This window comes from Haloglomus salinum (assembly GCF_024298825.1).
GTDB classification, from domain to species: Archaea; Halobacteriota; Halobacteria; order Halobacteriales; family Haloarculaceae; genus Haloglomus; species Haloglomus salinum.
In genome coordinates, this window is record NZ_CP101153.1 from 677,902 (window position 1) to 902,620 (window position 224,719).

At 69.6% G+C, this 224,719-nt stretch carries 225 protein-coding genes, 3 tRNA genes and 1 other RNA gene (2 of these 229 running past the window's edge); 93 read left to right on the forward strand and 136 right to left on the reverse strand.

Features of this window, described 5'->3' with window-relative positions; all coding sequences use genetic code 11:
* The 25 genes from secY to NL115_RS03410 all read right to left on the reverse strand — a co-directional run.
* Positions 1-72: the start of a preprotein translocase subunit SecY gene (secY, locus tag NL115_RS03290; RefSeq protein WP_254831792.1), read on the reverse strand. It extends 1,416 nt beyond the left edge of the window; the window shows 72 of its 1,488 coding nt (coding positions 1-72); it begins with the start codon at positions 70-72; its stop codon lies off the left edge, out of view.
* A 3-nt stretch (positions 73-75) separates the two neighbouring features.
* Positions 76-588 (reverse strand): uL15m family ribosomal protein, encoded by a 513-nt coding sequence (locus NL115_RS03295; protein WP_254831793.1) that lies wholly within the window; start codon positions 586-588, stop codon positions 76-78.
* Entirely contained in the window at positions 585-1,049 is a 465-nt protein-coding gene (locus tag NL115_RS03300; protein WP_254831794.1) for a 50S ribosomal protein L30, read from the reverse strand. Before NL115_RS03300 ends, NL115_RS03295 begins: the two co-directional genes overlap by 4 nt.
* Positions 1,049-1,696 carry a 30S ribosomal protein S5 gene (locus NL115_RS03305; protein ID WP_254831795.1) on the reverse strand — a complete coding sequence of 216 codons (648 nt, stop codon included), beginning with the start codon at positions 1,694-1,696 and terminating at the stop codon, positions 1,049-1,051. The genes NL115_RS03300 and NL115_RS03305 overlap by 1 nt, the downstream gene beginning before the upstream one ends.
* Entirely contained in the window at positions 1,693-2,253 is a 561-nt protein-coding gene (locus tag NL115_RS03310; RefSeq protein WP_254831796.1) for a 50S ribosomal protein L18, read from the reverse strand. Before NL115_RS03310 ends, NL115_RS03305 begins: the two co-directional genes overlap by 4 nt.
* Complete coding sequence (locus NL115_RS03315) at positions 2,253-2,711, reverse strand: 50S ribosomal protein L19e (RefSeq protein WP_254831797.1); 459 nt, start codon at positions 2,709-2,711, stop codon at positions 2,253-2,255. The genes NL115_RS03310 and NL115_RS03315 overlap by 1 nt, the downstream gene beginning before the upstream one ends.
* Positions 2,708-3,433 carry a 50S ribosomal protein L32e gene (locus NL115_RS03320; RefSeq protein ID WP_254833142.1) on the reverse strand — a complete coding sequence of 242 codons (726 nt, stop codon included), beginning with the start codon at positions 3,431-3,433 and terminating at the stop codon, positions 2,708-2,710. The genes NL115_RS03315 and NL115_RS03320 overlap by 4 nt, the downstream gene beginning before the upstream one ends.
* An 89-nt stretch (positions 3,434-3,522) precedes the next feature.
* Positions 3,523-4,062, reverse strand: coding sequence for a 50S ribosomal protein L6 (locus tag NL115_RS03325; RefSeq protein ID WP_254831798.1), 540 nt, complete (start codon positions 4,060-4,062; stop codon positions 3,523-3,525).
* A gap of 2 nt (positions 4,063-4,064) precedes the next feature.
* Positions 4,065-4,457, reverse strand: coding sequence for a 30S ribosomal protein S8 (locus tag NL115_RS03330; protein WP_254823334.1), 393 nt, complete (start codon positions 4,455-4,457; stop codon positions 4,065-4,067).
* Complete coding sequence (locus tag NL115_RS03335; RefSeq protein ID WP_254831799.1) at positions 4,457-4,648, reverse strand: 30S ribosomal protein S14; 192 nt, start codon at positions 4,646-4,648, stop codon at positions 4,457-4,459. The genes NL115_RS03330 and NL115_RS03335 overlap by 1 nt, the downstream gene beginning before the upstream one ends.
* Positions 4,645-5,175, reverse strand: a complete 531-nt coding sequence (locus NL115_RS03340) for a 50S ribosomal protein L5 (RefSeq protein WP_254831800.1) — start codon at positions 5,173-5,175, stop codon at positions 4,645-4,647. The genes NL115_RS03335 and NL115_RS03340 overlap by 4 nt, the downstream gene beginning before the upstream one ends.
* Complete coding sequence (locus NL115_RS03345; RefSeq protein ID WP_254831801.1) at positions 5,168-5,998, reverse strand: 30S ribosomal protein S4e; 831 nt, start codon at positions 5,996-5,998, stop codon at positions 5,168-5,170. The genes NL115_RS03340 and NL115_RS03345 overlap by 8 nt, the downstream gene beginning before the upstream one ends.
* A complete protein-coding gene (rplX, locus tag NL115_RS03350; RefSeq protein ID WP_254831802.1) occupies positions 5,995-6,369 on the reverse strand; it encodes a 50S ribosomal protein L24 in 375 nt (124 codons plus the stop codon). Before rplX ends, NL115_RS03345 begins: the two co-directional genes overlap by 4 nt.
* Positions 6,366-6,764, reverse strand: a complete 399-nt coding sequence (locus NL115_RS03355; protein ID WP_254823339.1) for a 50S ribosomal protein L14 — start codon at positions 6,762-6,764, stop codon at positions 6,366-6,368. The genes rplX and NL115_RS03355 overlap by 4 nt, the downstream gene beginning before the upstream one ends.
* A complete protein-coding gene (locus tag NL115_RS03360) occupies positions 6,764-7,090 on the reverse strand; it encodes a 30S ribosomal protein S17 (protein ID WP_254823340.1) in 327 nt (108 codons plus the stop codon). The genes NL115_RS03355 and NL115_RS03360 overlap by 1 nt, the downstream gene beginning before the upstream one ends.
* Complete coding sequence (locus NL115_RS03365; protein WP_350355336.1) at positions 7,081-7,452, reverse strand: ribonuclease P protein component 1; 372 nt, start codon at positions 7,450-7,452, stop codon at positions 7,081-7,083. Before NL115_RS03365 ends, NL115_RS03360 begins: the two co-directional genes overlap by 10 nt.
* A 2-nt stretch (positions 7,453-7,454) precedes the next feature.
* Complete coding sequence (gene rpmC, locus NL115_RS03370) at positions 7,455-7,658, reverse strand: 50S ribosomal protein L29 (RefSeq protein WP_254831804.1); 204 nt, start codon at positions 7,656-7,658, stop codon at positions 7,455-7,457.
* Positions 7,655-8,656, reverse strand: coding sequence for a 30S ribosomal protein S3 (locus NL115_RS03375; protein WP_254831805.1), 1,002 nt, complete (start codon positions 8,654-8,656; stop codon positions 7,655-7,657). Before NL115_RS03375 ends, rpmC begins: the two co-directional genes overlap by 4 nt.
* Positions 8,656-9,120 carry a 50S ribosomal protein L22 gene (locus NL115_RS03380; protein WP_254831806.1) on the reverse strand — a complete coding sequence of 155 codons (465 nt, stop codon included), beginning with the start codon at positions 9,118-9,120 and terminating at the stop codon, positions 8,656-8,658. Before NL115_RS03380 ends, NL115_RS03375 begins: the two co-directional genes overlap by 1 nt.
* A 3-nt stretch (positions 9,121-9,123) precedes the next feature.
* Positions 9,124-9,552 carry a 30S ribosomal protein S19 gene (locus tag NL115_RS03385; protein ID WP_254831807.1) on the reverse strand — a complete coding sequence of 143 codons (429 nt, stop codon included), beginning with the start codon at positions 9,550-9,552 and terminating at the stop codon, positions 9,124-9,126.
* Positions 9,549-10,286, reverse strand: a complete 738-nt coding sequence (locus NL115_RS03390; protein ID WP_254823346.1) for a 50S ribosomal protein L2 — start codon at positions 10,284-10,286, stop codon at positions 9,549-9,551. The genes NL115_RS03385 and NL115_RS03390 overlap by 4 nt, the downstream gene beginning before the upstream one ends.
* Positions 10,287-10,544 carry a 50S ribosomal protein L23 gene (locus NL115_RS03395; RefSeq protein WP_254831808.1) on the reverse strand — a complete coding sequence of 86 codons (258 nt, stop codon included), beginning with the start codon at positions 10,542-10,544 and terminating at the stop codon, positions 10,287-10,289.
* Complete coding sequence (rpl4p, locus tag NL115_RS03400; protein ID WP_254831809.1) at positions 10,541-11,287, reverse strand: 50S ribosomal protein L4; 747 nt, start codon at positions 11,285-11,287, stop codon at positions 10,541-10,543. Before rpl4p ends, NL115_RS03395 begins: the two co-directional genes overlap by 4 nt.
* Before the next feature lie 3 nt (positions 11,288-11,290).
* Positions 11,291-12,298, reverse strand: a complete 1,008-nt coding sequence (locus NL115_RS03405; protein WP_254831810.1) for a 50S ribosomal protein L3 — start codon at positions 12,296-12,298, stop codon at positions 11,291-11,293.
* Between the two features lie 129 nt (positions 12,299-12,427).
* Positions 12,428-13,375 (reverse strand): RNA methyltransferase, encoded by a 948-nt coding sequence (locus tag NL115_RS03410; protein WP_254831811.1) that lies wholly within the window; start codon positions 13,373-13,375, stop codon positions 12,428-12,430.
* An 807-nt stretch (positions 13,376-14,182) separates the two neighbouring features.
* On the opposite strand from NL115_RS03410, the gene NL115_RS03415 reads away from it, so the two are divergent.
* The 3 genes from NL115_RS03415 to NL115_RS03425 all read left to right on the forward strand — a co-directional run bounded on the left by NL115_RS03415 (position 14,183) and on the right by NL115_RS03425 (position 16,402).
* Positions 14,183-14,872, forward strand: coding sequence for a lipoate--protein ligase family protein (locus NL115_RS03415; RefSeq protein WP_254831812.1), 690 nt, complete (start codon positions 14,183-14,185; stop codon positions 14,870-14,872).
* A gap of 188 nt (positions 14,873-15,060) precedes the next feature.
* Positions 15,061-15,213, forward strand: coding sequence for a hypothetical protein (locus tag NL115_RS03420; protein ID WP_254823352.1), 153 nt, complete (start codon positions 15,061-15,063; stop codon positions 15,211-15,213).
* Positions 15,214-15,301: 88 nt separating this feature from the next.
* Positions 15,302-16,402, forward strand: a complete 1,101-nt coding sequence (locus NL115_RS03425) for an SMP-30/gluconolactonase/LRE family protein (RefSeq protein ID WP_254831813.1) — start codon at positions 15,302-15,304, stop codon at positions 16,400-16,402.
* A gap of 232 nt (positions 16,403-16,634) precedes the next feature.
* On the opposite strand, the gene NL115_RS03430 is transcribed toward NL115_RS03425, so the two are convergent.
* From NL115_RS03430 to NL115_RS03460, 7 genes are all read right to left on the reverse strand, one after another.
* A tRNA-Pro gene (locus tag NL115_RS03430) sits at positions 16,635-16,707 on the reverse strand.
* A gap of 51 nt (positions 16,708-16,758) precedes the next feature.
* Positions 16,759-18,567 carry an SLC13 family permease gene (locus NL115_RS03435; protein WP_254833143.1) on the reverse strand — a complete coding sequence of 603 codons (1,809 nt, stop codon included), beginning with the start codon at positions 18,565-18,567 and terminating at the stop codon, positions 16,759-16,761.
* A 78-nt stretch (positions 18,568-18,645) separates the two neighbouring features.
* Positions 18,646-19,332 (reverse strand): haloacid dehalogenase type II, encoded by a 687-nt coding sequence (locus NL115_RS03440; RefSeq protein WP_254831814.1) that lies wholly within the window; start codon positions 19,330-19,332, stop codon positions 18,646-18,648.
* Between the two features lie 55 nt (positions 19,333-19,387).
* Positions 19,388-19,657: a hypothetical protein gene (locus NL115_RS03445; RefSeq protein WP_254831815.1), complete on the reverse strand. Its 270-nt coding sequence runs from the start codon at positions 19,655-19,657 to the stop codon at positions 19,388-19,390.
* Positions 19,658-19,796: 139 nt separating this feature from the next.
* Positions 19,797-21,257 (reverse strand): cytochrome P450, encoded by a 1,461-nt coding sequence (locus NL115_RS03450; protein ID WP_254831816.1) that lies wholly within the window; start codon positions 21,255-21,257, stop codon positions 19,797-19,799.
* Positions 21,258-21,360: 103 nt separating this feature from the next.
* Entirely contained in the window at positions 21,361-21,672 is a 312-nt protein-coding gene (locus tag NL115_RS03455; RefSeq protein ID WP_254831817.1) for a hypothetical protein, read from the reverse strand.
* Positions 21,665-22,660 carry a winged helix-turn-helix domain-containing protein gene (locus NL115_RS03460; RefSeq protein WP_254831818.1) on the reverse strand — a complete coding sequence of 332 codons (996 nt, stop codon included), beginning with the start codon at positions 22,658-22,660 and terminating at the stop codon, positions 21,665-21,667. Before NL115_RS03460 ends, NL115_RS03455 begins: the two co-directional genes overlap by 8 nt.
* Positions 22,661-22,770: 110 nt before the next feature.
* On the opposite strand from NL115_RS03460, the gene NL115_RS03465 reads away from it, so the two are divergent.
* The 7 genes from NL115_RS03465 to NL115_RS03495 all read left to right on the forward strand — a co-directional run bounded on the left by NL115_RS03465 (position 22,771) and on the right by NL115_RS03495 (position 28,883).
* A complete protein-coding gene (locus NL115_RS03465; protein WP_254831819.1) occupies positions 22,771-23,733 on the forward strand; it encodes an ABC transporter substrate-binding protein in 963 nt (320 codons plus the stop codon).
* Between the two features lie 63 nt (positions 23,734-23,796).
* The gene (locus NL115_RS03470) at positions 23,797-25,650 is read left to right on the forward strand and encodes a sensor histidine kinase (RefSeq protein WP_254831820.1); all 1,854 of its coding nucleotides are present in this window, start codon (positions 23,797-23,799) and stop codon (positions 25,648-25,650) included.
* 154 nt (positions 25,651-25,804) lie between these two features.
* A complete protein-coding gene (locus NL115_RS03475) occupies positions 25,805-27,034 on the forward strand; it encodes a translation initiation factor IF-2 subunit gamma (RefSeq protein WP_254831821.1) in 1,230 nt (409 codons plus the stop codon).
* Between the two features lies 1 nt (position 27,035).
* A complete protein-coding gene (locus tag NL115_RS03480; RefSeq protein WP_254831822.1) occupies positions 27,036-27,431 on the forward strand; it encodes a type II toxin-antitoxin system VapC family toxin in 396 nt (131 codons plus the stop codon).
* Positions 27,432-27,492: 61 nt separating this feature from the next.
* A complete protein-coding gene (locus NL115_RS03485; RefSeq protein WP_254831823.1) occupies positions 27,493-28,068 on the forward strand; it encodes a DNA-directed RNA polymerase in 576 nt (191 codons plus the stop codon).
* Positions 28,069-28,266 (forward strand): transcription elongation factor subunit Spt4, encoded by a 198-nt coding sequence (gene spt4, locus NL115_RS03490; RefSeq protein ID WP_254831824.1) that lies wholly within the window; start codon positions 28,069-28,071, stop codon positions 28,264-28,266.
* Between the two features lie 86 nt (positions 28,267-28,352).
* Positions 28,353-28,883 carry a GTP-dependent dephospho-CoA kinase family protein gene (locus NL115_RS03495; protein WP_254833144.1) on the forward strand — a complete coding sequence of 177 codons (531 nt, stop codon included), beginning with the start codon at positions 28,353-28,355 and terminating at the stop codon, positions 28,881-28,883.
* Positions 28,884-28,934: 51 nt separating this feature from the next.
* Here NL115_RS03495 and NL115_RS03500 read toward each other — a convergent pair whose 3' ends face one another.
* Positions 28,935-29,525 carry a response regulator transcription factor gene (locus NL115_RS03500; protein ID WP_254831825.1) on the reverse strand — a complete coding sequence of 197 codons (591 nt, stop codon included), beginning with the start codon at positions 29,523-29,525 and terminating at the stop codon, positions 28,935-28,937.
* 136 nt (positions 29,526-29,661) lie between these two features.
* On the opposite strand from NL115_RS03500, the gene NL115_RS03505 reads away from it, so the two are divergent.
* A complete protein-coding gene (locus NL115_RS03505) occupies positions 29,662-30,009 on the forward strand; it encodes a DUF7991 family protein (RefSeq protein ID WP_254831826.1) in 348 nt (115 codons plus the stop codon).
* Between the two features lie 613 nt (positions 30,010-30,622).
* Here the strand turns inward: NL115_RS03505 and NL115_RS03510 are convergent.
* Entirely contained in the window at positions 30,623-31,147 is a 525-nt protein-coding gene (locus NL115_RS03510) for a nicotinamide-nucleotide adenylyltransferase (RefSeq protein ID WP_254831827.1), read from the reverse strand.
* 245 nt (positions 31,148-31,392) lie between these two features.
* Between NL115_RS03510 and lonB the strand changes: the two genes are divergently transcribed.
* Positions 31,393-33,501: an ATP-dependent protease LonB gene (gene lonB, locus NL115_RS03515; protein WP_254831828.1), complete on the forward strand. Its 2,109-nt coding sequence runs from the start codon at positions 31,393-31,395 to the stop codon at positions 33,499-33,501.
* Position 33,502: 1 nt separating this feature from the next.
* Entirely contained in the window at positions 33,503-34,321 is an 819-nt protein-coding gene (locus NL115_RS03520; protein ID WP_254831829.1) for a CPBP family intramembrane glutamic endopeptidase, read from the forward strand.
* A gap of 13 nt (positions 34,322-34,334) precedes the next feature.
* On the opposite strand, the gene NL115_RS03525 is transcribed toward NL115_RS03520, so the two are convergent.
* From NL115_RS03525 to NL115_RS03545, 5 genes are all read right to left on the reverse strand, one after another.
* Positions 34,335-34,817, reverse strand: a complete 483-nt coding sequence (locus NL115_RS03525) for an MGMT family protein (protein ID WP_254833145.1) — start codon at positions 34,815-34,817, stop codon at positions 34,335-34,337.
* A 128-nt stretch (positions 34,818-34,945) separates the two neighbouring features.
* On the reverse strand, positions 34,946-36,061 hold the full coding sequence (locus NL115_RS03530) for a putative sulfate/molybdate transporter (protein ID WP_254831830.1): 1,116 nt from the start codon (positions 36,059-36,061) through the stop codon (positions 34,946-34,948).
* A gap of 93 nt (positions 36,062-36,154) precedes the next feature.
* Positions 36,155-37,033, reverse strand: a complete 879-nt coding sequence (locus NL115_RS03535) for an ATP-binding cassette domain-containing protein (protein ID WP_254831831.1) — start codon at positions 37,031-37,033, stop codon at positions 36,155-36,157.
* Positions 37,030-37,767 (reverse strand): ABC transporter permease, encoded by a 738-nt coding sequence (locus NL115_RS03540; RefSeq protein ID WP_254831832.1) that lies wholly within the window; start codon positions 37,765-37,767, stop codon positions 37,030-37,032. The genes NL115_RS03535 and NL115_RS03540 overlap by 4 nt, the downstream gene beginning before the upstream one ends.
* An 18-nt stretch (positions 37,768-37,785) precedes the next feature.
* Positions 37,786-38,730 carry an ABC transporter substrate-binding protein gene (locus NL115_RS03545; RefSeq protein ID WP_350355338.1) on the reverse strand — a complete coding sequence of 315 codons (945 nt, stop codon included), beginning with the start codon at positions 38,728-38,730 and terminating at the stop codon, positions 37,786-37,788.
* A gap of 187 nt (positions 38,731-38,917) precedes the next feature.
* Between NL115_RS03545 and NL115_RS03550 the strand changes: the two genes are divergently transcribed.
* Both NL115_RS03550 and NL115_RS03555 read left to right on the forward strand, forming a co-directional pair.
* Positions 38,918-39,622 (forward strand): TOBE domain-containing protein, encoded by a 705-nt coding sequence (locus NL115_RS03550; protein WP_254831834.1) that lies wholly within the window; start codon positions 38,918-38,920, stop codon positions 39,620-39,622.
* A 214-nt stretch (positions 39,623-39,836) separates the two neighbouring features.
* Positions 39,837-41,219, forward strand: a complete 1,383-nt coding sequence (locus NL115_RS03555; protein ID WP_254831835.1) for an ATP-binding protein — start codon at positions 39,837-39,839, stop codon at positions 41,217-41,219.
* Positions 41,220-41,251: 32 nt separating this feature from the next.
* Here NL115_RS03555 and NL115_RS03560 read toward each other — a convergent pair whose 3' ends face one another.
* The gene (locus tag NL115_RS03560; RefSeq protein ID WP_254831836.1) at positions 41,252-44,452 is read right to left on the reverse strand and encodes a PAS domain S-box protein; all 3,201 of its coding nucleotides are present in this window, start codon (positions 44,450-44,452) and stop codon (positions 41,252-41,254) included.
* Positions 44,453-44,693: 241 nt separating this feature from the next.
* Here NL115_RS03560 and NL115_RS03565 point away from each other — a divergent pair, with 241 nt between their 5' ends.
* The 6 genes from NL115_RS03565 (at position 44,694) to NL115_RS03590 (ending at position 50,682) form a co-directional block, all read left to right on the forward strand.
* Complete coding sequence (locus tag NL115_RS03565; protein WP_254831837.1) at positions 44,694-45,146, forward strand: helix-turn-helix transcriptional regulator; 453 nt, start codon at positions 44,694-44,696, stop codon at positions 45,144-45,146.
* A gap of 69 nt (positions 45,147-45,215) precedes the next feature.
* Entirely contained in the window at positions 45,216-46,037 is an 822-nt protein-coding gene (locus NL115_RS03570; protein WP_254831838.1) for an MBL fold metallo-hydrolase, read from the forward strand.
* 183 nt (positions 46,038-46,220) lie between these two features.
* Positions 46,221-47,282 carry a hypothetical protein gene (locus tag NL115_RS03575; RefSeq protein ID WP_254831839.1) on the forward strand — a complete coding sequence of 354 codons (1,062 nt, stop codon included), beginning with the start codon at positions 46,221-46,223 and terminating at the stop codon, positions 47,280-47,282.
* A complete protein-coding gene (locus NL115_RS03580) occupies positions 47,282-48,457 on the forward strand; it encodes an inorganic phosphate transporter (protein WP_254831840.1) in 1,176 nt (391 codons plus the stop codon). Before NL115_RS03575 ends, NL115_RS03580 begins: the two co-directional genes overlap by 1 nt.
* Positions 48,458-48,548: 91 nt before the next feature.
* Entirely contained in the window at positions 48,549-49,835 is a 1,287-nt protein-coding gene (locus NL115_RS03585) for a glycosyltransferase family protein (RefSeq protein WP_254831841.1), read from the forward strand.
* Positions 49,836-49,860: 25 nt separating this feature from the next.
* Entirely contained in the window at positions 49,861-50,682 is an 822-nt protein-coding gene (locus NL115_RS03590) for a polysaccharide deacetylase family protein (protein ID WP_254831842.1), read from the forward strand.
* A gap of 46 nt (positions 50,683-50,728) precedes the next feature.
* On the opposite strand, the gene NL115_RS03595 is transcribed toward NL115_RS03590, so the two are convergent.
* Positions 50,729-51,493, reverse strand: coding sequence for a formyltransferase family protein (locus tag NL115_RS03595; RefSeq protein ID WP_254831843.1), 765 nt, complete (start codon positions 51,491-51,493; stop codon positions 50,729-50,731).
* 54 nt (positions 51,494-51,547) lie between these two features.
* Positions 51,548-53,464, reverse strand: coding sequence for an ABC transporter ATP-binding protein (locus NL115_RS03600; RefSeq protein WP_254831844.1), 1,917 nt, complete (start codon positions 53,462-53,464; stop codon positions 51,548-51,550).
* A gap of 176 nt (positions 53,465-53,640) precedes the next feature.
* Between NL115_RS03600 and NL115_RS03605 the strand changes: the two genes are divergently transcribed.
* Together NL115_RS03605 and NL115_RS03610 are read left to right on the forward strand one after the other, a co-directional pair.
* The gene (locus NL115_RS03605; RefSeq protein WP_254831845.1) at positions 53,641-54,174 is read left to right on the forward strand and encodes a DoxX family protein; all 534 of its coding nucleotides are present in this window, start codon (positions 53,641-53,643) and stop codon (positions 54,172-54,174) included.
* Between the two features lie 6 nt (positions 54,175-54,180).
* Positions 54,181-54,441 carry a hypothetical protein gene (locus NL115_RS03610; protein WP_254831846.1) on the forward strand — a complete coding sequence of 87 codons (261 nt, stop codon included), beginning with the start codon at positions 54,181-54,183 and terminating at the stop codon, positions 54,439-54,441.
* A gap of 169 nt (positions 54,442-54,610) precedes the next feature.
* Here NL115_RS03610 and NL115_RS03615 read toward each other — a convergent pair whose 3' ends face one another.
* The 3 genes from NL115_RS03615 to NL115_RS03625 form a co-directional block, all read right to left on the reverse strand.
* Positions 54,611-56,836, reverse strand: a complete 2,226-nt coding sequence (locus NL115_RS03615; RefSeq protein ID WP_254831847.1) for a CDC48 family AAA ATPase — start codon at positions 56,834-56,836, stop codon at positions 54,611-54,613.
* 139 nt (positions 56,837-56,975) lie between these two features.
* Positions 56,976-57,962, reverse strand: coding sequence for a DUF7847 domain-containing protein (locus tag NL115_RS03620; protein ID WP_254831848.1), 987 nt, complete (start codon positions 57,960-57,962; stop codon positions 56,976-56,978).
* A gap of 1 nt (position 57,963) precedes the next feature.
* Positions 57,964-58,386, reverse strand: a complete 423-nt coding sequence (locus tag NL115_RS03625; RefSeq protein WP_254831849.1) for a DUF7124 domain-containing protein — start codon at positions 58,384-58,386, stop codon at positions 57,964-57,966.
* A gap of 114 nt (positions 58,387-58,500) precedes the next feature.
* Between NL115_RS03625 and NL115_RS03630 the strand changes: the two genes are divergently transcribed.
* The 6 genes from NL115_RS03630 (at position 58,501) to NL115_RS03655 (ending at position 62,515) form a co-directional block, all read left to right on the forward strand.
* Complete coding sequence (locus NL115_RS03630; RefSeq protein ID WP_254831850.1) at positions 58,501-58,737, forward strand: hypothetical protein; 237 nt, start codon at positions 58,501-58,503, stop codon at positions 58,735-58,737.
* Positions 58,738-58,901: 164 nt separating this feature from the next.
* The gene (gene thsA, locus NL115_RS03635) at positions 58,902-60,461 is read left to right on the forward strand and encodes a thermosome subunit alpha (RefSeq protein ID WP_254833146.1); all 1,560 of its coding nucleotides are present in this window, start codon (positions 58,902-58,904) and stop codon (positions 60,459-60,461) included.
* Between the two features lie 619 nt (positions 60,462-61,080).
* An RNA gene (gene rnpB, locus NL115_RS03640) (RNase P RNA component) lies at positions 61,081-61,445 on the forward strand.
* Between the two features lie 101 nt (positions 61,446-61,546).
* Positions 61,547-61,717: an HVO_0758 family zinc finger protein gene (locus tag NL115_RS03645; RefSeq protein ID WP_254831851.1), complete on the forward strand. Its 171-nt coding sequence runs from the start codon at positions 61,547-61,549 to the stop codon at positions 61,715-61,717.
* A gap of 102 nt (positions 61,718-61,819) precedes the next feature.
* Entirely contained in the window at positions 61,820-62,167 is a 348-nt protein-coding gene (locus tag NL115_RS03650) for a hypothetical protein (RefSeq protein ID WP_254831852.1), read from the forward strand.
* A gap of 3 nt (positions 62,168-62,170) precedes the next feature.
* Positions 62,171-62,515, forward strand: coding sequence for a hypothetical protein (locus tag NL115_RS03655; RefSeq protein WP_254831853.1), 345 nt, complete (start codon positions 62,171-62,173; stop codon positions 62,513-62,515).
* 42 nt (positions 62,516-62,557) lie between these two features.
* Here the strand turns inward: NL115_RS03655 and NL115_RS03660 are convergent, their stop codons facing one another.
* Positions 62,558-63,616, reverse strand: coding sequence for a DUF7972 family membrane protein (locus NL115_RS03660; protein WP_254831854.1), 1,059 nt, complete (start codon positions 63,614-63,616; stop codon positions 62,558-62,560).
* A 153-nt stretch (positions 63,617-63,769) separates the two neighbouring features.
* A complete protein-coding gene (locus NL115_RS03665) occupies positions 63,770-64,612 on the reverse strand; it encodes a PspA/IM30 family protein (protein WP_254831855.1) in 843 nt (280 codons plus the stop codon).
* A 206-nt stretch (positions 64,613-64,818) separates the two neighbouring features.
* Between NL115_RS03665 and NL115_RS03670 the strand changes: the two genes are divergently transcribed.
* On the forward strand, positions 64,819-65,229 hold the full coding sequence (locus tag NL115_RS03670) for a hypothetical protein (protein WP_254831856.1): 411 nt from the start codon (positions 64,819-64,821) through the stop codon (positions 65,227-65,229).
* A 48-nt stretch (positions 65,230-65,277) separates the two neighbouring features.
* Here the strand turns inward: NL115_RS03670 and carA are convergent, their stop codons facing one another.
* The gene (gene carA / locus NL115_RS03675; protein WP_254831857.1) at positions 65,278-66,402 is read right to left on the reverse strand and encodes a glutamine-hydrolyzing carbamoyl-phosphate synthase small subunit; all 1,125 of its coding nucleotides are present in this window, start codon (positions 66,400-66,402) and stop codon (positions 65,278-65,280) included.
* 142 nt (positions 66,403-66,544) lie between these two features.
* Between carA and NL115_RS03680 the strand changes: the two genes are divergently transcribed.
* On the forward strand, positions 66,545-66,958 hold the full coding sequence (locus NL115_RS03680; protein ID WP_254831858.1) for an Lrp/AsnC family transcriptional regulator: 414 nt from the start codon (positions 66,545-66,547) through the stop codon (positions 66,956-66,958).
* A gap of 86 nt (positions 66,959-67,044) precedes the next feature.
* On the opposite strand, the gene NL115_RS03685 is transcribed toward NL115_RS03680, so the two are convergent.
* Positions 67,045-67,731: a DUF7504 family protein gene (locus tag NL115_RS03685; RefSeq protein ID WP_254831859.1), complete on the reverse strand. Its 687-nt coding sequence runs from the start codon at positions 67,729-67,731 to the stop codon at positions 67,045-67,047.
* Between the two features lie 337 nt (positions 67,732-68,068).
* On the opposite strand from NL115_RS03685, the gene NL115_RS03690 reads away from it, so the two are divergent.
* The 5 genes from NL115_RS03690 (at position 68,069) to NL115_RS03710 (ending at position 73,245) form a co-directional block, all read left to right on the forward strand.
* Positions 68,069-68,662, forward strand: coding sequence for an NUDIX hydrolase (locus NL115_RS03690; protein ID WP_254831860.1), 594 nt, complete (start codon positions 68,069-68,071; stop codon positions 68,660-68,662).
* A 78-nt stretch (positions 68,663-68,740) separates the two neighbouring features.
* A complete protein-coding gene (locus NL115_RS03695; protein ID WP_350355283.1) occupies positions 68,741-69,739 on the forward strand; it encodes a tetratricopeptide repeat protein in 999 nt (332 codons plus the stop codon).
* Positions 69,736-70,032: a DUF424 domain-containing protein gene (locus tag NL115_RS03700; RefSeq protein ID WP_254831861.1), complete on the forward strand. Its 297-nt coding sequence runs from the start codon at positions 69,736-69,738 to the stop codon at positions 70,030-70,032. The genes NL115_RS03695 and NL115_RS03700 overlap by 4 nt, the downstream gene beginning before the upstream one ends.
* Before the next feature lie 105 nt (positions 70,033-70,137).
* The gene (locus NL115_RS03705; RefSeq protein WP_254831862.1) at positions 70,138-72,066 is read left to right on the forward strand and encodes a sensor histidine kinase; all 1,929 of its coding nucleotides are present in this window, start codon (positions 70,138-70,140) and stop codon (positions 72,064-72,066) included.
* Positions 72,067-72,132: 66 nt separating this feature from the next.
* Positions 72,133-73,245 carry a mandelate racemase/muconate lactonizing enzyme family protein gene (locus tag NL115_RS03710; protein ID WP_254831863.1) on the forward strand — a complete coding sequence of 371 codons (1,113 nt, stop codon included), beginning with the start codon at positions 72,133-72,135 and terminating at the stop codon, positions 73,243-73,245.
* Positions 73,246-73,739: 494 nt separating this feature from the next.
* Here the strand turns inward: NL115_RS03710 and NL115_RS03715 are convergent, their stop codons facing one another.
* From NL115_RS03715 to NL115_RS03755, 9 genes are all read right to left on the reverse strand, one after another.
* Complete coding sequence (locus NL115_RS03715) at positions 73,740-74,255, reverse strand: glutathione S-transferase N-terminal domain-containing protein (protein ID WP_254831864.1); 516 nt, start codon at positions 74,253-74,255, stop codon at positions 73,740-73,742.
* 47 nt (positions 74,256-74,302) lie between these two features.
* Positions 74,303-75,049, reverse strand: a complete 747-nt coding sequence (locus NL115_RS03720) for an adenosylcobinamide amidohydrolase (protein ID WP_254831865.1) — start codon at positions 75,047-75,049, stop codon at positions 74,303-74,305.
* Positions 75,042-76,061 carry a threonine-phosphate decarboxylase CobD gene (gene cobD / locus NL115_RS03725; RefSeq protein ID WP_254831866.1) on the reverse strand — a complete coding sequence of 340 codons (1,020 nt, stop codon included), beginning with the start codon at positions 76,059-76,061 and terminating at the stop codon, positions 75,042-75,044. The genes NL115_RS03720 and cobD overlap by 8 nt, the downstream gene beginning before the upstream one ends.
* A complete protein-coding gene (locus NL115_RS03730) occupies positions 76,058-76,726 on the reverse strand; it encodes an NTP transferase domain-containing protein (RefSeq protein WP_254833051.1) in 669 nt (222 codons plus the stop codon). Before NL115_RS03730 ends, cobD begins: the two co-directional genes overlap by 4 nt.
* Before the next feature lie 113 nt (positions 76,727-76,839).
* Positions 76,840-77,661, reverse strand: coding sequence for an adenosylcobinamide-GDP ribazoletransferase (locus NL115_RS03735; RefSeq protein WP_254831867.1), 822 nt, complete (start codon positions 77,659-77,661; stop codon positions 76,840-76,842).
* Positions 77,661-78,683 carry a CobD/CbiB family cobalamin biosynthesis protein gene (locus NL115_RS03740; RefSeq protein WP_254831868.1) on the reverse strand — a complete coding sequence of 341 codons (1,023 nt, stop codon included), beginning with the start codon at positions 78,681-78,683 and terminating at the stop codon, positions 77,661-77,663. The genes NL115_RS03735 and NL115_RS03740 overlap by 1 nt, the downstream gene beginning before the upstream one ends.
* A complete protein-coding gene (locus tag NL115_RS03745; protein ID WP_254831869.1) occupies positions 78,680-79,348 on the reverse strand; it encodes an HAD family hydrolase in 669 nt (222 codons plus the stop codon). The genes NL115_RS03740 and NL115_RS03745 overlap by 4 nt, the downstream gene beginning before the upstream one ends.
* 83 nt (positions 79,349-79,431) lie before the next feature.
* On the reverse strand, positions 79,432-80,106 hold the full coding sequence (locus NL115_RS03750) for a DUF7504 family protein (protein ID WP_254831870.1): 675 nt from the start codon (positions 80,104-80,106) through the stop codon (positions 79,432-79,434).
* Between the two features lie 65 nt (positions 80,107-80,171).
* A complete protein-coding gene (locus tag NL115_RS03755; protein ID WP_254831871.1) occupies positions 80,172-80,729 on the reverse strand; it encodes a hypothetical protein in 558 nt (185 codons plus the stop codon).
* A gap of 218 nt (positions 80,730-80,947) precedes the next feature.
* Here NL115_RS03755 and NL115_RS03760 point away from each other — a divergent pair.
* Positions 80,948-81,032 (forward strand) — tRNA-Ser (locus NL115_RS03760).
* A 141-nt stretch (positions 81,033-81,173) separates the two neighbouring features.
* The gene (locus tag NL115_RS03765; RefSeq protein ID WP_254831872.1) at positions 81,174-81,464 is read left to right on the forward strand and encodes a hypothetical protein; all 291 of its coding nucleotides are present in this window, start codon (positions 81,174-81,176) and stop codon (positions 81,462-81,464) included.
* 28 nt (positions 81,465-81,492) lie between these two features.
* Here the strand turns inward: NL115_RS03765 and NL115_RS03770 are convergent, their stop codons facing one another.
* From NL115_RS03770 to NL115_RS03780, 3 genes are all read right to left on the reverse strand, one after another.
* Positions 81,493-81,753 carry a DUF8142 family protein gene (locus NL115_RS03770; protein ID WP_254831873.1) on the reverse strand — a complete coding sequence of 87 codons (261 nt, stop codon included), beginning with the start codon at positions 81,751-81,753 and terminating at the stop codon, positions 81,493-81,495.
* Between the two features lie 59 nt (positions 81,754-81,812).
* Entirely contained in the window at positions 81,813-82,145 is a 333-nt protein-coding gene (locus NL115_RS03775; protein ID WP_254831874.1) for a DUF6684 family protein, read from the reverse strand.
* A 75-nt stretch (positions 82,146-82,220) separates the two neighbouring features.
* The gene (locus NL115_RS03780; protein ID WP_254831875.1) at positions 82,221-83,015 is read right to left on the reverse strand and encodes an enoyl-CoA hydratase/isomerase family protein; all 795 of its coding nucleotides are present in this window, start codon (positions 83,013-83,015) and stop codon (positions 82,221-82,223) included.
* Positions 83,016-83,141: 126 nt separating this feature from the next.
* Between NL115_RS03780 and NL115_RS03785 the strand changes: the two genes are divergently transcribed.
* Entirely contained in the window at positions 83,142-83,684 is a 543-nt protein-coding gene (locus tag NL115_RS03785) for a hypothetical protein (RefSeq protein ID WP_254831876.1), read from the forward strand.
* A 177-nt stretch (positions 83,685-83,861) separates the two neighbouring features.
* Here NL115_RS03785 and NL115_RS03790 read toward each other — a convergent pair whose 3' ends face one another.
* Complete coding sequence (locus NL115_RS03790) at positions 83,862-84,140, reverse strand: DUF8081 domain-containing protein (protein WP_254831877.1); 279 nt, start codon at positions 84,138-84,140, stop codon at positions 83,862-83,864.
* 61 nt (positions 84,141-84,201) lie between these two features.
* Here NL115_RS03790 and NL115_RS03795 point away from each other — a divergent pair, with 61 nt between their 5' ends.
* A complete protein-coding gene (locus NL115_RS03795) occupies positions 84,202-84,678 on the forward strand; it encodes a bifunctional nuclease family protein (protein WP_254831878.1) in 477 nt (158 codons plus the stop codon).
* Between the two features lie 16 nt (positions 84,679-84,694).
* On the opposite strand, the gene npdG is transcribed toward NL115_RS03795, so the two are convergent.
* The 4 genes from npdG to NL115_RS03815 form a co-directional block, all read right to left on the reverse strand.
* The gene (gene npdG / locus NL115_RS03800) at positions 84,695-85,357 is read right to left on the reverse strand and encodes an NADPH-dependent F420 reductase (RefSeq protein ID WP_254831880.1); all 663 of its coding nucleotides are present in this window, start codon (positions 85,355-85,357) and stop codon (positions 84,695-84,697) included.
* Between the two features lie 112 nt (positions 85,358-85,469).
* On the reverse strand, positions 85,470-85,688 hold the full coding sequence (locus NL115_RS03805; protein WP_254831882.1) for a hypothetical protein: 219 nt from the start codon (positions 85,686-85,688) through the stop codon (positions 85,470-85,472).
* Between the two features lie 108 nt (positions 85,689-85,796).
* A complete protein-coding gene (locus NL115_RS03810; RefSeq protein WP_254833052.1) occupies positions 85,797-86,675 on the reverse strand; it encodes a TIGR01548 family HAD-type hydrolase in 879 nt (292 codons plus the stop codon).
* A gap of 8 nt (positions 86,676-86,683) precedes the next feature.
* Positions 86,684-87,142, reverse strand: coding sequence for a UPF0146 family protein (locus tag NL115_RS03815; RefSeq protein WP_350355284.1), 459 nt, complete (start codon positions 87,140-87,142; stop codon positions 86,684-86,686).
* A gap of 180 nt (positions 87,143-87,322) precedes the next feature.
* On the opposite strand from NL115_RS03815, the gene NL115_RS03820 reads away from it, so the two are divergent.
* On the forward strand, positions 87,323-87,844 hold the full coding sequence (locus NL115_RS03820; RefSeq protein WP_254823435.1) for an archaemetzincin family Zn-dependent metalloprotease: 522 nt from the start codon (positions 87,323-87,325) through the stop codon (positions 87,842-87,844).
* Between the two features lie 122 nt (positions 87,845-87,966).
* On the opposite strand, the gene NL115_RS03825 is transcribed toward NL115_RS03820, so the two are convergent.
* Positions 87,967-88,491: a DUF8173 domain-containing protein gene (locus NL115_RS03825; RefSeq protein ID WP_254831883.1), complete on the reverse strand. Its 525-nt coding sequence runs from the start codon at positions 88,489-88,491 to the stop codon at positions 87,967-87,969.
* Between the two features lie 74 nt (positions 88,492-88,565).
* On the reverse strand, positions 88,566-89,345 hold the full coding sequence (locus NL115_RS03830) for a PHP domain-containing protein (protein ID WP_254831884.1): 780 nt from the start codon (positions 89,343-89,345) through the stop codon (positions 88,566-88,568).
* Between the two features lie 114 nt (positions 89,346-89,459).
* On the opposite strand from NL115_RS03830, the gene NL115_RS03835 reads away from it, so the two are divergent.
* Together NL115_RS03835 and NL115_RS03840 are read left to right on the forward strand one after the other, a co-directional pair.
* Positions 89,460-89,825, forward strand: a complete 366-nt coding sequence (locus tag NL115_RS03835) for a DUF5518 domain-containing protein (RefSeq protein WP_254831885.1) — start codon at positions 89,460-89,462, stop codon at positions 89,823-89,825.
* A gap of 83 nt (positions 89,826-89,908) precedes the next feature.
* Positions 89,909-90,250, forward strand: coding sequence for an ASCH domain-containing protein (locus tag NL115_RS03840; protein ID WP_254831886.1), 342 nt, complete (start codon positions 89,909-89,911; stop codon positions 90,248-90,250).
* Between the two features lie 18 nt (positions 90,251-90,268).
* Here NL115_RS03840 and hisE read toward each other — a convergent pair whose 3' ends face one another.
* The 3 genes from hisE to pdxT all read right to left on the reverse strand — a co-directional run bounded on the left by hisE (position 90,269) and on the right by pdxT (position 91,856).
* A complete protein-coding gene (gene hisE / locus NL115_RS03845; protein ID WP_254831887.1) occupies positions 90,269-90,607 on the reverse strand; it encodes a phosphoribosyl-ATP diphosphatase in 339 nt (112 codons plus the stop codon).
* Entirely contained in the window at positions 90,597-91,151 is a 555-nt protein-coding gene (locus NL115_RS03850; protein WP_254831888.1) for a bifunctional nuclease family protein, read from the reverse strand. The genes hisE and NL115_RS03850 overlap by 11 nt, the downstream gene beginning before the upstream one ends.
* A gap of 84 nt (positions 91,152-91,235) precedes the next feature.
* Positions 91,236-91,856, reverse strand: coding sequence for a pyridoxal 5'-phosphate synthase glutaminase subunit PdxT (gene pdxT / locus NL115_RS03855; protein WP_254831890.1), 621 nt, complete (start codon positions 91,854-91,856; stop codon positions 91,236-91,238).
* A gap of 260 nt (positions 91,857-92,116) precedes the next feature.
* Here pdxT and NL115_RS03860 point away from each other — a divergent pair, with 260 nt between their 5' ends.
* The 8 genes from NL115_RS03860 (at position 92,117) to NL115_RS03895 (ending at position 100,774) form a co-directional block, all read left to right on the forward strand.
* Entirely contained in the window at positions 92,117-92,356 is a 240-nt protein-coding gene (locus tag NL115_RS03860) for a HalOD1 output domain-containing protein (protein ID WP_254831891.1), read from the forward strand.
* Positions 92,357-92,599: 243 nt separating this feature from the next.
* Entirely contained in the window at positions 92,600-94,327 is a 1,728-nt protein-coding gene (locus NL115_RS03865; protein WP_254831892.1) for a radical SAM protein, read from the forward strand.
* A gap of 137 nt (positions 94,328-94,464) precedes the next feature.
* Positions 94,465-96,285 carry a flippase-like domain-containing protein gene (locus NL115_RS03870; protein ID WP_254831893.1) on the forward strand — a complete coding sequence of 607 codons (1,821 nt, stop codon included), beginning with the start codon at positions 94,465-94,467 and terminating at the stop codon, positions 96,283-96,285.
* A 331-nt stretch (positions 96,286-96,616) separates the two neighbouring features.
* On the forward strand, positions 96,617-97,582 hold the full coding sequence (locus tag NL115_RS03875; protein ID WP_254831894.1) for a transcription initiation factor IIB: 966 nt from the start codon (positions 96,617-96,619) through the stop codon (positions 97,580-97,582).
* Between the two features lie 270 nt (positions 97,583-97,852).
* Entirely contained in the window at positions 97,853-98,899 is a 1,047-nt protein-coding gene (locus NL115_RS03880) for a DNA-methyltransferase (RefSeq protein WP_254831895.1), read from the forward strand.
* A gap of 58 nt (positions 98,900-98,957) precedes the next feature.
* Positions 98,958-99,662: a type I 3-dehydroquinate dehydratase gene (locus tag NL115_RS03885; RefSeq protein WP_254831896.1), complete on the forward strand. Its 705-nt coding sequence runs from the start codon at positions 98,958-98,960 to the stop codon at positions 99,660-99,662.
* 101 nt (positions 99,663-99,763) lie between these two features.
* Complete coding sequence (locus NL115_RS03890; protein ID WP_254831897.1) at positions 99,764-100,222, forward strand: zinc ribbon domain-containing protein; 459 nt, start codon at positions 99,764-99,766, stop codon at positions 100,220-100,222.
* A gap of 126 nt (positions 100,223-100,348) precedes the next feature.
* Positions 100,349-100,774 (forward strand): universal stress protein, encoded by a 426-nt coding sequence (locus tag NL115_RS03895; RefSeq protein ID WP_254823453.1) that lies wholly within the window; start codon positions 100,349-100,351, stop codon positions 100,772-100,774.
* Positions 100,775-100,847: 73 nt separating this feature from the next.
* Here NL115_RS03895 and NL115_RS03900 read toward each other — a convergent pair whose 3' ends face one another.
* Complete coding sequence (locus tag NL115_RS03900; RefSeq protein WP_254831898.1) at positions 100,848-102,026, reverse strand: 3-dehydroquinate synthase II; 1,179 nt, start codon at positions 102,024-102,026, stop codon at positions 100,848-100,850.
* 377 nt (positions 102,027-102,403) lie between these two features.
* Here NL115_RS03900 and NL115_RS03905 point away from each other — a divergent pair, with 377 nt between their 5' ends.
* Positions 102,404-103,525 carry an NADH:flavin oxidoreductase/NADH oxidase gene (locus tag NL115_RS03905; protein ID WP_254831899.1) on the forward strand — a complete coding sequence of 374 codons (1,122 nt, stop codon included), beginning with the start codon at positions 102,404-102,406 and terminating at the stop codon, positions 103,523-103,525.
* Between the two features lie 80 nt (positions 103,526-103,605).
* Positions 103,606-104,634 (forward strand): FAD-dependent oxidoreductase, encoded by a 1,029-nt coding sequence (locus tag NL115_RS03910; RefSeq protein ID WP_254831900.1) that lies wholly within the window; start codon positions 103,606-103,608, stop codon positions 104,632-104,634.
* A 54-nt stretch (positions 104,635-104,688) separates the two neighbouring features.
* Here NL115_RS03910 and pth2 read toward each other — a convergent pair whose 3' ends face one another.
* The 3 genes from pth2 to NL115_RS03925 are packed head-to-tail and all read right to left on the reverse strand — an operon-like array spanning position 104,689 to position 109,121.
* On the reverse strand, positions 104,689-105,027 hold the full coding sequence (pth2, locus tag NL115_RS03915) for a peptidyl-tRNA hydrolase Pth2 (protein ID WP_254831901.1): 339 nt from the start codon (positions 105,025-105,027) through the stop codon (positions 104,689-104,691).
* 54 nt (positions 105,028-105,081) lie between these two features.
* A complete protein-coding gene (locus tag NL115_RS03920) occupies positions 105,082-107,172 on the reverse strand; it encodes a type II secretion system F family protein (RefSeq protein ID WP_254831902.1) in 2,091 nt (696 codons plus the stop codon).
* A complete protein-coding gene (locus NL115_RS03925) occupies positions 107,169-109,121 on the reverse strand; it encodes a type II/IV secretion system ATPase subunit (protein ID WP_254831903.1) in 1,953 nt (650 codons plus the stop codon). Before NL115_RS03925 ends, NL115_RS03920 begins: the two co-directional genes overlap by 4 nt.
* 492 nt (positions 109,122-109,613) lie before the next feature.
* Here NL115_RS03925 and dcd point away from each other — a divergent pair, with 492 nt between their 5' ends.
* The 3 genes from dcd (at position 109,614) to NL115_RS03940 (ending at position 111,906) form a co-directional block, all read left to right on the forward strand.
* Entirely contained in the window at positions 109,614-110,201 is a 588-nt protein-coding gene (dcd, locus tag NL115_RS03930; RefSeq protein WP_254823460.1) for a dCTP deaminase, read from the forward strand.
* A 65-nt stretch (positions 110,202-110,266) separates the two neighbouring features.
* Positions 110,267-111,211 carry a thiamine-phosphate synthase family protein gene (locus NL115_RS03935; protein ID WP_254831905.1) on the forward strand — a complete coding sequence of 315 codons (945 nt, stop codon included), beginning with the start codon at positions 110,267-110,269 and terminating at the stop codon, positions 111,209-111,211.
* A complete protein-coding gene (locus NL115_RS03940; protein ID WP_254831906.1) occupies positions 111,208-111,906 on the forward strand; it encodes a class I SAM-dependent methyltransferase in 699 nt (232 codons plus the stop codon). Before NL115_RS03935 ends, NL115_RS03940 begins: the two co-directional genes overlap by 4 nt.
* 20 nt (positions 111,907-111,926) lie before the next feature.
* Here the strand turns inward: NL115_RS03940 and NL115_RS03945 are convergent, their stop codons facing one another.
* The 3 genes from NL115_RS03945 to NL115_RS03955 form a co-directional block, all read right to left on the reverse strand.
* The gene (locus NL115_RS03945; RefSeq protein ID WP_286667802.1) at positions 111,927-112,889 is read right to left on the reverse strand and encodes a thiazole biosynthesis protein; all 963 of its coding nucleotides are present in this window, start codon (positions 112,887-112,889) and stop codon (positions 111,927-111,929) included.
* Between the two features lie 150 nt (positions 112,890-113,039).
* Positions 113,040-113,315, reverse strand: coding sequence for a YgaP family membrane protein (locus NL115_RS03950; protein WP_254831907.1), 276 nt, complete (start codon positions 113,313-113,315; stop codon positions 113,040-113,042).
* A 58-nt stretch (positions 113,316-113,373) separates the two neighbouring features.
* Entirely contained in the window at positions 113,374-114,123 is a 750-nt protein-coding gene (locus tag NL115_RS03955) for a 4-phosphopantoate--beta-alanine ligase (RefSeq protein ID WP_254831908.1), read from the reverse strand.
* 307 nt (positions 114,124-114,430) lie between these two features.
* On the opposite strand from NL115_RS03955, the gene NL115_RS03960 reads away from it, so the two are divergent.
* From NL115_RS03960 to NL115_RS03975, 4 genes are all read left to right on the forward strand, one after another.
* A complete protein-coding gene (locus NL115_RS03960; protein WP_254831909.1) occupies positions 114,431-114,742 on the forward strand; it encodes a DUF7518 family protein in 312 nt (103 codons plus the stop codon).
* Between the two features lie 23 nt (positions 114,743-114,765).
* Positions 114,766-118,362 carry a chromosome segregation protein SMC gene (gene smc, locus NL115_RS03965; protein WP_254831910.1) on the forward strand — a complete coding sequence of 1,199 codons (3,597 nt, stop codon included), beginning with the start codon at positions 114,766-114,768 and terminating at the stop codon, positions 118,360-118,362.
* Between the two features lie 12 nt (positions 118,363-118,374).
* A complete protein-coding gene (locus NL115_RS03970) occupies positions 118,375-119,430 on the forward strand; it encodes a segregation/condensation protein A (protein WP_254831911.1) in 1,056 nt (351 codons plus the stop codon).
* Positions 119,431-119,505: 75 nt separating this feature from the next.
* Positions 119,506-119,772, forward strand: coding sequence for a hypothetical protein (locus tag NL115_RS03975; RefSeq protein WP_254831912.1), 267 nt, complete (start codon positions 119,506-119,508; stop codon positions 119,770-119,772).
* Positions 119,773-119,777: 5 nt separating this feature from the next.
* Here NL115_RS03975 and NL115_RS03980 read toward each other — a convergent pair whose 3' ends face one another.
* From NL115_RS03980 to NL115_RS04000, 5 genes are all read right to left on the reverse strand, one after another.
* Positions 119,778-120,695 carry a halocarboxylic acid dehydrogenase DehI family protein gene (locus tag NL115_RS03980; protein WP_254831913.1) on the reverse strand — a complete coding sequence of 306 codons (918 nt, stop codon included), beginning with the start codon at positions 120,693-120,695 and terminating at the stop codon, positions 119,778-119,780.
* A gap of 63 nt (positions 120,696-120,758) precedes the next feature.
* Positions 120,759-121,622: an S-methyl-5'-thioadenosine phosphorylase gene (gene mtnP, locus NL115_RS03985; protein WP_254831914.1), complete on the reverse strand. Its 864-nt coding sequence runs from the start codon at positions 121,620-121,622 to the stop codon at positions 120,759-120,761.
* A 153-nt stretch (positions 121,623-121,775) separates the two neighbouring features.
* A complete protein-coding gene (locus NL115_RS03990) occupies positions 121,776-122,789 on the reverse strand; it encodes a matrixin family metalloprotease (RefSeq protein WP_254831915.1) in 1,014 nt (337 codons plus the stop codon).
* A 129-nt stretch (positions 122,790-122,918) separates the two neighbouring features.
* A complete protein-coding gene (locus tag NL115_RS03995; protein ID WP_254831916.1) occupies positions 122,919-124,010 on the reverse strand; it encodes an aldo/keto reductase in 1,092 nt (363 codons plus the stop codon).
* A 49-nt stretch (positions 124,011-124,059) separates the two neighbouring features.
* A complete protein-coding gene (locus NL115_RS04000) occupies positions 124,060-124,833 on the reverse strand; it encodes an endonuclease V (RefSeq protein WP_254831917.1) in 774 nt (257 codons plus the stop codon).
* A gap of 122 nt (positions 124,834-124,955) precedes the next feature.
* Between NL115_RS04000 and NL115_RS04005 the strand changes: the two genes are divergently transcribed.
* Positions 124,956-126,881 carry a sensor histidine kinase gene (locus tag NL115_RS04005; RefSeq protein ID WP_254831918.1) on the forward strand — a complete coding sequence of 642 codons (1,926 nt, stop codon included), beginning with the start codon at positions 124,956-124,958 and terminating at the stop codon, positions 126,879-126,881.
* A gap of 24 nt (positions 126,882-126,905) precedes the next feature.
* Here NL115_RS04005 and NL115_RS04010 read toward each other — a convergent pair whose 3' ends face one another.
* Positions 126,906-127,814 (reverse strand): rhomboid family intramembrane serine protease, encoded by a 909-nt coding sequence (locus NL115_RS04010; RefSeq protein WP_254831919.1) that lies wholly within the window; start codon positions 127,812-127,814, stop codon positions 126,906-126,908.
* Between the two features lie 176 nt (positions 127,815-127,990).
* Between NL115_RS04010 and NL115_RS04015 the strand changes: the two genes are divergently transcribed.
* Positions 127,991-129,163 (forward strand): polymer-forming cytoskeletal protein, encoded by a 1,173-nt coding sequence (locus NL115_RS04015; RefSeq protein WP_254831920.1) that lies wholly within the window; start codon positions 127,991-127,993, stop codon positions 129,161-129,163.
* A 36-nt stretch (positions 129,164-129,199) separates the two neighbouring features.
* Here the strand turns inward: NL115_RS04015 and NL115_RS04020 are convergent, their stop codons facing one another.
* The 6 genes from NL115_RS04020 to NL115_RS04045 form a co-directional block, all read right to left on the reverse strand.
* Positions 129,200-129,613, reverse strand: coding sequence for an RNA-binding domain-containing protein (locus NL115_RS04020; RefSeq protein WP_254831921.1), 414 nt, complete (start codon positions 129,611-129,613; stop codon positions 129,200-129,202).
* Positions 129,610-130,227, reverse strand: a complete 618-nt coding sequence (locus NL115_RS04025; protein ID WP_254831922.1) for an AAA family ATPase — start codon at positions 130,225-130,227, stop codon at positions 129,610-129,612. Before NL115_RS04025 ends, NL115_RS04020 begins: the two co-directional genes overlap by 4 nt.
* 548 nt (positions 130,228-130,775) lie before the next feature.
* Positions 130,776-131,567 (reverse strand): CAP domain-containing protein, encoded by a 792-nt coding sequence (locus NL115_RS04030; RefSeq protein WP_254831923.1) that lies wholly within the window; start codon positions 131,565-131,567, stop codon positions 130,776-130,778.
* A 528-nt stretch (positions 131,568-132,095) separates the two neighbouring features.
* Positions 132,096-132,731 (reverse strand): protein-L-isoaspartate(D-aspartate) O-methyltransferase, encoded by a 636-nt coding sequence (locus NL115_RS04035; RefSeq protein ID WP_286667814.1) that lies wholly within the window; start codon positions 132,729-132,731, stop codon positions 132,096-132,098.
* A 6-nt stretch (positions 132,732-132,737) separates the two neighbouring features.
* Positions 132,738-133,397, reverse strand: coding sequence for an HVO_0476 family zinc finger protein (locus tag NL115_RS04040; RefSeq protein WP_254831924.1), 660 nt, complete (start codon positions 133,395-133,397; stop codon positions 132,738-132,740).
* Positions 133,398-133,517: 120 nt separating this feature from the next.
* Complete coding sequence (locus NL115_RS04045) at positions 133,518-134,822, reverse strand: MFS transporter (protein ID WP_254831925.1); 1,305 nt, start codon at positions 134,820-134,822, stop codon at positions 133,518-133,520.
* Between the two features lie 187 nt (positions 134,823-135,009).
* Between NL115_RS04045 and NL115_RS04050 the strand changes: the two genes are divergently transcribed.
* Complete coding sequence (locus NL115_RS04050) at positions 135,010-136,989, forward strand: aconitate hydratase (protein WP_254831926.1); 1,980 nt, start codon at positions 135,010-135,012, stop codon at positions 136,987-136,989.
* A 153-nt stretch (positions 136,990-137,142) separates the two neighbouring features.
* On the opposite strand, the gene NL115_RS04055 is transcribed toward NL115_RS04050, so the two are convergent.
* Entirely contained in the window at positions 137,143-137,973 is an 831-nt protein-coding gene (locus tag NL115_RS04055; RefSeq protein ID WP_254831927.1) for a J domain-containing protein, read from the reverse strand.
* A 387-nt stretch (positions 137,974-138,360) separates the two neighbouring features.
* Here NL115_RS04055 and rimI point away from each other — a divergent pair, with 387 nt between their 5' ends.
* The 4 genes from rimI (at position 138,361) to NL115_RS04075 (ending at position 140,407) form a co-directional block, all read left to right on the forward strand.
* The gene (rimI, locus tag NL115_RS04060; RefSeq protein WP_254831928.1) at positions 138,361-138,846 is read left to right on the forward strand and encodes a ribosomal protein S18-alanine N-acetyltransferase; all 486 of its coding nucleotides are present in this window, start codon (positions 138,361-138,363) and stop codon (positions 138,844-138,846) included.
* A 55-nt stretch (positions 138,847-138,901) separates the two neighbouring features.
* Positions 138,902-139,450, forward strand: coding sequence for a DUF5810 domain-containing protein (locus NL115_RS04065; protein WP_254831929.1), 549 nt, complete (start codon positions 138,902-138,904; stop codon positions 139,448-139,450).
* A gap of 30 nt (positions 139,451-139,480) precedes the next feature.
* The gene (locus tag NL115_RS04070; RefSeq protein ID WP_254831930.1) at positions 139,481-139,942 is read left to right on the forward strand and encodes an acyl-CoA thioesterase; all 462 of its coding nucleotides are present in this window, start codon (positions 139,481-139,483) and stop codon (positions 139,940-139,942) included.
* Between the two features lie 75 nt (positions 139,943-140,017).
* Positions 140,018-140,407 (forward strand): DUF8159 domain-containing protein, encoded by a 390-nt coding sequence (locus NL115_RS04075; RefSeq protein WP_254831931.1) that lies wholly within the window; start codon positions 140,018-140,020, stop codon positions 140,405-140,407.
* On the opposite strand, the gene NL115_RS04080 is transcribed toward NL115_RS04075, so the two are convergent.
* Positions 140,408-141,043, reverse strand: coding sequence for a hypothetical protein (locus tag NL115_RS04080; RefSeq protein WP_254831932.1), 636 nt, complete (start codon positions 141,041-141,043; stop codon positions 140,408-140,410).
* A gap of 91 nt (positions 141,044-141,134) precedes the next feature.
* Between NL115_RS04080 and NL115_RS04085 the strand changes: the two genes are divergently transcribed.
* A complete protein-coding gene (locus NL115_RS04085) occupies positions 141,135-142,421 on the forward strand; it encodes an MBL fold metallo-hydrolase (RefSeq protein ID WP_350355285.1) in 1,287 nt (428 codons plus the stop codon).
* 1 nt (position 142,422) lies between these two features.
* Positions 142,423-142,863: a DUF7988 family protein gene (locus tag NL115_RS04090; RefSeq protein WP_254831933.1), complete on the forward strand. Its 441-nt coding sequence runs from the start codon at positions 142,423-142,425 to the stop codon at positions 142,861-142,863.
* Positions 142,864-142,865: 2 nt separating this feature from the next.
* Here the strand turns inward: NL115_RS04090 and NL115_RS04095 are convergent, their stop codons facing one another.
* The 4 genes from NL115_RS04095 to NL115_RS04110 all read right to left on the reverse strand — a co-directional run bounded on the left by NL115_RS04095 (position 142,866) and on the right by NL115_RS04110 (position 147,733).
* Entirely contained in the window at positions 142,866-143,441 is a 576-nt protein-coding gene (locus NL115_RS04095; RefSeq protein ID WP_254831934.1) for a DUF7529 family protein, read from the reverse strand.
* Between the two features lie 157 nt (positions 143,442-143,598).
* Entirely contained in the window at positions 143,599-144,030 is a 432-nt protein-coding gene (locus NL115_RS04100) for a DUF7555 family protein (RefSeq protein WP_254831935.1), read from the reverse strand.
* 80 nt (positions 144,031-144,110) lie between these two features.
* Positions 144,111-145,121, reverse strand: coding sequence for an NOG1 family protein (locus NL115_RS04105; RefSeq protein WP_350355286.1), 1,011 nt, complete (start codon positions 145,119-145,121; stop codon positions 144,111-144,113).
* A 989-nt stretch (positions 145,122-146,110) separates the two neighbouring features.
* A complete protein-coding gene (locus NL115_RS04110; RefSeq protein ID WP_254831936.1) occupies positions 146,111-147,733 on the reverse strand; it encodes a glutamate-cysteine ligase family protein in 1,623 nt (540 codons plus the stop codon).
* A gap of 148 nt (positions 147,734-147,881) precedes the next feature.
* Between NL115_RS04110 and NL115_RS04115 the strand changes: the two genes are divergently transcribed.
* On the forward strand, positions 147,882-148,856 hold the full coding sequence (locus tag NL115_RS04115) for a phosphotransferase family protein (RefSeq protein ID WP_254831937.1): 975 nt from the start codon (positions 147,882-147,884) through the stop codon (positions 148,854-148,856).
* A gap of 46 nt (positions 148,857-148,902) precedes the next feature.
* Here the strand turns inward: NL115_RS04115 and NL115_RS04120 are convergent, their stop codons facing one another.
* Positions 148,903-150,159, reverse strand: a complete 1,257-nt coding sequence (locus NL115_RS04120) for an RNA-guided endonuclease InsQ/TnpB family protein (protein ID WP_254831938.1) — start codon at positions 150,157-150,159, stop codon at positions 148,903-148,905.
* Between the two features lie 159 nt (positions 150,160-150,318).
* On the opposite strand from NL115_RS04120, the gene NL115_RS04125 reads away from it, so the two are divergent.
* The 5 genes from NL115_RS04125 (at position 150,319) to NL115_RS04145 (ending at position 157,357) form a co-directional block, all read left to right on the forward strand.
* Complete coding sequence (locus tag NL115_RS04125) at positions 150,319-151,851, forward strand: glutamate-cysteine ligase family protein (protein WP_254831939.1); 1,533 nt, start codon at positions 150,319-150,321, stop codon at positions 151,849-151,851.
* A gap of 287 nt (positions 151,852-152,138) precedes the next feature.
* On the forward strand, positions 152,139-154,124 hold the full coding sequence (locus NL115_RS04130; protein WP_254831940.1) for a hypothetical protein: 1,986 nt from the start codon (positions 152,139-152,141) through the stop codon (positions 154,122-154,124).
* Positions 154,125-154,394: 270 nt separating this feature from the next.
* Positions 154,395-154,988, forward strand: coding sequence for an IMP cyclohydrolase (locus NL115_RS04135; RefSeq protein WP_254831941.1), 594 nt, complete (start codon positions 154,395-154,397; stop codon positions 154,986-154,988).
* 342 nt (positions 154,989-155,330) lie between these two features.
* A complete protein-coding gene (locus tag NL115_RS04140) occupies positions 155,331-156,068 on the forward strand; it encodes a metallophosphoesterase family protein (protein WP_254831942.1) in 738 nt (245 codons plus the stop codon).
* A gap of 47 nt (positions 156,069-156,115) precedes the next feature.
* Positions 156,116-157,357, forward strand: a complete 1,242-nt coding sequence (locus NL115_RS04145) for a GAF domain-containing sensor histidine kinase (protein WP_254831943.1) — start codon at positions 156,116-156,118, stop codon at positions 157,355-157,357.
* A 33-nt stretch (positions 157,358-157,390) separates the two neighbouring features.
* On the opposite strand, the gene NL115_RS04150 is transcribed toward NL115_RS04145, so the two are convergent.
* Together NL115_RS04150 and NL115_RS04155 are read right to left on the reverse strand one after the other, a co-directional pair.
* Positions 157,391-158,575: an aspartate kinase gene (locus NL115_RS04150; RefSeq protein ID WP_254831944.1), complete on the reverse strand. Its 1,185-nt coding sequence runs from the start codon at positions 158,573-158,575 to the stop codon at positions 157,391-157,393.
* A 172-nt stretch (positions 158,576-158,747) separates the two neighbouring features.
* Complete coding sequence (locus NL115_RS04155) at positions 158,748-159,968, reverse strand: ATPase domain-containing protein (protein ID WP_254831945.1); 1,221 nt, start codon at positions 159,966-159,968, stop codon at positions 158,748-158,750.
* A gap of 221 nt (positions 159,969-160,189) precedes the next feature.
* On the opposite strand from NL115_RS04155, the gene NL115_RS04160 reads away from it, so the two are divergent.
* Together NL115_RS04160 and NL115_RS04165 are read left to right on the forward strand one after the other, a co-directional pair.
* Positions 160,190-162,859 carry a valine--tRNA ligase gene (locus NL115_RS04160; RefSeq protein ID WP_254831946.1) on the forward strand — a complete coding sequence of 890 codons (2,670 nt, stop codon included), beginning with the start codon at positions 160,190-160,192 and terminating at the stop codon, positions 162,857-162,859.
* A gap of 23 nt (positions 162,860-162,882) precedes the next feature.
* Positions 162,883-163,557 carry a type II toxin-antitoxin system death-on-curing family toxin gene (locus tag NL115_RS04165; RefSeq protein ID WP_254831947.1) on the forward strand — a complete coding sequence of 225 codons (675 nt, stop codon included), beginning with the start codon at positions 162,883-162,885 and terminating at the stop codon, positions 163,555-163,557.
* A gap of 66 nt (positions 163,558-163,623) precedes the next feature.
* Here NL115_RS04165 and NL115_RS04170 read toward each other — a convergent pair whose 3' ends face one another.
* Complete coding sequence (locus NL115_RS04170) at positions 163,624-166,614, reverse strand: efflux RND transporter permease subunit (RefSeq protein WP_254831948.1); 2,991 nt, start codon at positions 166,612-166,614, stop codon at positions 163,624-163,626.
* 217 nt (positions 166,615-166,831) lie between these two features.
* Here NL115_RS04170 and NL115_RS04175 point away from each other — a divergent pair, with 217 nt between their 5' ends.
* Positions 166,832-168,055 (forward strand): potassium channel family protein, encoded by a 1,224-nt coding sequence (locus tag NL115_RS04175; RefSeq protein ID WP_254831949.1) that lies wholly within the window; start codon positions 166,832-166,834, stop codon positions 168,053-168,055.
* Between the two features lie 21 nt (positions 168,056-168,076).
* Here the strand turns inward: NL115_RS04175 and NL115_RS04180 are convergent, their stop codons facing one another.
* Positions 168,077-168,373 (reverse strand): DUF7536 family protein, encoded by a 297-nt coding sequence (locus NL115_RS04180; RefSeq protein WP_254831950.1) that lies wholly within the window; start codon positions 168,371-168,373, stop codon positions 168,077-168,079.
* Between the two features lie 118 nt (positions 168,374-168,491).
* On the opposite strand from NL115_RS04180, the gene NL115_RS04185 reads away from it, so the two are divergent.
* Together NL115_RS04185 and NL115_RS04190 are read left to right on the forward strand one after the other, a co-directional pair.
* Positions 168,492-169,448 (forward strand): succinylglutamate desuccinylase/aspartoacylase family protein, encoded by a 957-nt coding sequence (locus NL115_RS04185; protein WP_254831951.1) that lies wholly within the window; start codon positions 168,492-168,494, stop codon positions 169,446-169,448.
* 279 nt (positions 169,449-169,727) lie between these two features.
* Positions 169,728-170,804, forward strand: a complete 1,077-nt coding sequence (locus tag NL115_RS04190; protein WP_254831952.1) for a pyridoxal-phosphate dependent enzyme — start codon at positions 169,728-169,730, stop codon at positions 170,802-170,804.
* A gap of 90 nt (positions 170,805-170,894) precedes the next feature.
* Here NL115_RS04190 and NL115_RS20820 read toward each other — a convergent pair whose 3' ends face one another.
* From NL115_RS20820 to NL115_RS04215, 6 genes are all read right to left on the reverse strand, one after another.
* On the reverse strand, positions 170,895-171,086 hold the full coding sequence (locus NL115_RS20820) for a DUF8106 domain-containing protein (protein ID WP_491536940.1): 192 nt from the start codon (positions 171,084-171,086) through the stop codon (positions 170,895-170,897).
* Positions 171,087-171,244: 158 nt separating this feature from the next.
* The gene (locus NL115_RS04195) at positions 171,245-172,537 is read right to left on the reverse strand and encodes an O-acetylhomoserine aminocarboxypropyltransferase/cysteine synthase family protein (protein WP_254831953.1); all 1,293 of its coding nucleotides are present in this window, start codon (positions 172,535-172,537) and stop codon (positions 171,245-171,247) included.
* Between the two features lie 187 nt (positions 172,538-172,724).
* Entirely contained in the window at positions 172,725-173,822 is a 1,098-nt protein-coding gene (locus NL115_RS04200) for a DUF373 family protein (protein ID WP_254831954.1), read from the reverse strand.
* A 54-nt stretch (positions 173,823-173,876) separates the two neighbouring features.
* Positions 173,877-174,587, reverse strand: a complete 711-nt coding sequence (locus NL115_RS04205) for a DUF6517 family protein (protein ID WP_254831955.1) — start codon at positions 174,585-174,587, stop codon at positions 173,877-173,879.
* A 118-nt stretch (positions 174,588-174,705) separates the two neighbouring features.
* On the reverse strand, positions 174,706-174,846 hold the full coding sequence (locus tag NL115_RS04210; protein ID WP_254823513.1) for a hypothetical protein: 141 nt from the start codon (positions 174,844-174,846) through the stop codon (positions 174,706-174,708).
* A complete protein-coding gene (locus NL115_RS04215; protein WP_254831956.1) occupies positions 174,846-175,049 on the reverse strand; it encodes a hypothetical protein in 204 nt (67 codons plus the stop codon). The genes NL115_RS04210 and NL115_RS04215 overlap by 1 nt, the downstream gene beginning before the upstream one ends.
* Positions 175,050-175,328: 279 nt before the next feature.
* Between NL115_RS04215 and NL115_RS04220 the strand changes: the two genes are divergently transcribed.
* Positions 175,329-176,321, forward strand: coding sequence for a radical SAM protein (locus NL115_RS04220; protein ID WP_254831957.1), 993 nt, complete (start codon positions 175,329-175,331; stop codon positions 176,319-176,321).
* 294 nt (positions 176,322-176,615) lie between these two features.
* Entirely contained in the window at positions 176,616-177,068 is a 453-nt protein-coding gene (locus NL115_RS04225) for a DUF5788 family protein (RefSeq protein ID WP_254831958.1), read from the forward strand.
* A gap of 80 nt (positions 177,069-177,148) precedes the next feature.
* Here NL115_RS04225 and NL115_RS04230 read toward each other — a convergent pair whose 3' ends face one another.
* Positions 177,149-177,991: an ABC transporter permease subunit gene (locus NL115_RS04230; RefSeq protein ID WP_254831959.1), complete on the reverse strand. Its 843-nt coding sequence runs from the start codon at positions 177,989-177,991 to the stop codon at positions 177,149-177,151.
* A gap of 89 nt (positions 177,992-178,080) precedes the next feature.
* On the opposite strand from NL115_RS04230, the gene polX reads away from it, so the two are divergent.
* On the forward strand, positions 178,081-179,832 hold the full coding sequence (gene polX / locus NL115_RS04235; protein ID WP_254831960.1) for a DNA polymerase/3'-5' exonuclease PolX: 1,752 nt from the start codon (positions 178,081-178,083) through the stop codon (positions 179,830-179,832).
* Between the two features lie 43 nt (positions 179,833-179,875).
* On the opposite strand, the gene NL115_RS04240 is transcribed toward polX, so the two are convergent.
* From NL115_RS04240 to NL115_RS04285, 10 genes are all read right to left on the reverse strand, one after another.
* Positions 179,876-180,742, reverse strand: coding sequence for a DUF58 domain-containing protein (locus tag NL115_RS04240; protein ID WP_254831961.1), 867 nt, complete (start codon positions 180,740-180,742; stop codon positions 179,876-179,878).
* A gap of 28 nt (positions 180,743-180,770) precedes the next feature.
* On the reverse strand, positions 180,771-181,736 hold the full coding sequence (locus tag NL115_RS04245) for an AAA family ATPase (RefSeq protein WP_254831962.1): 966 nt from the start codon (positions 181,734-181,736) through the stop codon (positions 180,771-180,773).
* Positions 181,737-181,848: 112 nt separating this feature from the next.
* Positions 181,849-182,736 (reverse strand): DUF7502 family protein, encoded by an 888-nt coding sequence (locus NL115_RS04250; protein WP_254831963.1) that lies wholly within the window; start codon positions 182,734-182,736, stop codon positions 181,849-181,851.
* Positions 182,733-183,449 (reverse strand): hypothetical protein, encoded by a 717-nt coding sequence (locus NL115_RS04255; RefSeq protein WP_254831964.1) that lies wholly within the window; start codon positions 183,447-183,449, stop codon positions 182,733-182,735. Before NL115_RS04255 ends, NL115_RS04250 begins: the two co-directional genes overlap by 4 nt.
* A gap of 118 nt (positions 183,450-183,567) precedes the next feature.
* Positions 183,568-185,994, reverse strand: coding sequence for a VWA domain-containing protein (locus NL115_RS04260; protein ID WP_254831965.1), 2,427 nt, complete (start codon positions 185,992-185,994; stop codon positions 183,568-183,570).
* Positions 185,994-187,799: a DUF7408 domain-containing protein gene (locus NL115_RS04265; RefSeq protein ID WP_254831966.1), complete on the reverse strand. Its 1,806-nt coding sequence runs from the start codon at positions 187,797-187,799 to the stop codon at positions 185,994-185,996. Before NL115_RS04265 ends, NL115_RS04260 begins: the two co-directional genes overlap by 1 nt.
* Positions 187,800-187,872: 73 nt before the next feature.
* On the reverse strand, positions 187,873-188,613 hold the full coding sequence (locus NL115_RS04270) for an MBL fold metallo-hydrolase (RefSeq protein ID WP_254831967.1): 741 nt from the start codon (positions 188,611-188,613) through the stop codon (positions 187,873-187,875).
* Between the two features lie 288 nt (positions 188,614-188,901).
* A complete protein-coding gene (gltB, locus tag NL115_RS04275) occupies positions 188,902-193,458 on the reverse strand; it encodes a glutamate synthase large subunit (protein ID WP_254831968.1) in 4,557 nt (1,518 codons plus the stop codon).
* Positions 193,459-193,655: 197 nt separating this feature from the next.
* Positions 193,656-194,204, reverse strand: coding sequence for a response regulator (locus tag NL115_RS04280; RefSeq protein WP_254831969.1), 549 nt, complete (start codon positions 194,202-194,204; stop codon positions 193,656-193,658).
* Positions 194,205-194,311: 107 nt separating this feature from the next.
* Positions 194,312-196,573 (reverse strand): (Fe-S)-binding protein, encoded by a 2,262-nt coding sequence (locus NL115_RS04285; RefSeq protein ID WP_254831970.1) that lies wholly within the window; start codon positions 196,571-196,573, stop codon positions 194,312-194,314.
* Between the two features lie 258 nt (positions 196,574-196,831).
* On the opposite strand from NL115_RS04285, the gene NL115_RS04290 reads away from it, so the two are divergent.
* Together NL115_RS04290 and NL115_RS04295 are read left to right on the forward strand one after the other, a co-directional pair.
* The gene (locus NL115_RS04290; protein WP_254831971.1) at positions 196,832-197,446 is read left to right on the forward strand and encodes a conditioned medium-induced protein 4; all 615 of its coding nucleotides are present in this window, start codon (positions 196,832-196,834) and stop codon (positions 197,444-197,446) included.
* A gap of 63 nt (positions 197,447-197,509) precedes the next feature.
* Positions 197,510-198,229 carry a Yip1 family protein gene (locus NL115_RS04295; protein ID WP_254831972.1) on the forward strand — a complete coding sequence of 240 codons (720 nt, stop codon included), beginning with the start codon at positions 197,510-197,512 and terminating at the stop codon, positions 198,227-198,229.
* A gap of 92 nt (positions 198,230-198,321) precedes the next feature.
* On the opposite strand, the gene NL115_RS04300 is transcribed toward NL115_RS04295, so the two are convergent.
* From NL115_RS04300 to NL115_RS04330, 7 genes are all read right to left on the reverse strand, one after another.
* Complete coding sequence (locus NL115_RS04300; RefSeq protein ID WP_254831973.1) at positions 198,322-198,867, reverse strand: GNAT family N-acetyltransferase; 546 nt, start codon at positions 198,865-198,867, stop codon at positions 198,322-198,324.
* The gene (locus NL115_RS04305) at positions 198,867-199,667 is read right to left on the reverse strand and encodes a GNAT family N-acetyltransferase (protein ID WP_254831974.1); all 801 of its coding nucleotides are present in this window, start codon (positions 199,665-199,667) and stop codon (positions 198,867-198,869) included. Before NL115_RS04305 ends, NL115_RS04300 begins: the two co-directional genes overlap by 1 nt.
* Complete coding sequence (locus NL115_RS04310; RefSeq protein ID WP_254831975.1) at positions 199,667-200,236, reverse strand: GNAT family N-acetyltransferase; 570 nt, start codon at positions 200,234-200,236, stop codon at positions 199,667-199,669. The genes NL115_RS04305 and NL115_RS04310 overlap by 1 nt, the downstream gene beginning before the upstream one ends.
* Before the next feature lie 77 nt (positions 200,237-200,313).
* Positions 200,314-200,814, reverse strand: a complete 501-nt coding sequence (locus NL115_RS04315; protein ID WP_254831976.1) for a hypothetical protein — start codon at positions 200,812-200,814, stop codon at positions 200,314-200,316.
* Positions 200,815-200,949: 135 nt separating this feature from the next.
* On the reverse strand, positions 200,950-201,252 hold the full coding sequence (locus NL115_RS04320; protein ID WP_254831977.1) for a DUF8028 family protein: 303 nt from the start codon (positions 201,250-201,252) through the stop codon (positions 200,950-200,952).
* A gap of 306 nt (positions 201,253-201,558) precedes the next feature.
* Positions 201,559-201,990, reverse strand: a complete 432-nt coding sequence (locus tag NL115_RS04325) for a DUF8009 family protein (RefSeq protein ID WP_254831978.1) — start codon at positions 201,988-201,990, stop codon at positions 201,559-201,561.
* A 58-nt stretch (positions 201,991-202,048) separates the two neighbouring features.
* On the reverse strand, positions 202,049-202,945 hold the full coding sequence (locus NL115_RS04330; protein ID WP_254831979.1) for a pantoate kinase: 897 nt from the start codon (positions 202,943-202,945) through the stop codon (positions 202,049-202,051).
* A gap of 209 nt (positions 202,946-203,154) precedes the next feature.
* On the opposite strand from NL115_RS04330, the gene NL115_RS04335 reads away from it, so the two are divergent.
* Positions 203,155-204,708 carry an MATE family efflux transporter gene (locus NL115_RS04335; protein ID WP_254831980.1) on the forward strand — a complete coding sequence of 518 codons (1,554 nt, stop codon included), beginning with the start codon at positions 203,155-203,157 and terminating at the stop codon, positions 204,706-204,708.
* 40 nt (positions 204,709-204,748) lie between these two features.
* Here NL115_RS04335 and NL115_RS04340 read toward each other — a convergent pair whose 3' ends face one another.
* Entirely contained in the window at positions 204,749-205,639 is an 891-nt protein-coding gene (locus NL115_RS04340; protein ID WP_254831981.1) for an AhpC/TSA family protein, read from the reverse strand.
* 150 nt (positions 205,640-205,789) lie between these two features.
* On the opposite strand from NL115_RS04340, the gene NL115_RS04345 reads away from it, so the two are divergent.
* A complete protein-coding gene (locus tag NL115_RS04345) occupies positions 205,790-206,440 on the forward strand; it encodes a hypothetical protein (protein ID WP_254831982.1) in 651 nt (216 codons plus the stop codon).
* A gap of 49 nt (positions 206,441-206,489) precedes the next feature.
* Positions 206,490-206,562 (forward strand) — tRNA-Arg (locus NL115_RS04350).
* 262 nt (positions 206,563-206,824) lie between these two features.
* Here the strand turns inward: NL115_RS04350 and NL115_RS04355 are convergent.
* From NL115_RS04355 to NL115_RS04365, 3 genes are all read right to left on the reverse strand, one after another.
* On the reverse strand, positions 206,825-207,346 hold the full coding sequence (locus NL115_RS04355; RefSeq protein WP_254831983.1) for an ester cyclase: 522 nt from the start codon (positions 207,344-207,346) through the stop codon (positions 206,825-206,827).
* Positions 207,343-207,573, reverse strand: coding sequence for an Lrp/AsnC ligand binding domain-containing protein (locus NL115_RS04360; protein WP_254831984.1), 231 nt, complete (start codon positions 207,571-207,573; stop codon positions 207,343-207,345). The genes NL115_RS04355 and NL115_RS04360 overlap by 4 nt, the downstream gene beginning before the upstream one ends.
* 664 nt (positions 207,574-208,237) lie before the next feature.
* Positions 208,238-209,395 (reverse strand): PrsW family intramembrane metalloprotease, encoded by a 1,158-nt coding sequence (locus NL115_RS04365; RefSeq protein ID WP_254831985.1) that lies wholly within the window; start codon positions 209,393-209,395, stop codon positions 208,238-208,240.
* 308 nt (positions 209,396-209,703) lie between these two features.
* Between NL115_RS04365 and NL115_RS04370 the strand changes: the two genes are divergently transcribed.
* Both NL115_RS04370 and NL115_RS04375 read left to right on the forward strand, forming a co-directional pair.
* Positions 209,704-210,081, forward strand: a complete 378-nt coding sequence (locus tag NL115_RS04370; protein ID WP_254831986.1) for a DUF7532 family protein — start codon at positions 209,704-209,706, stop codon at positions 210,079-210,081.
* A complete protein-coding gene (locus tag NL115_RS04375; RefSeq protein ID WP_254831987.1) occupies positions 210,078-211,541 on the forward strand; it encodes a ribonuclease FAU-1 family protein in 1,464 nt (487 codons plus the stop codon). The genes NL115_RS04370 and NL115_RS04375 overlap by 4 nt, the downstream gene beginning before the upstream one ends.
* A 65-nt stretch (positions 211,542-211,606) precedes the next feature.
* On the opposite strand, the gene NL115_RS04380 is transcribed toward NL115_RS04375, so the two are convergent.
* The 4 genes from NL115_RS04380 to NL115_RS04395 all read right to left on the reverse strand — a co-directional run bounded on the left by NL115_RS04380 (position 211,607) and on the right by NL115_RS04395 (position 215,976).
* The gene (locus tag NL115_RS04380; protein ID WP_254831988.1) at positions 211,607-213,142 is read right to left on the reverse strand and encodes an LVIVD repeat-containing protein; all 1,536 of its coding nucleotides are present in this window, start codon (positions 213,140-213,142) and stop codon (positions 211,607-211,609) included.
* Positions 213,143-213,166: 24 nt separating this feature from the next.
* Positions 213,167-214,624, reverse strand: a complete 1,458-nt coding sequence (locus tag NL115_RS04385; RefSeq protein WP_254831989.1) for an LVIVD repeat-containing protein — start codon at positions 214,622-214,624, stop codon at positions 213,167-213,169.
* A gap of 65 nt (positions 214,625-214,689) precedes the next feature.
* Positions 214,690-215,667 carry an ROK family protein gene (locus NL115_RS04390; protein ID WP_254831990.1) on the reverse strand — a complete coding sequence of 326 codons (978 nt, stop codon included), beginning with the start codon at positions 215,665-215,667 and terminating at the stop codon, positions 214,690-214,692.
* A gap of 162 nt (positions 215,668-215,829) precedes the next feature.
* Positions 215,830-215,976, reverse strand: a complete 147-nt coding sequence (locus NL115_RS04395) for a hypothetical protein (protein WP_254831991.1) — start codon at positions 215,974-215,976, stop codon at positions 215,830-215,832.
* A gap of 537 nt (positions 215,977-216,513) precedes the next feature.
* Here NL115_RS04395 and NL115_RS04400 point away from each other — a divergent pair.
* Positions 216,514-217,278 carry an SDR family NAD(P)-dependent oxidoreductase gene (locus NL115_RS04400; RefSeq protein WP_254831992.1) on the forward strand — a complete coding sequence of 255 codons (765 nt, stop codon included), beginning with the start codon at positions 216,514-216,516 and terminating at the stop codon, positions 217,276-217,278.
* Positions 217,279-217,454: 176 nt separating this feature from the next.
* Complete coding sequence (locus NL115_RS04405) at positions 217,455-217,922, forward strand: MaoC family dehydratase (protein ID WP_254831993.1); 468 nt, start codon at positions 217,455-217,457, stop codon at positions 217,920-217,922.
* 46 nt (positions 217,923-217,968) lie between these two features.
* Here NL115_RS04405 and NL115_RS04410 read toward each other — a convergent pair whose 3' ends face one another.
* Positions 217,969-218,556: an LURP-one-related/scramblase family protein gene (locus tag NL115_RS04410; protein WP_254831994.1), complete on the reverse strand. Its 588-nt coding sequence runs from the start codon at positions 218,554-218,556 to the stop codon at positions 217,969-217,971.
* A 118-nt stretch (positions 218,557-218,674) separates the two neighbouring features.
* Between NL115_RS04410 and uvrA the strand changes: the two genes are divergently transcribed.
* Positions 218,675-221,704, forward strand: a complete 3,030-nt coding sequence (uvrA, locus tag NL115_RS04415; protein ID WP_254831995.1) for an excinuclease ABC subunit UvrA — start codon at positions 218,675-218,677, stop codon at positions 221,702-221,704.
* A gap of 133 nt (positions 221,705-221,837) precedes the next feature.
* On the opposite strand, the gene NL115_RS04420 is transcribed toward uvrA, so the two are convergent.
* The gene (locus NL115_RS04420; protein ID WP_254831996.1) at positions 221,838-224,408 is read right to left on the reverse strand and encodes a PAS domain S-box protein; all 2,571 of its coding nucleotides are present in this window, start codon (positions 224,406-224,408) and stop codon (positions 221,838-221,840) included.
* A 17-nt stretch (positions 224,409-224,425) separates the two neighbouring features.
* Positions 224,426-224,719, reverse strand: the 3' end of a protein-coding gene (locus NL115_RS04425) for an ATPase domain-containing protein (RefSeq protein WP_254831997.1). It continues 1,167 nt past the right edge of the window; 294 of the gene's 1,461 nt are visible here — the last part of the coding sequence; its start codon lies off the right edge, out of view; its stop codon occupies positions 224,426-224,428.

The window sequence follows — 224,719 nt, forward strand, 5'->3', positions numbered from 1 at the left end:
CACGTGGCCCTCCGGACGCTCGACGCCGGGCATCCGCGTGAGTACTGGTTCGGCGGTCTCCTTCCAACTCATTCGTTAATCCTCGTTGGCCTCGTCCGTTGTATCTCCTTCGGCATCCTCGGCCTCGTTCTCGGCGGCGCGCTCCTCACCGCGCTCGGTGAGGACCGCCTCGCCGCCGGCGGCCTCGATGGCCTCGCGGGCGTCGTCCGAGAACGCGTCGGCGTGGACGGTCAGCGACTCGTGGACCTGCCCGCCGGCGAGCACCTTCACGGCGTCTGCCTCGTGGCCGTCCTCGACGACGTCGCGAACGTCGACCTCGTAGCCGTCGCCGGTCTCCTCGGCGACGCCCTCCGCGGCGAGAACGACCGCGTCCTCGTCGAGTTCCCGGACGTTGATGGTCTCGATGTCCTCCTGTACCTTCTGGGGGCGCTTGAAGCCGGACTTGCCGAGCGGCGGGTAGAGGTACTGCTCGTGCTTGTCACGGCCGGCGCGACCGCGACCACCGCGGTGGCCGGCGCCCCGTCGCTTCTTGTGCGAGCCACCGCCGTGGGTGCGGGAGCCGCGCTGTCGTCGTTTTTTGGATGTCATCGCATCGCCTCCAGCAGGGCGTCGATCTCCTCGGTCGACTGCTTGCCGAGGACCCCGCCCTCCTTGATGGGGTGCTTGATTCCGTCGTGGCCGCCACGTGGCGGGTGGAGCCGCAGCGTGGGCGAGAGGCCCTCGTCCTGGAGCTTCGTCTCCTCGTTCACGAGCGCCTCGGCCAGCGACGCGACGTCGCTGTAGTCCGTGTTGTCGGCGACCCACTCGTCGTCGATGTCGGCGTCGCCCTCGGCGGGCTCGCCGCGGCGACGGACGAGCGTCTCGACCATCTCGGCCGAGGGCTCGCCGTGGGCCACCCAGTCGTTCACCTTGTTCACCATGCCACGGTAGGTGTCCGTCTCCGGGACCAGCGTGGCGTGGTTGACGCGGTGGAGGTTGAGCATGCCGAGTGTGTCGCGCACGTCGGTGCCCTGGTTGACCTCACCGCGGAGCTGGACGAGTACACGCATCAGTCGCTCACCTCCCCGGGCTCGACGTCGGATTCGGCACGCAGTGCGCGGGGGCCACGAGCCATCGCGGCGTTCTCCAGCGCGCGGAAGGTCGCCTTCCCGAGGTTGAGCGTGGTCCGGGTGTTGCCGTGGCTCTTGGTCCAGGCGTTCTCCACGCCGGCCAGCTCGAGCACGTTCCGGACGGTCTCGCTCGCGGCGAGACCCAGACCCTCGGGGGCCGGGATGAGCTCCACCGTGACGGAGCCCGCCTTGCCCTCGGTCTTCCGGGCCAGCGAGTGGGGTCGCTCGGAGCGGTCCTCCCACGAGCCGGCGCCGCGCTCGACCTTGATCATGTTCAGCTTCGCGATTCCGATGGCCTTCTGGATGGCACCGCCGACCTGGTCGTCACGCCCCTCGGCGTAGCCGACGTAGCCGTCGCGGTTGCCGACCGCCACCACGCACCGGAACTTCACCCGGCGCCCGGAGTCGGTCATGCGCTGGACCATGTTGATGTCCAGCACCTCGTCCTCCAGCCCTGGGAGGAGCTGGTCGACGATCTCGGGCTCCTTCAGCGGGAGCCCGGATTCGAGGGCGGTCTTCATATCGCTGATCTCGCCCTCGGCCACCTTCCGGCCCAGTCGTGTCTGGGGTTCCCAGCCTCTGCTCATTGTTCGATGTCCTCCATGATGGTCTCGCGGACCGTATCGAAGTGGTCCGGCAGTTCGGTCGCATCGAAGTCACCGCTGTACAGCGGCTCGTCGAGCGACTCGGCGTACTCCGCGATGTGTTCCCCGCGCGTACGGGGCCACTCCGCGAACACGTCGTCGCTGTGCGGAACCTCGAGCCCGGCGTCGATGGCGCCTTCCTGCACCGCGAACGCCTTGTTCCCGGGCGTCGCCGTGTTGAGGCCGATGTCGAGGACCGCCTCCTCGAGCCCGGCGTCGAGCGCGCGCTTGCCGGCCAGCAGGCCGGTCAGGTACGCCGCAGGCAGGTTCCCGGTGGGCGCCTCCCAGCCGAAGTCCTGCAGGTCGTTCGAGGTCGCCGACGCGACCGTGTCGTCTCCCTGTGCACCACGCACGACCAGCTGCGCCCTGGTGTGCTGATTGCTCTTTCGAGCGACCAGCCGCGGCTTGCCGGATTTCAGCAGGCGCAACCGCTGGTGGTAGTTCGTCCTGGATTCGCGCCGACGCCGCATCGGCACCTTGTATCGTGGTCCTGTCGCCATCAGTCGTCACCTCCAACGTCGTAGTTGGCCCGGACGTGGCGCTCCACGTCCGCGACCGAGTCGAACTCCCCGCCGCCCGCCATCCGGTACAGCTGGCGGTAGTCGGTGGGGTCCAGTTCGCCGTTCTGCCGGTACTTCCGGAGCCGCCGCCGCTGGGCGCGGATCTTGCTCCGCCACTCGTCTTTCTCGTTGCTGCGACCGCCGGCCTTGCCCTTGCGGGAGCCCTGGCCCTTGCGGTGCCCGTACGCGCGCTTCTTCGCGCGCTCGCGGGCCCGGCCACGGCTGTTGCCGCTCTTGGGCTCGACGCGGATGGCGCCCTCGTCGATGAGTTCACGCACGTCGTCGCGCGTGATGGCGTCCGCGATATCCTCCTGCCGGCTCGGGTCGAGCTTCACACGGTTCTTGCCGACATCGAGAACGTCGGCGGCCAGTCGCTTCTGTGCCTTCAGGTCGGTCATGATTCCACCTCCACCTCCTCGTAGGTCGGGTTGAGGACGCGAATCCCGCGGTCCTCGGCCTCCTCCTCGATGCGCTCGCGCTTGCGGGCACCGACGGTGGAGCCGATGCGGACGGCCTCGGTGTCCCCGTCGACGCCCTCGAGGTCGTCCACGTTCATCACGCGGACCTCCTCGAAGCCCGAGGGGTGCTTGCCCCGCACCGCCTTCGGCGTCCGGAAGCCGGCCTCGACCGTGTCACCCTTGCCCTTGATGCCCCGTCGCTGCTTCGACAGGCCACCGCGGGGTCGGCGCCACGAGGTCGGGGTGCGCTTCTTCTTGTGGTAGTCCTGGCGGTAGAACTGCGGCTTGCCCACGCGCTTGCGCTGGGCCAGCAGCCGCTCTTCCTTCTCGGTCAGGTCGGGCGTCTTGTCGGCGTGGCCGCGGGGACGGAGCTCCGTCTCCACGTCCTCCTCGGCTGCTTCCTCCTCGTCGCCCTCGACCTCGGCCTCTGTCTCCTCGGAGACCTCGAGACCGCCGACGTCGGCCTTGATACGCGCGGCGAGCGCGTTCCCGATGCCGTCGACCTCTGCGAGGTCGGACTGGGAGGCACGACGCACGTCGTCGACCGTCTCGTAGCCCGCGCCCTCGAGGGCCGCGGCCTTCGCGTTCCCGACACCACTGATGTCGGTCAGGTCGGTGTACTCGTCCTCCTCGTCCTCGGCCTCGGGCTCTTCTTCGTCCATCCGTTCGAGTTCCTCTTCGGTCTCCTCGCGGGCCTGCTCGTCGGCCTGGTCGCGCGCCTGGTCCTCGCGACCCCGCTTGTCGTCCGCCATCAGGCGTCACCTCGAGACGGCTTGCTGGTGATGTAGACCCCGTCCTGGAAGACACGGGTGTCCTTGTCGTTCACGCGGGTCAGCTGCTCGATGTCGGCGGCCGTCTGGCCCACCGCCTCGATGTCGCTGCCGCGGAGCGTCACGTCCTCGCCGTCCACCTCGACCTCCGTGTCGCCGCGGACGGGCGTCCGCCGGGGGGACTTCTCGCCGAGGAAGTTCGAGATGACGACCTCGCCACCTTCGACCTTCACCTGCATCGGGAAGTGGGAGTAGAAGACCTCCATCGTGTACTCCCATCCCTCGGTCACCCCGTGGAACATGTTCCGCACGTGGGACTCGAACGTGCCGGCCGTGGCGTTGGTCTTGGCGTCCTCCTCGTCCGAGGTGATGACGACCTGACCGTCCTCGACGGCGACGTCGATGTCCGGGTACCAGAGCTTGCGCGTGACGCTCCCGTTGGGCCCCTCGACCGTGAGGTCGAGCCGGTCCATCGAGGCGTCCACGTCCTCGGGTACGTCGATTGCGATGCGTGTTGTCATTGTCAGTATACGTAGGCGATAACCTGGCCACCAACGCCAGCCTCGCGGGCCTCGTAGTGGGACATGACGCCCTGCGAGGTGGTGACGACCAGGGCACCGTAGTCACGGGCCGGGAGGAATCGTTTCTCCCAGCGCTCGAACTCGTCGGCGCCTGCCGAGTAGCGCGGCTTCACCGCGCCACACTGGTTGATGGCTCCCTTCAGTTCGACCTCGAACAGGCCGGCCTTCCCGTCGTCGACGTACTGGAAGCCGTCGACGTACCCGCGGTCGTAGAGGACCTCGAGCACGGAGCCGATCTCGTTCGAGGCGGGCTCGACCTCATGCGTCAGGTGGCCGACTCGCTCGGCGTTGTCGATGCCGGACAGCGCGGCGGCCAGTGGATCGTTTCCTGTCATCAGTTGTACTTCTCGAACCCCATACCGCGGGCGATCTCCCGGAAGCACTGCCGGCAGAGCCAGATGTCGTACTTGCCGACCAGGCCCTGCTCGCGACCGCACCGCTGGCAGGCCTCCTGCGCGCCGGTGCGCTTCGCGGCGTTCTCGCCCGTGGGTTCCTCGTGCTCTTGTTCCGTTTCGCTCTCGCTCATTCGTTGACCTCCGCGTCGAACTCGCTCTCGACGAACGCCACCGCGTCGGCCGCATCGAGGCGGTGGCGCGGCGGGATGTCGCTCGTTGCCTTGTCGCGCTTGCGGACCCGGTAGCCCGGCCGGACGAGGTTGACCGTCACGTCCAGCCCGTAGATACCGATGCTCGGGTCGTACTCCTGGCTCGGGAAGTCGGTGTGCTCCTCGACGCCGTAGGAGAAGTTCCCGAACTCGTCGAACTGGCTCGCCGACAGCTCGACGAGCGGCAGCGACGTCTCGAGGAACTCGCGGGCCAGGTCGTCGCGCAGGGTCACCTTCGCGCCGATCGGGTCGCCCTCGCGGACGCCGAACTCGGCGATGGTGCCTTTCGCGGTCGTCCGGACGGGATCTTGCCCAGCGACCTCAGCCAGGATCTCCTCGGCGTTGGCGAGCTCGCGCCCGCCCTCGCCGACACCCATGTGGACGACGACCTTCTCGATGCGCGGCTTGCGCATCTCGTGGAACTCTCCGCCCTCGGCTTCACTACTCATCGTCGCTCACCTCCTCGGCGTCGTCGGCCTCGGGTTCGTCGTCCGTGCCCGCGTCCGCCTCGTCCTCGTCGGCTGTCGCCGACTGCGACGTGTCCTCGTCGGTGGCGGTGACGTCGGGCTCGGCCTCACCCTCGTCGTCGGTGAAGTTCTCGTCGATGACGACGACGTAGTCCTCGACCGTCTCGAAGCGGCCGTCGTCGCCCTCGATGAGGACGTTGTTCTTCGAGGAGCCGGGGGTGACCTGGATCTGGTCGATGCGGCCGATCTCGCCGGCGTGCGTGCCGCGGACGGCCGTCACTAAGGCCCCCTCCTCGTACGGGAAGTGGGCCACGATGGACTTGTCGTCGTTCGAGACGACGACGGAGTCGTTGGGCGAGATCTGGTCGTCGCCGGACCGGAGCGTGGCGCCGTCGTGCAGGGTGAGCTGCGTGTGGCCGCCAGCCTCCTGGGTCTTGCCGACGACCTTGCCGAGGCGCGAGCCAGCGCTGTCGGCGTCGATGGCGGTCAGCGCGAGCCGACCGCCCTCGTCGGGGAAGACCCGATAGTGCTCGTCGCGCTCGGTGAACTCGAGGATGTCGAACATCCCGATGGGGCGCTCCTCGTCGGAGGCCGGCTCACCGTTCACGAGCACGTTGTCCTGCTCGAGCGCGTAGCGGGTCTCCTTCCGGGAGTCCGCGTAGTCGAGCACGTCACGCAGGACGATGAGCAGCGGGACCCCGCTCTCACCGTGCGGGCCGGCGTCGGCCTTGACGGTGTAGGTGGCGGTCTTGCGCTCGACGGGCCACGACTTCGGCACGGAGAGTCGCTTCTGGTGGCGCGTCATTCGTCGTCACCTCCCTCGTTCTCGGTCTGTTCCAGCCGCTCCTCGCGCAGGTCGTCCTCGAGGTCGAGACTCGTCACGACGAGGTTCGACGCGTCGAGGTCACGGGGAACCTCCTCCCCGTCTGCCTTCTCGACGGTCACGTCCTCGACGTTGATGGTCGCCGACCGGAGATCGACGTCGACGACCTCGCCGGTCTCTCCGGCGAAGTCGCCACGCTGGACCTCCACGGTATCGCCCGCGTTGACGCGGACGGACCGCTGGCCGTACTCCTCTCGGAGGTCCTCCGAGAGGTGGGCACGGACCTGCTTCTGCTTCTCGTGGAGCGGCGCACGTCGCTGTCGTGTCCGCTGTTTGGATGGCTGCTTGCTCATACTATCATCGTCGCGGTGGACGCGATGGAGCCGAACCGCTCGGCCACTTCGCGTGCGATGGGGCCCTTGAGTTCGGTCCCGCGGGGGTCCTCGTTGTCGTCGACGACGACCGCCGCGTTGTCCTCGAACTTCACGCGCGTCCCGTCGGGACGGCGGATGGGCTTGCGCTGCCGGATGATGACCGCAGGCAGGACCTGCCGTCGCATCTCCGGGGTGCCCTTCGTGACGGAGACGGTGACCTTGTCACCGAGTCCGGCCTTCGGGTGCCGGTTCTTCGTGCCGGACTGGCCGGCCACGCTGATGACCTTCAGCTCGCGGGCACCGGTGTTGTCCGCACACCGGATGAGCGAGCCCTTCTCCAGGCCGGGCGTGACGTCGGCGTTGAGCGCCTCCATCAGTCGTCACCCTCCTTGATGTCTATCACGACGTGGCTCTTCGTCTTCGAGAGCGGTCGTGTCTCTGCGATACGGACCGTGTCGCCGACCTCTACCTCGAGGCACGGCGGGTGGTGTGCGGATACCCGCGACCGGCGTTTCATCAGCCGGTCGTACTTGGGTACCGTCACGTCGTACTCCCGCTCGACGACGACGGTCTTGTCCATGTCTGTCGAGGCTACCTGTCCCTCGATGACCCCGCCCCGCACGGAGAGCTCCCCGTGGAAGGGACAGTTGGGGTCGGCACAGGCCGCCTCAGGTTCGGTTGCGTTCAGTCCTAGCGCCATATCGAATCACCTCTATGTTCGGTCCGTCGGGCCGGGCGGGCGACGAGTCGCTCACCTGCCACGGTCACGAACGCGTCCTCGGCCTCCTGCACGCCACCGGGGCGTGCCGAGGCGTCATCGCTCGGGGTCGTGTCCGCAGGCAGGCGGAACTCGAACGTCGCCGCCGCCTTCGGGACCTGCCGCACGCTGGCCCCCGAGTCCTGCGCACCACCGACAGCGTCGCTGCTCTCGACGAGCAGCGTCCGCTCGGTCTCCTCGACCACCCGCCCCGCGATGCCGACGTACCCGTCGTGGGTGGCGTCGGCGACGCGGACCGGCAGGCCGGTGAGTTCGTGGCGCGGCAGCGTCTCGGGGGTCAGCATCGTCACTCGTCAGCCTCCTCGTTCTGGATCGTCTTGATGCGGGCGATGGCCTTCCGGAGCTCCGGGATCCGCCCGGGGTTGTCCGGCGCGCCACCGGCCGCCTGCACGGCCCGCGCGTTCAGGAGCTCCGTCTCGAGCTCGTCGAGCTCGGACTCCCGCTCGGCGGGCGTCATGTCGCGGATCTCCTCGACGTGCAGGATGGTCATTCGTCGTCACCCTCCTCGTCCTCGTCCTCGTCGGCATCCGCCGACTCCGAGTCGTCCTCGGCCGGGGCCTGTGCGCCCTCGTCGGCCTCGTCGGGCATCTGCTCCATCAGGTCGTCGGCCTCCTCCTCGACGGACTCCTCGAGCTCCTCGAGGTCGTCCTCGATCTCCTCGTCGGGCTCGACGGCCGGGGCGGGCTCCTCCTCGTCCTCGAGGACCTCCTCTTCGATGTCCGCCTCGTCGAGGACCTCCTCCTCGGTGTCGGCGGCGTCGCCCTCGGTGGTCTCCGCGAGGTCCTCGGGCTCGCCCTCGCCAGCCATGCCGGCGTCCTCGGGCGCGTCGCCCTCACCCTCGAGGAGCTCCTCGACGCTCTCGTCGGACTCCTCGATGTAGTCCTCGACCTCGACGTCCTCGTAGACCTCGAAGTCGTCGGGGAGCACGGCGTCGGGGCCGATGATCTTCACGTCGACACCGATGGTGCCGAGCTTCATCACGGCGACCCCCTGACCGTGGTCGACCACGGTCTCGGCGGGCTCGCCGTTGTGCTTGATGTAGCCGCGGTTGAACTTCTCAACGCGCGACCGGGCGCCCGTGACCTTCCCGCTCAGGACGATCTCGGCGCCCTTCGCGCCGGACTCCATGATGCGGTCGATGGTCGTGTGGCCGGCCTTCCGGAAGTACCAGCCACGTTCGAGCGCGTTCGCCAGCCGGTCGGCGACGATCTGCGCGTTGAGGTCCGGCTCGTCCACCTCCTGGACGTCGATCTGCGGGTCGTCCATGTCGAAGCGGGACTCGAGCTCGGAGGTGATCTTCCGGATGTTCTTTCCGCCCTTGCCGATGACCATCCCGGGCTTCTCGGCCTTGAGGACGATCTGGGTCCCCATCGGGGTCTGGGCGACATCCATGCCGCCGTAGCCCGCTCGGGACAGTTCGGACTGGAAGAACTCGTCGATCTGGGTCCGTTCGAGGCCGTTCTCGATGAACTGGTGTTCGTCTGCCATTATTCGGTCTCCTCCTGGGTCAGGATCATCTCGACGTCGACCTGCGGGGTGTTCCACTCGGAGGCGCGTCCGAACGCACGGGGCTTGCGCCCCGGGGACTCGCCCACCTTGTGGGCGGCGACGTGCATGATGGCCATGCTCTCGCCGTCGAACCCCTGGTGGTCGGCGTTGCCGATGGCGTTCTCCAGCAGGTCGAGGAAGGCCTTGCTGGCCTTCTCCGGGTATCGACCCGCGTCCCAGCCATCGATGTCGTTGCGGTGACCGACCCCGGAGTTGTGGGACTTGAATGGGACCGACGTCTCGCCGGCGATCACCTCTTCGAGGTAATCGATGGCGTCGCCGGCCGTCATGCCCTTGATCTCGCGGGCGATCTCCTTGCTGTGCTTGTGGCTCATGTGCCGCTCCCGGAGCATCGCTTTCGCCGTCGAGTCCGGGTCGGCATCGACCGAGTAGCTGATTCCCATGGTTTACTTGAGGGGCACGAACTTCGAGGACCGGGTCGCGCCGATGCCGGCCTGGCCGTGTTCGACCGAGGTCCGGGTGAGGGTGAACTCGCCCAGGAAGTGGCCCAGCATCTCCGGCTCGACCAGAACGCGCTCGAACTCGTGGCCGTTGTACACCTCGAAGGTGAGACCGACCATCTCGGGGACGATCGGCATGTCACGCAGGTGCGTCCGGAGCGGGTTGTTGGCCGTCGCTTCCTCCTCGGCCTCGCGGGCGTCCTCGAGCAGTTTCTGCTGCTCGGTCGTCAGCCCTCGGGTGATGCTCCGCCGCTGGCGGGCGGGCAGCAGTTCGGCGACCTCCTCCAGCGACAGCTCCTGGAGCTCGTCGAGCGTGTGACCGCGGTACGTGAACTCCTCGTCCTTGTCGCGGCCGATCTGGTATTCGGAACTCATGATTTGTCTCGGCCCCCTTTGCCCCCGCGGCCCGTCCGCCGCGAGGAGATGTCACCGACCTTGCGTCCCGGCGGGGCGTTCCGGGAGATACTCTTCGGCTTGCCGGGGTGCTGGCGGCCACCGCCACCGAACGGGTGGTCGACGGCGTTCATCGCCACACCACGGACGGTGGGGTACTTCCCACCGCGCGCTCGCATCTTGTGGTGCTTGTTGCCGGCCTTGACGAACGGCTTCTCCGTTCGGCCGCCGCCGGCGACCACGCCGATGGTGGCGCGGCAGTCCGGCGAGAGGCGCCGGACCTCACCGGAGGGGAGCTGGACCACGGCCGCGTTGCGGTCGTGGGTCAGGAGGTCCGCGCTGACGCCGGAGGCGCGCGCGAACTTCCCACCGTCGCCGGGCTGGCGCTCGACGTTGCAGACCGGGACCCCTTCCGGAATCTCGGCCAGCGGGAGCGTGTTGCCCGGTGCCACCTCGGCGCTGACGCCGAGCTGGAGCGTGTCCCCGACGGCGATGCCCTCGGGAGCGAGCACGAGCCGGCGGTCGCCGTCCTCGAACTGGATGTCCGCGACCGGCGCGCTACGCGCGGGGTCGTGCTCGATGCCGACGACCTCCCCGGAGATCACGTCGCCGTCTTCGACCTTCCGGTGGGAGAGGTCGGCCTTGTAGCGGTGCGAGGGCGCACGGAACGTGGGGGTACCGCGCCCACGCCGCTGGCCCTGGATACGACGCCCCATTCAGAACACCCCCACGCGGGACGCGACGTCCTGTGCGTCGTCGTCCTCGTGTAGCGTGATGGTCGCCTTCTTGTGACCCTGCATCGTGTTCTGGGTGTTGACGTTCGTGACGCGCACGTCGAAGCGCTCCTCGACGGCGGCCGCGATCTCGTCCTTGTTCGCGCCCATGTCACAGACGAACTCGAGCTTGTTCTCGAAGTCCATCTTGTTCATGGCCTTCTCCGTGACGAGCGGGTGCTTGACGACATCTCCCGTCATCGTCCGCTCACCCCCTCGATGGCGGATTCGGTGAACAGCGTCAGGCGGCCCGGATGCGTACCAGGCGCGAGGTCCTCCGCGTTGACCTCGTCGGCCGTCGCGACGTCGACGCCCGCGAGGTTGCGGGCGGCGCGCGAGGGTTCCTCGCTGGTCACGACGAGCACGGACTTCGGGCTCTTGTACTTCCGACCGCGGCCCTTGCCCTTGCCGGCGCGGACCTTGCGGCCCTCGTCGGCGCGCTCGACGTCGTCGGCGACGCCGAGTGCCTCCAGCACACCCAGGGCCTCCTGGGTCTTCTGCAGGTCCTCGAACTCGTCGGAGACGACGAGCGGGAACGCGACGTCCTCGTCGAAGTCGTGGCCACGCTCGGCGACGAGCTCGCCGTCCGTGGTGGCCGCCAGTGCCGAGCGAACGGCGAGCTGGCGCTCCTTGTCGTTGATGTCGAGCGTGCGGTCCTTCTCGGCCTTCGGCGGGTGCGCCGGGCGCCCACCCACCGTCTGGGGGACGCGCTTGGCGACGCCGTTCTGCCGGGGGACGTGCGCCATCCCACGGCCGGAGCCGGGGGACTCGGCGGGCGTCCGCAGGCCCGCGAACTCGTCGGTACCGTAGTCCTGTCGTCGGTTGGCCTGGGCGGCGAGCACGGCGCGCTTGATGAGGTCCGGTCGGTGGACCGTCTCGAACACGTCTGGCAGCTCGATGCTGCCAGCGTCCTCGCCGTCCAGGTCGCGTACTGTTGCTTCCATGATCTATCCCTGGTTGGATTCCGTGGAGACGTACCGCACCTCGGGGTCGAGGGGCGGCTGCTTCGTCGCGCGGACCGCGGGGCGGAGACGCAGGAGGCGCTTGTTCGGGCCCGGAACGGAGCCCTTCACCAGCGCGTACGACCCGTCGACCTCGCCGTAGTTGACGAAGCCGCCGTCCGGCGCCATCTCGCCCTCGTCCAGCGCGAGGAGTCGCTTGTTCAGTTCCGTCCGCTGGCTGTAGCCCATCTGGCCCTGCTGCGGGACCGTCGAGCGGACGCGAGAGGGGTTCCACGGACCGAGGTTGCCGATGCGTCGGCGCCACCCCTGGCGTGCGTGCTTGCCCTTCCGCTTCTGGACGCCCCAGCGCTTGACCGGGCCCTGGGTGCCCTTGCCCTTCGTGACGCCCGAGATGTCGGCGTACTCGCCGGCACGGAAGACATCGGTCACGTCGTGTGCGCCACCCTCCTCGAGGAGGTCCATGGCGAACTCGACGCGTGCGTCGACGGACGGGCCGCCGACACGCGTCTCCATGACATCCGGGGTCGTCTTCGGGACGCTCGGGAGCTCACCGGGGACGGTGTGCGTGATGAGGCGCACGTCGTCCACGCGGCCCTCGTCGAGGGCCGTCTGGAGGTCCGAATCGTCCATCTCGTCCGGGGCGGAGACCGCACGCGAGAGGTCGTCGTGACGGTTCTCGGCGTCGGCCCACACCTCGGTAATCGGTCGCTGTCCGTACGGCGTCGACTCGTAGGCTCGCAGGGCGGCCGCCCGGACGGGCGGCGTCTCCACGACCGTCACGGGGACGGTCTCCTCCATCCCCTCGCGGGGGGAGTCGGGTTCGTCGTTGATCATGACGACGTGCGTCATGCCGGCCTTGTAGCCGGCGAACCCCTGGATGGCAGCCTGGTCGCCGTCGGCCGGCCAGGTCGAGATGCGAGGCACCTCGCTGTCCGTCCGCGACCGGGGGCTGTAGCCCATCGAGCCCTTGCGTGGTCTGCTCGGTTGTGGCATGTGTTGTGTTCCTCTGTCTGCTGTCTGGTGGGCGCCTCGTATGGGGTGCGAGAGGGCCGAATCCGCCCCGCGCAACAACGCACGTGGGCGTCCCTCGTCGCACCGTGGAACTCGACGCCCCCGAACCCCCTACTGCCGGGGGAGACGCAGGGACGAGAGCGTTGCGAACATCGCCTCTTCCGTTCGCACTGTCTCGCTTCCCTGGTCGGGGACCGTGTTGAGCCAGAGGTCGAACCGCGGGTCGCGCGGTTCGTTATCGGTGGCGCCACCTGCCTCGCCGGCGGGTGCGCCGTCGTCGTCGGTGTCGGTGTGGCCGGCCACGGCCACGGTACCAGTCTCACTCGGAGTCCCCTCGCGCGCCGCATCCTCGATGTCGAGGATGGCGGGGAGCCCCCGTTCGGGAGCCCCGAAAGCCACCGTCCAGCCGCCGGCCGACTGACACTCCCCGCGAAGGGAGTCGAGTCGGGCGACGGTGAGCCGCTCCCCGAAGCGCGACGCGGCGATACGGACGCCGGCGTCGGCTCGGGTGAGCGTGGTGGCCAGGTCCGCGCGTTCGACGTCGAACCCCGGCTGGGGTTCGTCGACGAGCTTCGCACGGACCGGTTCGCGTGAAGAGACCCTGACGGTCACGCGTTCCCCCTCGCGCGGGGCCGCCATTCCTGGCGGCACCGGCAGGGAGATCGGGTGTTGCAGGCCGCAATTGACCCGGACGCGCTCCTCAGGTCCGACCTCGGTCACGATGCCCTGTCTTGACGACCCCGAACCGTTCGATCCGGAGCCGGTCTGTGCACCCAGGTGGAGCGGCGGCAGCACGCCCGCGTACTCCAGTTCGCTCCGCCTGCCCCAGGCCTCCTTTCGGAGGTAGGGCGCCGTGGCGGCGTACGCGAGTACGGTGTGCACGAACCCGCCGTCACCCCAGCTGGCGTCACGCTCCCCGACGGGGTCGGGGTAGACGACCAGCCGGTCGACCCGGAAGACCGCCGCCGCGCGGGCGACGGAGCCGAGTTTGCGGGTCGCAGCCCGCTTGTCCTCGGCTTCCCGGACCAGTGACGACGGCACGAGCACGCTGCGTGTCATGCCGTGGCGCTTCCACGCCGGGCCACTAGACTGTGCCGGTCGTACCGAATCCGCGCATAAAAGGATAGTGTTTCTACACGGCGTCTGTGGCCGTCTCGCACGGGTTTCGCCGTGGGAACGCGTGTCGTGGTCGCGGTAAACAGTGCCGGAACATGGGTGTGTCGGTCGTGCGGTTCGCGGGCACCCGGAAGATGCTGCAACCCTCTCGGGAGCCCTCGACCGCTCGAACGACGACAGCGACCGAAAGGAGTTCCCCAACGACAGCGACCCAAAGGACACCGACGAGCAAAGGACACCGACGAAGCCCTCGCGCGCTCAGGGGCCCGCGACTCGCTGCGGTCCTCGGTCGCTCACTCCGTTCGCTCCCTGTGGTCCTTGCGTCGCCGGGGGCCCGCTGAGCGCGCTCGCCCTTCGATTCCGCCAGGGCGTCGATGTGTCACGGTCAGGTCGCCCTGCCCTTCCCCGAGTCGCGCGGGCCTCCCTTGCGGTCGGCCACGCGCTCCCGGCCCGTGGACTACCGAGAATCGCGCAGCACCGTCAGTCCGATGGGCGCGCGCTGGCGCTCCCGCTCCGGCTTCCGTGAGCGAGTTCATCTCGCGAGCACCACGCCGGAGCCGGAACGCCGGCACCGCGCGAGGGCTTCGGAGGAGGCCCTTGACGAACAGAATCCAGAAAACATCGCCTAGAATCGAATTATGATTGGAAAAAGCGGAACAAGTGATTGAAACGCCCATTAAATGTCATATAACGGTGTTCTCCGGAACCCGCCAATCGCATGTAGCCACCCCCCGAACGTACACCCGTCTTATGCGAGTCGTACGCGGGCGCGCGACGGACATCGAGGAGGACCGGGCCGTCACGGAGCATCTGGTCACCGATGCCGCCGAGACCGGCGTGCCCGCGGTCCGGGTCTGGACCCCCCATCGGCAGGTCGCGTTCGGCCGGCGCGACGCGCGGGAGCCGGGCTACGAGGGGGCGCGCGCGGCCGCCCAGGACCACGGCTACCCGCCCCACGAGCGCGAGACCGGTGGGCGTGCAGTCGCCTACACGGGGAACACGGTCGCGTTCACGCGCGTCGAACCCATCGAGGAACTCCGAACGGGCATCGAGGAACGCTACGACGAGGTCGTCTCGCTCGTGAGAGCCGCGCTGGCCGACTGCGGCGTCGACGCCGAGCGCGGTGAACCGCCGGACTCGTTCTGCCCGGGCGCGCACTCGCTATCGGCCGACGGGAAGCTATGCGGCATCGCCCAGCGCGTCGGTGGGGAGGTGGCCCGCGTCGGTGGCATCCTCGTCGTGCGCGACCACGCAGCGGTCGCCCCCGTGCTGGCATCCGTCTACGACGCGCTGGGGGTGCCGTTCGACCCGGCGACCGTAGGGAGCGTCGCGCGAGCCCGCGGGGTCTCACCTGACGCCGTGGACCCCGAGGCGGTCGCCCGGACGCTGGAACACCACCTCGTCGGGAACGCCACGACCACCGTCGAACATCTCGACTGAGGGGCTGCTGTCATCGACCGTGCGGAACCGCCACCGACCGAACGAGAGCACGACTGACCGCGGATGCCGGGACGTCCCCCACCTGACGGTTCGTCGCCGAGCATGGCGCCGACGCCGTCCGCTTCGAGCACCACACCGCGAGCGTGGCGGCCGTCGGGTTTATTGCCGGTCGTACAGGACATCGTAGCATGGATTCCTCCGGCCACGGCAGTCGCGGTACCACGAACGGGTCCGAGGTCGGTGTGACCTGGTTCCTGAAAGTCGCACTGCTCTTCGCCCTCATCCTCGCGGTCGCGCTCGGTCTCGGCATCGGCCTCGGCGTCATCCCCGTCGGCCTCTGAGGCGATGGAGCGACCCTTCGGGCCGCCGTCCAGCACGACTCACCCCCCATATGCCTACTTTCTTGAGGACGCCACGAGAGGCAAGCGTATGCTCGGACCACTCCGTCGACATCCGCTCGCGACGGGCGGACTCCTGCTCGGCGCGGTCGCCGCCGCCGGTTCGCTCGCCGACTCACGCCTCGACCCCGTCGGCTGGCACCCGCCCGACCCGCCCCCGATGGCGGGCGCACTGGAGCCGGACCACGCGCTGGCCGACGCCGACCGCGTGCTGACCGCCGACGGCCCGGAGGACACCGCGTTCGACGCCGAGGGGCGGTGCTACACCGGCGCCGACGACGGCGTCGTCTACCGCACCGTCGAACCGGTCGATGGCCGCACGGACTGCCCGGTCGAGCCGTTCGCCCGCGTCGGCGGCCGCCCGCTCGGCCTCGTCTTCGCGGACGGTATCGACGAGGGCGAGCCGGGCTCGGACCTCATCGTCGCCGCCGAGGACGCCGGCCTCGTGAGCGTCTCGCCCGACGGCGACGTGGAGACGCTCACCGACAGCGCCGCCGGCCAGCACACCCAGTTCGCCGACGACCTCTACGTCCACGACGGCGTCGTCTACGTCACGGACGCGACGGTCCACGACATCTTCCAGGACGAACTGTTCGAGCTGCAGGACACCGGCCGCCTGCTGAGCTACGACCTCGAGACGGGCGAGACGACGGTCGAGCTGACGGGACTGGGCTTCGCCAACGGCGTCGCGCCCGGCCCCGACGGGGAGTCGCTGCTGGTCAACGAGACCTCGCGCTACCGCATCCGCCGCTACTGGGTCGAGGGTGACCGCGCCGGCGAGGACGAGGTGTTCGTCGACAACCTCCCCGGCTACCCCGACAACGTCGACGTGGCCAGCGAGGGTGGCTACTGGGTCGCCATCCCCAGCATGCGCGACGAATCGCTGGAGGCGCTCCAGCGCCGTCCGTGGGTGAAACGACAGCTCGGCAAGCTGCCCGAGTCCGTCCTCCAGCAGGTCAGCGGCGACGCGTACGGGCTCGTCCTCCGCGTCGACGAGTCCGGTGAGGTCGTCGACTCGCTCCACGACCCCGCTGGCGGCGTCTTCGGTGTCACCTCCGCGACGGAGTACGACGGCGACCTCTACCTGGGTTCGCTGTTCAACGACTACGTCTACCGGTACGACCTCGATTGAGCGGGGGGTCACGGCACACGTCACCGACGGCCGACAACACGGCGGTCATCCGTGTGGTTGAGGGTGGACACCACGGCAGACCGGTTCGTGAACCGACAGCCGGGCGAAGCCGCCTGCTCGCGTCGGTCCGGGACCGGTCGTTCGACGATGTGGCATTCGGGTCGCGACAGGTCGCGGCGCCCCCCGCGAGGAGGATGGTCGCACGGTGACCTCCGCACCGGAATGAGAACGATGGGACCGCCCGGATTTGAACCGGGGTCACGGGCACCCAAGGCCCGAAGTATACCATGCTAACCCACGGTCCCGCAGGGAACTCTACTGGAAGCCGGTGGGAAAGCGTTTCGCTCCCTCTCCGCTCACACCCCGACCAGAACCGAGATGCCGGCCGTCGTCACCAGAGCGAGCAGTATCTGCAGCGGCGTGCCCACGCGGAGGTAGTCGGTGAAGCGGTAGCCGCCGGGGCCGTAGACGAACAGGTTGGTCTGGTAGCCGACGGGTGTCATGAACGCTGTCGAGGCGGCGAACGTCACGGCGAGGACGAACGGGTACGCGGCGCTCGGTTGAATCTGGAGCGCGGCCTCGAACGCGACCGGGATCATCAGCACGACCGCGGCGTTGTTGGAGATGATGTTGGTCAGGACGGCCGTGACGACGTACATCAGGCCGAGGACCGCCACCAGCGGCAGCGACCCGGCAGCGATGACGATGCCTTCGGCGATGAAGTCGGCACCACCGGTCTGCTCCATGGCGATTCCTAGCGGGATGACGCCCGCGAGCAGGAAGATGACGTCCCACTGGACGTCCTCGTACACCTCGGTCGGCTTCAGGCAGCCGGTGAGGACCATCAGCAGCGAGCCAGCGAGCGCCGAGACGACGATGGGGAGGATGTCGAGCGCGGCGACGCCGACGACAGCAGCGACGATGCCGACCGCGACCGGGATGCGTGACTGCCGGAAGTCCGGGCGCTCGACCTCCTGGGCGACGATGAAGTCCCGGCGGTCGGCGAGGCGCTCGATGGAGTCGGCGGTGGCCTGGATGAGCAGCGTGTCACCCACCTTGAGGCGAGTGCGGTCCATCCGCTGGCGGATGAGTTCGGGCCCACGGCGGAAGGCGAGGACGCTGGCGTCGTAGCGCTGGCGGAAGTTGGTGGTCGCGAGCGTCTCGCCGACGAGGAACGAGCCAGGGGCGACGACCACTTCCACGAGGTTCTCCCGGCCCTCCTCCGCGGCCTCCAGTTCGGCCTCGTCGACGGTGCGGGCGACCAGGTCCAGCCCGTCGACGTCCATGATCTCGACCAGCGTGTCCCGGTCGGTCCGCAGCGCGAAGATGTCGCCGGGCTGGATGGTCTTCGGCCCGAGCGGTTCGAGGAACACCTCGTCGCCGCGGATGAGCTGGACGATGTCCACGTCGAAGTCCGTCTCCACCAGCGCGTCCCGGATGGTGTCGCCGACGATGGGGGAATCCTCTCGGACCGTCACCTCCGTCAGGTACTCGCCCATCTCGAACTCCTCGGTCAGGTCCTCGCGGGCCTTGATGCGCTCGGGCGTGAGGTACTGGCCCAGCGTGAACAGGTAGATGGTGCCTGCGATGCTGACGAGGATGCCGAGCGCGGTGAACTGGAACATCGAGAACGGCGCGTTCGGAACCCCGAGGTCCGCGGCCACCTCGCTGGCGAGGATGTTGGTCGAGGTGCCGATGAGGGTGAGGGTACCGCCGAACATCGAGGCGTACGAGAGCGGGAGCAGTAGTTTCGACGGCGAGGTCCGTCCCTCGTGGGCGATGTCGGTCACCATCGGGAGGAGGATGGCGACGGCGGCGGTGTTGTTGATGAACCCGGAGATGGGGCCGACGGCGCCGATGGTGGCCCCGAGCTGTCGCGTCTCGCTCTCGCCGGTCAGCGAGGACAGCTTCCGGCCGAGAATCTGGACCACGCCCGTCCGCTGGACGCCGGCGCTCAGGATGAACATCGCCAGCACCGTGATGGTCGCGCCGGAGGCGAACCCCGAGATGCCCTGCTGGGGCGAGATGCCGGTCAGGTCCAGTGGGCCGGCCGTCCCGAGCACCATCAGCGAGACCATCACCCCGATGGCCGTGATGTCGATAGGGACCGGCTCCGTCGCGAACAGGACCAGCGCCACGAGGATGATGGCGAACACGGCCAGCATCCCGGGCGTGACCGGCGGTAGTGCCACGCCGTCCGGCACTCGTAGCGGCGAGGAAAAGGTTGCGGCCTCGGCGCGGCCTCAGACGCCGAGTTCCGCAGCCAGCGCGTGGAAGTCGTCGACCGTCAAATCCGGGTCACCGGCGAAGTCGTCCCACGGCTCGCCGCCGCGGGCGACCCGCACGGCCTGCATCCCGGCGTTCATCGCGCCGTACACGTCGAAGAAGGGGCCACAGACGTGTGCGATGCGGTCGATGGGGGTCCCGGTTCGGGCGGCGGCGTGGCGGTAGATTTCAGCGTCGGGCTTGAAGCTCTCGACCTCGTCGGCGCTGATGGTATCCTCGATGACGTCGCCGATATCCGCCGCCTCGACCATCGAATCGAGCATATCCGGGTTCCCGTTGGAGACGACGTAGCAGTCGTAGTCGGCGGCGAGTGCGGCGATGCCGTCGGCCACGTCGTCGAACACGTCGAGGCCGTGGTAGGTCTCGAGGACGGCCTCGCGCTCGGCGGCATCGGTCTCGACGCCGTGGGCGGCGAGCGCGTGGGTCAGCGCGGCCCGGTTCAGCTCGTAGAACGGCTGGTAGGCGTCGATGGCGTTCGCGACCATCGTGTACAGCAGCGAGCGCGAGCGCCAGTGGTTCGAGACAGGTTCGGGGTCGGTCACGCCGTCGACGTTCGCGAGCGCCGCCTCGACGGCGGCCACGTCGACGAGGGTGCCGTACGAGTCGAAGGTCAGCGTCTCCACACGGTCGGGGTCGAAAGGCATGGCTGGGCCGTCGACCGGCGCCGAGTTAGTTCTCCGGGGCACGGAGGACCCGCGCTCACCGTGCCTGTCGGTGCTCCATCGCCGTGACCACGCCGCGGACGGCGACCCACGGCAGCAGGACCGGCACCGTGAACAGGGCCACCGCAGCAACGCCCGCACCGAGCGGGCCGGTTGCGGCGGCCACGCCGACGGCGAACAGCGCGCCGACCAGCGCCAGCGGTGCCAGGACCGCGAGCGCCAGCGCCGTCAGGAGGGCGCGGCTCCGGTGGTGGTTGCCGCTCGATACCGTCGTCGTGCCGGGGGTGGAGGGGTGTTCGGTTCGCATCTGTCTTCACTCGTACCCAGGACCCGGACGACCATAATGGTAATCTGAATTACATTTCTGTATGCGAGTTTACTGGACCCTCCTTCTGTAACCAATCGGAGAGGAACCGGGCGGCGCAAGCAGGAAGACCAGCGGGGCGTCAGCGCTCGGTGACGAGGAACTCCTGGCCCTCCTTCATCCGGAGCGTCATCTGTGGCGAGAGCGGCGGGCCGTCGTGGTCGCCCTCCTCGCCGAGGTAGTAGAGTTCGTAGTTCCGTCCGATGGTGGCCAGCGAGAGTTTGGCCTCGAGCAGCGCGAACTGGCGGCCGATGCAGATGCGTGGGCCACCGCCGAACGGCGCGTAGGCGAAGTCGTGGAGGTTCTGCCGGAACTCGTCGGTCCACCGGTCCGGGTCGAACTCCTCGGGCTCGTCGAAGAACCGCGGGTCGCGCTGGATACGGCGGATGAGGACGCCGATGCGCTCGCCCTCGGGGACGCGGTAGCCGTCGAACTGCACGTCCTGGTCGGCGACACGAGGGAGCGCGTAGACGGGCGGGAACAGGCGGAGCGTCTCGGTGACTACCTTGTCGGTGAACTCCAGCCGCCCCTCCTCGATGTCCTCGGCCGTGGGCGGACCGTCCAGCGCGTCCACCTCCGCGTGGAACCGCTCGCGGATGTCGGGGTGCTCGGCGAGCGCCCAGAGCGCGAACGTCAGGGAGGTGGTGGTGGTGTCGTGGCCGGCGAAGATGATGGTGACCATCTGGTCGCGGAGGTCCTCGTCGGTGAACATCCCCGAGTCGGCCATGCCGGACTCCCGGAGGCCGACGAGGAGGCTCATCAGGTCGTCGGCCTCCCCCGGGTCCGCAGGCGGGTTCCGGGCGGCCTCGTCGAGCAGTCGGTCGGCCTCCTTCTGGAGTGTCTTCTTGCCCTGCCTGAACCGTCGGCGGGCGGGCGTCGGCATCCAGCGCGGGAGCGGGTAGGAGGTAGGCAGGAACCAGTCGTGCAGCGCCTCGGCACCCTCGCGGATGTTCTCATCGCCGTCGAGTGCCAGTTCACGCCCCAGGATGGCCGCGAACAGCACGTCCAGCGTCAGGTCGGTCATCTCCGACTGGAGGTCGAGTTGCTGGCCACCCTCCCAGCGACCGACGCGGCGCTGTACCTGCTCGACCATCGTCTCGGCGTGACCCATCACGCTCTCGCGGACGAACAGCGGTTGCAGGGTCTTGCGCTGCTGGGCCCACTCTTCGCCCTCGACGGTCAGCAGGCCGTCGCCGAACGCGATGCCGAAGTCGTCGGACTTGCGGAACTTCTCGCGGTCGGTCAGCATGACACGCTTCATGTGGTCGGGGTGGGTGACCTGCGTCAGGTCACCGAGACCGGGGAGCCAGACGCGGTAGACGTCACGGACAGCCGCGGCCCGGTCGCTGAACCCGATGGGGTCCTGCACCTGTCGGAGGGCATGCAGCTTCGGATTCCCGAGGTTCGGCGGGTAGGGCGCCAGCGGCAGGTCCGATACCTCCTCGTCGGCCGCCGCTCCTGCCGAGTCGTCCTCCTCGTCGCGGACTCCTCCCGACCCGACGGTGTCGATGCTGCCGCCAGTCGGCCCGGTGTCTGAACTCATAGCCGGCGGTTGGGTGGTGTGTGTTGATAAGTCTCGTGCCCCGGATACGGGCGGGGGTCTTATGTCGGGGGCCGATGCGTCCGGAGCGACCGGGACGGCGGCGTCAACCGAGCCGGGTGTAGACGGCGGTCCCGACCCGCATCGCCACCAGCGGGACGAACGCGAGTTGCGCCATCAGCAGCGTCCACGCCGCGACGACGACCGGAACGCTCTGCCCGTGGGAGACGGTGACGCCGATAGCCAGGCCGGCGACGGCCACCACGAGCAGGGCGACGAGCAGGACACAGCCCAGGACGAGCAGGTCGACGAGGAGCGCCCGGATGCGCGAGCGCGCCGCCTGCCGGCGCTCCCGCCCCGCGATGTCGACCGCCAGCGAGCGGGTGGCCGTCGACAGCCACCGTCGGAGGTCACGCATCCTGCGTCCCGAGCGGCTCCTCGGTGTCGCCGGCATCGGTCGGGGCCGCCGACTCCGTCGCCGCGTCGCTCGTCCGTGCCCGTCGCTCGGTGTGCTGGACGGCGATGTCGCCGTCGACGGTGACCCGGAGCTCCTCGTCGCCCAGCGGCACCGTCACCCGGAGCCGCCACGGCTCCCGGGAGAGGACCTCCAGGTAGCGGTCGCTGATGCACCACTCCAGCGTCCAGAAGCGGACCGTGTTCAGGTCGATACCGTGGTCCCGGTAGAAGGAGACGACCTCGGCGTCGTCCAGGAGCGTCAGCCCGACGGAGGAGACGATGTGGTTGTTGCACCGCTCGCACTCGTGGATGACGAACAGGTCCTGCTCGGCGATGGGTTTCACCTTGTCGGCGGGCAGCTCGTCGGGCTCGACGAGTTCGGTCGTCACGCGCCCGTTACACTCCGGGCAGACCCCGTCGGCGGTGAGGCAGGCGAGGTGGCGGGCCCGCTGGTTGAACGCCGACAGCACCTCCTCGCGGGACCGGTCCTCCAGCCCTCCGGGTGGGAACGGGTAGGTACCGTGTGGCCGCTCGCACTCCACACACATGATGAGGAACGCTTCGTCGCGGTAGGAGGCCTGCAGACCGCCGCCGCAGGCGACACAGTCGCCCTCGACCGGGAACGGCTCCAGTTCCGGGTCCTGGTTGTACGTCCCTGCCAGCACCGCACGGACGATGGCCTTCCCCGCCTGGCGGAACTCGTAGCCCTCGTCGGTCTTGCGGACGAACTGGCCCCGGAGTTTGTCCAGGTGGTAGTTGAACTGTGCCGAATCGCGCATCCCCACCGCGCGCCGCAGGTCCGAGAACGCCGCGGGCCGGTCGGCCGCCCACAGCGCCTCCAGGATATGTAAGCGTGTCTCGTTCCCGACGATGGCGAAGGCGTCCGCCGGTGGGAGACACTCCTCGCACTGCAGGATGGAGTCCTCGGTCGCGCTGGCCTCGTCGCTCATGGGTGTGCCAAGACGACCCACCCAGTAAAGCGTTCGCTGAAGCCGCTTTATGTAACTATGGCTACATTTCATGGGGTCGGATTTATACCCGATTCGTGACACCTGGTACCATGTCGAAGACACGGCGTGGCTGCCTCGAGCGAGGGGGCGCGCTCGGCCTCGCCCTCGTGGGGGGCCCGCTCGGGGGGTGTATCCATGTCGGCGTCCGTGACCAGCCCCGGACGACGGTCCGTGTCGGCTCGAAACCGTTCGCCGAACAGGAGATCCTCGGCTCCCTTGCCTACGAACGACTCCAGCACGTCGATGGCATTCAGGTCGTCAACGAAATCGGGTACGGTGGTTCGCTGGCGAACTGGGAGGCCGTCGTCGCCGGCACGAAGGACCTCTACTGGGAGTACACCGGAACCGCCTGGAGTCGGCTCCCGCCCCGACACACGGAGCGGATTACGGAGCCGGAGCGGCTCTACGAACTCGTCGCTGCGGACGCCCGGGCGCAGGGCGTCCGGATGGGCGAGCCGGCCCCCTTCTCGAACGAGTGGGTGCTGGTCGCCGACCGGGAGTGGAGCGAGCGGACCGGCGTCACCACCATCGGCGGGCTCGCCGACCATATCGACGACGGCGACACCGACTTCGGTATCGCGCTCAACGAGGACTTCTACCACCGAGAGGACGCCTGGAACGGCGTGGCCGACTACTACGGCATCGACTCGGAGGTGCGGACGAACCTGGAGGCCGGGACGTTCATCGTCACCTCCGCCGGACTCACGTACGAACTGCTGCGGGACGGCCGGGTGCAGGTCGCGAGCGGCTTCGCGACCGACCCCCAGCTCGACCGGCCGTCGGTCGTCGAACTCGACGACGACCGGGACTACTTCCTCCCGTACCAGCCGATGCCCACAGTCCACGCGCCGACCGCCGAGTCCTATCCGGAGATTCTGGAGACGCTGGCACCGATTGCTGCGGCCCTGGACGGGTCGACTATCCGCCGCCTCAATCGGCGGGTACTCGTCGAGGACCACCAACCGGGCACTGTCGCCCGGTCGTACCTGGAACAGCTCGGTGAGGCCACATGACCCGTTCCGTGACGTCCGGGCCGTGTCGCTCGATACGGCCCACTGCGGTACCGGAGCGAAGCGATGAGTAGCGACCGCCCCTCGATACCCGGCGTTCGGCGGGTCGCCAGTGTCGTCCGGACCTCGTACCGCCGGAAGCTTGCCGCAGCACTGCTGGTGGTGCTCCTCATCGGCGGCACGGCCGCCGTCGGCCTGTACCTCCAGGTTGGCGCCCTGCTGGGGGAGAACGTCGAGCGGTCCATGACCGCCGCCACGAACGCCGAGGCCGGCGAGCTCACCGAGTGGAGCAGTCAGAACCGGCTGGCCGCACGGGTCCTCTCGGAGCATCCCGTCTACGCGACCGGAAACCAGACCAAGGTCCGTGACTACCTCCAGCAACGGGTATCGGGCCGCGAGGAGTCGCATCTCGTCGGTGCGTACGTCCTCGACCGGCGGGACCTCGTCGTCGAGACGAGCGCTGCGCCGGCGCTGGAGGGGACGCCGGTTGCCGACCTGCCGTGGCAGGAACGATTTGCGTTCCAGAGCTTCGACGATGTCCGCATCACGCGCCCCCACCAGTCCCGGGACGGGACGACGGTCGTCGGGTTCATCACGCCCATCCGTCAGGCACCGGGCCACCTGCTGGTCGTCACCGTCGACGCCACGAGCATCTTCGACCGGTTCGAGCACCCGGTCGCGGGCGGGTTCACGCGCGTCGTCGACTCAAACGGAACCGTCGTGTTCGCCGACAACCGCTCGGCGATGCTCCACCAGTACACCCCTGGACCGCTCCGGGCCCCTGCGGTCAGCAGTGGGCTCCGCGGTGAATCGGGGTTCGTGGACGCCCCGCAGTACGAACAGTCGGCCACGGGGGAGTACGTCGTCGCCTACGCCCCGGTCGAGGGCACCGACTGGGTCGTCCTCGAGCACGCCCCGGTCAGCGAGGCCTACGCCATCACCAGACAGGTCGGGATGTGGATCGGCATCATCTTCAGCATCGTACTGGTCGGGCTGTTCGGCGTGGTGAGCTGGCTGGGGCGGGACGTGAACAGCGCGCTGGCCGCAGTCTCCGGGCGAGCGGAGCGGATCGAACGGGGCGAGTACGACGTGGCCTTCGACACCGACCGGCCCGACGAGTTCGGTGACCTCAACCGGACCCTCGAACGGATGGGCGACACCCTCCGGGAGCGGATCGAGGAGATCGAGGAGACGAAGAAGGCACTCGAGGCCACCAACGTGGCGCTCGAGACCCGCTCGACGATGGTGAGCGTTCTCAATCGCGTCCTCCGGCACAACGTCCGGAACGACGTCAACAACGTCGCCGGGCGAGCGGAGCTCCTGGCCGAGCGCGTCGACGACGAGGCCCTGCGCGAGGAGCTCGAGGTCATCAAGCGGACGGCGCTCGCGCTCGCCACGCTCTCGGAGCGTACAGAGCGCATCCAGCAACTCCTCTCGGAGGACCCCTCCGAGCGGACCACCCTGCGCTTCCCCGACTGCCTGCAGTCGGCGCTCGAGAGCGTCCGGGCCGCCCAGCCGGACGCGACCGTGGCGCTACACGTCCCCGACGGCGCGACGCCGGTCGCGCACGGGACCGCCTCCTTCCCGGTCGCCCTGGCCGACGTCGTCGACCAGATTGCCGCCCACAACGAGGGCCCCGTCCGTATCGACGTCACCGTCTCCCGGGAGCCGTCCGCGGGCGACGTGGGGGACGCGATACTCCTCACCATCGAGGACGACCGCGACGGCCTGCCGGCCCTCGACCTCGAAGCGGTCGGCCAGGGGGTCGAGACCCCGCTCAACCACGCCGAGGGGCTGGCGCTCTGGTGCCTCGAGTGGACCGTCACCCACGGCGACGGTGAGCTCCTCGTCGGCGCCACCGACGCGACGCTCCAGGTCCGGCTCCCGGCGGTCCCCGACGACCCGGACGCGCCGGAGTGAGGCCACGGACCGCGCCGCTGGAACCAGCACCCGGCCACCGCGCGTCCGTCGCTCGTGCGCCGACCCGCGGAGCCGGCGGCGACACTGCCGTTCGGCAGGAGTCCCGGTCCGGTACCCTTATACGCTGCAGGGGATGATACCCGGTATATTACTGATGTCGAACACACACCGACAACCGGAGGTGAACATCGGACTGGTCGGCCACGTCGACCACGGGAAGACGACCCTGGTGCAGGCGCTCTCGGGGGAGTGGACCGACCAGCACTCCGAGGAGATGAAACGCGGCATCTCCATCCGCCTCGGGTACGCTGACGCCACTTTCCGCCGGATTCCGGGCGCCGACTCGCCCGAGTGCTACACGGTGGCAGAGGAGGTCGACGGCGAGGAGACCGACGTCGTCCGGACGGTCTCGTTCGTCGACGCCCCCGGCCACGAGACGCTGATGGCGACGATGCTGTCGGGCGCATCCATCATGGACGGCGCCGTGCTGGTCATCGGCGCGAACGAGCCGGTGCCTCAGGCCCAGACCGAGGAGCACCTGATGGCGCTGGACATCATCGGCATCGACAACATCGTCATCGCACAGAACAAGATCGACCTGGTCCGCGACCGCGAGGCCGCCCTCGAGAACAAGACGCAGATAGAGAACTTCATCGAGGGAACCGTCGCCGAGGGCGCCCCCATCGTCCCCGTCTCCGCCCAACAGGACGTCAACATCGACGTCCTCATCGACGCTATCGAGGAGCAGATTCCGACGCCCGAGCGCGACGCGGACGCGGACGCACGGTTGCAGGTCGCACGCTCGTTCGACATCAACCGCCCCGGCACGGACGCCGGTGGGCTGATGGGCGGTGTGGTCGGCGGGTCGCTCTCGCAGGGTCGCCTCCACGTCGACGACGAGATGGAGATCCGCCCGGGCCGCGAGGTCGAGGAGGGCGGCCAGTCCGAGTACCGGCCGGTCGAGACCACCGTCCGGTCGCTGCAGGCCGGCGGCGAATCCGTCGACGAGGCCACGCCGGGTGGCCTCATCGGCGTCGGCACGGGACTGGACCCCTCGTTCACGAAGGGCGACGCGCTGGCCGGGCAGGTCGCCGGGCCGCCGGGGTCGCTCCCACCGACCCGCGACTCGTTCGTCATGGACGTGGACCTGCTCGACCGCGTCGTCGGCGAGGACGCCGAGGAGATCGAGCCCATCTCGACGGGCGAGCCCCTCATGTTGACCGTCGGGACCGCCACGACCGTCGGCTCCGTCACCAGCGCCCGCGACGAGGAGTGCGAGGTCGCGCTCAAGCGGCCCGTCTGCGCACAGGAGGGGGCCAAGATCGCCATCAATCGCCGTGTCGGCTCGCGCTGGCGACTCATCGGCGTGGGGACGCTGCGATAGGATGACCTCGGTCCTGCTCGACACCAACGCGCTCATGATGCCCGTCGAGTGCGACGTTCGCGTCTTCGAGGAACTCGACCGGGTGCTGGAGGACCCGGAACCGGTCGTTCCCGCCGCGTGCGTCGCCGAGCTGGAGAAGCTCAGCGAGGGGCAAGGCGAGGAGGGCGTCGCCGCGAGCGTCGGCCGCGACCTCGCCGACCGCTGCGAGCAGGTCGCCCACGTCGAGCAGTACGCCGACGACGCCGTCGTCGAAATCGCCACTCGCGACCCCGACGAGGGGACGACCGTCGACTGCGTCGCGACGAACGATGCGGACCTGCGCGACCGCCTGCTGGCCCGCGACGTACCCGTAATCGGTTTACGCGGGCGAAACGAACTCGCGCTCACTCAGCCGTAACGCCGCGACTCTCCCGGTTGCACACGAGAACACGACACCCGGACCACACACGATACAACCAATGTACAAACGCGTTCGACTCAAGGACACCGTCGAGGTGCCACCCGAGCATCTGGCGGATGTCTCCCCCGACCTGGTGAAACGACTCCTGCAGGACAAACTGGAGGGCCGGATGGACGAGGACGTCGGCTCCGTCGTGAGCGTCATCGACATCCACGACATCGGCACCGGCGCCGTCCTCCCCAACCGCCCCGGCGTCTACTACGAGGCCGAGTTCGATGCGCTGACGTTCGACCCCGAGATGCAGGAGGTCGTCGACGGCGAGGTCGTCGAGGTCGTCAACTTCGGCGCCTTCGTCGGTATCGGCCCGGTCGACGGGCTGCTCCACGTCTCGCAGATCGACGACGAGTACCTCGCCTACGACGAGGAGAACCAGCAGCTCGCCTCGCGGGATTCGAGCCGCGTCCTCTCGGTGGGAGACTCCGTGCGGGCACGCATCGTCACCAAGAGCATCGACGAGCGCAACCCGCGCGACTCGAAGATCGGCCTGACGGCCAAGCAGCCCGGACTGGGCAAGCACGAGTGGCTCGAGCAGGACCGCAAGCGCCGGGCCCAGCAGGGCCAGGCGGGTGATTAGATGGCCGACCGACTCGTCTGCCGCGAGTGCCACCGCGTCCTCGAGACGGACGATGGGGAGCAGTGTCCCGCCTGCGGTTCGACCTCCGTCACGGAGGACTGGGCCGGCTACGTCATCATCGCTCACCCCGAGGAGTCACAGATCGCCGAAGAGATGGGCGTGACCGAGCCGGGCAAGTACGCCCTCAAGGTCCGATAATGGCCGACGGCGGGGATGCGAACGGCGCCACCGGCGACTCCCCGGACCCCGGCCAGCCCCGGGTCGTCCTCTCGCTGCCCGACTCGATGCGTGGCGAGCTGAAGGACCCACTCGGCCCCATCTACACCGACGCCGACGAACTGCTGGGCCAGTCGGGAAGCCCGCTCATCGCTGTCGGGGACATCGTCACCTACCACCTCCTGCTGGGCCACACCCGGCCGGCCGTCGCGCTGGTCGACGGGAAGACGAAGCGAGAAGCCGTCACCGCGGAGGTCCGGGACGCCATCGATACGGGAGCGTTCGACCACCACGTCCGGGTCCGGAACCCGGCCGGCACCCTGACCGCGGGCCTCCTCGAGGAACTCCGGGCCGCGCTCGACCGCGCGACCGCCGGCGAGGGCCAGTCGACGGTCATCGAGGTGACGGAGGGCGAGGAGGACCTCGCCGCGCTCCCGGCGCTCGCCGTGGCGCCGGACGACGCGGGTGTCGTCTACGGCCAGCCCGACGAGGGGATGGTTCTGGCGACCGTGGACGACGAGGCCCGGGAGGGGGTCTGGGACCTCCTCGAACGGATGGACGGCGATATCGAGCGGGTCCGGGACCTGCTCGGGGCGTGAGTTCGTCGCATCCGGGACGCTCGAACCGTCTCTGACACCGCCGAGAACCAGTCACCTGTCGGTCTCGTAGTAGTCCTCCTTCAGCCACGCCAGTCCGGCGCCGGCGTCCTTCGCGGCCGCCTCGAGCCGGCGCGTCAGCAACTCGAACGCCTCCGAGTCCGAGACACCGGTTGTCTGTCGCGCCGTTCGGAGCACGTCGCGTCGGCGCTCCAGCGAGTGGTACTCGCGGACCGCCTTCCCCGCCTTCCGGAGGTGGAGCATCCGGTCGATGACGTTGAGCACCACGTCCTTCGTGACGGGTTTGGTGATGTAGTCGTCGAACGGGAGGCTGACGATATCCGGCCCAGGGTCCACCGCGGTCACCATGACGACGCGGGCGTCGTAGCCCTGCTCTTTCAGCTCGAGGAGGAACTCGTCACCGCCCATCCGGGGCATCCGCCGGTCGAGGAGAACCACGTCCACGTCCCCGGTGACGACATCCAGCGCCTCCTGGCCGTCGGCGGCGACGAGCGTGGCGTGGCGCTCGCCGACCCAGGTCGAGAGAATCTCGGTCATCGCCGCCTCGTCGTCGACGATGAGGACGGTCGTCTCCGGAGCGGTGGCGCCGGACCTCGGAGAAGAGTCGGTGTTGCTGTCAGACATACGCCGGTTACGGTTCCAATCTACCTTAATTTAGCGGTCAGTTGGCTATACACTATCACTCGTACTCGGCCGGTCCCGTATCGGCCAGCGGCGACGCCGAGGGACTGATACACCCCGGGCCCGTACGTGCGGGCGAATGATCTCTACCGCCGACGTGGTCGGCCTGCTCGTCATCCTCGGGGTGAACTCGGGGGCGGCCGCCCTGCTGACCCGCTTCTTCAGGGTCCGGCTCAACACCCGCTGGGGCGCGGCACTGTACGCCGTCCTGCTGGGAACGCTGGTCCTGACGACCCTCACCATCGTCCTCGGCGGCGTGGGGCTCGGCCCGGACCTGGGCAACCCGGCTGCCGTCATGGGCCTGACGGTGGTCCTCCCGCTGGCGACCGGAATCGCCTTCGACTACTTCTGGATGCCCGCACCCGACGACGTGGACCTGCCCACCGAGTACAGCGGTTCCTCGCGGCGGGACCGCCGGGAGCTATAGGGGACGTAGTTGGAGGGAGGTGTAGTCAATATCTCCCTGGAAGAAACCACCTCGGAAGCCCCTGACCGCTCGACCCGGCCGGGCCTCGCTGCGCTCCTCACGTCGCTCCCTTCGGTCGCTCGTTGCGGTGCTTGCATCGGCCGGGCCGGGTCGAGGCGGCCAGCCCCTTCCATTCCCACCCGAGATTGTCCGTTCCACGGGGCGCACACACCGAGCTAGCATGGTGTGGACGCGACCTCGGACAGCCACAGGGCGGGACTGAAAGGGGCCGCGGGCTCGGCGGGGCCCGGACGACGCAAGCACCGCAGGCCGACCGCAGGGAGGCCGAGGAGCGCAGCGAGGCCCGGCCCCCCGAGCCCGCGGGGGCTTTCAACAGCTCCCTGTCTCAACAGCTCCCTATCGGTGCTGTCAGCAGCAAACTCACCAAGCCAATCCAGTACCTACGCACGACAAGCCTACCGACAGGGTCCCGTACCGCGGCTAACGGCAATGCATGTCTTCGACCCGCCAGATTAGCCGAATATACTCCGAACCTATGTCGAAAACGTCCTGCAACACTATTTTGTAGGTTTTTAGAAGGCAAACAATGCCATAACCACACGATATCCCGCTGTTACTCTTCGGGGTCGTCCGAGTCCGCGACCTGTCGCAGGCGGGCCACGCCGTCACACTCCTCGAGTACGTCGACCACGGGGTCGGGGACGAGCGACTGCCAGTCGCCGCCGTCGATGATGCGCTGGCGGACCTCGGTGCCCTGGAACTCGTCGCGGCGGTACATCTCGGACTGGCGGACCTCGATGCCGGCCTCCTCGAACAGGCGGATGACGAGCGGGTTGTTGGAGTAGGCCACGTCGAAGTTCGGGCTCATCGACTGGACGTGGCTCACCCAGACCGCGTTGCGGTTGAGGTCCTCGATGGGGACCGCGTAGGTGAGGAGATCCATCTCCTGGGTGGCCTTCGTGATCATCATCACCCGTTCGCCGGCGGTGAACGGGTCGTGGGGCGTGTGCGACTGGTCGGCGCTCCCGATGCCGAGGACGAGTTCGTCCACGTCCCGAGCGATGCGCTCGACCATCGCCTGGTGACCCTCGTGGTAGGGCTGGAATCGCCCGATGTAGAACCCTCGACTGGTTGCCATCCTGTCTCCTCGGCCGATTGTGTGGCCCCATTCATAAGCACCCCGGGTCGCCGTCGCATGCGACGACCGCACGCGACCTCGCTCGCTGGCCGGTCCACGGGAAGCGCCGTGGGGCGCCGACAGCGGCTCGCACGGAAACTCGCGAGAGGGCCGCTTCCGCCCGGTTTGCGCGTGTACGGCAGCCACCAGGTGGGAGAAAGTATATCAGTTGAAGGCCCTTCGCTAGCGGTGATAGCAACGGTTCTATGAGCGATGACAACAACGCGGATGAGCACCCCGGTCGCGGGTCCGAGGACGAGGTGCCCGAGGAGGAGCACCCCGACCCGGGCATCCCGCTCGACCGGGAGGAGAGCGAGACCCCGAGCGGGCCGCCGGCGCCCGCGGACGAGTCCGACGAACTGACGGACGGGTCGGACCTCGGGAGCGATGTCACCGTCGAGGCCGGCGCGGAGGTCGAAGCCGACGAGGAGGACGGGCTGCTCGGTGGCCTCCAGATCACCTCGACCGACGACATCGAGGTCCCCGACCGCCTCGTCGACCAGGTCATCGGGCAGGACGACGCCCGCGACATCATCCTGAAGGCGGCCAAGCAGCGCCGCCACGTCATGATGATCGGCTCGCCCGGAACGGGCAAGTCGATGCTCGCGAAGGCGATGTCCCAGCTCCTCCCGAAGGAGGACCTGCAGGACATCCTCGTCTACCACAACCCGGACGACGGCAACGAGCCGAAGGTCCGGACCGTGCCCGCGGGGAAGGGCGAACAGATCGTCGAAGCACACAAGGAGGAGGCCAGGAAGCGCAACCAGATGCGGAGCTTCCTGATGTGGATCATCATCGCCGTCGTGTTCGGCTACTCGCTGCTCATCGCCGGGCAACTCCTGCTCGGCATCCTCGCGGCGGGTGTCATCTACCTCGCGTTCCGCTACTCCTCGCGGGGCAGCGACGCGATGATCCCGAACCTGCTGGTCAACAACGCCGACCAGCAGACCGCGCCGTTCGAGGACGCGACCGGCGCGCACGCCGGCGCACTGCTCGGCGACGTCCGGCACGACCCGTTCCAGTCCGGCGGGATGGAGACCCCCAGCCACGACCGCGTCGAAGCGGGCGCCATCCACAAGTCCAACAAGGGCGTGCTGTTCGTCGACGAGATCAACACCCTGGACATCCGGTCCCAGCAGAAGCTGATGACCGCCATCCAGGAGGGCGAGTTCTCCATCACGGGCCAGTCCGAGCGCTCCTCGGGCGCGATGGTCCAGACCGAGGCCGTCCCCTGTGACTTCGTGATGGTCGCGGCGGGCAACCTCGACGCGATGGAGAACATGCACCCGGCACTGCGCTCCCGCATCAAGGGGTACGGCTACGAGGTGTACATGGACGACACCATCCGTGACACCCCGGAGATGCGCCGGAAGTACGCCCGCTTTATCGCCCAGGAGGTCGAGAAGGACGGCCGGCTCCCCGCGTTCGACGAGGGCGCGATGGAGGAGGTCATCCTCGAGGCCCAGCGGCGTGCCGGGCGGAAGGAGCACCTCACGCTGGAACTGCGGAACCTCGGCGGCCTCGTGCGGGTCGCAGGCGACATCGCTCGCGCCGAGAACGCCGAGTTCACCACCCGCGACCACGTGCTGCAGGCCAAGCGCCGCAGTCGCTCCATCGAGCAGCAGCTCGCCGACGACTACATCGAGCGCCGGAAGGACTACGAGCTCTCCGTCTCGGAGGGCCAGGTCGTCGGGCGCGTCAACGGGCTCGCCGTCATGGGCGAGGACTCCGGTATCGTCATGCCCGTCATGGCGGAGGTCACACCGGCACAGGGTGCCGGTGAGGTCATCGCCACCGGGAACCTGCAGGACATCGCCCAGGAGGCCGTCCAGAACGTCTCGGCCATCATCAAGAAGTTCTCGGACGAGGACATCGGCAAGAAGGACATCCACATCCAGTACGTCATGTCCTACGAGGGCGTGCAGGGTGACTCCGCCAGCGTCACGATGGCCACCGCGGTCATCAGCGCGCTGGAGGACATCCCCGTCGAGCAGGACCTCGCCATGACCGGCTCGCTGTCGGTCCGTGGCGACGTGCTGCCGGTCGGGGGCGTGACCCACAAAATCGAGGCCGCCGCGAAGACGGGCCTCGACCGGGTCATCATCCCCGCGGCCAACGAGCAGGACGTGATGATCGAGGAGGAGTTCAAGGACCAGATCGAGATCATCCCGGTCACGCACATCAGCGAGGTGCTGGAGGTCGCGCTGGCCGGCGAGCCCGAGAAGGACTCGCTTGTCGACCGGCTGAAGAACATCACCGGCTCCGCGCTGGACCGGCAGGTCGGCCGGTCGAGCGGTTCCCCCTCGCCGCAGTAAGGTGCGGTGGGCCGCGTTCGCGGGCGTCGCGGTCGCGGTCACGCTGTTGCTGCTTCTTCTGGCGCGCGCCTCACAGGGAGCCGTCGGTACGCCGCCGGCCACGCCGGGCGAGGTGCGCTGGCTCGACCGGCTGGATGACGGTGCCGACCACCTCGACGCCGGTGATGCCCCGGAGCCCGCGCCCGCGAGTCCGCTCGAGGCGTCGATGGCCAGCTCGTCGTCGATGTCCCCGGTCGTCCTGCTGGTCAACGTCGCGTTCTCGCAGGGGCTGTTCGGACTCCTCCTCCTCGCTGGAGCGTGGTACACCGGCATCCCGGCGAGCGCGTTCGGCGCCGGGAGCGGCGATGTCGGTCTCGACGCGCTCGCGGTCGGCGTAGGCTTCGGCATCGCGCTCTCGCTGGCCAACGGCGTCGCGGGCGCCGCCGCGAGCGCGCTGGGTCGCGACCCCAGCGAGGACCTCCGTGCGCTGCTCGCCCCCGACTCGGCCGGGGGCTGGGTGCTCCTGCTGGGCGTGGTCCTGCCGCTCATCGCGGGCTTCGAGGAGCTCCTCTTCCGGGGGGCACTCGTCGGCGTCATGGCGACGGGCTTTGGCTGGTCGCCCTGGCTCCTCGCACTCGCCTCGTCGGCCGCGTTCGCACTGGGGCACGGCGCACAGGGCCCCGTCGGTATCGTCGTAACGGGCCTACTGGGATTCGTGCTCGCGGCCGGCTACGTCATCACGGGGAGTCTCCTCGTGGTGGTGGTCGCCCACTACCTGGTCAACGCCGTCGAGTTCGTCGCCTACGAGGGGCTCGACCTGGAGCCGCCGTTCGGCGGCTGACGCGGGTTCGCCGCTACAGCCCCTCCAGCGACCGGAGCTTCTGCTCGACCTTCGGTGGCGCGGAACTCGGGCCGTCCCGGACCCGGTGGTCCGGGACGACAATCGGGACGGGGTTCGCGTCCAGCGCCATCCGCACGGTCTGGAGGTCGTCCCCATCGTCGTCATCGAGGCCGGCCAGCCGCGCCAGCCGCTCGACGGAGACGTCCTCGCCGTAGGGGACGTTCCGGAGTGCCTCTAGAACGGTCCGCTGCTCGGTCGGCACCGTCAGCGCGATATCCACGTCCTCGAACTGGTCCTTCTTCCCCTCGAGATAGGCGAAGAGGCGCTTCAACAGCGGGTACTCGTCCTCCGCACCCTCGTTGGGCTCCGCCGGGAAGGAGACGTTGATGAGCTTCTCGCTCGCGACGCCCAGCTGGACGTGGCGGTCGAGGTACGGCGACTCGCGGGCGTAGATGCCCGTCTCGTAGTCCGGGCCGGGTGCGCCGTCGTCGGTCACATCGGCCGCGTCAGCCGAGACGGCCGAGGGGTCGGCGTCCTCGGCGTCCGCGTCGGCTTTCACCGACATGTCGTCCTCGGGGGCGTCTTCGGGGTCGGGCATGGACGGGGCATCGTCCGTCCGGGCAATCAAGCTTCGCCCGCCGTCGTCCGTTCACGGAGTCGATCGTATGCCGCGTGTCCGCCGGCGGCCAGCAGGAAGGCGATGCCGACGTTCGCGAGGAGCGCGGCGGCGCCGGTCCCGACGACCACCGCGCCCTCGGCGGGCGTCTCGACCGATTCGAGCGCCACGCGGCCGAGGTGGACCGCCACGAGGACGAGCAGCACGCCCAGGGCGGCCATCGGGAAGCCGCTCCAGAGGCCGGCGACCAGCGCGGCACCGGCGTAGAGGGCCGCGAGGACGATGTTCGCGCCGGCGGTCCGCGCGCCGAAGGCGTGCTTGCCGGCGAGGCCACCGGAGCCGTGACACATCGGCACCCCGCCCAGCGGCACCGCGAGCAGGTTGGTGACGCCCATGCTCCGGGCGAGGCCGTCGGGCGAGATGTCGCGGCTGTAGAGGTCCTCGACCAGAAGCGCCGTCGCGACGGCGGCGTTACCGACGGTCATGGCGAGCTGGCCGGCGAGGCCGGTCAGCGCGTCCTGCGTGACCATCGGGGTCGGGAACGCCGAGAGCGTGGGAAACGCGACTGTCGGCGTCCCGCCGACGGCGTAGAGCGCCGCGAGCGTGCCCGCGAGTAGCACCGCGGGCGCGGGTGCGCGACGGTCGACGAGCGCGGCGCCGGCGGCGACGGCGACGCCACCGGCTGCCACGACGGGCGCGCCGGCCGCGAGTTCGATGCCCGCGACGAGCAGGAGGAGCGCGACCGCGAACTGCACTCCGCGGACGACCGGGCGCCCGACGAGGCGAGCGATACGGCCGACGAGCCCGGTCGCGCCCGCGACGAGCAGGACGCCGCCGGCGAGGAGGCCGGCAGCGACGAGTTCGCCGTAGCCGAGCGTCCCGGCGATAGCCAGGCCGGCGAGCGCCTTCATCGGCTCGACGGACATCGGCAGGCCGTAGTGGAGACCCCAGACGACCTGGAAGACCGCGAACCCGAGCAACACCAGGCCGAGCGAGGCGTCGGTCAGGGCGCCCAGCGCCACGACGAGCGGGAGGACCGTAATCGAATCCCCCAGCGCGCCGGCGACCTCGCCGCGGTCGAACCGGAGCGCGACCCGCCGTCCGAATACCTCGGCAGTGGCCATTACCGCCCGGTAGCGGCCGCCACCACATGTCCCTTGTCAGGAACCCTACACAGATACGCGGCCGGGGGAGTGTAACCGTGAGCAGTTCCGCGTTCAGTAGACGAGCTCGCCCCGGACGAACGCGCGGGCCCGGTCGTCGTCCGGGTCGTCGAACACTTCCTCGGTCGGGCCCTGTTCGATGACCGTCCCGTCGAGCATGACCGCGCTCCGGTCGGCGACGCGGCGCGCCTGCGCCATATCGTGGGTGGCGAGTACGACGGCGATGCCGCGGTCTCGGGCGTCGGCGACGGCGGTCTCGATGGCGTCGGTGTTCCGGGGGTCGAGGTTGGAAGTGGGCTCGTCCAGCAGCATCACGGCCGGGTCGGTCGCGAGCGCACGGGCGACGGCGACCCGCTGGGCCTCGCCGGCCGAGAGCGAGCGGGCATTCCGGTCGGCCATCCCCCCCAGGCCGACCGTCTCGAGGGCACGGGTCACCCGCTCGGGGGAGTCGGGGGGGGCGACCAGCCCCCGGAGCCAGCGGGCGGCGCGCTCGCGCCACGACCGGCGGACGGTGAGTCCGTACGCGACGTTCCGGGCGACGCTGCCGGTGAACAGCGAGCGGTCCTGGAAGACGAAGGCGATACGGCGGCGGAGCCGCAGGCGCTCCCGGTCGCCGAGCGTCCAGACGTCACGCCCGTCGACGGTGAGCCGTCCCTCGTCCGGCGGATCGAACAGCGCGAGTAGCCGCAGGAGCGTCGTCTTCCCGGTCCCCGAAGGCCCGACCAGCGCGACGACCTCGCCGGGCTCGGCGGCGAGGCTGGTGTCCGAGAGCACGTGCTGCTGGCCGTCGCTCCCCGCGTAGCCGTAGGTCACCCCATCCGCGACGACACGCGTGCCGTCCGCGGCGGGGGACGCGTCGGTCCCAGACGCGTCGGTCGGCTCGGCATCCCGGCGGCCGTGGGCGGCGCCCGTGTCGGGGCCGCTCGCGGTCACGAGTGCTCCCCCCGAGCACGGACCACGTTGCCGACGGCGTTGACCCCGAGCGCGAGCGCCAGCAGGACCACGCCGAGCGCGATGCCGACCTCGTACTGGCCACGGCGGGCCTCGATGGTGATGGCGGTCGTCAGGGTGCGTGTGAGCGAGACGAGCTCGCCCGACTGGTTTCGGATAGCGATGTTGCCGCCGACGATGAGGACGGAGCCGACCTCACTGACGGCACGACCGAACCCCGCGAGGATAGCGGTGATGATACCGTAGCGGGCCTCCCGGAGGACCGCAAGCTGCACGTCGCGGCGGGTCCCCCCGGCGGCGAAAGCGGCGTCCCGGAGCGACTCGTCCACGTCCTCGATGGCCGACAGCGAGACGCTCGTGATGACCGGCACGGCGAGGATGCACTGGGAGACGACCATCGCCTCCTTCGTGAACAGGAGTTCGACACCGCCGAAGCGGAGCGGACCGACGGCGAACCCCCCGCCGACCGGCCCCTGGTTCGACAGGAGCAGGAGGACCGCCAGTCCGACCACGACGCTGGGAAAGCCCATCCCCGTGTTGATGACCGTCTCGACCACACGCTTGCCGCGGAAGTCGACGAAGCCCATCGTCAGCGAGATAGCGAGGCTGATGAGGGTGCTGATGCCGACGGCGACGAGGCTCACCTGCAGCGTGACGAGCACCACGCTGATGAGATAGCGCGTGCCGAACTCGGAGAGCAGTCCTGCTCCTGCCATGCTGTCTGGGCGCCCCGTTCAGTAGTCGTTCGGGACGACAGTGTCTACCCAGTGCTGGTACCGACGCCGCCGTAACTCCTGTGCACTCCCGCCGTAGTCCTGGGGGACGTACTGGTCGAACTGCGGCTCCTCGGCCAGCGCGTTCGGGAAGAACAGCTGCGAGCCGTTCGCGGTGTAGTTCCCGATGGCCTCCTGGCCCGCCGGGCTCGTGAGGAATCCGACGTACGCCATCGCCGCCTGGTAGTTGACGTTGTCGTGGACAGCAGGGTTGACCGGGATGACGCCGTACGGGTTCCGCAGGATGGCCGGGCCGTCCTTGAGCGGCCCCTGAACGTGGATGACGAGGTCGATATCGCTCTTGAGCGAGAGGTAGGTCCCCCGGTCGGCGAGCGTGTAGCCGCCGACCTGGTTGGCCTGGTTCAGCGTATCGCCCATCCCCTTGCCGGTCTCCTGGTACCACGACCCCGTCGGTGAGGCGCTGGACTGGTCCCAGATGGTGAGCTCCTTCTTGTTCGTCCCGGAGTCGTCACCGCGCGAGAGGAACGTCGATTCCGTCTCGGCGATGGTCGCGAACGCCTCCGTCGCGCTCGACATCCCGTTGATGCCGGCGGGGTCGTCCTGCGGGCCGACGATGACGAAGTCGTTGAACATCACGTCGCGGCGGTTGACGCCGAAACCGTCCTTGAGGAACTGGTCCTCGGCGCCCCGCGCGTGGACGAGGATGATGTCGGCGTCGCCGTCACGCGCCGTGCGGATGGCCGCGCCGGTCCCCTGGACCAGCGGCTCCACCTGGATGCCGAACGTCGACTGGAACATCGGGTTCAGTTCGCCCAGCAGCCCCGTGTCGTACGTCGAGGTGGTCGTCGCGAGCGTCAGGGTCCCGTCGCCGACACTGTTCGAGCCACCACCGCCCCCGCCGTCGCCCCCGTCGCCGCCGTCGCCCCCGTCGCCCTGGTTCCCCATCGTACAGCCGGCGAGCGCGAGCGCGCCGCCGACACCGGCGGCCTGCAGCGCCCGCCGTCGCGTCGTCGAGCCCCAGCCCGTCTCGTCGTCAGCCTCAGGTCCCGTGTTCCGTTGTTCCGACATAGATACAACGATGGTGCAGCGGCACCGTCATAATCGTTTTGCCACCGGCTCCCACAGTGTGGATATGGACCCGAACGTGACCCCGGAACTGCGGGCCGGCACGGTGGCGTTCGGTGCCGACGACGCGGCGCTCCTCCGGGCCATCGACGAACACGGGTCGGTGAACGCGGCCGCGAGCGCGCTGGAGCGGTCGCGAGCGCGGGCGACCGGCCGGCTGGACGACCTGGAGGCCGCGTTCGGCTCGCTGGTCGAGCGCACGCGGGGCGGGACGGGCGGTGGCGGCACGGAGCTCACCTCGGAGGCCCGGCGACTGCTCGCCCGGTTCGACCGCCTCGGGACGACGCTCTCGGGGGTCGCCGCGGCCGAGGAGTGCGTGCTGGAGGGTCGGGTCCTCGACCGGGACGGGGAACTGGCCACGGTATCGACCCCGGTCGGCGAGGTACGTGCGCTCGCCCCGGCCGGCGCCGACCGGGTGCAGGTGTCGCTCCGCGCCGACGCCGTGACGCTCCACGCGCCCGACGAGGCCCCACCCGCCGGCGGAACGAGCGCGCGGAACCGGCTGGTTGGGACGGTCAGCACGGTCGAACGCGGCGAGTCGGTCGCACACGTCCGGGTCGCCGTGGAGAGCACGGCCGAGCGCCCCGACGGGACCGTCGAACTCGTCGCGCTGGTCACGCTGGAGAGCGTCGACCGGCTGGGGCTGGCCGAGGGAACGGCGGTCGTCGCGACGTTCAAGGCGACGGCCACGCGGGCGACCAGTACGTCGTAGTGTCCGAGCAGATTCCGAACCATGATGATAACTCGATAAATTGTTCCCCAATCCGAAAATATCAGACGTAATACGGCTACACCGTGCGACGTGGGCGCTCGCCGCGGCCTCGGTGGGGATGAACCCCTCCAGCACGGGAACGACAACCACAGCTCGCCGCGAACGTCGCCAGTCTCGAACGGCTTATGTCCCTTCCTCCCGAACTCTCCCGAGAATGAGCAGTCCTGAACTCGATGTCGTCGAGTTTCTCCTCACCGCAGCGGTCTACACGGAGAACGGTGACCTCGACGAGCGCGACCTGCCACCGCGGTACCGGCGGGTGTTCTGGTCGGAAGGCGAGATCGAACGGCCGCTGGCGACGACGGGGAACACCGCGGCCGCCGCGACCGGCGTCGACCGGCCGTGGGAGGCCGTCTCCGGCCTGATGTTCACCGAGCGCGACGACTTCTCGGGGACCATCGACCTCTCGGACCGGGACATGGCCGAGTCGTGGTACGTCCAGCGCGTCGACACCGAGCGCATCCAGGAGAACCCCACACTGGCCTCGCACTTCGAGGCCGAGATGGACGGAGTCGACTACCGGTCCGCCCGGGAGACGAACCGCCCGGTCCACGCCGACCGCGTCTGGATCGACTCCCTGCTCGACGAGATGTTCGACGAGGACGACGAGGAGATGCTGGACCTCGTCGAGGTCAAAGCGCCCGAGGAGGTCGAGATCACGATGAACGACCTCGTCCTCACGGAGGACCAGGAGGGCGAGATCGAGAAGGTCGTCAAGGCCATCGAGCACCGGGACTACCTCGCGGAGATCGGCCTGCGCGAGATCGGGAAGCTCCTGTTCGTCGGGCCGCCCGGCACCGGCAAGACCAGCGTCGCGCGGGCGCTGGCCCGGGAACTGGAACTCCCGTTCGTCGAGGTCAAACTGTCGATGATAACGAGCCAGTACCTCGGGGAGACGGCCAAGAACGTCGACAAGACGTTCGAGGTGGCAAAGCGGCTCTCGCCCTGTATCCTGTTCATGGACGAGTTCGACTTCGTCGCGAAGACCCGCTCCTCGGACGAACACGCCGCCATCAAGCGCGCGGTCAACACGCTGCTGAAGAGCATCGACGAGGTGAGCCTCATCCAGGACGACGTGCTCCTCATCGGCGCGACGAACCACCCCGACCAGCTCGACGCGGCGGCGTGGCGCCGGTTCGACGAGATCGTCAACTTCCCCAAGCCCGACGCCGGGATGCGTGCGGACATCCTCGATGTCGTCACCCGGCGGATGGATATCGACGACTTCGACCCGCACGAGGTGGCCGAACTCACCGAGGGGCTGACCGGCAGCGACCTCCGGCTCGTCCTCCGCGAGGCCGTGCTGGACGCGCTGACTGAGGAGCGGACCACCCTCACGCAGGCCGACCTCCGGCACGCCGTCGAGGGGTTCGAGGAGCGGGACAACCTCAAGAACATGGACGACTTCGACAACTGGAAGGGGACCCGCTCGGACGAGAGCGAGAACGGCGAAGGGGACTCGCACGACCACGACCACGACCACTCCGACCACGACCACACGCACGAGTCGACCGAGGTCGAACCGCCCTCCGAGTAGGGGATACTGTCATCGGGGTGACCGTGGGCCACTCACCCCGACCCGTCGCTCCGGTTCCCGCGTTCCTCCCGTTCGAACAGCGTGCCACAGAGCTTGCGGTGGCCGGCCCGGAGGTGCTGTGAGACGGTCGCATCGCCGATGGAGAGCGCGTCGGCCACCTCGCTGGCGTCGGTCCGTCGGGGCCACTCGTAGTAGCCCGAGACGTACGCCGTTTCGAGGGTCTGGCGCTGGCGCTCGGTCAGTTTCGACTCCACCTCGCCGACGTACTCGATACTGCTCTTCGATTCCAGGGTGACCTGCTGCTGGCTGACCAGTGAGGTGTCCGGATACTGCTCGGCGACGGCATCGACGACCGACCGCACGTCGCTCTCCGGCGGGAGTTCGACGGTGACGATGGCGCTCGATGGCTGGATGACGATCTCCCGGACCTGGCCGCCGCGCTCACCGAGCATCGAGAGTGTCGGCGGCTCGTCGAGCAACCACTCGTACAGTCCGACGCCGTCGTGCTCGCCCACGTGCCGGAACCGGGCCACCGTGTCGGCCCCCTGCTCGATGAACGTCCGGACCGCCGACTCGGTCGTCCCGTCGGCGCTCGCGTAGACGAGGAACCGGCCGTCGTCGAGCGGGATGGTGCGCTCGACCTGGATGCGTGGTGTCGTGTCCCCGGACTCGTCGACCGGGAGGTCGTCACTCGGAATCGAGAGTTCCAGCTCGATGGCACTCTCGGCCATCAGGGCCTCCCGGTGTTCCAGGGCCGCGATAGCGTGGCCGATGCTCTCGCCGAGATGCGAGACGACGGTCCGTTCTCGGTCGTCGAACGCCGCCTCACGCCGGGAGTAGAGGGCCAGCAGGCCGTACTGGCGGCCGTCGTACCGGAGCGGAATCGCCGCAATGGCACGGAACCCGGCGTCGCGGGCCGCCACCTGCCACGCCTCGTCCGCGAGCCCGTCGATATCCCGTACCACCTGTGTCCGGCCCGTCTCCAGGGCGGTCGCGCCCGGCCCCGTCGGCTCGGTGTCCTCGCCGTACGGGATGGAGACGGCGTCCAGATACGCCTGGTGTGGCCCGGCACTCGTCCGCGGGACCACCTCGCCGGCCGTGGTGTCGACCTCGCCGACCCACGCGAAGGCGTACGAGTCCGCGCCCGCGAGCGTCTCGCAGACCCGTTCCTCCAGTTCGGTCCGCGAGGTGGCGTCGATGACGGCACCGTTGACCTCGCGGACGACCTCGTTCAGGTCGACGAGCGCCTCCAGCTGGTCGCGCTGCTCGCGGAGCCGGCGCTCGCGCTCCCGGCGCTCGGTCACCTCACGGGTGTTGACCAGGATGCCATCGACGTGGGGCTCGTCGGTGAGGTTGCGGGCGCTGGCCTCGACGATGGCCTTGGTTCCGTCCTTGCGACGGAGAGTGACCTCGATGGTCGGCTGCGAGGACGGGTCCGCCAGGAGTCCCTCGAGTTCCTGGGCCACGCCTTCGGCCTCCCCCTGGTCGAGGTACTCGAAGATTGGCTCGCCGAGGGCCTCGGCCGGCGTGTAGCCGAACACCTCCTCGACGGAGGGCGTGATGTACGAGATGGTGCCGTCCTCGTCGAGGATGGCGCTCACGTCAGTCGAACGTTCGAGCGCCACCTCGTACTGCTTGAGCCGCCGCTCGTAGGCCACCCGGTCGATGGCGGTCACCAGCACGTTCGCGACGCTCTCGACGAACGAGGTATCGGTCCCGGCGAAGGAGCGCGGCGAGGTGTCGTGGACGCCGAGGATACCCCAGGGGTCGTCCGTCGGGCCGATGACGACGCTGATGCCGCTCTCCACATCGTGGTCGGTCAGGAGCGGTGGCGGGGCAAAGCGCGTCTCCTCGGCGAAGTCCTCGACCACGACCGGCTCCTCGGAGACCAGCGTGAACCCCGCCTGCGAGTCGCGACCGGTGTCGACCGCCGTCTCTCCGACGTAGCCGGGCTGCCAGCCCACACCGGCCCGCAGTTCGAGTTCCCCCGCCTCGGGCTGGAGGTCGAGCACCTTGCAGTAATCCGCGTCGAGCACGTCCACGACGGCCGAGACGGCGCTATCGAACAGGTCGTCCAGCGACTCGCCGCCGAGTGCCTGTCTACCGAGGTCGGCGACGGCCGTCTGCTGGTCGACCCGTCGCTCCAGTTCGCGCTGCTGGGCCCGCCGCTCGGTGGTGTCGCGGACCACGCCGATACGCTCCAGCCCGGTCGCACTCTCGATGAGCGCGAAGCGGGCCTCGGCCGGGAACGTCGAGCCGTCGGCGCGTTCGACCTCGGCCCGGATGGTCGGCGAGACGCGCTCGCCGGCCGACATCTCGGCCTCGATATCGCGGGCCCGCTCGATGGTCCCCTCGTCGACGAGTTTCGAGACGTGCTCGCCGAGCAACGCCTCGCGGTCGTAGTCGGTCATGCGCGCGTACTCGTCGTTGACCATCGTGAACCGGCCGTCCTCGTCGACCGTGTACACCCCGTCGTTCATCGCCTGGACGATGGTCTCGTACCGTTCGAGTTCGTGCTCGCGGCGCCTGGGTTCGGTGATGTCGGTGAAGTACACCGATAGCCCCGTCTCGGAGGGGTAGGCGTTCACCCGGAACCAGGTGTCGAGCGGGTCGTGGTAGGCCTCGAACGCCACCTGTTGGTGGGTCCGCATCGCCGCCTCGTACTCCTCCTGGAACGTCGTCCCCCGGGCCTCCGGGTACAGCTCCCAGATGTGCTCCCCCTCGATTTCGTCCGGGGAGTGGCCGAGCAACTCGCCCGCCCGCTCGTTCGCGTAGGTGAACCGCCAGTCGTCGTCGAGTGCGAAGAACCCGTCAGAGATGCGGTCGAAGACCACCTCCGGGTTCTCGCCGGATTCGAACCCGGTCGCGTCGGTGTCGTCCGTATCGGCAGGAGATGTCTGTTCACCGTCGGCCGGCGTCACGAGGAGCGTCAGGCGCTCACCGTCCGGGTAGACCCGACCCGGACGGAACGCTTCGTCCGTCGCCGGAAGCCGAACCGTCGTCGCTGCCCCCTCATCCCGCGCCTCCCGGAGGCGGTCCGCGGCGGCCGTCCCCTGCAGGTCGGGCCACGCGTCCCAGACGCAGCACCCCTCCAGGTCGGTCACCGTCCCCCCGATGAGGTCGCCCGCGGCGTCGTTGACGTACGTGAGCTGCCAGTCCGCGTCGAGCGACACGACGGGGTCGCTGATACACTGGAGCACCGCGGTCGGGGGGGCAGAGGTCTCACTCGGCATGGTGGTCGTCTATCCGTCCGTGTCTCCACACGGTCGGGGGAGTGATATCCCTCTTACGGCCGAACTGGTCGGATAACAGGGCCGACACGACAGAATCCGGGAGGCGACCGCTGATGAACTGCGAGACCAGTACCAAAACAGTTTGCCAGTACCGATATGACCCAGTCTATCCTGCGTTGCGATAGCGACGACTCGACGCGGACATCGAACGGGCAACGAACAACTATCGTCCACACAGCCAATGAACACCGACCACACATCACTCAGAGACCACGTCACGACGATGTATGCGAGATTCCGTCGAGCCCTCGGAAACAGCCGTGACGACCGGCAGGGGACAGATGTCGGGGCGAGCTTCTCGGGGACCACCGAGACGGACCCCCCCGCGAGCACGACGGACACACCGACCATCGCCGATGGGTCGGGCACTGCCGAGACCCTGACGCGCTCGGAACTCGCCGGCGAGACCGGACTCCACCCGGAACAGTACATCCGGCAGTTGCTCGCCGCGCACGATGGCCGGCTCCGGCAGAGCGACGTGGGGGACCTGGCCCGGCTGTCGGAATCGACGACGAGTCGGCTCCTCTCGGAGATGGAGGCCGACCAGCAGATCACGCGCGTATCCATCGGCCGTGAGAAGGTGGTCTGTCTCCCCTCCTCTGCGCCCGACGGCGCGAACGAGCGGGCGGTCTGAGAACTGGTCCCCCGGCGCTTCCGGCCCTCACCACGATACTTTTGCCCCGACACCACGATTCGGGAACCGATGGAGGTCACCCTCCTCGGAACTGGCGACACGACCGGCACGCCGACACCGGGCTGTTCATGCGACACCTGCGAGGCGGCCCGCGAGCGCGGCGTCGAGCGCTCGCGCTTCTCCGTCCACGTCCACAACGAGCGGACCGGTGAGTCGCTGCTCGTCGACGCCAGCCCCGACCTCCGCCAGCAGTTCCTCGACCACGACGTCGACCTGCCCGACGAGGTCGTCATCAGTCACATCCACTTCGACCATCTCGACGGGCTGGGCAACGCCTACCGGCTGTTCCCGGAGGTCCCGGTGTACGCCGCCGACGAGACCGACCCGGAGACCGACGAGAGCGTCGCCGGAACGGTCCGCCGACGCTACGACTACCTCGACACCGTCGTCGTCGAGCCCCGGACCCCGTTCGAGCCGTTCGAGGCCTGCGGGCTGGAGCTGACGCTCGTGCCGGTCGACCATCCGCCGCTCGTGTGCTACGGCCTCGCCATCGAGGACCCCGAGACCGGCGCGAAGCTCTCGCTCTCGGGTGATACGGGCTACGACATCCCCGCCGAGTCGCTCGATGTCCTCCGGGACCCGGACCTGCTGCTGGCCGATGGCATCGTCCCGGCGCACCTCTGTGAGTACCACCCGCTCGGTGGCGCCGACGAGGTCGACGGCGAGTTCATGACCTTCGGCACGAAGCACATGACCTTCGAGGGCGCCCAGCGCCTCGGCCGGGACCTCGATGCCGACGAGACGCGCGTCGTCCACATCTCGCATTTCGTCCCGGCCGAGGAGGCGTTCGAGGAGCCACTGGCGGTCGACGGGGAGCAGTACGTCCTGTAGCTCAGAACGGCCGGGACGGGGCCGAGCCAAGGCTGGGGCGGGGCTGGGACGAGGCTGGGACGCCATGGTTGCCAAGGTTCTTGCGTCGAGGGCCGCTCTGTACAGGTATATGATTTCTCTGACACTTGTTGTGGGGAAGCGGACCCCTGTCAACAGCCACCCCGGGGCCGTCCGGGGAGACCTGTGAACCCGAGCCGGGTCGACTCCATCGTCGACCTGACGTACGGCCTGCTCATCGCGGCCTCGGTCGGACTCATCGTGGTCGCCGGGAACACCGTCGGACTGGCCTTCGGCTTTGGCGTCCTCCTCTCGTTCATGCTCCACGTCGTCTGGAAGATGGCACGGTTCGACCCGAACTGGATGACCACGGAGGTCCAGCGAACGGTCGAGGAGACGGTCGACGAAACCGTCAGCGAGACGGTCGAGAAAACCGTCGGTGAGACGGTCGAGGAGAAGGTCGGCGAGACGGTCGAAGAGACCGTCGATGAAACCGTCAGCGAGACTGTCGAGAAGACGGTCGAAGAGACCGTGGACGAGACGGTCGGCGAGACGGTCGAAAAGACCGTCGATGAAACCGTCAGCGAGACTGTCGAGAAGACGGTCGAAGAGACCGTGGACGAGACGGTCGGCGAGACGGTGGAGAAGACCGTCGACGAAACCGTCGGTGAGACGGTGGAGAAGACCGTAGAGGAGACCGTCGGCGAGACCGTCGAGGAAACGGTCGAAGAGACGGTCGGTGAGACGGTCGAGGAGAAGGTCGAGGAGACCGTCGAGAAGACCGTGGAGGAGACCGTGGGCGAGACGGTGGAGAAGACCGTCGACGAGACGGTCGAGGAGAAGGTCGGGGAAACCGTCGAGAAGACGGTCGAGGAAACCGTCAGCGAGACAGTCGAGAAGACGGTCGAGGAAACCGTCGACGAGACGGTGGAGGAGAAGGTCGGGGAGACCGTCGAGACGACGGTCGAGGAGACGCTGGGTGCGCAGGTGGACTCGAAGTCCGGCGAGTGGGAGGACCGGACCGAGGAAGAGGTGTGGGACGACGAGGCGGCCGACGGCGAGTGGGAGGACGAGGACGAGCGGGAGGTGTGGGAGGACGACGAGGCGAGCGACAGCGAGGGAGAAGACGAAACGAACGACGACGGATCGGGTGCGACGAACGGCGAGGACGATGACAGCGACGAGGACGATGACAGCGACGAGGACGATGACAGCGACGAGGACGCGGACGACCCGGAGGACGCCTGATGGTCGACCCGTTGCTCGTCGTCGGCGTCCTCGTCTCGATGTTCGTCGCGTACAACATCGGCGGGTCGACGACCGGGCCGGCGTTCGGGCCGGCGGTCGGCGCCGACGCCATCTCGAAGACGGCCGCCGCGGCGCTGATGTCGGTGTTCTTCTTCCTCGGGGCCTGGACTATCGGTCGGAACGTCGTGACGAAGCTCGGCACGGAGCTGGTCGCCGACCCCGGCGTGTTCACGCTGGAGTCGTCCATCGCGGTCCTGTTCTTCATCGGCGTCGCGCTGCTGATGGGGAACCTCTTCGGCGTCCCGGCCTCCACCTCCATGACGGCCGTCGGCGCCATCGCGGGACTGGGGCTCGCGGGTGGTGTGCTGGACTTCGCCGTCATGGGGGAGATCGTCATCTGGTGGGTCGTCTCGCCCATCATCGGCTTCTGGGTGTCGCTCATCATCGGCCGGTACTTCTACGCGCGGCTCAACCGGATGATCGCGATGGAGCGCAGCACGGGCCCGCTGCTCGATGTCGACCGTTCGGGGCCGGTACCGGTTCCGCGCGTTCACGAGACGACCAACCGGCGTGAGCTGTACGGGACGATAACGGTCGTCGCCATCGGCTGCCTGATGGCCTTCAGCTCCGGCACGTCGAACATCGCCAACGCTGTCGCCCCGCTGGTCGGGAGCAAGGAGCTGGCGATGAACCCGGCCATCGTCTTCGGCGGCATCGCCGTCGCCATCGGCGCGTTCACCATCGCCCGGCGGACCCTGGAGACGATGGGCAGCGACATCACCGAACTGCCGCTGACGGCCGCCATCGTGGTCGCGTCGGTCAGCTCCACGCTGGTCGTCTTCCTCTCGACGCTGGGTATCCCCGCGAGCTTCGTCGTCATCGCCACCGTCTCCATCATCGGACTGGGCTGGGGCCGCGCGACCCGACCGATGACCGTCCCGGAGGCAGTCACCGCCGAGGACCCGCCCAGGGTATCCGTCGACGCGCTGGCCGCCGACGAGGAGGGCGAGGAACTGCCCCCCATCGGCGAGGAGGAGCCCGACGGACCCGACGCGGGCGACCTGTTCAACCCCGCGACGACTGCCCGGGTCGTCCTGATGCAGAACGTCGTCCCCGCCATCGCGACCGTCGGGGCGTATCTCACGTTCCGGTTCGTCCCGATATTCGGGTTCTGAGGGCGTCACCGGTTCCCGGCGACGGAGCCCGTCCCGGACCCCGGCGGCGCGAGTGAGCAGCGTTTTGCCGAATCCGACCCCAGCACCGCCAATGGTGTACGAGCTGAAGCCACCGGTCGAGGGGTCGCCGGGGCTGCTGATGTTCACGCACAAGGAGCGCCCCTACTTCCTCGACCCGCCCGAGCCGCTGGCCCGGCGGCTGGTCGCGCTGAAGGAGCGGTACGTCCTCGGGTTGCAGTGGGGGGCGTACCACGCCGACGTGGGCGAGACGCCGTACGTCGACTTCCAGATGGCCTGCCCCGGCACCGTCGACTGGGCGCCGGGCGCCGACCCTCGGCTCGTCGAGATGTGCTCGCGGGACTTCACCCCCGGCCGCTTCCGGCCGATTGACGTGCCCCAGCAGTGGGACGTGTTCAGCGTCGGCCACCCGATAACCATCAAGCGGTACTCGGAGCTCCTCGATGTCGTCCGGGAGTGCTTCGACCGCGGCGTCGACCTGGACGTGCTCCTCGTCTGTGCGGTGCCGGAGCCGCCCGACGACCTGGACGGCTACTGGGACACCGCGTTCTTCGAGAAGTACGACGCCGACTTCACCGACGCCGAGCGCGAGCATATCGACCTCGGGGTGCCGGTCGAGGCGTCGTTCGGCGACCGACCCCTGCATCCCATCCCGAACGAGGTGTTCCCGTACCTCTACAACGCCGCACGCGGGTTCGCGCTGTTCTCCCGCGAGGAGGGCCAGTCGAAGGTGGTCCACGAGGCGCTCTGCTGTGGGACGCCCGTGGTCGTCCACGAGGAGCTGAAGGGCGGCGGCCGGGACAAGCTGGACGAGACGAACTCGCTCCAGTTCGGCGACGTCGACGAGGCCGCGGACGCCTTCTGCGCGCTCGCCGCGGGCGACGCGCCGGCCTTCGACCCGGAACCGCTCCGCCGGGAACTGGTCGAGGAGTTCACCGCCCCAGTCTTCGAGGAGCGGGTGCGCGAGGTGTACGCCGACCTCGGACGCCCGTACGCGGGCGACCTGGAGACGACGGACCTGGCGTTCAAACTCGGGAGCCACACGGTCACGCTGCCCGAGTCGATGCGCTCGGGGAACACGAACGACCTGCGCTCGCGCGAGGCGTTCGTCCGGTTCGTCGACGACAGACTCGACCGGACGACACCGCTGGCCGACCGCGCGACCGCTCGTCGGGCCGACGCCGAGGCGACCGTCGAGGCGATGCGCGAGGCGGGTCCGGAGGCCGTGGCGGGGCGCGTCCTCCGGGCGGTCGACCGGCGGGTGCCGGTCCAGCTCCACCGGACGGCGGCGCGCGCGTACCGGCGGGTGACTGGTGACGGGACGACCGACGAGCCGGCCGGCTCCGAGAGCCGGAGTTAAGTCCGAGGCCGACGCACCGCCGTCGATGAACGTCGGACGGTACGGCTACGGGGCGCTCTCGCGACTCGGGATGGCTGCCCGCCTCGACCGGCCGGACTACCGCCACCGGAGCGCCGTCCTGATGTATCACTCCGTCCGACCCGCCGGCGAGTGTCGGCCCGGAACGTCGGACGTGGCCGTCGAGGAGTTCCGGGCCCACCTCGAGTACCTCACCGCCAACTTCGAGGTGGTCGACCTGCCGGACGTCCGGCTGAACGACGGCCGCGGCGTCGGGCGCAAGCACGTCGCGCTCACCTTCGACGACGGCTACCGCGACTTCTACACTGAGGTCCGGCCGTTGCTGTACGAGTACGAGGTGCCCGCGACGGTGTTCGTCTGCCCGGCGTTGCTGGACAACGCCTGCCGCCGCGAACAGGTGATGAACACCGGCCACCTGTTCGACACCCTGACGAGCGACCAGGTGCTCGAGCTGGCCGACGACCCGCTCGTCACCGTCGGGAACCACACCCGGACCCACCACAACGTCGGCGCCCACCACGACCGCGACATCATCCGCGAGGAGGTCGTCGGCGGGCAGCGCGACCTCGCCGAGCGGTTCGGCATCGACTGTGACCGCTTCTGCTACCCGAACGGCTCCTACAACGACACGTCGGTGTCCATCGTCCGCGAGACTCACGACATCGCGACGATGAACGAGTCCCGGCGGCCCCTGCTCGGCAGCGAGGACCCGATGTTCGTCCCACGGGTCGATGCGGGGCTCCCGTTCGGGCGCTGGCGCTGGCACATGAGCGACCTGAACGGGGAACTGATGCTGGCCGCCCGGATGGCCGGGTTCGGCGTTTCCTGACCAGGTTCGAAATCAGACAGCCGTTTTCGATACGTATCTACCAGTTTTAGCGATTGCTCCGCCAGATGCCGAGCAGGCTCCGCGCGTTCTGCACCCGGTTGAACGCCGTCTTCGCTGTCTCCAGCGCGACGTACTTCGCCACGACACCGAGCGTCACGTCCGAGGAGTAGTACATCCGGCCGAGTTCGTCCTCGGGCACCCTCTCCGGCTCGCGGCCGGCGTCGAACCGCTGGACGGCGTCGGCCACGAGCGGGACGCCGGCGCGGTGCTTGCGCCCTTCGAGCTCCGACCACGTCAGGCAGTCCGCGAGGTCGACCTCGCGCTCGGCGGCGATGGCGCCGGCATCGAGGGCCTCGGTCAGCTGGAGCAGCGTCACGCCGCCCGTCGCCACGCGGTCGAGGTAGTTCCAGAGGTGGGTGTAGACGCCCCGGTAGCGCCGGATATCGCCGTGGTGGTAGGAGAGCACGCCGTGGTCGGGCGCCGTGAGCACGTCGCCCTTCAGGATGCCGACGCCGTTCTGGAGCGCGATGTCGGCGTCGGCGATGCGGTCGACGGTCGTCGCCGGGAACCGGACGCCCGGGCCGTCCGCGACGGGGTCGAGGGAGACGTAGCGGCGCTCCAGCTCGGGTGACCGGGCCGCGTCCGGGATGTCGACGCGTCCCCCCGAGCCCGGGTCGTGCCCGTCCGTGTCCGTGCGGACGACGAGCGTCACGCGGGCGTCCGTCCGGGCCACCATCTCCACGAGCGCGTCGGCGAACCAGTCGCGGAGGTGGTCCCGTCCGAGGAGGAGCGCGAGCCGCTCGATGGCCATGTCCCGTCGGCGCCCGGACGGGGCAAGAGGCTACCGCTCGCGGGCAGTGTGGCGTTACTCCGGCGCGCCGCCGTCTGTCCCGTTTGCGCCGCTGTCCGTCCCGGTCGCACCACCGTCCGGCTCCGCGCGGGCCTCGCCGTCGCTCGCGACGCCGGCCTCGGCCTGGGTCGCGTAGAGGTCGGCGTACTGGCCGCCCTGCGAGAGGAGCTCCTCGTGCGGCCCGGCCTCGGCGATGCGGCCGGCATCGAGCGCGTAGATGCGGTCCGCGCCGACGACGGTCGACAGGCGGTGCGCGATGGCGACGATGGCGTAGTCGCGCTCCATCTCCTCGATGGCGGTGTGGACGCGCTCCTCGAGGCCGGTGTCGAGGTCGGAGGTCGCCTCGTCTAGAACGAGCACGTCGGCGTCCTTCAGGAGTGCGCGGGCGATGGCGACGCGCTGGCGCTGGCCCCCCGAGAGCCGGACGCCGTCGTCGCCCAGCTGCGTCTCGAGGCCGGCGGGCAGGTCGTCGGCGAACTCCGTCACCTGCGCGATGTCACAGACCCGCCGGACCTCGGCGTCGGTCGCGTCCCGGTTGCCGACGGTGAGGTTGTACCGGAGGGTGTCGCTGAATATCCAGGGTTGCTGGCGGACGACGCTCACCCGGGAGCGCCACTCGCGCCGGTCGAACGCGCGGATGTCCGTCCCGTCGGCGCGGACGGCGCCGGAATCAGGTTCGTACAGACGCGTCAGCAGCGACACCACGGTGGACTTGCCGGCGCCGGACTGCCCGACGAAGGCGACGAACTCGCCGCGCTCGAAGCCGAAGGAGACACCGTCGAGAACCGTCTCGTCGGCCTCGGGATACGAGAAGCGAACGGTGTCGAACGCCACCTCGTCCACGGGTGTGGGAACGGGGTCCCCCGCGTCGGGTTCGGCGTTGGCCTCCAGCGAGTCGACGAACCGCTCCATCCGGACGACGTGGGGGAGGTCCCCCTCGGCGCGGTAGTAGAGGTCGTTCACGTCCGAGACCTTCGGCGCGAGCCGGAACATCGCGAACAGGAAGACCGCGAGCCGGGAGACGGGGAGGCCGAAGACGGCCAGGCCCAGGTACAGCAGCCCGAAGACGGTCAGCGCGCTGATCCACTGGTATATCTCCTTGAACGCGGCCTGGTTCCGCCGGAGGAGGACGTTCGCCCGGGCGTAGGTGTCGACGGCGTCGCGGAAATCCGTGAACAGCTCCCCGGCGACGCCGAACAGCTTCACGTCCCGGATGCCCTGGGTGCCGGCCTGGACCGACTCCTGGACGCGCTCGTTGGCGGCGGCGATGCGGTCGCCGACCTCGTAGCCGGACTCGAACTGGGTGCGGACGAGGACGGTCGTGCTGCCGAGGACGGCACCCGTCAGGAACGTCAGCTGTGGCGCGAGGTACAGCGCCAGGCCGAGGTAGGCCGCCGAGACCAGCGTCGCCTCCAGCAGGCGGGTCCCGTTCTTGATGAACCCGCCCGCGTAGCGAGCCTGCGTGACGATGGCGTTGAGTATCTCGTCGGAGCCGTTCCGGTCGTAGTAGCCGACGCGTGCGTCGAGCGCCCGGTCGAACGCGCGGGTCTGGAGGTCCCGGACGTACGCGGTCTGGAGCACCGCCCGGAGGTACGCGACGACGAAGGAGGCGGCGTGGCGGGCGGTCATCACCACGGCCACCCCGGCCACGGCGGTCTCCAGCGTCAGCGGCACGCCCAGCAGGTCGTAGGTGGCGACGAACGCCGCGAGGATGCCGGTGGTGTCGCTGCTGGTTCCCTGCGCCAGCTCGATGATGGGGAGGATGAACCCCGCGCCGACGCCGGAGAGGACGGCCGCGGCGACCGCCAGCACGACGACCGCGACGGTCGTCAGCGGCCGGTAGGCGGCGACGGCCCGGACCGCCGCGACCTTCTCGCGGCGCCCCACGTCCGGGGCCTCGGGGTCCGGGTTCGGCCCGGCGTCCTCGCTCATTGCGCCCGTTTCGGGCGGCTTCGCTCATAAACTCGGGTATTCGGCGATGCCGGCGTGGAATGTGGGGCGCTGGAAATCAACTGTCGTGATTCTTCTCGCGAAATCTGCCGATTATCCAAGATAGGGGCAACATTTATACCCTGTTCCCCCGCGCGCTCGAAGTGAGGCGTGATACCATGACACAGAATGTGAAGACCCAGCTGCTCGGACGGAACGTCTCGTTCCCCGTCTCCGAGCCGTGGCTGGCGTACTGGCTGGTGATCATGCGGCTCGCGGTCGGGTGGTGGATGCTCCATGCGGGGCTCGACAAGTTCCTCGCCTGGCCGTTCGATGCCGGCTGGTTCGTCAGCGGCGCCGCGCAGGGGACCAGTCTCGGACCGATAGTGACCCTGTTCGCTGACGGCGCCCTCCTCTCGTTCGTCAACGTTGCCATCCCCCTCGGGCAGACGCTGATCGGCCTCGGGCTCATCCTCGGGGCACTGACCAGGCTGGCGTCGTTCTTCGGCGCCCTCCTGATGGCCTTCTTCTACTTCATCAACGGGGAGACCGGCGGCTGGAATCACGGCGTCGTCACCGGTGAGCTGCTGGGACTCCTCATCTTCGCGATGATCGCCACGCTCGGCGCCGGGCGCGTCCTCGGTGTCGACGCGTACCTCGCGGAGTCGGACCTCGTCCAGAACCATCCGAAGCTCCGGTACATCGTGGGGTGATACGTCATGAGTGAACTCGACACGGCGGACAAGATCGCGGCGTACGGCGGCGGTGGCCTCGTGGTCCTCGGAACGGTGGTCATCGGCCTGCTCGAGGTGCTCGCGGGCTCACCACACCCGGTCGACGGCGAAGGACAGATCGTCCACGAGGCGCTCGTCCCCCTCGAGATCCGCTCGTACATCATCATCCTCGGCCTGCTCATCTGGATGTTCTACGCGGTCTACAGGGTGGTCGCGACCACGCCCGACACCGGGAGGGCGGCCTGAGGAACGAGCGACAGGGACGTTCGCTTCGTTCGCATGGATTACACCTGCATCGGCGCGCCGCAGGCGCGCCGTTCACCGCTGGCGAGCGAAGCGAGCCAGCGGCCTTTTTTCTGAACGTTTTTTGCGCAAGTGGCCGGCGCTCTTCGCCGACCACTTGCGCAAAAAAGCTCTACTGGAACCCGATACGCCCGCCCCCCTGCTGTGGACCGGGCTCGGCGCCGCCGCCCTTGAAGTCCTCCTCGATGCGGTCGTAGTAGTCGCGGATGTCCTCGTTGATGGTGGGACGGACCGATTCGAGCGCCTTGCGGAAGTGGCGCATCTCGACCATCTCGGCGTCGTCGTCCTCGCGGAGTGCCTCGATGGCGGCCTCGCGGGCGATGGACTCGATGTCGGAGCCGACGTAGCCGCCCGTGAGCTCCGCGAGTTCACGGAGCGAGACATCCGGCGAGAGCGGCGTGTCGTCCGTGTGGATGCGGAAGATCTGCTCGCGACCGTCGACCTCCGGCTCGCCGATGTAGACGAGGCGGTCGAACCGGCCCGACCGGATGAGCGCGGGGTCGATCATGTCCGGGCGGTTGGTCGCGCCGATGACCATCACGTCGCCCATCTCCTCCAGGCCGTCGAGTTCGGTCAGGAGCTGGTTGACGACGCGCTCGGAGACGTTCGAGCCCACGTCACCGCCTCGGCCTGGCGCCAGCGAGTCCAGCTCGTCGAAGAAGATGACCGTCGGGGCCACCTGCCTCGCCTTGCGGAACGTCTGCCGGATGGCCTTCTCGGACTCGCCCACCCACTTCGAGAGGAGTTGCGGGCCACGGACGCTGATGAAGTTGGCGTTGGTCTCGTTGGCGACCGCCTTCGCCATCAGCGTCTTCCCGGTGCCGGGGGGGCCGTAGAGCAGCACGCCAGCCGGAGGCTCGACACCCATCCGCTCGAACTTCTCGCGCTGGGTCATCGGCCACTCGATGGACTCCTGGACCTGCCCCTTCGCCTCGTCGAGCCCGCCCACGTCGTCCCAGTTGACCTTCGGGAGTTCGACCAGGACCTCCCGCATCGCCGAAGGGGAAACCTCGTTGAGGGCTCCGCGGAAGTCGTCGCGCTTGATGATCATCCGGTCGATGAGGCTCGGCGGGATGTCCTCCTCGTCGAGGTCGATCTCCGGGAGGTACCGACGCAGGGCCTTCATCGCGGCCTCCTTCGTCAGGGATTCGATGTCGGCACCGACGAAGCCGTGGGTCTCGTCGGCCATGTGGTCCAGCGAGACGTCGTCCGAGAGCGGCATCCCGCGGGTGTGTATCTGGAGGATCTCCTTGCGACCCGTCTCGTCGGGAACGCCGATCTCGATCTCGCGGTCGAACCGTCCGGGCCGACGCAGGGCGGGGTCGACCGAATCGACGCGGTTCGTGGCGGCGATGACGATGACCTGGCCGCGCGACTCCAGGCCGTCCATCATCGTCAGCAGCTGTGCGACGACCCGGCGCTCGACCTCGCCGGTCACGTCCTCGCGTTTGGGGGCGATGGAGTCCAGTTCGTCGATGAAGATGATGGAGGGACTCTCCTCGGAGGCGTCCTCGAATATCTCCCGTAGCTGCTGTTCGGACTCCCCGTAGTACTTCGAGATGATCTCCGGGCCCGCGATGGAGAAGAAGCTCGCGGAGGTTTCGTTCGCCACGGCCTTCGCCAGCAGCGTCTTCCCGGTACCGGGTGGCCCGTGGAGTAGCACCCCCTGTGGCGGCTCGATGCCGAGCTTCTTGAATATCTGCGGGTGCTTCATCGGCAGCTCGACCATCTCGCGGACGCGCTGAATCTCGTTGGAGAGGCCGCCGATGTCCTCGTACGTGATGCCGCCGCCGGTCTTCTCGAAGCCGCTGATGGGCTCCTCGCGGAGTTCGACCTCGGTATCCTCGGTGACGAGCACGACGCCCTCCGGGTCCGTCTCGACCGCGATGAGTGGAATCGCCTGGCCGGGCGACCGCATGAATGGGTGGTTCGTGGAGGACATCACCGGGACGATGTCGTGTTCGACGACGGGCCGCTTGAGGATCTGCCGTTTGACCATACCCGCGGCGTCGGAACCGAACTGGACGCTGGCCTCCTCGGGCGGCGCCAGGACGAGCCGGTCGGCCTTGGTGGCCTCGGCCTTGCGGATCTCGACGCGCTCGCCGATGCCGACATCCGCGTTCTGGCGCGTGAAGCCGTCGATGCGGACGGTGTCCGTGTTCCAGTCCTGCCGGTCGGCGCGCCAGACCTTCGCCGCGGTCCGGTCACCGCCCTCGATCTCGATGATATCCCCTGGGCTCAGCTTCAGGTGCAACAGCGTGTCCGGGTCGAGGCGTGCGATGCCGCGCCCCGAGTCGTTGGGGTAGGCCTTCGCCACCTCCAGTTGAACCTCGTTCATGATAGGAGTGGTATACCAGGGAAGTTAACGCCCGCGGCGATATGTCTTGTGTTCACACGGGGGACGATGGCGCCGCCGGCCCCGACGTGGGGTGCCCGCGGCCACCTGGTTCCCGGGTGGGGGAAGGACGCCCGTCCAGTCAGTTGCCCTTCCCGAACTGCTCGTCGATTTCCTCCGGGGTGAGCGCGCCGATCGGCTCGTCCTCGGGTGAGTCGTCCGGCTCGCCGTCCGCCCCGTCCGAGTCGGGGCCCCCGGCGGCTCGTCGCGCTGCCACACTCGCGGCATCGATACCGGCGAGCTGGACGTAGACGCGTGCGGCGACCGCCGCGCCGAACGTGGTGACGACCGCCCCGAGGACGACGCCGAATGCGGCCGCGGCCGTCTCTCCGAGTGGGGTGACCTCGACCAGGCTCGTCGGGAGCGTCGCGACCTGCCCGACGAGCACCACGACGAGCAGGACGAACAGGACCCGGATGCGGTGGCCCTTCACCAGCCGCCACGACCGGCGGAGCGCCGGCACGACGCCCGCGCCCTCCACGGCGACGGCGGCCCGGACGAGGTAGAACGCGACCGCGAGGAAGACTCCGGGGAGGATGAACGCGACGAAGCCGACGAACACCGCGACGGCGGCCAGCGAGTTCGCCACGAACGAGACGAGCGAGCGCGCCGGGAGGTCAGCCAGCGCCTCGCGCGGGAACTCGCGGGCGTCGCGCACGAACACCTGGATGGCGACGACGTTCAGCGTCTCGGCCAGCAGCGCGGTCACGAGCACCAGCCCGAGGGCCGTGCTCACCTCGACCGGGAGAGCGAGCGGCGAGGGGTCCGCCAGCGGCGGGAAGTCGGCCGGGGTCGCGGCCGAGTTCTCGATAATCACGGCCCGGACGCGGGGCACGAGGGTCGCGAACAGGCTGGTCGTGGCGACGGCGCCAGCGAAGCCGACCAGCAGGTAGCCGGCGACGAGCGCCAGCCCGATGGGGCGGACGAGCCGCGCGGCGGCGCCGCTCAGCGCATCGCCGACCGCGAGCGTGTCGCCGGGCTCCGGTCCGCCCGAACCAGGTCCGTCCGGGGGCGACTCGTCGGTGTCGTCCACCCACACGTCCGGCCCGTCACTGCTGTCGTCGGACACGTCAGGGCCAGTCGTCGCGTTCGTCCTCGGTCGATTCGGGCGCGGCCTCCTCCTCCGGGTCCCCCAGCTCCCAGCCGGCTGCGTCGGCGGCCTGCTCGACGAGGAGGTACTCCCAGTCGACCCGGTCAGCGAGGTCGGCGTCCTCGTCGCTCGTACCGACGAGGACGTGCCGGTCCGTGTCGAACTGGCGTTTGACGTTCTCGAGGGACTCCTCGCGGCCCCGCGGGCCGGAGAAGAAGTCCTGCCGGATGCGATTCTTCCGGGTGAAGTTCGTCACCACGTAGGTCGGCTCCTCCGAGACGACGCCGACGTACTTGCTCCACGTGCGCGCGTCCGAGAAGACGGCGTCCGGCTCGGCCAGCCGCTTCAGGGCCGCCAACTCGAACGCGAGGGTCATGTCGCTCGAACCGCCGCCTCCGTCCATACCGAGTGGGTCCCGCCCGCCGGAGAAAACGCTTTGGAAAGGGCTTGACGCTCGGTCCGGAAGCCCCGGGGAGTCGTGACCAGACTCATGCCGTCCCCGGCGATACCGGCGGCCATGACCACCCACTCGGTCATCATCGCGGCGGCCGACGCGTTGCCGTTCGCCCTCGTCGGGGCCATCGTGGCCTTCCTCGGGGGGCGACGGCTCGCCGGCCCGGCGTTCGCCCTCCCCCTCGCGGGCCTCGTCGGCGTCGCCCTGCTGGCGAGCCTCGGCGCCATCAGCCTCTCGCGCGTCGCGGACCGCCCGTTCGTCTGCTGTCGGACGACGGCGAACGTCCTGTGGTTCTCCTGAGCCGGGCGACCCCCTCTCCCATGCCCACCCCTATTTAGGTATCGGCGTGGGAGCCCTGCGAACAGTTGACGGGGGCTCCGTGCCGGGGGTTCATAGACCGGTTCGGCAACACTTATATAGAACCGCTGACTGATTTTCGAACGACTATGGCACAGCAGCAGCGCATGGGCGGACAGCCGATGTTCATCCTCGCCGAGGACTCCCAGCGGACCCGCGGCGAGGACGCACAGTCCTCGAACATCCAGGCCGGGAAGGCCATCGCCGAATCGGTACGCACGACACTCGGGCCGCGCGGGATGGACAAGATGCTCGTGAGCGACGACGGCGACGTCGTCATCACGAACGACGGGGCGACCATCCTCGACAAGATGGATATCGAGCACCCGGCCGCGCAGATGATAGTCGAGGTCGCCGAGACCCAGGAGGAGGAGGTCGGCGACGGCACCACGACCGCCTCCGTGCTGGCGGGCCGGCTCCTCGCGCAGGCCGAGGACCTCCTCGAGGACGATGTCCACCCGACGACCATCGTCGAGGGCTACCACGAGGCCAGCGCACTCGCGCTGGAGGCCATCGAGGACATGACACTGGACGAGGAGCTCGACGACGACCTCCTGAAGAAGGTGACGGAGACCTCGATGACCGGCAAGGGTACCGGTGACATCGAGGCCGGCGCGCTCGCCGAGACCGTCGTCGGCGCCGTCCGCGCCGTCGAGGGCGAGGCCGGTGTCGAGCGCGAGAACATCACCGTTCGCACGCAGAAGGGCGCTTCCTCCTCCGCGACCGAGCTGGTCGAGGGCGTCATCACCGAGGAAGAGCCACTCCACGAGGACATGCCCCGCTCCGTCGAGGACGCGACCGTCGCCGTCCTCGACGTGGACCTGGAGATCCGCGAGGCCAACATCGACGCCGAGTACGACATCTCCGACGTCGACCAGCTGAACCAGGCCATCGAGGCCGAACAGTCCGAGCTCCGCGGCTACGCGGAGACCCTCGACGAGGCCGGCATCGACGTGGCCTTCGTCACGGGTGACATCGACGACCACGTGGGCACCTACCTGGCCGAGTTCGGCATCCTCGCCTTCGACTCCATCGGCGACGACGACGCCGGCTCCATCGCCCGCGCGACGGGCGCGAAGACGCTGGGCTCCGTCGACGACCTCGACGGCGACGACTTCGGCCACGCCGACCGCGTCCGCGTCGAGCGATTCGCGGACGACGACCTCGCCTTCGTCGAGGGTGGCGCGGCCGCCGAGGCCGTCACCGTCCTCGCCCGCGGCGGCACCGAGCACGTCGCCGACGAGCTCGAGCGCGCCCTCAACGACGCCATCGACGTCGCCACCGCCGCGCTCGACTCCGGCGGCATCGTCCCCGGCGCCGGCGCGAGCGAGATAGCCATCGCGGACCACATCCGCTCTGGCTCGGCCGGCATCGAGGGCCGCAAGCAGCTCGCCGTCGAGGCGTTCGCCGACGCGATGGACGTCATCCCGCGCACGCTCGCGGAGAACACCGGCCTCGACCCCATCGACGCGCTGGTCGACCTCCGCTCGCGCCACGAGGAGGAGGGCGTCGCCGGCATCATCTCCGAGGGACAGACCGGCCATATCGACGACCCCGTCGACTACGGCGTCTTCGACCCCGCCGCGGTCAAGCGCGAGGCCATCGAGTCCGCCACCGAGGCGGCCACGATGATCGTGCGCATCGACGACGTCATCTCGTCGAGTTAACGTCGCAGCTCCGCTCTCTCGGTCTCGGATTCTCGAATATCTTATTTATTCCACACGCATTAGATCATTCGCTGCATTCCGGAGATTGTTCCGGAGAGGTTAACGGACCCTACGAAGCCCTCACGCTCCCAGGACACCGCTGACAACCGAGACACCCTACGAAGCCCTCGCGCTCTCGCCCTTCGAGTCCACCAGGGACGTGGAGCGTTGCACGGAGCGGCGCCCCTGCCCTTCCCCGGGGAGCGCAGGCTCGCTTCGCTCGCCACGCGCTCCCGGCCCGTGGATTGTGACGGAGCGCGCATTCCCGTCAGTCGCACCGGCGCGCGCTGGCATTCGGGGGCTCGGCCTCCGCGAGCAGCGGGGCGCTACTACGCGCCCCGAGCGAACGGCGAAGCCGTGAGCGGCTTCATGCCGCGAGCTATCGGCCGAGCCCAACGTCTCTAAGGGCGTGAGGGCCGAAGCGCGTCGTCCGAGAGAGCGAGGCACTCTCCATCGTCGTCTCTATCCCCGTCTCCATCGTCGTCGCAGTCACTGGAACAGCCAGAGAACGAACACCCACACGGAGAACCACCCTCTAGCGACCGAACCCCTCAAGACGGGCACCAGCCTACGTGTGGCTGGCAGAGGGAGCCCGGCTCCCGTGCGCGACATGGCGCACGAGGAAAGTCCCCCCACCGTCCGGGCAGGCGACCGGGCGCAAGCCCGGGACGGGAGACCGTCGGCTCTGGAACAGCAACGAGACCCCCCGGTCCGAGTGGTGATGCGCGAGGGGCCACGAGGCCCCCCGGCGCGAGCGGGCGTGACCCGCGAGCGTGCGAAGCGAGCCGCGAGGCGAGCCAGCTAACCTGCAGAACGTCGACGACCGGGAACGGATGGAACGGCGAATCCTCGCCGGTGCAAGCCCGCCGCGCTGGTAGCCCGGACGAGCGGCGGGCGCTCAGCCGAATGCCGGGACGAACAGAAGGGGGCTTACTCCCCTCAGCCGCCAGCACCACGGAGCAGCCGCTCTATCGGGTACTCGCCGGTGATTCCGGATGCTGGAACGCGCCGCCGGGCTTTTGACAGGGGGTCGCATACGGGCGGGTATGGACTCCGTCCGAAAGGGACTCCGCTCCGAGCAGATCACGAAGGACACGTACGAGCGGCTGGTGTGTGCGGAGTGTGGCGAGAACCTGGACACCCGCGACAACCCGGACGGCCTCGGGAAGGTCCGGTCCTGTCCGGAGTGCGGTCGGGAGTGGCAGCAGGTCGGGTAGCACGGCAGGGGTCACCCGGGGCGGACCCGCGGTCCGGAAGCGGCGGACACGCGTCGGACGAGCCACCGAACGGTTTTGTGCCCACGTTACCCAGGTAGGACAGTGAGTATCGTTGCGGAGTGGACCGACGCGCTCGCCGAGGCCGGGGAACTCACCCCGGCCGTCGTCGACCGCATCATCGAGGCACACGGCAAGCGCGGCCGTCGCGCCATCGAGGCGGTCGGGGAGCGGCGCGTCAAGGAGTACCGCGACTTCACCGTCGTCGTCGGCCACACCGAGGAGTACGTCGTCGAGGACGGCGCCTGCACCTGCGAGGACAGCCAGTACAATCTCGACGCGGACGACCCCGAGGAACTCTGCTGGCACGTCATCGCCGCGAAGATCGCCCCCCGCATCGACGCCGTCGACCACCACGACATGTGGTACTCCGACGTCCGGGAGTTCATCTGAGCGATGGTCGAGGGCGACAGCGACGACGAGACCAGCGCGGACCCACCGACCGTCCCTGTTCTGGGCCGGCCACTGGTTCGCGCGGAGTTCTGGGCGATTCTCCTCGCGCTCGCCGCCGTCGCCTTCGGGAGCCTCGCCGTCGCCCGCGCGCTGGGGGCGGTCGCCGGGGACCCGTGGCTCATCGGCGCGGCGGCCGTCGCACAGGCCGGTCTCGCCGGCCACTACGCCCGGCGGCCGGTCGGCTACGCGCGGGGGACGCTACCCGTTCCGGCACACTGGTATCGCATCATCGCCGTCCTCACGGCCGGAGTGGCGGCCGGCGCCGTCGCGGCGCTCCTGCTGGGCTGAGTGGTGGCCGAGGTAGGGCGGGGACCGTAGTCGCCCCGCGAGTCACTCGCTGGTCTCGGTCGTCCCCTCGCGGTCTGTCTCCCGGAGGATGAACGGCCCGATAGAGAGGGTCCGTCCCGTGATGGTCGCGATGCGAAGGACGTACGACAGCAGGACGAGGAAGGGAACGAGCGCCAGCGCCGTCGCGACACAGACCACCAGCGACGCGCCGCCGATACCGAGGACCGTGGTCGTCGGGGCCGCCGATGCATCGAAGAAGGCCAGCACGGAGACCGTGACGACCAGCGACGGGAGCGAGGCGAACAGCACGAACCGCGAGAGGTCGACCAGCTCCGACTGGAAGTAGAGCGTCTTGAAGTGCTCACGGGCGGGGCCGAACAGCCGGAGCAGTCCCTCCAGTTCAGCCAGCGTCTCGCAGGTCTCGTCCGATAGCTCGTCGGCGTAAGCCGTCCGGAGCCGTCGGGCACGGTAGAGCTTCCGGGAGTACTCGAAGTCGAGCGCGGCGTCGACGACCTCGTACTGTCCGAACGTCGAATCCGAGAGCGAGTCGACCACCCCGTCGGCGGCCGTCGTCACGCCATCGGCGAGGTCGCGCACACCCTTCGTCGCCTCGTCGTCGGGGTCGTCGACCACGGAGTCGCCGAGGGTCTCGGCGCGAGCAGCGGTCGCCGTCACCATCGCCCGGAGGAAGGCGGAGGGCTCGGCGGGCGCGACAGGGTCCTCGAGGAAGTCGGCCACGTCCTGGCGGAACTCCATCGCGCCGTCCATCCGCTCGCGCTGGTCGCCCGCGGCCCCCAGCTCCTGCGAGAGGACGAGCTGGTTCAGCGTCAGGACCAGCGTTACACCCGTCACCGTGGCGCCGACCAGCGCCTGGAACAGCGTCTCGATGGGGTCGCTGCTACGGACCGCCGCCTCCGCCCCGGGCACGATGGCAACCACCAGCAGGAGCGACCCCAGCACCCCGGCCAGGAGTCCGGCCGTCACGAGCCGCCGGTCGGCCTCGACGAGCAGGTAGGAGAGGCGGGTATCCCGGCCGGCCCGTTCGGCGATGGTCTCCTCGGCGTCCGCCCCGACGTCGTCGGTCGTCGCGCTGCCGCTCACTCGCACACCACTCGCCGGGTCGGCGATGGCGCCACGGTGCTCATGCCACGGACGAGAGGCTTCGCCCTCTTAGTGCTTGATGAAGCCGAAACCGGACATCTCCGGCCAGAAGCAACGAGAGTCAACGGGTGATGGACCGGCAAGCCGCCCCGGTCAGTTCGACTCGTCCTCGGTCTCCTCGTCTTCCTCCTTCAGGTCGGCCAGCTCCGCCTCCAGCTCGGGGTCGGCGGCGTCGGTCGTCTCGTCGGCGTCCTCGCCTGCGGGCGGCTCCTCCGGGGCCGACTCGACCTCCGTCGAGCCGCGCCCGGACTCGGCCTTCAGCGTCTCCAGCTCGGCCTCGACCTCGCTGTCACTGCGCATCTCGCGGAGCTCCCGGTCCAGTTCGTCCTCGTCGGAGAGGGCGTCGTCGAACGCGCCCGTCTCCTGGAGTTCGTCCATCGCTTCGGCGCGGGCCTCCATCTCGTCGGTCCGGTCGCGGGCGCGCTCGATGGCGCGGGCGGTCTCCTCCATCTCGTCGCCGACGCCGCTCATCGCCTCGGAGACGCGGGCGCTGGCCTCGGCGGCCTCGTAGCGCGCCTTCATCGTCTCCTTCTCCGTGCGGAACCGCTCGATGCGCTCCTGCAGCTCGTCCTTCTTCTCGACGAGGCGGTCCTGCGTGTTCTGCAGGTCCGCGATCTGCCCTTCGAGGTCCTCGATCTGGGTCATCTTCTGTTTCTTCTTCTCGAGCGCCCGGCGTGCGAGGTCGTCACGGCCCGCGTTCACGGCCTCGCGGGCCTGCTCGTTGTGCTTCTCGACGTTCTCCGCCAGCCGGCGCTTCTGTATCTCGAGGCGCTTCTTCTGGGTCGTCAGGTCCGCGATGCCCTGCTTGACGTCCTGCAGTTCGTCGCGCATCTTCTCGTAGCTGTAGTCCAGCGTCTCGGAGGGGTCCTCCTGACTGGAGACGATGGCGTTCAGCTTCGACCGGATGACGTACGAGGCCCGAGAGAGGATTCCCATACCCCGGCTTTCGCGGGCCGTGGGCATAAATTTCCCATGTCCGGCTGGTATCCATAGCCCGGCGGACCCGGGTCACGGGCGACACCGTCCGACCGTCGACGGCGCGCCCGGACCCGATGACCACCCCGGTCACGTTGGAGCCGTGAAGGGACCGGAGCCGTGACCGCGACCGACAGGGATTAGCGCACGGCCCGCACAGAACGGGTATGGCAGACGACGAAGCCGACGTGGAGGTGGACCTGAAGAAGCGACAGATGCGACTGATGGGCGTCGGCTCCGTCATCGCGGGACTCCTCGTCCTCGTCGCCGGACTCATCAACGAGGCACCCTACGAGCCGCTCGTCGGCATCCTCGGCTTCCTCGGCATCGCGGCGATAGTGTTCGAGTACACGGAGAACATCCAGCGCGGGATCTCGCTCGGCTTCCTCGTCAGCGGTGTCCTCGTGTGGCTCTATCCGGTCGTGGTGCCGCCGTCGCAGGCCTCGCCGGTCTTCCTGGGGGCGCTACTGGCGATGGCCGGCGTGTTCAACGTCGTGTTCGGCCAGTTCACCGACCGGCTCCAGGAGTTCGGCGCGCGACTCGGCGGTGAGGGTGAAGAGGACGCCGAGGAGGCGTGAGCGATGACGCGATAACGTTCATCGAGCGGAGCCAGAGACCGGAAGTCGCTACTGCGTCGCCTTCGTCGGGGCGCCGGTCGTCCCGGCCTCGGTCTCGTAGCCAGCCAGCGCCAGCACGTCGTCGAAGAAGTCCAGCGAGTCGTTCGGGCCCGGATTCGCCTCGGGGTGGTACTGGCGGGTGATGATATCGAGGTCGTCGGATTCGAGGCCCTCGGGCGTGTCGTCGTTGACGTTGATCTGCGTGACCTCCAGCTGGTCGCCGGGCTCGTCGACGGTGTAGCCGTGGTTCTGCGTGGTCATCACGACGCGCCCCGAGCGCAGGTCGCGGACGGGCTGGTTGACGCCGCGGTGCCCGAACTCCATCTTCTCGGTGGAGCCACCGAGCGCGTTGGCGACGACCTGCTGGCCGAGACAGATGCCAGCGATGGGCGTCTCGCCGACGTACTCGTCGACCAGGGCGGCCGCGCGCTCGAAGTTCTCCGGGTCACCGGGACCGTTCGAGACGAACAGGAGGTCGGGGTCGACGGACTCGACGTCCGCGACCGTCGCGTCGTAGGGGAGGACCTCGACGACGGCGTCGCGCTCGACGAGCGAACTGATGATGCTGCCCTTCGCGCCGCAGTCGACGAGGGCGACCGTGGGCCCGTCGCCCTCGCGATTGTGTGTCTCGCGGTCGGGGACGCTGACCTGCGAGCCGATGTCGGTGTGGTCGCTCATGGCGATGCACTGCTCGAGTTCCTCCGTCGCGGCCTCGGGGGAGGCGTCCGGGCCCGCGGAGATACCACACTTCATCGCGCCCTCCTCGCGGATGCCCGTGACGAGGTCGCGGGTGTCGAGGTGGTCGACGGCCGGGACACCCTCGTCGGCGAGCCACTCGGCGACGTCCTCGGTGAACTCCCGCGCGACGGCCCCACGCGGGTGGACGCGGTCGGACTCGAAGCGCTCCTCCCGGACCCCGTAGTTCCCGATGAGCGGGTAGGAGAACGTGAGAATCTGTTCCTCGTACGAGGGGTCGGTGAGGGACTCCTCGTAGCCGGTGTAGGCGGTCGTGAAGACGAGTTCGCCGCGGGTACGCCCGGGCGCACGGCTCCGAGCCTCCACGACCCGCCCACCCTCGATGGCCACGTAGGCGGTCGGATGCTCGTCGCCGTCCTCGGTTGCGGCGTCGGTCATTACGATGCTCGTATCATCGCCCCCGGAATAACCGTTGCGTTCGAAGCCGAATTACGAATTTCGTAATCCGTAAGTGTACCCCCCCGGTAACCTCGCACCTCAGTGGGGTCCTGCGGTCGACGACGCACCCCGCACCTACACCATGGACAGCCTGGATCGGGAGATACTCGCCATCCTCCGGCGGGACTCGCGCACACCGTACACGGAGATCGCCGACGAGGTCGGGACCAGCGAGGGGACCGTCCGGAACCGGGTGGACCGGATGCTGGAGGAGGGCGTCATCGAGCGGTTCACCGTCGCCACCCGGACGGGGAACGTGAAGGCGATGGTCGAGATCGACGTGGCCGTCGACGTCGACACCACGGAGATGTCCGACGACATGGCCGACTGGTCGGAGGTGGACTTCGTCTGGCAGGTCTCGGGCGAGGAGGACATCGTCGTGGTCGCGGACACGACCGACACGGACGCGCTGAACGCGCTCATCACGCGCGCTCGCGAACTGGACGAGGTGGTATCGACGAAGACACGGCTGATACTGGACGAGAAACTCGGGTGACCGGCCGGACGAACCCGTCACTCGACGAGGTGAAGAACAGCAGGTCCGGACCGTGGGGTCCGGCAGTGGGGGTCGGCGGCCGGGATTCAGGCGGACTCGCTGGCGGCGCCGGGGGCGGCGGCGTCGAGGGACTCCTCGTGGAGGTTCCACTCGCCACCCGGCGGCAGCCCGTCCTCGACGTAGCAGGTCGCATCCGCGAGGTCGAGGAGCCCGTCCAGCCACTCGTGGTCCGGGGCGACCGGCAGGTGGGCGTGCACGACCGCGTTCGTCTCGAGAGCAGCGACACGGAGTTCGAGCAGGAACCGCTCCAGTTCGAACCGGTCGTCGGTCAGCGAGGTCACATCGCGCAGGCAGACGACGGGGCGTCCCTCGTCGCGGGCGGCGGTGATCTCCATCGCGTCGGAGACGGCGGCGCCGAGCGCGCGGAGCGAGCCGTTGACCTGGTCGACGGCTGCCCGAGTTGGGATGCCGTCGAACCGGCCGTCGTGGTCCGGGCCACGCGAGGTCCGGATGACCCGGACAGACGCCCCCGGTGGGACGGCGTCGACGTGGTGTTTCACTGAAGGTAGAGTCCGCGCCGGACTCACGAACAGGTGATGGTCTTCCTCGGGGGCCCGTGCGTGGAGTCGGCTGCTCGCCGTCGCGTGCGCCGGCGACTCCTCGCCGACAAACAGCGACAGACAGCCCTGTGTACCGAGCCGCCGCAACTCGGTCTCCTCCGCACCGATGTCCCCGCGGCCCACACCGCCGGTGTCCACAGCTTCGTGTAGCATCCGTACACTCTACTACCGTCTACATGAATAAAATGCTGTGTACTAATCACCTAGAGCCACCTGGCGCTGGCGCCTGACACCATCCCCTGTCCCCACCAACCACGACATCGACACACATACACACACGGTCCTCTCGGGCGTCGAGGGGCCCGTCCTCGTGAACCGGCTATCATAGTCGTGCCGGCATGCGCCGGCCGCACGGTCGGCAGCCACCCACCAGAACCGGAACCTGGCGCCGGAAGTGTTCGGCCATTTATATTCTCCGGCCATTCGGGACCGCCCCGGAATCAGTCCGAGAAGCCGAAGCGGTCTTAAGGTGAACGGGCAAGCGACCACCATGAGCACCGACGAGATCGACCCCGGCGGCGCCGCGGCGGGCGACGACGCCGACCACGAGAACGCTCGCCAGGAGGTCATCGTCGTCGACGAGAACGACACCGAACAGGGGCTCGCCAACCGACTGGAGGCCCACACGGGCGACGGCATCCGACACCGCGCGTTCACCGTCCTCGTCTTCGACCGTGAGGACAACGTGCTGCTGGCTCAGCGGGCGGCCGACAAGCGGCTCTGGGACACCCACTGGGACGGCACCGTCGCCTCGCACCCGGAAGAGGGCCAGAGCCAGAAGGCCGCGACCCGCCAGCGCCTCGAGGAGGAACTCGGGGTCACGCCCGACCAGTACGACGACCTCCGCATCACGGACAAGTTCGAGTACAAGCGCTACTACCTCGACCAGGGCCTCGAGTGGGAGGTCTGTGCGGTCCTGAAATGTACGCTGGAGGACCGCACGCTCGACCCCGACCCCGAGGAGGTCGGCGGCCGGATGTGGGTCCCCTACGAACACCTCTACGAGCACCAGAAACAGTACCGGCAGCTCCGGCTCTGCCCGTGGTTCGAGATCGCGATGCGGCGCGACTTCGAGGCGGAGTAGCCGTCTCCACCGGCGGACGGTCCGTACGTCGTCCCCCTGACGCAAGCCTTACCCTCGCGAACCGCCAACCCGGACGTAATGAGCGACGACGACGAGACTGCGACGGCGCCGGAGGAGGCCAAACCGCCCGTCCCTCCGGGGCAGGCGGCCGAGGACGGGGACGACGAGCAGGAGACCCCGTCCGGCGGCAGCGACCACCAGTTCTCCAGCGGCCAGGGGTTCGGCGACCCGTACGAGGAAGGGTTCGACCTCGAACCGCCCGAACTCAAGGTCGACGCCGGGAAGGTCGACCCCGTCGACTCGCGGGTCGTGGCCGACACGCTCGACGACCGGCAGGTCGGCGCCGACCAGGTGGACGCCGACGACCTGCTCGACGTGGGGCTCTCCTACATGCGCATCAACCGCCACGAACAGGCCGCCGACGCGTTCGAGCGGGTCGCCCGGTTCACCGACGACGAGCGCTTAGAGCAGGAGGCCTGGGTCGACAAGGGCGTCGCCCACGCGGAACTGGAGGAGTGGGAGCCCGCCATCAGCTCCTATCAGGAAGCCCTTCGGATCGACGGTGACAGCGACCACGCCGCGAGCGCGCACACGAACCTCGCGTACGCCCTGTACGAGTCGGGCCGGAGCGAGCAGGCGCTCGAACACGCCGAGAAGGCGGTCGAACTCGACCCGCGCTTCGGACAGGCATGGTACAATCGTGGCTTCTTCCTGCTGGAACGGGGCCTCGCCGAGGACGCCCTCAACGCGTTCGACAACGCGCTCCGGCTTGGCTTCCGGAACACGGAGATACTGGAGGAGAAGGCCCGCGCACTCGACGAGCTCGGCCACTACGACCGGGCCGAGGAGGTCGCCTCCGAGGCCGAGGAGATCAGGAAGGAGGCCGAGCAGGAACTCGTCGACCAACACGGTCGAGGCGGCGCGGCCGGAGCGGCCGGTGGGCCCGGCGGAGCCGGCGGAGCCACCGGGGACGCACCGAGCGCCCCCGGCGGCGGGCTGGCCGAGGAGCTCGCCGAGGAGTTCGCGAGTGAGCCCCCCGCCGACGAGGAGCGCGACCGCGAGCGACTCGACGAATGACGCTCCTGCTGAGCGAACGGGAGACACCGGAGGGGCTCATCGTCGCGGTCTGTGACGAGGCGACGCTGGGCGAGTCCTACGAGAACGGCCGTGTGTCGCTCACCGTCACCGAGGAGTTCTACGGCGGGGACCCCGCCGACGCGGAGACGGTGCTGGCGGCGCTTGCGCGGGCCGAGACCGCCAACATCGTCGGCGAGCAGGCCGTCGCGACCGCCGTCGACGGCGGCTTCGTCGACCCCGAGAACGTCCTCGACCTCGACGGCACCGTCCACGCGCAGTACGTTCGGTTCTGAGCCGGCGGCTGTCGAGTTCTCGGGCTCCCGGTTCCCGGTAACCGGATTTCGGTGGAGTCGTCATTACAATTAAATTCGGTGGCCCGCAATGGCCGCTCGACGCAGATGTCTTCGCAGTCGGGCGTGGAGCCGGTTCTGGCCGCTGTCGTGGTAGGGTACGCCCTCGCGGCCGCCATCCCGGCCGGGCTGGCGTGGTACACGACCCGGACCCGTCCAGCGTCGGCGACGGCCCGGGCGTTCGCGGCGACGATGGCCGGCATCACGGTCTGGGCCGGGGCGTACTTCGTCCGCCTGTTCGCTCCCGAGTGGGCGGGGTTCGGTCTGACGGTCCTCGCGTTCGTCGGCATCACGACGACACCGGTCGCGGTGCTGCTGTTCGCACTGCGGTACACCGACCGTGAGCAGTACGTCACCCCCGGCACGACCGCCCTGTTGCTGGTGGTGCCGCTGATGACGCTGGTGCTACTCGCGACGACACGGTCCCACGGGCTGTTCTACACCTCGTTCCGGGTCGTCCAGGTCGGCCCGCTGTCGACGACCAGTGCAACCAGTGGACCGTGGTTCTGGGTCCACACCGCGTACAGTTTCGGCACCCTCGCCGCCGCGTCGGTCCTGCTTGTCGGCTTCGGCGCGAGGCAGCGGCGCCTGTACCGCCGGCAGGCCGTCCTCATCGTGCTCGCCGTCGTGGTGGCCTGGGCGACCAACGTCGCCTATCTGACCGGGCACACCCCCGTCCCGATACTGGACCTGACACCGGTCGGACTGGCCCTGTCGGGGGCACTCCTGGCGCTGGCCGTGTTCCGGACCCGCCTCATCGACGTGACGCCGGTAGCCCGGGACGCGGTGCTGGAGGCGCTCGACGACGTGGTCATCGTTCTGGAAGGGGGGCGCACCGTGGACGTCAACGCGGCCGCCGAGACCCTGCTCGGCCCCGACACCCCCGTCGGGAAGCCGGCGGTAGCGGTCCTCCCGGAGGCGCTTACGGCGGCACTCGAGGCCACCGGGATGGAAGATGCAGGAGCATCCCCCCGTACGAACGGTTCGGGGAGTACCTCCCACGCGGCCAGCGGGGATGGTGGCGCCCCCAGTGCGAACGGCTCCGGGAACTGGCTGGAGGACCCGCTGGCGACGGCCGGCGAGGAGCGGTCCGAGTCCGGGCAGGTCATCGAGCTGTCCCGGGGGGACGAGACCCGCTACTACCGGGTGCGGACGCTCCCCCTCCAGACGCTCGGCGAGGGCCCCGCGACCGAGACCGACGACGGCGACCGGACCGATTCGGCACCGGCGTTGACACCCGGAGCCGCGAAAGCCCCTCGTGCGACGGTGCTCCTGCTGACCGACGTGACACCGCAGCGGGAACGTCTCCGGCAGCTCCGGAAGCAGAACGAGCGGCTGGAGGAGTTCGCGGCCGCCGCGGCACACGACCTGCGGAACCCGCTGAACGTCATCGATGGCTACCTCGAGCTGGCCCGCGAGGACCCCGACCCGGAGCATCTCGACCGCATCGACGAGGCGACCGGCCGGATGAGCCGACTCGTCGAGGACCTGCTGTCACTGGGACGGCGGGGCCGGCTCGTCGAGTCCGCCGTCCCGGTGTCGCTGGAGGCGGCCGCCGAACGCGCCTGGAGCGGCATCGAGACGGAGGGAGCAACCCTCCAGGTCGAATCGGGCGACCCCGTGCCGGCGGACACGGACCGGCTGGTCCAGCTCCTCGAGAACCTGCTCGTCAACGCCGTCCAGCAGGCCGGCGGCGGCGAGTCCGTCACCGTCACCGTCGGCCGGATGCCGGACGGGTTCTACGTCGCCGACGACGGCCCCGGCATCCCGGACGAGGACCGCGAGCGGGTCTTCGACTACGGCTTCACCACCCGGGAGGCGGGCAGCGGCTTCGGACTGGCCATCGTCGAGACGGTGGCCGACGCGCACGGCTGGGACGTGCGGGTCGTCGAGAGCGAGGCGGGCGGTGCCCGCTTCGAGGTGACTGGCGTCGGTCGGTTCGACCGCGAGGGCGAGACGTGGCTGGCGGAGCCCTGACATTCGTCCTCGGGGCCGTGCAAGACAGGCGCAAGCTATTCCTCGCCCCCCATCCCGTCCCCGTGCATGCAAATCACCGGCATCGAGCAGACGCACCTCGACGGCGCCGTCGACGGGATGTTCTACCCGACGTGGATTCCGGGCTACCCGCAGAGCACGCACGAACTGGAACTGTTCGAGGTCCAGACCGACGAGGGCATCACGGGGTACGCGGCCAGTCCCTCGTTCGCGGGCGGGCTGGAGTACGGCGACCAACTCGGGCTCTTCCTCACCGGCGAGGACCCGCACAACATCGACGGTATCCTGCAGAAACTCGAAACCGTGAATCTGGTCGGCCCGCGCCCGTGGCACCTCGAGATGGCGCTGTGGGACATCATCGGCAAGGACGCCGGCAAGCCCGTCTACGAACTGCTCGGTGCCGAGGCCACCGACATCCCCTGCTACGCCTCGACGGGCGAGTACAAGCCGGCCGACGAGCGCGTCGACTACATCCAGGACCGCATCGACGAGGGGTTCGAGGCCGTCAAGCTCCGCGTGACCGAGGTCGAGCACATCGAGATGGTGAAAGAGATCCGCGACCACTTCCCGGACCTCCCGCTGATGGTCGACGCCAACAAGGGCTGGGCCGTCCGCGTCATGGAGGAGGAGACGAAGTGGTCGCTCTCGGACGCGGTGGAGTTCGCCCGCGGGCTGGAGGAGGTCGGCAACGTCCGCTGGCTGGAGGAGCCGCTCCCCCGCCACGACTACCGGGCCTACGCCCGGCTCCGCGAGAAGACGGACGTGCCCATCGCCGGCGGCGAGTTCAACAACGGCACCCACCACTTCCGCGAGTTCGCGAAACACGAGTCGCTGGACGTGTTCCAGCCCGACGCCGCGCTCGCGACGGGTATCAAGCAGGGTGTCGAGGTCGCGGCGATGGCCCAGGAGTTCGGCGCGAAGTTCGTCCCGCACACCTGGACGAACGCGCTCGGCTTCGCGGCCAATCTGCACACGATGACCGCGGCGGGGTCGGACTGGTGCGAGTACCCGATGGAGCCACCGTGGACGCCCGACGTGTGGTCGTTCATGCTGGAGGAGGGCTTCGAGCACGACGAGGGGACGATTCGAGCGCCCGACGAGCCCGGGCTCGGAGTCAAGCTGGACGAGGACGTGCTGGCGGAAGCGAAGGCCGAGGACTGAGGCACCGGTTGCTGGCCGTTCTCGCGGGTTCTGTACTCTCACGACTACCACCACGATTACGGCGGGAGGGACGCCTCCGAAGCCCTCGCGCTCTCTCACAACGACGGCGACAACCGGACCACCTCCGAAGCCCTCGCGCTCTCGACCGGCCGGGAGTCGCTGCGCTCCTCGGTCACTCACTCCGTTCGCTCCCTGTGGTGCTTGCTTCCTCCGGGCCGGGCCGAGACCGCTCGCCCTTCGAGTCCGCCAGGGACCGCAGATAGGCCAGTCAGCCAGCGTCAGCCTCACACCCCCCCAACCGCTTGCAGTGCTCGCTCCCTGCGGTCGCTGCGCGCTTCAGCCCTCGCACGGTGCCGGCGGCTGGCCACCGGCACAGCCGCCAGCGCGCGCCCACTGGATTGACGGCTAACGTGTGCGGAGAGAGCAATCAATCACACTATCCGCCATATACCAGATAATATGGCATATTATAGACATAGACCAGTGACAGCCATTCAACAGTAGTGTTCGTCGAGATATTCGACGATATCGTTGCTCTCGTACAGCGACTCCCCGCGCTCCGTATCGACGAGCAGCGGTATCTGGTCCTGACCGTAGCCCTCCAGTTCGGCGTGGCGGTCGCGGTTCGTGACCGTGCCGCCGGTGAACATCGTCCCCTCGGTGCGGGGGTTGTGGCAGGTGTAGCTGATGCCGTTGCGGGTGCAGAACCGACGGACCTTCGCGCAGTGGGGACAGCCCTCGGCCTGGTAGAGGAGCAGGGAGTCGGCGGTCGCGGGGCGGCCGCCCTCGTCGGCGACGAGGCCGAACTCGCGCTGGACGGTCAGCCCGACCGTGACCACCAGGACGACGAGCGCGATGGCACCTATCGGGAGGAGGTTCCCCCGGGCGATGGTGTCGAGGCGACCGGCGAGCCCGGCCACCGTCGCGAACGCGCCGATGAACGCCAGCAGCCAGGTCGCGCCGTCGCGAACGCGCTCGGGCCCACCGAGTCGCTGGAGCGGTGTCGTCATCACGACGGGCGTCGACCGGCGGTGACTTGAACCCCCGCGCGTCGTGCCTACTCGTCCGCCGCGGGCGCGAACACCCGGGCCGCGCCGTCCGTGACGACCCCGTGCTCGGCCGCCGCGACCGAGTCCGGGAGTTCACCCTCGCGCCCATCGTAGCGCGCATCGAGGCTCGCGACCAGCGCGTCGCGAACGCAGGCACGGGTGGCGGCCCCGACGCGGGTGGCGCTGCCTGCGAACTCGGCCGGGTCGCCGTCCGGGTCGCAGCCGACGGCGACGGCATCGGACGTGGTGCCGGTGAACCCGGTGGCGCCGAGGAGGGTGGCCGTCTTCGCCTCGACCGCCGTCGCCAGCAGTTCGGCGCGCGTCCCCGCCGCGAGCGCCCGGTCGGTCGCGACGAGGAGGTTGACCGTGCCGACGGGCGGGCGGTCGTCGGTCGCGGTCGCCACCCCGTCACCGTCGAGCGGGAGCGTCGCGGGGTTCGACAGGCCACCCGTCGCGACGACGGTGACCGGACCCCGGACGGCGACGCGGGCGTGGCGCATCGCGACGCCGGTCAGCAGCGCCGGGCCGTCAGTGTCGAAGCCGGCCTCGCGGCGGCGCTCGCGGGTGTAGGCGTCGAGGTCGGTCCGGTCGAACCCCTCCGGGACGGTGACGTTGTAGGCCGCGGGCGCGCGCCGGATACCGCCACGGATACCCGTGACGAGCCAGCGCCACGCGGCCGGTGCGGCGACCCGGCAGACACCCTCGCGGACCGTCGCGGTCACGCCCGCGCCGGCATCGGCGCCGTCCTCAGACATCGAGCGCCTCCAGGAGCCGGTCGTTCTCGTCGGGCAGGCGCACGGCGACGCGGACGTGACGGTCCAGCCCGTGGAAGGTGGTCGCGTCGCGGACGGCGATGCCCTCGCGGTCGAGGCGAGCGACGAGCGCGTCGACGCTCCCGTCGGGGTCGTCGTCGCGCAGGCGACAGCAGAGGAACGGCGCCTCGGAGTCGTGGACGTCGAACCGGTGGCCGAGGCGCGCTCGCATCCGGGCGCGCTCGCTCGCGACCCGCTCGCGGGTCTCACTGACGAACTCGTCCGCGCGCATAGCGTGCGTGCCCACCGCGGCCGCGGGCATCCCGAGCGCCCACGCGGGCACGGCCGTCCGCAGGCGCTCCAGGGCCCGGCCGTGCGCGACCGCGAAGCCCGCGCGGAGCCCGGGCAGCCCGAACAGCTTCGTGAGCGAGCGCGCCACGACGACACCCTCGTGCCCCGCGAGCGAGTCGCGCCCGGTGAACCCGAGGAACGCTTCGTCGGCGAGGAGGAGCGTCCCGGCGTCGCGACAGCGGCGGGCGAACGCCCGGAGCGCGTCAGGGGCGGGGCCGTCGCCGGTCGGGTTGTTCGGGACGCAGACGATAGCCATCGCGTGCGGGGCGGGGTCGGCATCGACGAGTTCGTCGTGCGCGACGAACTCGGGCTCGCCACCCTGGAGCCGGACCTCGCGGGCGTACTCGTCGAAGCTCGGGAACGGCACGAGCACGCTATCGCCGGGGGTGACGTGCGTGGCCACTGTGAGTCGGATGGCCTGCAAGCCGCCAGCGGTCGGGACCACGCGGTCGGGGTCGCAATCGGCGTAGTCGGCGGCCGCGGCGCGGTAGTCGGGGGAGCCGCGCGGCGGGTACGACCGCGCCGCGTCGAGGGCGTCCTCGTACACCGCACGCGTGCCGGGCGGGGTCCGCGGGTTGATGTTGGCGCTGAAATCCAGCACGTCGGGGTCGTCACTGGAGCCGTGCGGGACGCGCTCGGTCCGGTCGACGCCGTCGGGGTTCATCGCTCGCCCTCCGCGAGTCGCTCGGCGACCGCCGCATCCGCCAGTCGGTTGACGTTCACCGCCAGCCGGGCGTCGTATGTCACGTACAGCCGCTCGTCGTGCTCCGGGGACGTGTCGGTTCCGTTCGCGTCGGAGGCGCCGTCGGTCGGGGCATCCCCGCCGTCGCCGGCGACCCTGCCGACCACGTTCAGCCCCGTCGGCGCCAGCTCGCGGCCGCCGTGGGCGCGGGTGGTGTCCGCGGAGACCCCGAGCACCCCCTTCAGCGCGGTCGGCACACAGACGGTCAGCGACGGGGCGGCGGTCGGCTCCGGGGCGAGCGCGTCGTAGTGGGCACAGACCGCGTCGACGGCAGCGGCGGCGAGCAGCGGGACATCGGCGACGACGGTGAGGACGGGCGTCGTGACCCGCTCGTCGTGGAGCGCCCGTCCGAGGTCGGCGACGTACCCCTTGCCCGGCGCCTGGACGACGGTCTCGCGGGCGCCCGCGGTCTCGGCGACATGGCGCGCGGTCCGGGGCGCGTTCGGCGAGGTGACGACGTGGACCGCCCCGACCGAATCGGCGCGCCGGAGGGCACCGCGGACACGGTCGAGCATCGGCCGCCCGGCGACCTCGTACAGGGGCTTCTCCGCCTCGCTGTCGAGACGCGTCCCGCGACCGCCACACATGAGAAGCGCGTTCATCGTACCAGTGTTCGGTATATTCGACAGGAAATCGGATTACGAGTGGAACTCCGCCCTCTTTCGTCCGAAACGCTGATTCGAATAGATACTCGCATCGTTCACCCCACCACCCACGCCACGGCTCCGGCGTTGAGCGCGACCAGTCGGGCCAGTTCGTTCGCCGCACCGAACACGTCGCCGTTCACACCGCCGAGCCGCGACCGGGCCCAGCGCAACACCACGAGCGCCGTCGCGAACGCCGAGAGCAACGCCACGGGGGCGGCGGCCGAGACGCCCGTCAGGAACGCGGCCGGAACCGACACCGCCACGGGACCCACGAGCAGCCCGGGTGTGGCGCGGCCGGTGAACGCGGCGCCGAAGCCGTCGGTGATGGCCTCGCCGTAGCACGCGACGGCGGCCATGCCGAGTTTCGCACCCACCTCGGCCGCGACGACGAGGCCCGCCGCGCGGAGCGGGGGCGCAGGACTCCCGTTCAGCACCAGCGGCCCGAACAGCGGCCCCCGACCAAGCTGCGCGACCGCCAGCAGGCCCAGCGTCGTCCCCACCAGTCCGATGCCGACGGCCGCGAGCGCGCCGACGCCGGTGGTCGTGTCCTTCAGCACCTCGCGCCGGCGCGCGACCGTGTGGACGGCGGCCGCGTCGCCGCAGTCGGCCAGCCCGTCGAGGTGGTTGATGCCCGTGACCAGATACAGCGTCGCCAGCGTCGCCCCCGCAGCGACCGGCGCCGGCGCACCGACGGCCGAGAACGCGGCCAGCGGCACAGCCGCGATGAGGCCGACGACGTAGCCCGCGACCGGGAAGGCCAGCGGGGTCCCCTGGAACGCGACCCACGCGCGGCCCTCGTGGGACACCGGGAGCCGGGTCAGGAAGCCCAGTGCGCCACGAACCGCCTGCCGGAGCCGCACGCGGGTCGGGGGCATCAGGGGTCACCCCGGGCCACCGACCGACCGTCATCGGTCCGCCCGCTGTCGGTCCGTCCGCCGTCGTCCCGACCGACGAGCCACGCCAGCCCCGCCGCCCCGGCCCACGCCAGCCCCGCCGCCCCGGCCCACGCCAGCCCCGCCGCCCCGGCCCACGCCAGCCACCCGGCCCGCGCGACGAGTCGGACGCCACGCCGGGCGACCGCGCCGTCGGGGAGCGTCTCGCCGCCCGGCAACGCGTAGACGCCGGGCTTCTCGAGGCGCGTCCCGAGCGCGGCCGCGAGTGCCCCCATCGGCCAGCCGGAGTTGGGGGACGGAACGTCGTCGAGCCACGCGCGGGCCCGGGCGGGGGCGCTCGGGTCGCCGGCCGCGAGCGCCAGCAGGCCGGCGCTCGCGCGGGCGGGCAGCCACGCGACGGCGTCGTCCAGCCGGGCGCTCGCGGTGCCGTGGGCCTTCGCCGGGTAGCCCAGCATCGAGTCCAGCGTGTTGACCGCCTTCACCCACGCGGCACCCGCGGCGGCCGCAGGGAGCGAGACGAGCGCCCCGAGACAGAAGCCCGCGAGCGGCGCCACCAGCCCGTCCGCGAGGTTCTCGGCGGCGGACTCGACCGCCGCACTCCGGACTGCACCCGCCGACAGGTCGCTCGCGTCGCGCCCGGCGAGCGCGAGTAACGCGTCCCGGGCCGCATCGAGGTCGCGCTCGCTCGTCGCCACCACGTCGCCGGCCGTTGCGACGAGCAACCGGTGGCTCGTCGCGGTGAACAGCGCGACTGCGGCCGCGAGGATACCCAGCCCGCGACCCCGGCGCTCGGCGAGCGCGACCAGTCCGCCGACCATCGCGGCCGCCAGCGCGGGGAGCAGGCCGGCGATGGCTGCCCCGGCCGCTCGCGGGTACGGCCACGTGCGGTCGAGCGGTGCGACCAGCCGGCCGAACAGGGCCACGGGGTGGGGGTCCGGCGGCTCCGCGACGAGCCGGTCCAGCAGCGCCGCAATCAGGACCGCCCATGCCGCCCGCCGGCTCACGACCCGGTCACCCCGTCGGCATCGTCCCCGGAGGGTCGCCGGCCCTCCTCGTCCGCTTCGAGCCACGCGGGGAACGAGGGGAGCGGCGTCTCCGCCACGTCGACGAACCGACCGCCAGCGGCCTCGATACCGCCGTCGGCTTCCGGGTCGTCGCCGACGTGGACGAGGGCGGCCGTCTCGACGCCGAGACGGTTGGCGATGGCCTCGAACGCCCGGGCGTCGGGCTTGCGCCAGCCACAGCCGGCGCTGGTCACGACGGCGTCGAAGGCGTCCGCGAGGTCCGCGCGGATGAGCGCCCGCCGGGCGAGTTCCGGGACGCTCGTGTTGGACATGACGCCGATGGGGCCCCGTTCCCGCGCGGCCGCGATGGCGCGTTCGGCGCCATCCATGCGCTCCACGTCGGGGTCGAAGGCGGCGACGACGGCCCGCCGGGGGGCGTTCCCGGACGCCTCGACGCCGCGGCTCCGGAGAGCCGCGGCCACGTGCGCCGGGAGGGGCACCTCCGCGCCGGCCGGGGCGTCGATGTGATGCTCGCGGAAGGCCCGGTCCCAGTCGTCGGGGACCTGCACGCCCCGGGACGCGAGTTCGTCGGCGATCGCTCGGCCGGAGTCACCGGTGCGGTCCACGCGGACGAGCGTCCCGAACAGGTCGAACGAAACTGCCACGGCGAGAGAGGGACCCGGTGGAACTTGAATCCGACCCACGGATGACGGCGAGGAAGGGGGCGAGCGAGAAGCGGGCGCGGCGACTACTCCTGTAGCGAGAGCCAGTCGGAGGTGACCGACCCGTGGACGAACCAGCGCTGCTGTGGCTCGTTGTCGGCCAGTCGGAGTACGACGGTCGCATCGACCAGTGCCTCGAAACGGTCGACGAGGTCGTCGTCGCGGTCGACCGGGAGGTGTGCGTGGCAGACGCCACCGGCCGCGCGCACGTCGGCCGTGATGGCATGGTACCACTCGAAGGCGCGTTCCTCGCCGAGTTCCTCGACGAGCGGGAGGAGCGAGTCCACGCAGACCCGCGGGTCGTCGGCCTCGCTCGTCAGTTCCGCGACCGCCTCGGCGGCCCGCGCGCCGAACTCGGCGGGTGTCTCCGCCACGATTCGCGTGGCTCCCTCCCCCGCCGCGGGCCCGGCGACCGCGCCGCCGTGGTCGGTGCCGGCACTGGCGGTCGCGCTCCGCGCGTCCACGGCGAGGTCGATGAGTCGGTCGTTCGGCCGCGCGCCGGTCACGCCGGCCGAACAGCTCCCGTCGGTCCGACAGACCACCCGCGGCTGGTCACTGCTCCCCAGCATCCGGCCACACGCCCGCTCGTGGGTATCGCCGGGTGTCGCCCCGACGACCAGCAGGGCGCCACCGTCTCGCTGTAGTCGGCCGAGGGCATCGGCGAATGCCCCGGCTCGCTCCGTTCGGCTCCCAGACGTCATTATTGTCACTCCTTCGTTGACGTTGAACAAAAGCGTTCGCCCCACCGGTCGGGAGGCCGGGCAACCTACTGGCCCCCCTCGGAGAACGCGGCAGGACTGTTTGCCAGCAGCGCCTCGCGGTCGATGGTCTCGACCGCCGCGAGCGCGGCATCTGCCTCGGCCCGGGCCTCGTGGATCCGCTCGCGCACCGCCAGCGTGTCCGCCTCCGGTCCGGCGTGCTCGCTCGCGAGCTCGTAGAGGTCGCCGACAGCGCGGTCGTAGCGTCGACACGCGAGGAGTCCCTCCACCGTCCGGACCAGCAGGTCCGCCTCGACGGGCGTCTGGAGCCACGCGTCGAACCCCTGCGCGACCACGTCCCCCTCGGGGCGCTCGGGAGACAACAGCGCGGCACGGACGGTGAACTCCCGGTCGCGGACCGTCGCGACCAGCTCCGACGCCGCCTGGTCGGCCAGGCCACGGTGAACGACGAGGACCTCGACCCCGTCGTCGATGCACGCGAGTGCCTCCGTACCGTCGGCGACAGCGTCGGTGCTGACGAGGTCGACGAGAGCCATCTGCCAGCGTTCCCGCTCGCTCTCCGAGCCGCCGACCACCAGCACCCCGCCGCGCGCCGACTCCGACATACGTTCCACTACCGCCATGGTTCGTTTAGTCCTTGTGTCAATCACCATCCGGCAACCGCTTGCAACACGACACCAGTTGGAGCCAGCCCCGGATGATGGATGTAGCCCCGGTCACGATGAGCCAGTCCCGGTCACAGACGCCATCCCGCACGCGGCTCCGGCCGCCCGCCCCCGCGAATCGAAACCCCTAACATCGCAACCGCCGGACCGGAGAGTGAGCCGAGGTAGCCTAGCCTGGCCAAGGCGGTTGCTTCGAGAGCAACTGTCCTCACGGACTCGGGAGTTCAAATCTCCCCCTCGGCGCTCACTTGTCACGGAGATACCGAGCATAGTGGAGATGCCACCCGGTTGTTCGGCGATATCGCCAGGTATCGACCGTCACCGACGACGGCGAGCGCCGCCGGTATCGCAATCTGATTGCGTTCCCGTCGGGAACGACCGCCCATGACGGACGACCTCATCGACACGCTGGCACACCGCCTCGAAACCGAACTCGACTGCCCGGACGAGGTGGCCGGCGAGAGCGCCGCGAAGGCCGACAGCCTCGTCACCGACCACGATGACGCCGGGCTCGACGTGCAGGCGTTCATCGACCGCATCCACGAGGCCCCCTACGACGAGTTCGACCGCAAGTGGAACTGGGCCGTCGGCGACATCTGTGGCGAGCTGGAGGACTGCACGGACTCGCGGCCGTACCGGCTGGAGGGCTTCGGCGACGTCGGCGCGACGAACTGAGCCGGGCGCCGCGGTTGCGCCTCCTGCGTCAGTAGCCGGGGTCGCGCTCGTCGGCCGGTCGCGTGCCGGACGCAGGTTCGTCCTCGACCCGGTCGCGAGCGAACCCACCGCGGATGGCGAGCCAGCCGAGGATGCTGATGGCGAGGATGGGCGGGAGAATCATGAACCCCCAGAGCGGGTCCAGCCCCCAGAACAGCAGCAAGAGCACGTCCGCGATTCCCAGCGCGAGGAAGGGAAGGATGTAGAGCGCGGCGGTCTTCCGGCCCACCTCGAACTTGCCGGTGTCCATAGCTGTCCGTGCGGGGTGGAGCGGCAAAAAGCGTCCGTCTCCAGTCGTCGGGGGGTGGCTCACTCGTCGTCGCTCGTCGCGTCGTCGCCCTCGACGCCGCCGCGGTCGGGAACCCCGCCCTGGAGTTCGAGTCGTCGCTCGTCGCCGGCGATGGCGCGGGCGGCGACGTAGCTCACCAGCGCGACCCCGAGGACGATGGCGGCGTGGAATGCCAGCAACGGCTCGCTCCCGGAGCCGTACAGCGGCAGCAGGCTGAACAGCCCCACGAACGCCGCGATGATGGCCACCGGAACGAGGTTCACGAACAGGTCCGACAGCGTCCGCCCGTCGAACACCTCGCGGTGGCTCACCTCGTACCACGAGCGGTCATCACTCGCGTCGTCGGTCGGCATCCGGCGTGTAGTCGGACCGCCGGCATCATGGGTCCTGTGCCCCCGGCGAGGCCGGCCGCCGCTTCTCGCCCGTGGTCACTCCCCCTCGAACTCGGGGTCGCGGCCCTCCAGCCGCGCGTCGAACCCCTCCCGGTAGTCGGCCGTGTCGTCCAGTTCCCGGCCCAGCGCCCGCTCCAGCGCCAGTCCCTCGTCCAGCGGTGTCTCCAGCGCGGCCGCGAGCGCCTGTTTGGCGTTCCGCAGCCCGAGCGGCGCGTTCTCGCAGAGGTCGTCCGCGAGCGCGCGGGCCTGTGCGTCGACCTCGTCGTCCGGGCAGACCTCGTGGACCAGCCCGATGTCGTGGGCCTCCTCGGGGTCGATGAACTCGCCCGTGAGGACGATCTCCTTCGCCTTCGAGAGGCCGACGAGCCGGGGCAGGCGCTGGGTCGCGCCGCCGTGCGGGAACGTGCCCAGCTGCACCTCGATGACGCCGTATCTTGCCTCCTCACCCAGCACCCGGAGGTCACAGGGGAGGGTGAGTTCGAACGCACCCGCGGGCCCGGCGCGCTTGATGCCCGCGACGACGGGCTGCTCGCAGGACTCGACGGCCTCGAGCAGTCTCGGGAAGGCGCCCCGGTCGAGGTCACTCCCTTCCTCGACGCGGTTCCGCATCATGTGCAGGTCCATGCCCGCACAGAAGACGGGCCCCTCGCCCAGCAGCGTCACGGCGCGGACGCCGTCGGCGCCGGAGACGCGCTCGAACGCCTCGGTGAGTTCCCCGATGACCTGCGGGTTCATCGCGTTGCGCTTGTCCGGCCGGTCGATGACCACGTCGGCGCGGTGTCCGTCGGTCTCGATGCGGACCAGTTCAAGGTCGTCGGCAGTGACAGCCATACCCCGGGCTGTTGCGGCGTGGACTTGAAACCGTGGGCGGCCGGCGGGGGTGACGGTGCGCCCGACCCGGGCCGAGGTGCTGCCGCGACCCCATCGGGCATACGTCGGCGGCACGTAGCCCCGACCATGTTGCGGCCACCGTTCCCGCTCCCCCTCCCGCGGCTCGGCCGGCGCGGCCCACCGACGGTGCCGGTCAACGACTCGCTCGACGAGTACGCCGACTGGCTCCGCGGGTCGCGACTCCGCCGCCTGACGGTCTCGAAGTCCGTCGTCGACGAGGTGCCCGACGAGTTCACACGCACTCGTCTCGCCGCCGTCCGCGAGGACGCCGTCGCGAGCTACCGCGACGGCCGCCGCCGCGACAGTGTCCACGTCGTCGAGTACCCCGACCGCTGGGAGCTCCACATCGACCGGTTCAACCCCCGCTACGAGCCCGTCGGCCACGTCCTCGTCGACGCACCCGAACAGACCGCCGAGGCGGTCGGCGAGGCACTCGGCCTGGACCGGATGCTGGGCTTCGGCCGGCGCGTCGGTCGTGTCGCGGGCGTCGCGCGGAACGGCGTCGGGACCGCGAGCGGCGAAGACGTCGGGGACCCCGGTGACAGCGACCCGGGAGAGGGGGACGGAACCGCCGATGAACAGGGACACGGAACCACTGAGGAAGCCTAGACCGCGAACCGAAGCGCCACCGGGGTGTTAGGCGCCGGTGCTGTCACCGCTCCCGGTATTCTCGGCCGGATTCGGCATCTCGCACCAGGTACCACGCACGAGATGGATGGAACGAACGAGAATCGCCGCGAGACATCACGATTCCGTGATGCGTGTGGGCCGGAAGCCGTACCGCTCTCATCCCCCGTCGGCGAGCGTGACCTGTTCACCGGGGGGCTCCTCATCCCGGGAGACCCAGAAGGCGACCCGGCGCGCGACGAGGTAGCCATCGACCGTATCGTCCGCCGGGTGGGCGTCCTGCACCCACACCGTCCGCTCCTCGCCGAGGTCGCTGGCCCACTCCCGGGCGGCCTGCTTCGAGTCGAAGTCACGGCGGGCCCCCCGGTCACGGACCCACTCGCCGGCCGTGACGCTGGCCTGCCGGGCCGAACGCTTCACCGCGACGACGTAGCTCACATTCGTGGCTACACGGGGTGTGGCAAAAGCTTTCACGACCCTCCCGAAAGCGTGTGTAGGGATGGCACACGAGGCCACGGTCAGGGGGCTCGGCGTCGGCATCGGCGAGGACGGCCCGGAGACGCCGGTGGTGTTGCTCGCCGCCGACGGGCGAGTCGTTCCGATATTCATCAGCGCGGACCAGGCACAGTCCATCGGCCACGCGCTCCGGGGCGAGCCGTTCAAACGACCGCTCACGCACGACCTGTTCGTCGAGATGGTCGCGGAGTTCGGGGGCGCCATCGACCGCGTCCGCATCGACGGGCTCGCCGAGGGAACCTTCCTCGCGAAGCTCGACGCCGAGCAGTACACGAACGGCGAGCGCCGGACGGCCACCTTCGACGCCCGGCCCTCCGACGCCATCGCCGTCGCGCTCCGGGTCGACTGCCCCATCCTGGTCGACGAGGACGTGCTCGACCGAGCGGGGCGCTCACCGGAGGGGTTCGACATCCGGCAAGAGCCCGGACAGGAGCCCGAACGGGACCGCGGGGAGGACTGACCGGTTCCCGGCGCGGTTACTGGAACCGGACCCCCAGCGCGTGGAGGCCCTCGTTCTCGCTGGCGAGGTTCACCAGCAGCGGCGTGACCGCCTCCACCTCGCCGGCGTTGGCGATACCGCCGCCGTCGAGCGCGCGCAGGCCCGCGATACCTTCGGCGATATCCATCACGGTCCGCTTCGCGTCGTCGTCGTCCCCGACCACGACCGTGTCCCACTCGAACGTGGCATCGAGGTCCGCGAGGCGGCCGGCCGGAAGGTTGTGGAAGGCACCGACGACGGGCACATCGTCGGGCGCGGCGTCGCGTGCGAGCGCCGTCACGCTGCCCACCCCAGGCGGGTTGTAGTGGAGACCGTCGTCGTCGCGTTTCATCCCGACCGCCGGTGTCACGAGGACGCCCGTCAGCTCGTCGGCGACCGCCTCGATGGTGTCCGTGAGGTGGTAGGCCGGCACCGCCAGCACCACCACGTCCGCGCCCGCGGCGGCCTCGGGGTTCGCGTGGCCCGTCACCTCGGCCTCGGTGCCACGACTGTCCAGTTCGTTCAGGTACTCCTCGGCCTTCGCCTCGGCCTTCGAGGCCTCACGCGAACCGATGCGGACCGCGTGGTTCGTGTCGTACGCCAGTCGGAGGGCGAGTCCCTCGCCGATGTCGCCGGTTCCGCCCAGCAGCGCGATGTCCATACCCGGGACGAGGGGGGCCCGCACGGTAGGGATTGTGCTCTCGGAACCCCTTGCCTCACGAGCGGTCGTGACATCCGGACGGGACGGCCACCCCGGACGGTTCGGCGGTTCGTCACTCCTGCCGCGGTGGCCCCGACCCGGTGACGGAACGGCGCTCGTCCGGCCCGTCACGGTAGACGTAGATGTAGGAAGCGACCCCGGCGACGACCACCACGATGGGCACGAACGGGGCACGAACCATCGGGTCCGCCGGGAGCAGGTACAGCACCGGCGTGCCAAGCAGCGCCATAAGCACCGCGGCGGCGAGCAGGGCACGAGCCAGGCGTGACATATCGGGGACGGTTCCCGCAGTCAGATAGTGCTCCTGCCGGCATGGAACGGGGGTTCAACCGTGGCTCCGGGCGACACCCGGGAGACGGCACGGCGAGCGACGGGCGGCCTACTCGGCGCCGCCGAGTAGCGCTGGCAGGTCGTTGACGCTGTCGAGGACGGCGCTCGCCCCCGCCGTCTCGTACTTCCGGCGGCCAGAGGGGCCCGTGAGCCCGCCGGTCAGGACGCCGACACCGTGGTACTCGCGGTCGGGGTCGGACTCCCGGGCGTTGTGGGCCGTCTCGATGTCGTCGAGCGTGTCACCGACGAAGACGACCGACTCGGCGCCGGCGTCCTCGGCGACGGCGACGAGCGTGTCGGGCGCGGGCTTCCCCGGCCCGTCCTCCATCGCGTACACCCGCTCGTCGGGGAGCGCATCGAGGCCGACGCGTTCGAGCGCGATGGTGGCCTCGTCGCGGGGGCGCCCGGTCACGACGCCGAGTTCGCGGTCCGCGAGCGCATCGAGCGTCGACGGGTCGAGCAACACGGGTTCGTCCTCGATGAAGCCCCGTTCCTCGCTCGCGAGCGGCGGCTCCCCGCCCTCCAGCTCGCGGAACCGCTCGTCCCCGAGGTAGAGCTGCTGGAAGACGCGTCGGAGGTGGTCACGGTCCCACTCGGCGTACACCCGCTCGCGGGCGTCCGGGTCCAGCAGGTCCGCGACGACCGCCTCCACCGCTTCGAGCCCACCACCGGAGGCCGCGACGGTGTCGGTGAACGTCGTCACGGAGCGGCCCAGCCCCTCGCGGTACGCGAGAACGTACAGCGCGACCGCGTAGGTGACCGTCCAGTCGTTGTTGAAGCCGCCGGCGTTCTTGAAGTGCTGCACGTCGTCACTGTGGACCGTCTCGCCGTGGACGCGCTCGACGGACTCGACGACTGCACGCCGGTAGGAGTCGGCCACGTCGATGAGGACCCCGTCGACGTCGAAGACGACCGTATCCGCCCCGATGTCACCGCTCACGGCGACTCACCTCCGTTCCGGGACCGCACGTCGCGAGGCGTCCGCCCCCCGGCACCCGCAGCTTGCCCCCTGCCCGGCGTGTCGGTCGCCCGGAAGAGCGTCCCCTCGTCGAGTGTCGTCGGCGTCGCCGGGACGACAGCCGGGTCGGCGCCCAGCGTGGTGAAGTAGAACGCGGCGTCGGCCCGGCGTGCGGCCTCGTGGGCGGGCCGCTGGAGTTCCGGCGGGCACCGGAGCGCGTAGACGGCGTCCGCGTCCCCGTAGACAGCCGAATCGGGGTCGGTCACGTCGTCCCGGACGAACGCGACGCCGTCGGGGACCGGCCGTTCGTGGATGTCGGTCGCGGTCACGGCACAGCCGCGCTGTGCGAGGTCGCGGGCTACGTCCGGCCGATTGCCGATGCCGACCTCGACCAGTCGGTCGTGTGTCGCGAGTCGGGCGGCGAGTCCCCGGGTCACGGCCAGGGATAGGCGCTGGTGCGAACTTCAGCGTTGCGACCCGACCGCGCCGAACCGGACGACCACCGCGGAACGGGCTCCGGCGACGCGAGATACCCCGGCCACGCCGCTCGGGTCGGCCGTTCTCAGGACGCGAACGGGGGCGGGATGTTTATACTCCGCCCTACCTAATCGGCAGCTATGCATGTCGACATCGTGCCGGTGGGCGATGTCCCTGCAGTCGTCAAGCGGGAGGCCTCCTCCGGACTCCGCTCCGTGTACGACTGCGAGGTGACCCTGCACGACGGGCAGGACGTGCCCGACGGCGCGTACGACCCCGGTCGCCAGCAGTACCGGGCCGAGGAGTTCATCGAGCTGGCCTCCCGCATCGGCAACGGGACCAAGAACATCGCCATCACTGGGCACGACCTGTACTACCGCCGCCGGAACTACGTCTTCGGCCTGGCGTACCTCTCGGGCAACGGCTCGGTCATCTCCACCTACCGGCTCCAGACCTCCACTGACGGGGGCTTCTCGAACAAGCCGGCCTCCGAGATATTCGCCGACCGCGTCCGCAAGGAGGTCATCCACGAGATCGGCCACACCCTCGGCCTGGAGCACTGCGACAACAAGCGCTGCGTGATGAACTTCTCACCCACCGTCCGCGAGGTCGATATCAAGGAACAGACCCTGTGCGGGAGCTGTCAGAAGCAAGTGTTGTAGCGCACCCTCCGAAATCTACGCAAAACTCCCTCATTTCGCCAGGAGACTCCGAACTAACCCAGTTATCTCCGTTTTATTCAGTCAAAATACCGTGCTGACCACGTAGCTTCGACGCGCGTCGGTCACCCGAGGCGGTCCTTCAGCACCGCCCCGAACCCGGCCGCCCCGATGCCGAAGGCGACGAGGCCGCCGATGCCGGTGAGCGTGAGAGCACCGTTGAGCGCGGCGGCGACGAGCAGTGGTTTCCCCCACGCGTCGCCCTCGCGTCCGACGAGCCGTTCGGCGATGACGAGGTAGGCGATGGCCGCGCCGACCGCCCAGGCGATGCCGACCACGATGGCGAAGGGGATGGCGATGAGGATACCGATGATGGTGATGAACAGGACGAGAACGACGAGGAGGGCGCCGACGAGGCAGACGAGACCGTAGACGAACGAGCCGACGGGCTCGTCGACGACCGTGTCCATCATCCGCTCGACGTAGGCTGGTGCGACGGCGACGAGGATGGCGCCGACGACGAGCGTCGTGACGAACGCGCCGATGGCGCTCCCGACGACGTTGCCGACGGGGTTGGCGCCGACGTTGACGTCGATGCCGCTCCCGCCCATCTGGAGGAGGGCCTCCGAGAGTCCAGAGTGGAGGTTCATACCGGAGAGTCGTCCCTCGGCACGAAAGCCGTTTCCGGTAGCGTGCTGTCAGGAGGCGTACGCGGAACGGCGAGTCAGGCGATCTCGACCGGTTCGATACCGTACCGCTCGAACTGCTCGGCGATGGCCTCGACGCGGGGGCCGATGGCCTCCGGTTCGTGCGAGTCCGTGCCGACCGTGAACGCCACGTCGTGCTCCAGCAGGACCTCGACGAACCGGGGTGCGGGGTGGAACTCGCCGTAGTCGTCCAGCGCGCGGCCGGCGTTGAGTTCCGGGACCGTCCGCGAGGCCCGGAACGCCTCGGCAACCTGGTGATAGTGGTCGTCGCTCGCGAGGCCGCGGAACTCCGCGGTCCGCTCGAACAGGTCCGGGTGGGCCGCGATGTCGAACAGCTCCGAGTCGACGAGCGCGACGAGCTTCTCGAAGTAGCGGTCCACCAGCTCCCGGCGCTCCTCGCGGGGCATGTCGGCGTAGTAGGAGCCGAAGTGGACGTTCACGCCGTCGAGGTAGTGGACGCTCCCGATGGCGTAGTCGAAGTCGGCCGCATCGAGGAACTCCCGGATGGCCGCCTCGTCCTCGGGCTCGTAGTCCATCTCCACCGCGTCGTACACGTCGATGTCGAACCGGTCGCGGATGGCGTCGATCCCCTCGCGCCGGCGCTCGTAGGTGGCGTCGAGGTTGAACCCCATCACCTTCTTGCGCCGGGCATCCTCGGACGCCTCCGAGACGTTGCAGTGGTCGGTGATGCCGATTCCCTCCAGCCCGGCGTCGGCGGCCGCGCCGACCATCGACCAGAGGAAGCTCCCGTCCGAGTACGTCGAATGGGTGTGGTAGTCGTGGGCGATTCGGGTCACTGGCGTCGCGTAGGCGGGTGTGCCACGAGTACCTGTCGGGCCGACGGGACACACCCACAAACGGCGGCCGGGGCAGGCCCGAAGGGATTTGCCGTCGACCGTCCCAGGGTCGACATGGTCGACTGGCAGGCGGTCGGGCTCGGGTTCCTCGCGCACGTCGTACTGGGATTCTTCGCCTTCCTCGCGCCGGGTATCGGCCACGTCGCCGTCGGTCTCCTCGGCGGGTTCCTGACGGGCTACGTCGCGGGAGGCGACCTCGTGAACGGCGCGTGGAACGGACTCGTCGCGGGGGCGCTCGGCGGCATCCTGCTCGCGGTGTTCGCCGCCGTCGCTCTCGGGTTCATCGCCGAGGTCCTGCTCGGCGGCGGCATCGGTTTCCTCGGCGGGGCCGGCGCGCTCGTCGTCGGTGTCGTCGTCGCGCTCGTTCTCGCCATCGACTCGGCCATCGGCGGCGCGGTCGGCGCGGCGGTGGCAGACTGAGACGGCCGTCCGCGGTGGCGCGACGCGGACGACGGACTGCCGCGGGCTCCGGGTTTTTCATGCAGCGGCCCGTACACCGTCCCATGAGCGAGTCGACCGAGGCCGACATCGACGCGGGCGACCTCCTGCCGAACGACCACGTCCAGCAGCTGGCGCTCCAGGGCGAGGTGACCCAGATACACCGCGGCGCGAGCAACCACTACGCCGACGAGGGCGACCGGTTCGTCATCGACGGCACCTCGTTCGAGGTGACGAGCGTCGACGACCGAACGCTCGGCGACATGACCGACGAGGACGCCCGGCGCGAGGGCTCGGACTCGCTGGAGGCGTACAAGCAGCGGATGGAGCGCGTTCACGGGGGCAACTTCGAGTGGGACGATTCGAGTACCGTGGTCCGGTACCAGTTCGAGCCGGTCGAGGGCTGACCGGCCGACAACGACCGGCTACCGCCGCTCGGCCAGCTCCGCGCGCAGGTCGGCCACGTCCATGTCCTTCATCGCGAGCAGCACCAGCAGGTGGTAGACCAGGTCGGCGGCCTCGTGGGCCAGCTCCTCGTGGTCGTCGTCCTTCGCGGCGAGCAGGAGCTCGGTCGTCTCCTCCCCCAGCTTCTCCAGCACCGCGTTCTCGCCTTTCTCGTGGGTGAACAGCGAGGCCGTGTACGACCCTTCCGGGAGCTCCTCCTTCCGGGACTCGATGACGGCGAACAGCTCGTCCAGTATCTCGTCCGTCTCGGCCGCACCGCCGTCAGCCGCGAGCGGGTCTCCGGCGCCCTCACTCGTCATCCTCGAACACCTCGCGGATGTCGTCGAGTTCGGCGAAGCGGTCGGCGTCCTCGGCGGCGTCCTCCCAGACCGGGCGGGCCACCAGCAGCGGCGCGTTCGTCCGGGCGGCCAGCGCCAGCGAGTCGCTCGGGCGGGCATCGACGGTCACGTCGTCGCGGGGCGTGTTGAGCCACAGCGTCGCGAAGAAGGTGCCCTCCTCCAGTGCGGAGACGGCCACGCGGTCGACCCGGCCGCCCAGCTCCTCGACGATGTCCAGGGTGAGGTCGTGAGTCATCGGCCGGCCGATGTCCTCGGCCTCCATGCCGCGGACGATGCTGCGGGCCTCCTCGAAGCCGATGAAGATGGGGAGCACCTCGCCCTCGAGCGGGTCCTCCGGGCCGCCCGCGCTGTCGACTCCATCCTCCTCGACCGCGATGAGGACGACCGGAACCGGGCCGTTGGGGGTGCCCGCGACCCGCACCGAGTCGATGCGTGCGGGGAGCCCCTCGGTCACGTCGGCGTCGGCGTCCGCCTCGTCGCCGTCGCCGGAGACGTCCGTGTTCATACCGTGACGAGGCGGGCGTCGCGGAAAAGGCTATCTCGTCGTGGTCGCCGGCGGGCGGTGGCGTGGCGGCCAGCGCCGGGGCGCTCAGTCGTCGGCCGCGGCCGCGTCGCGCTCGGCGGGCGTCCCCTCGAAGAACGCGAGGTCGTGGATGCGCGAGTCCTCGGTCAGTTCGGGGTGGAACGAGGTGCCGACGACGGGGCCGTCGCGCACGGCGACCGGACGGCCGTCCCACGAGGCGAGCACGTCGACACCGTCACCCACGTCCGCGATGACGGGGGCACGGATGAAGACAGCCGGGAACGGTGCATCGAGGCCCGCCACGTCCAGCGGTGCCTGGAAGGAGTCGCGCTGGCGGCCGAAGGCGTTGCGCTCGACGGTCACGTCCAAGAGGTCGAGCGTGGGGACGCGCTCGTCGCCGGCGTCGCGGCTGGCGACGATGAGGCCCGCGCACGTCGCGAGAACTGGCTTGCCGGCCGCGACGTGGGCGATTATCTCCTCGTCGATGCCCTCCTCGGCGATGGTCTTCGAGATGGTCGTCGACTCCCCGCCGGGCATGAGGAGCACGTCGCACTCGGGAACCGTGCCGGCGTGCCGGATCTCGTGGACGACCGCGTCCTCGCCGTGGGCGGCCGCGGCCCGCTCGATGGCCTCGGCGTGTTCGGAGACGTCCCCCTGCACCGCGAGGACGCCGGCCGTGAGTGTCATGTCCGAGTGTAGCGGGTCGAACGACAAAACGACCGCGCTCTGGGAGACAGCCGTACTTCACGGGGCCAGACGAGAGCGCGACCGAGCCACTCACCGTGCAGATTCCGGATCACGAGCAGGAGAATCGCCGCAACTGCGGTTGGAATCTGCCAAGTTTCGGCGTGAAAGACAGCCGGAGTCCGTTCACCGCCGGTATCGTGCGCCGATGATTCTGCATATTGTATCCGAAATTTCATGTGTCGGGTGAGAAAAATTTGCGTATGGATAACACGCTCGTTGAACAGCTCGTCCTGGCAATTGCCGATAGGGAGGATACAGCCCCGACGGAGCTGGATGTAGCGATCGAAGACCACGTCTCGACGGAGGGGATACAGAGCCTCGTCGAGCACAAGAGCAATTCGTGGCAGCTGCAGTTCGAAACCCCGGGCCACGTCGTCGAAATCTCGGGCTCGAATACAATCACCGTTGATGGGGAAATCCAACGACAATTCAGCTGGTAGTTGTCACTATTTCAAAACCCACAATATTTCTATATTGTCGGGCACGGTGGCAAAGTTCCGAACATCTGATGGTCGCGCTGTAGGTCCACCCCGTGCCCGCGCTGTCCGTTCAGTACGCCCTGTCGAGCAGTCCCTGTCGAGCAGTGCATCGGCATACTGGAACCGCCCACAGCACGACGGGTCCCGTCAGGGCGACACTCCGGGTAGTCACGCTCTTGTCTCTCCGCACGATACGTCCCTCCAATGAAGGACCCCGCCGACCTCGACGTGACGCTGGTGGACGGCTACGTCGACGAGCCGGCCCACTTCGGCGTGCCCCCCTACATCTCGACGTATCCGCGGTACACTGCGGGCGCGCTGGTCGACGCCGGGGTCGACCGCGAGAACATCACCTACCACACCATCGACGCGCTCCGAGCGGAGCGCGAGCGCTGGCACGACGTGGTCGACGCCGACCTGATGATCTACATCGGTGGGATGACCGTCCCCGGCAAGTACGTGGGCGGCACGCCCGCCGAGCCGGACGAGGTGCGCGAACTCGCCTGGAACGCCGAGGGGACGAGTCTCATCGGCGGCCCCGTCCGCTTCGGTGTCGGCGAGGCCAACGAGGGCGCCACCGAGACCGCCCGCGACGACCTCGACTTCGACTTCCTCGCGATGGCCGACGTGGAGGCGGCCGCTTACGACCTCGCACACAACGGACTGGAGGGGTTCGAGAACCGCTACCGCTCGAACGAGGAGATCGGCCGGTGGGCCCGGCAGGGCGCGTTCGTCGTCGAGCAACATCCCAACCACCCGGACTACATCATCGCCGAACTGGAGACCTCCCGCGGGTGCCCGTACCGCTGTTCGTTCTGCACGGAGCCGATGTACGGCGACCCCTCGTTCCGAACCGTCGACACCGTGACCGGCGAGGTCGAGGCACTCTACGAGCACGGCATCACGGACTTCCGACTGGGCCGGCAGGCCGACATCCTCGCGTACGGCGGCGACGGGGAGAAACCGAACCCGGAGGCGCTGCGGGAGCTGTACGGCGGCATCCGCGAGGTCGCGCCCGACCTCGACACGCTCCACCTCGACAACATGAACCCCATCACGGTCGTCGAGTGGCCCGACAAGGCCCGCGCGGGCATCGAGGTCATCGCCGAGCACAACACGCCCGGCGACACGGCCGCGTTCGGCCTCGAATCGGCCGACCCGCTCGTCCAGGAGGAGAACAACCTGAACGTGACCGCCGAGGAGTGTTTCGAGGCGGTCCGCATCGTCAACGAGGCGGCGGGCTGGCGACCGGGCGGCGACCGCGACTCCGCGCCGAATCACGGCCCCGACGCCGCGCGTCGGCTCCCCAAACTCCTGCCGGGTATCAACCTGCTCCACGGGCTGAAGGGCGAGCGGATGGAGACGTACGAGCACAACAAACGGTTCCTCCAGCGCGTGATGGACGCGGGCCTGATGCTCCGGCGGGTGAACATCCGGCAGGTGATGGCGTTCGAGGGCACCGAGATGGCCGAGACGGGCGCGTCGGTCGCGCACGCACACAAGGAGCAGTTCCAGGAGTACAAGTCGGAGATCCGCGAGACGGTCGACAACCCGATGCTCCAGCGCGTCGCGCCGCCGGGGACGGTCCTGCCGGACGTTCACCTCGAGTACCATCAGGACGGGCGGACGTTCGGCCGGCAGCTGGGGACGTACCCGCTGCTGGTGGCGATTCCGGGCGAGCGCGAACTCGGGCGGACGCTGGACGTGGCCATCACGGACCACGGTTACCGGTCTGTGACGGGCGTGCCGCACCCGCTGGACGTGAACAGCGCGTCGATGGACGAACTGACCGCGATTCCGGGCATCGGGACGCAGCGCGCGGGGGACATCGTCGTCAACCGGCCGTACGCGGCGACGAACGAGGTGTCGAGTTCGGAGGAGGTCGACCTGACGCGGTTCCTCGACGCCACCGAGCCGGAGTCGGCCGACTGACCCGTTCAGCTGGGGCGTTGGGCAGGAGTCGGCGGAAGCGCGGAACGGCCCGAAACGGCCGCCCGGAACTGTTAGGACCGAGCTAAGGGATGCCACGGAGAGGAAAGCTCTTACGGCGCCACACAAACCCACGAGCAATGAGTGTCGAGGTGAGCGTCGTCCTCCCCGCGTACAACGAGGAGGATACGATCGAGCACACCGTCGAGACGACCCTGGAGACGCTCGCCTCGTTCCTCCCGGCGAACACGTTCGAGGTCATCGTGGCCGAGGACGGCTGCGAGGACCGTACGCCCGACATCGCCTCGCGGATGGCCGAGTCGGACAGCCGCGTCCGACACTTCCACAGCGACGAGCGGCTGGGTCGTGGCGGGGCGCTCGAGCGAGCCTTCCGCGCCGCGGACGGCGAGACGCTGGTCTACTTCGATACGGACCTGGCGACGGACATGCGCCACCTCGAAGAGCTGGTCGAGAGCATCCGCTCCGAGGGGTACGACGTGGCCACGGGCTCGCGGCGGATGCCCGGCGAGAAGCAGGACCGCGAGCCCGAGCGCGGGGTCGCCTCCACCGGGTTCAACTCCCTCGTCCGCCTCTTCCTCCGGTCGGACCTCTACGACCACCAGTGCGGGTTCAAGGCGTTCGACCGCGCGGCGCTGTTCGACCTGCTGGACGACGTAGAGGACGACCACTGGTTCTGGGACACGGAGGTGCTGGTGCGGGCCCAGCGGGGCGGCTACCGCGTCAAGGAGTTCCCGGTGGACTGGACGCCGAAGGGTGACACCAAGGTCGACCTCGTGCGCGACGTGTTCGGAATGGGGAGTCAGATTCTCCGGGTCTGGTGGGAGTTCGCGGTCGCGCCGCGGGTGACTCGGCGGGTCACGGTGGCCGTCGGGACGCTGCTGGTGCTGGTGGCGATTGCGCTGATGACCGTCTACCTCGACCCGTCGACGGTCCTGCAGCGGATCTCCGAGGCCGACCCGCAACTGGTGGGGGTCGCGGCCGTCGTCTACGCGCTGTCGTGGCCGCTCCGGGGGGCGCGCTATCGCGATATCCTGGACGAACTCGGCTATCGCGAGAGCGTCGGCTTCCTCACCGGCGCGGTGTTCATCTCGCAGACCGGGAACCTCGTGTTCCCCGCGCGGGCGGGCGATGCCGTACGGGCGTACGTGGTGAAGACACGCCGGTCGGTGCCGTACCCGACGGGGTTCGCCTCGCTGGCGGTCGAGCGGGTGTTCGACCTGCTGACCATCGCGGGACTGGCCGGGACGGTCCTCGTCGCGTTCGCACTGGCGGGGCTGGACCCGACGAGCGCGACGGCCGGCGATGTCTCCCAGAGCGGCCGGACCGCGCTGCTCGTCGCGGCGGGGGTCGGCGCCGCGGCCATCCTCGCCGTACTCGCCATCGTCCTCTCCGCGCGGTCCGACCGGAACCTCGTCCGGCAGGCGGTCCGCGCGGTGAGCACGGACTCGTACGCCGACTGGGTGGCGAGCGTCATCGAGCAGTTCGTCGGCGACGTACAGCAGGTCGCCGGAGACCGGGCGGCGTTCGCCCGGGTGGGCGCGAGCAGCGTCGTCATCTGGTCGCTGGACGTGGTGACGGCGCTGGCGGTGTTCGCGGCGTTCGAGCCCGGGCTCGTGGCCAGCCAGCCGGCGCTGGTCGTGGCGGTCGGCTTCTTCGCCGTCAGCGTCGGGAACCTCGCGAAGGTGCTCCCGCTGTCGCCGGGCGGTGTCGGCCTGTACGAGGGGGCGTTCACGCTGCTCGTCGTCGGGCTTACGCCGGTCGGCGCCGGTGCCGCGCTCGGCATCGCCATCGTCGACCACGCCGTGAAGAACGTCGTCACGCTGGTCGGCGGCATCGGCTCGACCCTCCTCCTCAACGTTTCGCTCACCACGGCCGTCGAGGAGTCCGCGGAGGTCAAGGCCGACGGCGGGGACGAAACCGATACCGACGGGCCGAACTGACGGAACGGACCGACAGAACTGACCGTCCGTCGGAATACTGTCCCCTCAGTCAGGCGTACGGAACGTGTAATTCTGATTGACACCGGCGCGTGACGATTCGACGACGGTGGTGCTCGCTACCATCGAATGGTTCCAGTCTGCGTACTATGTCGTTTTTTGCGGTTCTATATACCATCCTGTGGAATCAGTCGGTAATCACGTTCCGGACGAGACAAGACAGCGTCATGACAGATTCCGAACTAACTCGACACTACTAAATACGAGTTTTTTGTAGTAACTGGGGACAACAGGGCGGCCGGGCGTCTGCTCGACCGTCGCAACGTATCAACCAATGAGCGAACGAATCAGCACCCGCGAGTGGGACCCGACCGAGACGGAAGCCGAGGAGAGCGACGAGAAACACGGCTGTCCTGAGTGTGGCGGCGATATCGCGAACGACACGGAGCACGGGGAGGTCGTCTGCCAGGACTGCGGCCTCGTGGTCGACGAGGACAACATCGACCGCGGCCCCGAGTGGCGCGCGTTCGACGCCCAGGAGAAAGACGAGAAGAGCCGCGTCGGTGCCCCGACGACCAACATGATGCACGACAAGGGGCTCTCGACCAACATCGACTGGCGCGACAAGGACGCCTACGGCAACAGCCTGTCCAGCAAGCAGCGCCAGAAGATGCAGCGCCTGCGCAAGTGGAACGAGCGGTTCCGCACCCGCGACTCCAAGGAGCGCAACCTCAAGCAGGCCCTCGGGGAAATCGACCGGATGGCTAGCGCCTTGGGCCTCCCGGACAACGTCCGCGAGACCGCCTCGGTCATCTACCGCCGCGCGCTCGACGAGAACCTGCTCCCCGGCCGCTCCATCGAGGGCGTCTCGACGAGTGCCCTCTACGCCGCGGCGCGACAGGCCGGCGTCCCGCGGAGCCTCGACGAGGTCGCCAGCGTCTGCCGCGTCGAGAAGGACGAGATCGCCCGGACCTACCGCTACGTCGCACGCGAACTCGGCCTCGAGATCGCCCCCGCGGACCCGGAGAGCTACGTGCCCCGGTTCGCCTCCGACCTCGAACTGAGCGAGGAGGCCGCCGCTCGCGCCCGCGAACTCCTCTCGAACGCGAAGGAGGCCGGCATCCACTCCGGGAAGTCACCGGTCGGGCTGGCCGCGGCCGCCGTCTACGCCGCCTCGCTCCTGACCAACGAGAAGGTGACCCAGAGCGAAGTCGGCGAGGTCGCGGACATCTCCGAGGTCACCATCCGCAACCGGTACCACGAACTGCTCGAAGCCGAGCAGGGACTGGCGATGGCATAAGCCAACAGACCCCAACATAACCCATCTAATCTAGAACTATATAGATTATATCAGTCATTTTCCATCTAACCTACAGTTCTATCAGTCACCGGTAGCATCCCCGAGCCCCTCGTGCTCTCAGAGCACCACGGCAGCCGAGACAGCTACGAAGCCCTCGCACGGCGCCGGCGGTTGGCCTTCGGCACAGCCGCCAGCGCGCGCCCACTGGACTGACAGGAGGGTGCGGCCCGGTTGGGAAAGCGTCTAGTCCCCCGCCACCGACGCCCGCATGTGCAGACCGAGCACGTCGTCCACGTCGCCGACGCGCGCGAGGCCGTGGCGGACCTCGGTGACGACGCGGTCGACCTCGTCGTCACCTCGCCCCCCTACCCGATGGTGGAGATGTGGGACGAGTCGTTCACTGCGCAGGACCCGCGCATCGGGGAGGCGCTCGACGCGAACGACGGCGACCACGCGTTCGAACTGATGCACGACCTGCTCGACGAGGTGTGGACAGAGCTCCCGCGCGTCGTCAGCGAGGGCGGCATCGTCGTGGTGAACGTCGGACCCGCCACGCGCACCCTCGACCGGTTCCGGCAGTACCCCAACCACGAGGCCATCAGCCGGCGACTGCGGGGCCACGGCTTCCAGTCGCTCCCGGGCGTACTGTGGCGCAAGCCGACGAACAGCGCCGCGAAGTTCATGGGCAGCGGGATGCGCCCGCCGAACGCCTACGTCACGCTCGAACACGAGCACCTCCTCGTGTTCCGGAACGGTGGGCTCCGCCAGCCCGACCCCGGGCAGCGCGACGCGGCGGCCTACTTCTGGGAGGAGCGCAACGCGTGGTTCTCGGACCTCTGGGAGTTCACCGGCGAGCGCCAGGCGCTGTCGGGCGAGGCTGCCGAGGCGCGCGACCGCTCGGGCGCGTTCCCGCTGGACCTCCCGCTGCGGCTCGTCCGGATGTTCTCCGTCTACGGCGACACCGTCCTCGACCCGTTCTGGGGCACCGGGACGACGAGCCTCGCGGCGCTCGTCGCGGGCCGCTCCTCGGTGGGCATCGAGCGCGACCCCGACCTCGTCGGTGCGTTCGACGCGCGCGTGGCCGACGCCCCCGACCTGTCGGCGGACCTCGTCCGCGAGCGACTCGACCGGCACCGCGAGTTCGTCGCCGAGCGCCGCGCCGACGGGAAGACGCTGCAGTACGATGCCGAACACTACGACTTCCCGGTCGTCACGAAGCAGGAGCGGAACCTCCGGCTGTACGAGACGGCCGAGGTCACCTGCGAGGACACGGCTGGCGGGAACCGGCGCTACGTGGCCCACCACGAGGCCGTGTGAAGGTCGACGCGAGCGCGCGACCGCAGGCTATACGCCCGCCCCCGTGCCAGGAGTCCGCATGGACCTCTCGTTCGACGAGTTCGTGCTGGCGGCCGCCACCGCGGACCTCGGTGAGGAACCGGCTGCCCGCGAGCACGCCGACGCCGTCGAGTTCCGGATGGACATGGCCGACGACCCGCTGGAGGCGCTGGACCGGTACGACGGCGACCTGCCGCTCGTCGCCACCAACCGCCCCACCTGGGAGGGTGGCGAGGCCGCCGAGGAGGGACGGCTGGCGGCGCTCCGGGCGGCCGCCGAGTACGACGCCGTCGCGGCCATCGACGTGGAGCTGGCCGCCATCACCGGCGAGGGCGCGCCCGCCGACGCCGTGGACCCGGAGGACGGCCCCGCAGCCGTCAGGCACGCCCACTCATGCGACGCGCGCGTCGTCGTCTCCACGCACGATTTCGAGGGGACGCCGCCGCGCGACGAGCTGGCGCGCCTGCTCCACGACGCCAGCGAGCACGGCGACGTGGCGAAGCTCGCAGTCACCGCGACCGACCTCGACGACGCGCTCCGGGTGCTGGGCGCGACGCGCGCGGCCGCCAGCGACGGCCTGACGGTCGCGACGATGGCGATGGGCGCGGCCGGGAGCCACACCCGCGCGGTCGCGCCGGTGTACGGCTCGCGCATCGGCTACGCGCCGGTCGACCCCGCCCGCGCCACCGCGCCGGGGCAGTACGACCTCGCGACACTCCGGGGGGTGGTCGACGCGTTACACTAGCGGTTCGGGCGACAGGGGACCGCTCGTGACCGTGTAGCGGCGTCGCGCCGTCAGACGCCCTGCACGGGGTTTATTACCTCGGAGTGGTTACGGCGACGGAAGTGGCACCGAACGACCGGAAGCGACCGTGGCTGGCGGCCATGCTCGCGCTCCAGCCGGGGCTGGGGCACGCCTACCTGCGGTCGTGGATCCGTGCCGTCCTCTGGTTCGGGCTCTGGGCCGCGACCGTGATGGTCGTCGTCCCCGCCCCGGGCGTCCCAGCGACGGAACCCGTCGCGTTCCTCCAGGGCCTGGCCACCGGGGTGCAGGGCCTGGAGTTCGAGGCGACGCTGGCGCTGGTCTCCGTCACCGCGTTCAGCGTACTCGATGCGTACTGGCTGGGCGCGCGCAACGCCGCCCGCTCCGACCAGTTCGCCGACGCGTTCCAGTGTCCCGCGTGCGGCCGCGAGACCGACCCCGACCTCGATTTCTGTCACTGGTGTACGACGGAGTTCGAGAGCCCCGAGGACGATGTCAGTGGCCCGCGCGCGAGCGGAGCGGGCGCCGGCGAGGCGCCGTGAGGCCAGGGCCACGGAACAGCCGGCGAGCGAACGGCCGGGAATCGGACGCCACCGCCGTTCGGTACGGTCGCCCATAGCAGCGACTATTGAGTAGGGATTTATTCCGGGTCGGCGTCGACTACTCGTATGGCAGTTCTCGTGGCCTACGACGGGTCCGACCCGGCACAGAAAGCGGTCCAGCGTGCGGTCAGAGCCGCGAACGAGATTGGAGAGGACGAAGTCGTCCTCTTGCGAGTTATCGAGGCAGCTGACGGGATGCTCGAGGCGGGATTCGACATCGTCCAGGACCGACTGAAGGAGTTCCGAGAGCAGGAGCCGAAGGAGTTGTCCGCGGATATCAGGTCCCTGTTGGAGTCGGAAGCGGTCGAGTTCCGCATCGAGGCCGTGGCCGGCAAGCCGGCCAGGGAGATCGTCTCGTACGCAGAGGAGCACGACGTCTCGGAGATCGTCATCGGGAGCCACGGTCGGGAGGGCGTCTCCCGGGTGTTACTGGGGAACGTCGCCGAGAACGTGGTTCGACGGGCCCCGACCACGGTCATCGTCGTTCGCTGATTGGGTCCGAGCCGAGCGAGCCCGTGCTACCGTCCCGGGGGGCGGACGGAGTCGCGGAGCTGGTCTGGATGCGCTACTGCTCGATGATCGACTCCTCGACCGCCTCACCGAAGTGCCGCGCGACGGGTTCGTAGTAGACCAGCACCTCGTCGCCCACCTCCAGGTCCGTCACCGCCTTGCGGCCCTCGCTGGTGGCGACCTTGATGGTCTCGGCGTTCTGGAGCAGCGTCTCGATGACGTCCGTCTCGCCGTCGTGCTCGACCTCCGCCTGCACCCGGAACATGGGGCGACGCTCGATCTTCGAGCGGCCGACGATGGTCTCGCGGGTGGACCCGTCCGTGTCGACGACCTGGACCTCGTCGCCGCTGCGGAGTTCACTCAGGTACTTCGTCTCGCCGCCGGGCATGCGGACGTAGGCGTGGACGGCGCCCGCGTTGACCCGGAACGGCCGCGAGGCGACGTAGGGTGAGTCGGCGGTCTCGGCGTGGACGAAGAACAGCCCCCGGCTCATCGAACCGACCAGCATCCCCTCGTCGTGCTCCATCAGGGAGCCGGTGTCGACGCAGACGCGGTCGGCGCTGCCGACCTCGTCGACGGCCGTGACGGTTGCCGTCGTCAGGTCGAGCGACTCGCGGTCGGTGGCGTCCCGTGCGTCGACGGTCGCGCGGATCTCGTCCGGGTCGTCCGTATCGAGGAGGACGGCGTCGGCGCCGATCTCCAGGGTCTCGAACGCGGTCCGGGCCTCCTCGGCCGTCTGGACGCCGGCGACGAGGTCGGTCTCCTCGCCGATGCGGGCGATGAGGTTCTCCAGCGGGATGATGGACCAGTCCTCGCCGACGACGATGGTGTAGTCGGCGTCGCGGGCGGCCTCCTCGGCGAGTTCCTCGTAGCCCGGGCCCAGGACGCGGATGTAGGCGCCGCTGGTTCCCTCGGTGCGCCGGAGCGTCGTCAGGTCGGCGCTGCCCGAGAAGTCCGACGGGAGGTCGACCGTCCCGTCACCCTCGCCGTCCTTCCCGACGACGACGGCGTCGGGTTCGGCCTCCTCGCCGGGTTCGGCGTCGTCGATGACGTGGACGTCGTCGCCGGAGAAGGCCGCGACGTTGACCCGGCCGAGCTCGCGGACCTTCGCCACGTCCTTCCGGTCGACGAGCACCCAGTCGACGCCGGCCTCGAGGCCGGCCGTGATACGACGTTTTCGCTCCTCCCAGTCGCCGACCGTGTCGTCGGCCTTCAGCCAGACGGCGCGTGACATACGTGTTCACGGGGTCGACTGGCGCGGGTTTAACCGTGGCGGAAGGTGCAGTACAGCCGTGTACTGTCAGACGGACGGAGGACAGTAGCCGCTGAATCCGGCGAGAGGAGCGGTCGGAATCTGTCGGAAGCCCCCCCGGCCGGTTCGACTCGCGCGCCTCGCTGCGCGCTTCCCTCCGCTCGCTGCGCTCGCTCCGGTCCAGTGCTTGCGTCGTCGTGCTTCGTCGAACCGGCCGCCCCTTCCATTCCCACCCGAACGGTGGCTGGTCACCGGAGCGACGACCCGAGCCAGCCCGGTGTGTCCGTCACTCGGTCGATTCGGCGGCCGTGACTGCCGGTTCCCGCTTCCCTTTCGCGTGCAGGCCCGAAGCCGGCGCCATGACCGACGATACGACGGACCTGTTCACGCCGCTCGAGTTGCGCAACACCACCGCCCGGAACCGCGTGATGGTGTCGCCGATGTGCCAGTACTCCTGCGACGACGACGGCCTCGCGACCGACTGGCATCACGTCCACCTCGGCTCCCGTGCCGTCGGTGGCGCGGGTATCGTGATGGCCGAGGCGACGGCGGTGTCGCCGGAGGGCCGCATCACGCCACACGACCTCGGCATCTGGACCGACGCCCACGGAGAGGCGCTGGCCGACACCGCGGCGTTCGTCCGCGACCACGGCGCGCTCGCGGGCATCCAGCTCGCCCACGCCGGGCGGAAGGCCTCGACCGAGCGCCCGGCCGACGGCGGCGGCCCCATCCACGACGACCAGGGCTGGACCACCGTCGCACCGAGCGCGGAGCCCTGGCCCCACGACGCCGAGGAGGGCGGGCCCGTTCCGACCGAGCGACTGGACGCTGAGGGCATCCAGGGCGTCATCGATGACTTCCGCGCCGCCGCCGAGCGGGCGCTGGAGGCAGGGTTCCAGGTCGCCGAGGTCCACGGCGCCCACGGCTACCTGCTCCACGAGTTCTGCTCGCCGGTCACGAACCACCGCGACGACGACTACGGGGGCGATTTCGCGGGACGGACGCGCCTCGTCCGCGAGGTCACTCGCGCCGTGCGCGAGGTATGGCCCGACGACAGGCCCGTCTTCGTCCGGCTGTCGGCGACCGACTGGCTCGGCGAGGACGCGTGGACCGTCGCGGACACGGCGCGCCTGGCTCCCCTCCTCGCCGAGGACGGCGCCGACCTCGTCGACGTGAGCGCGGGCGCCGTCGACCCCTCGCAGGACGTGCCGGGCCTCGGCCCGCACTACCAGGTACCGTACGCCGAGCAGGTTCGCGAGTCGCTCCGCGAGGCCGACGCCGACTGCACGGTCGGCGCCGTCGGCGGTATCACCACGCCGGAGGGAGCCGACGAACTCGTCCGCAACGACCGCGCCGACCTCGCCATCATGGCCCGCGAGCATATCCGCGACCCGTACTTCACGCTCACCGCCGCGCAGGAACTCGACGCACTCGACCGCGTGGACGTGCCCCGACAGTACTATCGGGGCTTCCCCCACTGACGCCACACACCGCGGAGTGCGTATAAAGGACCATAATATTCGCCGGTAGGGAGAGGATGGTAGGGAGTCTCCGTTCTCTCATGACGACGCTCATCATCGGTGACGGACCTGCGGGGGCGGCCGCAGCACACGTCTGTCTGGACGCGGTCGTGCTGCCGGCCGACGGGCGGGGTGGGGGCGGAGGACGGATGGAGACCCGCAGCCGCGACGGTGTGACGTACGACATCGGCACGACCTGTCTCCGCGACCGGGGCGACGAGCGCTCGACGCTCGTGCGGGAGCTGCTGGACGCCGACTGCGTCGCGTTCGAGGGCCACGTCGAGACGTTCGACGACGATAGCGAGCGCTCCCACCCGGGGACCACCCACGCGCGACTGACGGGCCGTCACGGAATCGAGCAGGTGCCCGAGCAACTGCTCGGGGCGCGGCACTGCAACCGCCGGCCCGAGGCGACCGTCGAGCGACTCGAACGGACCGGTGAGGGGTGGCAGGCCCACACGGACGAGGGGCCCATCGAGGCCCAGCGTGTGGTCACGGCGACGGATGCCGAGCGGACGGCCGCGCTCCTCGCCGAGGACCCCCTGGCCTCGGACCTCGAGCTGGCGGCCCAGCGCGTCGACCACCGGAGCGTCGACAGCGTCGTCCTCGGATACGACCACGCCGTCGACCGGGACTGGTACGCGCTCGCCGCGGACGACGACTCCCACGACGTCCGCTGGCTCTCGCGGGAGTCGGCCAAGCCGGGCCACGTCCCGCCGGGACAGGAGGCGCTCGTGGTCAGGCTCGGTGACGGCTGGGCGTCGGCCCACGACCCGGGAGCGGCCGTCGACCGGGCCCGCAAGGCGGCCGCCGCGCTGCTGGACGACGACCGACTCGCCGACCCCTCGTGGACGGACCACGAGCGGTACCGCTACGCCGACCCCTACAACCGGCCCGACCCCACGCTCGTCCAGGACGCGGCGGCCGCGGGCTGCTACCTCGCCGGGGGCTGGGTGGCCGGCACGGACCGGACGTTCGCGCCGCTTGAGACCGGGCTCGACGCCGGCCGGCGCGCGATGGACTTCGCCCGGCAGGCCCGCCTCCAGCGGGACGGCCCGCTCGAGGGGTAGCACGCCGGGGACGAACATCCATCCCGGACCGCTACCACCTCGAGAGCGAGTGGTCTAGAAGAGCGAGAGGTCGCCGGTCACCTTGTCGACGATGTTCTCCGGGCCGGGGCCGACGGCGAGCGCGGTGACGGTGCCGGGCTCCAACTGGGTGTGCCCGGCGTCCCGGACCAGCGCGTACGGGAGCCCCTCCCGACGGGCGATGTCGGCGAGTTCCTGTAGCTGGGACTCGGATTCGCCCTTCAGGACGATCTTCTTCTGTCCGCCCCCCTTCCACTCGCGCTGGCGCTTCGTGTCGGCGCCCTCGTACGCCTGGAGCGAGGCGTGCGCGACCTGTGCGGCGAGTTTCCCCTGTCCCATCCCGATATCCGTCCGGGCGACGATGGCCTGTTTCATACCCGGGCTGGGAGGGCGACCGGCTTAGGCGCGACGGCTCCGGCCGTCAGCGGCTCACAGGAACAGGAAGACCCCGAAGGCGACGAGCACGAGCGCGATGCTGTACTTCAGGCCCGTGAGAACCGCATTATCGGAGAGCTTTCCGGTGATGAGCCCCGTCCCGACGGCCTGGATGATGGCGGAGTGGAAGAACAGGGTCCGGTAGGCGTCGACCGCGCCCTGCGAGATGGTGACGGGACCGCTGTCGCCGGTCGTGAGGCCGCTCCCCGTGATGGGGCCGAGGAAGCTCTCGTTGATGATGACGATGACCGCGAGGTAGACGAGGAACCCGATGATGACGACCGCCGTGTACGAGGAGAGGGTCTGCTGGCGGTCGCGGGCCAGCCGGTAGCGGTGCCGGGTGTCCTCGGCGGCGATGTCGAGCACCCGGTGGAGGTCACCCGTCGAGCGCGAGCCCTCGGCGAGGATCTTGCAGGTCCGGGTGAGCTGGGAGACCTGGAGCCGGTCGGCGAGTCCCAGCAGCGCCCGGCGGATGTCGTTGTTCCAGCGGATGTCGTTGCTGACGCGCCGGAGTTCGACCGCGAGCCGGCCGCTGAGATTCCGCGCCACGAGGTCGAGCCCCTCGACGAGGCCGACCCCCATCTGGTTCGCGCTGGCGAGGATGTCGAGCGCGTCGGGGAGCCGCCGGGAGATGGACTCCGAGCGACGCCGTGCGAGCTCGTGGAAGAGCGACAGCGGCACCGAGACGAGGAGGAACGGGGCGACGACGAGCAGCGCCGTCGTCGAGACCGGAGCATCGATGAACGCGGCGGGCGTCGGATCGGCCAGTCCCGTCGTCACGATGCCGCCGAGCAGGACCACCGCGAGCGGTACCGTTGCGAGGAGCGTCGCGGGCGGATACTCCCGGAACACCGCGGTGGGGTCGGCCAGTCGGTCGCTCAGCCAGGCACGCTCTCGGAGTCGCCGGAAGGTACCGAAGTGGGGGTGGGACTGGACGGCCTCACTGGGGTCGCCGGGCTCCCGGTCGTCCAGCTGGAGCTGGTGGTCCGGCTGTTTGTACGGCTCGGAGAGCACGGCGATGATGACGAGGAACGCCGCCATCCCGAGCGGGATGACGAGGTAGACGATGACGGCGAGCGGAATCGTCCCGACGTTGCCCAACAGGCTCAGCATCATCATCGTCACCACGACGAACAGGGGCGCGGCGACGAACGCGACGACGAAGATCTCCGAGAGGGTGGCGAGCGCGTCCAGGAACGACTGCTGCTCGTCACGGGCCCGTTGCATGTACTTCTCGCTCTCGTCCTCGAGGAACACCGTCAGCTCCCCGCCCGAGTCCAGCACCGACAGCAGGTCGTCGAGGAACTGTTCGAGGTTGTCGCTGGGCGTGAGGTTCCGGGCGTTCCGGACCGCAGTGAACAGGTCGTTGCCGAACACGTCGACGTCCCGGACGATCATGTCGAACTCGTGGGCGACCTCGCCGTAGGTGTCGTCCGCGGCCGCCATCTGCCGCAACACGGCGGTCATCTCCATCCCGCCGAACGACAGCGCGTACATGTAGACGATGGCGTGTGGGAGCGTGACGTCGACGCTCCGGCGTCTGACCTCGACGACCGTCGAGGGGTAGTAGTACGCGCCGAGCCAGACGCTGCCGCCGGCCAGCAGGCCGACCGTCGTCACGGAGGTGACGGTCGTGATGACCAGCCGGTTGGCAGCGGCGACCTCGGCGAGCCAGGTGGGGACGAACGACGGGGCCGAGATGCCCGCCAGCACGCCCGATTGCGCCAGTGCGACCACCAGCGCGAACCCCAGCAGCGCGCCGAGGATGCCGGCCGCCGCGGCGTAGGTCGCAGCCCGCGTGAGGTAGATGTCGTAGGTGACGCCGAAGCGGCCCTGGTTGAGCCACTTCTGGAGCTTCCAGTGCCGTTCCGGGCGGGTCTTGAAGTAGGCCCTGACGGGCCCGAACTTCTCGCTCAGCACTCGCTCGCGGAACTCCTTCTCGACGGTCGGCTCCGTTCCCGGGACGTACTGCTCGGCCTCGTACTCCGGGACAGGCGGGTGTTCGGCCGTACCGCCATCGGACGCGACATCGCCCGTCGTGGCATCGGAGTCACCACCGTCGGGCCCTTCGGCCCGGTCGGTCACGACCCGTCACCCCGGTCGGCGGTGCCGCCGTCGCCGTCGCCGTCGCCGTCGGGGTCCACCGGCGAATCGGGGGAAGCGGCTGTGTCCTCCGGGTCCGTCGCGGACGACCCCTCGACCCGGCCGCCGTTGGCCCGGGGCGACTGGTCGGCATCGGTTCCGGCGAGTTCGTCGTCGGCATCGGAGTCGACTCGCTCCCACGGGTTCGGCGCGCCCGCGGGGCGCGAGTCGGCCGCCCCCTCGGCGACGGCGCTGCTGGCCGCGCTCGCGCCCACATCGATACCCCGGCTCTGGCCCGACATCCGGGAGTCCAGTTCCGCCAGCCCCTCCTCGCCCGACCGGATGGCCTCCAGCACCCGCTCCTGGTCCTGCATGAAGGTGTGGATGACCCGAGCCACGTCCTCGTACCAGGTGATGTCGTTGTCGACGAGGTAGTTCAGCACCTCGACGCGCCGGTCGAGTTCCTGGTTGAGCTGTTTGTGGTCCCAGCCCCGGTCGTCGGCGATGTCGTCCAGCACCCGGGAGTCGAACATCTCGTTGTACGAGTCCTCGGCGGCGTCCCACTCGAACACGTCGTGCACCGAGATGTCGTCGACCTCGCCGCGCGAGAGGAGTTCCGTGACGCGGGCGTTCCGGCGGACCCGCTCGCCGTTCAGCATCACCTGCCGCTGGATGGAGACGATGTCGAGCTCCTTCACCATCTGTGTCGGTACCCCCAGCGGGTCGTTCTCGAGGCGGTTGATGACGCCCGTGACCGACTCGGAGTGGATGGTGGTGTAGGCGGTGTGACCGGTCGCCATCGCCTGGAAGAAGGTCAGCGCGACGTTGGCCTCGGTCCGGATCTCGCCCACGAGGATGTACTCGGGGCGCTGGCGGAGTGCGGTCTGGAGCTGCTCGTACATCGTCACCTCGCCACGACCCTCCTCGGTGACGGACTCGCGGGTGAGCGACTGGACCCAGTTCTCGTGCGGGAGCGATATCTCGCGGGTGTCCTCGATGGAGACGATCTTCGATTTCTTCGGGATGAAGAAGGAGACGGCGTTCAGCGAGGTCGTCTTCCCCGAGCCCGTGCCGCCGGCGAAGACGAGCGAGCGGTTGTTCTCGATGGCGAGCCAGAAGTAGGCCATCTGCTCGACGCTGAAGGTGCCCCAGTTGACGAGGTCGACCGGCGTGTCCGGGACCGAGGAGAACTGCCGGATGGTGAAGTTCGGCCCGCGCGTCGCCACGTCGCCGCCGAACGTGAGCTGGACACGGCTTCCGTCGGGGAGCGAGGCGTCGACCAGCGGGTTCGACACGGAGAGGTGCTTGCCCGCGCGCTGGGCCATCCGCGTGACGAACGACAGGAGGCCGTCGCGGTCGAACTGGACGTTCGTATCGAGGTCGCGGTGCTCGCGGTGGTAGACGAAGACGGGCACGTCCGCGCCGTCACACGAGATGTCCTCGACCGCCTCGTCGCGCATGATCGGGTCGATGCGCTCGTACTCCACGAAGTCGCGTTTGAGATAGTAGAGGATTTTGTGCAACGAGATGGGGTCCAGCGCCGCGGTATGCTGGTCCATCAGCTCGCGGGCCCGCCGGGCGAACGTGTCCGCCAGGTTCGTGCCCTCCGCGATGTCCTGGTACATCAGGCTGTCCCGCAGCACCTTCGACAGCTCGTCGAGGACGAACGCCTCGTACTCGTCGAGCATCGGTTCCGTGACACGGTACCGGAGCTCGTTGGTCCCCTGCTCCTCGATGATGGAGACGTACGCGAAGGGCTCGTTCACCCAGTACCGCTCTATCTCGTCGTTGTGCTCCAGATACGAGAAGTCGAACAGCCGACGGTTGATGGCCTCGTCGTCGGGGGCCGGAAACTGCCCGTCCCCGTCGATATCCCGGAAGTAGTCGAAGACGTCGGCCAGGACCGACGAGCGGGTCGGGTGGTCACGAACCGCCTCCGGAACCGGAGGCATCTCCTGCAGCGACCGGGCCGCCTCCGAAGCGGTCCCCGACTTCGAGTCAGCCCCGAACCCACTGGACAGACTCGCGCGGATTCCGACGACAGCCCCGGCAACTGTATCGGCGACCGTCCGGAACGGGCCGCCCCCCGGGTCTCGGTTACTATCGCCCCCACGAGAGTTGTTATCATCGCCCCCCATTGCTAGGTGGGACTGACTGGAACACGAGTCATAAATGTTGTTGCCCACCAGGATTATTCCAAAGTTCTACCCCACAAACCAATGCGAATCACCACTAGAGGATGACATCTGCGGTGCCGTTTCTGTGGTTGTTGGCGGCCCGCGACGGAGCGGGGCCTCGGCGTGGGCAGGCGAGCAGGGCTCGCGACAGGGGCCGCGGCGTGGTCGGCCGAGCAGGGAGAGCATGCTCGCCGGGAACTGGCCAGGGGCGCCGCCCCGTGACCCCCGACCGGAATCCTTTCCTCGCCGTCGCTCCCGCCAACGGCCATGATACTCTCGGACGCGGACATCCTCCGCCGGCTGGAGGAGGGCGACCTCGTCGTCGAGCCGCTGGACGACATCGACCTGCAGGTCCAGCCCGCCAGCGTCGACCTCCGGCTGGGGCGGGAGTTCCTGGAGTTCCAGCGGACGAACATCCCCTGCATCCATCCGGGTAGCGAGGCCGAGACCGACGAGTACGTCGACGAGACCGTCGTGCCCGAGGACGGCGAGTTCATCCTCCACCCGGGTGACTTCGTCCTCGGGACGACGAAAGAGCGCGTGGAGGTACCGCCCGACCTCATCGCCCACGTTCAGGGCCGGTCCTCGCTGGGGCGACTCGCCGTCGTCATCCACGCGACGGCCGGGATTATCGACCCCGGGTACCGTGGGCAGATCACTCTCGAGCTGTCGAACCTCGGGACCGCACCGGTCGCACTGACGCCGGGAATGCGCATCTCGCAGGTGCTGTTCACGGAACTCTCCTCGCCAGCCGACCGGCCCTACGGGAGCGAGCGCGGATCGAAGTACCAGGACCAGGCCGGGCCGCAGGCGTCTCGCGTCGGCTCGGACACCGAGTTCGGTGGTGACCAATGAGACCCGACCGTGCCGTGGCCGCGTCTCGGCACCGAACGACATCGTTCGGTGGTGACCAGTAACCGATGAAGTTCGTCGAGGAGGTCGTGGTCGAGGAGTTCCTGCCGACGTACCGGTCGCTGCTGGCGGCGGACCTTCGGGACCGTGGCCTCACACAGAGCGAGGTCGCGGACCTGCTGGGTATCAGTCAGAGCGCCGTCTCGAAGTACGCCACCGGCGCGGTCGAGGTGAACGACCGCGTGGCGGACGACGACCGCGTTCGCGACCTCGTCGGGCGGGTCGGGTCCGGCCTCGCGAGTGGGGAGCTGTCGCCGGTCGGCGCGCTGGCCGAGGCGGAGGTGCTGGTCCGCCAGCTCGAACAGGGCGACCTGCTGGCGAAGCTCCACGAGGAGGCGTTCCCGCCGCTCGCGGAGTACGAGGGGAGTTTCGACGTGCACGACCCCGAGTCCGGGCTCCGGGCGAGCGAGCGCGTCCTGTCGTCGGTCCGGAGCGGCCTGCGGACGCTGGAGGAATCGCCTGCCTTCACGACGCTCGTCCCGGCCGTCGGCTCGAACCTGGTCGAGGCGCTCCCCGAGGCCACCCGTGTCGAGGACGTGGCCGCCGTCCCGGGGCGCATCCTCGACGTGAAGGGGCGCGCGACGGTCCCGGCGGAGCCGGAGTTCGGCGTCTCCGTCTACGTCGCGAGCGTCCTGCTCGCGGCGCGACGGGCCGGGCACGCCGCGCGGGCGGCGTGCAACGTCCGCTACACGCCGGCCATCGTCGAGACGCTCGAAGCCCTCGGCTACGAGACGGCCGAGTTCGACGCCGTCGGGGAGGCCGAGCGGACGGGCACCGCGGACGAGGCGGACGATGCCCTCGACGCGGCCATCGCCGAGGCGCTCGCCGACACCCCTGACGCGGACGCGCTCTACCAGGCCGGCGGGTTCGGCGTCGAGCCCATCGTCTACGTTCTCGGGCCGGACGCCACGACGGTCGCCGACCGCGTCCGGGACCTGGCCGAGGCCCGATGAGCGGGCGCGCCGTCGCCGAGTTCTACGGCGACAACGCCGCGCTGTACGACCGCATCGCGACGCTCCCGCCCGTCGGCCGGTGGCGCGCCCGGGCGGTCGCAGCACTCGACCTCGCCCCGGGCGACACGGTCGTCGAGATGGGCTGTGGGACGGGCGCGAACCTGCCGTACCTCCGGCGCGCGGTCGGCCCCGGCGGCCGCGTGGTCGGCGTCGACCTGACCGGGCCGCTGCTCGCGCGGGCCCGGGACCGGGTCGCCCACGAGGGATGGGCGAACGTCCACGTCGTGCAGGGCGACGCGACGACGGCGCCCGTCGAGGCAGCCGACGCGCTGCTGGCGACGTTCGTCGTCGGGCTGCTCGACGACCCCGCGACCGCCGTCGAGGACTGGTGTGCCCTCGTGGCGGGTGCCCCCGACGACGGCGCGGGCGGTCGGGTCGCGCTGGTCGACGCCACCGCGAGCGAGCATCCCGCCGGCCGACTCCTGAACCCCGCGTTCCGGGCGTTCGTGGCCGCCGGGGCCCCCTCGTCGTCGGCGAGAGACGTGGCCCGTGCGCTCGTGCCGGGCAGCGACCTCGACGCGCCGCTTTCCGAGCGGGTACGCGCGTCACGGCGGACGCTCACGGCACGGTCACGGGCGCGGCGCTACGAGACGATGGGGCTGGGGTTCGTGGGCGTGCTGTCCGGGCAGGTCTGAGTCCCCCCACGCTGGACAGCTCAGTCGTCGGCCGGCGCCGGCGCCGTCGACACGTCGGGCGCATCGACGCCGAGCTCGTCGAGCGCGGCCTGCGCGGCGCGCTTCCCCGAGAGGAGCATCGCGCCGAACGTCGGGCCCATCCGCGGGAGGCCGTGCGCGGTCGCGACCGCCATCCCGCTCGCGACGAGCCCCGGATGGACGACGCCGGTGTGCTCGACGACGGCGTCCTCGGACTCGGCGACGTGCATCGAGTCGTGGCCCGGCGAGTCGTGGCCGGGGGCACCGTACGAGTCCGCGTCGGTGTTGTCCATCCCGGTCGCGCGTTCCTCGGCCTCGGCGATGCCCGCCACGTCGAGGACGCCGCGCTCGTGGAGTTTCGAGAGCGCGACGGCCTCGTGGCCCGTGGCGTCGATGACGAGGTCGGACTCCACGGCGACGGGGTCGACGCACGTTATCTCGCGCGGGAGCGCGTGGACCGGCGTCCAGTTCATCACGACGCCGCCGACGCGGTGGCCCTCGCGACCGTCGGCCGCCGCGGTGCCGTCCTCCCGGACGACGAGATCAGTGAACTCCGTCATGTTCTGGACGTTGACGCCGGCGTCGCACGCGGCCTTGATGAGGCCCGAGCACGCTTCGGGGCCACCCGCGACGTGGAGCCCCTCAGCCTCGTCGGTCGGGGAGTGGTCCACGTCGAGGTTGTCGAGCACGCGGTCGGCCGGTTCGCGGACGGTGACCTTGTTCATCAGGAAGCCGCCGAGCCAGAAGCCCCCGCCGAGGTAGTTGTTCTTCTCCAGCAGCAGCACGTCGACGCCGCGCTCGGCGAGTTCCTTCGCCGCCATCAGGCCGGAGGGACCGCCACCGACGACGATGACGTCGCTCTCGGTGAACTCCATGAACTCCTCGTGCCACTCGCCCGCGATGGCCCGGGTCACCTGCGCCTCGCTCGCGTCGCTGAAGCCGTCGAACTGCTCCGTGTTCTGCATACCACTCCAGAATATTATCCAGTGGTTGAAAGCTCTTGGGGACGACGAGACGGGGCGGACCAGTGGTGCACGTGCTCGACATCAGCTATGGCAGGGAACGTACAGCTTGAGAAAGGGGTGTTCAGGAGGTCTGCCCGTCTGCGCGAGTGTTCAGGCCATCCGGCCGGGTTCCGTCTCGGCGTCTTCGGTCTCGACCTCCGTCCGGTAGGTGTCCAGGCCGAGCACGCGGTTGAGCGGGCACTTCTGGGCGAGTCCGGTCACGACGAGCACCAGGCCGACCAGCAGGGCGATGGCCGCGAGCGCCAGTCCGAGTGTGCCAGCCGCGAGCGTCACGAACCCGAACAGGGCCGCGGTTCCGAGGATGGCGAGGACCGGGCCGAGCACCAGTCGAGCAATGCGGTCGTATCCGCCGACGTTCTTGTCCATGGACGGTAGTACGCGCTCTCCGGACATGTCTGCGTCGCTGAGCCCCAGAAACCGGGAATCAGTCCAGGTCGCCGCTCCGGATAGCGTCCTCGGCGGCCGCCAGCGCCGCCGCTCGGTCGAACGCGGCGACGATGTCGCGCAGTTCCTGTTCCGAGGCGTCCTCGAGCGCGCGGGCGTGTTCGGTGATGTTCGGGACCGCCCGGATGACGTTGTCCACGATGGGGACGCTCGCGGACTGGGCCGACCGCGACAGCGGGTTCAGGTCGATGACGAGTTCGGTCTTCCCCATCGCGGCCAGCGCCTCGGCCCGGTCGCCGTCCTCCAGCGGGACGAGTACCACGTCGGCGCTCCCGATGCCGTCGGCGTCGACCTTCGCGCGCTCGTGGTCGAGCCCGGGGATACGCCCGTCCGCCTCCAGCCCGAGGACCTCCTCGGCGCCGTGTTCGCGGAGGTGCTCGACGATGCGTTCCATCCGCCCGCGGGTGCGGTTGAACAGGTTCACCTCGATGTCCGCGCCGGTGGCCGCGGCCAGTTCGACGACCTCGCCCGGGCAGAGCGCCGCCACGTTCCCGTTGACGGAGATGACAGCCTGCTCCGCGAGGAGGAACTGCGCGGCGGCGGCGTGCTCGGCCTCGTCGGCCGACGGGATGGTGCGCTCGCCGAGGAGGTAGTCGTACGCCTCGCCCCGCCCCTGTGCGATGAGCCCCTGCCGGGATGTGATACCTTTCTCGACGCCTTCCTCGATGCGGTGGCGGGTCAGCAGCGATTCGTACCGGGGGTGGCTCTCCGGCACGTCGACCTCGGTCATACCCGGACTACCGTCACCGTGGGTCAAAAGGGGTGCGCCGCAGTTGTGCGCCCCATCCCACTCGGGACCTCTACGATCAACTCGTGGATAGTCACGCACTCCTGGTCGTCGAAGAGTGGCGGAGCGGCGAGCGAACGGCCGAAAGCCGTTCCACCGCCGAGGAGAACGACCGCAGCCGCCGTGCGAACGGCCAGGGTCCGGGAGCGACCGGCGTCCTATCGCCGACTCCTCCCGGCGGATGACGCCCGTCAGACACAGTGTGGGTGTCTGACGCAGGTTTAAGGGCCGGCAGGGACCGTGTGGGTGTATGACCGGCAACCGGGTCGAGGAGTTAGAGGCGAAAGTGCGCTCGCTGGAAGCGACTGTCGACGGCCTGACGGACGAACTCGTCGAGTGCAAGGAGCGCATCCAGCATCTGGAGGCCGAGGTCGAACCGGACCCCGCGACCAGCGACATCATGGCCCCGGAGCCGACCGGCACCCAGCCCAGCGCGGAGAACGGCCGCGAGGCGCCACAGGAGGAGGTCGACGAGGCGGTCGAATCGGCCGACGAGGCTAAAAGCGAGGCGGGCGAGGAGGCTGACGAGGACTCCGCGTCGGACGACATCATCGTCGCCTGAACGCGGGGCAACGAGCGCCCCACATGCACATCAAAGAGCTCGTACTGGACGACTTCAAGAGCTTCGGCCGGAAGACACGCATCCCGTTCTATCAGGACTTCACCACCATCAGCGGCCCGAACGGCTCTGGCAAGTCGAACATCATCGACGCCGTCCTGTTCGCGCTCGGGCTCGCCCGGACCTCGGGCATCCGCGCCGACAAGCTCACGGACCTGATATACAACCCCGGCCACGACGACGAGGCGAACGACTTCTCCGGCGAGCGCGAGGCCAGCGTGGAGGTCATCCTCGCCAACGAGGACCGCACGCTGGAGCGCTCGCAGGTCGTCAGCGCCGCCGGCACGGAGGACGTCGGCGACGTGGACGAGATCTCCATCCGTCGACGCGTCAAGCAGACCGACGAGGACACCTACTACTCGTACTACTACCTCAACGGTCGCTCGGTGAACCTCGCCGACATCCGCGACCTGCTCGCCCAGGCCGGCGTCACGCCCGAGGGGTACAACGTCGTGATGCAGGGCGACGTGACCGAGATCATCACGATGACCGCGGGCCGGCGCCGCGAGATTATCGACGAGATCGCGGGCGTCGCCGAGTTCGACGCGAAGAAGGCCGACGCGTTCGAGGAACTGGAGACGGTCCAGGAACGTATCGAGGAGGCCGACCTCCGTATCGAGGAGAAGGAGAAACGCCTCGAGGAACTCGAGGACGAACGCGAGACCGCACTGGAGTACCGCGACCTGAAAGAGGAGAAAGCCGAATACGAGGGCTACCTCAAGGCCGCGGAGCTGGAGACGAAGCGGGGCGAGCTGACGGAGACCCGCGAGACCATCGAGGAGACCGAGGCGGAACTCGCGACCCTCCGCGAGGAGCTCGACAGCCGCCAGGGACGGGTCACCCGCCTGGAGGACGAACTCGCCGAGCTCAACCGCGAGATCGAGCGCAAGGGCGAGGACGAGCAGCTCGCCATCAAGCGCGAGATGGAGGAGATCAAGGGCGAGATATCCCGGCTCGAGGACAAGATATCGAACGCCGAGGAGCGCATCGAGGCCGCCGAGAACGAGCGCCGGCAGGCGTTCGTCAAGATCGACCGGAAGAACGAGGAGGTCGACGAGCTGGAGGGGGAGATCCGCCAGCTGAAGGTCCAGAAGTCCTCGCTGAAGGCCGACGCCGTCGAGAAGCAGGAGGCGCTCGACGAGGTCGAGGCCGACATCGAGGCCATCGACACGGAGTACGACGAGCTCCGGGAGAACCTCGCCGCGAAGCGCGAGGAACTGGACGACCTGAAGGACGAGAAGAACGAGCTCCAGCGCGAGCAGGACCGCCTCACCGACGAGGCACGCCGGCGCTCCAACGAGGAGCGCGAGAAGCGCGAGGCCATCGAGGAAGCGGAGGCCGACCTGCCCGAACTGCGCGCCGAGCTGTCCGACCTCGAGACCGAGCGCGAGAAGGCCCAGAAGAACCGCGAGACCATCACGGAGGTCGTCGAGGACCTCAAGACCGAGAAGCGCTCGCTGACCGACGACCTCGACGACGTCGAGGACGAGATCAAGGCCAAGCAGTCCGAGTACGCCGAGCTCGAAGCGAACGCCGGGCAGAGCGGCGATCAGTCCTACGGCCGCGCGGTGACGACCATCCTCAACGCCGGCATGGACGGCGTCCACGGCACCGTCGGGCAACTCGGCGGCGTCCCCGGCGAGTACGCCACCGCGTGTGAGACGGCCGCTGGCGGGCGGCTCGCGCACGTCGTGGTCGACGACGACGGCGTCGGGCAGCGCGGCATCGAGCACCTGAAATCCCGAGGGGCGGGCCGGGCGACCTTCCTTCCCATCACCCAGATGGACGACCGCTCGCTCCCGAGCGCCCCGAGCCAGCCCGGCGTGGTCGACTTCGCGTACAACCTCGTCGACTTCGATTCGCACTACTCGGGTATCTTCTCGTACGTGCTGGGCGACACGCTCGTCGTCGAGGACATCGAGACGGCACGGGACCTGATGGGCCAGTACCGCCTGGTGACGCTCGACGGCGAACTCGTCGAGAAGAGCGGCGCGATGACCGGCGGCTCCTCGTCGGGCTCGCGCTACTCGTTCACCAAGAGCGGCAAGGGCCGCATCGAGCGCGTCGCCGAGCGCATCAACGAGCTGGAGGACCAGCGCCGCGACCTCCGCGAGGAGATCCGCGACGTGGAGGACCGGCTCGAGGACGCCCGGGACCGCCAGTCGAACGCCGCCGAGCAGGTCCGGGACGTGGAGAACGAGATCGACCGCGTGGAGGGCGAGATAGCGGACACCGAATCGCGCGTCGAGCGGCTCGAATCGGAACTCGCGGACATCGAAGAGCAGCGCGAGGCGGTCTCGGAGGAGATGGACGAACTCGAGGAGACCATCGCCGCGAAGACCGCCGAAATCGAGTCCGTTCAGGCCGGAATCGCCGAACTCGAGACGGAGCTCGAGGAGTCCGAAATCGCCGAGCTGAACGCCGAGGCCGACGAACTCCGCGGGGAGATATCGGACCTCGAGGACCGGATGGACGACATCGACGGCGACCTGAACCAGCTCCAGCTGGAGAAGCAGTACGCCGAGAACGAGATCGACGACCTCCACGACACCATCGAGGACGCCCAGAACCGGAAGGCCGAGGCCGAGGACGCCGTCGAGGAGCTGGAGGAGAACATCGACGAGCAGGAGGAACTGCTCGCGGAGAAGGAGGCGGCCGTCGCCGAACTCGAGGAAGAGCTCGCGGACCTGAAGGAGGAGCGCGAGGACCTCAAGGACGAGTTGCGGGCGGCCCGGCAAGAACGCGACGCACAGAAGGACGCCGTCTCGTCGGTCGAGTCCGACCTCTCGGAGCTGGAGGGCGAGGCCGAGCGCCTCGAGTGGGAGGTCGACGAACTCGAGGACGAGGTCGGCGACTACGACGCCGAGGAGATTCCCGACCACGGCTTCGTCAAGGGGCAGATAACGAAGCTGGAGAACCAGATGGCCGAGCTGGAGCCGGTCAACATGCGCGCCATCGACCAGTACGACACGGTCCAGGACGCCCTCGAGGACCTGCAGGAGAAACGCGAGGTGCTGCAGGAGGAGGCCGACGGCATCCGCGAGCGCATCGAGGGCTACGAGGAGCGCAAACGCGAGGTGTTCATGGAGGCCTACGAGGGCATCAACGACCACTTCCAGCGCATCTTCGCGAAGCTGTCGGACGGCTCGGGTGAGCTCCACCTCGAGAACCGCGAGGACCCGTTCGACGGCGGCCTGACGATGAAGGCCCAGCCACGGGACAAGCCGGTCCAGCGGCTCGCGGCCATGTCCGGCGGCGAGAAGTCGCTGACTGCGCTGGCGTTCATCTTTGCCATCCAGCGGTTCAACCCGGCGCCGTTCTACGCGCTGGACGAGGTCGACGCCTTCCTCGACGCCGCGAACGCCGAGATGGTCGGGGAGATGGTCGACGAACTCGCCGGCGACGCGCAGTTCATCGTCGTCTCGCACCGCGCCGCGCTGCTGGAGCGCTCCGAGCGCGCCATCGGCGTGATGATGCAGGACGACAACGTCTCGGCCGTCACCGGCATCGATCTCTCCGAGGAGGGACCGGACAGCGACGAGGAGGTGGTCGCGGATGACTGACGGGTGGTCGATATGAGCGACGACGACATCCCGCTGAACATCGCGGGCCACGAGGACCGGACGCCACCGGGCGAGGCCGACGACGGGGACGAGGCGAGCGACGCGTCCGGCGACCCCGAACCGGGCGAGCCGTCGGTCGACGTGCCCGGCCTCGGCCCCGACGAGTCGGACGACGAGGCCGACACCGACACCGGCTTCGGCGGCTTCTCCGTCGCCGAGGAGGTCGAGGCGGTCGACGAGAGCGACATCGGGGACGACGAGGGCGTCGAGCCGGTCGAGATGCTCGTCCAGCTCGCGGACGAGAACCGCATCGACCCCTGGGACATCGACATCGTCACCGTCACCGACGCGTTCCTCGACCGGCTGGACGGCGCCGACATCCGCACGGGCGGGCGGGCGCTGTTCTACGCGAGCGTCCTCTTGCGGATGAAGAGCGACGCGATGCTCGCCGACGATGACGACGACGCCTGGGAGGCGGACCAGCGCGAGCCCTGGGAGGTCGCGTGGGAGGACGGCCCGGCCGACGCCGAGGGCGCGGCGGGCGACCCGTCGGTCGACCCCATCGCCGGCCTCGAACAGGAGATGGAGCGCCGGCTCGACCGGAAGAACGCCCGCGGGATGCCCCAGACGCTGGACGAACTCGTCCGGGAGCTCCGCGAACGGGAGCGCGAGTCCCGGTGGAAGGAGTCCCGGACCTACGACACCAGCGGCTCACCCAGCGGCTACAGCCGCGGGACCCAGACCCTGGACTACCGCTCGGGCGACGATTTCCGGATGGAGGAGGAGCCGACGGTCGACGACGTGACCGGCACCGCACACGACGAGCACATGGAGGACATCATCACGGAGGTCTACACGGCGCTCCGTGAGCAGTACGACCAGGGCCGTGCCGAGGTGCTGTTCGCCGAGGTGGAGGCGGCCGGCGGCAGCAAGGTCCAGACGTTCCTCGGGCTGCTCTTTCTCGCACACCGTGGCCAGGTACGCCTCGAACAGGACGAGACGTTCGGCGACCTCTGGGTGCAGGACCCCGCCGCCGTGGAAGGGACCGAGGAAGCGGTCGCGGACTGACTGTCACTGGTTCTCACGAAAACTGCTCTTTGTATCTCCGGCTGGTTCTTGTGAGTTCCACCAGTATCGATGAACATGTCACGCGTCGCAGCCCTCTCGACATCGCTTCGTGCGGAACTAGCGACCCTCTCCCCGGCGGCCCGCGGGCTCCTCCTGGGGGTCGCGCTGCTCGTCCTCGAGACGTTCCTCGAACCGTTCGATACGGCGACATCAGGCGTGATCATCCTCGTCGGGGGCGTCGCGCTCGCCGCCGAAGGTCGCGACTGGTGGCCGGACGCCGGCCGATTGCTGGCAGCCGCCGGTGGGGTTCTCGTCCTTGGCAGCCTGCTCGTCCCGTTCTGAACGGCTTAGTCCCCCACCCGCCAGCCCCGCTCCCCGGTCGCGTCGACCGTCGCCCCGTACGCGTGGAGGAACGGGAGTACGCCGCTCGCGCCCGCGGCGAACGCCGCGAAGGTGTTCCGCAGGTCCGCAAGCGCGTCCTCGGGGTCGTCGACACCCGCCACCGCGAGCCCCTCGGTCGTCACGGTGAACGGGGCCGGTGGGGCCTCGATGAACGCCGCCACGGTCTCGTCGGCGGCCTCACGGGCGGCATCGAAGCCGACCTCGTCGGCCTCACGGAGCGGTGCGGTGTCCGTCCAGACGGTCTCCAGATACGACGGCCACTGCGCGAGACACCGATAGATCGAGGGCAGGAACGCCGTTCCGTGGTAGTCCTCGATCGCTCCGACCGCGTCGGGTGCGGCCTCGCGGGCCGCGTCGCTGCCCAGCACGGTCACGCGCGTGCCGCGGTCGGCGTCGAGCCAGCCGGTCGCGGGAGCGGTCGCGGCGTGGTCCTCGCGGGCGCCGTCGAAGCCCTCGGAGAGCGCGTGGTCACAGACCGCGAACAGGGCGGCCAGACGGGGTGCGACGATGTCGAAGGTGGCCAGTTGCCCCCGGAGCGCCGCGAAGTCGGCCGGCGACAGGTCGACATCATCGGGGTCGTACGCGGGGAGGCCGGCGTCGTCGCTGCTGCCGTCAGCCTCCCCCGATTCCAGCGCCCCCAGCACGCGGTCGCGGTACCGGACGGAGAAGTCGGTGAACGCCCGGGTCTGGAACAGTGGCTTCACGCTCGTCCAGAGGCGGCGGGCCGCATGCGGGCGATTGGCGACGAGCGTCCGCCAGATGCTGTTGACGATGGGTGCCCGGAACGTGGACATCACGTCCTCGTAGAGGCCGCGTCGCCAGCCGGTCGCGTCGGCGAGGTGGAGCTGTCGGGTCGGGTCCATACCCGTCCCGCGGGCGCTGGGGGGTAGTGATTATCCCCGGTGCGCGCAGCCGGTGCAGGCCCGTCAGAAGCCCTCGGGGTCGTTGAGGTAGTCGTCGACGAGCAGCTCCAGGGGCTCGCGCGTCTCGACCGGGATGGCCTCGGGCGGCGTGGTAATGGCGCCGGCGAGCGCCGAACCGCAGTCACAGTCCCGCTCGTCGGGGAGGGTCCGGATGGCGCGTTCGAGGACCGCGTTGATGGCGGCCTCGTTGGCCGCGGCGTTCTCCTGGACCTCCGCCAGCGTGACGCCCTCGTCACGCCAGACGTCGTAGTCGGTGACGCCGGTCAGCGTGGCGTAGCAGAGTTCGGCCTCCCGAGCGAGGTTCGCCTCGGGAACGGTGGTCATGCCGATGACGTCCCAGTCGTTCGCCCGGTAGAACTCGCTCTCGGCGCGGGTGGAGAACTGTGGCCCCTCGATGCAGACGTAGGTCCCTCCGTCGGCGAGGTCGGCGTCGGTCGCGTCGGCCGAATCGACGAGATGCTCGCGGGTGTGCGGGCAGTACGGGTCCGCCATGGAGAGGTGCGCGACCACGCCGTCGCCGAAGAAGCTCATCGGACGCTGCTTCGTCCGGTCGAAGTACTGGTCCGGCACCACGAGGGTCCGGGGCGAGAGGTCCTCGCGGAGGCTGCCGACGGCGTTCGTCGAGAGGACGCGCTCGACGCCGACCTGCTTCAGCGCGTGGATGTTCGCCCGATACGGCACCTCCGTCGGGGAGAGCGAGTGGTTGCGGCCGTGCCGCGGGAGGAAGACGACCTCCTCGCCGGCCAGCTCGCCCACCGTGAGCCGACCGCTCGGCTCGCCGAACGGTGTCTCGACGTACTGGGTCGCCTCCTGCTCCAGGTCCAGCGCCTCGTACACCCCGCTGCCACCGATGATTCCGACTGCCATACGTCGGGCTGGGGAGCGGGACGTACTTGATTGTGGGTGGCGGGGAACGGGGAGCACCCTGCGAACAGCCGTCGTGCCGCAGGAATTACCGACCAGTTCGGGAGATTACGGGTATATCGCCCGGATTCGGGAGGAATCCGGGACTGCAGTCGCCTACTCCCACCAGTCGCTCCGGCGCTCGGAGTAGGACGCGCTCTCGCGGAGTGGCTCGGGGTACTCCCCGCCCTCCAGTCCGAAACCGACGCCGAGCCAGCGGCCGACGTGCCAGCCGACGGCCTCGGTGTCGAGGTCGGTGACGGTGATCTCCAGCCGGGTGTACCACTCGCGGGCGCCATCGCCGTCGGGGTCCGTCCCGAGGAGGTAGCCACACGACCCCGACGAGGTCGAGCAGGGCGACTCGTCGGTCGCGCGGATGGTGATATCGGCGGCGCTCCGGTTGTCCGTCAGGACGAACGAGACGTTCTCCGGGACGGTGCCGTCGGCACCGTCGGCGAAGTAACCCAGCGCCCCGTCGACCTGCCGGCGGGCCTCGTCGCGCTCGCTCGGCGGGAGCGTCGACACGTCGACGTACACCGAGAGCGTCTCCGACCGCCAGGGGAGCGCCCGCTCGCTCGCATCCGTCTGTGGCGGCGTGGTCAGCGTCGAGGACGCCTGCATCACGGATTCAGGGGCGTCGCCGTGGTTCAGCCCGAGCGAGTGGCCGAGCTCGTGTTTCAGCACCTGGACCGTCGATTCGTCGGAGAAGCCGGTCCTGACCTCGACGCTGACGGGTGGGTCGAACTGGCCGGGCTTCGTGATGACCGGCGCACAGCCCGCGGCGTGCTCCTCGGTCCCGCACGCGGCGACCGACTCGACGAACGTGACCCGCACGTCCGGGTCGGACTCGTTCGCGACGAGCCGGTACTCGATGGGGTAGCCCGCGTACTGCTCGCTGTTGGCCTCCCAGTAGTCGAGCGCCTGACGGACGAGCGGCGTGAAATCGCGCGACTCGTTGGCCGACCCGACCACCGCGACGGTCAGGGTCTCCTGCCGGTAGGGGTTGTCCTCGTCGCCGGTCCAGACCGGGTCGCCGCCACCGTCGTCGAGGCTCGGCCCACCGGGCCCGAGTGTACAGCCCGAGAGGACGAGGAGCGCTGCCACCAGGAACGGTACCGCCCGTTTCCTCATTGCTCGCGGCTACGCGATGGGCGCGTATGGGGCTTGCGGCCACCGACACCCGAGCAGCCATAGAGCCGCGTGAGCCGCGCGAACACGGCTGTTCGGGCGTTCAGACAGGACGACCCACGAGGGACCGGGTCACTCGAACGTGGCGTCGAACGCGTCGGCACCCAGCGGCTCGTGGCGGCCGGCGCCGACGTTCTCGTCGACGTGCTCCGGGCTGCCCGTCCCGACGAGCGCGGCGGTCACGCCCGGCGCCGAGCGGGCGAAGTTGATGGCCCGCTGGGCGGGTGTCTCACCGGCCAGCTTCGACGCCACGTCGTCGGGGATGGCCCCCTCGCTCGCGAGGGCACCCTGCTTCAGTGGCGCGCTGGTGAAGACGTCCAGTCCGGCCTCGTGGGCGAACGCGAGCGCGCTCTGTGGCCCCTCGGGCCCGTCGTGGGCCGCACGGGTGAACGCGTCGGCCATGTGGACGTTGAACGGCAGCTGTACCGCCCGGAAGCCGGTCGCGTTCGTGTCCACGCGGTCGCTCGCGGCGCGTGCCCGGCGCACGACCTCGGGCAGGGAGAGATAGTGCGGGTGGTCCTGGGGCACCCGGAAGCACTCCCAGGTCGCGACGCCGTAGTAGCGCAGGTCGCCGGCCTCGCGGCGCTCCTCCAGCCGGACGAACGCGGCCTCCAGCAGGTCGTACACCGCCTCGCGGTCGCGCTCCTCCAGCTGCGTCTCGGGGTTGTGGACGTAGTACAGGTCGACCGTGTCCAGCCCGAGGTTCTCCAGCGACAGGTCCAGCGACCGGTCCAGGAAGCGCGGGGCGAGGCAGTTCCCCCGGACCATCTCCTCGGGGCTCGCGTAATCGGGTTCGAACCACTCATCGCGGACGTACGCCGCCGGGTCGTCCGGCTGGGTGCCGTCGAACGGGACGAACCCGCCTTTCGTCGCGACGAGCAGGGCCTCGCGGTCCACGTCGGCGGCCTCGATGGCCCGACCCACCGCGCGCTCCGAGCGCTGGGCGCGGTAGTTGACGGCCGTGTCGACGACGCTCACGCCGGACTCGACGGCCTGCCGCACCGCCGTCTCGTAGCGCTCGTCCTGCTCGTCCGTGGGGTTGCCGAGGTAGGTGCCGACGCCGACCGAGGAGACGACGCCCGGTCCGAACCGGCGGAAGTAGGTCCGCGCGAACTCCTCGTCGACGCCGTCGCGGTACGCCCACGACGCCTCCTTGGTGACCATCGTTGCTCCGAGTTGGCGTGGTGGCGGGGTAGGTCTGACGTTCGGGCGGCTACCCGTCGCGGCCCCCGCGCTTGCACTCGTCGGCGTACGCGTCGGCCAGCCGTGTCGGCTCGGGGAGCTTGTAGTCGCCGCCGCAGCGCTCGACGAGGTCGACGGCCGTTCCGGCGCTCACGTGGTGGCCGGGCGAGACGTACAGCGGGTTGATGCGCTTCGAGTCGGGAAACTGGCGGCTCTGGAAGGCGTAGCCGATGACGGTCCCGACAGGAGCGTCCACGTCGTCACCCTCACGGACCTCGATGGGGACACGCGCACCCTCGGAGAGCGCGTCCACGGATTCGCGTGGAGTCCCGCAGAGCAGCGACTTGGCGATGCCGACGCTGGGCAGGTCCAGCGCCGCGCCGACGTGGGTCGCGAGACCCGCCTGCCGGAAGTGGATGCGCCCGCTCCCGTCGAACAGCGCGAGGTCGGGTTCGCGCTCGAGCTCCCGGAAGGCGGCGAGGATGGAGGGTGCCTCCCGGAACGAGAGCAGCCCCGGGATGTACGGCAGCTCGCAGTCGGCGACGGCGTGGGTCCGCTCGACGACCTCGCCACCGCGCCACAGGACGACGGCACTGACGGCCTGCTCGGGGTCACGGTCCGTCCGGAACGCCTGGTCGACGCCGGCGACGAGCGGCGCCTCGGTGCCGGCCTCGCCCGCTCGGTCCGGGTCGAACGACAGGTCGTCGGTGAAGCTGGCCGCGTCGGCGATGCCGCGCTGGAGCGACTCCATCTCGGCACGGGAGAGCGTCGGGTCCGGGTCGAAGCGGGCTGGCGGCTCGCGCATGTGCGGTGGCGTTCGACCGGCACCCAGAGGAACCTGTCGGGAGGCGAGTACGGTACAGATACTTATTGGCGGACGCCCAAAACGGGGAGTATCGGGGGGAAAATCAAGTGGTGAGTGCACAGGTGTCACACCGACGGTCGCAGGGGGGCGACCGACCGTCACCGTTCGAGCTCTGCGTCTACGTCGTCGCTGGGCTCCACGTCCTCGCGGGGGCCTACATCGCCGCGACCGGGCGGCTCCCAGTCGGCCCTGGAATCGACGGGCCGAGAGTGCGGCTGCTCCTCGCGGCCGGGGTGAGTTCCGGGCCGTCGGTGCTGGTGCTGCTGGGCGCGCTCGGCCTGCGACGGACGGCGTACCCGGACCCCGACTGGCGTCACGTCGGTGGCTGGTACCTGGCAGGCGTCGGGTTCGGGGTCGCCACGCTGGCCTGGCTCGTCGTCGGCACCGGCCCGGCCGTCCCGGTGCCGGTTCCGGGGGAACTCCAGGCCACCTGGCTGGTGGTCGCCGGCGGCCTTGGTGGGGCATCCGGGTTCGTCATGGGAGTGTGGCGCGGCGAGGCTGCCCGCAGCCGTCATGCGTCGGCGCGCCTGCTCGCGACCGGCGACCAGGCAGCGTGGCTGTTCGACCCGAGGCGCTCGGCGACCCTCTACGTCAACCCGGCGTACGAGCGCCTGTTCGGACAGGACACCGAGGAGCTGGTCGACGACCCGCGGGCCGTCGTCGAGGTGGTTCACCCCGACGACCGCGAGGCGCTCCGCGACGGGTTCGACCGACTCGCCGACGGCGACCCCGTCGAGTTCGAACTCCGGGCGAACCCCGACGACGGGTTCGGGCGCTGGGTGTGGCTGAGCGGGTGGCCCGTCGGTGACGGCGGCGACCGTGACACCGTCGCCTGCGTCGCCCGCGATGTCACCAGCCGGCGGACGCACCGCGAGCGGCTGGTGCGACTCCACGACGCCACGCGGGAACTGTTCACGGCGGAGACGGAGGAGGCAGCCGCGCGGAAGGCGACGGACGCGGCCGAGGAGGTGCTCGGGCTCCGGCTCAACACCATCTGGCTCCACGACGACGAGCGCGACGAGCTGCTCTCGGCGGCGGCGAGCGCGGCCGCCGAAGCCGCCTCCCGACCGCTTCCGCGGTTCAAGACCGGGACGAGACTCGCACGGGAGGTCTACGAGTCCGGCGAATCCCAGGTGTACAACGAGGTCCGGGTCGCACCCGGCGGCCCCAACGCCCCGACGCGAAGCGAGATGGTGCTTCCGCTGGGCGAGTACGGCGTGTTCATGGCCGGGTCGACGACGACCGGCCCGCTCGAGGACTGGCAGGTGTCGCTGGGGAAGGTGCTGGCCGCGAACGTGGAGGTGGCGCTGGCGCGCATCGAGGGGACCCGGGAACTGGAGGAGAGTCGCCGCGCGCTCGAGCGGCGCAACGAGCGGCTCGACGAGTTCACGAGCGTCGTGAGCCACGACCTCCGTAACCCACTGGCGGTCGCACGAGGTCACCTGGAGCTCGTCGACGAGGAGTGCGACCACGAGAGCGTCGAGACAATCGACTCGGCGCTCGACCGCATGGGAACACTCATCGACGACCTGCTCACGCTCGCCCGCGAGGGGGAGGCCATCGACGAACCACAGTCGTTCGACCTCGGAGACCACGTCCGGGACTGCTGGGCCGGCGTCGAGACCGACGAGGCCCGGCTGGAAGTCGAGACGGACACGACGATAGAGGCCGACCCGAGCCGGCTCACACAGCTGTTCGAGAACCTCTTCCGGAACGCCGTGGAGCATGGCTCCACAGCTGACGACCCCGTGACCGTCACCGTCGGGTCGCTGCCGCGGGGGTTCTACGTCGAGGACGACGGCCCGGGCATCCCGCCGGACGACCGCGAATCCGTGTTCGAGGCCGGCTACACGACCGAGCGCGAGGGGACCGGGTTCGGGCTCAGCATCGTCCAGACCATCGCCGAGGCCCACGGGTGGGATATCATGGTCACAGAGGGAAGCGAGGGAGGCGCCCGCTTCGAGGTGACGGGTGTGACGGTCTACTGACCGGCAGTCGCACGGCGATTCGCTTCAGAACGGTCCCCGGCCGCCGCCCCGGCGACCGCCGCCACGCCCCCCGAGCGAGACCTCGCTTGGGCTCCGGACATCGCCCTTGACGTACTGCCCGTAGAGCAGGCCAAGGACGAGGCCGGAGAGGTGGGCCATGTGCGCGACGTTGCCCAGTGCGGTGGTGCCCCCCACGCTCGTCGGGAGGACGCCGACCACGGAGAGCGCGGCGTAGCCCAGGGTCAGCAACCAGATGGGGACGGGAAGGATGAAGTAGAGGTAGACCTTCAGCCCCGGATTCAGGACCGTCAGGACGCCGAGAATCGCCATGATGGCACCGCTGGCGCCCAGGACGCCCGTGATGGGGCTCCCGATGACGAAGCCGAAGGCGATCTGCGCGAGGCCGGCGATGATGCCCGTCGCGAGGAACAGCGCGGCGAAGCGCTTCGAACCGATACGTCGCTCGACGACCGGCCCGAAGAAGTACAGCACGATACCGTTCCCGATGATGTGGAAGAACGTGTTCGGCGAGTGCGAGAACACCGACGTGACCCACGTCCAGACGTAGAACGGGTTCTCGGACGTCAGCACGAAGATGTCCCGGAACAGACCCGGAACCAGGAAGATGACGAGGAACTCCAGGATGAAGACGACGAACATGATGGCGAGGAACAGGTACGAGACGTTCCCCCGGAAGTAGCTCAGCGGGCCGCCGGTGCTGGTGAGCCCCGAGAGGAACCCGCCGGAGCCGCCGCGCTCGTTCACGCCGTCGTCGAAGCCCGAGTCGAACACGCCGTCGGGGTCGTTCCAGTCGTTCAGGCCCGCACAGGAGTGGTTCTCGGGGAGTCGATGCTCCGAGCAGTAGTTCTCACCGCACCGGTTGCAGCGGTACGGCATATCCACGTGTTTGCCACACACGGCACAGTTCGCCATTACGTCGGGAGTGGCGTGGACCACGCAAATGGGTTGGGGTCCCCGGCGATGGCACTGCATGGCCGCGTACTGCCGGCCTCCGGCCCGGTGGAGCCCATCAGGACTGTCACGCGGGCGTCAGACGCTCGTCGTGCGCGCCGTCAGGGTTTATGCTGTGGGTGTGCCAATCCGTCGGCGTGTCCATCCGCTCGGACCCACTGGACCGGTTGCAGATTCCCGACGGCACGACCGTCGAGGAGCACGACCTCGTCGCGAACGGGGACGTGGTCGTGGGCGGCCAGTCGACCGTCGAGTTCGGGGTCCGCGGGCGGAACGTCTACGCCGGCGAGCGGGTCCGCTTCGGCGGCGACATCGAGGCCGACGGGGAGTGTCGGCTGGACGTCTGGTGTGATGTCGGCGGCAACGTCCTCGTCGGCGGCGACGCCTACCTCGGCGAGCGTGTCCACGTCGCCGGCCAGCTCATCGTCTCGGGCGACCTCGACATCGGCGACGACGTCGACATCGAGGACGGCTTCGAGGCGAACGGCTGGATTGTCATCCGGAACCCGATGCCGACTATCGTCTTCCTGTTTGTCTACCTCTCGCAGCTCCTGCGGCTGGGGCGTGACGAGGACGCCGAGGAGGTCGTCGACGAGTTCCTGACCGACGACCGCGAGCACGAGCCCGTGCTCGTCCCACGGGGCGCACGCGTCTCCGACGACGCCTGGCAGGTCTCGACGCCCGCGACGGTCGGCGCTGACTGCCGACTCCACGGGAACCTCCGGGCCGAGTCCATCGACGTGGGCGCGGGGACCGAGCTGTTCGGCTCGCTCCGCGCGAAGGGTGACATCACCGTGGCTGCCGACGCGGTCATCCACGGCGACGTGACCACGCGCGGCGGCGACGTGACCATCGCGAAGGCCGCCCACATCCGCGGCGACGTGGCCGGGGAGAACGTCGACCTCCACGACGACGCCGAGGTCGACGGCGCCATCCGGGCTCGCGGCGCGATGACCATCACCCGCGACGAGAGCGAGGACGAGATGGAGGACGAGCGCGAGGTGTCGACGACCGACGCCGAGGCGGCGGCCGACGCCATCGAGCGCGTCGAGCCGTCGGTCACACCCCGCGACGTGGCCGACGACGCGACGCCGGCCGTGCGCCCCGTGACCAGTCCGGACGAGTCGACGGGCAGCGACGACCTCACACCGGCAATCCGCCGGGTCGACGGGGCGGACGACGAGTCCACGGCCGACGACGGTGACGGTGACGGAGAACCCCGCGACCCGGACTACAGTACCTCCGCCCCCGAGCCCGCGACGAACGGCCACGGCCTCTCCAGCGCCATCGCCGAGGCAGAGAAGCGCTGAGACCCGGACCTCCGAGGGCGGTACGGTCCCGCCCACTCAGTCCTCGATGGGCGTGCCGTCCTCCGTCCGTGGCGCGACGTGGTCGATGTACGCCTCGGCGGAGGGCTCGTGGACGGTCACGCGGACGTGGATGTCGCCCAGCTCTGCCGGGTCGCCGACAGCGAAGTTGACCACGCCCTGGAACGCGGCCTGCTTCTTCAGGTCGAACGAGAAGGTGTCACCCTGTCGATGGGCGAGGAACTGCCCGCGGGCCGTGTCGAGGATGGCCTCCTCGTGGAGGAGTTCCGAGAAGGTCTCCATGCTGTGGGCCTCGGCGAGCAACTCGCCGTGGCCCTCTTCGATATCGGCCTCGGGGAACAGGTTCTCGACGGCGTCGCGGACGCGGTCGGTCACCTCCGTCGGCATGACGGGCGCCGTCATCTGGACGTCGACGCTGTAGACGTCGGTCACGACTCCCCCACCTCCTCCAGTTCCTCGGCGCCGGGGCTCTCGCGCCAGTCGAAGCCGTCGTCGGGCTCGACGGCGTCGATGCCCTCCTCGACGACGGTGTGGGCGCGCTCGCGGAGCCGCTCCAGTGAGTCGACGTTCTCGACGACGAGGTCCGCGCGGTCCATCGCCCGGCCCATCCCGAAGCCGAGTTCGCGGGCGTCACGCTCGGCCAGCGTCTCGTGCTCGGTGTTGTCCCGTCCCCGGTCGGTGATGCGCTCCTCGCGGACCGCGTAGGGCGCCTCGACACTCACCAGCGAGAAGGCGTCGCCGAAGGCGTCCTCGAAGGCGTCGACCTCCACGTCAGAGCGGAGCCCGTCCACGAGGACCACGTCGCTCTCCTCGAGGGCCTCACGGATGAGCGGGAGCGAGCGCTCCGCGATGGCGCCGGGCCCGTTCTCCTCGCGGAGGGCCCGCGCGACCTCGCCGTGGTGGTCGGCGGGGTCCAGCCCGCGGTCCCGGCACTCGGCCCGGATGACGTCACCCATCGTGACGATCGGGACGCCGGCCTCGCGGGCCACCTCGGCGAACTCGCCCTTGCCACTCCCGGCCAGCCCGACGGTTCCGATGACACGCATTGGTGTTCTTGGAGTCGGTTCTGCGTGTTCGGGGTTAACGGCTACGTTCTCCGGGTGGCGAGTGACGGGGCGAAGGGCTGGTTGCAACGGGGGCTGTGACGGAGACAGCTACGGAGCCCTCGTGCTCATAGGCTGCCCACAGCGACGACGACACCTCCGAAGCCCTCGCGCGCTCCGGGTCCCTGACTCGCTGCGCTCCTCGGGTTCGCTTCGCTCACCCTGTGGTGCTTGCGTCGTCAGATGACCCGGAGCCCGCTCGCCCTTCGAGTCCGCCAGGAGTCGGCTGTGTCACGGGCACGATGCCCCTGCCCTTCCCCGGGTCGCACGGGTCTCGCTTCGCTCGACCACGCGCTCCCGGCCCGTGGATTGTGGCAGGTCGCGTCGCCGTCAGTCGGATGGGCGCGCGCTGGCGGCTGTGCCGCAGGCCAGCCGCTGCACTGCGTGCGAGGGCTTCGTAGGTCGCACCGATAGATACGAAAGAAAGGAGCACAAATACCCAACTTCCAGAATAATATCAATATAATGGCGTATCTTAAACTAAACCTGCCCTAGCAGAAGTTCTGCGTGGCGTACACCGACCCATCGACGATGACGATGCCGATGCCCTGCCGGTTGAAGCGCTCCTTCAGGATGGCCTCCCGGTGGCCTTCAGAGTTCATCCACTCGCGAACCACGTGCTCGGCCAGCGTCTGCTCCGTCGCGGCCAGCCCGCCGCCGTGGGTGAGGTAGATGTTCTCGCCGCCGTTGCAGTCGATACCGAAGCGGGCGTAGCGGTCACCCACCGTCTCGCCGTCGGGGCCCTCGTGGGCGAAGTAGTCGCGCTCGTGCATATCCCGGGAGTGGTAGGCCGCCACCTCGGCCAGCCCGGTGTCGTAGTCGAGCGCGTCGAGACCGTTGGCGGCCCGGCGGTCGTTGACCTCCTGGGCGACGAGCCGTTCGACCCGGGTCTCGTCGAGGTCCTCTCCGGCGGCCGCGCCGGGACCGGGGGCCGCGACGACGACCAGTAGCGCGGCGACGAGCAGGACGAGGACGCTGGCGACGGCCATGTACGCGCCGCTCCGGGAGGGCGTCAGCAGGTCGACCCAGTCCGGGTCCTCGCGGGCAGTGCCCGCTGCGGTGCCGTCCTCGCGGGCGGTGCCCGCTGTGGTGCCGTCCTCACGGTCGGCAGGTTTCGGCTGCGGCCCGTCGAGGTCGATGATCCAGCCGCGCGTCCGCTCGGCGTCGAGGCCGGGACAGTCGTGTGCGTCGGTCGCCCGGTGGGCCGCACAGACCGGCTGTCCACAGTGCGGACAGGCGGCCGTGACGGAGGTCTCCCGCCCACAGACGACGCAATCGGCCATACCGCAGGTAGGTGACGGTGCGTGAAAAGGTGCGCGCCGGCGGCGTCCCGGGCCGGAGAACCGAGAACAGGAGGTCGAGAACGAGGCAATCGGAAAGCGGCCGACGCCCGCATCCCCGGCAGACATCCGGGCGCGCATCCGCGGTGGACCGGCAAGTGGCCCCCGCGTTTATTAGAGAACAGGACACACGTGCGACTGCGGGATACCCGACCGCCTCTGACCCCACATCGGGCGCCGGGACCCGCATGTAGCATCCGAGGCCGCGCGCGGTCGGGGAGGCGTCGCCCCACACGACGCTACACCCCTCTGGGGAGGTCCGTTCCTGTCGGTGGTCCGAATCGAGAGCCGTGGGTACGCGAAAGGGAGAGGACCATCGCATCCGGCGCGCCGAGCGCCGGACCCATACCGGGTAGGGGTAGGTCACGGGCAGCCGTTGGGGGGAGAGACGATGTGTCTCGACTGCCCGTGTGGGTAGTTACCACTCGACAATGATAATTCCATCGCCTGGGCACCGGAACTGCCCGAGCGTCAGCCACCGCGCATCTCGACGAAGCGGACGCCACCGTGGGATTCGCGGTCCAGCGAGCCGTCGGCCCGCGGCGTGGCCTCTACGAGCGTCTGCCCGACCCCGTCGGAGAGCGGCGCGAGCAGGGTCCCTCCGGGTCGGACCTGCTCGACGACAGCCTCGGGGAACTCGCCGGCGGCACAGGTCAGGTACGCGGCGTCGTACGGGGCGTGTTCGGGCCAGCCCTCGTGGCCGTCCCCTTCGCGGACGCGGACATCGTAGCCCAGGCGGTCGAGGCGCTCGCGGGCCTCGCGGGCCAGCCGGGGCTCGAACTCGATACTGTACACCTCGGCGCCGAGTTCGGCCGTGACGGCGGCGTGGTAGCCACAGCCCGTGCCGATTTCGAGGACGCGGTCGCCCGCATCGACATCGAGCAGTTCGGCCATCACCGCCACCATGTGCGGCGCGGAGATGGTCTGTCCGTCGCCGATGGGGAGTGGACGGTCGGCGTACGCAGCGTCACGCTTCCCCTCGGGGACGAACGCGTGGCGCGGGACCGCCCGGAGTGCGTCGGCCACGCGCTCGTCGCTGATACGGCCGCCGGAGACGAGGCCCTCGACCATCCGTTCGCGGGCCTCGCGGAGGTCCGCATCAGTCATGACTCGTCACCACCCCGACCAGGCGTTCGAGGTCCGGCTCTCGTCGCGGGCGTACACCCGCTTGATGTGTTTGGCGGGCGCCTGGTCGCCCGCGTAGTCGAGTTTCTGCTGGCCGTAGCGCTCCACGTCGCTCCGGAGGAAGATGCCCTCGACGGTGAACTCGGCGTCGCCGTACTCCTGGGTCTGACCGACCGTGAACACCTCGTCGCCGGGCACCCGGACCGTCGTCGAGTACGTCGAGTCGTGGCGGCCGTCCTTCGGGTGGAGGGTGAGGTCGACCGAGACGTTGCCGACGACGCGCGTCCAGACCGTCTTCACGTCGTCGACGGGGGCGGCGTCGGTCCGGGGTGATTCGTCCTCGCCGGCGAGTTCGAGGCTCGTCACCGCGACCGAGAGGATGGCCTCCTCGGTCTCGACGAGGAACTCGTCGTCGACCGCGAGCGTCTCCTCGGGGTCGAACTCGACGGTCGCGTCGAACGAATCCCCCTCCTGCGAGACGATGACCCGTCGCTCGACGGTAGGTTCGTCCGGGAGGTCCGTCTTGTGGACGTGGTCGCACTCCGTACAGCGGACGGTGGCGTGACCGTGCTCGTGTAACACCTCGTGGACCGTCTCGTCCCCCGGCGAACAGGACGGACAGGCGACCGCGACGCGAGTCGTGCTCATGGACGCGCTTGCCGGTCCGAGGGTATAAGCCCGCGGTCACGGGCGTGGATGCGACATGCGGGCTCACCCGTGGGGCTGCCCCGTGCCGGGACCCCCGGGCCAGCCGGTAGTACGCGGCGGTCAGTCGGTCGCGGGCGCGGCCCCGTCAGCAGCGGGCGCCCGCTGCTCGCGCCGGTGGAGCCAGACGACGGCCCCCGTGGCGAGCACGCCGGTCGCCGTCGCGATGGCGAACGCAACGCGGTAGCCCGGGACGGTGTAGACCCGGGCACCGCCGATGACCTCTCCCGTCCAGTAGGCGTCGAGGACCGCCCCGAGCAGCGTCGGGAACACGGCCGCGCCGAAGTAGCCCATGCTGTTGATGACGCCGGTGACGGTGCCTGCCACCTCGGCATCGTGGCGCTCCTTGCCAACGGTGAACGCGAGTGCGACGCCGCCGTTGGCGAACAGCGCGCAGAACAGCGCCGTCCCCACGACCGGCAGGGGTGGCACCAGCACGAGCGCGGCGTAGCTCAGCGTGAACAGCGCGGCGGCCCCGACCATCAGTGCCGTCCGGCGCTCGAGCCGGTCCGAGAGCGCGCCGAACGCGGGCGAGCCGATTACGAACCCGACGTTCCCCAGCAGGACGTACGTCGAGGCGGTTGCCACGTCGACGCCGTAGATGTCCACGACGTACGGCACGCCCCACAGCCCGAGGACGGTGAAGTTGGTGCCGAGCGTGAGGAAGAGGGCGACGCCCATCAGCCACGTCTCGCGCTCCGCGAGGACGGTCCGCGTGTTGGCGAGCACGTCCTCCAGCGTGGCCGCCGCCCCCGCGTCGTCGGCCCCCGCGACCGCCTCGTGTCCGGCACGGGCGGGCGTGTCCCTGACGGCCGCACCGATGGCGACTGCGAGGCCAGCGCCGACGCCACCCGCGGCCAGCATCGCCGTCCGCCACCCGGCCGCCTCGATGGCGAGCGCGAGCGGGGTCGTCGCGAGGATACCGCCGACCCCGGCCGCCGCGATGGTGTAGCCGGTCATGGTCGCGTACTCGTCCGGCCGGTACCAGTTCGCACAGAACCGGAGCGTCGAGATGTACAGCACGCTCCCGCCCAGCCCGATGGCGCCGCGCGCGAGGAACGCCTCGGCGAGACCGCCACTGAACGCGAACCAGACCACGCCGCCGGTCATCGCCGCGAGGCCGACGGCACCGACCCGCCGCGGGCCGTAGCGGTCCACCACGAGCCCCGAGGGCAGCTGGAGGGCGGCGTAGATGTAGAAGAAGGAGGCGTGGAGGCTCCCGAGTTCGGCGCCGGTCGCGTCGAAGGTGGCCGCGAGCGTATCCGCCAGTACGGCCGTCGCCGTCCGGTGGAAGTTCACCAGCAGGAACCCTCCGGCGAGCAGCGCCCACAGGAGGGACCGGCGCTGGCGCATCGAGATATTGAACATACCGTCAGTGGACGGTGGTATCAGTATATTCGTTGTGCCACGGCGCCGTCGGGCCGATCGGTCGGACGGGGCAGGGACTCGCAGACCCGGAACGGCCGATTTCGGGCGCTTGAGGCCCGCCTAAACCCCGCAAGAAGCGGCGGACACGCCGGATTTATATTCGAGGGTCGCACATCGTCAGACGACAATGGGACAGACGCTTACCGAGAAGATCCTCTCCGACCACCTCGTGGACGGGGAGCTCGAGACCGGCGAGGAGATCGGGATCGAGATCGACCAGGTGCTCACACAGGACACGACCGGGACCCTCGTCTGGCTGCAGTTCGAGGCGCTGGACCTCGACGAGGTCCAGACGGAGATCGCGGCCCAGTACTGCGACCACCAGACCTACCAGTTCGACTTCAAGAACACGGACGACCACCGCTTCCTCCGCAGTGCGGCGGGCACGTTCGGCGCGCACTTCTCGCGGCCGGGCAACGGTATCTGCCACAACGTCCACAAGGAGAACTTCGCGGCGCCCGGCAAGACGATGCTCGGCTCCGACAGCCACACGCCGACGCCCGGTGGCCTCGGCGAACTCGCCATCGGTGCCGGTGGCCTGGACGTCGCCGTCGCCATGGGTGGCGGCCCGTACTACATCGAGATGCCGGAGGTCGTGAACGTCCGGCTCGAGGGCGAGCTCCCCGAGTGGAGCACCGCCAAGGACGTGGCCCTCGAGATGCTGCGCCGCCTCACCGTCAAGGGCGGCGTCGGCAAGATCTTCGAGTACACCGGCCCCGGTGTCGAGAACCTCACCGTCCCCGAGCGGACGACCATCACCAACCTCGGCACGGAGCTCGGCGCGACGACCTCCATCTTCCCGACCGACGAGGAGACGAAGGACTACCTGGAGCGCCAGGGTCGCGGTGACGAGTTCGTCGACATCGGCCCCGACGAGGACGCCGAGTACGACGACGAGATCGTCGTCGACATGTCCGAGATCGAGCCGCTCATCGCCGAGCCCTCGATGCCGGACAAGGTCGTCCCGGTCCGTGAGGCCGCTGGCACGTCCGTCGACCAGGTCATCATCGGCTCCTGTACGAACGGTGGCTACGAGGACATCCTCCCGACGGCGAAGATGCTGGAGGGTCGCGAGATCGACAAGAAGACCGAGATGATCGTCGCGCCCGGCTCCAAGCAGGCCTCCGAGATCCTCGCCCGCCAGGGCTGGACCGCGGAGCTGATGGCCGCCGGCGTCAACTTCTCCGAGGCGACGTGTGGTGCCTGTATCGGCATCGGCCACGTCCCCGCGTCGGATTCGGTCTCCGTACGGACGTTCAACCGCAACTTCGAGGGCCGCTCCGGCATCGAGGACGACTCCGTCTTCCTCTCCTCGCCGGAGGTCGCGGCCGCGGCCGCCCTCAAGGGCGAGATCGTCGACCCGCGTGACCTCGCCGACGAACTCGGCGACCTGGAGGCGCCGGGCGTCGAGCTCCCCGACAAGTACGACGGCTCGAAGGCCGACCTCATCGCGCCCGACGAGGCCGTCGACGACGGCCTCGTCAAGGGCCCGAACATCGGCGACGTCCCGCTGAAGGACGAGCTGGACTCGGAGCTGTCCGGTCCGAACCTCCTCCACATGGAGGACAACATCACGACCGACCACATCATCCCGGCCACGCAGGACATCCTGATGTACCGGTCGAACGTCCCGAAGCTCTCGGAGTTCACGCTCTCGCGCGTCGACGACACGTTCGCACAGCGTGCCCTCGACAGCGACGGCGGCTTCCTCGTCGCCGGCGAGAACTACGGCCAGGGCTCCTCGCGTGAGCACGCCGCCCTCTGCCCGATGTATCTGGGCATCGAGGGCGTCTTCGCACAGAGCTTCGCCCGCATCCACAAGGCGAACCTGTTCAACTTCGGTCTCATCCCGCTCACCATCGACGAGGAGACCTACGAGCAGCTCGAGCAGGGTGACGACCTGGAGATCCTCGACGACGTCGCGGAAGGCGTCCGCGGCGGCAAGGAGGAGTTCAGCGTCAGCGTCAACGACGGCGAGTGGGAGTTCACCGCCCACCTCGACGCCTCCGAGCGCGAGCGCGAGATCCTCGCCGACGGTGGCAAGCTCTCGCACACGAAGAAGATGGCCGAGGACGGCGACTCCGGCGCGACGCCCGCCGACGACTGAGGCCACACCCGCGGAACGTTCACCCTTTCTTTCGCGCTTGCCCGGAGAGCAGCAGCGAGAGAGTTGAGACCTTCTTTCAAAACCCGGTTATCCACTTCTCAAGAACTCTGCGGAGAGTAACGAGATTGCCCGAGACGTACGCAGTTTGTTCGACTAATCCAGGCGCAACAGCTCGACGATCGCCAGGCTCAGTCCGAGCGGGACGAACGTCACTGCGACCAGGAAGAACCCGGCCCACGAGAGGAGCGGCTGGTCGGTGAAGATGAAGATGATGGGGCCGAACAGTGACCACGCGCCGAAGACGGGGACGCCGACCTCCGGGGTCGCGAGCAGGTAGCCGACCGTGCAGAGCAGACAGCACAGCAGGATGAGGTTGACCACGAGCGGGAACTTCGGGGTGAAGCTGCTGGCGAGGAACACCGGGTAGAAGAAGAACGTCGCCAGCCCGAAGATGGCGGTCTTCGGGTCGATCTCGAACCGGTAGCGCTCCAGCATCCGGGCCGCGATGGTGATGCGGTCGCCCATGTCCATCGGTTCGGTGGAGGGTCCGGCGTCGCCAGGGGGCGTGGCGGAGTTCGCGGTCTGTCGGGGGCCGGACCTCGTCGACGTCCCGGTCCCGGCGCCCGCCGCACCGGCGGAACTGGGGTCGGCCCAGCCCTCGGCGGTCCAGCGGGCGCGCTGGCGCTGGCTGGACCGACCACCGGCATCGTCAGCAGCGTCGGCCGTGGTGGTGCCGACCCCCTCACCGACGTATCGCTCGTGTCCGAGTCGGTCGTACCGGGCCCGCTCCTCGGGGTCCGTGAGGACCTCCTCGGCCCGCTTGACGCGCTGGAACTGCTCGGTCGCGTCCGGGGCGTCGTTGAGGTCCGGATGGGTCTGCTTGACCCGGTCACGGTAGGCGGCCTCGATGGCCGCGACGCTGGCGTCGGGGGAGACCCCGAGTACCGCGTAGTAGTCCTCCACGCCGTCACCCCGGTCGGACATTGTTGGTCACACGGACTCGGGGAACCAAACGCTATCGGTGGTTCTCCGAGCGTGAAGTCACAGCAGCCGTGGCTCGAGGGTGGTAAAAGCGGGGTGGGGGGGTGGGGATGCACCCTAATCGGGTGCAGTCGTCCGTAGCCTCGGCAGGAGTATGAACCTTGTGGCCACAGCCGAATCGTCCAGTAGCTGCCGTGCAACGCGGGTGCACAGCCGAGAACGCGTCCGCCGTCCCCGGACGGACTGGGGGCGACCATGTTCCCGTGGTCGGTGGCCGCCACGTCGGCAGGCAGTGGGCCGGCCGACCCGTGACCGCACCTCCAGAACCAGAGGAGAGACGACGAGCAGCGGGCAACAGGGCTTAACTTCCGGGGGGGAGTAGCCCGGTCCGTGACGGCCACGCCCCCGCGCCGGACGCTCGTGGTACGCGAGGCCACCCGCGCGGACCTGCTGGAGGTGTTCCGCATCGAGCGGACCTCGTTCCCCCAGCCCTGGCCCTACGGGGCGTTCGAGGGGTTCCTCGGGACGCCCGGGTTCCTCGTGGCCGAGTGCCGCGACGAGGGCGACGACCCGGGCACCATCGCCGGCTACATCGTCGCCGATACCGTGCCGAACCACGGCAACCCCATCGGCCACGTGAAGGACATCGCCGTCCACCCGGACCATCGCGGCCAGGGTATCGGCCGACGCCTGCTGGAACGGGGTCTCGCCGTGATGGACGGCCACGGCGCCGCCCGCGTCAAACTGGAGGTACGGGACGGGAACGAGGCCGCCCTCTCGCTGTACCGCGATTTCGGCTTCACCCACCACCACACCATCCCCGGCTACTACGACGACGGGACGGACGCGCTGGTGATGGTGCGTCCCGGTGGGTGAGGCCGGGCGATGCCACTCGGCCGTGCTTTTGTGTCTCCCCGTCCTACGCCCGCCCATGAGCACAGGCTACGCCTGTCCGGTCTGTGACGACCCGCAGGCCGACATCGGCCACCTCGCCAACCACCTCGCGTTCACCGCGATACTCCGGAACGAGGCCCACGCCGACTGGCTGGACGAGCACGTCCCGGCGTGGAACGAGTACGACGAGGCGGCACTCTCGTCGGCGCTGGCAGACCACACGGACCGCCTCGAGGAGTGTGAGTACCCGCAGGTGTTCGAGGACACCACCGGGGAGGACGGCACCGCGCCCGGCCGGGACGACCCGGGCGAACGCTCGGGCGCGCTGTTCGACGACGGACACGCCCACGACCACGGTCAGCAGCACGGCCAGCAACACGGCCACGGACCGTCCGGCGTCCCAGAGGGCGTCGAGACGGCCTCGGTCCCGGGCGGTGAACTCGACGACGAGGAGCGCGAGGCCATCCTGGAGGAGGCCCGCGAGATGACGCGGGAACTGCGCGAGGGGGATGGCGATGCGGGGGACCCAGCCACCGAGGGAGACGGAGACGACGGGACCGACAACGAGGCGACCGACGACGAGTAGCATTAACCCGCCCGCGCCCGCGGGGCCGGCATGGACGCCGACACCATCCCCGACGACCCGGCCGACGACCGCTTCCACTACGTCTACGAGAACCGCGTCCGGTACGCCGAGACGGACGCGCAGGGCGTCGTCTTCTACGGCGAGTACGTCACGTACCAGGACGAGACGTTCTCCGAGTTCCTCCGGACTATCGACTTCCCGTACGACGAGTTCGAGGCGGGCGGCGTCGACTTCCACGTCGTCCACACGGAACTGGACTACCACTCGTTCGCCGAGTTCGACGACGAACTCCGCAACGGCTTCCGTGTCGCGGCGGTTCGCGATTCGAGCGCCGACTTCGAGTGGGTCTGCCGGCAGGCCGACGACGACCGCGTCGTCGCCAGCGGCGAACTCACACACGTCGCCGTTGGCGAGGACGGCCCCACCCGCGTCCCCGACGACTTCCGGGAGGCGGTCGTGGCGTTCCAGGACGAGCCGCCAGAGCCGGTGTGAGGCCACACCCACTCCCGTGGGCGCACGCACCGGACCGACGACACCGATTAACACCCCGAGTGCGAAGGGGTCGCCATGAGCGAATCGGAGGACCCGCATCAGGACCTCGGTGAGCACCTCGAGGAGCACCTGATGGCCGACGGGGTCTACATCGCGGACTACACCGTCACCGAGGGGACGTTCCACGTCGCCTACGAGACGGCCGCGCCCGAGGAGGGTGTGCCGCGCAGCGAGATGGGGTCCATCCTGCAGGAACTGCTCGACGCGCACGCGGACGGCTGGCCGGCGACGGACGTGACCATCTGGGTGTACGACGTCGACGAACCGGCCGAGGAGCGCGAGCCGAAGGGGCGCTGGGAGACCCGCGAGGGCTGGTTCCGCGCCTACGAGAACGACAACCTCTCCGAGACGGACCTCTCGACCCTGGTCATCTCGACGGTGGACCTGGAGGCGACGCGGGGGTAGTCAGCACACGGGCTTCGGGTCCAGGCCCATCTCCTCCAGCCGTTCGGCGTACTCGTCGTACGCCGTCCCGATGGCGGCGGTCGCGGCCTGCTGGGCGGTCACCCAGTCCCCGTCGTCCGCACACACGTCGTCCAGCAGGTCGGCCGCGTCGTCGGGCATCGACTGCAGGTCGCTCCGGGCCTCGCGCACCGTGTCGGCGCCCGAACGAACACCCTCGTTGACGAGGAAGTTGATGACCTGCAGGAGCAGCCGCTCCGCGACGAGTGGGAACGCGACGAACCCCGCGGCGACGCGCTCGGGCGTCCGCTCGGCGGTTCGGAGTTCGTCGACGACGTACGGTACGTCCCCGCCCGCGCTCGCATCGTCGTCCAGGTCCAGCAGCGCGTCGCGGCGGTCGGCGAGCCTCTCGGCCGCGTCGCCGAAGACCGCCTGAGCGCCCTCGTCGTCGTCGATTCCGTCGCCCCACGCGACCAGCGTGTCGACCCCGCCGTCGAGCAGCCGCGCGGCCGCGCTCAGGACCGGTCCCGACTCCAGCTGGGCCCCGGTCGCCGCGACGAGCGCCTTCTCCGAGCCGAGTCGGTCGAGTTCCGTGGCACGCTCCGCCCGGACGGCCTCGACGAGTTCCTCGCCGTTCATGCGCGAGCCGTCACGGGGGAGCGGCATAGGTGTGGCCCCGGTCGTCCGGCCACAGCCCACGCTTATGCCGCCGCACGGCCTACCTGCACCCATGACCGACGACGCCGACCCCGGAGCCGACCCCGAGGCCGGTCCGGCCGCGGGCGACCCCGTGGCCGAGTCCCCGGAACCGGAGGAGGCGGGCGCGCTCACGCCGGCCGACCTGCAGGCGTGGCTCGACGACGGCCGACAGTTCACCCTGCTGGACACGCGGAACCGCGAGGAGATCGACGAGTGGCGCATCGACGCGCCGCGGCGGCTCGACGTGCCGTACATGAAGTTCGTGAGCGCACGCGTGACGGGTGGCGTGGCGGGCCTCGTCGCGGACGCAGCCGAAGGCGACATCGAGGGGCCGTTCGTGGCGGTCTGTCCGCGCGGCGAGGCCAGCGCGGAGGTCGCGGACCTGCTCGCAGACGAAGGGTACGAGGCGTACAACCTCGCCGGCGGGATGCACGGCTGGGCACGGCTGTACGAGGCCACGGAACTGCCGGCCGGGTCCACCCCCGCTGGCGTGACCGTTCACCAGTACCGGCGGCCCTCCAGCGGCTGTCTCGCGTACCTCGTCGCGTCGGGCGACGAGGCCGTCGTCGTCGACCCGCTCCGTGCGTTCGCGGACCGGTACGTGGCCGACGCGCGTGAGTACGGGGCCGACCTCGTCGCTGCCGTCGACACACACGTCCACGCCGACCACGTCAGCGGTGTGCGGGCCGTGGCCGACGCGACCGGCACGGACGCCGTCCTCCCGGCGGGTGCCACGGACCGCGGACTGGCGTGGGACGCGACGCTCGTGGCGGCGGGCGAGACGCTCGAGGTGGGCGACACCGAACTCGAAGCCGTCGCCGCGCCGGGGCACACGACGGAGATGCTCGCCTACCGCGTCGGTGACGTGCTGCTGACGGGCGACTCGCTGTTCACGCACAGCGTCGCGCGGCCGGACCTCGAGTGGGCGGCGCCACGCGCCGCCGAGAGTCGAGCGGCATCGCCGCGAGACGCCGACGCCGCAGACGTCGAGGCGTTCGCGGCGACGCTCCACGAGACGCTCACCGAGCGGTTCGACGCATTCGACGACGAGACGCTGGTCGCACCCGGTCACTACGCCAGCGAGGCCGAGGTCGAGGAGGACCGCGTGACCGCACGCCTCGGCGACCTGCGCGAGAGCCTCGACCTCCTCTCTGTCGACCGCGAGACCTTCGTCGAGCGCGTCCTCGCGGGGATGCCCCCACGGCCGGCGAACCACGAGACCATCATCGCGGTCAATCTCGGGAACGAGACGGCCGATGCGGACGCGGCGTTCGAACTCGAACTGGGGCCGAACAACTGTGCCGCGACCGCCGACTGACGTGCCGGACGGACTGGACGCGGCGGCGGTCCGGGCGCACCTGCTCGACGAGCGGCGAGACCTCTGCTCGACGGTCGCGGACTGCGCGGACGCCGTGGCCGCGGGGTGGCCGGACGAGGGGACCACCGGCCGCGACGCGGTGGTCGGGCCGCTCCGCGCGACCCTGGAGCGGGCCGGCGTGCTGGGGCAGTTCCCGGTGGTCCTCCGCGAGTGCGTCGCCGCGGCGGGCAGTCGGCTCCGGGCCGAACCCGTGCCCGCGCCGCCGTACGTGGTCGTCACCAGCGTCGGGCCCGTGCTGCGCGCGACGCTGGACGGTGGGCGGCTGGTGGTGACGTTCCGCGTGTTCGCCGTCGAGCGGGGTGGCGGGGGCTCGCCGGCACGGTACGTCCGGAGCGGGCGGTCGGCCGAGGAGGTGGTCGCCGTCGCGGTTCGGGGCCGGTAGCCTCAGGCGTCGGCCTCGTCGCGGTCGAAGTACGCCGCGAAGTCGTCCCAGCGGGGGAAGAACTTCTCGGGGGCCTCGTGCCGGAAGGTTCCGGCGACGGTCTCGTCGGTCCCCATGAGCCAGGTCTGGACGTATCCCTCGCGCTTGGCGGTTGCGATACAGCCCTCGGCCCGCTGGAGGAGGTAGTTGCCGGCGACGAACAGCGCGATACGCTCGTCGGGGTCCCGGAGGACCAGCAGGTGGAAGACGCGACCGTCGACGAGGCGACGGAAGACGTCGTACTCGGGGAACTCCCCGCGGTCGACGGCGTCCGCGAACTCCTCGACGTAGTTGTCGGGGATGGTGTGGAGGATACCCCAGCCGTAGTCGCCGCGGGCAGCCTGTGCCTCGTCGGCCGACGCCGTCGACGTGTCCAGCGTCGCGACGTGGTGGGTCTCCCAGCCGTCCGCCTCGTACTCCGCGGCGCGGGCCTGCATCTCCTCGATGGTCTCTCCCCACGCGCTGGTATGCACCTCGGCGTTCGCGGCCAGCTGTTCGGCGGGGTCGATGTCGTCCGACTGCTCTCCCGCGTCGGTCATGTCCCACGGGTTGCCTGCCCGCGCGCCTATACCTGTCGGCTTCACGAAACGGCCGCCACGACCCCTCGACACCCGTTCGTCGGTGCCCGTTCGCCAGCGTCCAGTCGTCGGCGTCGTTCCTCGGCATCCGTCGTGGGCATCCGTTCGTTGGCGCGTCTCACCCGACCGTCGGCACGCCGACGCCGAGCACGGCCTCCAGCAGGAACGAGGTCAGCAGCATACAGACGGCGCCGAGCAGGAGCTTCAGGCCATCGGAGAAGCGCTGGTCGTCGGGCAGCGGCGCGCCGCGGAACGGGGGGAGGCGGTCGACGAGTCGCTGGACCTGCGACCGCCCGCGACTGTCCGAGATGAGCCCGTCGCTGCCGGAGACGAGGCCGTCGTCCTCGGCACGCCAGCGCTTCCCGGGGCGGAGCTTGAACGACCCGGCACCGAGCGCCAGCAGTCCGACCAGGAACAGCCCCCACTTCACCCCGACGAGGTCGCCACCGAGCAGCAGACTCGGCGGCAGGAAGAGGACGGCCCAGAGGGCCGTCAGCACGACGGCATAGAGGAGGGCGTCGGCCAGCTTCAGCCGGAGCGACTCGGTCACACACCGGGGTAGCCGAGCCGCCGGATTGACTCTTACGGGCCGGAGCGCCTGCGGCCGCACGAGCCGACGCGTCGCGGGGGCTACTCGTCGAACGGGAGCTCCGGCTCGTAGCCGACCGCGTCGACGACGAGGTCGAGCACCCCCTCGACGTTCTCGCCCTCGGTGATGCTCATGTACGCGTCGGCATCCACGTCACGCGAGCGGTCGCTCTTGTTGCAGACCGTGACCACGGGGACGGGCTCGTCGTCCGCGTCGGCGGTCACGGCGAACCGCTCCTCCAGTTCGTCCCGGAGTTCGAGCTGGGCCTCGATGGGGTAGCCACAGTCCCCGCTCGCGTCCAGCATGAACAGGACGGCGTCGGCGAGGTGGGTCAGCGCGCTCACGGCCTGTGACTCGATGGCGTTACGCTCGTCGGCCGGCTGGTCCAGCAGGCCGGGCGTGTCCACGAGCTGGTAGCGGATGTGGTCACGCTCGACGTGGCCCACGCGAATCTGCGTCGTCGTGAACGGGTAGCTCGCGGTCTCGTTGCTGGCGTTCGTGACGTGGTTGACGAACGAGGACTTGCCGACGTTCGGGTAGCCCGCGACGACGATGGCGGGTTCGTCCGCGCGGATGTCGGGCAGGGTCTTCAGCGCCTCGCGTGCCTCGCCAAGCGCGAGCAGGTCGTCCTCGACCTCCTCACAGATGTCGGCGAACCGCGCGAACGCCTGCTTGCGGACCTTGCGTGCGGTGTCGGAGTCCGCGCGGCGGATTCGCCCCTGGTAGTCGCTCCGGAGTTCGCTGATCTGCCGGCTCGCCCAGCCGACCTCCGAGAGGTTCTGCCGGAGCGCGTCCACGCCGGGGACACCCTCGGTGTCCCGGCAGACGGCGTCGGCCAGTTCACGGTAGAACGGGTCGACGGTGTCGAAATCCGGCCAGTTGGTGACGACGTTCTCGAGGTTGTCGCTCAGGATGTTCGACGCCGTGATGAGCATCGACTCCTGGGCCTCGACGCCTTGCTTCGCGCGGCCCGCACGCGCCGCTCGGGAGAACGCCTTGTCCACGAGTTCCTCCGAGCGAGGAACGGTCTGCAGGGATTCGAATGCGGGCATGGTCAGTTGCGGGGGCTTGTCCGTCGGCGGGGATAAGGGCGTTCGTTCTGGGATGATGGACAGAAGAACCAACATCTGTTTTATCTCGCAAATTAGGAAATAATGTGGCAAATTCCCCCATTTCGAACCCATTCTGGATTTTATTGGCTGGTACGGATGGCAAGTACGGAGCCCTCGCGCGCTCGGACGGTTGGACCGACGACAACGGAGACACCCACGAAGCCCTCGCGCGCTCCGGGCCTCTGACTCGCTGCGCTCCTCGGGTTCGCTCCGCTCACCCTGCGGTGCTTGTGTCGTCAGAGGCCCGGAGCCCGCTCGCCCTTCGATTCCACCAGGAAGTCGGACGTGTCATCGAGCGGCGGCCCTGCCCTTCCCCAGGTCGCGCGGGTTCGCTTGCGCTCGCGGCTTCGCCGCTCGCTCGGGGCGCGGAGCGCCCCGCCGCTCACCACGCGCTCCCGGCCCGTGGACTGTGAAGAATCGCTCCCCCCGTCAGTCGAACGGGCGCGCGCTGGCGGCTGTGCCGCAGGCCAGCCGCCTCTATACGTGCGAGGGCTGAGGAGCGCACCCCCGCGCAGAGCGGGACTCCGTCCCGCTTGCAGTCGGGCGTAGCCCGACGACAGCGTAGCGAGCACGGGGAGCGCCGGGAGAGCGAAGCTCTCCCGAGGTCGCGGCACGGCCGCGACCACCGCAGGCGGCTGGGGAGGTACGAGGCTCACGGACCCGACTGACGAATCTGCGGTCCCTGGCGGACTCGAAGCTGAGCCGAGCAAAGCGAGGCGAAGGTCGGCAGAGCTTGCTCTGACGGAAGGCGAACGCTCTGCGGGAGCCCGGCCGACGCAAGCACCACAGCGAACGAGCGAAGCGAGTGAGCGAGGAGCGCAGCGAGGCCTGGCCCCGCAGAGCGCAAGGGCTTCGTAGATGGTTCCGACATCGCTGCTGATGTGAGAGAGCGCGAGGGCTTCGAGAGGTTGGACGCGCCAGATTCCGCGCTACAGCCACTCCGTGAAGGAGTCGGTCGCCTCGCTCAGTTCGATGTACTCCCACTGCATCGCCTCGACGGCCTCGTGGAAGCTCTCACCGTGGTTCATCCCCGCGCGGACGCGGTGTTTCTTCCAGACGCTTGGCGTGATGGCCGTCACCTGGCGGGCTTCGAGCGGCCCGATCCAGCGGTCGACCTCGCCCTCGGGGAACCCGGCCGCCGACAGCCCGACCCGGGCGACCGAGAGCAGCTCCGCGAGCGCGATATCGGGGTTGTCCGTCCGGTCGCCGTCCTCGGTGATCCACGCGAGGTCGGCGCCGGGGCCGTCCGCGACCGCGTTGTAGAACGAGTCGCGGGCGGCCGCCCAGGGCAGTTCCAGGAGCGGGTGGTCCAGTTCGTCGAGACCGCGGAGCGCGCCAGCCACCATCGCCTGCACGGCGATACAGTCCCGGACCGTCGGCTGGGTCGGAACCGGCCGGAACTCCAGACGAACCGACGCGTCGTCGTTGCCGTCCGCGGGGCCGGCGGCGGCGACGGGCGTGTCGCCGCCGAACACCGGCCGGACCCAGCGCCAGAAGGTGCCGTGCTTGTGGGCGAACTCCGGGAACCGCTCGCGGTAGGGCGCGTCGTCGGGCACGTGCCCGGGGTCGGTGCAGAAGGGCGCGAACGTCTCGTCGGCGACGATGGCGTCGACGGCCGCCTCGGCGTCGGCCACGTCGTCGGGGACCCGGACCTTCTCGATTCCGGGCGGGTTGATGCTGTCCTCGTACACCGGCACGCGGAGTTCGTGGGGGCCCGAAAGCACCGCCTCGGCGTCGACCGCCTCGGGGTAGAGGTCCGCCGGGAGGAACGGGCTGTTGGCCGTCAGCGCGACCGCCGGGCCGAGGATACGGGTGGCGTAGCGCATGTAGCGCCCGATGTCGGCCGCGGCGGGCAGCTGCAGGTGGGGCTGGACGGACGTGGCCAGCGACTCGACGAGGATGGACGGGAAGTGGTGTTCGGCCCCCGGGAGGTCGATGGGGATGCCGTTGTCCATCCGGCGGAGCGTGTCCGCATCGAGCGCGTGGTAGCGGGCGTCCGTGGCCATGTTCTCGGCGAGCCAGACGCCGTCGCGCGCCTCGCCGGCCGAGAGGTAGGCGCTCGTGCCCTCCGGCGGCGCGACCGTCCACATCGAGTCCAGCACGGGCCTGACGCGCCCGTCGACGCCCGCCGCCGCGCCCGCCTCGGCGATGGCCTCGCGGGCGTCCGTGACGGCCGTATCGAGGCGCTCGGCCTGCCGGTCGAGTCCCGCCGGGGAGAGCACGTCCGGCGGCGTGTTCACCTCGAGGTTGTGCCGGCCGAGTTCCGGCGCGAAGCCGCCCGCCTCGGGCGCGCCCTCGGGTACGTCGTGCAGGCGTGCCTGCGGGTCGACCGCGTACGCCTCGAGTTCGAGGCCGACGGCGTAGTCGGCGTTGTCGAGGCGGCCGGCCTCGCAGTCGGCCGCGACCTGCGCGGCCTGCTCGGCCACGCGGTCGTCGAACCGCTCGTAGGTCTCGTCCGCCAGCGCCGCATGCACGGCTGCGACCAGGCTGTCCTCCGCGTCCTCACCGGAACCCGGCCCGTCCCCGCCCCGGTTCGGCTCGCCTTCGTCCATGCCGGGGCCGACGACGCCCTCTCCTAAAGCATCCCCGCCCGTCGCAAGAAGCGGCGTGGCCCGACCCGCCGCCGGTGTGGCCCCGAGCCCGTCGACCCCCACCCGAGCCGCCACGACTGTTTTTGCGGGCGGGCCCGAAGACCGGGGCGTGCAGGACCGGCGCGAGCAGGTGGTGGCTGCGGTCTGTGAGCGCGTGCTGGCCGCGACGCCCGCGGCCGTCCGCGAGCCACCCACCGGGAACTCGAAGCGGACCGTACTGGTCACGCTCACCGATGGCCGCGAAGTGGCGGTCCAGTACCGCGCCCGGCAGCGGTCGCTCGCCGCCGAGGCGGCCGTCACGCGCGCCGTCGCGAGGCGAACCGACGTGCCCGTCGCGCCTGTCCTCGCGGCCGGCGACCTCGCGGACCTCGGCGTCACGTACCTCGTCACCGAGCGGGTCCCCGGCGACGACCTCCACGAGCGATTCACCGCGTTGGACACGGCGACGCGCGAACGGCTCGCGCGGACGCTCGGTCGACACCTCGCGGCCGTACACGACGCGTTCGGCTTCGATGCGCCCGGCCGCGTGACGGCCGACGGGGACGCCCTCGTTGTCCCGGAGCCGCGCCCGGCGGGCGCGTTCTACCGGGAGTACCTCGACCGCGCGCTGGCGGACTGGCCCGACCCGCTGGCGGCCTTCGAACCCCGCGTCGAGGCGGCGCTCGGCGACCGACTGGACGACCTCCCCGCCGAACCGGTTCGCCTGTTCCCGTGGGACTACCGCCCCGGGAACGTCATCGTCCGGGGCGACCCACCCGAGGTGGCGGCCGTCCTCGACTGGGGCGAACCGCTCGCAGCCCACCCCGGACTCTCGGCTGCGAAGGCGGAGTTCACGCTCTGTGACTGGTACGTCCGGGGCGAGGCCGACGTGGCGGCGATCCGCGAGGCGTATCGGGCGGGGTATCGCGAGGTGCGCCCGTTCCCAGGCGCGTCGTTCGACGCCTTCCGCCTGCTGGGGATGGTCGCCTCCGCGGCCGACTCGCGCGGCGAGGTGACGCGGCCGCGCTACCCCGTCGTGGACGCCGACGAGGCCGCCGCGTTCCACCGCGAGCGTCTCACGGCGGTGCTGGAACGGCTGGCCTGAGCACGTGCATCGACCGCAGGGTGTCAACGACCCCACCCTATTTCGCTCACCCGGACGGGTTCGCTCGTTGAGGGTGGGGCTTGTCCGTGAACTCGGCCTCGAACCCATCCGGGTGGGCGGTAAATCCGCCACTCGACGTCACCGTTCCAGACTTCAGGGCAAGTTGACTGTTGCCCGTCCGCCGAGGCGACTGTTGGCCCCGACGGACGTACCGCATCCCGATGTTCTTCGCCGCGTTGTAGTCCGCATTCGCTTCCGACCCACACTTTACGCACCGGAAGTTGTTTCGGATTGGACGATTCTCATCTGCCGTGAATCCACACTCGGCGCACCGCTTCGACGTGTACGCCGACCCGACTTGCTTCACTGAGATGCCTTCGGCTTCGGCTTTGTACTCCACCTGCTCGTAGAGTGTTCGGAATGCCCACTTGTGTCCCCACGACGCGCCAGTCCGTTCGTGGATGTGGGTCAGGTCCTCGAACGCTATCACGTCGCAGTCGTATCGGAGTGCTTCGTCTACGATGGCGTTCGAGGCTCGGTGGAGTACATCACGGACGTAGCGAAGTTCACGGCCACTCGACTGTTCCAGCGTTCGGTGGGCGCTTCGCGTCCCAGTCTGTTGGAGTCCGGCACGTACCTTCTCGAACTCACGGAGGTCGTGGGTTAGTTCCCGTCCACTGAAAAAGGAGGCTGTGCTGGTGACGGCGAGGTTTTCGATACCGAGGTCGACCCCGAGGACCGTTCCGTCCTCGGCAGTGTTCCGTTCGGTGTCGGTCTTGTGCCGGCGGAAGCCGATATGCAAGAAGAACTCGCCGTCACGGGCGGTGAGCGTACTTTCCGTGACATTCCACTTATCGGAGTGGAGGTACTGCCATTGGTAGCCATCGTCGGCGTCGGGAAGAGCAAGCGGACACCGGATGCGGCTCTCTGTGGTGGAGAGCGACACGGTATCGTCCTCGAACAGCGTCATGGTCCGAGTGTCGTACGTTACTGTGGGTGCGGTGAAGGTCGGCTTGCTCATCTTCTTGCCGTTCGCCCGGCGTTCGAGACAGCCGGTGATGGCCTGTGCGGCTTGGTGGGTGGCGAGAATCGCGTGCTGACTCCCGAGGTCGGTGTGTTCGCGCACGTCGTCGTAGGCGAGGGGCTGTACGTCGCTTTTGGCGTTGCAATTGCCCCACGCCAGGTCGGTGGCGAGTTGGCAACCACGCTTCCACTCGGAGATCGTTTCCTCCAGCAACTCGCGTTGCTCACCGTCTACCGAGAGGCGAGTGATTGCTGTCCGACGCACGTAGTCCTCTGCCACGGTTTCAATGTAAGATAGTGGCTATTTAAATATAGTGTTCGTGACAGATGTGAACGCGTTCCTCCCCTCTCTACCCGCTCCCTCCGGTCGCTGCTTGAAGAAAGGGATTCCGCGCTACCGCACAGTTAAAGCCATCGGGCAGCCACGCACCACCCAACAATGTCTGGCTCGGAACTCGCCGCGCGGGTGCGTGAGACGCTGGAGGCGGACCGCGAGGAGTTCGCCGCCCGCGTCGAGTCGGAGGTCGAGGACCTCAAGCGCGAGGTGGAGAAGGGCACCTTCGATAACTCCCAGGCCATCGTCGGGCTGGAGTACGAGTTCTACGCCGTCGACGCGGAGACGGACGCGCTCAAGCGCGTCCCCCGGCGGCTGCTGGAGTACATCGGCTTCGAGAAGGAGCTCGGCCTCCACAACGCCGAGATGCAGACCTCGCCCGAACCCTGCTCGGCGTACGGCCTGCGCGCGACCGAGCGCGAGGTGCAGGCCAAACTCGACGCCGCCCAGGCCGCCTGCGAACCCGAGGGGATGCGCCTCGTCAGCGACGGGATGTGGACGGTTCCGCCCGTCGGGGAGACGGCCTCCTCCTATCTCGCCGACAGCATCGAGGAGGACGGCGTCGTGCTGGCAACGAACATGAGTGACGCGGTGCGCTACCACGCGATGGCCAACACCGGCTTCAAGGAGGACATGGCACTTTCCGCGCCGCACGTCCATCTCGACGCACGGACGGTGATGCCCGAGAGCCTCATCACCTCCATCCAGCCCCACTACCAGATGAGCCAGGCCGCCGACCTGCCCGAGCGGTTCCGCTACGCGCTGCGCGTGGCGGGCCCGCTGGTGGCACTCTCGGTCAACAGCCCGTTCTTCCCGCCGGACCTCTACGACACGGGCGACGCCGAGGAGGTGCTGAGCGAGTGCGCGATGGAGAACCGTGTCACCGTCTTCGAGTCCGTCCTCAACCCGGACGGCGAGGCGAAGGTCGACTTTCCGACGGACGTCGAGGATATTGACGAGGTCGTCGACCGCATCGCGGCCGACCGCACCGTCGTCCCGATGCTCCAGGAGGAGGCCGGGCGCTTCGACGACCGCTTCGCGCACTTCCGACACAAGCACGGCACCTACTGGCGCTGGGTCCGGCCCGTCCTCGACGGGCCGTCGCGGGCCGGCGCGAACGCCCGCATCGAGTTCCGGCCGCTTCCCGCCCAGCCGACGGTCCGGGACTCGATGGCGTTCCTCGCCGTCTTCGCGGGGCTGATGGAGTCGCTGCCCCGGCGCGAGCATCCGCTCCGCTCGCTCCCGTGGGCGGACGCCCGCGACAACTTCTACGCCGCCGTCCAGGACGGGCTGGAGGCCGACATGACCTGGATCACGCTGGAGGGGACCGAGACGACCGACACCGACGCACTGTTCGAGGAACTGTTCGACGCGGCCCGCGACGGTCTCGGACTGCGTGGTCTGAGCGACGACGAGGTCGACCGCTACGTCCGGCCGCTGGAGCGCCGCTGGGAGACAGGCCTCACGCCCGCCCGCTGGAAGTACCGCGAGGTCGCCCGCCGGGTGAACCACGGCGTCCCACTCGGCCAGGCCATCTGGGGGATGCAGTCCGACTACATCGACTGGCAGGAGGAGACCCTCATCGAGGGCTGCTTCACGGACTGGTTCGACGACCGGGGCGGCGCGCCCGGAGAGTGAGTCGCCCCCGGTCGCTCGCCGGGCGCTGACCCTGGTGATTTGCCCCGTATACCTTTGTAGGGGTAATGATATACCTCAATCATCATGGGGGAGTGGACCCACCGAACTGGGCACCAGTTCGCTCTCGAGAACGAGCGCCGGCGGCTGACTAGCAGGAGCGCGACCCGGGCGACACCGGCAGCGCTCCGACACCGTTTCCACACACGGCCGGTAACCGAGCGACCCCGGCACTCCCGGTGGCTCCCGGTTCGCCCGCGCTCGCGGGGTCGGGGGAGCAGTGGTCCGCGATGAGGCCACGGACGGAGGTCGGAACCGGGAAGCGTTCCCACGGTGACGGGACGACGCCGGACGGCCACTCGACCCTCGGATGCCGAGGGAGTGCCCTCGTCGTGCTGGCTCTGGTCGCCGTTGCTGTGTTCCTCGCCAGCCCGGTCGCTGGTGCGAGTCCGTCGAACGAACCGGTGTACGGTAGCGTCGAGGGGCCGGCGGCGCTCACCACGCCGACTGCGGTCGCCGATTGCACCGTCTCGGAGACGAGCGTCCAGGTCGGTGAATCGGTCATCCTCGACGCGTCCGCCTCGGACCACGCCGACGACTTCCAGTACGACCGCTACGGCGGCAGCTCCTTCGGCGAGTACACCACCCAGAGTTCCCGCGCGGTCAGTTACGCCGAGCCGGGAACCTACGAGCCGCGGGTGAAGGTCTGGTCGTACAGTGACGGCGAGAACAGCGACATCGCGACCTGCGGTACCGTCACCGTCACCGAACCGACACCGACGCCGACGCCGACACCGGCCCCCAGCCCGGTTGCGAGCTGTACCGTCTCGGAGACGAACGTCCAGGTCGGCGAATCGGTCACCCTCGACGCGTCCGCCTCGGACCACGCCGACGACTTCCAGTACGACCGCTACGGCGGCAGCTCCTTCGGGCAGTACACCGCCCAGAGTTCCCGCACGGTCGCGTACTCCGAGCCGGGAACCTACGAGCCACGCGTGAAGGTCTGGTCGTACAGCGACGGCGAACGCAGCGATGTCGACACCTGCGGTACCGTCACCGTCACCGAATCGACACCGACGCCGACGCCGACACCGGCGCCGACTGCGGTCGCCGATTGCACCGTCTCGGAGACGAGCGTCCAGGTCGGTGAATCGGTCACCCTCGACGCGTCCGGATCCGAGCACGCCGACGACTTCCAGTACGACCGCTATGGCGGTACCTCGTTCGGACAGTACACCGCCCAGAGCTCGCGCACGGTCAGTTACGCCGAGCCGGGAACCTACGAGCCACGGGTGAAAGTCTGGTCGTACAGCGGCAGTGAAAGCAGCGACATCGCGACCTGCGGCACCGTCACCGTCACCGAACCGACACCGACGCCGACGCCGACGCCGGCACCCAGCGCAGTTGCGAGCTGTACCGTCTCGGAGACGAACGTCCGGGTCGGCGAATCGGTCACCCTCGACGCGTCCGCCTCGGACCACGCCGACGACTTCCAGTACGACCGCTACGGCGGCAGCTCCTTCGGCGAGTACACCACCCAGAGTTCCCGCGCGGTCGCGTACTCCGAGCCGGGAACCTACGAGCCACGTGTGAAGGTCTGGTCGTACAGCGGCAGTGAGAGCAGCGACATCGCGACCTGTGGCACCGTCACCGTCACCGAATCGACACCGACGCTCACCCCGCCACCGACGGCGACGCGCACCGAGACGGCCACCTCGTCGTCGGAACCGATGTCGACGCCTCGGGCCGGCGGGCCAGGACCCTCCACACCGACGGCGACCGCGGTGCCGACCACCACGGGACCGGCCGGGACGGAGACACCGACGCCAGCGCCCGGGACATCGACCCGGGCCTCGGCGACGGGAACCGCCGCCGGCAGCGGAACGTGGTTCCAGTACGAATCGAGCGGGAACGACTCGGTCACGCTCCTCGCGCAACCGGCGGTGTCGCGGGACGCCGTCGAGACGTACGGCTGGGACGTCGACGGCGACGGGACCGTCGACCGGCAGGGCCGGACCCTCGAACTGCACGGAACGACGGGCGCCGAGACGGCGGTGACGCTGCAGGTAGAGCGAGCCGATGGGAGCACCGCGAGCGTCACGCGGGACGTACCGGTGACGGCTCTCGCTGGCGGGACAGCCGCGCCCGACCGGGCGGTAACGGCAGCCGACGCGGACGACGGCCCCCCGGTCCCGGCGCTCCTCGGCCTCCTGTTGCTCGTCCTCGTCTTCGTCCTCGCGGCGCTGGTGGTCGCCCGGTCACAACAGGAGGACTGAGCACCCGGCCTCGAGTCGGGGAGCCCTGGCTGTGTCCCGCAGGACCCGCTCGTGCTCCACGGACCGGCGCTGCGGCCTTCATCTCCCCCGGTCATCTATCACTGGTGACTGCAAGCCGTCCGTATCGTCGCCGGCGTCGACTGGCCGGGCGACCACTCCATCCGCTCGTCCTGCCGGTGACGACGCCGACCTCGGGCCGCGAGTCCGCTCGGCCGGCTCCCACGCGCCAGAACCGGCACGCACTTGCCGCCGCTGCCCGCACGACCGTCCATGTACGTCGGACGCCTGCTCGTGGTCGGCCCCGAGACAGCCGCCTACCGCGTCTCCTCGCGCTCGTTCCCGAACCGCCAGGCCACCGTTCGCCAGGACGGCGAGACGGTCACCATCGAACCCACCCCGGACGCCCCGTCCAGCGACAACCCCTACATCTCCTACAACTGCCTGCGCGTCGTCGAGACGCCCGCCGGCGAGGCGACCGCCATCGGCAACGGGTCGCACGTCGACCCCGTCGCGGAGAAGCTCGGTCTCGGGTACCCGCCCCGTGACGCCCTCGTGACGGCGCTCCACGCGCTCGACTTCGAGAAAGACGACTACGACACGCCCCGCATCGCCGGCGTGCTCGGCCCCGATGCGGCCTACATCGGGACCGTCCGCAGCGACGCATTGCTCGTCCGCGAGGTCGACGAACCGACGCTCGTCGCCACCTACGAGGAGGACGCGCCGACGGCGTTCGAGTTCGACGCCGATGGCGCCGAGACGGCCGCGCGCACCGCCTACGACCTCGAGTTCGAGCACGCGGTCTGTGCGGCCGCGGCGACCCGCGACGGCGAGGGGTTCGACGTGGCCGCGTTCACGCCGGAGTAGTCGGGTAGATAGGTATCGCCAGCCATTCTACACGTGGTAGAGCGTTTCGCAGATAGAATCCAGAAGCCCGGGGTCATCTGCCAGCTCTCTCTGCCTCCCTCCGACTCGTTGCCGGGAGGTACCGGCGCACCCGGCGCCGTACGCCGAGCGTCTGACGTTTCCACTGTTTCATCTGCCGCCCCCCGCTTCGACTCGAACCGGCTCTCCCCGGGTCGTACAAGTAGCCCCCACCACGTCAGACGTTTCCACTGTTTCGGGTGGAGCCCCTCGCTTCGGGTGGACCCGGGACGGTGGCACACCACACGCCGGATTCATGTCGGCGCGGAACGGCCGGTCCGATAGATGCGACTGGCCGTCCTCGCGGACGTGCACGCGAACCACCCGGCACTGGAGGCCGTTCTCTCCGACCTTCCGCCCGTCGACGCGCTGGCCTGTGCGGGCGACATCGTCGGGTACGGCCCCCATCCGGCCGCGTGCGTCGACCGGCTTCGCGAGTGGGACGGCCGCCTGCTGGCGGTGCAGGGGAACCACGACCGGGCGGTAGCGGCGGGCGCGGACCTGGGCAACGGGATGGCGGGCGCCGGCGTCCGCCACGCCCGGGAGGAACTCGACGCTGACGCGCTCGCGTGGCTGGACGGACTCCCTCCGGTCCGGGAGGCGTTCGACGGCCGCCTCCGGGTCGCCCACGGCCATCCCGAGGACCCGGACCGCTACGTCTACCCGTCGCTGTTCGACGCCTCGCTGCTGGCCGACGAGCGCGTGCTGGTGCTGGGACACACGCACGTCCAGGCGTGCGAACGGTTCGAGCGGCCCGGGTGGGGTGGCCCGGAGCGGCGGCTGGTGCTGAACCCGGGGAGCGTCGGCCAGCCCCGTGACGGGGGGCGCGCCCACGGAGCGAGCGAGGGGTCGTCGGAGTCCTCCGACGGCGACCCGGACGCGGCGTACGCGACGCTGGCGCTCGATGACGACCCCGAGGCGACGCTCCATCGAGTGCCGTACGACGTCGAGCGGACGGTGCGGGATATCCAGGCGGCCGGACTGCCGGCGGCAGCGGGCGACCGTCTCCGCAAGGGCGTCTGAGCGCGCCCGATGGACGTATGTCGCTTCCGGCCGAAGATGACTGTGTGATGTCCGAGGAGGCGGAGACGCCGGACGCCCACGACGGAACGGCGGCGACCCGGGAGCAGATGCTCGCGTCACTGCTGGACGCCACCCGGGAGCTGATGATGGCCCGGGACGCCGACGCCATCTGCCAGGTGGCCGTCGACGCGGCAAGCGACCGCCTCGGCTACGAACTCGTCGGTATCCACCTTCCCCCGGGCGCGCCATGGACCGAGCAGGACGCCGACACCGACGCCCGGGCGGGACTGGAACCGGTCGCGTGGACGGACGCGCTGGTCGACATCATCGGCCAGTCCCCGCCGCCGACAATCGAACCGGACTCCGGGGTCGCGTGGGAGAGCTTCGAACAGGGGACGCTCCGGGTCTACGACGACCTCCAGACGGCCGACATCGAGCTGATGGACCCGGAGACGGCGTTCCGGAGCGAACTACACGTCCCGCTGGGGCGCCACGGACTCCTCCTCATCGGGTCGGCGGAGGTCGACGAGTTCGACGCCGAGGACATCTACTTCGCGCGCATCCTCGCGGCCAACACCACCGCGGCGCTCGACAACCTCGCCTCCCGCCGGGCGGTCGAACTGCGCGAACAGGAACTGGCCCGACAGAACCGCCGGCTCGAGGAGTTCGCGGGCGTCATCAGCCACGACCTCCGGAACCCGCTGGCCATCGCACAGGCCAGCCTCGAGATGACACTCGCGGACGACGGCACGAACGAACTGGAGAAGACACGCGACGCGCTCGACCGGATGGAAGCGCTGGTCGACGGCCTGCTCACGCTCGCCCGCGAGGGCCGGGCCGTGGGCGACACCTCGGCCGTGAACATCGTCACCGTCGCCGAACGGGCCTGGGCGACCGTCGAAACCGGCGACGCACGCCTCGAGACCGAGCCGATGCCCGAACTCCGCGCCGACGCCGACCGGTTCCAGCAACTGCTGGAGAACCTCTTTCGGAACAGTGTGGAGCACGGCGCCACAGGGGGGCAGCCGGAGGCCGACACCCCGGCCACCCTGACCGTCACCGTCGGTCCGCTCGCGGACGGCGCGGGCTTCTACGTGGCCGACGATGGCAGGGGAATCCCCGAAGCCGAACGCGAGTCCGTCTTCGAGCACGGTATCTCGACGGCCGGCGGTACCGGTCTCGGCCTCACCATCGTCCGCACCATCGCGGAAGCCCACGGCTGGACGGTCACGGTGACGGAGAGCGATGGGGGCGGAGCCCGGTTCGAGTTCCGCATCGACGAGCGCTGATGGCCCCGCGCGTTCGAGCGCGGGGCGGGCGGCTCACGACTTGAACTCTGTCTGGATGATGTCCAGCGTCTCCTCGCGGTCCTCCCAGTCGACGAAGACGGCCACGGACGTGGCCGACGTGACCAGGTCGTGGACCGTGATGTGTGCGTCGTGGAGCGGGTCGACGATGTCGTGGAGGATGCCGGACTCGGCCGGTAGCTCGCCGCCCGTCACGCGGACGACGGCGATGTCGTCCTCGACGGTGACCGACGAGAGGATGTCGTCCTCGACCACGGCGTCGTGGAGGACCGTCTCGGCCTCTTCGGCCCGGTCATCGTCGACGTAGAACGTGACCGAGTCCATCCCGCTGGCGACACAGTCGATGTTGATGCCGGCCTCGCCGAGCGCGTTGGCGAGTTCGGCCAGAACGCCCGGCGAGTTCCGGATAGCCCGGCCCGCCACGGTGATACAGGAGAGCCGCCCCTCCCGGAGGTCGATGAGGTTCTGGAACTGCCCCTCGATGCTCGTCCCGCCGGTGAGCAGGTCACCGTGCTGGTAGTGGACGACCCGGACGTCCATCTTGCCGGTCTTGTACGAGAGCGCGGACGGTGCCACCACCTCCGCACCACGGAACGAGAGGTTCCGGAGTTCGTCGACGGATATCTCCCCGACGTTGCGGGCGCCCTCGACGACGCGCGGGTCGCCCGTCATGACACCCTCCACGTCGGTCACGATGACGACCTCGTCGGCGTCCATGTAGTTGCCCAGCATGACGGCGGTCGTGTCGGAGCCGCCGCGCCCGAGCGTGGTGACGTTGCCGTCGTGGTCCTGGGCGAGGAAGCCGGTGATGACGGGGACGACCCCGTCCATGCGGTCGGCGAGCTTCTTCGCGCGGTGCTGGGTCTCCTCGACGTCGACCTCGCCGTGGGCGTCCGTGATGACGGGCCAGTCCTTCCGGCCGGGTTCGAGGAACTCGGCGTCGACACCGCGCGCGCCGAGCGCGGCCTTCAGCATCCGGACGGAGGTGCGCTCGCCCATCGAGACGATCTCGGCCTCGTCGCGCTCGTCGGCCTCGAAGGTGATGGCGTCGAGCAGGAAATCCGTCGTCGACCCCATCGCGCTCGCGACGACCGCGACCTCGTGGCCGGCCTCGACCGCGGCGGCGATGGAGTCGGCGGCCCGGTTGACACGGTCCCCGTTGCCGAGGCTGGTCCCGCCGAACTTGGCGACGACGCGCATCAGTCCGCTCGCCCCCCTGCAGCCGATGGTACGTGGTGCTGCGTCATGTCGTGCATACCTCGCGGTACCTCCCGGCCCGGGATAACCCTGTCCCTGAACAGAAGCCTTGCCGAGGTCGGTATCGCCGGGCGGCGAACGGGAGGCCGCCAGCGCCGAGGGCAGGCGCGGCCCGTCAGTCGTCGCGTGCCTCGGCGCCGGGCTTGGGCTCGTCCGGTGGCGCCGACTCCGGCCCGACCGGCGCCGGCGTCTCGCCCTTGCGGTGGTCACCGTTCTCGTCCCCGGCGTCGAGCGCGGCGTCGCCGTTCTCGCGCGCGGCCGCGGCCCGGCGCCGCCGGGTCTTCTCCTGTTCCTCCTCCGGGTCGAACGTCACCATCCCCAGCCCGCTGGTGTACTCGTAGGCGTGCCACTCCGGAATCACGAGGACGCCGTTCAGCTTCCGGATGCGGGCCTGCTTGATGAGCGTGTCCGGGATGATCTCCTCGTTGAGCCGCATCTCGACGATACCGTCGACGACGTAGCCCAGGTCGTGGGGGAACCCGTCGTGGCCACCCGCGATGGTCGCGCCGGCGAAGATGGGGACGAACCGGCCCTTCGAGACGTCCGCGCGGAGGTCCTTCACGAAGTCGTAGGCCTGGACGGGCTGGACGAGCGTCCCGAGTTCGGTGAGCGAGTCGATGAGGACCAGCCCCTCGTCGACCATGTCCCGGGCCTCGAGCGCGTTGTCGACCTTGTTCCGGACCTCCCAGAGGTCCGTGGGGTCGCGGATGGTCGTGGTGGCGTCGGTCGCCACGTCGTAGAGGTGGGCGTTCCACTCGTCCATCCGGTCGAACATCTGGTCACGGTCCGAGAGCCGATAGGTGAAGCAGTCGACGATGTGAAGCTGCCCGGACTCGAGGAAGGGAAGGACGTTCCACTCCAGCGTGAGGAACTGCTGGACGACGCTCCCCGGCGGCTCCTTGAACGAGACGACGACGACGGGCTCGCCGCGCTGGAGCGCCCGCCAGACGAGTTCGGCGTGGACCGCGCGGTCACGGCTGCCGGCCTCGCCCGCCAGGAGGACGAACGCGTTCCGGGGGAACCCCTGGGGGAGCGAGCTGTCGAACGCCGCCACGCCCGACCGGACGCGGCGGTGACCGCCGCCGGCAGCGGGGTCGAACTCGACTCGTTCGAGTGCGTCCCGGCACGCCGCCGAACAGCAGCGATACGTCTCGCCGTCGTGGCTCACCTCGACCCCGTCGGTCGGGATGGGAAGTTCACAGAACGCGCACCGCTCTCCCGCGTGTGGGTGGCCGGGGTCGGGCTCGGCCTCGGCCTCGCCGTCGTCGCGAGGCGCTTCCGGGTCCGGACCACCGGTCGCATCGTCCTCGGCGGTCGACCGGCGCTCGTCGGTCATGTCCACTGTTTGGGGTTCCAGCGTAGAAGGGGGTTGCGGTCCCGACGCTCAGAGCCGGTTCTCCGCGGATTCGGGTGCCCGCTGTCGATTGGCCGAATCACCCAGAAGACCGACAGTTCTCCGATTGGCACGCCCGCTGGCGGTTCGGTCCGTACCGTCGCGTGGCACCCGTCCCCACCGGACCGAGGCCTTTAACCGCGAACCGGGCACACCTCACGGTAATGCCCAGCGGGAGCTACGACCCCGACGCGGTCGAACCGGCCTGGCAGGACCGGTGGGTCGAGACCGACACCTACGCCTACGAGTCGGTCGACGACCCGGACCTGTCGTTCAGTATCGACACGCCACCGCCGACGGTTTCGGGCGACCTGCACTGGGGCCACGTCTACGGCGCCACCCTGCAGGACTTCGTCGCCCGGTTCCAGCGGATGGCCAACGGGGAGGTGTTCTTCCCCTTCGGCTACGACGACAACGGCATCGCCAGTGAGCGACTCACGGAGGACGAACTCGGCATCGAGCACTCGAACTTCGAGCGCCGGGAGTTCCAGCGCAAGTGTCGCGAGGTCTGTGCCGAGTACGAGGCCGACTTCACGGAGAAGATGCAGGCGCTCGGTGTCTCCATCGACTGGGGCCACACCTACCAGACCATCGAGCCACGGGTCCAGCGCATCTCCCAGCGCTCCTTCATCGACCTCTACGAGCAGGGACGGGAGTACCGACGTCGCGCCCCGACCATCTGGTGTCCGGACTGTGCGACCGCCATCTCGCAGGTCGAGACCGAGGACGACGAACGTGGGAGCCACTTCCACGACATCGAGTTCGACGTGGTCGACTCCGACGAGGCGTTCACCATCTCCACCACCCGGCCGGAACTCCTGCCCGCCTGCGTCTCCGTCTTCGTCCACCCGGACGACGACGAGAACGAGCACCTCGTGGGCCAGCAGGCCCGCATCCCCCTCTTCGGTCAGGAGGCCCCCATCATCGAGGACGAGCGCGTCGACATGGAGACCGGCAGCGGGGTCGTGATGTGCTGTACCTTCGGCGACCAGACGGACATCGAGTGGTACCAGGCTCACGACCTCCCGCTCCGCATCGCCATCGACGAAACCGGCACGATGACCGAGCAGGCCGGCGAGTACGAGGGGATGGGCAGCGATGAGGCCCGCGAGGCCATCGTCGCGGACCTCGACGAGACGGGGGCGCTGCTGGACAAGCGCGCCATCACCCACAGCGTCAACGTCCACGAGCGGTGTGACACGCCCGTCGAGTTCCTCGTCACCGAGCAGTGGTACGTCGAGATCCTCGACAAGAAGGAGGAGTACCTGCAGGCCGGCCGCGAGATGGAGTGGTACCCGGAGAAGATGTTCACCCGGTACAAGCACTGGATCGAGGGGCTGGAGTGGGACTGGTGTATCTCGCGCCAGCGCTCCTCGGGTATCCCGTTCCCGGTCTGGTACTGCGAGTCCTGTGACGAGGCGGTCGTCGCCGACCGGGCCGACCTTCCGGTCGACCCGCTCTCGGACGAGCCGCCGGTCGACGCGTGCCCGGAGTGCGGCCACGACGAATTCGAGCCCGAGGACGACGTCTTCGACACCTGGGCCACCTCCTCGCTCACGCCGCTCATCAACGCCGGCTGGGCCGAGGGCGACGACGATCCAGACTCGGACGCGATGGCCCACCCCGAACTGTACCCGATGGACATGCGGCCCCAGGGCCACGACATCATCTCGTTCTGGTTGTTCCACACGGTCGTCAAGTGCTACGAGCACACCGGGGAGCCGCCGTTCGAGTCGGTGATGGTCAACGGGATGGTCCTCGACGAGAATCGCAAGAAGATGTCCAAATCCGTCGGCAACATCGTCGCGCCCGACGAGGTCTTCGAGAAGTACCCGGTCGACGCCGCGCGCTACTGGGCCGCCGGCTCCAGTGTCGGCGACGACCTGCCGTACAAGGAGAAGGGCATCGTCTCGGGCGAGCGCCTGCTCCAGAAGCTCTGGAACGCCTCCAAACTCGTCGACGAACTCGCGCCCGCCGACGAGGTGCCCGACGAGCAGCCCGAGCTGGCGGCGCTCGACGAGTGGCTGCTCGCCCGGCTGGACGAGGAAGCCGAGCGCGCCGCCGAGCACCTCGAGAACCGCGCGTTCTCCAAATATCGCGACTCCCTGCGCTCGTTCTTCTGGCACACGTTCTGCGACGACTACCTCGAGATCGCGAAGGGCCGCATCCGCGAGACCGACGACTCCGGCGCCCGCTACACCCTCCGGACCGCCCACGAGCGCTTCCTGAAGCTGTTCGCGCCCGTCCTCTCGCACGTCACCGAGGAACTGTGGCACGACATGTACGTCGACGCCGACCCGGTCGGGGCCGAGGACGCTGCCGCCGCGGATGGGGGTGAGGCCGTCGACTCCATCCACCGGACCGACTGGCCCGAACCGCTCGGCCTCGACGCCGATATCGAGGGCGGCGAGCGCGCCCTGGAGGTCGTCTCGGCGCTCCGGAAGTACAAGTCCGAGCGCGACCTCGCGCTGAACACGGAACTGGCCCGGGTGCAGGTGTACGGCGAGGTCGCCGACTACGTCGACGACATCGCCCGCGCGATGCACGTCGAGACCCTCGACCTGCTGGACGATGCCCCCGAGGTCGAGACGGTCGTGACGGGCATCGACCTCGACTACTCGGTCGTCGGGCCGGAGTTCGGCGGCGACGTGCCGGACATCGAGGCCGCCATCGAGTCCGGGGAGTACGTCCTCGAGGGCGAGGGCGACGACGCGACGCTCATCGCCGGCGAGCACGAACTCACCGCCGACATGTTCGACGTGGAGACCGAGCGCCGCTACGACGGCACCGGCGACCTGCTGGAGACCGACGGCGCGGTCGTCATCGTGGGATAGGGTCGCCCGGGAATCCAGAACCGATGCCAGGGGAACCGGAGAACGACACCGGCGACATCGAGTATCCGACCGTCGACACCGTTCTGGTGCTTCACGAGACGATTATCGAGGGCGACGCGCGCTCGGAGCCCGGTGTTCGGAACGAGGGGGACATCGAGTACGCGCTCCAGCATATCGAACACGGGTCGTTCGGGGAGCGCCCCGGCTCGCTCCACGAGACGGCGTTCCAGTTGTTCCGGCTGCTGGTGTCGAACCACCCGTTCGTCGATGGGAACAAACGAACCGCGCTCCAGTCGACCGTCGTCCTCTACGAGCAGAACGGCCACGAACTCCGCTACGGTGCTGATATGGAGAGCTTCGTTCGGCTACTGGCACTCGACGAGCGACTGGTGCGCCCCGCACCGGCAGCCGAATACCTCTCGATGCGCGCGGTTCCCACCGGCTCGACGGACGGTGGTGACCCGGGTTCGGGCATGGCCTCGGCGGGGCGGTCGGAGGTGCCACCGGAACTCGTGGAGGAACTCCGGGACATCGAACACCTCCCCCGGGCCGACCTTCGCAGCCTCCGGGAGGACTGCGGCGTGACCTTCCGGGACCTGGTCGCCGTCGAGGAGCTCCGTCACCCGGTCCTGAAGGCGTTCGCCCGGGCGGACATCCGGGAACACCAGGACATCTACGACCGTCTCGCAGAGTCCTGAGCGGGCCGCCGCTACGGCGGCAACGGCAACCGGCTGGAGACCGACGGCGCGATCAGCAATTCCCCATCAATCGTCCACGCTCATCGGTTCCGGTGACCGGCTTCGCGAGGCGCCGGTCCCGCCCCGGACCTCGTCGGGCCCGTAGCGCCGGGTCCACAGCACCAGCAGTGCGGGCAGCACCACGACCGCCCCGATGAACGAGTAGGCGATGGTGAGTGCCGTGATGATGCCGAACTGCTGGAGCGGCACGAGGATGGCGAACGCGAGCACGCCGACGCCGGCGATGTCGGTGATGGCCGAGCCCAGCATCGCGCCACCCGAGCCGAGCACGGCAGTTTCGAGCGCGGCGCCCATGTCGCCCTGAGCGTGGAGTTCCTGCATGTACCGCTCGGAGAGGTGGATGGCGTAGTCCACCCCGATACCGATGGTGAACGAGGTGATGAGCGCCGTCATCACGTTGAACGGGATATCAAGGACGAACATCGTCCCGAGAATCCACGCGAGGGCGAAGGCGATGGGCAACAGCGTGACCACACCGAGCGAGGGGTAGCCCTCAGTCCGGCGGTAGACGAGCATCAGGATGACCAGCACGATGCTCAGCGTGATGAGGAGGCCAGTGTTGACCGTCGAGAGGAGCTGCGCGGCGACGGCCTGGTTCTTGATTGGCTGGCCGGTCGGGACCGTCCGGAGGCCGTTCCCCTGCACCGGCGCGGAGGCGTTGCGCACGCGCTCGGTGATGGTGGACTCGGAGTAGGTGCCGTTGACGGGGACCTTCACCCGGAGCGCGACGTACTCGCCGTCCTCGCGGGCGACCATCGTCGGCGCGGCCGCCGGGGCGACCCGGTAGAGCGTGTCGTAGACCGCCTCGATGTTCCGGTCCGGGATGCCGTCGCCGTCGGTGTCGGCCTGTCGTTTGACCTGGGCGAACGTCTCGTTCCGGCTGGCGACCGTGTTCATCAGGCGGACCGGGGTCTGGGTCGCGTACGTCTCGTCGGGAAGCTGGAGGACGACGCCGGTGTCGTTGACGCGGTCGCCGGCCCGCTGGGCCCGGTCGAGGGCCGCGTCCTGTGTCACGTCACCCCTGATGACGTACTGGGTGAACGTTCCGTCGTAGATGAACCCCTCCTCCTCGACGTAGTCGAGGCTCGCCTGCGCGGTGTAGTTCGCGGGCTGGAACGCCGGCGGGAGGTCGTCGGCCCAGCCGGGCACGTCGCTGTCGTCGACGAGCAGGTCGTCCTGTTCGAACTGGTTGGAGACCTGGGTGGCGCCAGCGATGCCCGCGAACGTCGCCAGCAGGGCGACGCCGACGACGAGCCACGGCGTCCGGTGGGCGAAGGTGACGATGGTCCCCAGCAGCGACTCGAAGCGGCCCTGCGTCCCGAACGCGGCCCGCCGGCGGTCGTGGCCGCGCGCCTCCAGGAACCGGTCGACCTCGACCTTCAGTGCGGGGATGAACGCACCGAAGACGACCAGCGCCGCGACGATACCGACCGCACTCACGACGCCGAACTCGCGGATGGGGCCGACGCCGCTCGTCAGGTTGGCGAGGAAGCCGGTCGCGGTCGTCAGCGTCACCAGCGCCAGCGCCGTCCCGACACCGGCCAGCCCGACCGTCATCGTGTCCGTGATGTCGTCGAGCGGCCCGCCGGTGGCGCCCGAGGGGCCACCGGGTGGGTCCGGGTCACGACCGCCGCCGGACGCGGTCCGGTCGGGCCCGGGCGAACCTTCGGCCGGTTCGTCGGGCGGATTAGATGTGTCGGCCGCGTCGGCCACGTCCTCAGGTTCGTCGTCCGGCCCCTCGTCAGGGTCACTGAAGGCGTCGTCGCCGAAGACGAAGCCGCCCGTCTCGTCCTCGGTGTCCTCGGTGTCCTCGGTGTCCTCGGTGTCGTCCACCTCGTCGTCCTCCGGGCGCCCACCGTCGGTCCGGGCGGTATCGCGCGCGCCACCGTCGGCGGCCGCGCCGCGGGACCGGGAGGCCGAGCGTCGGTCGGACTCGCCGCCCGTGTCGGGCGGGCGCTCCTCGCGGTGGCGCATGAAGACGTGGATGGCGTAGTCCACGGAGAGGCCCATCAGCAGGACTGGCACGGCGACGAACAGCTGGTTGAACGTGATGTCCATCCAGCCCATGAAGCCGAACGCCCACGTCAGGACCATCCCGACCCCCAGCAGGCCGAGTGCGGCGTCCACGAGGTCCCGGTAGGCAAAGAGGAGGACGAGCACCATCAGCCCGAGTGCGAAGGGGCCGACGATGGTGAGGCTGTCGAGCGAGGACTGTCGTAGTTCGGCGTTGATGATGCCGTTCCCGACGATGACGGCGTCACGCGCCGGGGCCGAGAGCTCGTCCTCGGCGATGCGCTGGGCCGTGAGCTGTGCGGTGGTCAGGTTCTTCGGGTCGGTGTCCTCGTCGTGCGAGAGGACGATACCGGTCGCGGGGGCGGTCTTGCCGTTGCCCTCGTAGCTGAGCGGGACGAACGCGAAGCCGCCGCCGTCCGGCCAGGTGTGCTCGGGGTCCGACAGCACCTCGCCGATGGCGTAGGTGGTGTAGAGGCGGCGCTGATACTCCGAGATGTTCCGGAGGGCCTCCTTCTGTTCCGAGAGGGATGGCCGGGGCTCGATGTCCATCTGGTCGACCGGGACGCCCTGCTGGTCCTGGATGGCGATGATGGCCACGGCGTTGGCCATGGAGATGGGCCGTTGTTCGGCCACCAGCGTCCGGTTGACCGTCTCGTTGGCCAGCAGCCGCTCCTGGATGCGCAACACCGTGAGGTACCCCTCCTCGGTGAGGACGTTGCGCTCGGTGGCGCCGGCGGACTCGTTGGTGTTGCGGACGACGAGCAGCGACTGCTCGACGCCGGCGACGGAGCCGGACATCTCCCGTTCGACGTAGCTGTCGGCGGCGGCGGGTTCGGTGCCGCCGCGGAACTGTTCGAGCGAGGTCGAGAGTTCGACCGACGGTGCCGCCGCGCCGAGCAGGAGCGTCGCGACGAGGATGGCGACGAGTGTGAGCCGACGCCGCTCGTCGACGAGGAGTCGTGCCACCTCGCGGGGGCGTTTCACGTGGACCACCTCGGGCGCGTGGGGAGGGCGGGCGGCAGCGAGAACCGACGAGTGTGCACGTTCACCACATCACTCCGCGGCCCCCGACTTAGGCGCTTCGCCACCAGTGCACGGCCATACTTGAACGGGAGTTCAGCGCCCGCAGCCACTGCCGGACGCGCAACGCCCCGAGGGGGAGGCCGCGAACGTTTTAGTCAGGCCGTGGTCAAGAGGGGGCATGGCAGTCGAGTACGAGCCGGTGAGCGTCAAGGAGGTGCTGGCGGAGATGAAAGACACCGCCGAACTGCTCATCGACCTCTCGTACTCGGCGGTGCTGCTCGGCAGCACCGAGGTCGCCCACGAGGTGCTGGAACTCGAAGAACGGATGGACGTGCTCCAGATGCAGGCCCGGATGAGCCTGCTGATGGCTGCACGCAACCCCGAGGACGCCGAATCGCTCGCGCCCGTCCTCGGCGTCGTCGGCGCCGCCGAGAAGATAAGCGATGCCGCCGGCGACATCGCGAAGGTGGTCGTCGAGGAGGTGGGGCTGCCCGAGTCGATGCGGACGGCGCTCCCCGAGGCCGTGGAGGCGCTGGTCCCGGTCGGCGTCGCCGCCGAGTCCCCGCTCGCGGGCACGACGCTGGGCGAGTCGAACCTGGAGACCGAGACCGGCGTCCGGATTATCGCCATCCGGCGCGATGGCGACTGGCTACTCAACCCGGACCACGGGACCCACGTCCAGCCGGGTGACGTGGCACTGCTGCGGGGCGCCGTGGAGAACATCGCCGAGGTTCACGAACAGCTCTGTGGCCAGCCCTACGAGCCACCGGACCCGGACGAGCCCTCCATCGCCGACCTCGAACGGGCACTCGACTCCATCGTCCTGATGAAGGACATGAGCGAACTCGCCGTCGACCTCGCGTACGGGGCCATCCTGTACGACAGCGAGGCGCTCGCCGAGGAGGTGCTCGAACTCGAGGCGGAGGTCGACGCGCTCCAGTCCCGGTTCGAGGCGTGGATACTGCGAGCGGCCGCGAGCGTCGACGACCCCGTCTCGCTCCGGGGCCTGGTCCACCTCGCGACCGCGACGGAGGTCATCTCCGACGCCGCGGTCGAGATAAGCGAGGGGGTCCTCCGGGGGCTGGGTACCCACCCGGTCATCACCGAGGCGGTGTGGGAGTCCGACGAGGTCATCGTCCGCTACACGGTCTCGCCGGGCAGTCCGCTCGACGGGGCGACGCTGGGCGACGCGGAGGTCGCGACGGAGACCGGGATGCGTGTCATCGCGGTCCGCCGCGGCGAGCCGGCCGAGGCCGCCACCACGGGCGAGTCGGACTGGGTGGTCTCGCCCGGGCCGGAGACGCGGCTCCGCGCCGACGACCGCTTCGTCGCGAAGGGGACCCGCTCGGGAGCCGGTCGCCTCGCCGAACTGGCCGGCGACGAACCACCTGAGACGGGCTGACCTGGGCGTCGAACGCCCTTCTCACTCCAGCTCCCGCGCCCGATGGAGCGCCGAGCGCAACGTGAGAATCGCCGTCAGCAACAGCCCCATCCCGACCGCGAGGACGAACCCCAGCGTCGCCCACAGCGCCAGCGAGTACGGCCGGTCGGGGACGACGACGTAGACGTAGACGACGAACACGGTGAACAGGGCGCCGAGCGTGAAGCCGACGGCGGCGTTCCGGCGGACGTGCAGCGCCGCGACGACGTTGGCGACGCCCGGCCGGTCGGGGACATCGGCGTCGGTGTCGGTGGCGTGTTCGGCGTCGAGGTCGGACACACGCTCCGATAGGGGGCGCGCGGGCAAATCGGTTGGCATCGCGGCTGGTCGGGCCCGAAAGCGGCAGGGCGGGCGGATACCGAACCTCCTAATAACGGTCCCGGGATGACTAGCGTCCATGACCAGCCTCGGGACGGCGAGTGCGGCCCCCGGCGAGAAGGATACGGGCCGGCTACCCGTCGGTGAGGCCCGCGACGGGTCGGAGGTGGGGCTCCCCGTCGCCGTCGTCAACGGGGCTCGGGACGGCCGGACGCTGTACGTGCAGGCCGTCAGCGACGGCGACGAGCTCAACGGCCTCGGCGTCGTCCAGCGGCTCTACCCCCGCATCAACCCGAAGGAGCTCTCGGGGACACTCCTCATCGTCGGCATCGTCAACCACTACGGCTTCCAGGTTGCCGAGCACCGCAACCCCATCGACGACACGAAGCTGAACCGCGCCTATCCGGGCAACGCCAACGGGACCGCCAGCGAACGCATCGCCGCCGCCACCTTCGACGCCGCGACGCGGGCGGACCTCGTGCTCGACCTCCACCAGGGCTCGACGAGTCGCATGATAAACGAGACCCGCGTCCGCTGTGGCCCGCGCCACCGCCTCCATCGGGACTGCCTCGAACTGGCGAAGGTGTTCGGCTGTGGCTACATCCTCGACCAGAAGGGCCCCGACGGTCAGCTCGCCCGGGCCGCCCCGGACGAGGGCATCCCGACCATCGACCCCGAGCTGGGAGGGGCGGTCGGCTGGGACGAGGAGTCCATCCGCCTGGGGCTACAGGGAGTCATGAACGTGCTGACCTACTACGACTTCCTCGACGGCACCCACGACCCCGATGCCCAGACCCGCGCGACGGGCTTCGAGCAGTACGGCGCCCCCGCCGGTGGCCTCGTCTCCTTCCACGCCGACCTCGGCGATACCGTCGAGCGCGGCGACACGCTGTTCGAGGTCACCGACCCGTTCGGCACGGTCAAAAGCGAGGTGACCGCCGACACCGCGGGCATCTTCTGGCGTACGCGGCGGCTCCCGCAGATCGCCACCGGGGAGTACGTGTGCTCGGTCGGCACCGACATTGATCAATACTAACCCACTTTTTACTCGTCGGGTGTCCTCGCGGCGCGCGGAGCGCGCCGCTGCGGGCACCACTCCTCGTAAAAACTGGTTGAAAAACTGTTACCCGCTCTCCGCTCGCTTCGCTCGCTCCGAGCGGTGAAACGCGCGCCTTCGGCGCGCGTATGCAGGTCACTGTTGCTTGACCGGTTGGGCGGTTCCTGTTGCTGGTTGTTCCGGCGACGCCCGTGCCATGTTCCGCTGGCACGACCTGCCCACCGAAACGCCCACGCCGTCGCCGCGTGACCCCCCGCCATGACCGACCTCCACTGCCCCGCGTGCGGGAACGAGTACGCCGACCGCTGGCGCTGCGAGTGTGGGGAACCGCTGGAGTACGAGCAGCCGCTGCCGGACGCCGACAGCCCGGCCGACGCCGACCTCGACCTCTCACGGGGGCTGTGGGCGTTCTCCGAGTTCCTGCCTGTCGAGCCCCACGTGACGCTAGGCGAGGGGCCGACGCCGCTGGTCGAGGCGCCGGCGTGGGACGCCGAGTTCAAACTCGACTGGACGTTCCCCTCTGGGTCGTTCAAGGACCGCGGGGCGACGGCGGTGCTGTCGCGAGCCGCGGAGCTGGGCGTCGAGCGGGTCGTAGAGGACTCCTCGGGGAACGCCGGGGCCGCTATCGCCACCTACGCCGCGCGGTCGGGTATCGACTGTGCGGTGTACGTCCCCGCAGACGTGAAGCCGGGGAAGGTCCGGGCCATCGAGCGGGCCGGCGCCGCGGTCGAGCGCGTGGAGGGGAGCCGCGAGGCCGTGACCGACGCCTGCGTCGCAGCCGTCGAAGGCGGGGAGGGCTGGTACGCGAGCCACGCGTGGAACCCCTACTTCTTCGCCGGGACCGCGACGATGGCGTACGAACTCGCGTGGCAGCGCGGCTGGTCGGTGCCGGACGCGGTGGTGCTGCCGCTGGGCCACGGGACGATGTTCCTCGGCGCGTACCGGGGCTTCCGGGCACTCCGGGACGCGGGGTGGACCGACTCGATGCCGCGGCTGCTGGGCGCACAGGCCGCCGGGTACGCGCCCGTGGTCGAGGAACTGCACGGCGAGGCGGCCGCCGCGGGCGACAACGACGCCGCCGACGGCATCCAGATACGGGAGCCGGTCCGGTTCGGCGAGATACTGGGCGCGGTGGAGGCGACCGACGGTGACGCCATCGCGCTCGGGAGCGAGGCCGTCGAGCGGGAACTCGACGCGCTCCACCGGGCGGGCTTCTACGTCGAGCCGACCTGTGCGGTCGCACCCGCGGCACTGCGCGCGTATCGCGAGCGCAGGGAGGTGGCCGCGGACGACGACGTGGTGGTCGGGCTGAGCGGGAGCGGGCTGAAAGGGTAGCCAGATAGCCAGTAATATAGCATTTTTCCGAATAGTTCCAAAATTGCAGACTTACTCGGCGAATCCGTCAGAAATGCCGTCAGTACGCGATTACCCTCGGAATCGTCTGTCGATCGAGGCTCGGCAGTTGGGACAGCGTAACCGTATCCCATCCATTCGCTCGACCCGTCGCCAGTCGCCGTCGATGGGAGCGTGGTGTGGACACTCGGGACAGAACAGCGTCAGTTTGGGGAACGTCGAGTTGGAGGCCATCGTACGCACTCGTACTATTCCAGCGCCCATAAGCCACTAGTACTAGGAATAATACTGGCCTATGCCGACTAGTCTGCCACTTCTAGTCTCCGATTCCGACCGAATAGTCGGTTGAACAGGCTGGCGGCTGCGAGTGGCCCGTTACGACGGGATGGGTCGGTTCCCGCGACCCGGTGCTCCGGGGGTGCTCAGGTCGCGGCCTCGATGGCCTGCCGGAGGTCGTCGATGATGCGGCCGGGGTCCTCGATGCCGACCGAGAGGCGAACGAGGTCGTCCGTGACACCGGAGGACTCCTTCTCCTCGTCGGTCAGTTGCTGGTGGGTCGTGGAGGCGGGGTGGATGATGAGCGTCTTCGCGTCGCCGACGTTCGCGAGGAGGCTGGCGAGTTCGGTCGACTCGACAGTCCCGCGGGCGGCCTCGTAGCCGCCCGCCAGCCCGAAGGTTATCATCCCGCCGTAGCCCCCATCGAGGTACTCGCTGGCGGTGTCGTGGGTCGGGTGCGATTCGAGGCCAGGGTAGTTGACCCACGCCACGTCCTCGTGCTGGTCGAGGAACTCGGCGACGGCCATCGCGTTCTCGCAGTGGCGCTCCATCCGCAGGGGGAGCGTCTCGATGCCCTGGATGGTCTGCCAGGCGTCGAACGGTGACTGCTGGTTGCCGAGGTCACGCAGCCCGCGGGCGATGGCAGCGTAGGTGAACGCCTGCTCGCCGAACGTCTCGGCGAAGTTGACGCCGTGGTACGCGGGGTTGTCCTTCGCGATCTCGGGGTAGTCGTCGGCGTACTCCGCCCAGGGGAACGAGCCGCCGTCGACGACGACCCCCCCGATAGTCGTCCCGGAGCCGTGGAGCCACTTCGTCGTGGAGTTCCAGACGAGGTCGGCGCCGTGCTCCAGGGGCCGGCAGAGCGCGGGCGTCGCGAACGTGTTGTCCACGAACAGCGGCGTCCCGTGCTCGTGGGCGATGTCCGCCACGCGCTGGATGTCCGGCGTGTCCAGCGCGGGGTTGCCGATGGTCTCGAGGTGGACGTACGCGGTGTCCTCGTCGATGGCCTCCGCGTAGGCGTCGTAGTCGAGCGTGTCGACGAAGCGTGTCGTGATGCCCCGCCGCTCGACGGTGTGGGTGAGGTAGGTGTAGGTGCCACCGTACAGCGAGGACGCGGAGACGATGTTGTCGCCGGCCTCGGCGAGCAGGAACGTCGTCAGGTCGAACGCGGCCATCCCGGAGGAGGTGACCGCGGCGCCGACGCCGCCCTCCAGCGCGGCGAGGCGCTCCTGGAGCGTCTCCAGCGTCGGGTTCATCAGCCGGGAGTAGATGTAGCCCGGCTTCGAGAGTTCGAACTGCGCGGCGGCGTCCTCGGCGTCCTCGAACACGTAGGAGGTGGTCTGGTACAGCGGCGGCGCGCGGGCACCCGTCGCGGAGTCGGGCTCCTGGCCGGCGTGGAGCGAGTCTGTCGCGAGCTGTCGGTCGTCTTGGTCGTCCATGTTCTGGCCATCCACCCCCCAGGTTATGAGGGCGCGGCTCGCGCCCAGCCTTGCCGACAGCCGTGACAGGTGCCGCTCGGCTCGATACCACCCGTCATGGGCCGTACTGTCCGTCTCGCGTCGATTCGGGTGCCGGATACGCGTCGCAGGGCGGGACGCCGGCGGAGAGGGAAGCGGTGGGCGGGCGCTACGCGGCCTTCGAGTCCGGCCGCCGGGGGGCGCGCTGCTCCGCGATGGCGAACGCGAGCGTGCTGAACAGCCCCAGCAACGTTCCGCCCGCCAGCGCGGCCGCGAGGTAGGTGAGGTCGGCGTACGGCAGCGCGAGGAAGAACGCGCTCACGCCGTGGAGGACGACCGCGATCGCGATGACGTAGAACGGTGCGTTGAGGTAGCGCCAGCGGAAGCCACCGGCGATGTACTCGTCGGTGACGCGACCGAACGAGGCGATGACGCCGGCGGCGGCGAACCACTCGACGGCCCCGTTGACGAGCGCCGCGACCGTCCGCCCGGGGCCGAGCGTCCCGCCCGATGTCGCACGGAGCGTCTCGACCACCTCGACGCCCGTCACTCCCCCCACGACCAGCAGCGCGGCAGCGACGACGTACGTGACGAGCGTCACACGGCCGGTGAACAGGCTCGTCCGGGCGCGCTCGACCGCGCGGTCGATGGTGCGCTCGACCGCGAGCCCGCGTGCGAGGATGTACAGCCCCAGCAACGCCGAGACCACCCCCAGCGTCGACCCCGGTAACCCGAGCAGGTCCGCGAGGATGGCGACCGGGTAGATGAGCAGCAGGATGCCCATCGGAACGAGGATGGTCCCGCGGGTCTCTGGGTCCGAGAGGACCTGCTTGAACGTGTAGTACATCGATTCGAGGTCCTGGGCCTGTCTGACGACGACGCGGCGAACGCCATCGATGGGAACCCGCGAGCGGATGACGGGAATGACGGACTCGTCCTGGGCGCCGTCGGTGACCACGAGCGCCCGGACGTCCTCGCCCGTCGCGAGGGAGGCGAGCACCGTGTCGACCTCGTCGCCGACCTCGCGGTTGGCGGCCACGTCGCCGCGCTCGTTGCCGGTGACGACGGCCACCTCGACGGTCTCGTCGGTGATGCGGTCGTAGAGGTGACAGCCCTCGAAGCAGACGTTCACGTCCGAGTCCTCGGGGTCCGCCGTTGCGAGGTCCACCGCTGCGCGCTCGACATGCTCGCGGCCGATGACGGGTGTATCGTGGTCCGTCTTCCGGCCGAGGTCGTCGTCGAGGTCGACACACAGCACGAGCAGCACGGTCGCGGCTGCCTACGACGGGCCGGGTTAACTCGCTTGTGGGTGGCTGGCAGGTCAGGCCGACCCCGCCGCGTGCTCGACGCCCTCGAGTAACGTCCGCATGGTCCCCTCGCGGGGGCCGGCGGCCCGCGGGTGGGCCGCGACGGTGAGCACGAAGTCCTCGCCGGCTCGGACGGGCGCGCCGACGTAGAGGTAGATGGGGATGTCCGTCGAGACGACGGCGGTCGTCAGCAGGTCCGCCTCGGCGGTGTACCGGGTTATCCCCGTGGACTGCCCGAGGAGCGTCCCCGAGAGTTCGGCGTCCGTCGCGAGGTTGCGGAAGCCGCCGTAGTGTTGCTGGATGAGGTTCGCCAGCTCGTCGGTCGAGAGGTTGGCGACCGGGTTGAGCGTCCGGCCGAAGACGTCGACCGCCGGCGTCGTGAACGCGGCGAACACCGCGGCACGCGCATCGGTGGGGATGCCGAGCCCGTCGGTCAGGCCACCGCTGTCGAGGCCGACGCTGCGGTCGTACTCGGCCAGCAGATTCGTCACCTCCACCGTCCGTCGGATCGGCCCCAGCGAGACCTGACGGCTGAACGGAATCGCGGTCACACCGGCCTCCCGGTAGCCCGCCTCGGACCGTGCCTGTGCCGTGACGGTAGCGCTGCCGGACTCGAACGACAGGTCGCCCGCCAGGCCCGCACAGCCAGCGAGCCCGACGGTGGCGGCGGTCGCGCCGGCCGCGAGAACCGAACGACGGCTCCTCCCCGGCGACTCCTCGGTCATATCCGACGCCACGCCGTCGGCGGATATGGGCCTGTCGGCCGTATCCGTGACTCGGCAACACACGTCAGAGAGACAGGGAGAAGGGACATCGAGCCGCAGTGCCGGGCGCCGGGATGGGTCAGGCGGCGTCCATCCAGCCGCACTCGCCACACGTCGCCAGGTCGCTGACGATGCCCGTCGCCCCACCGCAGAAGGGGCAGGTGGCCGCCGGGATGCCGGCGAGTGGGTCGCCGTCGCCGGAGGGTTCGGTGGCGGCCATCAGAGGCGGAACACCGGGTGGTCGAACGTGCTCTCCTCCGTGAACGCCGCGGAGGTCAGCGAGAACTCGCACTCGAAGCAGGTGTAGAGGCCCTGCCCGTTGAGCACCGCTGCGCCACAGTCCGGGCAGGTGTGCCCGGACGGGAAGTCGGTCGTCGTCGTTTCGAGGTCGGAACCGTCGTCGGAGGTCTCGCGTACTGCCATCACCAGTGTCCATGCCAGCGACCCACTAAAGCGTTTCGTGAATGTCAACTAGAAGCGCCTTTGCCACTACAAACACATTATATACTTCGCATCTATTTCGTTATCGTGTCCTAAATTGGACTCAATAGTTGATATTCGGATATAGCCATCCCGCATCTCCACAGGTGTGTAGTCCCCGTGTAGCTCACCACGGCTCGTGGCGGCATGCGGGCGCCACGCACGCCGGTGGACGAGACGCACGACTTTTCACGTCGCTCCGACAACAGTGGGCAGACACACATGATATCCGAGGGGTGCGAACAGTGCGCGGACGGCGGGAAGATGGTGCTGTTCGTCTACGGCTACTGTGACCAGCGCGACTGCTTCTACTGCCCCCTCGGCGAGAACCGCAAGAACGTCAATCAGGTGTACGCCAACGAGCGTCCCGTCGAGTCCGACGAGGACGTGCTGGAGGAGGCCCACCGGATGGACGCGCTCGGCACCTCCATCACGGGCGGCGAGCCCCAGGAGGCGATGGCACGCACGACGCGGTACCTCTCGCTCCTCAAGGACGAGTTCGGCGAGGACCACCACACGCACCTGTACACGGGCATCACGGGCGGGCGCGAGAACATGCGCCGCCTGAGCGAGGCAGGTCTCGACGAGATACGGTTCCACCCGCCGTTCGAGCTGTGGGGCGACCTCCACGGGACCGAGTGGGAGGAGATCCTCTACATCGCCCGCGAGGAGGGGCTCACCCCCTCCTTCGAGATTCCCGGTATCCGCGCCGAGCCGGAGTTCCTCGAGTTCCTCGACGAGGGCGCCGCCGAGTTCTGCAACATCAACGAGTTCGAGATGTCCGACGGGAACTACCGCCGGATGCAGGAGGCGGGCTTCGAACTCAAGGACGGCCACATGAGCGCGGTCGAGGGGAGCCACGATATCCTCGAGGTGATGGGCGACCACGAGCGCGTCTACTTCTGCACGAGCGTCTTCAAGGACGCCGCCCAGCACCGCAACCGGCTCAAGCGGATGGCCCGGAACATCCGGCGCCCGTTCGACGAAATCACCGACGACGGCACGCTCGTCTACGGGAAGACGTGGCTCGACCCCGAGAAGCTGGAGGCGCTCGGGGTGCCCGACGAGTTCTACACCGTCAAATCCGACCACGTCGAGCTGGCGTGGTGGCTGCTGGAGGAGATGGTCGAGGAGGGTGATGTCTCCGAGGGGGAACTGGTCGAGCAGTACCCGACCTACGACGGGACCGTGGTGGAGCGCACGCCGCTGGCATAGGGCCGGAGCCGTTCCAACCGAAGCACGTCCCCACCAGAACAGCAAGTGGCGACGCTCGGTGCAACACGAAGTACGGGCGGGACTGAAAGGGGCCGGGCGCTGGGCGGTGCCCCGGCGATGCAAGCACTGCACCGAGCGACCGCAGGGAGCGAGGGAAGCGCGCAGCGAGCCGCGGCGCCCCCAGCGCCCGGGGGCTTTCTACAGGTACCTGTCCAACCCGAGACCACCGACAGACACCAGCCAAACACGCCCGGAGCGCGTCACTAATCAGCCAGAGGCACGAACACAGTCCCGATGCGGGAGTTCGAACGGAAACAGCTCCTCGAACGCGTCGAGCGCGAGGGGGCGACGCTCGGTGCCGACATCCCCGACGAGATCGAGGTGCAGGGCGAGACCGTCGAACTGCACCAGTTCGTCTTCGAGATCAAGCGCCGGGACACCGTCCCGCCGGGCGAGCGGGAGCGGGTCGAAGAGGCGAAGAAGAACCTCCGGCGCGAGCGACTCCAGCGCAAGCAGCGGCTGGAGGACGAGGCCGAGGCGGCCGACCTCTCGTTCGCCGAGGGCGAGGCGCTCGTCGAGTCCATCATCGGCATCGACCGGGCGCTCGAAGCGTTGCAGTCGCTCGGCCCGACCAGCATCGAGCAGGAGGCCAAAGCGCAGGAGGCCGCCGACAAGAAGCGGTGGATGAAGTTCCTGAAGCAGGCGCTCGGGCGCGAGGACGATACCGGGAAGCGCGGCGGGTACTGACCCACCGCGTCGCGGTGCCGGTCGGGCCGGTACCACCGAGAGTGCCCCACGATTGGGCGGCCGGCCGTGGCGAGGAGTGGTCAGACCTCGAACCGCTGGAAGCGGAGATAACCGAACGCCAGCGGGAGGACTATCCAGACCGCCAGGATGGGGAACCCGACCCAGCCCTGGGCGTAGGCGGCGCTCGCCTCCGGGTAGAAGGTGATCTCGCGGTACGCCGGGATGACGGTCCGGGCCGCGTGCATGAACGCGGTCGAGGGGTTCAACATCCCGATGAAGCTGAACCAGTCAGGCAGGCCGGCCTCTGGGATGTCCTGGCCGTAGATCGCCAGCTGGAGGAGCAACAGCCCGATATCCCAGCCGATGATGAACAGGAAGTAGAGGCCACCAGCGCCGACGAACGCGCCCAGCCGCGACCGCATCCCCGCAGAGAACCCCGTGGCGATGGCGACGTAGACGGCGCCGTAGACCAGGGTGAGGAGGGTAAAGAGGGTGAAGACGGCGGTGTCGAAGGAGTCGTAGGTGGCCAGGGCGATGGCGCCGGCGACGGCGTACCCGGCCAGCACCGCGGCCGCGACGACGCTCGTCCGGCCGAGGAACTTCCCGAGTACGGCCTCCAGCCGGGAGTTGGGGAGGCCGAGCAGGAGGCGGATACTCCCGCTCTCGCGCTCGCCCACGATGGTGTCGTAGGCGACCATGAGGCCGAACAGCGGGACGAAGAACACCGCCGGCTGTCGCATGCTGTTCAGGAGGGCTAGCGTGGTCGCCGGGGCGGTGCTGCCGTCGTCTATGTACAGGGTCGGGAAGAACTGGAGGGCCGCGAGCAGGGCCGCGAAGAGGCCGAACAGCAGGACCGACACCAGCAGCGAGTACGAGCGGACGGCGTCCTCGAAATCCTTCCGGAAGACGGCAGCGAGGCTCATATCCGCGGTTCGGTGACCTGCCCGTTCAATCTTTCCCGGGCGGCGGCTACCCGCCCGAACTATCACGCAGGCCCCACTCCACACGAGCAATGACCCAGAACGCCGTCGTCGCGGACCTGCTGGAGGAGATGGCCGACCGGCTGGAGGCGATGGACGTGGAGTACAAGCCACGGGCCTACCGCCGCGCCGCGGAGAACATCAGGGGCCACCCAGCCGACATCGCGGGGCTCGCGAGAGAGGGCGAGGCCGCCGTCCAGGAGATCGAGGGCGTGGGCGATGCCATCGCGGAGAAGGTCGTGGAGTACGTCGAGACCGGCGAAATCGAGGAACTGGCGGACCTCCGGGAGGAGCTCCCGGCAGATATCGAGGTGCTCACCCGGGTCGAGGGGGTCGGCCCGAAGACCGTCGGCGACCTGTATCGCGAACTCGGGGTCGAGACACTGGACGACCTCGAAACGGCCGCGGAGGCCGGCGAGATACAGGCGGTGAAGGGGTTCGGCCCGAAGACCGAACAGAACATCCTGGAGGGAATCGACTTCGCCCGCGAGAGCCACGGGCGCGAGTTGCTGGGCGAGGGACGGCCGCTCGCCGACCGCGTCATCAACCACCTGGAAGCGGCGAGTAGCGTCGAGCGCGCGGAGGCCGCCGGCTCCCTGCGACGCTGGCGGCCGACTATCGGCGACGTGGACGTGCTGGTGTCCAGTGACGACTCCGAGACCGTGTTCGACGCGTTCACCTCCTGGGACGGCACCGACCGCGTCATCGAGGCCGGCGAGGCGAAGGCATCCGTCCGGGCCGAGGGGCTCCGCGTCGACCTCCGCGTGGTCGACCCCGACGAGTTCGGCGCGGCGCTGCAGTACTTCACGGGCAGCCGCGACCACAACGTCCGTCTGCGAAACCGGGCCATCGAGCGGGGACTGACGATGAACGAGTACGGCGTCTTCGACATCTCGGACCTGAGCGACGAGGAACAGGACGAGGCCGGACCCCGGGCGGGCGAGCGCGTCGCGGGCGAGGCAGAGCGCGGGATGTACGCGGCCGTCGACCTGCCGTGGATGCCCCCCGAACTCCGCGAGGACCGCGGCGAGGTCGCCGCCGCCGCAGCCGGCGAGTTGCCCGACCTCGTCGAGCAGCCCGACGTGCGCGGCGACCTCCACCTCCACAGCGACTGGTCCGACGGGAACAACACCATCGCGGAGATGGCCGAGGGCGCGGCCGCGTTCGGCCACGAGTACATCGCCATCACCGACCACGCCACCGGGCCGGGGATGGTCGGCGGCGTCGGCCTCGACGACGAGGAGCTTCGCGAGCAGATAGCCGAGGTCCGCGAGGTCGCGGGCGACGCCGACGTGGACGTGTTCACGGGTGTCGAGGCGAACATCGACGCCGAGGGTGGCCTGAGTGTCGGCGACGACGTGCTGGACGAACTCGACTGCGTGGTCGCCTCCCCACACGCCGCGCTCGATGGGGACGGCACCGACCGCGTGGTCGCGGCCATCGAGCACCCCGCGACGGACATCGTCGGCCACCCGACGGGCCGCCAGCTCAACCAGCGCTCCGGGCTTGACCTGGACTTCGAGACGGTCGGCACGGCCGCCGCCGAGCACGACGTGGCGCTCGAGATCAACGCCAACCCCCACCGGCTCGACCTGCGTGGCGCCGCGGTCAAGCAGGTGGTCGAGCAGGGCGCGACCATCGCCATCGACACCGACGCCCACCGCCCCGAGAGCTACGCTTACATCCGCTACGGCGTCCACACCGCCCGCAGGGGGTGGGCGGAGCCGGGCGATGTACTGAACACCCAGCCCGCCAGCGGTATCCGGCAGTTCCTCGGGCTGTAGGCGAACCGACGCGAAGGGCGTGTCGGAGTCGGCTCGACTCGGCTCAGGCCGTCCAGACCTCGCCGAACGCGTCGAAGAAGTCCGCGTCGGACTCGACCAGCCGGTGCCGCACCCGGAGGGTCCGGGCCCGCTCGGCCACGTCGTCGACGTGGCCGGTCAGCCGGGACCGGTACCGCTCGCGCCGGCGGCTCCCGACGTGGGTCCGTAGGGACCGCGTCGACTCGGGGTCTTCGGCGACGACATCACCACTCACGGGGAGGTCGCGCTCGACCGGGTCCAGCACCCGCGCCAGTATCACCTCGTTCCGGGCCAGCGCCTCCAGTCCTCGCTCGACCTCGTCGGCGGGCGCCAGGCAGTCGCTGCAGACAAGCACCAGCGACCGCGACCCGATCTGGTCGGCGTACGCCTCTAGTGCCCCGCCGAAGTCACCCTCGCCGGCGGGTGTGACCTGTTCCACCTCGTCGACCAGCGACAGGACCTCCCCCCGGTTCGACCGCCCGCGGTCGATGCGGCGCGGACGCTCGTCGAACAGGGAGAACCGGAACTCGTCGTGCTCGCGGGCGACCAGGTACGCGAACCCCAGCCCGAGTTTCGCGGCGAACTCGAACTTGGTCGGCGTCCCCTCGTCCCCGGCGAACCCCATCGACCCGCTGGTGTCGAGCAGGACGTGGAGCGTGCGGTTGCGCTCGGCCTCGTACTCGGTCACGTAGAACTCGTCCGTCCGGGCGAACAGCTTCCAGTCGATGCGACGCGTGTCGTCGCCGGGCGAGTACCGCCGGTAGTCGGCGAACGTGAGCCCCTCGCCGCGCTCCTTCGTCCGCTGCTCGCCCCTGAACCGGGAGGAGACGTCCCGCTCGCGCGAGCGAGCGTACCGCTCCAGTTCGTCCAGGAAGGACGGGTCGATGGTCATCGGCACCACCCGACGGTCGGATGGCCCGTCATAGCAGCTCGTCGACGGCGTCGTCGGGTGTCATCCCGTCGCGCTCGGCCCGGAAGTCGACGACGACCCGGTGCCGGAGCACCGGCTTGGCCATCCGCTCGATGTCGTCCTCGCTGACGTACGCTCGCCCCTCGATGAGCGCGCGGGCCTTGGCGGTCACCACCAGCGCCATGCTGGCGCGCGGCGAGGCCCCGTACTCGATGTGGTCGGCCTCGCGGGTCTCTCGGACGAGTTCGACCGCCCGCTCGCGGATGTCGTCCGCGATTGGGACCTCCCGGGTGAGGGTCTGTGCGTCCAGCAGTTCCTCGCGGCTGAGCACCTGCTCGACGGGAATCGCCTCGTCGACACGACCCGTGTACCGGTCCACGACCGCCAGCTCCTCGTCCAGAGACGGGTAGTCGACGAGGATCTTCAGCAGGAAACGGTCCATCTGTGCCTCCGGCAACCGGTAGGTCCCCTCCTGCTCGATGGGGTTCTGTGTCGCCATCACGAAGAACGGGTCCGGCAGCGCGTGGGTCTCGCCCGCGGCAGTCACCTGTCCCTCCTCCATCGCTTCGAGCAGCGCGGCCTGCGTCTTCGGCGTCGCCCGGTTTATCTCGTCCGCGAGGACGACGTTGGCGAAGATGGGGCCCTGCTCGAAGACGAAGTCCCGGCTGCCGCCCTCGCCCTCGCGGATGATCTCGGTGCCGGTGATGTCCGACGGCATCAGGTCCGGCGTGTTCTGGACCCGCGAGAAGTCGAGGTCGGTGACATTCGCGAGCGTCCGGACCGTGAGCGTCTTGGCGAGCCCCGGGTTCGACTCCAGGAGGGCGTTCCCGTCCGCGAGGACGCAGGCGAGGAGGTCATCGAGGACACGCTGCTGGCCGACCAGTCGCCGGCCGACCTCCTCGCGGACGCGTGCCAGTTTCGTCTGCAGTTCGTCGATATCCAGTTCGAGGTCGTCGGTCGTGGGGTCCTGACTCATGTGTGGGGGGTCGATGTGGGGTCGTTCGGGGACCGCGGTCGGTCGCGGGATTGGTTCCGGGAGCTGCCGGTCGGCGCGGGGGGCACGCCAGTCGGCGCGGGGGCCACGGTAATCACGTCTCGTCGTCGGAACGGATGCGGAGGTTGTACTCCCGGATGATGTCGGCGTTCTCCACGTCGTCCGGGGAGTCGAAGCCGGCCTGCTGGGCATCGTACGAGCCCTCGGAGGCGAACCCGCCGGTGTCGAAGCCACCGTCGCCGGCGGGGGCGTCGCCCGCCTCGCCGGTGCTGCCACCGATGACGACGTCCTCGGACTCGTCACCCTCGCTCACGTTCGTCTCCTCGCCCAGCACCGCGTCGCCGTCCTGCAGGCCGTCGTAGTCGCCGGACCCGCCCGTCGGGACATCGCCGTCGGTCGGGCCGCCCGCATCGGCACCGGGGCCCAGTCCCAGGCCGAGCCCGGCGGCGCTGACGCCGACCGTCGAGACGGCCAGTACCACGACGAGGCCGGCGCCGGCGGAGACGTGCCGGGTCGATATCAGGTCGCCGCTGGAGGCCGACCGGAGCCCGTCGAGCACGTCGGCGTACAGGCGGCATGCGACCCGCGTCTCCGCGCCGTCCGCGGCGGCGTCGCGGGCCGTCCGGAGCGCCTCCCGGACCTGCGGGTTCACGGCCTCGAACTGCTGGACCAGTGGCTGCCGGGTGCGGGCGAGGAACTCGGTGATGGCGGCCACGACACCCAGGCCGACCACGATGGCAGACTCCAGCCACGCCGGGCCCGGAAGCACGACCCCGACGAGGGTCAGCACGAGGTTCGCTGCCAGGAGGACGACCACGCCGTCGACGACGGCGTGGACCGCCGCGGCCTTGCGAGCCTCGCGCCGGACCTGCCGGACGGCCCGCTCGACGCGTTCCCTGAGCTCGTCCGGGGGCGCCGGGGCGCTGTCGTCGTCACCGTTCCGGGCGGTGTCGGCATCACCGCTGGATGCGTCGTCGGTCACGAGTTCGACCCGCTACTGCTGTCGTTGTTGTTCCGGCACTCCTCCAGCTCGCGTTCGAGCCGGGCCTTGTCCGCCTGCAACTGCTCTTTGTCCTCCTGCAACTGCTCTTTGTCCTCCTGTAGCTGGTTCTTGTCCTCCTGTAGCTGGTCCCGTTCCGTCCGTAGCTCCTGGTTCGTCGTCTCCAGGTCTTCGACCTGTCCCTCCAGGTCCTCGACCTGGCTCTCCAGCGCGCGCTCACGGTTCTGGAGGCTGTCGACGCGGTCCTGCAGGTTCTCGTTTGTCGATTCGAGCCGGTCCCGGCGGTCCTCCAGGTTGGCGACGCGGTCCTCGAGGTCCTGTTTCTCCGACCGCAGCTGGACGAGCTGCGAACGGGCGGTCTGCAACGACTCGCGGGTCTGCAGGAGCTCGTTCTCGGCCTCCCGGAGCTCCTGTTCGGTCTTCCGGAGGTCCTCGGTCACCTGCTGCAGGTCGGACTGGCGAGTGTCGATGCTCCGGTTCAGGCTCCGGAGTCGTTGCTCGGCAGTGGCCAGTTGCTCCTGCTTCTCGTCGACCTCCGCCGCCAGCTCGGTGTTCTGCTGGCGGAGCTGTTCGTTCCGGTCCCGGAGGTCCTCGACGGACTCCTGATAGTAGAGGGTCGCCCCGGCAGTACCGGCCATGGTGGCGCCGACGAGGAGGACGAGGACCACGTTGATGCTGCCACCGAGGAGCTTCATACCGGACCCAGCCCCGCGGTTCACAAATCTCTTCGGTGCGCTCGGCTCGCACCGTCCCCGTCGCTCCGGGTGTGACGGCCCGGGCCCACGGGGAGGGGTCACCGGGGCCGAGGGGTGGTCAGTCGTCGGCGGCAGTCGCGGTCGTGGTGGTGCGCCGGCGGTACCGCGAGATTCGCCGGGCTGCGACCTCGAGCAGGAACAGCAGGAGGGCGCCGGCGAGCGCCAGCCACCCCCACTCCCGGCGGACCTCACGGGTCCGGCTGGCCGACTGCGTGACCGTCTCGGCGATGGCGGCTGCCTCGCTCGAGCGGAACTGCTGTCCACCGGTCGTCCGGACGAGCCCGGCCAGCGCGTCGGACTGGCCGTACCCCTCGTACTCGCGGGGGGAGTTGACCGCGACGGTGGCCCCCAGCACCTCGCGGAAGCCCTGCTCGTCGGGGACCAGCGTCGCCTCGTACGTCTCGGGCGCGACCTGGCGGAACCGTGGCGGGCCCTCGGGGCGCTCACTGCCCACGTACCGCACGGTCACCTGCTCGCCGACACGCCCGTCGGGGGCGGACACGACACCGCGAGCGTTGCGCTCCGGGTCGCCGACCGCCCAGTTGACCGACTTCGACAGCAGGAGGGAGTCCGGCCGCTCCAGCAGCCCGTCCAGCGAGCCGTCGACCCCGTAGGCCGTGACGGAGACGACCCGGCCGAGGCCGTAGCGCCACTGGGCCAGTGCGGGTTCGCCGTCACCGGTGGCGACGAGGAACTCCGCGCCGGCCTTGACCGACACCTCGTTGGCAAGCCCGGGGTCCGACTCGGGCTCGACCCCAGCCGTGATGAACTGGTTCCGGTCGACCACGGTCAGCTTCCCGGCGGCGAAGGTCCGGGACTCGCCGCCGAACAGGAGCCGCAGCCGGTCGGTCTCGTCGGCCCGGAGATACTGCCCACCGGTGGCCGACGCCACGTCCGACAGCAGGTCCTCGTTCACCCGCCGCCCGACGCCGACGGTCACGACCTGGACGCCCTGCTCGTTCAGCCGCCGCGCGACCGCCCGGGACGTGACGTCCTGGGCCTGGCCGTCCGAGACGACGATGACGGTTCCAGGGCCGTCGAGCAGGTCGGCGGCGCCCTGCAGCCCGACCCCGAGGTCGGTCCCGCCGCCGCTCTGCAGCCGCCGGACCTTCGAGCGGAGCTGCTCCCGGTTCGACCCCAGCGGGACGATGTCGTTGACCAGATGGGCCTGCCAGTTGAAGCCGACCACCCCGACCTCGTTGCCGTCGCCGAGCTGCTCCAGCACGTCGAGCGCGACGCGTTTCTGCGTCTCCATGCCCGCCTCGGAGCTGCCGGAGACGTCGACCAGCAGGACCATCCGGGTCGTCCGGCCGCCGCCCTCGCCGACCCGGACGGGGAGCATCGACCCCAGCGAGGAGTTCGCGTAGCCGCCGTTGTCGTACGCGTTCCGGCCACCCACCGTGACCAGGCCCGTTCCGTCGATGACCGCCCGCTGGAGGGCGGTCACGTTACCCGCCTCGTCCGCGGGGAGGTCCTGTAGCACGACGGCCTGGTACGGTTCGAGGTCGTCCGGCACCGCCGGGCGGCTGGTCACGTTGTAGAGACGGTCGAGCAGCCCCTCCAGCGGGTACTCGCCGCGGGAGACGTACAGGACCCGCGGCTTCGGGACGACGCGGACGCTCCGCCGGACCACGTCGTTGTCGTCGTGGACGTCGTCGGCGTCGACCCTCGCGACCAGCTCGTGAGAGCCCACCTCGTCGAAGGTGTAGGTGAACTCGGCGGCGCCCGCGCCCGAGATCTCCTCGGTGAAGACGGGCGTCCCGTCGGCCGTGACCGTGACGGTGGCGCTGCTCGACCCCAGGTCCGCCCCGCCGACACGGACGAGGAAACTGTTGCCGACGCCGGCGCTGGTCTTGGCGGGGCCGGCGAGGGTGACGTACCGTTCGGTCCGGGTCGTCGAGAGCTGGACCGCGTGGACGGTGGCGTCGGCGCTGGTGGCGACCTCGGCGGCCTCGCCCAGCGACCGGCCGCCCGTCACCTGCCCGTCCGAGACCACCAGCAGCTCCGCGTCCCGCTCGGTGTTGGCGACGACGGCATCACCCAGCCGCGAGGTGGTGCCCGACCCGACGATCGACCGGCTGACCGGGACCCCCTCGGCCTCGATGGCGGCCGCGAGCGCGTCCACGTTCGCGTCGGTCACGGCCATCGAATCGGATTCGTCGGCCAGCAGGCGGACCCGCGGGTCACCGGGCGTCTCGCGGGCGGTGACCGTGTACGGGCCGGCAGCTGCGGCCACCAGAAGCGTCGCGAGGACCACCCGCGAGGCGAACAGTCCCAGCCGTCGGCGCCGGCTCCAGTCGCCGGCCGCCCCGCAGAGGTGGAACGTCAGCGCGACGAGTGCGACGAGGACGACCGGGAGCGCCAGCGCGACGAGCGGCAACTCGACGCCGACGGTCACGCCACGCACGGTGACCTCGGCCGCCTCGGTCCCGGGAATGCCGGCCTGGAGCCCGGGCACGGGCAGCCCGGCCTGGAGGAGCGACATCACAGGTCACCCCGGCGCCGGAGCAGCGCCACCTCCGTCAGCAACGCCCCGAGCGCGGCGAGCGCGACCGCCGGAGAGAGGTCCAGCGGCCGCTGGACGACCTCCTCCCGCGACCGCGCGACGCCGTCGGGACCGGTCCGGAGCGCCGGGGCCGAGACGTTCGACTCCCCCGTGTCGAGCAGCGCGGCCGCCACCCGCCGGTCGCCGAGGCGGTAGTGACCAGCGGCGTCCAGGGTGGCCGTGCCGCCGGCCACGGTCCGGCTCCCGTCCGGAGCCGTCACCGCCGTCCCGTTGGGGACCGAGAGGCGCGTGCCCGTCTCGTAGTTGGTCCGCGGGAGCGGCTCCCGCCCGGCCGCCTCGTAGACGAGCCGCTTCCACAGCACCGGGTACTGATAGTTGAACTGGAACTGGGTGGCGTCCGGGAGGTAACCGTAGTAGAGGGTCCGGCCGTTCCCGAGTCGCCCGCGGGCGATGAGCGGCGAGTCGCCCGCCCGGACCAGGCTCCGGGACCCGTTCCGCAACTCGGTGGTCAGGTACGACTTCGGTGGCGGGAAGCTGATACCCCTGACGAGCGGGTCGTCGCTCGCCCGGATCGAGGGGCCCGACGAACGGCCGGTCGGCTCGACCGGCAGGAGGCCGCCGTAGCCGACCTGTCGGAGGTCGTCCTGTGCGACGACGATGGTGCCGCCGCCCGCGCGGGTCACCGTCTCGGCGGCCTCGCGCGTGCTCTGTAGCAGCCGCTGCCGGTCGACCCCGGCGAAGACGACCACGTCGTACCCCCCGTCGACGGCCGTCGGCGGCTCGGCGACCGTCAGCGAGACCTCGTCGAGCACCTCCAGCGCCGTCACCAGATACCGGTCCGGGTCGTTGCTCACCAGCAGGACGCGAATCCTCGCCTCCTCGGGGCCGGAGACAGCGACCCGGTCGTCGAGCGTGAGCCCGTCGCCCGGCGAGAGGCGGGCGGTCGCGTCGCCGGTCGGGACCGGCAGCGTCGCGGTCCCCACGTCGCCGGGCTGGAGCCGGATGGTCTCGCGTGCCCCGCCCAGACCGACCGTCCGCTCGACGGGCTGGTCGGCGTAGCTCTTCACGGAGAGCGTGACGCTCGTCCGGCCGTACTCGGCGTCGACGAAGCCGACGTTGGGGGCCTCGCCCCCGACCGGCCGCAGGTCGACCGTGTAGCCCCGGCCACGGGCGGTCTCGACGGCGTCGCGCCACGCGTCGTCGCCGGCGAAGTCGCTGACGACGACGATGCGGGCATCCTCGTCGGCCACGGCGACCGCCTGCGAGACGGCCGCGGCGAGGTCGCCCGCAGCGTCCGTCCGCGAGAGGTCGTCGAGCACCTCGCGGGCGTCCGCCGCGCCACTGGCCTGGAGCCGGACCCGTGGCGTCGCGCCGGCGGTCACGACGGATGTGGTCTGCGAGACCGACTCCCGGGCGATGGCCCGGGCCCGGTCGAACCGGCTCCCCCCGCTTGCGTCCTCGACGGCCATGCTCGCGGAGGTGTCCAGCACGACCACCGTCTCCGTGACCGTCGCGGTCCCGCTGGTCATGAGATACGGCGATGCCAGCGCGAGCGCCACCAGCACGACCACGAGCAGCTGGAGGAGCAACAGGAGGTTCCGGCGGAGCGTCTCGAGCGCGGCGCTGTCGGTGCCGCCCTCCTCTCCGGCCGCGAGGAACTCCAGCGTCGGCAGCTGTAGCCGACGGGGGTCCGGCCGGACCAGGTACAGCAGCAGGATGGGCACGACGGCGAGGAGGGCGAGCAGACCGAGCGGGGTCAGGAACACGTCGGCGAGGCCTGCCATTGGACGGAGGCTCGGCGGCGACTGCCAAACCCCTTGTGACGCGACGCGCCGGGTAGCGGTCGAACCGGCCGGCTCAGAGGTCGACCGTCTCGCCGTCGTCGGGCACGACGACCTGCTCCTCGACGCCCGCCTCGTCGAGCGTCGCCTGCAGGTCCTCGCGCGTCGCGAGACAGTGGTTGATGCTGTCCATGTGGTCCGCGACGATGGTCGCGTCCGTCCACTCGGTCAGTGTCACCACGTCCTCGGGCGTCATCGTGATGGGCCGACCCTCGGTGAACTGTGCCGCGCCGGCGTTGGCCACCACCACGTCCGGCTCGTGCTCGTCCAGCGTCTCCCTCACGGCCTCGTACGGCACGGTGTCGCCGGCGTGGTAGACGGTCGGCTCGTCGGGGGCCTCCAGCACGAACCCCGACACCGGGGCCATCTGCTCCGCGAGGTCGCCGTAGCCGTGGCGCGCCGGCGTCCGCGTCACGGTCAGGTCGCCCAGCGTCGCCGTGTCGTCGACCGGCTGGGAGTCAGCCCCCGTCGACGCCAAGAACTCGGCGTCGTTGGGCTGGCAGAGCGCCGTCGTCCCCTCGGCGAACCCATCGCGCGCCACCTGGTCGAAGTGGTCGCGGTGGCAGTGTGTCACCAGCAGCGCGTCGTGGTCGAGTGGCACGTCGGGCAGCGGCACCAGCGGGTTCCGGCGGTCGTTCGGTGAGTTCGGAATCGGCGGCATCTCGCCGGGCTCGGAGAGCATCGGGTCGACCAGCAGTGTCGTGTCACCGAGCGTCAGTCGGAGTGTCGCGTGGCGCAGGAGCTGGAGCGTGGCCATACGCCATGGTCGGGCGGGTCGAGGATAGCGGTTCCGCCGACGGCAGTCAGTTCGGTACGGCGGTACCTCCCGATACAGACAATAAATCCGAATATATCCGCATAAACATACATATAATTCATTTATTCGGAGTATTTGGCGTATGCTCGGTGTGGCTAGCAACAGGTCTCTGCATACCGCGCGAGCGTAGCGAGCGCGGTTTCTCCGCTGGCGACCGCTGGGAGCCAGCGGCATTTTTTCTGAACGTTTTTTGCGACGAGCGGTACCCGAGTCGGAAAAAAGCTCCAGTTAGTCGTCGGTCGACGCCGCGAAGCCCTGCCCCGCGGCGTCGGCGTCCGGGCCAACGGACTCGGGCAGGTCCTCGCGGACGTCCTCGGCACCCTCGCTGAGCGCCCGGCTGTAGGCCTCCGGCATCACCTTCACGAACTTGTCGAGTTCCTCCTCCCAGTGCTCGAGGACGTACTCGGCACGGTCGGAGTCGGTGTGGGCGACGTGGTTCTCGACGAGGCGGCGCATCATGCGTCGGTCCTGCTCGCCGAGTTCACGGGTGGTCTCGACCATCCCGTAGTTCACCCGGTCCTCGAAGTCGCCCTCGCGGTCGAGGACGTAGGCGATACCGCCAGACATCCCGGCGGCGAAGTTCTTGCCCGTGTCGCCCAGACAGACGACGACGCCGCCGGTCATGTACTCGCAGCCGTGGTCGCCGACGGACTCGACGACCGCCTTCACGCCGGAGTTGCGGACGGCGAACCGCTCGCCGGCCTTCCCGTTGACGTACATCTGGCCCTGGGTCGCGCCGTACAGCGCGACGTTGCCGGTGACGATGTTCTCCTCGGGCTCGTACGGCGCGGAGTTGGGCGTCTGGACGATGAGCTTCCCGCCGGAGAGTCCCTTGCCGACGTAGTCGTTGCCGCTGCCGGTCAGCGACATCGTGACACCGTGCTTGAGGAAGGCGCCGAACGACTGGCCGGCGACGCCGTCGAAGTCGATACGGAAGGTGTCCTCCGGGAGCCCGTCGAGGCCGTGCTCCTTCGAGATGTGGTTCGAGAGGGTCGCACCGACGGCGCGGTGCTGGTTGCCGATTTCCATGTCCAGATGCGCGGGTTCGCCCGTCTCGAGGGCGTCGCCCAGCTCGTCCATGATATCCCAGTCCAGCTGCTCGTCGACCTCGTGGGTCTGGGGCTCGGTCTTGCGTCGCTGGTCGCCCGGCGGCTGAGCGATGACCGAGGAGAGGTCCAGCTTCCGGGCCTTCTCCTGTTCTACGTCGGTCCGCTGGGCCAGGTACTCCGGCCGGCCGATCATCTCGTCCAGCGACGTGAAGCCCAGGTCGGCCATTATCTCGCGCAGTTCCTGGGCCATGAACGTCATGTAGTTGATGACGTGGTCGGGCTCGCCGGGGAACCGGTTGCGCAGCTCGTCGCGCTGGGTGGCGACGCCGACCGGGCAGGTGTTCTCGTGGCACTGCCGGGCCATCACACAGCCCGAGGTCACCAGCGAGGCGGTCCCGAAGACGTACTCCTCCGCACCGAGGAGGGCGGCGATGGCCACGTCGCGGCCTGTCTTCAGGCCGCCGTCGGCGGTGACGCGGATGCGGTTGCGCAGGTCCGTCGCGCGGAGCATCTGGTTGGCCTCGGCCAGCCCGAGCTCCCACGGCAGGCCGGCGTTCTTGATACTGGTCTTCGGGGAGGCGCCGGTGCCGCCCGAGTGACCGGAGATGTGGACCACGTCGGCGTTGGCCTTCGCGACGCCGGCGGCGATGGTGCCGATGCCGGCCTCGGAGACGAGCTTGACGTTGATGTCGGCGTCCGGGTTCGCCGCCTTCAGGTCGTGGATGAGCTGCTTGAGGTCCTCGATGGAGTAGATGTCGTGGAGCGGCGGCGGCGAGATGAGCCCCACGCCCGGCGTCGCGTACCGGACGTGCGCTATCATCTCGTTGACCTTCTTGCCGGGCAGGTGGCCGCCCTCGCCGGGCTTGGAGCCCTGGGCCATCTTGATCTGGATCTCCTCGGCGTTGGTGAGGTAGTCGGAGGTGACCCCGAAGCGGCCGGAGGCGACCTGCTTGATGTTGCACTCCTTCTCCGTGTCGAAGCGCTCGGGCGGTTCGCCGCCCTCGCCCGTGTTGGATTTGGCCCCGAGCCGGTTCATCGCGATGGAGTTGTTCTCGTGGGCCTCGGGCGAGAGGCTCCCGAGGCTCATCGCAGCGGTCGAGAAGTGCTTCACGATCTCCTCGACCGGCTGCACGTCCTCGATGTCGACCGGGTCGCGGTCGGAGTCGAACTCCAGCAGGCCGCGCAGCGTCTGGAGCTGCTCGGTCTGCTCGTTCATCAGGTCCGCGAAGTCGCCGTAGCGCTCGTAGTCGCCCGTCCGAACCGCCTGCTGGAGCGCCCCCACGCTCTGGGGGTTCCACTCGTGGAAGATTCCGTCCGAGCGGTGCTCGTACTCGCCCTGCCGTTCGAGGTCGGCCTCCTCGCCCCACGCGACCGTGTGGCGCTTCGTCAGGTCGGTCTCCACGTCCTCGATGTCGATGCCCTCGGTCCGGGCGGTCGTGCCCTCGAAGTACTCGGCGACGAAGTCCGAGTCGAGGCCGACCGCCTCGAAGATCTGGGCGCCCTGGTAGGACTCGACGGTCGAGATGCCCATCTTCGCCATCGTCTTCAGGAGGCCGTCCTCGACGGCGTGGACGTAGGCGTCGACCGCTTCCTCCTCGTCGGCGCCGTCCGGACCGGCGACGAGGTCGCTGATGGACTGGTAGGCGAGGTACGGGTTCACCGCGCCGGCGCCGTAGCCGATGAGCGTCGCGAAGTGGTGGACCGCACGCGGGTCGCCCGACTCGATGACGAGGCCCGCGCGGTTCCGCAGGCCGTTGCGGACGAGGTGGTGGTGGACGCCACCGACCGCGAGCAGCGAGGGGATGGGGACGCGGTCCTCCCCGGCCCGGCGGTCCGAGAGCACGACGATGTCGTACTCCCGTGCGGCGTCGGTGGCTCGCGAGCGGAGGTCCTCGACAGCCGCCTCGAGGCTCGCGACCGCCTCGGGGTCGTACGTGATGTCCACGACCGTCGAGGAGAGCTCCCCATCGCCGCCGCCGAGCCCCTTGATGCTCGCCGTCTCCGCGTCGGTGAGGACGGGCGAGTCACAGACCAGCTGGCGGGCGTGTGCGGGCGACTCGTCGAGGAGGTTGCGCTGGTTGCCCAGCCGCGTCTCCATCGACGTGACGACCTCCTCGCGGATGTAGTCCAGCGGCGGGTTCGTGACCTGCGCGAACAGCTGCTTGAAGTACGTGAACAGCGGCCGGTTGAACTGCGAGAGCACGGAGAGGGGCGTGTCGTCGCCCATCGAGCCGACGGGGTCCTTGCCGTCGCTCGCCATCGGCTCCAGCAGGTGGTCCATCTCGTCGTACGTGTAGCCGTACATCGCCTGGTGGGCCCGCAGTCCGTCCACGTCACCGCGGGGAGCGCGGTCCTCGCGGTCGGCGATGTCGTCGATATCGACCTGTTCGGCGTCGACCCACTCACCGTACTTCTCGTCGAGCAGGCCGTCGAAGACCTCCTCGTCCGGGATGACGCGCCCCTCCTCGGGGTCGGCGAGGAACAGCTGGCCGGGCTGGAGGCGGTCGCGCGTCTCGATCTCCGAGGGGTCGTGGTCCATGGCACCGGCCTCGCTGGCCATGACCAGCGTGTTGTCGCTCAGCACGTCGTAGCGGCAGGGCCGGAGCCCGTTCCGGTCGAGGACGGCACCGATGCGGTCGCCGTCCGTCGCCGCAACCAGAGCGGGGCCGTCCCACGGCTCGACGAGGGAGGCGTGGTAGTCGTACCACTCCTGACGCTCCTCGGGGACGTGGTTGCCGTCCTTGCGCCACGCCTCGGGGATGAGCATCCGCAGGGCGTGGGGCAGGTCGCGCCCGCCTTCGAGGAGGAGTTCGAGCCCGTTGTCGACGGATGCGGTGTCCGACTGCTCCGGGTCGTCGATGATGGGCTTGATGGTCTCGATGTCGTCGCCGAACTCCTCGTGGGCGATGTCCGTCTCCCGGGCCCGCATCCAGTTGATGTTGCCCTGGATGGTGTTGAACTCGCCGTTGTGGATGATGTTGCGGTACGGATGCGCGAGGTGCCACGCGCCGAGCGTGTTCGTCGAGAAGCGTGCGTGGACCATCGCGAACGTCGAGGCCATCCGCTCGTCGGTGAGTTCGGGGAAGTAGCCGGGGAGCTGGTCGGCCTTCAGGAGCCCCTTGTAGACGAGCGTCTTGCGGTCCAGTGAGACGATGTAGAAGCGCTCGGCACCAGTGGGCTGCTCGTCCTCGAGTCGGTTCTCGATGGCCCGGCGGCCGACGTACAGTGCGCGGTCGAAGGCGTCCGCGTCGAATTCGCCCTCGGGCCGGACGAAGACCTGCGCGACCTGTGGCTCGCTCTCGACGGCCGTCGCGCCCAGCATCGAGTTGTCCGTCTCGACGCCACGCCAGTGGAAGGCCTCGAGGCCCTGGTCGGCGAGTTCCTGCTCGACGACCGCCTGGAGGCTGGCTGCGGCCTCGTCGTCCTGCGGGAGGAAGACGGAGCCGACGGCGTACTCCCGGGCGGGCGGGAGGTCGACATCGAGTTCGTCGCGGAAGAAGCTGTCCGGAATCTGGATGAGGACGCCGGCCCCGTCGCCCGTGTTCTCCTCGGCGCCGGTCGTGCCGCGGTGCTCGAGGTTCTCGAGGAGGTCGAGACCGTCCGCCAGTACGTCGTGGCCACCCTCACCGTCGAGGTCGAACACCACCCCGACGCCACAGTTGGCGCGGTGGTCCTCGGGGTCGGCGAGGAGCGTCGCACCGTCGTCGCTCGCGGACCCTGTCGTGCGTTCCTGCATGTCAACACCTCGCTCGACGCCGCATAAGAGGGTTCCTGTTAAGGACTAATGGTTCACTAACCGCAACTAAGGGGCATAATACGCCTTCACGGAATCCTAGGTGTCTGAACATGGCTGACGTGTGCGTGAACGTACCTCATGGTCGTGCGGGAAAGAGGATGTCGTCTCCGTCCGCGATTCACCGGCCGGCAGCGGGCTCAGTCGGCCGCCGGAACCCCGGCCTGCGAGCGGTGCTCCTCGACCAGTGCCTCGAGCCGTTCGATACGGGCACACAGCGCCTCGTAGCGGTCGTCCTCCGCCAGGCGGCGCTCGGACTGCTCGACCTGCAGGACGTTGCGCTTCACCCGGAGTGACCCGAGTTCGATGCGGAGTTCCTCGTACGTGCCCCGGTCGAGGAGCCCCTCGACGGTCTCCACCAGCGTCCCCCGGTCCACGGGCTTGAGCAGGTAGTCATCGAACCCCATCTCCAGAACGTCCATCTCGGGGGAGACGCCCGTCACCATCGCCACGCGTGCATCGAGCCCCCAGTCCCGGAGCGTCACCAGGACCTCGTCACCGGAGACGTCCGGCATGTGGCGGTCCAGTAGCACCACATCGATGCCCCCCTCGGCAAGGCGCTCCAGCGCCGGCTCCCCACCGTGGACGACCTCGACGTGGTAGTCGTCCCGGAGCCAGTCGGCGTACAGGTCCGCCAGCGGTTCGTCGTCCTCGACGAGGAGGACGGTTGGGGGAACGTTCGATGCCATGCTGTCTTCACTCGTACCTATAGACCGTATACTGATAATCCGCAAGTAGCGATATCTGGTTCTGAGAAGCGTTTTCAGAACCAGAGAACGGTCTCTGAGAGGAGCCGTCAGTCGTCGGCCGGAGCCGGGCCGCCGGACTCGCCGGCCGCGGTCGCCGTCGGACCGCCCTGCTCGATGGCCTCGATGAGCAGCTCGGAGATATCGACGATCTCGATGTCGTCCTCGAAGTCGCCGGTCTTGCGGCCGTCCTCGTACATCGTCATGCACATCGGACAGGCGACGACGAACTTCTCGACGGCCTGTCCCGCCTCCGTGTCCTCGAGGGCCTCGCGCAGGCGCTCCTCGGAGGCCTTCTCCTCCTGCTCGTGCTCGAGCCAGAGGCCGCCGCCACCGCCACCACAGCAGTAGGAGTTGTCGCGGTTGCGCGGCATCTCGTGCAGGTCACAGCCCGTCGCGCGGATGAGTTCGCGGGGGGCCGCGTACTCGTCGTTGTACCGGCCGAGGTGACACGGGTCGTGGTAGGTGACCGTGTAGTCCAGTTCCGTCCCCGACAGTCCGAGCGCGTTCCGGTCGACCAGCTGCTCGACGACCTGCGTCCAGTGGAGCACGTCGACCTCGCCGTTCTGGTTCCAGCCCTCCTCGATCTCGAACGGCATCATGGGGTCGTCGGCGAACTCGTCGAAGTCGACCTCGGGGTACTCGTTCTTGAACGTGTTGTACGAGTGCGGGTCCGTACAGACCAGCTTGTCGAAGTCACACTCCTGGAACGACTCGACGTGGTGGCCCGCGAGCTCGACGTAGAGGAACTCCTCGCCGACACGACGGATGTCGTTGCCGTCGTACTTCTCGTCGTCGAACAGGATGCCGAAGCTGACGCCGGACTCCTTGAGCAGTTTGGCGAGCGAGCGGGCGACCTTCTTGTTCCGGTCGTCGTAGCTCGGGTAGTCGCCGACGTACCAGAGGTACTCGACCTCCTCCTCGCGGGCGTCCGTGAGGTCGAACTCCAGCTCGTCGGCCCAGTCGGCACGCTTGCGCTGGGAGTTCCCGAACGTGTTGCCCTTCTGCATCACGTTCTGGAACACCTCCTGCAGGCTGGGCTGGATGTCGCCCTGGTCGGTGAGCTGGCGATTGAGCCGGGTGAAGCTCTTCAGGTGCTCGATCTCGACCGGGCAGGCGTCCATGCAGGCCATACACGCCATGCAGGACTCCATCGTCTCGGCGGCGATGACATCGCCGTCCTCCGCGATTATCTCCTGCTCCTCGCCCGTGGCGTCGACCTCCTCGCGGTACTGCTTGAGGTCGAGAATCACGTCGCGGGGGTCGAGGTTGCGACCGGAGGCGTTGGCCGGGCAGACCGACGAACAGCGGCCGCACTTCGTGCAGGCGTCCTGGTCCAGCATCTCCTTCCAGGAGAACTGGTCGATGGACTCGGCACCCGTGTCGGCGTCGAGGTCCGCGGGGACGCCGGGGAGCCGCTTGCCGGCCTTCTCGTCGCGGGTGACCACGTTCGCGAACGAGGAGATCATGTGGAACGGTTTGGCGTACGGCACAGCGGCGACGAAGACGAACGCCAGCAGCGCGTGCGACCACCAGCCGACCGGGTAGAGCGCGGCGGCCGCGCCGACGGACTCGCTCGGGCCCATCCCCAGTCCCTGGAAGAAGACGTTCAGCACGTCGGCGACGAACCAGCCGACGAACGAGACCTGCTCGAAGGAGATGAACTGGACCGCGCCGTTCTCGACGCTCGCGGTGCCGAGGATGCGCAGCCCCTCCTGGATGTAGCCACCGACGCCCAGCAGGAACAGCGACCAGACGAGGAAGGCGTCCTCCCAGCCCGTGTGCTTGCCGTGCAGCCGGTCCTTCCGGGTGACGTAACGCCGCCACAGCGCGATGCCGAGCCCGACGACGAACAGCAGGCCCATGAAGTCCATCACCAGCGAGTACGAGAGGTAGAAGTCGCCGATGAAGAACGACTGACGCTCGCCGGTGAACAGCATCGTGAGATTCCGGAAGAAGTCGATGTCGATGGCGATGATGGTCGTCCCGATGAGGAGCGTCAGGAAGCCCCACAGGATGAACGCGTGCATCACCCCGCCGACGATATCGCGGTTGAACTGTTTCTCGTTGGAGGCGACGATCTTGGCCGCGCTCGTGATGCGACCGGGGAGGTCGTCCAGTCGGTCGAACCAGTCCTCGGTGCCGCGCTGGTAGCGGGCGAAGCGGTCGTACACCCCGTAGGCGAAGACGAAGATAGTCACCGCCGCGAGGTAGTAGAACACCACCTCACCGGTGTGCGAAATCTTCCAGAACGTCGGTCGGGTGGTGACCCCGGACTCGACGCCGGCCTGCAAGGGTAGCGTCCACGTCATACCGCGGGAACGGGAGCCTATATGGTTAAGTCTTGTCAAGCGCCCGCACCCGCTCCGTTGCCGCCTTTTGCGCAAATTTCCAGCTGGATTTCCGCTGTAAAACCAGCAGCGAACGGGGTGTTTATCTCCGCGCCATCCCGTCCCCATCAGTCCGGTTCCATACACGGTCGCGGCCCGGTCGACCGCCGTCGCTACCGCTGCCCGTATCACGGGAGCCGCCCCACAGAACTAAATACCGCGGTCCGTCCCCACCAAGCCATGGACGAGAAGACGGAGGAGCTGCGGGACATCTTCGAGGAGGTGACCGGCGAGGAGACAGTCACCGAGAAACAGGAGGAGTCACCGGGGACGCTGGCGGGCGAGGACGACGAGGCGGTCGCCGAGCGGCTGGCCGACGTGGTCGCGCGCATGCGAGAGAAGTACGAGTTCGCGACCGACCTCTCGGACACCGAGTACGCCCGTGTCGTCCGGGGCTACTACGAGGGCGAGGACGACACCGACATCGCCGACGCGCTCGACATCGACCGCCGCGACGTGGTCCGGGCCCGGCTCGACGTGCATCTGGTCCGGGACCGGGACCGTGACGCCCCGTTCGAGCTGAAGGAGCTACGCAGGCTCCTGAACGCCGACGCGGACCTCGGGACGAGTGACCTCGCCGAGGAACTGGACGTGTCGGCGTCGACGGTCCGGCGCTACCGCCGCGTCGTCGAGACCGAGACGCAGATACGGAGTGTCTCGGCCCGCTACCAGGCCGAATTCGAGGACGTCCTGACCGACGCGGGCATCAGCCACGACATGACCAGCGACATCCAGGAGGACGGCCTCCAGGACGCCACCGAGGGCGCCGAGGCCGAGAGCGACATGTCGCTGTAGCCACTCGGCCCCGCAACGCTCCGTCACGAGACTTTTCAGCCCGGCCCTCGGACCCACCGCCGCATGTCGCCGCCCTCCACTCCCCTCCGACGACCGGACCGGTACTTCAGCGAGCGCACGGCCAGCCTCGCCCGTGGCCTCGCCGTCGCCGGCCTCACCATCCTCACGCTCCTGGCGGGCGTCTACGCGCTGGGCTGGGTGTTCGCCGCCAACGTCGACGGCACCGTCACGGTCGACAACCCCGCGTACCCGGGCGACACCTTCTGCGACGGCGACAGTCCCGGGCGCTTCACCCCGAGCGGCTGTGACGAGCCGAAGCAGGTCGAGCGGAACATCGACCACTTCATCTGGAAGGCCATCGGCACGGTCGCAGGACAGCTCGCCATCGGCCTCCCAATCGTCTGGGTCCTCGTCGCCGGGACACTCCACGCCGGGTCGTGGCTCGCAAACGGCGAGGGCCCGTTCGGCCGGACGCTGGCCGTCGCGGCCTGGGGGATGGCACCCACCCTGCTCGGCATGACGGTCACGCTCGTCGCGTTCTGGGCCACGTTCGACCCCATCACCGTCAGCAACGGGCAGGACCCCGCGACGTTCCGGGACCAGGCCGTCACACAGCTGGACACGATGCGTCTCGTGGGACAGGTCAGTGGCGTTCTCACGATGGCCTGGGGAGCCGTCATCTGGCGGTTCGGCCTGCTCCACGAGCGCGGGGTCTCCGGGACCGCGGCCTCGGCGGTCGCGGCCGTCGTCGCGGTCCTGTTCCTGCTGCTGGGCGTGGCGTGACGCCCCGGTCATCGTGTTATCTCCAGAGACACGCTACTACGCCGAGCGCCTGGCGAAGGGGAGCGGCTTCCGCGTCCAGCGGCGAACGGCCGCTACCCCTGGTAGCCGTCCCACTCGTGCCGGAGCAGGCCGTAGTGGTAGGTGTCGTAGTAGGCACCCTCGATGTAGATGGACTCGCGCTGGACGCCCTCGCGGACGAAGCCGAGTTTCTCCATCACGCGCTGTGAGGGGCGGTTGGGCTCGTAGACGCCGGTGTTGAGCCGGTGGAGGTCCAGCTCCTCGAACGCCCAGTCGATGGCCAGTGCGGTGCCACGAGGGGCGTACCCCTCGCCGTGGTGGTCCGGGTCGATCCACGCGCCCATCCACGCGGTGCCGTTGACGTGGTCGATGTTCCAGACGCCGATGTGGCCGACGGGCTCGTCCGGGGCGCAGATGCAGAACCCGGCGCCGTCGTCGTTGTCGGCGTACTCCTCGAACTCGTCCTCGACGGCCTGGGCGTTCTTCGGGGTCGTGTTCCGCATCAGACGGCGGACCTCGGGCCGGTTCGTCACGTCACGGACGAACTCGTGGTCCTCGGCCTGCCGGGGGCGGAGCGTCACCCCGCCGTCGTCGGTCGCGCGGAAGACGGGCCCCGGCATCACCGCTCACCCCCGTTGTCCGCGTTCGCACCGTCGCCGGCGTCGGGGCGCCGCTCGCCGCCGACCGTCCCGTCGGCGTCCGTGGCGAACGGGTTCGTGTGGCCGCGCTCGGCGGCGGTCGCGCCCGGCGGGCGGTCCGGGAGCCCGCGGGTGGTGTCCGACCGGTCGAACCAGTCGTCGGCGAGCAGCGAGTGGGCTATCACGTCGACGTGCTCGCCATCGACCCGCTTGAGTTCGCGCCGGACCTCGCCGACGCGGAAGCCGACGTTCTCCAGCACCGCACGGGAGGCGTCGTTCGTCACGAGCGCGAGCGCCCGGACCTTGGTCAGCCGGAGTTCCTCGATGCCGTAGGCGACCAGCTCGCGGACCGCGTCGGTGGCGTACCCCTGGCCCCGGTGCTCGGGGGCGATGGTGACGGCGATTTCACCGGTCCCCGCGGGCCGTTCGATGTCGAACAGCGAGACGTAGCCGACTGGCTGGGGCGAGGGCTGGTCACCGTCCGCGGCCTCGTCGCTGCCGCCGTCGCGCTCGGCGTCGCTGCTGGCGTCACCCCCCGCGTCCTCCCCGTCGTCGGCGTCGCGCGGGACGACGAGGAACTGTGCCCCCTCGTCGTCGGTGTCCGTCGCGGAGACGTGGGCCTCGAACCAGGACTCCAGTTCGATGTCGCTCTCCGGCCGGGTGAGCGTCATCCCGTGGCGGAGGTCGGGATCGGTGCGGAGCCGCGCCACGAACTCGAGGTCCTCGCGCTCGATGGTGTGGAGCGCCACGTCCTCGCCGACGCGGAAGGCGGGACCCGGCATCAGGCCTCACCACCGTGACCGAGGGCCGCGGCGGCGCCGTCCCACTCCCGGGCCAGCATCGAGTAGCGCACCACGTCGACGTGCTCGCCGTCGACGTACTTCTCGGCGGGCTGGATACCCTCCTGCTGGAAGCCGAGGCCCTCCAGCACCGCGCGGCTGGCCTCGTTCTGGACGATGGCGCGGGCGACGACCGTGTGCAGTCGCCGCTCGGCGAACAGGTAGTCCAGCATCAGGGCGGTGCCCTCGGTGGCATACCCCTCGCCCTGTGCCTCGGGGGCGACCCACGCGGCGAGTTCGGCGGTGCCGTGTGCGGGGTCGATATCGAACCCGACGACGTTGCCGACCGGGTCCTCGGCGTCCGTCGGGACGATGAGGAGGCCGACGCCGGAGTCGTCCTCGGCGTGCTGTTCGTGTCGCGTCTCGGCTTGCTCGCGGGTCTGCGGGAAGGCCGTCGTCAGACCCCATCGGACCTCGGGGTCGTTCCGGTTCTCGTGGAGGAAGTCGATATCCTCCTCGTTGGTGGGGTGGAGGGCGACGGTCTCGCCGCGACGGAACGCGGGACCAGGCATGGCCGTTACTCCTGTACGGAGTGACTAAACGCTTCCCTGAAACTGAGACACGTAATCACACCGAGAGGTTCCGGGGGTCACGCCGGGTCGTCGCCGTCCGGGTCGTCGCCGTCAGCCGGCTCCCCGTCCGAGCCGTCGCCATCCAGGGGGTCGCCACCCGGTCCGTCGGAAGTCGCTGGCTCGGAATCGGTCGTCCCCGCTTCGAAGGGATTCGCCGATTCGGCCGCCACCTCGTACCGTGCTCGCGCCTCCGCGACCGGGATATCCGTCGCGACCAGGTCCGGACCCGGCGCCGCCGCGCCCGAGGGCGACCGGCGCGCGGCGTAGACGCTCACGATACCGATGAGCACCGTCCCGACGGCGGTGATGGGTGTCGGACCGATGACGACGAGGGCCACCGCACCCGAGAGGAGCGTGAGGAGGGCCGCCGCGACCACGCCGAGGCGGTTCCGCCGCCGGCGCTCCTCGTCGTGAGCCGCGACGACGCGCTCGCCCAGCCCCGCGGGAACGAGTCGGACGGTATCGGCCGCGTCGCCGGGGAACTGGAGACAGTCGACCCGGTCGAGCTCGTCGCTCATGGGCGAAGTCACGGGCGGGGCGCGCAAGAAGCCGGGGAGAGCGTGGTGGGCAGGGTGCCCACGGAACGCCGCCCCAAGAGTGGGAGGGCCCGTGGAGAGCCTCGGCCGCGTGGAGGGCATCAACCGCGTGGCCGCCTACTGCGTGGCCGCCTCGCTCTCTTCGGTGGGGTCGCCAACGTGGTGGTTGTGTCCGAGGACGAGGACAAGGGCGTTCACGAGCAGGAGTCCGACGAACGTCGAGAACTCGCCGCCCGTGAGCCCGCCCAGCAGGAGCGGGACGTAGAGGAATGGCATGACGACCGCCGACCAGAAGGCGGTAGCCTGGAGCAGCGGGCGCACGTGGTCGACGGCGGTGCGAGCGCCACGGCGGAGCTGGTCGGCGATGCGGGCGGGAGAGGCGTCGGCGGGGGGCCACAGCGAGGGACTGTTCGTGGACATCGTGCTTCACTCACCTCATGTGACGACACCAGCATATAACCGTGAGAGCCTTCGTATCGTTTCGGACCTTTCACCACGTACGAACGGTCCGGCGAGGACGTTTTACGAACGCCATAGAATCGTTTAGAAATTTTATAGAACCCTCTCAGACGATATTCTCGTAACAAGATATCGGTACCGACGGGTATATATCACTCTGGTGGCCGCGTGGAAACTGGACCCGCGGCGAGTTCGTGAGCGCGACCGGCCGGGCACCGGCCCACCGGGCATCACCGGCGCGGCGACCAGGGGCCGGGTACGAACACCCTACCCGAGCACCGATACCTCGACTGTCGCCTCGCCGTCGGGCGTTTCGAGTGTCGTCTCCTCGCGGACACGGTCGCGGACGGCCGCGCGCCACGCCGCCACGCGTTGCTCGTGGCGCTCGCGGTGGCGCTCGGGCGTGTACTCGACGTCCGGGCTCGACCGGAGGTCGTCTTCGGTGGCGTCGACGCTGGGGAAGGCGGGCGCGTCGTCGTCGAGCAACTGCTCGGGGTCGATGTGGATCGGCTGTGGCGGCCCGTCGTAGCCGCCCTCCGCGCCGGCGAGGTGGAGGCGTGCGCGCATCCGACCGCTGAACGGCGGCGTCACCCGGAGCACGGCGCCCGCGTCACGGCGGGCGTTCGCCTCCAGCGCCGCCAGGAGGTCCTCGGCGGTGATGGCCAGCGAACGGATGCGGGTCGGGTCGTCTGCCGACACGGCTGGAACGACGGCCGGGCGCCGCTTCAGCGTGTCGCCTCCGGACCCCAGCGAACCCTCACCAGCCGTCGAGCGTGAGGTGCGCGCCGGTCGGGTGAATCCGGCAGACAGCGGGGTCGTGGCCGGCGTCCGAGAGCCCGGTTCCCAGCGCGAACACCGTCTCGCCGAGCATCGCCATCGACCCCGAGCCGTCGGCCTCGCTGACATCGAGGATGACATCGCGGACACGGTCGGTGAGGAGTTCGGCCTCGCGGGCGAACCGCCGGGACGACCGGACGAACGTATCCAGCGTGGGCTCCTGCACGAGCGCGGAGCGGGCGCGCTGACCGGCGTGGGTCAGCATCTCCGTGTCGCCAGACAGCACGTCCTCCGTGGAGAGTTCGCCCAGCGTGACGTACTCGACGCGCGAGCGGGCGGGGATACCGTCCATCGTGCCGTGTCCGGGGGCGCCCGGTTCGAGGCGGACGGGGACGCCACCGCGGGCCTGGGCAACCACGTCCCCGAGGCCGGTACCAGCCTGCACCTCGGCGCCGTGGGCGATGGTGACGAGTTCGTTCTCGGAGAGCTTCCGGTCGAAGACGGCGTTCGCACAGAGCGCGGTCCCGAGCGCGAGCGCGCCGCTCACGCCGAAGCCCGAGGCCAGCGGCACGTCCGAGCGAGCGCGGACGTGCGCACCGTCCACGCGGAGCGCGCGGAGGACTTGTTTGGGCGCGGCGATGTCCAGCGACTCCCCGTCGAGCGTGACCTCGTAGGTGCCGGGCGTCGCCGGTTCGACGCGGACGGTGACGCCGTCCGAGAGCGCGAGGCCGGCGCCGGTCGAGCCGGCCTCGGTCGGGTCGTCGGCGGGTTCGGCCGTGAAGAAGCCCGTGATGTGGGCCGGGACGAACGCCGTCGGGGTGGCGTCGGCGTCGATGCCGCTCCCGACCTGCAGCGGCCGGTCGGCGGTGTCGGTCATGGCCGACCTGGGGCGGCCGGCGTGTTAACGCTCACTCTCCCCGCCGGAGCTGGGAGTATGGGACGAGAGCCGTTACTTCATCTATAATGTTGGAATCCTACTGATTAATCGCGAATCTGGAAGACTAATCCGTCGTCTCGGAATCAACACCCGATTTACTGCGAGCCAGGCGGTGCCACGACACACGCTCTCGATGAAGGAACAGACACATGGCCGGTCCGTTCCTGCCCCCGCTGGTGCAGCCCTCCGAGGATACAATCACCGAGGGTGGCCTGGCACGGCCGCTGTTCGGGCTGGCGTGGCCCATCGTCGTCACCCAGCTGCTGCAGGTGACCTACAACATCGCCGACACGCTGTGGCTCGGTCGACTGTCCGCCGAGGCGGTCGGGGCGCTGAGCATCGCGTTCCCGCTCGTCTTCCTCGTCCTCTCGGTCGGCGGCGGCTTCACCGTCGCCGGCTCGACGCTGGTCGCACAGCACACCGGCGCGAGCGCCGGCGACGACGGGACCGGTGAGCCAGGGACCGGGGAGGAGGTCGACGAGGCGTCGGGGGCGGGGGAGGTAGCCGGGCAGACGCTCTCGTTCGTCACGCTGCTCGCGACGGGCCTGGGTATCCTGGGCTTCCTCGGCGTCGTCCCGCTGCTGGGCCTGTTCCCAGCGGACGCCACGACGGCGAACGATGTCATCCCGCTCGCCGAGGAGTACATGAGCGTGTTCTTCCTGGGGACGCCGTTCCTGTTCGGGTTCTTCCTGTTCTCGGCGCTGATGCGGGGGTACGGCGATACGCGGACGCCGATGCTCGTGATGGCGCTGTCCGTCGCATTGAACGTCGCGCTCGACCCCGTCCTCATCTTCGGCTGGTTCGGCGCCCCCCGGCTGGAGGTTGCGGGGGCGGCGTACGCGACGGTCATCTCGCGCGGCCTCGCGACGGCAATCGGCCTCTACATCCTGTTCCGGACGACCCGGGGGCCGGACGTGGCGGTCCGGCATCTCCGGCTCCAGTACGAGCGCGTCCGCGAGATCGTCTCCATCGGGACGCCCGCGGCGCTCGAACAGTCGACGACGGCGCTCGCGATGGTCGCGCTCACGGGGATGGTCGCCGCGTTCGGCCCACCGGTCGTCGCGGCGTACGGCCTGGGTAACCGGCTCATCTCGCTCGTCTACCTCCCCGCGATGGGGCTGGGCCGAGCGACGAACACGATGGTCGGGCAGAACCTCGGCGCCGGCAACCCCGACCGCGCCGAGCGTGCCGTCGGCATCGCCGCCGGCGCCGCCGCGCTCGTGATGGTCGGCGTCGGGGTGGTGGCGCTGCTCGCCGCGCGCCCGGTCGTGAGCGTCTTCATGACCACGGGGACGGCGACGGCCGAGGCCACCATCGGCCTCGCGACGGAGTACCTCCGCATCCGGGCCGTCGAGTTCGCCTTCATCGGCGTGTTCCAGGTGCTGCTGGGCGCCTATCGGGGCGCCGGCAACACCCGGACCGCACTGGGATTCTCGCTGCTGGCGCTCTGGGTCGGCCGAGTTCCGATGGTGTACGGGTTCGCGTTCCTCGCGGGCATGGGCGCGACCGGCATCTGGGTCGGGATGACGACGGGCCACATCCTCGGCGCGCTCGGGGCCGGCCTCTGGTTCACCCGCGGGACCTGGAAGGACGCCGTCGTCGACCGGGACGAACCGGAGCCGGCCACCGGTGCCACGCAGCCGACCGAGGCCGACCTGCCCGACCCCGAGACGAACCGGGCGAGCGGGCGGACGGAGCAGTAGCGCCGGACAGCGGAGCGAGCGAAGACCGTCGAGCGGCGCCTCAGCCGCCGTCCGTGCGGAGCCGCTGGCGGTGGTGCTCGTCGGTATCCTCCGCCGTGTTCGCCCCGGCCGCTACCTCGCTCGGCTCGGCAGGTCGGACCGCGGCGGCCGGCTCGCCGGCGACTACCCGGGGCTCGGGCGGGACACGGGTCGTCGCGGCGACGGTGTCGGTCGGGACCGACCAGGGGTCGGGCGCTGTCTCGGTCGCTTCCTCGGCCGTGGCGTCGTCCTCGGTGGCGTTCCGCAGGGACGCGGTCTCGGACGCCCGGTCGAGGAACGTCGGCGCGGTGCGGATGTCGGGGAGGTCACCGGCGTAATCGGCGATGTACCGGGTCCTGACCGTTCCGTCGGGGTCCACGCCGAACATCCCGGCGCGCTGCCAGCGGGTGCCGCTCGGGGTGCGGTCCGTCGCGCCCGCCCGGCGCGCCCGGAGGAGGTTCCGGACCACCGTGGGCCGGAGGAGGTGGCGAAGGCCGCCCAGTCCCAGCCCCCACTCGGCGTACAGTTCACGCGCCTCGTCGACGATGACGCGGAGGTTGCCGGCGTCGGTCCCCCGACACCAGCGGTCGACGGCGTCCTCGGCGTCGGGGTTGTGGACCGCGACCCGGTCGAGGCCGAGTTCCTCGCACCAGCCGGTCGCGGCCTCGGGGTCGCCGTGCGTGATGGCGACGAACTGGACGTCCGGGGTCGCCCGGGCCGTCTGCCGGAACTCCCTCAGCATGTGCTCCCCGAAGGCACAGCCCGTGTGCCGCAGGAACAGCACCACCCGTGGCTCACCGGCGCCGAGCCGGGGGCGCTCCGGGGCGGGGTCACCCACCGCGGGTGGTTCGGCCAGCGCCGGCCCGTCCGGGCGCCGGAAGCTGGCGAGCCGCCGCCACAGTGAGCGGAACATGCTCCAGAGGTACGACTGGTCGCACAAAGACCCTTCTCCACCGCACGACGGGCGTCGGACAGTCCGGAGCCGAATGCGCCCGGATGGAGCGACGGACGGTGAGGGCGTCGATGGGTCGGTTTTAGGTCGAAGCGGCCGGTAGCCGCCGGTATGATCTCCCCAAGCGAACTGGCCCTGCTCGGGAAGCTGGCGGACGGCTCGCTCGAGCACGTGGCCGCATCCATCGACGCCGACGCGGGGCGGATCGTCTATCCCGAGGCCGCCACGGTCCTCGAGACGGAGAGCGTGGCCGAGACGTTGCGCGAGTTCACCGACCTCGGCCTGCTCGAGCCGGCGACCACCCGCGACTGCACCTGTGTCCTCTCGGACCCCCACGAGACCATCGACCTCCAGCTCACCGAGTACGACATCTCCGACCGGGGCAAGCAGTGGGTCGCGACCCAGCGCGGCGCCATCGAGGCGGCCTCGGACCTGCTCGCCGGCCGGGGCTACGAGGTCGAGACCGACACGACGCTGACCGGCTCCTCCGGCGAGCGCTACCGCGTCCACCTCCACGCCGAGGACGAACTCATCGGCACGGAGCTCGTCGTCGGCCTCGCGCCCGAGACCGCGGCGGACGACGTGCTGGACCTGCGAGCGACCGCCGACGACACCGGCGCCAGCCCGGTCCTCCTCACGACCGGCGACCCCGACGAGGAGGTCCGCACGCTCGCCCGAGACCGGCGCGTCAACCTGCTCCGGGTCGACGAGGGGAGCGCGAACCCCACGACCGGGGGGCTGGCGGCCACCCAGGATACGTAGGGGCCGGAGTGGCAACGGTTTTACAGGGGACTCCGCTATCGGTGGGTGAGGGCCCGTAGCTCAGTGGACAGAGTGCCAGGTTCCGGACCTGGTTGTCGGGGGTTCGAATCCCTCCGGGCTCGCTTCTGCGAGGAGCAACGCGACGAGCAGAGCGAGTCACGGGGATTCGAATCAGGGAACGGAGCGAGCGCCAGCGAGCGGAGTGACCGTGGTTCGAATCCCTCCGGGCTCGTGAGACCGCCGAGCGACAGCGAGGCGTGTCGAACGACCCGGAGGATTCTGAACCCGATAAGTCGCAGCCCGCGCAGCAAAGCGAGCAGGAACGTCTTCTCTCGGTTCGAATCCCTCCGGGCTCGCTCCCGCTTCTCCGAGTCGATTCGGAACTCAGTCCAGCAGCTCCGTCCGCAGCTTCGTCAGCCCGTTGAAGCCCGTCATCAGCGCCCGGTCCCCGAGCGAGTCCTCGTCGGGGAGCAGGCCGACCTGCCGGGCGAACGTGAGCCCGTCGTAGTAGATGGTGTTGTGGCTCAGGCGCTTCTCGTCGGTCGAGCGCGCCTCGAACTCCATCACGTCGACGCCCCGGAAGTCGAGGTCCGCCCCGGTCGGCTCGATGCCCTGGAAGGGACCGCTCTCGAACGTGCCGGTGAAGCGCCACTGGCCGATGGCGGTGTCGGCATCGACATCGTGGATCGTCTCGACCTCGAACGTCGAATCCGGGACGGCGGCGAACAGTTCGGCGAAGAAATCGCGCAGTGCCGCGCGGCCGTGGAAGGTCCCCAGCACGACGAACTCCTCGACCACGTCCTCGTGTACCATCGCGGCCATCGCGTCCGGGTCCCGGTCGGCGACGTGACCGAAGTACTCGCGGGCCAGCTCGGCAGCCGGTGGCGAGTCGGTGCTGTCGCTCATTCCAGACAGACGTAGGTCTTCGTATCCGTTACCCCCTCGACGGCGCGAATCGCGTTCGACGCGGAGTGGAGCACGTCGTACATCTCCTCGCCCTCGGCTTCCACGACCAGGTCGAAATCACCGGCGACGACGCTCGCTTCCGTGACGCGCTCGAGCGCCAGCACCGCGTCCAGGGTCGACTCGGCGTAGCCGGCATCGGCCTTGACCATAATGAACGCACGGACCATAGCTGCCGTTCGACCACCGCCGTCCTAAACCTTCGCCCGGAGGAGTGAGCGGGGTTCGGGTAGCGGAGAGTGATGACCAGGGCGTGCGTGATTACCGACCTGGGGAGTGGACAACAGCGCCGACAACCTCCTGTTGAAAGCCCCCGCGGGCTGAGGGCACGGGAAGACGTTCCTGCTCGCCCTTCGGGCTGCGCGGTCGTCGGCGCTACGCGCCGACTGCCTGCGGGACGGAGTCCCGCTCTGGCTGCGACTTCCCTGGTTCGCGCCGTGGGCGCTCACCCCCGCGGCTCGCTGCGGTCCTCGGGCTCCAGAGGAGCCCTGCGGTCCTTACTTCGCCGGGGGACCGCTCAGCCCGCGGCCCCTTTCAGTCCCGCCCGATTCGACGTTCGAGGGTCGCGTCCACACCATGCTAACTCGGTGTGTGCGCCCCGTGGAACGGACAACCTCGGGTGGGAATGGAAGGGGCTGGTCGCTCGACCCGTCCCCGGCGACGCAAGGACCGCAGGCCGAACGCAGTGAGGCCGAGGACCGCAGCGAGGCCCGGGACATCGAGCGGCCAGGGGCTTCCAAATCGGTTCGATTCACGTATCGTCATTCTGAATCCCCCTCCAACTACGTCCCCTGTAACGACTGGAATAGAACAGCGTATCCAACCAGCACCGAGTCAGGGGTCGAACTCGGTCGCCTCGGGCGGGAAGGCCTCCTCGCGGTCGCTCCGGCCCCGAACCTCGCGGTAGAGGGTTCGGTACCGGGCAATCTTCCGGAAGAGGACGAACCCGAAGATGCCGTCGTAGATGACGACGAACGCGAAGAACGCCACGAGGTCGGGAACGGCGACGCCGAGGAACTGGCTCGCCGCCACGCTGAACACCGCGGGGACGAACCCGACCGTCACATTGTAGGTGGCGTGGATGAGCGAGGCGATGACGATTCCCTTGACCACGATGGGGCCGGCGTGTTCGTCGTTGAACTTCGCGAGCCCGAGGTAGTAGCCGGCGAACGCGGAGTAGATGACGTGGCCCGGTCCGGCGAGCGCACGGAGCGCGGTGATGCGCCCGCCGCTCTCGAAGATGCCGATGATGCCGCTCGCGCCCGACTGGACGACCGGGATGGAGAGGTCCGCGAGCCCGGCGGCGACCCAGCCGAGCCCGGCCGTGGTGAGGGCGGTGCCGAGGGCCATCTCGGTGCCCGGGGCACCGAGGTTGCGCGTGATGTAGAGCGCGTTCTCGATGGTGGCGAACCCGAGGCCGGCGGCAGCACCGTAGACGGCGCCGTCGATGACGGCGTCGAACGACTCGTCGCGGTACGGATAGAGCCGGACGGCGAGCAGCTTCACGGACTCCTCGACGGGTCCGACGACGAGATAGAAGAAGAGCAGCGAGCCGACGACGGCACCGATGACGCCGAAGGCGGAGGGCACCCCGCGGACGATGGGACCAAGCACCGTGTTCAGGACGGCGGCGAAGCCGGCGAACAGGATGCCGAGCATGAAGGTGCCGACGATGAGTTCGAGCGGTTCCGAGGAGGTGATATCGGAGAAGTAGACGTACGCGGCGAGACCGACCGCGGGCGCGACCGACAGCACCACCAGCCCGACTGAGTAGGGGTCCTGGGCGAACGTCACGCCGATGCTCCCGAGCAGGAACTGGCTCAGCAGGATGAGCACCGCCAGCAGGATGACGATAGCCCGGAGCGTGGTCAGTATCCCCCGGTACAGCCGGACGGAGAGGCCGTCCAGCGACGACCGGGGCTCCCAGGTGGAGACGTCGTAGAGGTCACGCGAGTCGTCGGCGTGTGCCTCTATCGGATCGCGGTTTCCCATTCGCCCAGGCGTACTCGGGGGACGACCCTGAACGTTTTGGGCGGTCGTACGGGACACACGACCGTCGAACGTGTAAGCGAGCAGTCGGATTCCTCCCACGTTCACAAGAGCGAAGCTCTTGTGCAGCCCATCAGAACGGCGAAGCCGTTCTGAGGACGGCTGAAGCCGTGGGCTTCCTCCTTGCATCTCTGTGAAGGCTCGAAACCGACCGCACATCCGTGGGCGCGGAGCGCCCACCGCACATCCGTCGCTCCGTAGGAGCGACCGCACACCGGACGCTTTTCGTCCCCGCCCGTCGAAGCCGCGGTATGCACTTCGACCCCCGCGAGCAGGCGGCGCTCCGCGAGGTCGGCCTGACGACCGAGGAGCTACAGGCGGCCTCCGAGGCCGTGGCGGAGGCCGTCGCCGATGCGGCGGCCGACCTCGAGGCGTTCTTCGACGAGCACGAGGTCGTCTACTCCACGATGGACCAGGCCCACTCCAGCGCCGAGTTCCCCGAACACGAGGTCCGCTGGCTCGACACCTACACCCACGCGGCGGACCTCCGGGGGTGGCTCCGGTTCGACACCTGGGGCGTCCCCGTCGAGGACGGCCGCGTCCTCCCTGACGGCACCGTCGAGTTGACTCTCGGACCGACCGTGAACGGGCGTGTCCGGTTCGCGCCGACGCGCGAGGCGCTGGAATGAGCGGCGAGGGGGCGGGCGACACCGGTGGACCTCTCGAGGTGCCCGCGGAGACCGACCAGCTCTCCGTCCGGATTCGGGGCATCTACACGACCGCACTGACCGCGCTACTGCACGACTCGACGACCGACGGCGTCCCGACCCGGGTGGTGCAGGCCTCCGAGCCCATCCGGGAGCGGTTCACCGACGAGTTCCAGGCCGCCGCGGCCGACGTGACCGTCTCGACGACGGGCGAGCGCCAGGGCGTCGGCGCCTCCGGCGCGCCGTGGGCGGTCGAACGACTCGCCGAGCGCCTCTCGAGCGTCGGGCGCGACACCTTCGCGTGGGAGGCCACGCTCCCGGCGGGCGCCGTCTACCAGGGCGTCGTCACCGACGCACTCGGGAACGGCGCGGTCGTCGACTGTGGCCCGGACTCGGGCTTTCTCCCGTACAGCGCGACCGACGACTACGTCGAGGAGGGCGACGTCCTCCGTGTGCAGGTTCGTGACCCCCGCCCGCCGTGGGACGACGACCGCGCCGAGCTCGGCACGGACCTGGTCGTCGATGGCGGCCTCGTGGAGTTGCGGCGCGGCGGCTCGCGCGGGTCGAGCGAGGCCGCGCGGATGGCCGAGATGCTCCCCGTCGACGTGCCCGACAGGTGGGCACCGCGCTGGGACCGCGCCGCGGACGACGCCGACCTCGACGCGCTCGCGGACGCACTCGGGCGGGCGGTCGAGCGCGTCGAGACCGTGACGGACGCCGTCGAGATGGACCCGGACGACGCACCCGGCCCCCTCGCCGCCCCAGCGGCGACCGTCTGGTGCTGGTTCGGCCGGGAGTCCCGCTTCGAACTGGACGACCACCGGCGCGGCGTCACGGCGACGATGCCCGGCCACCACCGCACCAAGGCCGCGGACTACGCGGCCAGCGCCGCCGTCGACTTCGCCGAGGCCGTCGCCGGCGATAGATTCGGGCCCGACGACGGGTTCCCGTTCGCGGCCGTCACCCGCCAGTTCGGCCCCCGGGAGGGCGACCGGCTCGCGCTCCACCACGGGAAGCCGGACGGCCGCCTCATCACCCTCGGCCGCGGCGAGGTGACCGACTACGACCCCGAGGGACAGGTGACGGTCCGCCGGCAGATGTCCGCCGGCGGCACCTACGACGCGCTCGGCGTCGAGCGCCAGGCCGGCGACGTGGCCATCACGAAACTGCAGGAGGGCCGCTGGTGGTACCCGACGGTCTACCGGGGCGACGACGGCACCCGGCGGGGGACGTACGTCAACGTCTGTACGCCGGTGGAGCTGTTCCCGGAGGCCGCCCGCTACGTCGACCTCCACGTCGACGTGGTGAAACACACCGACGGGACGGTCGAACGGGTCGACGACGACGAACTCGACGAGGCCGTCGAACGGGGCCACGTGAGCGAGCCGCTCGCCGAGAAAGCACGAAACGTTGCGAGAGCAGTCGAAAGAGGACTAAAGTAAGTATAGTACACACTTATGACAGATATCCCCCGCACCTAGCGACATCTCGGGAGGCAGGTCAGTAACTATCGTTCGTCGTCCGAGCGCCGCAGCAGCCGCCACGCCCCGAGTCCAAGTCCCCCGAGCGCGGCGAGGGGGCCGAAGCCGGGACCGGCCGCGGCCGTCCCGGTCGGCTCCGCGCCGGTATCGCCGGCGGCCGGGTCCGGCGATTCGGTCGGTGTCGCGCTGGCCGTGTCGGTCGCCGTCGGCGTCGACGCGTCGGTCGGCGTGCCCGACGTGGCCCCGGTCGTCGTGGCGCTGGCGGACGGGTTCGCCCCCGGCGTCGGCGTCAGCGGCTCCGCGTCGGCCGGCGGCTCGGGGAAGGTGTAGAGCGCGGCGCGGTCGGCGGAGCTCTCGCTCGACGCCCGCGGCCCGTCGCGGTGGCTGGTCCCGACGAAGAAGTCGCGGTCGCCGGCAGGCACCGCGGTCCACATGCTCGCCGCGTCGCTGTCGCGCCACCGCGCCAGCAGCGCCGGGGCGGACGGGTCGCTCACGTCGTACACCCGGACGCCGCCCTCGTACCAGGAGGTGTAGAGCCGGTCACCCCGGAACGAGAAGTTGTGCGAGGTCGTCCACGTCCCGCCGAAGGTGGGGTCGTCCGTCGGCGGCGGCGTGATGAACGCCAGTTCCTCGGCCGCGGTCGGGTCGGAGATGTCGTACAGCGTGATGCCGCCGGGACCGCCAGTGTCATCGCTCGGGTCGGTGTCCCAGGACTCGACGCTGATACCCAGCAGCGTGCCGTCGTCGTTCGTGGCGACGTAGTGGTCGTTGCCCGGCGGCTCGGAGTAGTCCCGCCGTGCCTCGGAGCCGGTCATCTCGACGAACGTCTCGGGGTCACGGCCCCGGACCTTGGCGAGGAGCTCCGGCGCGGTCGGGTCACTCACGTCGACCGCCCACGTCCCGGCGTCCCAGTAGGCGAGGTAGGCCACGTCGTCGTGGACGTACAGGTCGTGCAGGACCCAGTTCGGGCCGACCTCCGTCCACTGCTCGTCCACGTCGGCGATGGACCAGCGCCCCACGGCCTCGCCGGCACGGGCGTCGACGACGACCATCGAGTTGCGCTCGCTCGTGTTCTCGGGGAGGTAGACGTGGCCGCCGGTCGCGAAGCAGTTGTGGTTGAACGAGTCGGTCTCGTGGACGGCCACCTTCTCCGGGGCGGTCGGGTCCGAAACGTCGTAGACGATGACGCCGCGCCACGCGTTCCGTGGGTTCGCGGGGCCGACGACCGCGAGGAGGTCCGTCTCGCGGTCGAGTTTCACGTCGTAGATCTGTTCGAGGCGGCCGTTCCCCTCGCCGGCCCACGGCTCGCGGTTCTCGTGGACGACCGTCGGCGAGCGGGGGTCGGTGAGGTCGACGACAGCGAACCCGTCGGTGACGGCGAGGAAGGCGGTCCGGCCGTCGGCACTCAGGACGACTTCCTTCGCCTTCGGAACCCGAAGTTCCGCGAGCGGGTCGAAGGATTCGGCCTGACGGCTGCTACCGGCGGCTTCGGTCACGGCCGCGGCCCCTGAGAGCGCGAACGGGAGGGCGGCGCCGCGGCGGAGGACGGAGCGGCGGTTCACGACCCCACTCGCCGTCGGGCAGGACTAAGCCTTGTGGTCGGGGGGGACCTCGCGGCTTCGGTGCCGCCGCACCAGGGCATACAGCGCCCCGGCGCCGAGTCCCGCGAGCCCGCTCAGCAGACCGAGCCCGGGCTGGCCGTCGCTCGATGTGGCCGACTCCGTCGGTGTGGGCGGCTCCGGGTCCGTGAACGTGTACAGCGCGGCCCGGTCAAAGGCGAGCGCGCCCTCGTCGTCGCGGCCCTTCCACGACGGCGCGACGAAGAAGTCGCGCTCGCCCGCCGGTTCCGCGGTCCAGAAGCTCGCGTTGTACGAGTCCCGCCAGCGCGCGAGGAGCGTCGGGTCGGTGGGGTCGCTCACGTCGTGTACCCGGACGCCGCCGCGGTACCACGAGGTGTAGAGCCGGTCGCCCCGGAACGAGAAGTTGTGCGAGGTCGTCCAGACGCCCGAGAAGGAGGGGTCCGGCGTCGGCGGCGGCGCGATGACCGCCAGCTCCTCGGGCGAGCGCGGGTCGGACACGTCGTACAGCGCGATGCCGCCGGGGCCCCCCTCGTCGTCCTCGGGGTCGGCGTCCCACGATTCGACGCCCACGCCGAGGAGGGTTCCGTCGTCGTTGACGGCAGTGTAGTGGTCGTTTCCGGGCGGCTCCAGCGCCTCGTCGTTGGCCTCGTCGCTGGTGAGCGCCGCGAGTTGTCCGGGCCCCCGGCCGCCGACGCGCGAGCGGAACGAGGGCGCGGTCGGGTCGCTCACGTCGAGCAGGACCGTCCCGGCGTCCCAGTACGCCAGGTAGGCCACGTCGTCGTGGACGGACAGGTCGTGCAGCACCCAGTTCTGCAGGCGGACGTCCCGCCAGCGCCCGTCGCGGTCGGCGAGCGACCACTCACCCACCCGCTCGCCCGAGCGGGCGTCGACGACGACCACGCCGTTCCGGTCGCCGCGGTTGGCACAGAGGTAGACGTGGCCGCCGGTCGCGAAGCAGTTGTGGTTGAAGTAGTCCGTCTCGTAGACGGTGACGCGTTCGGGGGCGGCGGGGTCGCGCACGTCGTAGACGAGCAGTCCCCTGAACACGTCCTGACCCGCGGGGTTCGCCGGCGCGACCACTGCCAGCAACTCGTTCTCGGCGTCCAGTTTCACGTCGAACACGTCGAACAGCCGGTCCTCGCGGTCGCTCAGCGGTTCGCGCTCGTCGACCAGCAGCTCCGGCGCGGCCGGGTCCGCGAGGTCGACGACCGCGAACCCGTCCGTCGTCGCGCAGTAGGCAACCCGCCCGTCCGGGGAGAGGACGGCCTCGCGGAGGCCATCGACCGGGAGCCGGCCCAGCGGCGCCGTCCCCTCGGCGACTGGCGTGGTCTGGCGCGGCGTGAACGTCGGCGTCCCCGTCTCGGCCGCATCCGAGGCTGGCCCGCCACCCGCGGCAACGCCAGGGAACAGTCCGAGGCCACCCGCGGTCAGCCCGGCCCGTCGCAGGAATCTGCGCCGTCTCATCGCCGGGAGAAAGCCCCCCGCGGGCGTAGGGGTTGTGGTCGGGCACAGTAGGCGCACGAACCTGGCTACTCGGGCAGCACGCTCGCCAGCGCGCCGCGGAGTACGGCGTCCTCGCCCAGCGGCGTCGCGCGGACCTCGGGCGCGGGCACCGCGAGGCCCCCCTCGTCGAGCAGGCCGGCGAGCGGGTCGACCACGAGCGCGGGGTTCGACAGCGCGACGGCACCGCCGACGGAGACGAGTTCGGGCGCGTACGCGTGGGTCAGCGCCGCGACCCCGCGGGCGTTCAGGCGGACGGTCTCCGCGACGACGCGCGTGGCGAGGGGGTCACCGTCGAGGTCGGATGGGGCGACATCCGGGTCCGCGGCGGCGGCGAGGACGGCCGCGGAATCGGTCGCCTCGAACACCGCTTCGGCGTCGAGCGTCTCGGCGTCGAGAGCCGTCTCGTGGCCGGCCGCCGCGCGGTCACGGGCGTGGGCGGCGATGCCGCTCCCGGAGCAGTAGGCCTCCCAGTGGCCCGTCCCGCCACAGCCACAGGGTCGGCCGGCGGGAACGAGCGTGAGGTGGCCGACCTCGGCGGCGTTGCCGCGCCGGCCCCGGAGGACGTGGCCGTCGACGGCGACGCCGGCGCCGACGCCCGTCGAGAGCGTGAGGTAGACGGCGTTCTCGGGACAGTCGGTGAATCGCCGCTCGCCGCGGATACCGGCCACGGCGTCGTTCTCGAGGGTGACGGGTGCATCCGTGCGCTCGCAGAGCGCGTCGACGAGGGCGATACGCTCGGCAGGGACGTTCGGCGGGTCGACGACCGCGCCCGCGTCGACGTCGAGCGGGCCGATACTCCCGACACCGATGGCGTCGAGGTGCCCGGGAGCGACGGCCGCGGCCTCACAGGCCGCCTCGAGCGTGGCCACCACGGCCGCGGTGACGGTCGCACCGTCGGCCTGGGGGGTCGAGCGGCGGGCACGGCCACGCTCATCCCCATCGGGGCCGGCGACCAGCGCCCGCGTGTTCGTCGCCCCGAGGTCGATGGCGGCGTAACACGACATGCCGACGGCCGGGCGCCGGGCGTACATCAACCCTTCCACGTCGTGACCGGGCACGCTGGCGTCACGTCACGGAGGGGAAGCCGCGGACGACCGGTATCGGAGGCTACCAGCGGGAGAACGAGGTGGCCGAGAGCGGGGCGTGGCCGGAGGGGCGTGGCGGTGTCAGCATCCGCAGCAGTCGTCGTCCGTTTCGGCCGCGACCGCGTACTGGAGCGCCTGACGGAGGTGGTACCTCGCGTTCGAATCAGTCACCTCTTCGAGGGCCCGACGGATGTGGTCGGTGTCCTGCATCTGGGTCCGGGTCATCATGGAGACGTGTACGGCCCGGCGGGCCATATATCCCGAGCGGAGTTATCCGAGCGAGATAACGGCGTCAGACGCCGTGCCGTCTCGGAGTTCGACGCTGGACGCGACCAGCTCAGAACGAGACCTGCAACCCCGACCCAGACGAGTCGCTTCCGACAATCCGCCCGAGTGGCCCGTGTCGTGCCCCGAGCCGCCGATATCCGTCGACGTGGGGCTCCGCGAGAGGTGGCTGTCGAGCCACGAGAGGAGCGCGTCGGTGCTCCGGGGCTGCACCCGACGGTGCCCGGGGCCTCGAAGTCACTGACAGACGACCGTGTGGCTCACCAGCGCGCCGGCCTCGGCGACCAGCGACTCGCCGGGGGCGAGACGACCAGTAGCGAATCCGAGAGGCGGTGTTCGACTCCGTACTCCATGCCTTGCTATCACGCTCAGATAGGATAACCGAACACAGAGAGGTGGTAGCAGAGCGCGTCGGCCGAGACGGGGGCCAGCGTTCGCCGCATGGCGGGCGTTTTTGCTGTCCTCGGCCGACCATCCAGTATGACCGACAGCGACGTCTCGACACCCGACATCGCGCCGGACCTGAACGGGCGGACGGCACTGGTGACCGGGAGTGCGACGGGGCTCGGACGTGGCCTGCTGCTGGCGCTGGCCGACGCGGGCGCCGACGTGGCCGTCCACTACCGAACGAGCCACGAGGAAGCCACGGAGGTGGCCGCCGAGGCCCGCGAGCACAGCGTCGAGGCCACGATTGTCCAGGGCGATGTGACCGACCCCGACAGCGTCGATTCGATGTTCGACGACGCCGAAGCCTCGCTCGGGACCGTCGACGTGCTCGTCAACAACGTGGGCGCGTTCGCACCCAGCCACTGGGAGGCGATCGGCTGGGAGCGCTGGAACCTCGTCCTGGAGACGAACCTGAACGGGACCGCCATCTGCTCACAGCGCGCGCTCGGGCCGATGCGCGAGCGGGGCTGGGGTCGCATCGTCAACCTCGGCTACGCCTCCAGCGAGAAGGGACTCGTCAGCCCGAAGAACTTCCCGTACTTCGTCGCGAAGGCGGGCGTCCTGATGTTCACGCGGATGCTCGCGGCCGACACGCAGGACGACGGAATCACCGTCAACGCCGTCTCCCCGTACGTCGTGGAGAACTCCGACGAGTTCCCGGACGACGCGCCGCGCGGCCGGTGGGCCTCGTACGAGGACCTCGCGGCGCCGCTCCTCTTTTTCTGCTCGGATGCCGCCGACTACGTCTCCGGGGAGAACGTCGAGGTCGACGGCGGATGGCTGCCCGAGAAGGTTTGACCGGGATACCGGACCCGGAGTGGTCTCCCCCCACAGTCGCCGACAACAGGGCGCGGGAGTCCCATCCGGGGAGCATCGCCGGTGTCGCCGACGGGGACCTGTCACGGGGCTCCACCAACCTGCTCACCTCGCCGGCGTCGGCAGACACTTGCCCTCCCCCTACCTGCCGACCGAACATGGAGTACTACGAGGACATGGAGGTCGGCGACGTGACCGAGCACGGCACCTACGAGATGACGAAGGAGGAGATCAAGGAGTTCGCCGAGCAGTACGACCCGCAGCCGTTCCACACGGACGAGGAGGCCGCCGAGGAGTCCATCTTCGGCTCGCTGGCGGCGTCGGGCTGGCACACGGCCAGCGCCTGCATGCGCCTGCTCGTCGAGGGCGTGCTGGAGGACCAGGCCTCGCTGGGCGCGGCGGGTGTCGACGAGCTCCGCTGGAAGCAGCCCGTCTACCCGGGTGACGAGCTGACGGTTCGTGTCGAGACCATCGAGAAGGAGCCCCACCCCACGGACCCGACCCGAGGTCGGGTCAACTCCCGGATGACCGGTATCAACCAGGACGGCGACGAAGTCATCACGTGGGTCGGGCTGGGGATGGTGAAGCGGCGCGAGCCGCTGGACGAGGCGCCCGGCGGGGACTGAGGCGGGGCGACGCCGCCGAGCGGCGGACACGCTGGGTCGGCGTGTGTCAGTTCCCCTGGATGGCGTCGATGACCATCGCCGCCGCGATGATCGGTTCTTTGGGCACGTCGCTGGCGTCGTCGATGGTGATCTCGTACGTGTCCTTCAGCGAGAACTGGCCCTCGATGGAGCCGACGTGGTTCCCGCTCGCGTCGGTGATCTCGTACTTGTGGGGGATGAGCTCGCCGAACGGCAGCACGTTCCGGGCGATGGTCGTCGCGGCGCCGCGGGAGTCGATCTTCGCCAGCGCGGCCTCCGTCTCGGCGTCGCGGATGGTCCAGGTGTCCTGCAGGATGGAGTAGTCGTTATCCAGGATGACGAGGTTCTCGCCCGTCTGGGCGTCCGAGAGGACGTAGTTCCCCGCGACGTCGATGATGCCGCCGGCCTTGACGGTGAACACGTCGGTGCCGTCCCCGTCGGTGAACGGGAACTCCTCTTTCATCTTGAACATCTTCTGCTTCCCGCGGAGGACGACGTTCCCGGACGCGTCCATCGCCTTGTACTTGTTCCGGATGAGCGACTGGACCACGGTGTAGCGGTCGTCGCTCAGCTCGATACCCTGGATGTCGTACTTCGACGCGGGGTCGGGGGCCATGCCGGAGCATTCAGTCAGTTACCTGTTGAAGCTTCCCCTGCCCCGCGGATTGGCCTGCTGCCCCGTCCCCTGGCTGCGACCGACAGCGTTTCCGTCGCCCCGCTCGTCCATTCCCGCAATGACAAAGGAGTACATCGAGGTCCGCGGCGCGGAGGAGCACAACCTCAAGGACCTCGACGTGCGCATCCCCCGCGAGGAGTTCACGGTCGTCACCGGCCTCTCGGGCTCCGGAAAGTCCTCGCTCGCGTTCGAGACCGTCTACGCGGAGGGGCAGCGACGCTACATCGAGTCGCTGTCAGCCTACGCACGCAACTTCCTCGGCCAGATGGACAAGCCACAGGTCGAGACCGTCGAGGGGCTGTCACCCGCCATCTCCATCGACCAGAAGAGCGCCGCCAACAACCCCCGCTCGACGGTCGGCACCGTCACCGAACTCCACGACTACCTGCGCCTGCTGTACGCCCGCGTCGGCACCCCACACTGCCCCGAGTGTGGCCGCGAGGTGGGCGAGCAGTCCGCCTCGAACATGGTCGACCGCATCCTCGAGCTGCCGGAGGGCACGCGCGCCAAGCTCTGCGCACCGGTCGTCCGCGACCAGAAGGGCGCGTTCGCGGACCTGTTCGACGAACTCGTCGCGGAGGGGTACTCGCGCGTCGAGGTCGACGGCGGGGAGTACGACCTCGCCGTCGAGAAGCCGGACCTCGACGAGAACTACAACCACACCGTCGACGTGGTCGTCGACCGCGTGAAGGTGTCGCCCGAGGCCCGCTCGCGCATCACCGACTCCGTCGAGACCGCCCTGGAGGAGGCCGAGGGCGTCATCAAACTCGTGCTTCCGGACCCACCGGCCGACATCGACCTCGGCAGCGAGACGCGCTCGACCGGCGACCTCGCCGACGACGAGGACGACGCGGCCGACACGGACGACGACCGGCTGGTCGTCACCTTCTCCGAGGAGTTGGCCTGCACACACTGTGGTATCGACCTGCCCGAGATCGAGACGCGCTCGTTCTCGTTCAACTCGCCACACGGCGCCTGCCCGGAGTGTGAGGGCATCGGCGAGACGAAGGAGGTCGACCCGGACCTCGTCGTGACGGACGCCTCGAAACCGCTGAAGGACGTGTTCGAGCCGTGGAGCTACTCGCGGTCCTACTACCGCACGCGACTCGACGCCGTCGCCGAACACTTCGAGGTCCCACTCGACACCCCGTTCGAGGCGCTCGATGCGGACGTGCAGGACGCCTTCCTCTACGGCACGGACGAGGACGTGGTGTTCAAGCGACAGACGAAGAACGGCACCCGGCGCAAGGAGAAGCCGTTCGAGGGCGTCATCCCGAACCTCTCGCGGCGCTACGTCGAGACGGATTCGGAGGGCACCCGCGACCACATCGAGAAGTACATGGCCACCACGACGTGTCCGGCCTGCGAGGGGTCGCGGCTCAAGCCCGAATCCCGCGCAGTGCTGGTCGCGGATACCTCGCTCGCCGAGGTCAACCGACTCAGCATCGGCGACGCGCTGGACCACTTCGAGGGGATGGAGGACGGGATGACCCAGCGCCAGCGCACCATCGCCGAGGAGATACTCAAGGAGATACGGGCACGCCTGGGCTTCATGGACGAGGTCGGGCTGGAGTACCTCACGCTCGACCGCGAGGCCGCCACGCTCTCCGGTGGTGAGAGCCAGCGCATCCGCCTGGCGACGCAGGTCGGCTCCGGCCTCGTCGGCGTGCTGTACGTCCTCGACGAGCCGTCCATCGGCCTCCACCAGCGCGACAACGACAAGCTACTCGACACGCTGGAGGGGCTGCGCGACCTCGGGAACACGCTCGTCGTCGTCGAGCACGACGAGGAGACGATGTGGCGTGCGGACAACGTCATCGACATGGGGCCCGGTCCCGGCAAGCGCGGCGGCGAGGTCGTCGTCAACGGGGACGTCGAGGACGTGATGAGCGAGCCGCGCTCGGTCACCGGCGACTACCTCGCCGGCCGCGATGCCATCCCCGTACCCGACGAGCGCCGGGAGCCAGACGGCCACATCCACGTCTCGGGCGCCCGCCAGCACAACCTGAAGGACCTCGACGTGGACGTGCCGCTGGGCAACTTCACGGCCATCACGGGCGTTTCGGGCTCCGGGAAGTCGACGCTGCTCCACGAAATCCTCTACAAGGGCCTCGTCCGGCGGATGAACGACACGGACGTCAACCCGGGCGACCACGACGACATCGAGTACGAGGGCATCGAGACGGTCCGGCTCATCGACCAGTCGCCCATCGGCCGCACGCCGCGCTCTAATCCGGCGACCTACACGGGCGTCTTCGACCACATCCGCGAGCTGTTCGCCGAGACGAACCTCGCGAAGCAGCGCGGCTACGCGAAGGGTCGCTTCTCGTTCAACGTGAAGGGCGGGCGCTGCGAGGGCTGTGGCGGGCAGGGCACCGTCAAGATAGACATGAACTTCCTCTCGGACGTGTACGTACCCTGCGAGGACTGCGAGGGGGCGCGCTACAACGACGAGACCCTCGACGTCACCTACAAGGACGCCACCATCGCGGACGTGCTGGACATGAGCGTCGAGGAGGCCTACGAGTTCTTCGAGGGCCACACCGGCATCCGCCGGCGGCTCGAGTTGCTGATGGATGTCGGGCTGGACTACATGCGACTCGGCCAGCCCTCCACGACGCTGTCGGGCGGCGAGGCCCAGCGCGTGAAGCTGGCCGAGGAGCTCGGCAAGAAGGACCGCGGCGAGGCCCTGTACCTGCTCGACGAGCCGACGACGGGCCTGCACAGTGCCGACGAGCGCAAGCTCATCGAGGTGCTCCACCGGCTGACCGACGCCGGCAACACGGTCGTCGTCGTCGAGCACGAACTCGACCTCGTGAAGAACGCCGACACCATCATCGACCTCGGGCCGGAGGGCGGCGAGGGCGGCGGCGAGGTCGTCGCGCAGGGCACGCCCGAACACGTCGCCCGGCAGGACGCCTCGCACACGGGCCGCTACCTCCGGGACCACCTCGACGTGGACCTGCCGGGGCCGCGCGCCGAGCGCGAGCGCGAGCGGGCGGAACTGCGCGAGCGCGCCAACGAGCGCGTGGCCGAACTGCGGGGCGAGAGCGATGTCGAAGCGGAGGCCGCGGCCGGCGACGACTGAGGCCCAGGACACCTCCACGCCACCAGAATTTATCTCGTAATTCGCAGACTACGACTAATACTGCCCACATATACGCCACAGACCGAATTCAGAGCCCAAACAGGAACAGATACTGAGAAATATCGGCTAGCACTCACTGCTGCGAGGCGTCCGACACTGCAGGTGGCGGGTCCGCCTGCGGCAACGATAGCCGGACGACGCTCCCCCGTGGCTCGTTCTCGTGGATGTCGATCTCGCCGCCGACGTTCGTGACCGTCCAGCGGACGAACCAGAGGCCGAGCCCGGTGGCGTGTTCCAGCGGCGTCTCGTGGCCACGTTCGAGCGCGGTCCGCTCCAGTTCGCTGATGCCCGGTCCGTCGTCGGCCACGGCGATGGTGACGCGGTCGTCCGCGACCGATACCCGAAGTTCGACGGTGGGGTCAGCACTGTCGTGGTGGGTGATAGCGTTCTCGATCAGTTCGTCGAGCGCGACCTCCAGCGTCTCGTGACCGCTGGCCCACACCGCATCGGGGGCCGAGACCGAGATAGTGGCGTCGGTCGTCTGCTCGCGGTACTCGGCGGCGACACGCCGGACGAGCGCGGCCACGTCGACGGGTCCGGTGTCACTGGCGGGCGAGATGCTGTGGCGGAACTCCCGCGTCCGGTCGCTGAGCGCCAGGAGTTCCTCACCCGCCTGTCGGATGGCCTCGGCCTCGCTCTCGGGGTCCCCGGCCCCGGCTTCGATGCCCGCGGCCCGTGCCAGCACGATGTTCATCTTGTTGCGGAGGTTGTGCCGCAGGACGCGGTCGAACACGGAGAGGCGACTCTCGCTCTGGTGGAGGTCCGTCACGTCCCGGCAGACCCCCACTCGGCCGACGACCTCGCCGTCCTCGTCGGTGAGGAGGGTGATGTTGATATCGAGCAATCGAAGGACGCCATCGGCGTTTCGGACCTGTAGCTCCAGCGTCTCGGTTCCGCTTTCGGACCCCATGAGCGCCTCCACGACCTCCTTCCCTTCCGCCAGCTGTTCCTCTGACAGGACCACCGAGGCGTGCGAGCCGACGAGGGCATCGCGGTCGCGACCGAGCAACTCCACCATCGCGTCGTTGACGAGCGTGAACCGGCCTTCGGCATCCAGCGCGTACACCGGGTCCGGCGCGGCCTGCAGGATGGCCTCGAACTGCTCCAGTTCGCGCTCGCGCTCGACCCGGTCGGAGACGTCGCGACCGATGCCGGCGTAGCCGACCAGTTCCCCGTCCACCTCGACGCGGGCGTTGGCGAACTCGTAGGGGATGCGCTCGCCATCGAGCGTGACGATCTCCGTCTGGACGGTCGCGGTCGGCTGGCCCTCCGCGACCGCCCCCAGAACCCCGGCGACCCGCGGCCGCTCGGCCTCGGGGATGAACGAGAACGGGCCGAGTTCACGGATGGTCTCGTCCGTGCAGCCGGTCACCTCGTTGAACCGGTCGTTCCAGCGGACGTAGTTCCCCTCGGTGTCGAACATGTAGAACACGTCGGGCACCGCGTCGAGGATGGCTTCCGTGACGGCCTGCTCCTCGCGGAGTTCGCGTTCGCGTCGCTTCAGCGGCGTGACATCGCGACTCTCGGCGACGATGAAATCCACCTCCCCGTCGGCGTCGGTCACGGGTTTGAGCGTGAACACCAGCGTCAGCTCGCCCTCCTCGGCGGGGACATCCAGCTCGCCCCGGACCAGCTCCCCGTCGGCGGCGCGGTCGACGGCGTCCTCGACCACCGGTCCCGTCTCGTCGTCGAACCACGGCGTCTCGTGGAACCGACGACCGACCACGTCCTCGCGTCCGGCGTCGATGACATCGAGTGCGGCGGCGTTGGTCTCGATGAGGATGCCGTCGGGGTCGAGCAAGCTGGCGAATCCCTCGGCGTTGTCGAGGATGGCCTCGTAGCGGCGCTCCCGTTCCAGCTCCTCGGTCACGTCCTCCTGGAAGCCGACGAAGTGTGTGAGGGTCCCCGCCTCGTCCCGGACGGGGGCGACCATGACACGGTTCCAGAACGGCGTTCCGTCCCGTCGGTAGTTCAGGAGCTGGACCCTGGTCGACTCGCCGGCGTCGATGGCTCGCCGGAGTTCGGCGACCTGCTCGGGGGCCGTCTCGGGGCCCTGCAGGAAGCGGCAGTTCCGACCGACCGCTGCTACGGCGTCGTAGCCCGTCATCTCCTCGAACCGGTCGTTGACGTAGACGAGCGGGTTGTCCGGCTGCCGGTAGTCGGCGATGGAGATGCCGACGGCGGCCTCGTCGATGACCCGTCGGAACAGCCGGAGCTGGTCGCGCTGGTCCGCCAGTGCGACGGACATCTTGCGGTCGCGAGCGAGCGAGGCGACCCGGGCGTCGAGTTCGAGCTTGCCCGTCGGAAGTTCGACCACGTCGTCGACGGTCTCGCCCAGCGCGTCGGACAGCCACGGCGTGTTGCTGGCCTGGCCACGGAGCAAGAGCAGGACCGGGAGCTGGACCGGTTCGGCCGCGGCCCGCCGGCCGCTCAGCTTCGTCGCCACCTCCGGGTACCAGTCCGAGTCCACGAGGCAGAGGTCGAACGCCGGCCACTCCTCGTCGGGCGCCGCCGTCACCACGTCGTAGCCGTCGGCGAGCTGCTGGGCGAACAGCTCCCGGTCGCGCCCGTGGGAGACCAGCACCAGGACCCGGAGCTGCTCGTCGGAGCGGGCCCCCACAGCGGCGGCGTCTCTCATTCCCATTGGCCCAGTTCTCGCTGTCAGTCGTCCGACTCGTCGACCCGCTCGGGGGTGCCCGTGAGGATGCCCCGGAGGTCGGTCATCGGGTCCCCGACGTGCAGCCCGTCCTCGCCGATCTCCAGTTCGCGGACCGTCCGTTCGAAGCCACCGAGACGCTTCTTCAGCACACCAATCGACTTCTGGATTTCGCCGTCCAGCTCCATGTAGCGCAGGAACAGGATGCTGTCCGCGAGATAGCTGATGTTCTCCTGTGTCGCCGAGAACTCCCCGGCGACGGACTGTTGCTCCTCGATGAGGATGACGGTGACACCGAC

Coding starts and splice junctions, on each gene's coding strand:
- NL115_RS03565 (WP_254831837.1), top strand. CDS start 44,694: ATGAACACCGACCACACATCACTCAGAGACCACGTCACGACGATGTAT.
- thsA (WP_254833146.1), top strand. CDS start 58,902: ATGGGCGGACAGCCGATGTTCATCCTCGCCGAGGACTCCCAGCGGACC.
- NL115_RS04335 (WP_254831980.1), top strand. CDS start 203,155: ATGGCCGGTCCGTTCCTGCCCCCGCTGGTGCAGCCCTCCGAGGATACA.
- NL115_RS03795 (WP_254831878.1), top strand. CDS start 84,202: ATGGCACACGAGGCCACGGTCAGGGGGCTCGGCGTCGGCATCGGCGAG.
- NL115_RS04320 (WP_254831977.1), bottom strand. CDS start 201,252: ATGTCCACGAACAGTCCCTCGCTGTGGCCCCCCGCCGACGCCTCTCCC.
- NL115_RS03540 (WP_254831832.1), bottom strand. CDS start 37,767: ATGGCAGGAGCAGGACTGCTCTCCGAGTTCGGCACGCGCTATCTCATC.
- NL115_RS03605 (WP_254831845.1), top strand. CDS start 53,641: ATGACACAGAATGTGAAGACCCAGCTGCTCGGACGGAACGTCTCGTTC.
- NL115_RS04375 (WP_254831987.1), top strand. CDS start 210,078: ATGAGCGGCGAGGGGGCGGGCGACACCGGTGGACCTCTCGAGGTGCCC.
- NL115_RS03410 (WP_254831811.1), bottom strand. CDS start 13,375: ATGACACGCAGCGTGCTCGTGCCGTCGTCACTGGTCCGGGAAGCCGAG.
- NL115_RS03295 (WP_254831793.1), bottom strand. CDS start 588: ATGACATCCAAAAAACGACGACAGCGCGGCTCCCGCACCCACGGCGGT.
- NL115_RS03590 (WP_254831842.1), top strand. CDS start 49,861: ATGAACGTCGGACGGTACGGCTACGGGGCGCTCTCGCGACTCGGGATG.
- NL115_RS04295 (WP_254831972.1), top strand. CDS start 197,510: ATGTCGCCGCCCTCCACTCCCCTCCGACGACCGGACCGGTACTTCAGC.
- NL115_RS03470 (WP_254831820.1), top strand. CDS start 23,797: ATGAGTAGCGACCGCCCCTCGATACCCGGCGTTCGGCGGGTCGCCAGT.
- NL115_RS04285 (WP_254831970.1), bottom strand. CDS start 196,573: ATGACGTGGACGCTACCCTTGCAGGCCGGCGTCGAGTCCGGGGTCACC.
- NL115_RS03755 (WP_254831871.1), bottom strand. CDS start 80,729: ATGTCGGAGTCGGCGCGCGGCGGGGTGCTGGTGGTCGGCGGCTCGGAG.
- NL115_RS03780 (WP_254831875.1), bottom strand. CDS start 83,015: ATGGCTGTCACTGCCGACGACCTTGAACTGGTCCGCATCGAGACCGAC.
- NL115_RS03980 (WP_254831913.1), bottom strand. CDS start 120,695: ATGGACCCGACCCGACAGCTCCACCTCGCCGACGCGACCGGCTGGCGA.
- NL115_RS03895 (WP_254823453.1), top strand. CDS start 100,349: ATGGCAGTTCTCGTGGCCTACGACGGGTCCGACCCGGCACAGAAAGCG.
- uvrA (WP_254831995.1), top strand. CDS start 218,675: ATGACAAAGGAGTACATCGAGGTCCGCGGCGCGGAGGAGCACAACCTC.
- NL115_RS04240 (WP_254831961.1), bottom strand. CDS start 180,742: ATGACCATCGACCCGTCCTTCCTGGACGAACTGGAGCGGTACGCTCGC.
- NL115_RS03600 (WP_254831844.1), bottom strand. CDS start 53,464: ATGAGCGAGGACGCCGGGCCGAACCCGGACCCCGAGGCCCCGGACGTG.
- NL115_RS04315 (WP_254831976.1), bottom strand. CDS start 200,814: ATGAGCGACGAGCTCGACCGGGTCGACTGTCTCCAGTTCCCCGGCGAC.
- NL115_RS03545 (WP_350355338.1), bottom strand. CDS start 38,730: ATGGGGAACCAGGGCGACGGGGGCGACGGCGGCGACGGGGGCGACGGC.
- NL115_RS04355 (WP_254831983.1), bottom strand. CDS start 207,346: ATGAGCGACAGCACCGACTCGCCACCGGCTGCCGAGCTGGCCCGCGAG.
- NL115_RS04395 (WP_254831991.1), bottom strand. CDS start 215,976: ATGATGACCCGGACCCAGATGCAGGACACCGACCACATCCGTCGGGCC.
- NL115_RS03585 (WP_254831841.1), top strand. CDS start 48,549: ATGGTGTACGAGCTGAAGCCACCGGTCGAGGGGTCGCCGGGGCTGCTG.
- NL115_RS03315 (WP_254831797.1), bottom strand. CDS start 2,711: ATGACCGACCTGAAGGCACAGAAGCGACTGGCCGCCGACGTTCTCGAT.
- NL115_RS03995 (WP_254831916.1), bottom strand. CDS start 124,010: ATGGTCACCAAGGAGGCGTCGTGGGCGTACCGCGACGGCGTCGACGAG.
- NL115_RS03735 (WP_254831867.1), bottom strand. CDS start 77,661: ATGCCCCCGACCCGCGTGCGGCTCCGGCAGGCGGTTCGTGGCGCACTG.
- NL115_RS03925 (WP_254831903.1), bottom strand. CDS start 109,121: ATGCCTCCGGTTCCGGAGGCGGTTCGTGACCACCCGACCCGCTCGTCG.
- npdG (WP_254831880.1), bottom strand. CDS start 85,357: ATGGACATCGCGCTGCTGGGCGGAACCGGCGACATCGGCGAGGGACTC.
- NL115_RS03955 (WP_254831908.1), bottom strand. CDS start 114,123: ATGACCGAGGTCGACGTGCCGGAGAGCCACCCCCGGTACGAATCGCTG.
- NL115_RS04390 (WP_254831990.1), bottom strand. CDS start 215,667: ATGTCGTGTTACGCCGCCATCGACCTCGGGGCGACGAACACGCGGGCG.
- NL115_RS03440 (WP_254831814.1), bottom strand. CDS start 19,332: ATGCCTTTCGACCCCGACCGTGTGGAGACGCTGACCTTCGACTCGTAC.
- NL115_RS04140 (WP_254831942.1), top strand. CDS start 155,331: ATGCGACTGGCCGTCCTCGCGGACGTGCACGCGAACCACCCGGCACTG.
- lonB (WP_254831828.1), top strand. CDS start 31,393: ATGAGCGATGACAACAACGCGGATGAGCACCCCGGTCGCGGGTCCGAG.
- NL115_RS03435 (WP_254833143.1), bottom strand. CDS start 18,567: ATGCTGGCCGTGTTCGCCATCATCCTCGTGGCGCTGGTCCTGTTCGCG.
- NL115_RS03820 (WP_254823435.1), top strand. CDS start 87,323: ATGCATGTCGACATCGTGCCGGTGGGCGATGTCCCTGCAGTCGTCAAG.
- NL115_RS03910 (WP_254831900.1), top strand. CDS start 103,606: ATGACGACGCTCATCATCGGTGACGGACCTGCGGGGGCGGCCGCAGCA.
- NL115_RS03935 (WP_254831905.1), top strand. CDS start 110,267: ATGAAGTTCGTCGAGGAGGTCGTGGTCGAGGAGTTCCTGCCGACGTAC.
- NL115_RS04385 (WP_254831989.1), bottom strand. CDS start 214,624: ATGAGACGGCGCAGATTCCTGCGACGGGCCGGGCTGACCGCGGGTGGC.
- pdxT (WP_254831890.1), bottom strand. CDS start 91,856: ATGACACTCACGGCCGGCGTCCTCGCGGTGCAGGGGGACGTCTCCGAA.
- NL115_RS03765 (WP_254831872.1), top strand. CDS start 81,174: ATGACGGACGACCTCATCGACACGCTGGCACACCGCCTCGAAACCGAA.
- NL115_RS03670 (WP_254831856.1), top strand. CDS start 64,819: ATGGCAGACGACGAAGCCGACGTGGAGGTGGACCTGAAGAAGCGACAG.
- NL115_RS03625 (WP_254831849.1), bottom strand. CDS start 58,386: ATGGACGGAGGCGGCGGTTCGAGCGACATGACCCTCGCGTTCGAGTTG.
- NL115_RS03770 (WP_254831873.1), bottom strand. CDS start 81,753: ATGGACACCGGCAAGTTCGAGGTGGGCCGGAAGACCGCCGCGCTCTAC.
- cobD (WP_254831866.1), bottom strand. CDS start 76,061: ATGAACCCCGACGGCGTCGACCGGACCGAGCGCGTCCCGCACGGCTCC.
- NL115_RS04185 (WP_254831951.1), top strand. CDS start 168,492: ATGACCAGCCTCGGGACGGCGAGTGCGGCCCCCGGCGAGAAGGATACG.
- NL115_RS03390 (WP_254823346.1), bottom strand. CDS start 10,286: ATGGGGCGTCGTATCCAGGGCCAGCGGCGTGGGCGCGGTACCCCCACG.
- NL115_RS03320 (WP_254833142.1), bottom strand. CDS start 3,433: ATGGACGAAGAAGAGCCCGAGGCCGAGGACGAGGAGGACGAGTACACC.
- NL115_RS03560 (WP_254831836.1), bottom strand. CDS start 44,452: ATGCCGAGTGAGACCTCTGCCCCCCCGACCGCGGTGCTCCAGTGTATC.
- NL115_RS03580 (WP_254831840.1), top strand. CDS start 47,282: ATGGTCGACCCGTTGCTCGTCGTCGGCGTCCTCGTCTCGATGTTCGTC.
- NL115_RS03730 (WP_254833051.1), bottom strand. CDS start 76,726: ATGTGTGGCGGTCGCGGGACGCGTCTCGACAGCGAGGCGGAGAAGCCC.
- NL115_RS04270 (WP_254831967.1), bottom strand. CDS start 188,613: ATGGCCACGCTCCAGCTCCTGCGCCACGCGACACTCCGACTGACGCTC.
- NL115_RS03690 (WP_254831860.1), top strand. CDS start 68,069: ATGAGCACCGACGAGATCGACCCCGGCGGCGCCGCGGCGGGCGACGAC.
- NL115_RS03425 (WP_254831813.1), top strand. CDS start 15,302: ATGCTCGGACCACTCCGTCGACATCCGCTCGCGACGGGCGGACTCCTG.
- NL115_RS04050 (WP_254831926.1), top strand. CDS start 135,010: ATGGGACAGACGCTTACCGAGAAGATCCTCTCCGACCACCTCGTGGAC.
- NL115_RS03500 (WP_254831825.1), bottom strand. CDS start 29,525: ATGTCTGACAGCAACACCGACTCTTCTCCGAGGTCCGGCGCCACCGCT.
- NL115_RS04175 (WP_254831949.1), top strand. CDS start 166,832: ATGGCAGTCGAGTACGAGCCGGTGAGCGTCAAGGAGGTGCTGGCGGAG.
- NL115_RS04420 (WP_254831996.1), bottom strand. CDS start 224,408: ATGGGAATGAGAGACGCCGCCGCTGTGGGGGCCCGCTCCGACGAGCAG.
- NL115_RS03645 (WP_254831851.1), top strand. CDS start 61,547: ATGGACTCCGTCCGAAAGGGACTCCGCTCCGAGCAGATCACGAAGGAC.
- NL115_RS03665 (WP_254831855.1), bottom strand. CDS start 64,612: ATGGGAATCCTCTCTCGGGCCTCGTACGTCATCCGGTCGAAGCTGAAC.
- NL115_RS03865 (WP_254831892.1), top strand. CDS start 92,600: ATGAAGGACCCCGCCGACCTCGACGTGACGCTGGTGGACGGCTACGTC.
- NL115_RS04300 (WP_254831973.1), bottom strand. CDS start 198,867: ATGCCGGGGCCCGTCTTCCGCGCGACCGACGACGGCGGGGTGACGCTC.
- NL115_RS03840 (WP_254831886.1), top strand. CDS start 89,909: ATGAGCGAGTCGACCGAGGCCGACATCGACGCGGGCGACCTCCTGCCG.
- NL115_RS04340 (WP_254831981.1), bottom strand. CDS start 205,639: ATGTTCCGCTCACTGTGGCGGCGGCTCGCCAGCTTCCGGCGCCCGGAC.
- NL115_RS04255 (WP_254831964.1), bottom strand. CDS start 183,449: ATGAAGCTCCTCGGTGGCAGCATCAACGTGGTCCTCGTCCTCCTCGTC.
- NL115_RS03355 (WP_254823339.1), bottom strand. CDS start 6,764: ATGGAGGCGCTCAACGCCGACGTCACGCCCGGCCTGGAGAAGGGCTCG.
- NL115_RS03610 (WP_254831846.1), top strand. CDS start 54,181: ATGAGTGAACTCGACACGGCGGACAAGATCGCGGCGTACGGCGGCGGT.
- NL115_RS03595 (WP_254831843.1), bottom strand. CDS start 51,493: ATGGCCATCGAGCGGCTCGCGCTCCTCCTCGGACGGGACCACCTCCGC.
- NL115_RS03300 (WP_254831794.1), bottom strand. CDS start 1,049: ATGCGTGTACTCGTCCAGCTCCGCGGTGAGGTCAACCAGGGCACCGAC.
- NL115_RS04245 (WP_254831962.1), bottom strand. CDS start 181,736: ATGAGTCAGGACCCCACGACCGACGACCTCGAACTGGATATCGACGAA.
- NL115_RS03380 (WP_254831806.1), bottom strand. CDS start 9,120: ATGGGAATCAGCTACTCGGTCGATGCCGACCCGGACTCGACGGCGAAA.
- NL115_RS03480 (WP_254831822.1), top strand. CDS start 27,036: ATGACCTCGGTCCTGCTCGACACCAACGCGCTCATGATGCCCGTCGAG.
- NL115_RS03990 (WP_254831915.1), bottom strand. CDS start 122,789: ATGAGGAAACGGGCGGTACCGTTCCTGGTGGCAGCGCTCCTCGTCCTC.
- NL115_RS04010 (WP_254831919.1), bottom strand. CDS start 127,814: ATGGCGAACTGTGCCGTGTGTGGCAAACACGTGGATATGCCGTACCGC.
- NL115_RS03360 (WP_254823340.1), bottom strand. CDS start 7,090: ATGGCGCTAGGACTGAACGCAACCGAACCTGAGGCGGCCTGTGCCGAC.
- NL115_RS03750 (WP_254831870.1), bottom strand. CDS start 80,106: ATGACGTCTGGGAGCCGAACGGAGCGAGCCGGGGCATTCGCCGATGCC.
- NL115_RS03720 (WP_254831865.1), bottom strand. CDS start 75,049: ATGTCTGAGGACGGCGCCGATGCCGGCGCGGGCGTGACCGCGACGGTC.
- NL115_RS03495 (WP_254833144.1), top strand. CDS start 28,353: ATGCGTGGCGAGCTGAAGGACCCACTCGGCCCCATCTACACCGACGCC.
- NL115_RS03375 (WP_254831805.1), bottom strand. CDS start 8,656: ATGGCAGACGAACACCAGTTCATCGAGAACGGCCTCGAACGGACCCAG.
- NL115_RS04160 (WP_254831946.1), top strand. CDS start 160,190: ATGCCCAGCGGGAGCTACGACCCCGACGCGGTCGAACCGGCCTGGCAG.
- NL115_RS03505 (WP_254831826.1), top strand. CDS start 29,662: ATGATCTCTACCGCCGACGTGGTCGGCCTGCTCGTCATCCTCGGGGTG.
- NL115_RS03340 (WP_254831800.1), bottom strand. CDS start 5,175: ATGAGTAGTGAAGCCGAGGGCGGAGAGTTCCACGAGATGCGCAAGCCG.
- NL115_RS04330 (WP_254831979.1), bottom strand. CDS start 202,945: ATGACCGACACCGCCGACCGGCCGCTGCAGGTCGGGAGCGGCATCGAC.
- rpmC (WP_254831804.1), bottom strand. CDS start 7,658: ATGACCATCCTGCACGTCGAGGAGATCCGCGACATGACGCCCGCCGAG.
- NL115_RS03700 (WP_254831861.1), top strand. CDS start 69,736: ATGACGCTCCTGCTGAGCGAACGGGAGACACCGGAGGGGCTCATCGTC.
- NL115_RS03615 (WP_254831847.1), bottom strand. CDS start 56,836: ATGAACGAGGTTCAACTGGAGGTGGCGAAGGCCTACCCCAACGACTCG.
- NL115_RS03405 (WP_254831810.1), bottom strand. CDS start 12,298: ATGCCACAACCGAGCAGACCACGCAAGGGCTCGATGGGCTACAGCCCC.
- pth2 (WP_254831901.1), bottom strand. CDS start 105,027: ATGAAACAGGCCATCGTCGCCCGGACGGATATCGGGATGGGACAGGGG.
- NL115_RS03550 (WP_254831834.1), top strand. CDS start 38,918: ATGGACCCGAACGTGACCCCGGAACTGCGGGCCGGCACGGTGGCGTTC.
- NL115_RS03325 (WP_254831798.1), bottom strand. CDS start 4,062: ATGACAACACGCATCGCAATCGACGTACCCGAGGACGTGGACGCCTCG.
- NL115_RS04400 (WP_254831992.1), top strand. CDS start 216,514: ATGACCGACAGCGACGTCTCGACACCCGACATCGCGCCGGACCTGAAC.
- NL115_RS04075 (WP_254831931.1), top strand. CDS start 140,018: ATGAGCGAATCGGAGGACCCGCATCAGGACCTCGGTGAGCACCTCGAG.
- NL115_RS03510 (WP_254831827.1), bottom strand. CDS start 31,147: ATGGCAACCAGTCGAGGGTTCTACATCGGGCGATTCCAGCCCTACCAC.
- NL115_RS04105 (WP_350355286.1), bottom strand. CDS start 145,121: ATGCCCGCATTCGAATCCCTGCAGACCGTTCCTCGCTCGGAGGAACTC.
- hisE (WP_254831887.1), bottom strand. CDS start 90,607: ATGACGAGTGAGGGCGCCGGAGACCCGCTCGCGGCTGACGGCGGTGCG.
- NL115_RS03950 (WP_254831907.1), bottom strand. CDS start 113,315: ATGGACAAGAACGTCGGCGGATACGACCGCATTGCTCGACTGGTGCTC.
- NL115_RS03710 (WP_254831863.1), top strand. CDS start 72,133: ATGCAAATCACCGGCATCGAGCAGACGCACCTCGACGGCGCCGTCGAC.
- NL115_RS03870 (WP_254831893.1), top strand. CDS start 94,465: ATGAGTGTCGAGGTGAGCGTCGTCCTCCCCGCGTACAACGAGGAGGAT.
- NL115_RS03465 (WP_254831819.1), top strand. CDS start 22,771: ATGTCGAAGACACGGCGTGGCTGCCTCGAGCGAGGGGGCGCGCTCGGC.
- NL115_RS04210 (WP_254823513.1), bottom strand. CDS start 174,846: ATGGCCGCCACCGAACCCTCCGGCGACGGCGACCCACTCGCCGGCATC.
- NL115_RS03680 (WP_254831858.1), top strand. CDS start 66,545: ATGGACAGCCTGGATCGGGAGATACTCGCCATCCTCCGGCGGGACTCG.
- NL115_RS04085 (WP_350355285.1), top strand. CDS start 141,135: ATGACCGACGACGCCGACCCCGGAGCCGACCCCGAGGCCGGTCCGGCC.
- NL115_RS03415 (WP_254831812.1), top strand. CDS start 14,183: ATGCGAGTCGTACGCGGGCGCGCGACGGACATCGAGGAGGACCGGGCC.
- NL115_RS04310 (WP_254831975.1), bottom strand. CDS start 200,236: ATGCCTGGTCCCGCGTTCCGTCGCGGCGAGACCGTCGCCCTCCACCCC.
- NL115_RS04360 (WP_254831984.1), bottom strand. CDS start 207,573: ATGGTCCGTGCGTTCATTATGGTCAAGGCCGATGCCGGCTACGCCGAG.
- NL115_RS04225 (WP_254831958.1), top strand. CDS start 176,616: ATGCGGGAGTTCGAACGGAAACAGCTCCTCGAACGCGTCGAGCGCGAG.
- NL115_RS03805 (WP_254831882.1), bottom strand. CDS start 85,688: ATGTCACGCCTGGCTCGTGCCCTGCTCGCCGCCGCGGTGCTTATGGCG.
- NL115_RS03905 (WP_254831899.1), top strand. CDS start 102,404: ATGACCGACGATACGACGGACCTGTTCACGCCGCTCGAGTTGCGCAAC.
- NL115_RS04070 (WP_254831930.1), top strand. CDS start 139,481: ATGGACGCCGACACCATCCCCGACGACCCGGCCGACGACCGCTTCCAC.
- NL115_RS04280 (WP_254831969.1), bottom strand. CDS start 194,204: ATGGCATCGAACGTTCCCCCAACCGTCCTCCTCGTCGAGGACGACGAA.
- NL115_RS04145 (WP_254831943.1), top strand. CDS start 156,116: ATGTCCGAGGAGGCGGAGACGCCGGACGCCCACGACGGAACGGCGGCG.
- NL115_RS03875 (WP_254831894.1), top strand. CDS start 96,617: ATGAGCGAACGAATCAGCACCCGCGAGTGGGACCCGACCGAGACGGAA.
- NL115_RS03385 (WP_254831807.1), bottom strand. CDS start 9,552: ATGAGTTCCGAATACCAGATCGGCCGCGACAAGGACGAGGAGTTCACG.
- NL115_RS04025 (WP_254831922.1), bottom strand. CDS start 130,227: ATGCGTGTCATCGGAACCGTCGGGCTGGCCGGGAGTGGCAAGGGCGAG.
- NL115_RS04045 (WP_254831925.1), bottom strand. CDS start 134,822: ATGTTCAATATCTCGATGCGCCAGCGCCGGTCCCTCCTGTGGGCGCTG.
- NL115_RS03655 (WP_254831853.1), top strand. CDS start 62,171: ATGGTCGAGGGCGACAGCGACGACGAGACCAGCGCGGACCCACCGACC.
- NL115_RS20820 (WP_491536940.1), bottom strand. CDS start 171,086: ATGGGCGCTGGAATAGTACGAGTGCGTACGATGGCCTCCAACTCGACG.
- NL115_RS04110 (WP_254831936.1), bottom strand. CDS start 147,733: ATGGACGAAGGCGAGCCGAACCGGGGCGGGGACGGGCCGGGTTCCGGT.
- NL115_RS04190 (WP_254831952.1), top strand. CDS start 169,728: ATGACCGACCTCCACTGCCCCGCGTGCGGGAACGAGTACGCCGACCGC.
- NL115_RS03685 (WP_254831859.1), bottom strand. CDS start 67,731: ATGCTACACGAAGCTGTGGACACCGGCGGTGTGGGCCGCGGGGACATC.
- NL115_RS04305 (WP_254831974.1), bottom strand. CDS start 199,667: ATGCCGGGTCCCGCCTTCCGCGTCGGCGAGGACGTGGCGCTCCACACC.
- NL115_RS04130 (WP_254831940.1), top strand. CDS start 152,139: ATGAGGCCACGGACGGAGGTCGGAACCGGGAAGCGTTCCCACGGTGAC.
- rpl4p (WP_254831809.1), bottom strand. CDS start 11,287: ATGGAAGCAACAGTACGCGACCTGGACGGCGAGGACGCTGGCAGCATC.
- NL115_RS03940 (WP_254831906.1), top strand. CDS start 111,208: ATGAGCGGGCGCGCCGTCGCCGAGTTCTACGGCGACAACGCCGCGCTG.
- NL115_RS03775 (WP_254831874.1), bottom strand. CDS start 82,145: ATGCCGACCGACGACGCGAGTGATGACCGCTCGTGGTACGAGGTGAGC.
- NL115_RS04080 (WP_254831932.1), bottom strand. CDS start 141,043: ATGAACGGCGAGGAACTCGTCGAGGCCGTCCGGGCGGAGCGTGCCACG.
- smc (WP_254831910.1), top strand. CDS start 114,766: ATGCACATCAAAGAGCTCGTACTGGACGACTTCAAGAGCTTCGGCCGG.
- NL115_RS03310 (WP_254831796.1), bottom strand. CDS start 2,253: ATGGCGACAGGACCACGATACAAGGTGCCGATGCGGCGTCGGCGCGAA.
- NL115_RS04220 (WP_254831957.1), top strand. CDS start 175,329: ATGATATCCGAGGGGTGCGAACAGTGCGCGGACGGCGGGAAGATGGTG.
- NL115_RS04365 (WP_254831985.1), bottom strand. CDS start 209,395: ATGGGAAACCGCGATCCGATAGAGGCACACGCCGACGACTCGCGTGAC.
- NL115_RS03570 (WP_254831838.1), top strand. CDS start 45,216: ATGGAGGTCACCCTCCTCGGAACTGGCGACACGACCGGCACGCCGACA.
- NL115_RS04410 (WP_254831994.1), bottom strand. CDS start 218,556: ATGGCCCCCGACCCCGCGTCGAAGTACGACATCCAGGGTATCGAGCTG.
- NL115_RS03785 (WP_254831876.1), top strand. CDS start 83,142: ATGTTGCGGCCACCGTTCCCGCTCCCCCTCCCGCGGCTCGGCCGGCGC.
- NL115_RS03330 (WP_254823334.1), bottom strand. CDS start 4,457: ATGACAGGAAACGATCCACTGGCCGCCGCGCTGTCCGGCATCGACAAC.
- NL115_RS03445 (WP_254831815.1), bottom strand. CDS start 19,657: ATGCGAACCGAACACCCCTCCACCCCCGGCACGACGACGGTATCGAGC.
- NL115_RS04065 (WP_254831929.1), top strand. CDS start 138,902: ATGAGCACAGGCTACGCCTGTCCGGTCTGTGACGACCCGCAGGCCGAC.
- NL115_RS03460 (WP_254831818.1), bottom strand. CDS start 22,660: ATGAGCGACGAGGCCAGCGCGACCGAGGACTCCATCCTGCAGTGCGAG.
- NL115_RS04150 (WP_254831944.1), bottom strand. CDS start 158,575: ATGCGCGTCGTCGCCAAGTTCGGCGGGACCAGCCTCGGCAACGGGGAC.
- mtnP (WP_254831914.1), bottom strand. CDS start 121,622: ATGGCAGTCGGAATCATCGGTGGCAGCGGGGTGTACGAGGCGCTGGAC.
- NL115_RS03630 (WP_254831850.1), top strand. CDS start 58,501: ATGACCACCCACTCGGTCATCATCGCGGCGGCCGACGCGTTGCCGTTC.
- NL115_RS03835 (WP_254831885.1), top strand. CDS start 89,460: ATGGTCGACTGGCAGGCGGTCGGGCTCGGGTTCCTCGCGCACGTCGTA.
- NL115_RS04030 (WP_254831923.1), bottom strand. CDS start 131,567: ATGGCCGATTGCGTCGTCTGTGGGCGGGAGACCTCCGTCACGGCCGCC.
- NL115_RS03975 (WP_254831912.1), top strand. CDS start 119,506: ATGTCACGCGTCGCAGCCCTCTCGACATCGCTTCGTGCGGAACTAGCG.
- NL115_RS04260 (WP_254831965.1), bottom strand. CDS start 185,994: ATGTCGCTCCTCCAGGCCGGGCTGCCCGTGCCCGGGCTCCAGGCCGGC.
- NL115_RS03345 (WP_254831801.1), bottom strand. CDS start 5,998: ATGACGCGCCACCAGAAGCGACTCTCCGTGCCGAAGTCGTGGCCCGTC.
- NL115_RS03335 (WP_254831799.1), bottom strand. CDS start 4,648: ATGAGCGAGAGCGAAACGGAACAAGAGCACGAGGAACCCACGGGCGAG.
- NL115_RS03860 (WP_254831891.1), top strand. CDS start 92,117: ATGGATAACACGCTCGTTGAACAGCTCGTCCTGGCAATTGCCGATAGG.
- NL115_RS04040 (WP_254831924.1), bottom strand. CDS start 133,397: ATGAGCACGACTCGCGTCGCGGTCGCCTGTCCGTCCTGTTCGCCGGGG.
- NL115_RS03455 (WP_254831817.1), bottom strand. CDS start 21,672: ATGCGTGACCTCCGACGGTGGCTGTCGACGGCCACCCGCTCGCTGGCG.
- NL115_RS04230 (WP_254831959.1), bottom strand. CDS start 177,991: ATGAGCCTCGCTGCCGTCTTCCGGAAGGATTTCGAGGACGCCGTCCGC.
- NL115_RS03825 (WP_254831883.1), bottom strand. CDS start 88,491: ATGAACCTCCACTCTGGACTCTCGGAGGCCCTCCTCCAGATGGGCGGG.
- NL115_RS03365 (WP_350355336.1), bottom strand. CDS start 7,452: ATGCTGACCCCCGAGACGCTGCCGCGCCACGAACTCACCGGCCTGCCG.
- NL115_RS03450 (WP_254831816.1), bottom strand. CDS start 21,257: ATGAGTTCAGACACCGGGCCGACTGGCGGCAGCATCGACACCGTCGGG.
- NL115_RS03695 (WP_350355283.1), top strand. CDS start 68,741: ATGAGCGACGACGACGAGACTGCGACGGCGCCGGAGGAGGCCAAACCG.
- NL115_RS03885 (WP_254831896.1), top strand. CDS start 98,958: ATGGACCTCTCGTTCGACGAGTTCGTGCTGGCGGCCGCCACCGCGGAC.
- NL115_RS04345 (WP_254831982.1), top strand. CDS start 205,790: ATGATCTCCCCAAGCGAACTGGCCCTGCTCGGGAAGCTGGCGGACGGC.
- NL115_RS04055 (WP_254831927.1), bottom strand. CDS start 137,973: ATGTCCGACCGGGGTGACGGCGTGGAGGACTACTACGCGGTACTCGGG.
- polX (WP_254831960.1), top strand. CDS start 178,081: ATGACCCAGAACGCCGTCGTCGCGGACCTGCTGGAGGAGATGGCCGAC.
- NL115_RS03475 (WP_254831821.1), top strand. CDS start 25,805: ATGTCGAACACACACCGACAACCGGAGGTGAACATCGGACTGGTCGGC.
- NL115_RS04265 (WP_254831966.1), bottom strand. CDS start 187,799: ATGGCAGGCCTCGCCGACGTGTTCCTGACCCCGCTCGGTCTGCTCGCC.
- NL115_RS04405 (WP_254831993.1), top strand. CDS start 217,455: ATGGAGTACTACGAGGACATGGAGGTCGGCGACGTGACCGAGCACGGC.
- NL115_RS04000 (WP_254831917.1), bottom strand. CDS start 124,833: ATGCGCGAGCCGCCAGCCCGCTTCGACCCGGACCCGACGCTCTCCCGT.
- NL115_RS03945 (WP_286667802.1), bottom strand. CDS start 112,889: ATGCAGAACACGGAGCAGTTCGACGGCTTCAGCGACGCGAGCGAGGCG.
- NL115_RS04135 (WP_254831941.1), top strand. CDS start 154,395: ATGTACGTCGGACGCCTGCTCGTGGTCGGCCCCGAGACAGCCGCCTAC.
- NL115_RS04035 (WP_286667814.1), bottom strand. CDS start 132,731: ATGACTGATGCGGACCTCCGCGAGGCCCGCGAACGGATGGTCGAGGGC.
- NL115_RS03485 (WP_254831823.1), top strand. CDS start 27,493: ATGTACAAACGCGTTCGACTCAAGGACACCGTCGAGGTGCCACCCGAG.
- NL115_RS03420 (WP_254823352.1), top strand. CDS start 15,061: ATGGATTCCTCCGGCCACGGCAGTCGCGGTACCACGAACGGGTCCGAG.
- NL115_RS04165 (WP_254831947.1), top strand. CDS start 162,883: ATGCCAGGGGAACCGGAGAACGACACCGGCGACATCGAGTATCCGACC.
- NL115_RS04215 (WP_254831956.1), bottom strand. CDS start 175,049: ATGGCAGTACGCGAGACCTCCGACGACGGTTCCGACCTCGAAACGACG.
- NL115_RS03555 (WP_254831835.1), top strand. CDS start 39,837: ATGAGCAGTCCTGAACTCGATGTCGTCGAGTTTCTCCTCACCGCAGCG.
- rplX (WP_254831802.1), bottom strand. CDS start 6,369: ATGAGCAAGCAGCCATCCAAACAGCGGACACGACAGCGACGTGCGCCG.
- NL115_RS04195 (WP_254831953.1), bottom strand. CDS start 172,537: ATGGACGACCAAGACGACCGACAGCTCGCGACAGACTCGCTCCACGCC.
- NL115_RS03900 (WP_254831898.1), bottom strand. CDS start 102,026: ATGTCACGCGCCGTCTGGCTGAAGGCCGACGACACGGTCGGCGACTGG.
- NL115_RS03530 (WP_254831830.1), bottom strand. CDS start 36,061: ATGGCCACTGCCGAGGTATTCGGACGGCGGGTCGCGCTCCGGTTCGAC.
- NL115_RS03705 (WP_254831862.1), top strand. CDS start 70,138: ATGTCTTCGCAGTCGGGCGTGGAGCCGGTTCTGGCCGCTGTCGTGGTA.
- gltB (WP_254831968.1), bottom strand. CDS start 193,458: ATGCAGGAACGCACGACAGGGTCCGCGAGCGACGACGGTGCGACGCTC.
- NL115_RS04155 (WP_254831945.1), bottom strand. CDS start 159,968: ATGACCGACGAGCGCCGGTCGACCGCCGAGGACGATGCGACCGGTGGT.
- NL115_RS04095 (WP_254831934.1), bottom strand. CDS start 143,441: ATGACCGACGCGGGAGAGCAGTCGGACGACATCGACCCCGCCGAACAG.
- NL115_RS04370 (WP_254831986.1), top strand. CDS start 209,704: ATGCACTTCGACCCCCGCGAGCAGGCGGCGCTCCGCGAGGTCGGCCTG.
- NL115_RS03715 (WP_254831864.1), bottom strand. CDS start 74,255: ATGACGACACCGCTCCAGCGACTCGGTGGGCCCGAGCGCGTTCGCGAC.
- NL115_RS04205 (WP_254831955.1), bottom strand. CDS start 174,587: ATGACCGAGGAGTCGCCGGGGAGGAGCCGTCGTTCGGTTCTCGCGGCC.
- NL115_RS03970 (WP_254831911.1), top strand. CDS start 118,375: ATGAGCGACGACGACATCCCGCTGAACATCGCGGGCCACGAGGACCGG.
- NL115_RS04290 (WP_254831971.1), top strand. CDS start 196,832: ATGGACGAGAAGACGGAGGAGCTGCGGGACATCTTCGAGGAGGTGACC.
- dcd (WP_254823460.1), top strand. CDS start 109,614: ATGATACTCTCGGACGCGGACATCCTCCGCCGGCTGGAGGAGGGCGAC.
- NL115_RS04125 (WP_254831939.1), top strand. CDS start 150,319: ATGTCTGGCTCGGAACTCGCCGCGCGGGTGCGTGAGACGCTGGAGGCG.
- NL115_RS03395 (WP_254831808.1), bottom strand. CDS start 10,544: ATGACGGGAGATGTCGTCAAGCACCCGCTCGTCACGGAGAAGGCCATG.
- NL115_RS03960 (WP_254831909.1), top strand. CDS start 114,431: ATGACCGGCAACCGGGTCGAGGAGTTAGAGGCGAAAGTGCGCTCGCTG.
- carA (WP_254831857.1), bottom strand. CDS start 66,402: ATGACCGACGCCGCAACCGAGGACGGCGACGAGCATCCGACCGCCTAC.
- NL115_RS03850 (WP_254831888.1), bottom strand. CDS start 91,151: ATGAACACGGACGTCTCCGGCGACGGCGACGAGGCGGACGCCGACGCC.
- spt4 (WP_254831824.1), top strand. CDS start 28,069: ATGGCCGACCGACTCGTCTGCCGCGAGTGCCACCGCGTCCTCGAGACG.
- NL115_RS03305 (WP_254831795.1), bottom strand. CDS start 1,696: ATGAGCAGAGGCTGGGAACCCCAGACACGACTGGGCCGGAAGGTGGCC.